Origin of the sequence: Bradyrhizobium erythrophlei, assembly GCF_900129425.1 — a bacterium.
Lineage (GTDB): Bacteria > Pseudomonadota > Alphaproteobacteria > Rhizobiales > Xanthobacteraceae > Bradyrhizobium > Bradyrhizobium erythrophlei_C.
Window position 1 is genome coordinate 1 of record NZ_LT670817.1, and the last position, 230,017, is coordinate 230,017.

Here is a 230,017-nt window from a genome sequence, read left to right on the forward strand (position 1 = left end):
AGGGTGTCATGATCCCCGTATTCCCGGATACCAAGGTCGCCCTGAAGGGCAAGAAGGGCCTCATCGTCGGCATCGCCAACGACCAATCGATCGCCTGGGGGTGCGGCAAGGCTTTTCGCGCGCTCGGGGCTGATCTCGCCGTGACCTATCTGAACGAGCGCGCCAAGAAGCATGTCGAGCCGCTTGCGCAGGCATTGGAGGCGCCGATCTTCATGCCGCTGGATGTCATGGTCGAGGGCCAGACGGAGCAGGTGTTCGAACGGATCGGGAAGGAATGGGGGCAGCTCGATTTCCTGCTTCACTCGATCGCCTTCTCCCCGAAGGAGGCGCTCCATGGACGCGTGGTGGACGTCGGCCGCGAAGGCTTCCTCAAGACGATGGATGTCTCGTGCTGGTCGTTCATGCGAATGGCCCATCTGGCCGAGCCATTGATGAAGAATGGCGGATCCATGTTCACCATGACCTATTACGGCAGCCAAATGGTGGTGGAGAATTACAACGTGATGGGTGTGGCTAAAGCGGCCCTCGAATCTGCCGTTCGCTACATGGCCGCGGAACTGGGCCCGAAGGGCATCCGCGTTCACGCGATCTCGCCCGGGCCGCTCGCCACGCGCGCAGCATCGGGGATCCCCGACTTTGACGAACTGATGGACAAGGCGCAATCGAAGGCGCCGACGCGCAGTCTTGTCAGCATCGACGACGTCGGCAATGCAACGGCATTTCTGGCGCTCGACGGTGCCAAGCTCATTACGGGCGGCGTCATGTATATCGATGGCGGCTATCACATCATCGATTGAGGGGTGATCGGCACGCTTGGGCGAGCCGCTCAGCGATAGTGCAGGGCGATCAGCTCGGCGACGCAGGCGGGGCGTTTGCCACCGTCGATCTCGATCACAAGATGATAGTTCACGCGCAAGCCATCGGGCGGTACGTCCTCGGCTTCGGCAATCGTGATGCGGCCGCGCAGCCTTGAACCGGCCGGCACCGGCGCCAGGTACCGTATCCTGTCCGCACCGTAGTTCAGTGTATTGCGCAGACCTTTCAGGCCAATCACCGACCGAATGAACAGCGGCGCGAGCGCGAGCGACAATAGGCCGTGGGCAATGGTGCTGCCGCCGGGCAACTCCTTCTTCGCGCGCTCCTGGTCGACATGGATCCACTGTTCGTCGCAGGTTGCTTCCGCGAAGAGGTTGATTCGGTCCTGCGAGACTTCGATCCAGTCGCTCGTGCCGATCTCGGTGCCGACCGCGGATTTAATTTCGTTGAAGTCACTGAATATCCGCATGTGCGTTACCTGCTTAGATATTCATCTCGGGGACGCTGTCGGGAATGTCGAGCTCGGCGTCGGTTACGGCCACGACCTCGGCGATGCTGACATTCGGTGCGGTTTCCAGCAGCGTCGCTTTACCGTCGGGGAAGGCGATGACAGCCATGTCCGTCACGACCAGGCTTACCGGCCTTGTCGATGTTAGCGGCAGGGTGCATTTGGCAACGATCTTCGATTTTCCTTTCGCGGCGTGCTGCATGGCGACGATAACCCGCTTGGCGCCGCTGACGAGGTCCATCGCTCCGCCCATGCCGGGCACCATCTTGCCGGGGATCATCCAGTTGGCCAGCTGTCCATGTGCGTCGACCTGAAGGCCACCCAGCACGGTTACATCGACATGGCCGCCGCGGATCAATCCGAAGGACATCGCGCTGTCGAAAGTGCTGGCACCAGGCAGGGCGCTGATCGGGCGGCCGCCCGCATCGGTCAGGAGCGGGTGAGTCATCCCTTGCTCCGGTATCGGTCCGGTACCGATCAATCCGTTTTCCGACTGAAAGAACACCTTGAGCTCAGGCGGAACATAGTTGGCGACCAGCGTCGGAATGCCGATCCCCAGATTCACAAGGTCGCCGGCATGGAGCTCCCGCGCGACACGCCGGGCGATGATTATCTGTGCATCCATGGTTCACCCGTTCGTAATGAGGTAGTCGACGAGCGGCGCCGGGGTCACGACGTGGTCGGGTGCGATGACGCCCACCGGCACGATGTGTTCCGCCGTCACGATGACGGTATCGGCCGCCATCGCCATGATGGGATTGAAGTTGCGTGCAGTCAGCGCGTAGGTGAGGTTGCCGAGATAATCTGCCAGAAAGGCGTGAACCAGGGCGAACTTCGCCCGCAGCGCGGTTTCGAGCAGAAACGTCGTTCCGGCTACCTCGATCTGGCGCTTGCCTTCGGCAACCAGGGTGCCGACGCCGGTCGGCGTGAGCACCCCTCCGAGACCGCAACCACCGGCACGAATGCGCTCGACAAATGTCCCCTGAGGTACGAGATCGACCGCGACCTGGTTGGCCAGCATCTGCTGCTGCGCCTTCGGATTGAGGCCGATGTGGGTTGCGGTCAGGCGCGATACGAGAGTCGCATCGAACAGCTTGCCAACGCCTTTCCCGGGTACGGCAGCGTCGTTGCTGATCACCGAAAGTCCGGTCTTTCTCTGCCTGACGATTTCGTCGAGCAGGCGTTCCGGTGTTCCAACACCCATGAATCCGCCGACCATGATGCTCGCTCCGGGCGGGATCATCGCAACGGCTTCTTCAACGACAACGGCCCTCATGATTGAAACTCCAGTCAGTAAGCGATCAATGAAAGGGCGGAAGCTACCGTGATGTTGATGAAGCCCATCAGCGCTCCTTTGATCTGCATCAAGGCTTTCGGCTATTCCGCGCGAGGAATGGTATCGCCGACTCCTTCGAGCGCTTCGGCCCAGCAATGCCGGACTGCCGGCTCATCGTTATGCCCAGCATCGGGCATTCGATGAATCTTGAACTGCCGGCCCTCTATGCCGGCTATTCGGTGCCTGGTTCGGGGGACTTGCAAAGTAGTCGAAATCGGTTCGTTCTTCGAAAAAGAGAGGAGTTAGCCATGTCAGACGCCGACCTTTCCGCCGACAAAGTCCGTACGATGCTGACCGAAAGTCTCGAGCGCCTTCGAAAGGCCAGCGCAGAGTATTTCGAATTGCTCGAGAAGGGCCTGAGTACTTCGCAGCTACCGGTCGCCGACCAGGCCAAGCAATTCTGTGGCTACATGCAACGCAATGTCACCGCAACATTTGATCTCGGCGAAAAGCTGATCCAAGCCAAGGATATGCAGGACGCCGTCAAGATCCAGTCCCAATTTTTCCAGGACCAGATGCGATCGCTGACCGACCATGCAAAGAGCATGGGCGAGTCTGTCATGAAGGCTGCGACGGGCGTCTCTACCCCAAAGAGCTGAAGGCAGTGGCAGGGCCGGCCGAGGCGAACATCCCTCTGCCGGCCCGATCAAGCTTGGGACGGCTATGGTGCTTCAATTTCTGGTCGGCTGCATCGTCAGCGTGATCAACATCATGATCCATGCGCTGGTGACCGTCGGCGCGGTCGGCATTGCCCGCTCCGCGGGGTTGCGGCAAACCGAGCGTCCGAGGTTGCATCTGATGGCCGTGATGGTCGGCACCGCAGCTGCCCTGATGGTGGCCCACACGCTCGAGGTTTTCGTCTGGGCGCTGGCCTATGCGATCGTCGGTGCGGCGCCTGCCGGCAGCGGCCTGCTGTATTTCGCCTTCGTCAATTACACCACGCTCGGTTACGGCGACATTACGCCAGTGCAAGCGTGGCGGCTGACCGGGCCGATGACCGCGATGAACGGTATCCTGATGTTCGGCTGGTCGACCGCCGTCCTGTTCGAGGTGCTGCGCAAGACGCTTGAGCATCTCGCATCGATCGACGCCCGCGGGTTCAGTTCTGCAGATCGAGACCGGCGAGCTGCTGGCGGTCCAGAAGCACGATCTGGCGCTGATTGGCGCCGATGAATCCGAGGATGCCGAGTTCATGCAGCCGCGACAGCGCGCGAGACACCGTTTCCAGGGTCAGGCCGAGATAATCGGCAATGTCACGCCGAGACATCGGCAGCGCCATGACGCCGGCCGCCGTCAGCCGCCTGTCCATCTCGATCAGGAAGGCGGCGACCCGCTCCAGGGAAGTCTTGCGGCCGAGCAGGAGCATGTGATCTTCGGCATGCTGCAAGTTGTTCGTGGTCATGCCGAGCAGGTTTCGCGAGACCAGCGCATCGCTCTCAGCCACCAACTCAAGGCTGCGCCGCTTGACCAGGCGAACCGTGGTGTTCACGATCGCCTCCGCCGTAAACCGGTGCTCGCTTCCGTTTTCCAGTCCGAAAATATCGCCGGCCAGGTGAAACGCGCCGATCTGGCGACGGCCGTCCGAAAGCAGCTTATAGCTTCGGACCGCACCAATCTTGACCTGATAGACGAATTCCGCGGGCTCCTTTTCGCCGAAGATTTCGGTTCCCTTTTTATAGGTAAATTCGCTTAAACTGACGACAGGATTTGAATAACTCCCCATGCCGAGTGCATCGAGAGTAATGGGGCGGGCTGCCGGATCGTTGGTGATGCGAGCAAACATGGGCCAACTCCTGAACTGGCATCGGGGTGGTCTGTTTCCCTCCAGGAAGCATTTCATCGCAAGGAATGCGCCGCCGTGTTCCCATTCCCGCTGAAGTTGATTGTCGGCGAAGGCAGTATTTTTAGCCATTGTCCGAACGTGCATTGTACCAAGGGACAGGTCTGGTATACGGTGCCGGGAATGAAAAGACCGGTACTGGTACAGCCGTGTCGGGCAGACGACGTATCGGCCTCGCGGGTTTAGATGTTCTGATCTGCGGAACTCTTCGGCTAGTTGTTGCCGCTCAAATGGTTGGGTTGGTCATCGCCTTGAAGGAGCAGTTTCCCAATGCTCAAGGGCGATCGGATGCGATCCCGGAGTGATTGAGGTAATCCAGAGAGATCTCAGCAGGTTTGGATCTGACGGCAGGGAGGGAAGATTGCCTGGCCTTGTTCTGGTGGTAGACGACGATGCTTCATTTCGTACGGCAGTCGAACGTCGCCTGAAACTTGCGGGCTATGAAGTCGAAACCTATTCGTCGTCCCAACAACTGCTGGATCGCCTGGCGGGCGTTGAAGAGCCGGGATGCATCCTGCTCGACGTAAAGATGCCGGGACTGAGCGGCCCCGAACTGCAAAGTCGCCTCGTCGAACTCGGTTCGCTCCTGCCGATCATTTTCGTCACCGGACATGCCGACACTCCGACGACCGTGCGAGCTATCAAGGCGGGCGCTGAGGATTTTCTGACCAAGCCGGTATCGTCGGAACAACTGATCGATGCGATCGAACGCGCCATGGTGCGCTGCGAGTTCGCGTGCCGCCAACGAAGCAAGTTCAATTCCCTTCACGCTCTTGTTGCCACATTGACTCCGCGCGAGCGCCAGGTGTTCGATTTGGTTGTGCGTGGCAAGATTAACAAGCAAATTGCCCATGAGCTGGGAGCGACCGAGCGCACGGTAAAAGCGCATCGCCATCAGGTGATGGAAAAGATGCGAGTGCACTCGCTCGCGGAACTGGTTTCGAACGCGGAGCGACTCGGCATGCTCGATCCCGATCTCAGTTCCGGCAGCTAAGTGCGGCAATCCTGTACAGAAGGACAATATGAAAGTCTATTGAGGATGATTAACCAAGAGCGCGAGAGGCTCTCGCGCTTGTCTACTGACAAGGTCGTCCAGCCATGGTCGTCCAGGATTTTGGGTCGTCCAGTATTTTTGGAACCGGCCGAAAAGCGTGCCCTGGCAAAATCGTTGAGAACCCGAAGGCCGAATATCTTGTCGACACGCAATTCGATTTTTGTCGTGGACGATGATCCGTCAATACGCATGGGCGTGAAACGGCTGTTGATAGAACACGGCTTCAACGCAGCACTGTTCGATTCCGGTGCCTCGCTGCTCAGCTGTGCCGATTTCGGCGAAGCATTTTGCATTATCCTTGATATCGGTCTGAACGATCAGTCTGGAATAGACTTGCGCCGCCAACTCTTGAATAAGGATATCAATCTGCCGGTCATCTTTATCACCGGCAATGACAGTGATGCGAACCGCTCAGCCGCGATAGACTCGGGATGCATCGCCTACCTGACCAAGCCATTCTCGGCAAGATCACTTATCGAGCCGATAGAAAGAGCGCGCGAAGCGATATTCTAGCACGATCTTCCGCCTCTCATTCATCAATGTCCTGTTCGAGTGTCTGCGCCGGCGCACCCTTATGGATAGAGGCGAACTGGGCAAGCGGCAGCGACGTCGTGAGCAACAGCAGGTTCGAATCCACGAATTCCAGCCGCAGCGTTCGTCCCGAATCCATTTCCTTGACCATCTTCGGGTCTGCCACGGTGCCCGCGATGCAGGCGTTGGTCAGGCACCAGGTATAAGGCACGCTATGGGGCTCGCCTTGGTCGATCGTAAGTTTGGCCGGCTTCGGCAGATACATGCCGACAGGAGAAAACACCTGCAGCCGTGCAGTGGGGTCGCCCTCACGCTCGACGATATCGACGCGGACCGCCACCTGGCCGGTCGTGAACGTGCCGGTGATCGAAGTCCGGCAAAGCGTTTTTGAGCCGCCAGGTTTGAAACAGAGTTTTCGCCAGTCTCCATACGTGATGTCCTTCACCTCCCGCTGGCCGCGGGGCGCAATTTCGGTGCCCCCGGCTTTGGGTGCGGCGGTCGGATTCTGTTGCGACGCCGCTCGCTGATTGGACGCGACGCTCGCGACCGCTACCAATAAGAGGGTCGCGAAGGAATGCTTCGCATATGTGCTTCCTGACCGCGTTTCAGTGCGATGTGAGTTCGTCATTGTTATGCCTCCAGGCTTCGGTCCTTGCTATCTCTGCTCATCGAGGAACTTCGTCACCAGCGGCGACCAGATCGGAATGGCATCGGGAGAGCCGATGAAAAAATGCCCGTCGTCGCCGAACGGCGGCAGCAAACGATATTCGGCCTTGCCGCCTGCGGCGGTAAAGGCCTCGTGCATACGTTTCGACAGGGCCGGACCGAAGAAGGTATCGTTCTCGATATAGATCCACAGCATCGGCACGCGCGACGTGCGGCCGAACTCGCCGGTTGTTTCGACCAATTTGTCGGGCGCACAATTATTGTTTGGCTTGCCGTCGACACGGCCGCCTCGGCCGGCGGCAAAGGTGATGATCGCCTTGACCTGGGGCGGGTTCAGGCTTGAAAGCGCGATCGAGGCCCACCCACCAGCGGATTGTCCGACGACAATGACGTCGTTCGGCACGATGCGCTTTTCGGCGGCCATATAGTCGATGATCCAGAGGTCAACCTGCGCAACGGCCAGGCCGGGAGCGCGGAAATTGGGATTGCTGCATTTTCCGACCTTCGAGAAGAACGGGCCGTAGAGAGCATGCTCGGGTATGTCGATCGCCGCTGCGCCATATCCGGTGCCGACGGGGGCCACCACGAGGTAGCCACGTTTGGCAAACCACTTGGCCGCGTCGCGGAATTCCACGAGCGGGAAAAAGCTGCGGCCGGTTGGATTCATCGAAACGCCATGATTCATGATCGCAAGCGGGAACGGTCCGTCGCCGACAGGCCGCACCACATAGGCGAACATCGGGAGCGGCAGCGGAAGCGCCCAGATTTCTTCCTGGATGGATGCGGCCTGATTTTCCGCGCGCGACGACGTGATCAGGGTGGCGCATAACAGCAGGAACGCTACTGCCAGGGTCCGTAACCTCTGCTCACACATGTGATCACTCCCTCAATTTTCGCACCAACGGATCTCTTCAGCCAACAAAGGTGCAATCCACGATGATCAGGCCAAGCACGGTCAGAACAACGTTGCCGATAGCGTAAGGCCCGGCGGCGCCAAGCACCGGCGTCTGGCTCTCGGCGATCTCGCAGCATCCGGTCACGGCGGCGTCGACCATCATGGCCGCGGCGAGTGCGCCACAGGTGACTTCGCTCAAGGAGGCAAAGAACTCGGGCTCCGACCGGTAGCCGATGGTGAACACGAACAGGTTAAAGAGAATGCCCCTCAGCACCGGAGGAAATGTGAAGGGGCCGAGTTGCGCTGTGAGGACGGCGACGATCAGCATGCACGCCGTCGTGCCGATCGCAAATCCGCGAACTTTGGCGCGGCCCAGGATGGTGCCGATGGCGACCGCCAAGAGCAGAAAGATTTCCGGGGCGGTGGAGATGATCCACCTGACACTGGCCATAGTCGTATTTCCCGGCACGCGGTTCGATTGTGCTCGATTTGATTGCCGGGAACTCACAGAAGGCTTGATCCAGATCAAGCCGCGCCGGGCTTGAGAGCGTCGCTTATCGGGCCGTACCGGACCCGCGGCAGCTTGCGTCTTGACATGAGTTCTCGGGCGGCACTGCTGATCGTGCTGTTTCGCTGCGAGATACGCCCCAACGAGGAACGTCCATGAAGTCACGCTTGTTTCAGCGAACGGGCTGGACACGGATTTTTCCTCCGTTGACCTGGCTTGCCGGGTATAAACCGTCCTGGTTGCGTCATGATACGATCGCCGGAGTGACACTCGCCGCCTATGCGATCCCGGTGTCACTGGCCTATGCAGGCCTCGCCGGGTTACCGCCGCAGGTCGGCATTTACGGCTATATGCTTGGCGGCATCGGCTATGCCCTCCTTGGGTCGTCGCGCCAGCTTGCGGTCGGCCCGACCTCCGCGATCTCGCTCATGATTGCCGGCACCGTCGGCTCCCTGGCCGGAGCAGACGCGATACGATTCGCGCAGATCGCCAGTCTTTCGGCATGCGCCGTGGCGCTGCTTTGCCTGATCGCCTGGCTTTTCAAGCTCAGCATTCTTGTCCGTTTGGTCAGCGACAGCATCCTCGTCGGCTTCAAGGCGGGAGCCGGGCTCACAATCATCATGAGTCAGTTGCCGAGCCTGTTCGGCGTGGCCGGCGGCGGGCACAATTTCTTCGACCGGGCAATCCGGCTCGCAGGTCAGTTAGGCGACGTCAATCTGCTTGTATTGGCGATTGGAGTCGCTGCGATCCTGCTCTTGCTCCTCGGTGAACGGTTTCTGCCGGGCAGGCCGGTCGGACTTACCGTGGTGGCGTTGGCAATCCTCATGGCAACCTTGTTCGGACTTCCATCACGGGGGATACCTGTAACCGGAAACATCCCGGAAGGACTGCCGGCTTTCGAGGTGCCCACATTCGGCATGCTGGAATTCGAAGAGCTATTTCCGATCGCGGCCGGATGTCTGCTGCTGGCCTACATAGAAGGTGTTTCGGCGGCCCGGAGTTTTGCCGCGAAGCATGGGTACAGCCTTGATGTACGGCAGGAATTTCTCGGGCTGGGAGCCGCCAACCTCGCTGTTGCGTTTGGCCATGGTTATCCCGTCGCCGGCGGGTTGTCGCAATCCGCCGTCAATGACACGGCGGGAGCGCGCACGCCGCTGGCATTGGTGGTTTGCTCTTTGGCCCTCGCGCTTTGCCTGCTTTTCTTTACGGGGTTGCTGACCAACCTTCCCAAGGCGGTGCTGGCAGGCATTGTCTTCGCCGCCGTTTACAAGATGGTCGACGTCCGCGCGTTGATTCGGATGTGGAAGGTCAGCCGGATCGATTTCTACGCCGCGGCTATCGCGCTTGTGTCCGTGCTGCTGCTCGGAATCCTGCAAGGCGTTCTGCTTGCTTCCCTTGCATCCATCTTCCTGCTGCTTGGCCGCGCGTCGCAGCCCAACATAGCGTTTCTCGGGCGGCTTCCCGGAACGGGCCGCTTTTCCGACAGCGCCAGGCACGAGGGCGTGGAGCCGCTGATCGGTGTTATCGCGTTTCGGCCTGAAGCCTCGCTGCTCTACATCAATGCCGAGACGATTCTGGAGACGGTTTTGAAGGCGCTCCGAAAATCGTCTGACGTCAAGCTGGTTGCCTGCGATCTCTCCGCATCCCCCTATATTGATCTTGCAGGGGCGCGCATGTTGCTCGATCTCCATGACGAGTTGGTATCGCGTCAAGTGACTTTCTGCATCGTAGGGGCCCATGCACAATTGCGCGATCTGTTGCGGGCGGAAGGGTTGGCGGACAGGACGGACAGCGACGCGTGGCTCCGGACGCTCGACAGCGTGCTGGACGAGGGCAAGGCGAGGGAGCGATCCGGTCTCCAACAGGAACGGCCGTCTGGACCGTGAGCTACTGTCCGCTTTACGCGGCGACTGCTGACAATAGGTGACCGTCAGATATCCCTCACGCCTGTTGCGAAGCGCAGCATTCGCCGCAGCTTGGCGAGTCTATTTCGAGAGAGTGCGACCCTTGACTTGGATCAAAGGAGTGCGAGGGCAGGGCGTCACGATCCGGCGAGCCATCACCCTCGCGAGGATCGGAGAGAGACATGTCAAAGGACACCAAGCCCGCACAGCAGCGCATCGATCAATTTTTTCCGGGCTCCTTGCGCGATAGTCGGCGTCGAACTGAAGATCCTCAGAGGAAAGAAAAGGTCATGAGAAGATTTTTCACAAACGTCGCCCTGGTTGTCTTACTCGCAGGCGTGGCGGGTATCAGTACGCCATCGCGGGCTGAAACCGGCAAGGTCGCAGTCGTCTTTACCAAGGGCGGGTTGATCGTCGGAGTCGGCGGCGGCGAAGGGGTGCTGGTCTTGCGAGGCAAGCGCTACCCGTTCACCGTATCGGGCATGAGTGTCGGCTTCACGATCGGAGCCTCGACCACCAGATTTGTTGGACGGGCCCTCAATCTGAGGGGACCAGCTTCGATCGAAGGTGCGTACAGTGCGCTCGGAGCCGGCGGTGCCATTGCGGCTGGCGCTGGAGGCGTGCAATTGCAGAACGCCAATGGTGTGATCCTGCAGCTCAGCGGCCCGAAGGTCGGCGCTGAAGTATCGGCCGCAGTTGGCGGGGTAACGATTCGTTTGAGATAGATCAAAGCGATCAGGCCGCGCGCGCGAGTGCGCCGCCTGATGCGCTCACCCCGGGCCGCCGCCCACATGCGTAGCGTTCGGCATTGTGCTCGCTGCGGCCGGATAATTTGCGATTATCCAAGTGGGTTCGCGGTCGGCAGTTAGGTTTTCTTGGGTAATAGTCATGCGGAAATCCTGCCTACATGTTGCTCCGGCTGCCCTGCTGGGTATCCTCTGGCTGGCGGGCATCAGCACAGCATTGCACGCGGAAACCGGATCTGTCGCTGTCGTGCTTACAAAGGGCGGCTTTATCCTCGGTGTCGGCCGCGGCGAGGGCGTGCTGACGCTTCGAGGCAGGCATTACCCATTCACGGTCTCAGGCATCAGTGTGGGCGGCACGATTGGCGCCTCGACCACTAAGCTCGTTGGACAAGCCTTCAACCTGCGGGGGCCCGAGTCCATTGAAGGCACCTACGGTGCGGTCGGCGCCGGTGGAGCACTTGCCGGCGGCGCCGGAAGCGTTCGGTTGCGGAACACCAATGGCGCGATCACCAATGTCGTGATCCTGCAGCTCAGCGGCCCCAAGGTCGGAGTCGAACTTTCGGTCGCTGCGGCTGGCGTCAGCATACGCTTGAAGTAGTTGCGAACGACAGGCCACTCTGCGGGCGTGGCCGCGGCTTCGCTCAATATCGCTCGGCAACGAACGTCATCCGGCGCAATCCGGTCTGGTCGTTATAGCGTCCCTTGTTGGAACGCTTCGGCAGTTTGACCTCGCTCTTCTTCATGCGCTTGTGCGGAATCAATTTTAGCAGATGCGCGATGCAGTTCAGACGCGCCCGACGTTTGTCGTCGGAACGAATGATGTACCATGGCGAGTGCTTCGTGCTGGTGGCCTTGAGCATCAGGTCCCGCGCCCGCGAATAGTCATACCATCGTTGGTACGATTCCAGGTCCATCGGGCTCAGCTTCCATTGCCGCAGCGGATCGTCGATTCTCGCTTCGAAGCGACGCTCCTGCTCGTCCATCCCGACCTCGAGCCAAAGCTTGATCAGGATGATGCCACCCTCGATAATGTATTTCTCCATCTGGGGACACAGTGAAAGGAATCGCTTGTGCTCGGCTGGCGTACAGAACCCCATCACATATTCCACGCCTGCACGGTTGTACCAGCTCCGGTCGAAGATCACGATCTCGCCTGCAGCCGGAAATTGCTGCATGTAGCGTTGAAGGAATAGCTGCGTCTTCTCGCGATCCGACGGCGCCGGAAGGGCCGCCACGCGAAATACGCGCGGGCTGACCTTTTCCGTGATCGCCTTGATCGTGCCGCCCTTGCCGGCGGCATCCCGGCCTTCGAACAGGACGATGACCCGAAGCTTGTTCGATTTCACCCATTCCTGGAGATAGCAAAGCTCGACCTGGAGCTTGCCCAACTCTTTCTCATACGCCTTGCGCTTCATCCGCGCCGCGTTCGCGTCGGCCGACATGCTCACCCTTCCGTTGCTTCAGGTCTAATTCGACCGAACTGCCCTCAGTCTCCCCAGGCAATGGTGATTGCGATGTCGCCTGGCATACCTCCCGGGTAATCGATGATCTGGTAGCTGATGCGATAGCCCCGCGGTTTCAGGTAGTCGGCCCACAGCTGGTATATTTCCTTTGGAATCCCCGTCAGCGTGTTCTCCCAGCCTGGTTCCTGCTGGCCGATGGTGCGGCCCTTGTCCGTGCACAGCGAGTTGGGGAACCGATACACCTGCACTTCCGTCATTCCGTTTCGTACCGCTCGCTGGATGACGGTTGCGGCGAGCTGGACCTTTTCCTCCTCCGATTTGCCTGACGGACGACTGAGCCGCTCGATCAGGGCCCGCTTCTCGGATTCGGCGGCAGCGGCAAGACGCGCATATTCGTCTGCCTTTTCGGCCTCCTTGAGGGCCGCTTCCTTCCGGATCTGGTTCGCACTGGGAATGAGATCATCGATGCTGGCAGGCATGGCTGATGGCTCCTGAGTGGCTGTTCCGCTTCAGCGTTGCCGTTAGCCTATGTGTCGGCCGATACCGTTCCCTTGATCCAAATCAAGCAAATCCGCACCGGGGATACGCACTGTGCTCACGAGGTCTGCGAACGGCCAGTTCCGCTTTTGGGAGAGAACGTTGAGTGAGCAGATGCATCCGATGGCTCCCCATCATCTGCCCTTCTACCTCGCCCCGGGGAGCGGGACCGATGTCCTGATGGTGGTGATGGGCATTTTTCTGGTCGCCGCCCTCGTCTGGGTCGGCACGCTTTATTTGCGGTTGCACAGCCTGCCGGAGCGCATGGCGCACAAGTCGGAGAAATTGCAGTTCGAGATCGTGGCCATTCTGGGCCTGCTGGCGCTCTTCACCCACATCCACATATTCTGGGTAGCGGGACTGCTGCTTGCCATGATCGATATCCCCGATTTCGGCACCCCGCTGCGCAGCATTGCGGGGTCGGTTGAAAAAATAGCGGACACCGGGCCGGATACCGTTGCCGAAGCGGAGCAGGAAGCGGCGTTGGCTCCCGCGTCACTTCCAACCGACGCTGCAGAAGAACGCAAGCGGCGCACAGGAGGCGATAGGCCCCATGTTTGAGCTGATGATTTGCTCTCTTGTGACGATCTTGCCCGATTATCTCTACCGCCGCTATGTCCAGAACAAGCGGTTTGGCAAGGAGATCACGTTCTATTCGGTCTGGTACGAGCTCAGATGGGGCATCACAGGATGTCTGATGCTTACGATCTCGCTGATAACGATGATCTTCTATTTTCATCCCTCGACCAACAGCGCCACGTTGTTCTTCAGGACGGTTCCGATTCTTCCCGAAACGTCAGGACGTGTGGCGGAAGTCAACGTCGGCTTCAGTGCGCCGGTCTCCAAGGGCGACGTGATCTTCAGGCTGGATAGCTCGAAACAGGAGGCGGCGCTCGAAACGGCCAAGCGCAAGATTTCTGAAGTCGATGCCGCACTGGCGGCAGCGGAGGCCGACGTCACGAAGGCAGAGGCCCAGATCCAGGAAGCGAGAAGCGAGCATCAGCAGGCCAAGGACGAATTGGATGTGAAGAGCGAGCTGCAGCGTCGCAATCCCGGGATCGTGCCACAACGCGACATAGAAAAGCTGCAGGTACTGGTGGATCAGCGCCAGGCCGGCATAGACGTCGCAGCGGCAACCAAGCAATCCGCGATCGCGCGGGTTTCGACGCTCCTGCCGGCGGAAAAGGCGAGCGCCGAAGCGGCGTTGGCGCAGGCGCAGGTGGATCTGGACAAGACCTTTGTCCGCGCCGGGGTTACGGGCCGGGTCGAGCAGTTCGCGCTGCGCATAGGCGATGTGGTCAATCCACTCATGCGGCCGGCCGGCATTCTCATCCCGGAAGGCGCTGGCCAGCAGGTGCTGCAGGCGGGGTTCGGCCAGATTGAGGCTCAAATCATGAAGGAAGGAATGGTGGCGGAGGCGACCTGCATCTCAAGGCCCTGGGTGATCATCCCGATGGTTGTCACCACCGTTCAGGATTACATCGCCGCTGGCCAGTTTCGCGGCGGAGAGCAACTGGTCGAAGCGCAAAATGTTGCAGCCCCCGGAACCATCCTTGTTCACCTGGAGCCTCTCTACAAGGGCGGTCTCGAAGGGGTGACTGCTGGCAGCAGCTGTATCGTCAACGCCTACACCAGCAATCACGAGGAAATTTCCGCAAAGGATACGAGCACAAGCCGGAAGATCGGCTTGCACGTGGTCGATGGTGTCGGATTGGTGCACGCATTGCTGCTGCGGATCCAGGCGCTGCTCCTGCCGATCAAGACGCTTGTACTCAGCGGTCACTGATCAGATGCGGAAAGGAATGGATGTATGACAGGTCCGCGAAAGCCAGCTGCCTTGGTCGCGCTATTGTTCGGTTCACTGCTCACATTGACTGGACGCGTCGATGCCGTCGAGCTGAACGGCGCGTGGGCCGGCGATGCCGATCAATGCGCAAAAGTGTTCGTGCGCCAGGGAGGAAAGCTCGGCTTCACCGAAATGTCCGACGTCTATGGCGGAGGCTTCATCATCGATGGCGACCAGATCGTCGGTAAGTTTGCGCGATGCAGGATCAAGGCGAGGAAGGATGACGGAGCGAACGTCAACCTGGTTGCGGCCTGTGCAACCGACATCATGCTTTCGAGCGTTCAGTTCAGCCTGAAGGAATTGGATGCCAACAGCATTGTACGTCTGTTTCCAGGCATCGAGGATATGGAGATCAGTTATCACCGCTGTCCGTCGCAATAGCTACGGTCAGCCTCGGCTTGATTTATATCAAACAAGGCAACCTCGAAGGGTCCCTGAATGGGCTTCCATCCCAGGAGGATTTGATATGAAATCTGAAACGTTCCTTCGAACAAAAATCCGCGCGATGTTGGGCGGTGCCACGATGGCGGTTCTCCTGCTTGCAGCGGCTTCGGCAGCCCGGGCGGATGATGCCGCCAACGTTCTCAAATCGATGACAGACTATCTGAGCAACCAGAAAACGCTGTCCGCCTCGTTCGACAGCGACATCGAAGTCATTACCCCCGAATTGCAAAAGATCCAGTTCGCGAGCTCCGGCCAAATGAAGCTGAGCCGGCCCGACAAGCTGCGTGTCAGGCGCACCGGCGGTTATGCCGATGTCGAACTTGTCTATGACGGCAAGACAATCTCGGTCTACGGAAACAACGCCAAATCCTACGTGCAGGCGGACTTGCCCGGTACGGTCGATCAGATGATCGATGCGCTCCAGGCGAGATCCGGCGTGGGCCTGCCGGGGACAGATCTGCTGTTCTCCGATGCCTTCGACGTGATGATGGCAAGCGTCCTGGATGGCGAGCACATCGGTTTGGGAGTCGTCGACGGCGTGGAATGCGAGCATCTCGCGTTTCGCGGTCCCGATACCGACTGGCAGATCTGGATCGAGACCGGCGCAAAGCCAGTGCCCCGCAAATATGTAATCACCAGCAAGACGCTTGCCGGTGCGCCGCAATATACGTTGCGGATCAGGGACTGGAAGACGGACGCCTTCACGGACGCCGACACGTTCGTGTTCAAGCCACCCGCCGGGGTTACCAAGGTCGACCTGGATTCCAGCGACATGGCGGAGTTCGACGAACTTCCCCCCGGCACACCCTCAGGAGCAAAGAAATGATCTCGTCACGAAAGGTTATCATGCTCGTGGCCGCGCTTGCAGCCTTCGCCGCAGGGCTGTCCTGGAACGACGGAAGCTTCGTCAAGAACGGAGTGTTCTCCGAAGCTCAGGCAAGGGTCGGGCGACCGCTGACGCCGATGAGCTATGCCGGGGTCGCCCGGAGGACGACGCGCCGCGCAGTTGCGGTTGGTGCTGCGGCCGGCGCGGCGGGTGCTTATTATGGTTCCTCCTGCGCACAGGTCGTGGACGCCTACGGTCGGGTCACGACGCGCTGTTGACGTCGTCCCTTCGGCCGGCTGAGAACGTTGGCCGCACTGCCCTTGGCGCTTGAAACGTGCTGGAATGCAGCCGTTCGGATTTCCGGGGTAAGAGGATGAGCGGACGCGTCCCGATCGGAGCGATCAAGCTAGGCTGGCCGGTCGTGGCCGCACGTCTCTGCGTCTGCCTGCTGGTCCTGGCTGCCATACTGCCCGGACCCGCAAGCAGCGCGCCGCACTGGGAATCCAAACACGTGCTGGTGCTGCACTCGTTTGGGCGAGACTTCCGGCCGTGGAGCGAATATGCCCTGAGCATCAAGGCGGAGCTGAAGCGGCAATCGCCGTGGCCGCTGGATATTCAGGAGCACTCGCTGCTGACGGCACGGCTCAACGACCTGGAGCCGGAAGCGCCGTTCGTCGATTATCTAAGGTCGCTCTACCAAAGCCGTCCACCTGATATCGTAATAAGTATCGGGGCACCCGCGGCCAGGTTCGTTCAGAAATTTCGAACGCAACTTTTTCCGGATACGCCAATGGTGCTGACGGCGGTCGAGCAGCGACTGGTCGACCACGCGGGCCTGACCGATAACGACACCGTTGTCTCGGTGCACAACGATTTCTCGGGTTTCTTTGGCAGCATTCTTCAAGTTCTGCCGGATACACGGACGATTGCCGTCGTCATCGGTGCCTCGCCTCTGGAGAAGTTCTGGCTCGATGAAGCAAAGAAGGAAGCGAAACCCTTCGAAAACCGGGTCGCATTCGTCTGGTACGCGGACCTGTCATTTGAGGACATCCTAAAGCGGGCGGCGGCGCTTCCGCCGCACACGGTGCTGTTCTGGGGCTTGATGTCGGTCGACGCGGCAGGCGTCGTCCATGAGGGCGATCTCGCCTTGCGGAGTCTCCATGCGGTCGCGAACGCCCCGATCTTTTCCTTCCAGGAAGCGTTTTTCGGCGAAGATACCGTCGGCGGCCCGATGCATTCGATCGCTGAATCCAGCCGGAAGACTGTCGATGCCACGATCCGCATCCTCGGTGGCGAGAAGCCGGGTAATATCAAGATCGAACCGATCGGATTTGCGTCTCCAAAGTACGACTGGCGCGAAATGCAGCGCTGGGGCATCAGCGAGAGCAACCTGCCCCCGGGAAGTGCAGTCCTGTTTCGCGAACCGAGCATCTGGAAAAAATATAGTTGGCAGATGGCGCTGATCGCCGGCGTGATCCTCGTCCAAGGGATGTTGATCGGCTTATTGCTGGACGAACGCCGCCGCCGCCGTCTTGCCGAGGTCGAATCGCGCCAACGTCTTGCGGAACTCGCGCACGTCAACCGCTATTCGGCGGCCGGAGAATTGACGGTTTCCATCGCGCACGAGCTGAACCAGCCGCTGGGCTCTATTCTCACGAACACTGAAACGGCCGAGCTCATGCTGAAGAGCTCCTCGCCGAACCTCGATGAAGTCAAGGAAATCCTGGCCGACATCCGGCGCGACGATCAGCGCGCCAGCGAAGTGATACGCCGGCTGCGCAGCGTACTGAAAAAAACGCCGTTTGAAGTCAAGGACATCGATCTGAACGAGACGGTGCGGGACGTGGTCGGGTTTGTGATGACCCTGGCCGAGGGACGCCACATCGCGTTGAAATACACTTCCACTCCAACTGAGCTGCGCATCAGGGGCGATCCCGTTCAACTGCAACAGGTCGTACTCAATCTGATTATCAACGCAATGGACGCGATATCCGGAGCTCAGGTCGGGAAACTCGAAATTGGCGTGACGACCAGCCGCTCTGGCGCCTACGCAGAAATCAGGGTTAGCGACACCGGTCCTGGAATCGCCGTCGATGATTTGGAGAACGTCTTCAACCCGTTTTTCACGACAAAGCCGCAGGGCATGGGCATGGGGCTTACGATTGTCCGCACCATCATCGAAGCCCATCACGGACAGATTGTCGTCGAGAATCCGCCGTCGGGTGGCGCGCTTTTCACGGTCAGGCTTCCGGTGGCCCGCGGCAGATCAACTTCAACCTGATCGAGGCTCTTGCGTCGCAGCACGCTTGCGTCGCCGCACGGCGGGAACCTCGTTTCCCTTGATCTTTGTCAAAGAGCGACCCCACCTCGGCCCGATGCTTGCCGCGATGAACCTCAAAGGAGGGTTTGATGTTGCGCTGCGGCAAGCCCCTGATCGCGCTCGCGATGCTGATGGCGATCCCTGTGGCCGTCTCGGCACAGACGGCCGACAATCCACCGGCTCCTGGCAATCCGGTGCAACCGGCGAGCCAGTCTCCGCCAAGTGCAGAACTGTTGAAGCCCGAGCAGCTCGAGGCTCTGGTTGCGCCGATAGCGCTGTATCCCGACGAATTGCTCGCAAATGTGCTGGCGGCATCGACCTATCCACTGGAGGTGGTGCAGTCCGATCGCTGGCTGAAGGAACGCAAGAATCTGAAGGGCGATGCCTTGAAGAAGGAGGTCGACAAACAGTCCTGGGACGACAGCGTCAAGGCGCTTGCCAGCACGCCGGACGTCATTTCGATGATGAGCGACAAGCTCGACTGGGCCAAGAATCTCGGCGATGCCGTGCTCGCGCAGCAGGCGGACGTGATGGACGCGATCCAGCGCCTTCGCACCAAAGCGTACGACAGCAAAAAGCTGGTCACCACCAAGCAGCAAAAGGTCAGCGTTCAGACGCAGGAAAGCAAGCAGGTGATCGTCATCGAGTCGGCCGATCCCGATACGATCTACGTGCCGTACTACGATCCGGCGACGGTTTACGGAACCTGGCCCTACGCGGACTATCCACCCTATTACTTCGGGTACCCGTCCTATATCGGCGCGGGCGTGATTGCGGCGGGTCTCGCCTTCGGTGCGGGTTGGGCGATCGGACGCTGGGGCAATTACTGGGGCGGCGGGTGCAACTGGGGCAACCGCAACCTCTACGTCAACCACTACAACAAGATAAACAACATCGGGAACAACTGGCAGCACAACCCGGCGCATCGCCAGGGTGTGCGATACAACAACGCGAACGTTCAGCAGCGCTTCGGCAACAACAACCTGAAGGCCGGCGCCTCAAATCGGATGGATTTCCGTGGCCGCGACGGGCAGCAGGTGCTTCGTCCGGGGCAGGATCGACCAGGCGCAGGAGATCGCGCCGGCGACCGCGTCGGGGATCGTGCTGGTGACCGCGCGGCCTCGCGTGATCGGCCGGGCGGCGATCGCGGCAATCGCCCGAGCACAGCGGATCGCGCCAAGGGTGGCGGGGATCGTGCCAAGGTGGCCAAGGGTGGCGGCGATCGTGCCAAGGCCGCCAATCGCGCCGGCAACGCCGCGCGAGGTGGCGGCAGCCGCGGCTCTGCCTTGAACGTGTCGTCGGGCAGGGCCGCTGCAGCGCAATCGGCCCGCGGTCGGGCGAGCGCGGGCCCGCGGGGCGGAGGTGCTCCGAGCTTCGCCGGGCGTGGCGGCGGCGGTGCGGCATTTGCCCGTGGAGGGGGCGGAGGCTTCCGCGGCGGCGGTGGACGGCGCTCCGACATCGCATTGAAGCACGATGTCGTCCTGCTCGGTCATCTCGCCAATGGTCTCGGCTACTACCGATTCAGCTATCTCGGCAGCAGCAAACCCTATGTCGGCGTGATCGCGCAGGAAGTGCAGAGCCTGCTACCGGAAGCCGTGACCCGGGGCCGCGACGGGTATCTCCGCGTCTACTACGAACAGTTGGGATTGAAGTTCCGCACCTACTCTAACTGGCTTGCCGGCGGCGCAAAGATACCCATGCCGGCGGAGGTCTTGCCATGATCATGCTCAATTCGCTCCGTCGCGCGGCGTCGGTGTGCATCGGCGCAATCGTGGCGGTGATGCTGGTGACCTCTGCGTCCCGGGCGCAGCAGGCCTATCCCTCACCGGAAGACGCCGCGGCGTCGCTGGCGGCCGCACTCAAGACCGGCACGCGGAGCGCCGTCATGAAGGTCCTCGGCAAGGACGCAGAAGACATCGTCGAGTCCGGCGACGATGTGGCCGATGCGGAAATGCGCCAGCGTTTCCTGTCCGCCTATGATGCCAGGCATTCCATTAAAGCCGAAGGAAACAAGAAGGCGACGCTCATCCTGGGCGCGGACGATTTTCCGTTCCCGATTCCACTCGTGAACAACAAGGCCGGCTGGGAGTTCGACGCGGCCGCGGGGCGTCTCGAGATCCTGTATCGTCGTATCGGACGCAACGAACTGGACGCGATTCAAACCTGCCTGGCTTTCGTGGATGCCGAGAACGAATATGCCGAAAAGGATCGCGGCGAGGGGGCGGGCGTCTACGCACAAAGCATCGTCAGCAGCCCGGGCAAGAAGGATGGGCTGTTCTGGCGCGACGATCGCGACCCGAGCCCGCTCGGCGAATTGGCGGCGCAAGCGTCGGCCGAAGGCTATAAGGTTGGAGAGCAGGCCGCACCCTATCACGGTTACTATTTCCGGATTTTGAAGGGCCAGGGATCCGACGCGCCGGGCGGCACCTTCAACTATGTCGTCAAGGGGAAGATGATCGGCGGCTTCGCGCTGATCGCATATCCCGCCGAGTACGGAAATTCCGGCGTTATGACCTTCATGGTCAATCATGCCGGTACCGTCTACCAGAAGGATCTCGGAGAACGGACCGAGAGGATCGCAAAGCGGATCATCCTGTTCGACCCCGACCAGACCTGGAAGAAAGTCAGTGTGGCGGCTCCGTGAATGTACCGGGGCAGCGATGCCGCCATTCGCGATGCCGGAACCGGGAAGACTTCCCGGGCACATCCGGCGTTGCCGCCGCATTTTGATTCTCCCGCCGGCATGCATTTTCTTCCGGCCGAAAGGGGCGCTGAATTGATTGTGCTTCGGAACCTGGTCCTGGCGACAGCAATCATGGCAGGGACCGTCCTGTTCTCGCTGCAGAAGCTGAATGCGTTCGAGCTGACCGGCGCCTGGACCACGAGCGCGGACAAATGCGGCAAGGTTTTTGCCCGCAAGGGACGAGCGAACCAGGTCAATTTCACCAACTTTTCCGGCGCGCACGGCGGCGGCTTCATCGCTGAAGCCAATCGGCTGAGGGGGAAGTCCGACAGTTGCTTGATCAAGTCGAAGAAAGAGAGTGATCAAAGCCTCAACCTGGTCGTCATGTGCGGATCGGGCGTCATGCTTTCAAGCGTCCAGTTTTTCCTGAAGGTACTCGATGACGATACCATCTCCCGGGAGTTTCCGGGCATGGAAGGAATGGACGTGAAGTATCACCGCTGTCGGATCTAGCGGATGAACGTCCGACCCTCCAAGCGCATGAAAGCTCAAACGATGTCATCTACAATTCGGCTCGCTTTGATCGCGCTTTTCGCCCATGTGCTTCCGGTGAAATCATCGCTCGCGCAGGCGCCCGGCTATGTCCGGGTCAAGCTTGTGAAGGCGCCCCTGATGGCGGGCGCCGGTGGCGGCAGCGGCGTCCTGACGTATCGCGGTCGCGACTATCCGTTCAGAGTATCCGGTCTTAGCCTGGGTGTTACAGCGGGTGCTTCTGTCAGCCGGCTGGAAGGATGGGCTTCAGGCATAAGGCAGGTGAGCGATTTTGCCGGCACCTACAGCGCCGTCGGCGCTGGGGCGCCTTTGTCGGCGGCGCCGGGGGCGTTCAGCTGGGAAACGAAAAGGGCGTGAGGATCGCCCTGCAAGGACCCAAGGCGGGGATGGAATTCGCTGCGAATCTGAGCAGTATCAAAATCTCTCTGAAGTAAGCCCGCGCGTGGCCTGGCCTCCCGATGGACCCGGATCGGTATGTGTCATCGCATTATTTCTCTGCTCGGGCCGCAGTGAGGATGGGTGCCCAGCGCGCGATTTCGGACCGGACAAAACGGTCGAATGCAGCCGGGTTACGCTCGGCGTGGGCTGGTATCGCGCCGCCGAGCTGGGCCAATCTCTCGCGTACAGCAGTGTCATCAAGTGCCTTGTCGAGCGCATCGGCAAGCTTGGCGATCACCTCGGCTGGGACGCCCTTGGGCGCAAACAGCCCAGCCCAGACGCTCATTTCAAAATTGACGCCCGCCTCCCTGGCGGTCGGCACATTCGGCAGCGTCGCGAGGCGCTCGTTGGCGGAGACCGCGTAGGCCTTGACCGAGCCCGCTAGAACCTGCTCCGCCACGCTGACCGACTGCTCGCACATTAAGTCCACGTGGCCTCCCATCAGATCGTTCAACGCCGGACCGGACCCGCGATAGGCAACGAGCGTGGGCTTCGCGCCGATCTCCGCGGTGAACAGAAGACACGCCATGTGCGAGGACGAGCCGATGCCGCCGTGCGCCTGTTTCAATGCACCATCCTGTTGCCGGAGGACGGCAACGAATTCTTTCAGGTCCCGTGCCGGGAAATCCTTTCGCGCAATCACGACTGCCGGCGAATGGGCGGTGAGGCCGATCGGCACGAAATCCGCAACGGGATCGTACTTGACGTTCGGCGTGAGCACCGGGGCGGCCACATGCGAGCCCATGGCCGCCGCAAGCAGGGTGTAGCCGTCGGGTGCGGCGGCCGCCACGCGCGCGCTGCCGATCGTGCCACCAGCGCCGCTGACGTTCTCGATAATGATGGATTGCCCCAGCGTCCTGGACATCTGGTTGGTGACGATGCGCGCAACTACATCGCTCGCGCCTCCCGCGGGGAACGGTACGATCACGGTGATCGGCCTCACCGGGTAGCCCTGCGCGCGCACCGGCACGACGCCGGCGACCAACGCCATCACGATGACGATAGAAAGCCAGACGCTAAGGCCTGGTTTCATGACGCGCACCTGTCCGTGCTGTCGCGCGGTCATCAGTTTCGGCCGCTGTCCAATATTTCCGCGACCTCGACCCGGCGTCCCTCCTGCGCCGAGAGAATGCCGGCACGCACCACCGCGAGCGATCTCGTCGCGTACTCTCCCCCGACTTCGTGCTGGCGCTGCCCGCGAGCCGCGGCAGCAAACTCCTCCAGCTCCTCGACCAGGGTGTCGTTCTTTGCGCACCGCACCGCCACAGGCTCGCTTTCGCCGCGCTTGAGGAAGCGGAGCCCATTGTGCAAATCGTAGTAGGTGGTTGCGTCCCCGCCGTATATGTTCATCAGGTAGTACTCGGACGCCGAGGCGTAGCTCGCGTTCAGTGTGGAGAGCGCGCCGTTGTCGTGTTCCAGGATCAGGCTCGCGACATCCGGATTGTCGCCGGGCAGCACCAGTTGCGCCAATTGTCCGCGCACCGCATGGACCGGCCCGATCAGGTATTCGAGAACGTCGATGTAGTGGATTCCAATCTGCAGCATCACGCCGCCGGGCATGGCGGCCGCTTGGTACCGCCACGAGGTGAGATCGATCTTGCCGAGGCGGTCGCGGCTGATGTTGGCCTCGGCGTTGACGAGCTTGCCGAACAAACCGTCATCGATCTGCTGCCTGATCCAGCGGAAGTGGCTCTCGCGGCGCCGCTGATAGCCAAGCGCCAGTACCACGCCGGCCTTGCGGCAGGCCTCAGTGATGGCGCGGCCGTCCGAGATACTGTTGGCGATTGGCTTGTCGAGGAAGACGTGTTTACCCGCGGCGGCGGCGGCGCAGGTGGTCGCCAGATGCACATCGTTCGGCGTCGTGTTGATGATCGCCTCGATCTCGGTATCGGCCAGCATCGCCTCGTAACTCGCGGCCGGCCGGCAGCGATATTTTGCTGCGAATTTTTCGCGTTTTTCGTCGGAGCGGGTGTAGCAGCTGAGAATCTCGAGCTTACCCGAGCGCTGGATGGCGTCGGCTAGAACGTCAGACCACCATCCAATCCCGATACAGGCCACGCGCAGAGGACCAGCACTCACGACTTTCTCCCTCCCGCGGGCCGGGATCGCTGTTGCGGTCTCGTCTCGGACGAAGCCATCGTGGTCGGGCGCCGATTTGACGCGGTGCACACCGCCTTCGTGGTACAGGAGTACACGGTATGCAAGCGGCCACCGTCCATTCGTTCGAGCAGGATCATGTGCCCGCCGGCATCCACGATCGCACAGGAGATCGCGATCCCGGCCTTTTGGCCATGTCGACGGCCGTCGTCATGATCTTCTTCGCGCCCTGATGTGTGAGGCGCTTGCTCTCGGCGACATACATTCCCAGCGTCCCGATCAATAAGGATACGCGAATTGTGCGCTAGCGGGTCGCCGCCATCAAGCAATTTTCATTCTGATTGGGCCCATGCCGAAATATTCCCGTTTTCGGGAAACGGCGGCCGGAATCCCGGCCGTTGCGATTGGTTGATGAGTCCAAACGGGTCGCGCACTTGGGAAAGGCTCGGCGACGCGAAAAAAGGCGACCAACGGCTGGTCGCCTCTTTCATGTGTCGGACGAGTGGGGACGCAGGCGGCACCTCTTATTAATAGTACCCGGGATATCCGCCGTAGTATCCGGGGCCACCGTAGTATCCAGGGTAGCCGTAGTACCCGGGGTAGCCGCCGTAGTATCCGGGGTATGCGTAGTATCCGGGGTAGCCGCCGTAATAGCCGTAAGGGCCATATGCCAAGCCGGCGCCAATCAGCGAGCCCGCGATCAAGCCGCCTACGATGCCTGGACCCCACCACCCGCCGCCCCAGCCTCCGCCCCATCCTCCGCGAAACCCGCCGCCGCGGAAGCCGCCGCCAAATCCACCTCCGTGAAAACCTCCACCGCCAAACCCACCTCGGGCGAGTGCAGGAGGGGATGCCGCGGCAAGCGCAACTGCCAGACAGACAACTCCCATCGTTCGAGATTTCTTCATGACTGCTACCTCCGGGTAAATGGAGAACAACCATCACGCAGTGGGGAACAACCGTGCGGCCTAGGGGCGTTCCGCTGACCATGGTCAAATCGCTGTGAAGGCGTAGAAATATCTGAGGGCGCGGGGCGCGAGACGAGATGGGCAAGTCATTGGCGGGACCGCACGCGCACCGCAGCGTGGCGCGAGGCCGTGCCGCTCTCAAGCGAATTGTGGAATGCTTCTAAGTGATCGGCGTTGCAGGAACGACTGATCCGAGCGCTGATTGATTCAGCGGCGCGGGGTCTCCTCCATGAAAGCCGCGCCTGCGCGGTCGGCGTCTCCTAGCCCCCAGCGAGGCCGTCCGGCCGCGCACATGAAGGGATCAACCGCCTGGCACAGCGAAGCGTTCATGGCCGCCTGGCAAAATATCGTGCCGCCGCCTCGACGCAGGTCTCGAACACGTCGAGCGCGCCGAGGCCGCGCGCGTTGCCGTCGGTCGGAAGAAACACCGGGTATCCGCCGCTATGGACCGCTCCGACAATCATGAGATTGTCCGGCAGGTGGAAACCCTCGATCCCGAGGTCCGCATGATCCGCGCCAAGCTGTCTCCGCATGCGGGATTCGAAGTTTTCGGACGTGTTCGAATAGCCAAAGATCGGTTTGCCTTTGCCGAGAAACCAGCCGACCTCGATCAACGTGCCCGCATCGGCGGATGCGCCCGCGAACGGCGTGAGGTTGGCAATGATGATGTCGCTTTTCTCCATCATCGCGACGTCTTTTCCATAAATCGCCTGCCACACCTCCAGTTCCGTAGCGGCCGGCACGGCATCTTCGTTGAGCGGGGGCAAGCCGCGCAAACCAAACCGCCGGCATATCTCCACCTTCCTTGCGGCATGCGCCACCGCGTTGGGAAGAAACACGTCGGGCCCTGCCAGATAGGCTGTCGCTGTCATAACCAGTCTCACTAAGTTGGATCTGAACCGACGGACATAAGTGAAAATCCGGCGGTTCGGAGCAACCCGCCATCAGCTGCATTTCATTGCGATCTGCCGGCATGCGCAACTGCGCAATGCAACGCCGGCAGCCGTTTCACCGCGTCACCCATGTCTGACTCAGCGTGGATTGGCGACAAAATCCAGCAGCGCGCGACCGAGATCGTCCTCGGCGGTGTTGATGTGACCGATCGTCGAGGTGTGATTGTGGCCACGCATCCAAAACATCGGCGGCGATCGCCGCCTGGCGACGGCTAACCGGTAAACCAGCTCGGTGCAGTGAAGGTCGATCAGCGGATTTTCGTACTCGCCCCAGGCCACAAAGGTGGGCACGCTGTCGGCGCTGACATGGCTGACGGGCGAGATATCGTCGAGCCTGGCGGCATCCTCTGTCTCGTAATAAGCCGCAACCTTGTGGGCGTTTGGATTTTCGGGGAGCGTCTCGGCGCGCACCCGGCCGCTGACCACGATGAATCCGGCGATGCCGGGACCGGCGGGAGGCTGCAGGCGCTTGTCGTAGGCATAACTGCCGGCGTGCGCGGCGCCGGCGGAATGGCCCATCAGAAAAATTCGCGAGGCGTCAATGCCGACCTCATCGGCGTGGGCGCGGACCCATTTTATGACGCTTGCGATGTCCTCGCTCGCGCCAGGATATTTGGCGTCGCCGGCGAGCCGGTAACCGATATTGAGGCCGACGATCCCGTTTCGGGCGAAGTAGTGCAACACGTTGGAGTAAATCTCCTCGGTGCGGTTGGGGTGGCCGTCAAGAAAAGCGCCGCCATGGACGAAGACGACCGCGGCGCGCCGGGCGTTCTTGTCGTCGGGCTTGAACAGATCGAACGTTTGCCGCGGGTGAGGGCCGTAGGAGATGCCGCGCCGAACCGTCACGCCGTCCTTCGGAGACTGTTTGAGGACCTCGCTGAACCGATCGACCATGATCTTGACATGCGCGGCCGGATTGGTGCCCCAGCGCGGACCAATCTCCGCCATCAGCGCGCGCAACGCATCCGGGATTTCGGGAAACTTCGAGCTCATGAACGGGCCTGGGACTGAACCGGAGGAATATTCGCTTAGATGGTAATACCGGTAAACTTGATCTGGGAAAACTCCTCGATCGCGTAACGTACACCCTCGCGGCCGACGCCGCTTCGCTTCATGCCGCCGAACGGATAATTGTCGAGCCGGAACCGCGTCGCTTCATTGACCCACAACGCACCGACGTCGAAATCGTCGGAGAAGCGCAGTGCGGCAGCCAGGTCCCGCGTGAACACGGCGCCCTGCAGTCCGAATTCGGAATCATTGGCCATCCGCAAGGCGTCGTCGATGTCCTCGAATGCGGTGACCAGTGCCAGCGGACCGAACACTTCCTCGCACCACAGCCGCGCGTCGGTCGGAACGCCGGTCAGGATTCCCGGCGAGATCGTTGCCTCGGTCTGGCGGGGCTGCAGGATGAAGCGAGCGCCCTTTGCCAGCGCGTCTTCGCACATGGCCATGACGCGCGTGCCCGAAGCTTTGCTGACCATGGGTCCGATATCGGTCGTCGGGTCTTCCGCCTTGCCGACTTTCAGTGCCTGCGCGGCGGCCGCGAAATGCCGCAGGAAATCGTCGAGCACCGGCCGTGCCACCAGAATGCGCTGGGCCGAGATGCATTGCTGACCGCTCGCCTCGAATGCCGCCGAGGCGATCTTCTTCGCCGCTGTCTCGATATCGGCGTCGGCCATCACGATATTCGCGGCGTTGGAGCCGAGCTCGGCGACGAATTTCTTCGCCCCGGCGGCGCGGGCCAGCGCATCGCCAGCGACGGTGCCGCCGGTAAACGACACGGCGCGAACATCGCGATGCGATGCCAGCGCGAGCGCCGTTTCGCGGTCACCGGTCACCACGCTGAAGAGATCCCTGGGCCAGCCGGCATCGTGGAACAGCTGCGCGAGCCGCAGGGCGGCCCGCGTTCCCGCGAGTGCCGGCTTGGCGACGATGGCGTTGCCGGCGGCGATCGCGGGCGCGATTTTCTGCACCAGCAAATTGACCGGAGCGTTGAAAGGCGTGATCCCGGCGACCACACCGTACGGCACGTGCCGGACAAAACCGATATGGCCGGTGCCCGGGGCGGTGATGTCCAGCGGCAGCGTCTCGCCGCCGAGCTGGGTCAATGCCGCCGCCGTCAATTCGAGAAATTCGGCGCCGCGCTTGACCTCGAAGCGGGCCATGCGAATGGGCTTGCCGACATCCTCGCAGATCAGCGAAGCGATATCGTCGCCGGCCTTTCTCAGCGCGCCTGCCGCGGTGTTCAGCCATGCGATGCGCTGGTGCGTCGGTTGCTTGCGGTTTGCCGCGAACGCAACGGAAGCCGCCGCGACGGCGCGATCGACGCCGGCCTTTCCTGATTCGGCAATCCTCGCGATCGATTGCCCGCTTTGCGGTGCAATCAGATCCAAACCGTCGGCGGCGTGATCGGCCGCGACGAGCTTGCCGCCGACGAAGTCGGCGAAAACCGGAAGCTGGGATCGATTCATGTCAGCGGGGATTTCGCAGACGCTGGATCTGCATATTGGCGAGGAAGGGTACCAATGGATGGACTCCCATTTTGACGATCGAGGGAACCTCGAGCCTGAGCAGCGCCGCGCGATGCTCGTCCGACAGTTTGAACTTGTCGGCATAGCCAGAGGCATCGGCGATAAACTGCGCGCGATCGGAATCATTGTGGGCGAGCCCATGCAGCGCCGCCGTCAATTGAACCAGTTCCGGCTTGATCGAGGGATAATGCGCGTCGTGTTCGGCGGCCTGCTCGCCGAACCAGGCCAGCGATGCATAATTATGGTGCCAGCTCGGGTCCATCGAAACGATGTCGGGCTTGCGCTCGCCGAGCGCGCCTGCCGCGCAGGCCCAGCATCGCAGTTCGATATTTCCGGTATCATCGAGTTCGGCTTCGTCGTAGCCGATCAGCGATTTCAGGTTTCCGGCAGCGAGCTTTTCCAGGACCTTGTTGTCCCACGCCAGTTCCGGATTGGAATATCGGTCGGTGCCCGGGAAGTGCGACATGCCGCCGCTCGACAGGATCACGGTTCTCAAGCCCAGCGAAGTGACGGTGCGTGCGATGGCCTGACCGAACGCGTAGCAGCGCTCCATGGTCGGTTGCGGCGGCAGGTAGGCGTTGACGTAGATCGGCAGCACCGGATCGGTGAGGCCGATATGCGTCAGTGGAATGCCGATGGCGTAATCGATGCGCGCGGTGCTGGTGAAGGCCGGGTCGAAGTTCTGACGGTAGAGTTGCCGAACGATCTCGAAGCTGATTTCGCTCGGGATGTTCCAGTGAAACTTGCGTCCGGCAAATTCGCCGCTGGCTTCGCCGCCGACGTGGATGGTGAAGGGCGGGGCGGCGTTATGAAAGAACTGCTCGGCGTGATCGTTGGAAAAAATGATCCAGAGGTCGGGCTTGAGCGCCTTGAGCTTGTTGCCGATATCGGCTGCGACCGCGCGCACCTGCTCGACGACCTTCTTGTCCTCGGTCTCGGGCATCGTGAAGAACTGCGGGGCATGAGGAAGCATCGCACCGCCGACTACCGTTGACCTCATCTCCATCCCCTATGCGCTGTTGCCTGCCGCCGATCCCGCACTGCCAAGCCATCCTATTTCACGACCTCTTCGACGTGTTATCGCTATTCCGCCAAAAAACCGTTATGAAACGACCCCCCCCCCATTCCGGAGCCTTGGACGTGACGATCGTTATTCATCCCGAACTGTGGGAAACCCCGAAGGGACACTTCCAGCAGAGGGTCGTGGCCTACGTGCTCGATCTAAAGCGCGGCGGCGGATTGCAGCCGCATCGTCATCAACGCGCCCAACTGCTGGCCGTGACGTCGGGCTCCATCGCCGTGACCGCGGAAGGCTCGACTTTTGTCGCCCCGCCGGAACGCGCGGTTTGGGTGCCGGCCAATACGGTGCACGAAACCCGCCACCTGACGTCGACGCGACTGCAAACCCTCTACGTCTCCGCCGATGCGGCGCCGGAACTCTCCAGACGAACCACGGTTCTCCAGGTAGGCCCGCTGATGCGCGAACTGATGAATGTGATCGTCGCCCGGCCCAGGCTCCATGATGAGGGCGGCGCGGACGGCCGGCTGGTCTCGGTCCTGCTCGACCAGCTTTCCACCGCGGCGGCGCTGCCGCTCAATCTGCCAATGCCGAAATCGCACGAGCTGCTTTCGATCGCGGCGGACCTGCTGGAGGCGCCGACCCGCGCGCCTTCGCTGAGCGAACTGGCGCATGCCACGCGGAGGTCGCCGCGCACGCTCGAGCGGCAATTCAAATCGGAGACCGGGCTTTCGCTTCGGAGTTTCCGCCGTCAGGCGAAGCTCTTGCGTTCGCTCGAACTGCTGTCGTCCGACATGTCCGTCAGCGCCGTCTCCGATCAACTCGGATTTGGCGAGCCGAGCGCGTTCATCGCCATGTTTCGTGCCGCGTTCGGCGTGACGCCCGGCCGATATCTGACCTGAAGTTGCGATCGGGATTGCGGTGGCGGTGCATCGCCTGCTTATTAGACGATGATCGCGCTGGTCCGATGCTCGATGAGCCGCACAAGGCTCAGCGCGGTTAGCTCCGACGATTTCGGATTGGTCGCCAGCGGGTTGTTTTCGAGCGCAATTTCCAGGCGGCCGAAGGCGCCCCGCGCCGTGATGCGATGACCGTTGATGCGGACTGCCGGGTCAGCCACCATCTCGACCCGGGTCCTGTCGAGGCCGACGCCGGCGAGCGCCGTCACGACCGTTGCATTGGCGTTTTGGGGATAGAGGCTTGCAGCCTCTCTGGCGCTGCCCGAAAAAAACACGGTGCGATCGGACAGGCCCGACAGGTCGAGAAGCTTTTCGGCCGGCGTGCCCTTCCAGGCGACCGGCGGTTTGACGATCTGGTGGGTGACCTCATCCAAACCGAGCACGGCCGCGCTCGCCAATGCATCGACAGCGCCGATCGCCCCTGATGGGATGAAGATTCGGCTGCCGTGGCGCTCGGCGATGGCCGTCAGCCGGGCCAGCAGAGCGTCATCGCAAAACGCGCTGGTCGAAGCGATGATCATCCCCGGCGCCGCCGCGAGCGCCCGCTCAGCCCACATATCAATCGCCGCGCGGCCGGCCGCCTCGACAACGAGGTCGGGACGGAGCTCGGCCAGTTCGTTCGGGGAGGCCAGGAAAGGAACACCTTGAGGGATCGAGGCGCGGTTTTCCGGGGTGTCGATGGCGGCTATTCCGACGATCTGGACGGCGGCGTTTCGCTGCGCCAACAGCGCGCCGACGCGAATATTGATCGCGCCCCAGCCGATGAAAACCAATCGCATGGGCTTGCTCATAGGCTGCTGATCCGGCATCGGCCCTCCAAATCGTCACGATCTGCCACGGCGGCCAACCGTGGTTTTCGTCTTCGTCCTGGTCTTCATTTTGGTCTTCGACTTTGCCTGGCCTGTTTGCGCCGCGGCGACGCCTTGCTCGGCGAGGCGGTTCGCCAGCATAAGCCGGCTCACGTTCTCGAGATGCTTGCGCATTGCCATACCAGCATTTTCGGCCCGGCGCTTGACGATCGCGTCCACGATCTCGTGGTGGCTCTCGGCACTCTCGACGCTTACCGATTCCACCTCGTTGACGCGATGCCGCTCGCGGTGAACGTGCCACATGATCTTCTCATGCATGTCGACCAGCGAGCGATTGCCGGTGCCGCGGACGATGCAGTGATGAAAATCGTCGTTCAATTCGTAATAACGCGAGGCATCGCCGCGCCGGGCTGCCTGGCGCATCTCCTCGTAGATCCTTTGAATGTCGCGCAAAACCTGCTGTCGTCCCGATTGCGCGACCCGGATAGCAGCGAGTTGCTCGAGGCCGATCAGGATTTCCATGGTTTCGCCGATCTCGGTGGCTCCCGGATCGGTCACGACAGCGCCGACATGCGGCACCAGGCGGATCAGCCCCTCAGCCTCCAGGGTCTTCAAAGCCTCCCGCAACGGCGTGCGTGAAACGCCGAACTGCTTGCAGAGCAGCGGCTCCGATAGGCGCACGCCGGATTTCCAGCGGTTTTCAACGATGTCCCGCCGGAGATGCGGCAGGATCTGGTCGTGCATCGGCGGGTATCGCACCACAGACGCCGCTGATGGCGCGCTCCCACCGTTCTTTTTTGACCCAGCCATCGCCCAATCAACTCCCGGCATCCACCCCCGGATTGACACACCCGGTTTAGCCGTGATCGTATACGATATACGATCTTGGGACCAGACATGAGTCAAGGCGCAGCTTCGCAAATTTCATCCGGCTCGGGCAAACAGGGCGTTGGAGCCTCGCTACGCCGCAATGAGGACGCGCGTTTTCTTGACGGCAAAGGCGAATATCTCGCTGACCTGCAGGTGCCGGGGATGGCGGAAGCCGTTTTTCTCCGCAGCCCCGTCGCGCACGGCAAAATCAGGTCGATCACAGTGCCGGAGGCTGCGCGGGGGCAGGTCTTCTTCGCTTCCGATATCGCCTTTACGAAGCCGATCGTCGCCGTCAGCGCCGCCAAGGGGTTCAAGCCGTCGAACTATCCGGCGCTGACCTCCGACAAGGCGCGATTCGTCGGCGATCTCCTCGCGATCTGCATCGCGCCGACGCGGGCGGAGGCCGAGGACATCGCCCAGTCATGTGTCGTCGATTTCGAGGAACTGCCGGCAATTTGGGATATCGACGTCGCATTGAAGCCTGACGCGCCGCGGGTTCACGACAGCTGGTCCGACAACGTCTACATCGAAACCCGGATCGCAACCGGCGATCTCGACGAGGTGCGTGCCCGTGCGGATATCACGGTCCGCAAGAGCCTGCGCATGGGGCGCCACGCCGGCGTATCGATGGAAGGCCGCGGCGTTCTCGCGCATTACGACCGGCGTCTCGACGAACTGGTGGTCTACAGTTCGACGCAGTTTCCCCATGTCATCCGCACCATCCTGGCGGAGAGCCTCGGGATTTCCGAAAGCAAGCTGCGGGTAGTGGCCCCGGACGTCGGCGGCGGCTTCGGGCCGAAGAATAATTTCAATCCCGAGGAATTGGCGATCGCGGCGCTGTCGATGAAGCTTAACCGGCCGTTGCGCTGGATCGAGGACCGGCGCGAGCACCTGATTGCATCGCCTCACGCGCGCGAACACCGCTATGAGCTGACGGCTTACGCCGACAAAGACGGTCGTATCCTCGGTCTCGAGGCCGAAGTCGTGGTCGACGCAGGCGCTTATTCGGTCTGGCCGTGGACCGCCTCGATGGAAGCGGGCATGTCGGCGGGGATCATGACCGGCCCGTACGATATCCCGGTCTATCACGCCCGCGCGGTATCGGTCGCGACCAACAAGTCTCCGCTCGGGCCCTATCGCGGCGTGGGCCGCAGCGGCGCCTGCTTTGCAATCGAGACGCTGGTGGATGCCGTTGCGCGCGCGGTCGATCGCGAACCGGCGGACGTGCGGATCCTGAACATGGTGCCGCCGGAAGCCATGCCTTACAAATCAGCCACCCATAAATTGTATGACAGCGGCAACTATCCGGAATGCGCCAAACGGGCGCGCGATGCGGTCGGGCTTTCCGGGATTCGGATCCGGCAGTCGCGGCCCGAGCCGGACGGCCGTCTGATCGGCTTCGGTATGGCGAGCTACACCGAGCAGTCCGCGCACGGCACGGCTGAGTGGGTGGCGCGCGGGCTGCCGGTCGTGTTCGGCTATGAGCCCGCACTGGCTCGCTTCACGCCTGACGGCAAGCTCATCCTGTTCGTCGGGATCCAGAACCATGGCCAGGGGCTGGAAACGACGCTCGCGCAGGTCGCGAGCCAGGAGCTTGGGATCGCCGTCAAGGACGTCATCGTCAGGCATGGCGACAGTTCGCTGTCACCGTACGGGATGGGCACCTTCGCGTCGCGCAGCATGACGATGTCGGGCGGGGCCGTGTCGGCGGCCTGCGTCATCCTGGCCGAGAAGATTACGCGCATCGGCGCGCATTTGCTGCAGGCGCCGAAAGAATCCGTCCGTCTTGCCGACGGCAAGGTCTATTTCGGCGAGCAAAGCGTTTCCTTCGCGGAAATAGGCCAGGCCGCGTACCTGCATCCGGAGCGCCTTCCCGTCGGCGAAGAGCCGGCATTGGAGGCAAGCGCCGTCTATCAGCCCGGACGCAGCACAGGCGCCTTCTCCTATGCGACGCATGCCTGCGTGCTGGCCGTCGACCCCGGGACCGGCCACGTCGAGGTGCTCGACTACGTCGTCTGCCACGATTGCGGGACCATGGTGAACCCGATGATCGTGGAAGGGCAGGTGGTCGGCGGCGTCGCGCAGGGGCTCGGCACGGCGCTGTACGAGGAGATTCCCTATGATGAAAACGGCCAGCCGCTGGCGTCAACGTTTCTCGACTACATGATACCCGGCGCGACCGAAGTCCCCGACGTCCGTGTGCTGCACATGGAGACTCCGTCGCCGCATACAAGGTTCGGCATCAAGGGCATGGGCGAAGGCGGCGCTATCGCACCGCCCGCGGCTGTCATCAATGCCATCAACGATGCGCTGAAGCCGCTTGGCGCGGAAGTCAGCCAGACTCCGGCGACCCCGGATCGCGTTCTGCGGGCGATCATCGCTGCAAAGGAGGCGCGGCCATGAAACCGGCGCCCTTTGCCTATCACCGTGCGACCTCGATCGACGACGCCATCGCTCACCTCAAAGCAGGCGACGCGATCGTGCGGCCGCTTGCCGGCGGGCAATCGCTGGTGCCGATGCTCAACCTGCGCTTGGCGCCGGTCGACAAACTGGTTGATCTGACGCGCGTCGCCGCACTGAGGCAAACCGAAGAACGGCCGGATTGCATCCGCTACGGCGCATTGGTGACGCATGCGGCGTTTGAAGATCGCCGGGTTCCGGATGCCAGCAACGGCCTGATGCCGTTCGTCGGATCGCAGATCGCCTATCGCGCGGTGCGCACGCGCGGCACGATCGGCGGAGCGATTGCGCTGGCCGATCCCGCGGCGGACTGGCTGACCACGATCATCGCGCTCGAAGCCGAGATCGCGCTGGCCGGTCCCAACGGGCGGCGCACGATGCCGGGCACGGATTTTGCTATCGGTCCTTACATGACCGCCATCGGCGACGCCGAACTCATCGAAGCCATCATCGTGCCGCGCCGCCCGAACACCGAGCGCTGGGGCCACTACAAGGTGACGCGCAAGACAGGCGAATACGCGGAGTCGATGGCGATTGCGCTGATCGACAAGGCGCTCGGCAAGGCGCGGCTCGTCGTCGGTGCGACCGATGGCGCCCCCCTTGTGCTTGCCAGATCGTCGCGCGAGATCGCGGCCGGCACTTCCGGTGACAGCCTTGCTGCCGTGATCCGGGCGGAACTCGCCGAAAGCGGGCGCGATTTTTCACCCGGGAAGCTTCTGCTCCATAGTTCAGCGGCCATCCGCGCCGTCGCGAATTCGGAAAAACGATGAAGACCTCGATATCAGCCGTCATCAACGGCAAGCCGCTTCAGTCCTCGGTCGAGCCCCGTACCAGCCTCGCGGATCTGCTGCGCGAGGAACTGCGGCTGACCGCGACGCATCTCGGCTGCGAGCAGGGCGTCTGCGGCGCCTGCACCGTGCTTATCGACGGTCAGCCGGCGCGGTCGTGCATCACGCTCGCGGTCGGCATCGACGGTTCGGATATCCGCACGCTCGAAGGCCTCGATCAGGATCCGTTGATGCTGGTGCTGAAGGCCGCGTTCCATGACAAGCATGGACTGCAATGCGGCTTCTGTACGCCGGGCATGCTGATCAGTGCGTGGGATCTGCTGCGGCGGAAACCCCATCTCGGCGAAGCCGAAATCCGCATCGCGATCAGCGGCAATTTGTGCCGCTGCACCGGCTATCAGGGCATCGTCCGCTCGATCAAGGCCGCCGGAGAAAAATGGGCGGCCCGGACGGCGCCGGCGCAGGAACAAGTCTGATGAAGATAGAGAAGAGTTTCGAACTGCAACACCCGCGCGAGTTCGTCTGGAGCCGGATGAACGACGTGCATTTCGTCGCGCAATGCCTTCCGGGCGCTTCGATCGTGGAGGATCTCGGCGATCATCGATACAAGGGCCGTATGTCGGTGAAAGTCGGGCCGATGGCCGCCGCATTCGACGGCGAAATCGCCATCGAGAGCCGGCCGCAGGAGTGGACCGCAATTGTCTCCGGCAAAGGCGCCGATGCGCGTTCCAGTTCGCGCGCTACGGGAGCGATGACCTATCGGCTGGGGGAGGGGCGCGCGCCCGGTGCGACCCGAGTGGAAGTCGCCTCCGACATCAACCTGGCGGGACCGCTGGCGCAATTTAGCAAGGGCGCGGTGATGCAGGAAGTCGCCAACCGCATCACCGCCGAGTTCGTCAGGAATTTCGAACAGGCGTTGTCCGCTTCTCCCGCTGCGGCGGAGGCCGGCGCTTCCGAATCCAGGGCATCGAACCAGCCGCTCGACGCCGGAAACCTTTTCTGGTCGATCTTGCGCGACCGCTTCCTTGCCCTGTTCCGAAAGCGTTCCGGCTGAGGTCCCAGCCCGACATCCATTTTCAAATGCAACCTGAAAGCAGGAGAAGGTCATGACAGTACGCAAAAGCTTGCCGATCGGCATCCTCGGTTTATCCCTCATCGCAGCCGGCGCGAACGCCGAGGAAGCCATCAAGATCGGCCTGATCCAGCCGCTGACCGGATCTGTGGCCTATAACGGCACGACCGACGTCAATGGCTCCAAGCTGGCGCTTGACGAAATCAACGCCAAAGGCGGCGTGCTCGGCAAAAAGGTTGAGCTAGTCATCGAGGACGGACAGTGCCGTCCGGCGAATTCGGTCAACGCGGCGGAAAAGCTCATTCAGCGCGACAAGGTTGTCGCGATCTCCGGCGCCTTCTGCAGTTCCTCGACGCTGGCCGTGATGCCGGTCGTCGCCAATTACAAGCTGCCGCTGATCACCGGCGTCTCTTCCAGCGCGGAACTGACCGAGAAGGGCAATCCGTGGTTCTTCCGGGCGACCGAGACCGACGCCTTGCTGGCCAAGTCCTTCTCCAAGATCCTTTATGACCAGTTGAAGCTGCGCAAGGTGGCCTATATCGGCGTCAACGACGACTTCGGCCGCGGCGGCGTGGCGGAGTTCGAGAAGCAGATGACGGCGCTCGGCGCGACTACCGTCATGAAGGAATATTTCGAGCACGGCACGTCTGACTTCTATACGCTGCTGACCAAGCTGCGCTCGTCGGGAGCCGACGGCGTCTTCGTCGCCGCTGAAACCCAGGATGGCTCGACCCTCGTCAAGCAAAAGGCCGAGCTTGGTTTGACGATCAAGGTGTTCGGCGTCGGCTCCTGGGCGACGCCGGATTTCATCAAGCTGACCGGCGACTCATCCGAAGGCATTTACGCCGCGGTTCCCTATGCTTCGACGATGACGACACCGAAAAACAAGGCGTTCGTCACCGCCTATACCGCGCGTTACGGCGAAGCCCCCGGTAAATATTCGGCGGCCGGCTACAACGCGGTCAACATTCTGGTCGATGCGATCAACCGCGCCGGGTCGACAGACCCCGAGAAGCTGCGCGATGCGCTCAGCAAGACGAACTATGAAGGTCCGAACGGTCATTTCGAGTTCGACAGCAAGGGCCAGGCAAGCGGCTTCACGGTTGTTCTGGTTCAACTGCTGAAGGGTGTTCCCACCGTGGCGGCCAGCACGACCATCGAACGCTGACAATGCTCTGCGGAGGCGGCGCCTGACGCCTCCGCCTATTCCTTTCGCGACACCGGAACTTTGTGAGAGAAAGATGGATCTGTTTCTTCAGCTCCTCGCCAATGGCTTGGTCATAGGGACATTCTATGCGCTCTCCGCCCTCGGCCTGACGCTGGTGTTCGGCCTCATGCGCGTGGTGAATTTCGCTCATGGCGAGCTTTACGTGGTGGGTGGACTACTGGGATGGGCCTTGACCGACCTTGTCGGGCTCAATTTCTTTCTGACGCTGGCCGTCGTCATCGTCTGTCTCGCGGTCGGCGGCTATCTGATCGACCGGCTGCTGATGGCGCGGGTGCGCGGGCAGGGCGAGGAACCGACCATCCTGCTGACGATCGGCCTGTCGATCTTCCTGACCAACACCGCGCTGCTGATCGTCGGCACGGCGCCGCAAAAGGTCGTCTCTCCATTTGCGAACAAGCCGTTGTTCTTCGGCCCCGTCGTCATCACGCAGTCGCGGCTGGTGCTGGTGGCGATTTCCGCCGCCGTCATTCTCGTCGCTCATCTCCTGATTCAACGAACCAGGCTCGGCCGCTCGATGCGCGCCACGTTCCAGGATTCCACGGCCGCGCAGCTTGCCGGCATTCGCACCAGCCATGTCTACGGCTTCACCTTCGCGCTGGGGGCAGCGCTTGCCGGTGCTGCCGGAATGCTGCTGAGTTCGATCTATGTCGCGCAGGCCACCATCGGTGATGTCGTCAGCCTGAAGGCGTTCGTGGTCGTCATCCTCGGCGGAATGGGGAGTTTTGCGGGCGCCATTGTCGGCGGGCTTATTCTCGGAATATCGGAGGCCTTCTGGGGCGGTTACATGTCGAGCGGATATGTGGATGCGATCGGCTTCGGGCTGGTCATTGCGATGCTGCTGGTGCGTCCCTACGGCCTGTTCGGCAAGACTGCCGAGCGCGCGTGATGATATTCGAGCGCAATATTCTGCTAGCGATGCTGGTGGCCGCACTCGTGGCGCCGCTATTGTTCCAAAATCAATACGCTTTGCATATCGGCGTGCTCATCATGTTTTCGGTGATGCTGGCAACGAGCTTCAATCTCATCGTCGGCTATGTCGGGGAATTCCCTCTCGGCCATACCGCATTTCTTGGTGTCGGCGCCTATACCGTCGCTTTGCTCTCGACCCGGCTCGCGCTGCCCTTCCATGTCGCTGAACTCGCCGCGCCATTTGTGGCCGCGCTGTTCGGGCTCGTCATCGGAGCGATCACGCTGCGGCTGCGCGGGCCGTTCTTCGTGATTGTGACGCTGTGCTTCGCGGAGGTGCTGCGGCTGGTCGCCAACAACTGGATCGGCCTGACCAACGGCCCGATGGGAATTTCCGGCATCGAAAAGCCGGCATGGGCCATCGCCGGCGACGCGCTGCAGCAGAAGATGGCCTATTACTATGTCGGCGTTCTGCTGGCTGCCGTCTCCCTGTTCGTGTCCTATCGCTTTGTCTATTCGAATATCGGCCGGGCCGCTGTCGCGGTTCGGGAGAATCGTTTCGTCGCCCAGTCAATCGGCATTTCGCCGTTCTATCTCGGGCTGGTCACGTTCGTGCTGGCGGCCGGCATCGCGGGGCTGGCCGGTGGCTTCTACGCCAATTATGTCTCCTTTGTCGGGCCGGAGGTGTTCGGCTTTTCCTTCATGATCTCCATGATCATCATGGTGCTTGCCGGAGGCAAGGGGACGCTGATTGGTCCGGTCGTCGGTGCCGTCATTGTCGTGCTGCTGGAAGAGTACCTCCGCGATTTCAAGGAGCTGCGCTTTTCGATTTTCGGCCTGACCGTGATGGCCGTGGTGTTGTTCCTGCCGCGCGGCATCATGGGATTCATCACCCGGCGATACGAGACGTACAGCCGCGGAGCCGCTCGCGATGCTTGAGATCGACAACGTCTCGAAGCGGTTCGGCGGGTTGCTGGCGCTGTCGGATATCAGTTTCGGCGTGGGTGCCGGCGAGATCGTCAGCCTGATCGGACCCAACGGAGCGGGCAAGACGACATGCCTCAATCTTATCACCGGCTTCTTCCGGCCGTCGGCAGGAAAGGTGATTTATCGAAACGACGACATTACCGGGCAGGCGCCCTACGCGATTGCACAGACCGGCCTGATACGGACTTTTCAGAAGACCAATGTGCTGAAGGGTCTTACCGTATTCGGTAACGTGCTGACGGCCCGTCATCGACATGGCGAGACTTCGCTGCTGCGCACGCTCTTTCCGGGCCGCGCGCAGCGCGGACGCGAGCGCCAGCTGCGCGACGAGGCGGCGGCCATCGTCGAACAGGTCGGCCTCGGCGATCGCATGAACGTGGAAGCCGATTCGCTTTCGTGCGGCGAACTGCGGCTGCTGGAACTTGCCGTCGCGCTCGGCGCCGGCCCGCAACTGCTGATGCTGGATGAGCCGGCGGCGGGCCTGAACACCGAGGAAGCCAACCGGCTCGGCGCCGTGCTCAAGACGCTGATCGGGAATGGCGTCGAAGCCATCCTGCTGGTCGAACACAATATGGCGCTGGTGATGGAAATCTCCCACCGCGTCGTCGTCCTCAACTTCGGGCGCAAAATCGCCGAAGGCACGCCGGACGACATTCGCAATAACACCGACGTCATTGAAGCCTATCTCGGCAAACCCGCAGCATGAGCAGCATCGACCCCATTCTCGAATTGCGAGGCGTGGACGCCTCCTATGGCAAGGTGCGCGCGTTGCACGGGGTCAGCTTGAGGGTCGAGCCCGGCGAGGTCATTGCGCTGATCGGCGCCAATGGCGCCGGCAAGAGCACGACGCTGCGCGTGATGTCGGGCTTGATCACGGCTTCGGCGGGTGAAGTTCTGCTGGATGGCGCCGCGATCACCCGGCACCGGCCGGACATGATCGTGCGAAGCGGCATCGCGCATTGCCCCGAGGAGCGCCGGATCTGGCCTGAACTGACCGTGCACGAAAACCTCGCGCTCGGCGCTTATATCTGCAGCGATCGCTCCGAGGTGAAGCGGCGGATGGAAGGAGTGTTGCAGCGGTTTCCGCGGTTGCGCGAGCGCAGCCTGCAATTGGCCGGTACCCTTTCCGGAGGCGAACAGCAGATGCTCGCCATCGGCCGGGCGCTGATGTCGGCGCCGCGCATCCTGCTGCTCGACGAACCGAGCCTGGGCCTCAGTCCGCTGATCATGCAGGAAGTGCTGGCGGTGGTGCGGCAGCTGCGAGATCAGGGCATCACGATCGTGCTGGTCGAGCAGAACGTGCACAACGCGCTTTCGGTCGCGAACCGGGCTTATGTGTTTACCACGGGGCGGATCGTTGCCGAGGACAGCGCCGCGGGACTGCTCAAGAATCCGGATCTGCTGCGCGCCTATCTCGGCGGCTAACGCAGCGCTTTTGGCGCTCGGAAAATCGAGTCCGCAGATTGACGTGAGCGCTGCGGGACGGAGCATTCTTCCACGGGTTCCAGCGCCGATCCGGCCTTATCGCCTCGCGTGAGGCCTGCGAGCTGTTCCGTACAAAAACGGATCGCCTCGAAGGCGAACCGAGACCATCCACAGATCAATTTGTTTGGCGCCGAGGGTTGATGAACCAATCGGCCATGGTCCATAACCGTCGCCCCGCGGCCGGCGATTCAGTCGCCGTGGCGGCTTGAGAAAGATTGCGCTTGGCAAACATCAATCGGCAGATCGCGGAAGAACTCGGCGTTCGCGAACAACAGGTCGAGGCGACGGTGGCGCTGCTCGACGGCGGCGCCACGGTTCCGTTCGTTGCGCGTTACCGCAAGGAAATCACCGGCGCGCTCGACGATGCGCAGTTGCGCACGCTGGAGGAGCGTCTTAATTACCTGCGCGAACTGGAAGAACGCCGCGTCGCGATCCTCAATTCCGTCCGCGAACAGGGCAAGCTCGACGCCGCGCTCGAAGCGGCCATTCTGGCGGCCGACAGCAAGGGCCGTCTGGAAGACATCTATCTGCCGTTCAAGCCGAAACGCCGTACCAAGGCCGAGATCGCGAAGGAAGCGGGGCTGGAGCCGCTGGCCGACCTGTTGCTGACGCAGCCGGAAAACGATCCGCAGGCCGCGGCCGCACCGTTCATCAATGCCGACAAACAGGTGGCCGACGCGGCAGCCGCGCTCGACGGCGCCCGCGCCATCCTGGTCGAGCGCTTCGCCGAAGACGCCGACCTGATCGGCGCGCTGCGCGAGCAATTATGGTCGAACGGCCTGATGGCTTCCACCGTGCGCTACGGCAAGAAAACCGAAGGCGAGAAGTTCAAGGACTATTTCGACTTCAGCGAGCCGTTCACCAAACTGCCGTCGCACCGCATCCTCGCCATGTTCCGCGGCGAGAAGGAAGAGATCCTCGACCTGCAGATGCTGCCCGAGCGGGTCGCCGCCACGCCGGCCCCGGTCAGCTCCTATGAACTGAAGATCATGCAGCGCTTCGCGATTTCCGATCAGGGGCGCCCCGGCGACAAATGGCTGACGGAAACCGCGCGCTGGGCCTGGCGCACCAAGATCCAGGTCCATCTCAATATCGATTTGCGGATGCGGCTGTGGACCGCGGCCGAGCAGGAGGCGGTGCGCGTGTTCGCGTCGAATCTGCGCGACCTGTTGCTGGCGGCGCCGGCCGGCGCGCGCGTCACCATGGGCCTCGATCCCGGTTTCCGCTCCGGCGTCAAGGTCGCCGTCGTCGACGCCACCGGCAAGGTGGTCGCCACCGCCACGATCTATCCGCACGAGCCGGCGCGGCGCTGGGATGAAGCTCTGGCGACGCTCGGTAAGCTCGCCGTGCAGCATGGCGTCGATTTGATTGCGATCGGCAACGGCACGGCGTCGCGCGAAACCGACAAGCTCGCCATGGATCTGGTGAAGCTGCTGCCGGACCTGAAGATGTCGAAGATCGTGGTGTCGGAAGCCGGCGCTTCGGTCTATTCGGCGTCGGCCTTTGCGTCCGAGGAATTGCCCGAACTCGACGTCACCTTGCGCGGCGCGGTGTCGATCGCCCGTCGGCTGCAGGATCCGCTGGCCGAACTGGTCAAGATCGATCCGAAGGCGATCGGCGTCGGCCAATATCAGCATGACCTTGGCGAGAGCAAACTGGCGCGCTCGCTCGACGCGGTGGTGGAGGATTGCGTCAACGCGGTCGGAGTCGATGCCAACACCGCCTCGGCGCCGCTGCTGGCGCGGGTATCGGGGATCGGCAGCGGGCTGGCGCAAAGCATCGTCGAGCACCGCGACGCCAACGGTCCGTTCAAGTCGCGCAAGGCGCTGAAGCAGGTGCCGCGGCTTGGGCCGAAGGCGTTCGAGCAGTGCGCCGGCTTCCTGCGCATCACCGGCGGCGACGATCCGCTCGATGCCTCCGGCGTCCATCCGGAGGCCTATCCGATCGTGCGCAAGATTCTTGCCGCGACCAAAAGCGACATCAAGGCGCTGATCGGCAACGCGGAGATCCTGCGCCAGGTCAAGCCGCAGAGTTTCGTCGATGACACCTTCGGTTTGCCGACCGTGACCGACATTCTGCGCGAGCTGGAAAAGCCCGGCCGCGATCCGCGCCCGGCCTTCAAGGCCGCCGTGTTCAAGGAGGGTGTCGAGACGCTGAAGGATCTCAAGCGCGGCATGATCCTGGAAGGTACAGTCACCAACGTCGCGGCTTTCGGCGCCTTCGTCGATATCGGCGTGCACCAGGACGGGCTGGTGCACATCTCGGCGATGTCGAAAACCTTCATCAAGGATCCGCGCGAGGTGGTGAAGTCGGGCGACATCGTCAAGGTGAAGGTGCTGGAGGTCGAGGTCGCCCGCAAGCGCATCGCGCTGACGCTGCGTCTCGACGACGAGGTCGGTGGCAAGAGCGAGCGCCCGGCACAAGGCGTGCCAAAGGTTAAATCCCGCGGTTCGACGGCGTCACCGGCGCCGCGCAAGCCGCAACCGGAGTCCGGCGGCGGAGCGCTCGCCGAAGCCTTGCGCCGCGCCGGCGAGAAAAACGGCAACGGCAAGACCAAGGCTTAGAGCAAGATGGTTTTAATTTGAATCGGTGTCCTTCACCTCTCCCCAGCGGGGAGAGGTCGATTTGCGTAGCAAATCGGGTGAGGGGGCGCTGCATCAACGATAGACCGTAACCCCTCACCCGGCGCTACGCGCCGACCTCTCCCTATGGGAGAGGTAAAATTTCCGCTGCGTCGCGCGCGTCTCGAAGGATGATGCACCACACTGGAGAACACTTCAGGCCTTGGTCTTCTTGACCGCCTTTTTGGCGGCGTGGGCCTCCGCCGCGTTTCGCATGGACCTGGCGTAACTGTCCGCGGCGTTATCGGCGGAAGTTTGCAACCTTCTGGCGGCGGCAACTCCCTGCGCCATGGTATTTTTGGAGATCTGCTTGTATTTTTCCCTGGTCTCCTTGTCCTTTGCCTTGGCAGCGAGAGCGTTGTATCGGTCGCGCCGGCTCTTTGCGGCGGCCATGAGGTCTTTATTTTGTTGCTTCGCAAGGTGCCGAATTACGACATCCAGATCGGCTTCCGCCATTGTTGGTTTCCTCAACTGCCATCGGAACATTCCATATAATCGACTATGCAATTGCTGAAGCGGCTTTGCAATTATGCGGCCGGCGAACGCACCATTTTCTCCCGGGGCGGCTGTGATGTAGCCGGGTTCGCTTTGCCGAAGACGATCCCTTTGGCTTCGGTGCCAACCGCCGTCAGCAGCGCGATGACGACCGCGACGGACCCGGCCACGACAGCGAGGGCGAGACCATAATTGCCGCCGAAGTGCGAGGCGATAGCGGCCTGAAGCGTCGCGTTCACGGACGCAAACAAGTTGCCCAACTGATATACGACGCCGGGAAACGTCCCTCTTGCGGTGTCGGGTGACAATTCGTTCAGATGGACGGGGACGATGCCCCAGGCACCCTGTACCGTGAACTGCATCAGGAAGGCGCCGATCGCGAGCAAAGCGGGACTGTTCGAAAATGCCCAGAGCGGGATCACCGGCAGGGAAAGCAGCGCCGAGACGATAATGCATCGCCGCCTGCCGAAACGCTCCGACAGCGTACCGAACAGAATGCCGCCGCAGATGGCGCCGATGTTGTAAATGACCGCGATGATGCCGACGGCGTGCGGAGACAGCTTGTGCTCCACCTGCAGAAACGTCGGGTAGAGATCCTGCGTACCATGGCTGAAAAAGTTGAACGCGGTCATCAGGACCACGGCGTAGAGGCCCAGGCGCCAGTGCGATTTCAGCACCGCCAGCGTGCCGCCCTTCTCGACGGCGGCCTCCCTATTCCAGCTCGGCGACTCCGGCACATTGCGGCGGATGTAGAGAACGAGCAGGGCGGGAATGACGCCGACCATGAACATTCCGCGCCATCCGATGTACGGGAACAGCACGCCATAGACGATCGACGCCAGAAAATAACCCGTGGGATATCCCGATTGAAGCAGCCCGGAGACAAAGCCACGGGCGTGGGGCGGGATCGTTTCCATGGTGAGCGAAGCACCGACGCCCCATTCGCCGCCCATCGCGACGCCATACAGGGCACGCAGAACGATCAGAACGGTCAGGCTCGGCGCAAAACCCGATGCGAATTCGAGAATCGAATACAAGAGGATGTTGACCATCAGGGTCGGGCGGCGCCCCCAGCGGTCGGCGGCCCGGCCGAAAATGAAGGCTCCGACCGGACGCATCGCCAACGTCAGGAGGATGGCGACGGTAACAATCGAGATGTCGGTATGAAACTCTGCTGCAATGTCCTTGAGTACGAACACCAGAAGGAAAAAGTCGAAGGCGTCCAGTGACCATCCCAGAAAGCTTGCCGCTACGACGTGTTTCTGTTGGCTGGTCCAGCCGGACAAGGCTGCAATCGCCATTATCTCTGTCTCTGTCCTGAATTGTGGGAGGCTTTGATTCGATATCCGGGGGGATCAATAGTTCGCTTTGGGGCGAGGGCAAATGAATTGAAGGTTACCTTGACCCATCAAATGCCGGGGTGCCCGGCCTGAGGAGGGGATCGATTAACCGGAAGGCGAGGCCTGGCCCGTTCTGGGTCGGCCGCGACCGTCCGATTGGCGCGTCGCTGGCCTCCACGCCGATCGGCGGATCCGCTCCGATCCTGGAATCCACAACGGCACTTCCGTTCCTACGGCCGGCACAGTCCGGATGCGCTGATTTGGACCGGCAGCAGTCAGGAAGGCCTGCACCTCAAGAACGTCCCGCGGGAAGAGCGTCCCGCGGGAAGTTTTTCGCTGCCTCAGGCGCGTCTGGCACAAGCGCGTCGAAGCAAAGATAGGTCGGGTACGTCTGCTTGCGGGTCGCGGATCCCGGGTGCGGACAAGTCGCGAAGGGACTGTGGCGCGAACAATTCGGCGGGTCGTTTGTCGACCCGCCAACAGCAGCTTCTTTCTTCCGCCAATGCGCTAAAAATTACATCGACTCAACAAATACGGCAGCCGCCCCACGATAGGCAGCAGCCTCCGAAACCGCAGCCGCCCCAAACGCCCAAACCCCAGCCGACGCCGCAACCGCCGCAACCGCCGCAACCGCCGCAACCGCAGCCTCTGCAGCCACAGCCGCCACCGCAACCGCGGCAGCCGACGCCGATACCACCGCGACATCCCCCGCCGCAACCGCGAGCTCCACCGCCACATCCACCACCATGACCGCAGCCGCCACAGCCGCCGCAGCCGCGCGCTACCTGCGTGAAGCCGGCGGTGCCGTTTTCCTTGTCGAAGAGGTAGAATGTAGCAAGACTTACGTCGGCTATTTCCTCTTCGCTAAGAACGAACCGTTGATTGGGTATGGTGTTCAGAAATTGCGGATCGTCCGCAGTCGCAGGAGCCGATGCGGATGCGCTTCCCACCAGCGAAAGACTCAGTCCGGCGGCACCTAGAGCCGGCACACCAGCGGCTTTGTTCAGACGCTTCCGCTTCGAAACACGCTTCACCCGGGACATGTAGCATCCTCCATGCCAGTGTTCAGTTTCAAACCCGAAGATTTTACGTTTGGCTCATGCTCCACCGCAAGCTGGAACGAGTTCACAACTCGTTGCTACATGCCCAGTTCCCGTTCATGTTGATGAACAACGCGCCGCTCCCGTCATGATCACGATCGCATTCAAGGCGGGCGCGCACCGTATGATGCACTGCCGCATGGGTGCGGTCGGAGCAATCTGAATGGTTGAGCAATCCGCCGTATTCGCCTGGTACGAGTTGCTGACGACAGACGTGTCGGCGGCGCAGTCCTTTTACAGCAAGGTGGTGGGCTGGGACGTGCAGGACGCCTCCACCCCCGAATTTGCCTACCGGCTTTTCAGCGTCGGCGGGACGCCTGTCGCGGGACTTATGGAGCTGCCGCTCGACGGGCGGAAGGAGGGGGCGACGCCGCGATGGATGGGCTATGTCGCGGTCGAGGATCTGGACGGGGTCGTCGATCAGCTCAGGCGTCTTGGCGGCACGGTGTACGTGCCGCCGATGGACAGCAACGTCGGCCGGCTCGCGGTGGTCGCCGATCCGCAGACTGCGTCGCTCGCCCTGATCAAGGGATTGAAATATGGCAACCCCGCTGCAGAGCCAGGCGGGCTTGGCCGCGTCGGCTGGCATGAACTACTCGCCGCCGACGCAAAAGCGGCGTTCGAGTTCTACGGCAGCCTGTTGGGTTGGCGGAAGGCGGAGCCCATGACTACGCCAATAGAGTCCTATCAGCTCTTCGCCGCCGGTGAATGGACGATGGGCGGTATGTTCAACAAAATCGTCAGCGCGCCAGTCCCGTTCTGGCTTTACTATTTTGAAGTCGCCGATCTCGACCTTGCCATGGGCCGGGTGAGGGCGGAGGGCGGGCAGATCACGCGAGGGCCGATCGAGTTGTGGGCCGACATCTCGATTGCCCACTGCATCGACTCGCAAGGCGCCGTGTTTGCGCTGCAGGGAAAGCGGACGAACACTGGCCAGGCCGATGATCCGCAATCTGACCCGCAAGTAGGCTGGTCGGCCAAGTGGGGCGACATCTCCTCTCGCGGCCGGCTGCTCGGGGTCAAGCCCAGAGGTAGGAGCGGCCGTTGAAACAGGTCGGCCGCCAAGTCTTCCTGCGCCGGCCTGGGGGACGGCGGCGCGGCTTGCCCACGCTTTGTCATGATGGGTTTCGGGAAGGGCTCGACTCATCGTGCACGGGCTGGTTTCGAATCTTCGCAATTTACGCCCCGCAAAACCTGCAAACAAAAGAGGCCGCCAAACCGAGGCGGCCTCCGCGCATGGTTGACGCGAAATGGTCAGTTTTTGAACCCCAGGCTGGAGCAAAACCAATTCATATCAGCACTTCTCGAACCATGCTTGAGTCCGCCCTCCACGCACTCGGTGTAGGTTTTGTAGTTGGCCAAGTTTCTGCACGTTGGCGAAAGAGCTGGCCAAACTCCGACATTGCATCTTTCGGGCGAGGTGGGGGACGTTTGTCGCCAGTCGGCATTGGCGGATGCAATCGATACGACGGTGACGGCGAGAAGACTTGCAACCAAGAGTAGCGAGGCTTTCATGGCTATTTCCTCCCAAACTTTATGACTGCATCATCCCAAACAATTTGAGGTCATCCCAAACAATCTGAGAGTGCATGCGATAGATATCACACTTGCAATGCAGAAGTTGGGAGAGCGCTAAACTTTCCGGCGCGCCAAAGATGCCAACGGCGATCCCCCGCGTTGCGGTAGGGGTCGTCGAGAATTATTGCTGCAGTGCATAAGTCCGGTTATGGGGCCGCGCGAAGCGGACATTGGCCGCGCCGGTTGGAAGCGAGCCTGAGGTCGGGCTTACTCACCAAGTTCTGGCGATAACATCAGGTTAGAGCAATCGAAGCCGCTCCGAGAAGGATTGCGGCTCACTGAATTAGATTTCGCAGTCGGTTGAATTCAAAGCCTTACGCAAGCCGCCAAACGCGCTTAGCCGACAGGGCTCGGTGCCGCCGGCGGTCTTTGAACGATCGGGAATAGCAGCTCGCCTGATATTGGTAGTCTTTGGCTTCGGCTTGGGAAGGGCGGCGGTAGTGACTTTCTTTGGTTTGGGATCGTGCTTTGGTTCGGGATCGTGCCGATGGGGCTTGATAATCTGCAGGGCCTCCGCGAAGCCGATAGTGGCAGCTTCCGATGGAGAAATGCGTTCGTCGACCGGGTCAGGCTGCGTTGGCGTCTCGCTTTTCGCATAGGTAACTTCAAGTCGATCAGCCTTCGGCAAAGCACCATGTGAATCGGAAATGCCTTCGGTTGTCTCGCCAAGGGGCTGAACGACTGTTACAGCAGCAGGTACTGCAGCAGGCCGTGGAGTTCTGAGTTCCATTGCCGCCAGTGCTCCCACACCCACTGGGATGAGGAGGCCCAACAACACCATTCTCAGCATGATGTTCCCCCCGACTAGGATTCGTGCTGATGAAATTCTCCGATCTAATGAGGCAACTTGGCGGCGGCGTGCGCGGTGTTTGCCGACAGGGTTAATGGAGGAGACCCGACGCACGCCGCGACGTCCGAATCCGGGACCCAAAGCGGCGATGCTCTGTCCCGTCGTTCCGCCGCCACCTCAACTCCACATCAAGACGTACGTGACCGACAAACGGGAGCGGCTGAATGGCAGCAACACGTATCACCCGCGACTGCCCGCGAATGCTCCCGCTGGTCAGTTCTGGGCGGTTGACGTCTACGATGCGGAGACCGGCGCATTCATCCGCGAGCCGCCCGTCGCCTGAGTTCGGTGGTTCGTCTTGCGCTGCTCACCAAAGAACTCCGATGGCCAAGTGCGCCCCAAGAACGGCCAATCCTGAAAAGAACCAGCGCCGAAATGTCTCGGGACGCATGACGCGCAGCAAGTGTTGCCCTGCAATCATTCCGGCCAGAGCGGGGACGAGGGCGAGGAGCGAATATAAGCCGGTGCCGAGATTAAGTGTCCCGGCGCTGGCCAATGACCAGGCAAGTGCGATGGTGGAGACAGTGAAACAGAGGCCGAGCGCCTGCATGAACTGTTCGCGCTCGAAGCTTAACGCCTGAAGGTATGGCACTGCGGGTATTACAAACACGCCGGTAGCGGCGCTGATGAATCCTGTTGCGCCTCCGACAAAAGTGCCCAGCCACCACTCGGCCCAAGCCGGCACATGTGGGACGCGCACATTCATCAACCCAAAAGCGGCGTAAGCTATCAGCGCGATGCCAAGGGCGGCCGATGCGAATGCGGTCTCCGAACCGGCTATCAGACTCGCGCTGGCCCAGGTCCCAAGACATATCGCCAACTGCATCGGCCAAAGCCGTCGCACCAGGCTCCCAAGGCCAGGCCCGCTCATCATTTGCCAGACGTTTGTTATCAACGCTGGCACTACGATAAGAGCTGCGGCGTGGGCAGGAGGCACTGCCAAACTCAGCAGACCTACTCCGACCGTCGGCAGGGCAAGGCCAGTGACGCCTTTGACTAATCCCGCGAGCAAGAATGCGGCGGCAACGACGACAAGATAGACGATTGGGTTCGACATACCGACAGAGTTGTCTGTCGCCTCCAAAAGGCGCAATGAGGGATTTTCATAACCCTGGCTTCGGCTGCAACATAGGCAGAATGGTAACTCGTCGAGGAGTTGCGCCGTGCATTTTGATCTTACCGATTTGCGCCTGTTCGCCGCCGTAGTGGAGGAGGGCAGCATTACAGTTGGCGCTTCGCGCGCAGGCATCTCTCTCCCGTCGGCAAGCGCACGCATGAAAGGGATGGAGGAGATGCTCGGAACGGCTTTGCTGGAGCGACATCGTCGCGGCGTGCGTCCGACGCCCGCCGGTCATGCGTTGTTTCGCCACTCTCAGCTCGTTTTGGCACAAATGGAACGACTGCGCGGCGATCTGCGCGAGCATGCGCGCGGAGGCGTGCGGGGACACATCAGGTTGATATCAAATACCACTGCGCTGGAAGAATACTTGCCGGATGTTCTCGCCGGCTGGCTTGCAACCAATCCCGGCGTCGATATCTCACTGGAGGAACGCCTCAGCTACGAGATAGCTCCGGCCGTAGCGCAGGGCCACGCCGACATCGGCGTGCTGGTGTCCGCCGACTCGGCTGGCGTCGAGGGACTGGAGACCTTCCCCTTCCGCATTGACAGGCTCGTCGTCATCGTGCCGCGCGGCCACGCGTTGGCGGGGCGGCGCAGCATAGCATTCGTTGACCTGCTCGATGAGGAGTTTGTCGGCCTCGTGGCCGGCAGTGCGCTTGCCGAGCATCTCGCATGGCAGTCAACGCGTCTTGGCAGATCTCTGAAACCGCGAATTCGGGTACGAGGACTGGATACCGTTTGTCGCATGGTGGAGGCTCGTGTGGGGATTGCCGTCGTGCCGGAAACGGCCGCTACGCGCTGTCGGCGAACCATGGCACTCCGTACGCTTCGACTCACGGATACATGGGCAGTGCGGCAATTGATCGTTTGTGTACGCCGCAAGGAGGCGCTGCCAGCACATACACGCCGATTGGTCGAGCACCTGGCCGGTACAGCCAAAACAGATGCGTAATTTGCGAAGCCGCATCGAAACAACTTCGGCTGCAAGCGCGTGTTAGTCGAAAAGTCTGCCATTCGCACTTCTCACGCGATGTCCGATTTGATTCCGGAATGCCTATCAAAGCGGAAGTTCGCCAGCCACTTTGGATTTGTCGGTTCACGCCCTAGGCGGGACGGCGGGGCACGATGCCGATGGGGGTGAACGTGTAAACCGCTTCGCCGCGTTGATTGTAGGCGGTCCATTTGACCCGCGCGATGCCTTGCGGTTTGGTCCGCGACGGAATCAGTTCAACCACTTCGCCTTCGATGTGGATGACGTCGCCGGGCCGCACCGGCATCATCCAGCGCAGATCATCGACGCCAAGTCCCAGAAGCGGATGCGGCCCGAACGGCCGAACCTGAACGGCAAGGCGCATCGCGATGGCGGCCGTGTGCCATCCTGATGCGGCAAGCCCCTTGAAGACGGTCTTTTCGGCGGCGGCTTCGTCCAAATGGAACGGTTGCGGATCGAATTCGGCCGCGAACCGCTTGATGTCTTCCCTGGTGACCGAAACCTCACCGCTCTTGAAACGCATTCCCAACGTCAGGTCATCGAACCACTCAATCATGGTGCCCTCGATTCAAACCCACATTGCAACGGAGACATGTCAGATACCAGGTTCGCCGGGCAAGTGCGAGTTCGAGTGAACCTGATCGAGAGGCTCTGACCCCGCGCGGCGACCGGCGACCTGCCGCGCACCGTACCGGCCAATTGTTGCGCTGATGAGGCCTGCCGAACACCGGCAGCAGGCGCGGGTTCTCCGTCCGGCACCGATGAAGACCGGCCGACGAGATACTAAAGCGCTTTCCAGTTGTATCGAACCACAATCAGGCACTCAACGGGCCCGATGGTTCGAGACGCGCGGCGTTGCCGCGCTCCTCACCATGAGGGTCTCAGACCTCATCCTGAGGAGCATCGCGAAGCGATGCGTCTCGAAGGATGATGCCACCGAACTGGAAGGCGCTCTATCCTCAGGAACAGAACGGCTCGCGCCTTGTGAAGACGATTCCCAGGGCAGCCCCACTCATAATGGGTTCTGGCGCGTCTCTCATGGCTTGGTCGCGGCGCAACTCGACGTCGTTTTCATGAGCGCCCAAATGGCGTCGAGGTGAGTGCCATTTTGATTTTGGTCATTGGTGCCTTCGGTTTGCCGGTGCAGCTGGCGCTGAATCGGCGCCGATTCCCACCAGCTCATCGAGAGCTCCTTGCCGTATTGCGGCCAGACCCGGACTTTGATCAGCAGCTCGTCACACCCCGGAATGGCGTCACGCAGCGTGCTGTGCAATTGGTCGACGCCCAAAATGCCGTGCGCGGAGCGCGCGTTGGCAATCGTCGTTACCGGTGCGGAGATATCGGTCAGCCATTCAGTGGTATTGACCTTCGCGCGTGCTTTTTCAACGCGGTCGCCGAGTTGGGCCGGCGGTTGCGTTTTGGCATTCGGTGAATCATCGCTGGAATCGAGCAGATCGTTGGGATCGTTGGAGATGACGATGACGAACGGCGCCAATTGCGGCTGCGCCGCGTGCACGGCCAGCGCGAGTTCCTTCGCTCCCAGCGCTCCGTAATTTTCGAAATATCCGCCGTCGACGATGCGATCGACGATCGCCTGATCCTGATTGCGAACCGCACCGGGCGGCGAAATCAGCGGGAAGCGCGCCGAGTTAAGCGCCGCCGTGCTCAAACGGATATCATCGCCGCCGGCATCGCGCAGCAAATAACGCTCGAATCCCCCCACCCAGCCAAACCAGGCGTCCGATCCTACCTTGGTTGTCAGGAGATCATGAAAACGGTCCGCCTGAACAAACAGCGGACAGTCGGACGCGACATCCGCGGTTGGGCATTCTCCCTTCGGGGAATAGGTCATCGCCAAGGCCGTTGTGATAATGCGGCTGCCGGTGGCTTCCGATGTTCCATTGAGAACCAGCAGGGGAATCCAATGCCCCGGCCGCGGCCGCAGGGTGAGAAATGGACAGTTCAGGCCCTTGCATGACGGCAGCGAGGCGGGCTGATCGGCGCGCGTGACGACCGCCTGGAAGCGATTGTCCCAGGTGTCCTCAAGGACGGCGGCCCGGTCCCGAAAAAAGCCGAACGGCAGCATGTCGTTGAAGGCAAAGCCGAAGAAACCGGACGTCAAGAAGTCGCCGCTGGTCAGCGCCTCGAAACAGTCGCGCCAGTTGTTGACCGTGTCACCCCACCACAGATCGACCGGCTTTTGAATGCAGGGATGATCGTTGCTGTCGTTCTTGGCGGCGAGCGCCGCGGTGACCATGACCGCGCCTGCGGCGCCCCCCGAAACGCTGGAAATGGCGAACAGCCGGTTACGCACCTGGTTGGGGTCGAGGCCATGGGTGGCCGCCTCCTGCATGAAGTAACCGATGATGGTCGACATGAAGAAGGCGGCACGGCTCGCCCCACCGGCCGCGGCGATGATGATCGGCCGGGGACAGGTCGCGGGTGCCCCGTCGCACCCGTTTTCGTGCATCCACGTCGCTACCGCGGCGTCGAGCCGTATCGGACTGACGTCGACGGCATGTCCGACCGTGCCGGCGGCGACGACGCGGCGTACCGTATGGTTGTCGCCGATCAGAACGACGAGCCCGGAAATCGCCAGGAAAAGGATAAGGATCAGCGGCGCGCGGAATTGCCGGCCGAACCCGGAAACATTCGACAGGAACGGCACCCAGCCGCCAAGGATGAATGGAACGGCCATGGCGCGTGGAAACAGTTGCCCCGCGGTGTCCGCGCCGAAGCCGAAAATGCCGAGGAAAATGACGAAAATCGCCAGGAGAATGAACCGGCCCACGTCGCGACTGGCTTCGTCGTCCGAGCCGCGCACGTCCATAAGGCCGGGCGATATCATGCGCCACAACGGCGCCAACCGCCTGTTGATGCGCTTGATCGATCGCAGGACCGGCAGGTCAGCGCTGCGCGACCGCCTGATCACATAAAGCAGGAATACCGCGGCGCCAACCACGACGAGCACCGTCATTTCCATGAGCGACCGGTCGACCGCTGCGATGACTTCCTTCTGGTCCAGATCGGGCAGGTTCAGGTATGAACGGCAGATCGCGATCAACACCGCGACGAAGGTCAGCAAGCCCAGTGCCCGCGGCACCCACTTTGACGAACGTTCCAGGCATGCCGCCCGATTCAACGCCGTCTCTCCCGCCAGAAATTCCTGAAATCTCGTATCGGTATCGAGCAGCATCCGCGCCGCGTAATGCGTGGGCATCGCCCACCCCGCGAACAAGACAAACAGGAAGAAAAACATCCACCAGGTGGGCGCGCCGGCAAATTCGACGAAAACGTCCTGGGCTTGCGGCACCAGGCCAAGGAACAATAGTCCCAGCGCAGTGGTCGCGAGCGGCACGCGGGCGATCCACAGCACGAGTGCGAATCGCAGGATGCAATCCCAGCATCGCGCCGCAAATTGGCGGATATAGTTGCGGCGTCGCGCCGGCCGGGAGCGCGCAGGATCATGGTCTCGATCCGGTCGCGGGATTGTCGAGAGATCCCCGTCCGTGCTCATCGCAGGCGTCCCCCATGCACCCTTCGAGGTTACAAAGCAGGCGCGATCATTTCAACCAGAACTTGCATTTTTCCGCGCCAGCGGCGGGCGCCGGTTGGTGTCATCTCCGGCAAGTGCAGGCTACGTGAAAAAAGCCGGTCGCGCGAGCGGCCGTTGCCGTTCCGGATCAGCGCCACATCCCGCGCATCCGCGCCCCGACGTCGATGCGCGGCCCCTGGCTCGCGGCGCGCGCGGCCGCACCGACGACCGCGAGCGGCCAAACCGTCTTTTCGAATAGGCCGAGCAAACGATCCGGAATGAACCGCGTCCGTGACGCATAGACGTGGCGGTCGCCCTTGGCGTGCTGGCCATGGGTGAAGAAACGCTGCGGCACGATCAGATGCAGATCGTCCCTGGCGCGGGTCATGGCGACGTAGAGCAGCCGGCGTTCTTCCTCGAGTTCGGCGGACGTGCCGGCGCCGAGATCGGACGGCATGCAGCCGTCGACCACGTTCAACACGAACACCGATTTCCATTCCTGGCCCTTGGCGGAGTGGATGGTCGACAGGATCAGATAGTCCTCATCGAGCAGCGGCACGCCGGCCTGGTCGCTGGTCGCATCGGGCGGATCGAGCGTCAGCTCGGTGAGGAAGCGCTCGCGCGAGGGATAGCCGCTGGCGATCTGTTCGAGCTGGATCAGGTCGGCACGGCGGGTTTCCGAATCCTCGTGGATGCGATCCAGATGCGGCTCGTACCACAGCCGCGCGCGTTCGAGGTCGGCCGGCCAATTGGAATGACGGAGGTCCGCCACCGCACCGACGAACGCTCTCCAATCTTCGCCGGCGCGCGGCGGGGCCGGCACTTGCGCGAGCGCTGCGATCGGATCGGCGCCGCCGGCCATGTGGTCGAGCACGCGTTGCGCCGAGGCCGGGCCGACTCCCGGGATCAGATGCATCAGCCGGAAACCGGCGACGCGGTCACGCGGATTTTCGACGAAGCGCAGCAGCGCCAGCATGTCCTTGATGTGGGCGGCATCCAGGAACTTGAGTCCGCCGAATTTGACAAAGGGAATGTTGCGGCGGGTCAGTTCGACTTCCAGCGGGCCGCTGTGGCTGGAGGTCCGGAACAGCACGGCCTGCTGCTTCAACAGCGTGCCGGATTCCCGGTTTTCGAGAATGCGTTCGACGATGCAGCGGGCCTGGTCGGCTTCGTCGCGCACGGTGACCAGCCGGGGCTTGGAGCCCGATGCCCGGTCGGTCCACAGGTTCTTGGTGAAGCGCTCCTTGGCGAGATCGATCACGCCGTTGGCGGCGGCGAGGATGGTCTGGGTCGAGCGATAGTTGCGGTCGAGCGTGATGATATCGGCCGGCGGCGAGAACTGGCTCGGGAAATCGAGGATGTTGCGCACGGTGGCGGCGCGGAACGAATAGATCGACTGCGCGTCGTCGCCGACCACGGTGAGGCCGTGACCGCCGGGCTTGAGCGCCAGCAGGATCGAGGACTGCAGGCGGTTGGTGTCCTGATATTCGTCGACCAGCACATGGTCGAAACGGCCGCCGATATCGCTTGCCAGCGCCGGATCGCTCATGGTCTGCGCCCAGTACAGCAGCAGGTCGTCGTAATCGAGAACGTTCTGCTTTTGCTTGGCCTCGACATATCCGGCGAACAGCTCCTTCAGCTCGGCGGCCCATCCGGCGCACCACGGAAATGACGATCCAAGCACCTGCTCGATCGCGGTCTCGGCGTTGACGCAGCGCGAGTAGATCGCAAGGCAGGTGCCCTTGGTGGGGAAGCGACTCTCGGTTTTGGAAAATCCCATGTCGTGCCGGATCAGGTTGATCAGGTCGGCGGAATCCTCGCGGTCGTGGATCGTGAAGCCAGGGTCTAGTCCGATCTGGTCGGCATAGTCGTGCAACAGCCGTGCGCCGATGCCATGGAAGGTGCCGGCCCAGGCCAGAGCGTCCGTCATCACGCGGGCATTATCGCCCATCACCTTGCGGGCGATCCGCTCGACGCGCTTTGCCATTTCGGATGCCGCGCGGCGCGAAAACGTCATCAGCAGGATGCGCCGGGGGTCAGCGCCGTTGACCATCAGATGGGCGACGCGGTGGGCCAGCGTATTGGTCTTGCCGGAACCCGCCCCGGCGATCACCAATAGCGGCGCAAACGGGCCCGGCCCCGCGGCGCCATGCTCGACGGCCCGCCGTTGTTCCGGATTGAGGCTTTCGAGGTAACTAGCTGCCGCTGCCACGGAGTGATTCGTCCCTTGGGATGAAAGATCACCCTCCGTGATTCCCGCCTAGCGCACAATGATTGCGGCGGGGTGGCCGAGCGCTCAGCCCTGCTCGGCCTTCACCAGCGCGATCAGCTCGTCGCCGTAATGTTCCAGCTTCTTGTCGCCGATGCCGGGAATGCCGCGAAGTTGGGCCAGCGTTGCCGGACGCACGGTCGCGATGCCGTCGATCGTGGAATCGTGCAGCACCACATAGGCCGGCACGCCGCGCTGGCGCGCAACTTGCGAACGCCACGCCCTGAGCGCCGCCAGCAGCGTTGGACTGCCGGTTTCACCCCGGCCGGCCGGCGGCTGCGCAAGATCGCCGCGCCTCGATTTGACCCGTGTGGCGCGAATGCGGGTGCCGGCGGCCTGCTCGCGCAGCATCACCTCGGTCTCGCCTTTCAACACGCCGCGCGCGGTCTCGGTCAGCTTCAACGCGCCAAAGGCTTCACCGTCGGCCCGAAGATGGCCCATCGCCACCAGCTGGCGCAGCGCGGCACGCCACTGCTTTTCGTTGAGTTCGGCGCCGATGCCGAACACGGACAACTTGTCATGCCCGAACTGCTTGACGCGGTCGGTCATGCGGCCGACCAGAACATCGATCAGGTGCATCGCGCCGAAACGCTGGCCGGTGCGATAGGCGCAGGACAGCAGCTTTTGCGCGATGACCTTGCCGTCGCGCACCAGCGGCGGCGACAGGCAGTTGTCGCAATTGCCGCATTTGCTGGCGGCGGGCGTCTCGCCGAAATATCCGAGCAGGCGGGTGCGGCGGCAGTGCGCGGTTTCGGCCAGTGCGACGAGCGCCTCCAGCTTGGCGATCGAGACCCGCTTGAACGCGTCGGCGCCGGTGGACTCATCGATCATGCGGCGTTGCTGCACGATGTCAGACAGGCCATAGGCCATCCAGGCGCTGGACGGCTTGCCGTCGCGGCCGGCGCGTCCGGTCTCCTGATAATAGGCCTCGATGCTTTTCGGCAGATCGAGATGCGCCACGAAGCGCACGTCCGGCTTGTCGATGCCCATGCCGAACGCGACGGTGGCGACGATCACGATACCGTCCTCGTTGATGAAGCGGTCCTGGTTGCGGGCGCGCAGACGGGCGTCAAGGCCGGCGTGATAGGGCAGCGCCTCGACGCCGGCCCTGGTCAGTGCTGCGGCGGTATCTTCGACCTTGGCGCGCGAAAGACAATACACGATGCCGGCGTCGCCGGCGTGGCGCTCGCTGATGAAAGCCTTGAGCTGCGCCGGCGCGTTCTGCTTGTCGACGATTTCATACCTGATGTTCGGGCGATCGAAGCTCGCGACAAAGCTCGGCGCGCCGGAAAGCCCGAGGCGATCGACGATCTCGCGGCGGGTGAGATCATCGGCCGTGGCGGTCAGCGCGATGCGCGGCACGTCGGGAAAGCGCTCCGATATCACCGACAGGCCGATATATTCCGGACGAAAGTCGTGCCCCCATTGCGACACGCAATGCGCCTCGTCGATCGCAAACAGCGCGATCCTGGCGCGGCCGAGCAGCGCAAGACAGCGCGGCGTCAGCAGCCGCTCCGGGGCGACATAGAGCAGGTCAAGATCGCCGGCGAGGAGTCGCGCCTCAACCGCGGAGGCTTCATCGAAGGACAATGTGGAATTCAGGACCGCCGCCTTGACGCCGGCCTCGAGCAGGCCCGCGACCTGGTCACGCATCAGCGCGATCAGCGGCGAGACCACGATGCCGCAGCCCTCGCGCAACAGCGCTGGCAACTGGTAGCACAGCGACTTGCCGCCGCCGGTCGGCATCAGCACAAGGCAATTGCCGCCGCCCACGACATGGCTGACGATCTCTTCCTGCGCGCCGCGAAAGCCGGGCAGGCCGAACACCGAATTCAGAACGGCAAGCGCGTTCGGAGCGATGCCGGTTTCGGGGTTGCGGACGGCGGGAACGGGCATGCGGGTTTAGTTTTCCGATTCGGGCGGTCACATATATTCGCTTTCACGTCGGCTTCGGGCAAATAATCGTCGGAAGCCGCCAAAAGCGCGAGTTTGCCGGTGCAAACGCCCCACCGACGGCCCTGAAATACGCTTGTAGCAATTTCGTTGGCATGCTGAATCGCGGTACGAATGAGGCGAAGGGAAGACCATGACGAAGGCGGTTCTTGGCATTATCGGCGGTTCCGGCATCTACGACCTGCCGGGGCTCGAGAATGCGCGCGAGGAGGCGATCGCAAGCCCGTGGGGTGAGCCCTCCGCGCCGGTCCGCCACGGCACCATCTCCGGCCTGCCGGTGGTGTTTCTGCCGCGCCACGACAAGGGCCACCGGCTGTCGCCGTCCGACATCAATTACCGCGCCAACATCGACGTGCTGAAACGGGCAGGCGTCACCGACCTCGTCTCGTTGTCGGCCTGCGGCTCTTTCAAGGAGGAATTGCCGCCCGGCACGTTCGTGCTGGTCGACCAGTTCATCGACCGCACCTACAAGCGCGAAAGTTCGTTCTTCGGCAAGGGCTGCGTTGCCCATGTCTCGATGGCGCATCCGGTGTCGCCGCGGCTGCGTATCCATCTGGCCGCCGCCGCCGAGGCCGAGGGCATCGCGGTGGCGCGCGGCGGCACCTATCTCTGCATGGAGGGTCCGCAATTCTCAAGCTACGCCGAGAGCATGACCTACAAGGGCTCAGGCTATTCGGTGATCGGCATGACCAATATGCCGGAGGCCAAGCTCGCCCGCGAGGCCGAGATCTGTTACGCGACCGTTGCGATGGTGACCGATTTCGATTGCTGGCATCCCGACCATGATGCGGTGACGGTGCAGGACATCATCCGGGTGCTGACCACGAATGCCGACAAGGCCAAGGGCCTGGTCGCGCGCTTTGCAAAAGATTTTCCCAGGGAGCACGAGCCGTGTCCTGTCGGATCGGACCGTGCGCTCGACAACGCACTGATCACCGCCCCGGAGGCGCGCGATCCGGAACTCCTGAGAAAGCTTGACGCGGTGGCAGGACGGATCCTGCGCGCATGAGGCTTGCATTGGCGATGGGTGGATCATGAAGGTCGATGGCAGGCATTTTTGCAGCATCTGGCTCGAGCCGGACGGCTGGTCGGTCGGCGCGATCGACCAGCGGCGACTGCCGCACGATTTTGTCGTGGCGCGGCTGACGACCTGCGACGCCGCCGTTGATGCGATCCGTTCGATGCTGGTGCGTGGCGCGCCGCTGATCGGCGCGACCGCGGCCTATGGGGTGGCGCTGGCGATGCGGGCCGATGGTTCGGATGCGGCGCTCGATCATGCCTGCCGGACACTGATCGCGACGCGGCCGACCGCGATCAACCTGAAATGGGCGCTCGACGAGATGCGGCTGGCGTTGCGGCCGCTGCCATCATCGCAACGCGCGGCGGCGGCCTTTTCGCGTGCCGCCGCGATCGCCGAAGAAGATATCGCCATCAACAGGCGCATCGGCGAGCACGGTCTTGCGCTGATCGAGGCCATTGCCGCGAAAAAGCCGCCCGGCGAGCGCGTCAACGTGCTGACCCATTGCAACGCCGGCTGGCTGGCAACGGTCGATTGGGGGACGGCCACGGCCCCGATTTATCTGGCGCATGACCGCGGTCACCCCGTTCATGTCTGGGTCGACGAGACCCGTCCGCGCAATCAGGGCGCCTCGCTCACCGCCTGGGAGCTTGGCCATCACGGCGTGCCGCACACCGTGATCCCCGACAATACCGGCGGCCATCTGATGCAGCACGGGATGGTAGATCTCGTGATTGTCGGCACCGACCGGGTGACCGCCAATGGCGACGTCTGCAACAAGATCGGCACCTATCTCAAGGCGCTCGCCGCGCATGACAATCGCGTGCCGTTTTATGTGGCGCTGCCTTCGCCCACCATCGACTTCAGTGTCGATGACGGGATCAGGCAGATTCCGATCGAGCAACGCAGCGCTGACGAAGTCACTGACATGACCGGGCGAACCGCCGACGGGCGGATCGAGACCGTGCGGATCGTGCCCGACGGCTCGCCGGTCGCGAATTACGGCTTCGATGTCACCCCGGCACGGCTGGTGACGGGATTGATCACCGAGCGCGGCGTGCTCAAGGCCGAGAGGGACGCGCTGGCAACCGCGTTTCCCGAGCGGATCGCGGCCGCGGCAGAATAACAAAGGAAGACAGTTGATGCAGAGTGCCTGGATTGATCGCGACGCCGAAGCGGCGGTGGCCCGCTATGCAGACCTCGGCCGCGATCTTGCGCTCAGGGTCTATACCACGCGCCTCTTGGGTCAGGATCCGCGCCTGGTGCTGCACGGCGGCGGCAACACCTCGGTGAAAACGCAACTCACCGATCTCAACGGCGATACCGTCGACGTGCTCTGCGTCAAGGGATCCGGCTGGGATATGGGCTCGATCGAGCCTGCGGGCCTGCCGGCGGTGCGGCTCGCGCCGCTGTTGAAACTTCGCTCCCGCGAGACGCTTTCCGACGAGGAAATGGTGCGGCTGCAGCGCGCCAATCTGATTGATCCCGCCGCCCCCAACCCGTCGGTCGAGGCGCTGCTGCACGCGTTCATCCCGCATAAATTCGTCGACCACACCCATTCGACCGCGGTGCTTGCGCTTACCGACCAGCCGGACGGCGAAGCGTTGTGCCGCGAGGTCTACGGCGCGCGCGTCGGTTATGTGCCCTATCTGATGCCGGGCTTCGGTCTGGCCAAAGCCGCGGCGCAGGTGTTCGACGCCGATCCATCGGTCGAGGGCCTGATCCTGGTCAAGCACGGCATTTTCAGTTTCGGCGGCGATGCGCGGCAAGCCTATGAGCGCATGATCGAGCTGGTGACTCTGGCCGAGCAGCGGCTGGCGAAAAACCGCAAGCCGGCATTGTCAAACGGCGGGCTGCCGGCCCGCCCGGCGAAAATTGCCGACGTCGCACCGATCGTCCGTGGCGCCTGCAGCATGCCGGACAGCAAAACCGACGGAGCCTGGAAGCGCTTTGTACTCGACTTCCGCGGCTCGGACGCGGTGATGAATTTCGTCAACGGCGCCGAGGTCGCGCGCTATGGCCAGGCCGGCGTGGTGACGCCCGACCACAACATCCGCATCAAGAACAAGCCGCTGGTGGTTGCAGCACCCGGGGATGGAGACCTCGCCGGGTTCAGGGAACGGGTCCGCGATGCGGTCGCGGCCTATGGCGAGCGCTACCGGACTTATTTCACTGACAATAACGCGCGCGTCGGCGGCATCAAGACCATGCTCGATCCGATGCCGCGCGTGGTGCTGGTGCCCGGTGTCGGCCTGTTCGGACTCGGCCGGAGCAAGAAGGACGCAAAAGTCGCCGCCGATCTCGCCGAGGCTGCGATTGCGACTATCGGGGATGCCGAGGCGGTCGGCCGCTTCGAGCCATTGCCGGAGTCCGATCTGTTCGATGTCGAATATTGGTCGCTGGAGCAGGCCAAGCTCGGCAACGCCAAAGAACTGCCGCTGGCCGGGCAAGTCGCCGTCATCACCGGCGCTGCGGGTTCAATCGGCTTCGCGACGGCCAAAGCGTTCGCGGCGGCCGGCGCCGAAGTGGCGCTGCTGGATGTCGACGAGGCTGCCGTGAAAGCCAAAGCCAGGGCGATCGGCGGCGCTGCGCAGGGCATTCGATGCGACGTCACCGACGCCGCATCGGTGCGGGACGCATTCGCGCAGGTGGCGGTAGCCTTCGGCGGGGTCGACATCGCAGTGTCGAATGCCGGCGCCGCCTGGCAGGGGCGGATCGGCGAGGTCGACGAGGCGGTGCTGCGGCAAAGCTTCGAGCTGAATTTCTACGGTCACCAGCGGGTGGCGCAAGCCGCGGTCAGGATCATGCAGGCGCAGGGCACGGGCGGCTGCCTGCTGTTCAACGTTTCCAAACAGGCCGTCAATCCCGGACCCGATTTCGGTCCCTATGGCCTGCCGAAGGCGGCCACGCTGTTTCTGGTGCGGCAATACGCGCTCGATCACGGCAGCGAAGGCATTCGCGCCAACGCCGTCAATGCCGACCGGATCCGCTCGGGTCTCCTGACCGAAGAGATGATCGCGTCGCGCTCGAAGCTTCGCGGCGTCAGCGAACGGGCCTACATGCAAGGCAACCTGCTCGGCCGCGAAGTGGCGGCGGAGGACGTGGCGCAGGCGTTTCTGGCGCAGGCACTCGCGCTCAAGACCACCGCTGACGTGACCACCGTCGATGGCGGCAACATCGCCGCGGCGCTGCGGTGATGAATCGCATGGATTCAACGCTGATCACCTCGCGCCCCGCGATCCCTGGCATTGCGCCGGCGCGCAGCGACATTGTCGGCGGCTTGGTTTCGTCCGCCGTCGCCATTCCGCTCGCGATGGCGTTCGGTATGTTTGCCTTCGTGACGCTGGGCGACGAATATTTCGCTTATGGCGCCATGGCGGGGCTGATCTCGGCGGTGACAGCGGGTTTTGTTTGTGTGCTGCTCGGCGACCGTTCGACGCGGGTCTACGCGCCGCGCATCACCACCACATTCTTCCTCGGCCTGCTGCTGTTTTCCCTGCTGCATCGCGACGGCGCGGATACTGCAGCCAGCGTCCCTGCCACGCTGCTGGTGTTCTTCGCTATTATTCTTCTGGGCGGCTTGCTGCAGGCGCTGTTCGGGCTGATGCGGCTGGGCACGCTGATCAAGTTCGCGCCGCATCCGGTGATGGCCGGTTTCCAGAACATGGCCGCGGTGCTGCTGTTTCTGGTCCAGCTCGGCAACGTGCTGGGCTACGAGCATAACATTCGTTTCACCCGCGTGTTCGGCGCGATCGGGCAGGCGCGGCCGTTGAGCGTGCTGGTCGCCCTACTCACCTTCGCGGCGATGTGGAACGCGCGCCGGATCACGACCAGGGTGCCGCCGGTGCTGGTCGGCCTCGGCTGCGGCATTGCTGCTTACTATGCCATCGTGCTTTCCGGCTTCGGCGGCATGCTGGGGCCGATCATCGGCCCGCCGACGGCGAGTGCGGCGATGCGCACCGTGCTGGTCGATTTTTCCGGGTTGCCGATGGCCGCGCCGCTGGAAAGTTCGGCGTCATTGATCCTCTCGAGCGCGTTCGCGCTCGCCATCATCGCGTCTATCGATGCGCTGCTGTGCGCCAAGCTGAGCGCGCTGCCGGGCGAGCTTCGCGCCGGCGATGATCGCCTGCTGATCCGTCTCGGCCTCGCCAACGCGGTTTCGGCGAGCTTCGGCGGCATCACCAGCGGCATCAACATTGGACCCAGCGTGACCAACCGCGCCTTCGGCGGGCGGAGCTGGCTTTCGGTTGTTGTCAATGCCGTGGCGGTGCTGGCGGCCGCGACGCTGTTGTTTCCGGCTCTCGCCTATATGCCGCGCTCGGTTTTGTCGGCGGTGGTCATGGTGATCGCCATCCAGCACATCGATCCCTGGACCCGGCAGTTTGCCGCGCGCCTGGTCAAGCCCGGCACGCCGCAGCGCGGCGCCATCGCGCTCGATCTCGGCGTTTCCCTGTTCGTTTCGCTGCTGTCGATCGCGATCAACGTCGTGCTCGCGGTGTTCATCGGGATCGTGCTCGCGGTACTCTTGTTCGTGGTCCGCATGAGCCGCTCCAATATCCGCAGGCTTTATCGCTGCGACGCCGTGCGTTCGCGGCGCTACCGCGATCCGGCCGAGATGGAAGCGCTGCACGGGGCGGGCGCGTCCGTACTGGTGATCGAGTTGCAGGGCGCGCTGTTCTTCGGCACCGCCGATCGGCTGGCGCAGATCGTCGACAGCGAGACCGCCGGGGGGACGACCGCCGTACTGCTCGAACTGCGGCGCATTACCGAAATCGATTCGACCGGCGCCCGCATTCTCAGCGATATCGACGCAGCGCTGGCTGCGCGTGGCATCAAGCTCGCGCTGGTCCTGTCGGGCCGCACCGAGACCGCCGCACGCCTTGCCGATATCTTCCGGCACGACCGTTTTTTTCCCGACATCGACCGGGCGATCGAATGGGCCGAGGACGACCTCTTGCGGAAGGCCGCAACCGGGCCGTCTCTGGAATTGGCGCTCGATCGGCTGCCGCTGCTGCGCGAGTTCGAGCCCGATCAGATCGAACGGCTGCGGGCCTGGCTGGAGCCGGTGGCCTGGCCGGCCGGACACGTCGTCTTCCGGCGTGGCGATCCCGGCTCGTCGCTCTATTTCGTCACCCGGGGCCGCGCCAGCGTCCATCTCCTGCACGACGACGGCGACATCAGGCTGGTGACCTTTGCCCCCGGCGCGGTGTTCGGCGAACTGGCGATTCTCGACCGCGGTCCGCGCTCGGCCACCATTACGGCCGACGAAGACCTCGCCGGTTTTGGCCTCAGCGAGGGGTCGTTTGCCGGGCTCTGTCAAAAGCAGCCGGATATCGCGATCAAGCTGCTCGCGGCGCTCGGGCGTGAGTTGAGCGTGCGGATCAGGTACGCCAACATGACCATCCAGCAGCTGGAGAGCTAAAGCGTGATGGTTTTAATTTGAATCGGTGTGCCCTTCACCTCTCCCCAGCGGGGAGAGGTCGATTTGCGCAGCAAATCGGGTGAGGGGGTGCTGCACCAACGATAGACCGTAACCCCTCACCCGGCGCTACGCGCCGACCTCTCCCTATGGGAGAGGTCTCCGCTGCGTCCCAGCTAATCTAACCTCATCTCATCACGCTTTATAGGTCAGCCCTTCCCTTGTCCGAAACCTGACCCGGACTGCAGCGCGAAAGCGCCGCTGCCGGCAAGCACGAGTGCCGTCTGGGCAAGCAGCCAGAACAGCGGGTATTCCCAACCTCCGCCGGCGTTGGAATAGAGCCAGCCGACCGGCCATTTGACCCAGACCACCACCGCCAGGAATATCAGCAGGAACGCCGACCATTGGCGGGTGTACCAGCCGAGCAGGATGGCGCAGCCGCCGATCAGTTCCACGCTGAACGTCGGCCACGCCAGCAGGGGCGTGATGCCGTTCTTCGCCAGCAGCGCCTCATGCGTGTACATGCCGCGCCAGGTCTTGAGCAGCGCGTGTACGATCCAGTCGATCCCGACCGCGACACGCAAAAGAAAGATGCCGTATCGGGCATGGACAGGGTCCACTGTGGCGTTGTTGAAGACCGCGGTGAAAATGCCGGGCGCGCTTGCGCTGCCGCCTCTGGCCTGGTCGATACTCATGTGTTCCCCCTTTTTAGTCAGCCCCATGATCGCGCCGCTCCGAACTGGGATCGTACCATAGACGGCGCAGGTCGGCTCCGCGCCGCAACCCCTAGTCTCCGGTAAATCTGCCCTCTACACTCCCTTCCGGTCCAGGGCGTTCGAAAACAACAACAAGCAAAAATATCAGGGAGATGGTCATGCCGCGCCGTTCGATGGTTACGAGCGTCAGTTTTCTTGTGTTCGCAGCACTGTTGGCGGGCACAGGCCATTTGGAGGCGCAGACCGGCTCAGCGCTATCAGGCAAAGTCACCGCCGGACAGGATACGCTGGAAGGGGTTCTGGTCAGCGCCAAAAAGGACGGATCGAACATCACCGTCACGGTGGTGAGCGACAAGGACGGCCGCTACAGTTTTCCGGCGGCGAGGCTTGAGCCGGGCCAGTATTCGCTGCGCATCCGCGCGGCCGGCTACGATCTCGCCAATTCCGATCCGGTTTCGGTCGCCGCGGACAAGACCGCGACCGCCGATCTCACCTTGCGCAAGACAGAAGACCTGGCCGCGCAACTTTCCAATGCCGAATGGCTCGCCAGCATGCCGGGCACCGATGCGCAGAAAGGCCAGCTGCTCAATTGCGTCGGCTGCCACAAGCTCGAGCGCCCGCTGCGCTCCAGCTACAGCGCCGACGACTTCATGACGATTATTTTGCCGCGCATGCAGGGCTATGTGAACCAGAGCATTCCCGCGCATCCGCAATTGCGCCGTGCCGAGCGGCTGATGGAGGAACGCGGAGACCAGCGCGTGCAGGTCTACCGCGGCACGGCCGAATTCCTCGCCAGCATCAATCTCAGCTCGCATCCGCAATGGAATTTCGAGCTCAAGACTCTGCCGCGCCCGACCGGGGCGGCCACCCGCGTCATCTATACCGAATACGATCTGCCGCGCGAGACCATCTCGCCGCATGACGTGATCGTCGATGCCAGCGGCATGGTCTGGTATTCCAGCTTCGGCGAACAGAACCTCGGGAGGCTCGACCCGAAGACCGGCAAGGTCACGGAATTTCCGATCGAGGAACACAAGCCGGGCTTCCCGACCGGCTCGCTCGGCCTGCGCAGCGATCGCGACGGCAATCTATGGCTCGGCAACATGTATCAGGCCACGATCGTCAAATTCGACCGCAAGACCGAGACGTTCAAGTTCTGGCCGCTGCAGGGTGAAGGCAATATCGACGCCGCGCAGATCAACATGGTCAGCCCGCAAAGCTCCGGTGTCGACGGCAAGGTCTGGACCCAGAACAACGGCTTTGCCGGCGTGCACCGGCTCGACATCGCGACCGGCGCCATCGAAACCTGGGAGCCCTTCAGGAAGGTGCCGGGTCCGCATAATATTTACGACGTGATTCCGGACTCCAAAAACAACGCCTTTTTCACCGACTTCCGCCAGCGCCATATCGGCCGGATCGACGCCAGGAGCGGTGAGATCAAGCTGTTCGCGACCCCGACGCCGGATTCCGCGCCGCGCCGCGGCACCATGGATGCGCAGGACCGGCTGTGGTTCGGCGAATATCGCGGCGACCGTATCGGCATGTTCGACACCCGGACCGAGCAGTTCAAGGAGTGGCCGGTGTCGCCGAAATGGTCGGCGCCCTACGACGTCATCACCGACAGGAACGGCGAGGCCTGGACCGGATCGATGCTGAGCGACCAGGTCACCCGGCTCAACCCCGCGACCGGCGAATCCATCAACTATCTGCTGCCGCGCAACACCAATATCAGGCGGGTGTTCGTCGACAATTCAACGACGCCGGTCACCTTCTGGGCCGGCAGCAACCATGGCGCCTCGATCGTCAAGGTCGAGCCGCTGGAGTAGCGCCGGTCCGGGATCCCGAAGGATTTCTGAATCTCAGAAATTATTCTTGACGCCCGACCCAAATCAATCGAGGACTCCGTCGTTCCGGGAGACTCCGTCATTCCGGGATGGTGCGTTAGCACCAGACCCGGAATCTCGAGATTCCGGGTTCGATGCTGCGCATCGCCCCGGAATGACGGCTCCAGGGAACGAAAAAGCCGGGCCCCGACCTATTTCTGATTTTCAGAAACTATTATTGACGCCCGACCCAAATCACTTCTATATCCCCGGCCATCCTGTTCCACTCAGAGGGGCGTTTCGCGAACGTCACGGACGCGGGGCGGGGTGCGGTGGACGCGGCGGCGCGCTTGACGGGCGTCGCCAACGCGGACGGCGAAGACGTGTGGTCCTGACACCCCGACGCTGGTGTCAAGTCGGTGGAGGCAACTCCGCCGGCGACGGTGGCAAGAAAGCCGATCACCGGGGAGAGCACGGTATAAGCCGTAAACCATTGCGCGGGGAATGACGGCAGGGCTTTGGATTGCTTCGCGGAGCCTGTCATCAAGCTCGCCAAAGGCGAGACCGGTGGCGGGGATGACGACACCCGCGACTATCGCAGCGACAATCCCGTCGCGGCTTCAAGCTCGGTGATGGCCTGCTGTGCATTGAGCACTTTGATCGTGGTCATGCCCATCTCGCGCGCCGGCTTCAGATTGACGCCGAGATCGTCGAGATAGACGCAATTCTTCGGATCGACGCCGAGCGCCTCGACCATCATCCGGTAGATGCGCGGGTCGGGCTTCCTCAGGCCGATCTTTGCGGATTCGATGACATGATCGAACAGCGCCATCACCTCGGCGACGTAGAGCGATCGGCCGCCCAGGCTTCCGATCGCGTTGGCGGGAAGATTGTTGGTGATGCAGCCAGTCTTGAACCGTGCCTTCACCCGTCTGAGTGCCTCGACCATCTCCGGCCGCAGATCGCCCGACAGCAGCGGCAGGACGTCCCTGCCGCGAACCTCCGCGCCGAGCGCCCGCGATTCCGCCGCGAACAGTTGATCGAACGCTTCAATGTCCACTTCGGCGCGCTCGAATTTCGCCCAGGCATTTTCCCAATGATTGCTGGCATTGGTGCGCCGGATGATATCGGCGGGCAGCCCGCGTTCGGCCTCAAAACGAGCGAATGCCTCGAACGGCGAGGTGGTGAGCACCCCGCCGAAATCCCAGATCACGGCCTCGATCATCCAATCCCCGCTCATGCGATCACGATCCGGAAACGGCTAACACGAGGTCTTGACCGGGACCAGCCCATCCCCGCCCGCTTGGCGATGAGGTTGGCGCGGGTTATTGCTGCGCTGATGAAAATCCTGGCTCCAATGATCGCAGGCCTCTGGCTCGTCTGCGCGCCCGCTTATGCGATCGTCGGCGGCGGGACGCCGTCGGCCGAGGGCGTCGGCCGCTCTGTCGTTACCATCGTCGGCTCGCGCGGCAATTTCTGCACCGGTACCTTGATTGCCCCAAAACTGGTGTTGACGGTGGCGCATTGCGTGCAGCCCGGCGCGGTCTACAAAATCGTCGAATACGGCGCCAACAAGCAGCCGCAGCTGCAGGACGTGAAGAACCTCGCCATCCATCCCGCGTTCAACATGCAGGCGATGCTGGCGCATCGCGCCACCGCCGATGTGGCCTTGCTGCAGCTCGAAGCGCCCCTTCCGGGGAAGAACGCCTCGGTGCTCGCCGTGCCGCAGGTTCCGATTGTGGTGGGCAGCCGGTTCACGATCGCGGGCGTCGGCGTGACGATCCGCGGCGACGGCTCCAGCGCCGGCACCGTTCGCGTCGCCGGTCTTGTTGCGACCGGCCGCCCGGGGACCTTGCAGATCCGGCTGGTCGATCCGGCGGGCCAAGGCATTCGGGACGGGCTCGGCGCGTGTACCGGGGATTCCGGCGGTCCCGTGTTCGAGGACCAGCAGGACGCCCCCGCCATCATTGGCGTCATCAGCTGGTCGACCGGCCCGAACGGCAGCGCGGGCTGCGGCGGTATGACCGGCGTTACGCCGCTCACGCTTTACCACGACTGGATTGTGCAGACCGCCAGGCAGTGGGGTTTTGCGCTATGAGGCCGGCGAGGGTGATCCATCGCGCTCGTGTCCGTTCGCAAGTTGGCCTTTACAGACGTCCACGCAACAGGTCGCCAATTCGAGCTGAGAAAGCCAACCCATGACCGCGACAGCCACCGCTTCCGCCCCGCAGACGGCCGAGCATTTCGATGTCCTGATCGTCGGCGCCGGCATCTCCGGCATCGGCAGCGCCTATCACCTGACGGTGCAGCTTCCGGGCACCAGCTTCGTCGTGCTCGAAACCCAGGAGAGCTTTGGCGGCACCTGGCTGACCCACCGCTATCCCGGCATCCGCTCCGACAGCGATCTTCACACCTTCGGCTACCGCTTCAAGCCATGGACCAGCGCACCGATCGCGACCGCCGCGGAAATTCGCGCCTATATGGGCGAGGTCATCGCTGAAAACGGGCTTGAGCCGCATATCCGCTACCGGCACCGGATTTCCTCGGCCAGCTGGTCGAGCACGACGAATTTATGGACCATCGAAGCGGTCAGGACCGACAGCGGCGAAGCCCTGACGTTCACCGCGAATTTCCTGTGGATGTGCCAGGGCTACTACCGGCATTCGGAGGGCTACACGCCGGAATGGAAGGGGATGGAAAACTTTCAAGGCCGCATCGTTCACCCGCAGCGCTGGCCGGACGATCTGGTGACCGAGGGCAAGAAGGTCGTCGTGATCGGCTCGGGCGCGACCGCGGCGACCCTGATCCCGGCGATCGCGGACAATTGCGGCCATGTCACCATGCTGCAGCGGTCGCCGACTTACTTCCGGACCGGCCGCAACGCGATCGAACTGGCCGAGACGCTGCGGCAGCTGCAGATCAGCGAAGAATGGATCCACGAGATCGTGCGCCGGAAAATTCTGTTCGATCAGGACACGTTCACTCGCCGCTCGTTCGAAGAGCCCGAAGTCGTGAAGAAGGAATTGCTCGGCGGCATCCGCACCGTGCTCGGTCCCGACTACGACATTAAGACGCATTTCACTCCGAGCTACCGGCCGTGGCGGCAGCGCATCGCCTTTGTTCCCGACGCCGATCTGTTCCAGGGCATCAAGAGCGGCAAGGCCTCCGTCGTTACCGACGAGATCGAGACGTTCACGGAACAGGGCATTCTGTTGAAATCCGGCCAACGGCTGGATGCCGATATCATCATCACCGCGACCGGGTTCAACCTCAATGTGCTTGGTGATGTCGCGTTCTCGATCGACGGCAAGCCGCTCGATTTCGCCCAGACCGTGACCTATCGTGGCATGATGTTCACCGGCGTGCCGAACATGGCCTGGGTGTTCGGATATTTCCGCGCCAGCTGGACGCTGCGCACCGACCTGGTGGCGGATTTCGTCTGTCGCCTGCTGGCGCATATGAAGAACAAGGGCGTGAGCAAGGTCGTGCCGGCGCTGCGGCCGCAGGACGAGGACATGCTGCTGCAGTCATGGATCGATCCGGAAAATTTCAATCCGGGCTATCTGATGCGCGACATGCACCTGTTGCCGATGCGCGGCGACAAGCCGGAATGGCAGCATAGCCAGGATTACTGGATGGAGAAGGATCAGTTCCCGGCGATCGATCTCGACGATGCCGCGTTCGTCTACGATTGAGATGTGCGCTCACCCAAGCCTGGCACGATCCGATCCGTTCCTTCAACGACTCAACGCCACTTCCCTGAAGGCGGCCACGAGCGGTCTCTCGAGCTTTCCGCGCATGCTCTGGATGATCTCGAAGGCTTGTTCCCGAGACATGGCTGGCTTGTAGTGTCGGTGCTCGATCAATGCGGCAAAGATATCGGATATGGTCAATATCCGGACGATGTCGGATATGCTGGCGGCGCAAAGCGCGTCGGGATATCCGCTTCCATCGAGATATTCGTGATGATGCCGGACCGCATCGAGGATCTCCGGTGAAATGCCGGCGTTCCCCTTCAGCACGTCATAACCGACCGCGGGATGGGTTTCGATCACCGCACGTTCCCGGGCATCGAGGCGCCCGGGCTTGTCCAGGACCGCGAGCGGAATTTTGGCCTTGCCAATGTCATGAAACATTGCAGCCGAATACAGTCGCTCGATGTCCGGTTTCGCGAGGCCAAGGCTCAATCCAAAATCGACCGCTATTCCCGTAACCAGAAGGCAGTGCTGATAGGTACCCTCGTGGTGGCGGCGAACCGTCTCGAGCCAACTGGACAGTCCATCCTCGGCGATGCTGTCCGCAATCCTGCTACCCGCACCTTTCGCGCTCCCGACATCGATGGGCTTGCCGCTCAACGCCGCGGAGAACATCGACGCGATGGCGGCAGCACCGGCAGCCGCAACTCCTTGTCCACTGCATGTGCTTTCGCCCGAAGCATTGCCGGAAAGATCGCTATCGCTCAATTCGGCGAGCAATCTCGCTTGCGTAATTTGACCATTCAGCACGCGCGTCGCGCCCAGTGCATAAGCCTGAACGACGAATAGACGCGCCTTCTGGTCGATCAGGAAAATTCGCTTGGGCACGTGATTCAGTTTTACGAACATTTCCTTCAAGGCCGCGATATTTTCGACGACCCGCAGATCAGCCGCGACGACGACCGCTTCAGACGGGTTTCGCACCAGGTCTGCGCCGCTCAGCAATTCGGACGTCACCGCGTATTGCTTCTCCAGCATGGAGCGCAGCGCCGAAAGCTTCACAGAGGTATCTGCGACAAGGTGCACGGACATCGGAAGTCAAATCTCACTTCTCTCGACCGTTATCCTGCTCGAACATGCTGATTCCTGCCGGGTCTTGCGCCGTCACCGCGTGAGAAAGCGCTCCAGGTTGGTGCAGATCATGTGCGCCAGATCTTCGGTTATTTCAAATTTCACCACCGTGTCACCGGTGTTCACCTGAACGATTCCGATCAAGGGCTCTGTCGATTTGGTTGTAATGGTTACCTCGGTTATTTTGTGTACGTCGCTCATCGAGTAGTTCTTTGCTGGTGTTGAAGTTTGCCAATCCAAATCAAGACTGGCGGCTGGTCGGCGTTTCGTCTGACCGTCGTTTCGGATTCCTTTTCCTGTTTGCAGTCTTGTCCGGCGTCAAGAACTCGACGCCGATCTGATCGCCGGCCAGGCGCACCATTCGACAGCGGCGATATGCAAGACCCGTCGACGACAGAAGCAGGAAGAACTCGTTGAGGTCCAGTCCTTCGAGCTTGCCTTCGACATACAAGCACGCGCCTGTTTGCGACACGTCGAACATCAAGCAGTCCCGGCGCCAGGTTCCATCAATTCCCATGATGTAAACTGGAATGCCGCTTTCAAAATCGACGCGCTCGCTCTTCCTGTCTCCAAAGGCCATCGATGCCATCCGGTTTTTTCGAAATCAGTTGTGATCCGCTTCGCTTAGGAACAGGTCGGCGACTTGCCGCAGCATGGCCACGCGCTTTTCCGACGAGCCGCTCTGGAGTGCGGCGTCGTGATCATCGAACGCGGATGAACTGCCGGCTTGCTGCACGATCGCAATCCAACGATTACAGTGAGGACGCTATTGCCCTCGCAAATGGTTCGCTGCACCGGCTTGGAGCAGCGGCCGCAACTAAAAACTCGACAATTTCCGAAGAATGCTCTCTAAATTACAACGTTCGGTAAATTTCCAGGATGGACGGCACTGATCTAAATCACCCTCGCACAATTTGCGACTAGCGTTTTGGTTTTGCTCTCGCGGAATTAGAGCCTGGAAGGCGCTCAGCAAAATTATCGAGGTACAAAATATCCTATGATACACTCTGGCGCACGACAGCGAGCGCTCGGCGAGTTTTTGCGCAAGCATCGAGAGTCGGTTACCGGACAATGGGACAGCAAACAGGTCGGCGAAAGAAGGCGAAGAACGTCGGGCCTCCGGCGCGAAGAAGTCGCTCAGATGGCCAGGATCACTTCCACTTGGTATACGCGGCTGGAACAGGGAAAAGAGGTGACGCCTTCCGGCGCGGCGCTTGGCCGCATAGCCGCCGTCCTGCGATTAGCGCCCGCTGAGCGGGCTTACCTATTCCAGGTGGCCGGACGGGTTGACCCGAATGGCGCTTCGAACTTTGCAGGTGAGCTAGCCAGCAACGCCATTGAGAGCAGCGTCCTTTCCATTTCATACCCCGCCTGTGTGCTCGACAAATATTGGACGCCGTTGTTCTGGAACGCGGAATTTGCGGATCTCTTCCCTCTATGGCTGAAGAGCCCCGAAAAAAACGTGCTGCGTTATATGTTCCTCGATTCGAGTGTAAGAACATTCGTCGTTGATTGGGAGCCCCGGGCTCGCCGCCTTGTGGCGCATTTCCGGGTTGAATACGGCAGATATATCGATGATCCGAAGATGGTTGATCTGATCCAGGGGTTAAGCGAGGAGTCGGATCTCTTTCAGAGATTTTGGGCAGAGCAGCAAGTTCTGTGGTGGGAGGGATACGAAAAATCCTTCAATCATCCGCAGCGGGGTTTGCTGAAGTTTTTTCAAACAACCTTCCTGGCCGCTGCTGATCCAACCCTCAAGCTGGTCATCCTGAGACCGTACGCCTAGCCTGCGATCAGGCGTCTCCTGTCGCCTGGAATACCGTCCGCTCCGACGTCGAATGATCTGAGTTACGAATTGCGCCGGCTCGCGCTGGTCGCGATCGCGGCCGCCGCGGTGCGGTTTTCGACACCGAGCTTGGCGTAGATTTGCTCGAGATGCTTGTCCACCGTCCGTGGGCTCAAGCCCAGGATCTGGGCGATGTCCCGATTGGTTTTTCCTTTGGCCAGCCACGACAGCACTTCGCCCTCGCGGGTGGTCAGTCCGAGTTCGCTGCTGAATTGAGCTGATGTATTGGTGCTCGAATCCTTTGCCAGCCGCAGCAGGAATTCATTCGGGCCGAGTTTGCCCATATATTGCAGTTGAAGCTGCTCGTTGTCCGGAAATGACGCCGTCAACGGCGTTTTCGATCCGGGTTTGCCTTTCTGCACCTGTTCAAGCCATTGCAGCATCGGCTCGGGCAGCACGAGTTCATCTTCAGTTGCGGCGGCGAGATTATCCGTCAATAATTTCTGCGCCTGCGGCGTCGCCCACATGATCTTGCCGTGCCGGCTGACCGCGAGCAGAAAGCGCCCGGACACGTCGAGCGCGGCGCGGGCGCTCTGGGTCAACCTTGCATTGGCCAGATGAACCCTGATCCGCGCCAGCATCTCCTCGATGACGATCGGTTTCGTCACGTAGTCGACGCCGCCGGCTTCCAGGCCGCGCACGATGTGTTCGGTCTCCGCCAGCCCGGTCATGAAGATGACGGGCACATTGCTCACGTCCGCCTCGCGCTTGAGCCGCCGGCAGGTTTCAAAACCGTCGATGCCGGGCATCACGGCGTCGAGTAGGATGATATCCGGCGTGATCTGATCGACGATCCGCATCGCGGCGGCGCCGTCCATGGCGACCATCACGGTCATGCCGGCGCCGTCAAGCGCATCGGTCAGAAGCCGCAGCGTTTCCGGTGAATCATCGACGACGAGCGCGACGTCGCGCTTTTTGGGTTCAGTGATCATAGCTGTGCAAGGTTTTGAGGGTTGCCATGTACTGATCGAGGTCGAAGCGGTCGATCAGGGAACGCATCTGCGAAACGAAGTCGGCGTGTTCAGGATAGTCGGTTCCGATTTCATCGAGCTTGACCTGGATCGCACGGATGTAGCCCATTTGTCCAAGGCCGATGAGTTCTTCGACATGCCTCACCGGCGGCCGCGAGCCGCTGTCCGGCCGCCAGTGCGGAACGACGATCTGGTCGGATTCATATTGCCATTCGATCTTGAGCAGCTGGCGGATCAGCTCCAAAAGCTTCGGAATATCGATCGGCTTCATCAGATAGCCGTCGTGGAATGGCTGCGCCAGCGGTGCGCCGTGCGCCTCCAGGGCGCTCGCCGAAACCATCAGGATGCGGGCCTGATGATGCCCGATCGAGCGCAGCGTCTCGGCCACCGTCCATCCGTCCATGCCCGACATCGAGATATCCAGCAGAAACAGATCGGGCTGGCAATGCTGCGCGAGCGCGAGGCAGGCGGGTCCGTCCGGCGCGCTCAAGAGGATAAAGCCCAGCGGCGTCAGCACTTCGCGCAAGAGATCGCGTTGGACGGGGTCGTCGTCGGTGATCAAAATCGTCTTGCGCGGGCCGTGGTAGCCAAAGAACGGCGCATCGACCGGCGCAATTCGCGTCGGATTGGTGACTTCCGACAGCAGGATTTTTACCCGGAAAATGCTGCCGGTCCCGACAGTGCTAGTGACGCGGATGTCGCCGCCCATCACGCCGGCAAGCAGCCGGCTGATCGTCAGTCCCAGACCGGTCCCGGTCTGCGGCTGTGAGACCCCGAGTGCGCCGCGCTCGAACGGTGCGAAAATGCGTTCAAGGTCGGTGGCCTGAATTCCCGGCCCGGTGTCGATCACTTCAAATTCGGCCACCGGGCTGCGGTAGTGAACGACGAACTGCACGCTGCCGGCCTGGGTGAATTTGATAGCGTTCGACAGCAGATTGATCAAAATCTGGCGCAGGCGTTTTTCATCGGCGAACACCACGACCGGCAGGACCGTCGGCCGCTTGAAAACGAAATCGATGCCCTTGGCTGCGGCCTGCAGGCGGAACATTTCGACCAGTTGATCGAGAAATTCGCTCAGGCGAACTTCGTCCCGAGACAAATACAATCGGCCGGCTTCGATCTTCGAAATGTCGAGAATGCCATCGATCAGCCCCGACAGATGATCGGCGCTGCGGCGGACCACGCGGACCTGATCGCGCGGCTTGGCGTTCAGGCTGGAGTCCTGTTCCAGCAACTGGGCGTAGCCGGAGATGGCATTCAACGGCGAGCGCAGTTCGTGACTCAAGCCGACGACATATCGGCTCTTCGCGAGATTGGCCGATTCGGCAACTTCCTTGGCACGCTGCAGCTCGGCATCGGTGCGCTTGTGGGCGTCGATTTCCTGGATCAGAAGCGTGGTCTGCCGCCGGGTCTCTTCTTCCGCCGCGCGCCGGCTTTGCTGCGCGAGCACGAACAGCCAGGCGACCACGCCGATGATGATGGACAGCGCGAAGAACACCTTCCAGAGCACGTTGGATAGCTGCAGATTGTCGACGTGTGCTGCCGATGTCTGCAGATAGATCAGGCCGAGTGTCAGTCCCACCAGGCCAGCGGAAACCGCGAACACGCCGAGATAATGTCCGAGTTGCGAATTGATCCGCGCGAAAATCGGCTGCGGCAAAAGTTTGCCGAGGGTATCGGAGATCTGCGCCTGAATTCGCGCATGCGGCTTGCAGAGATCGTGGCAGCGCGCGTCGAGCGAGCAGCAGAGCGAGCAGATCGGGCCGGCATAGGCCGGGCAGGACGCCATATCCTCCGGCTCAAACGAATGCTCGCAAATGCAGCACTGGATCGCTTCGAGGTTTTGCCAGCTGCGCTTCGGCTTGCGCGCAATATAATATTTTCCGTCAGTCCCATAGGCGATCAGGGGCGCCGTGATGAAAGCGACGACCAGCGCGACGAACGGCGCCAGCGCCTTCGCCGTCGGTCCGAACAGGCCGTAGAACGCGCTGATGGAGACGACGGTGGCAATCGTCATGGAGCCGACGCCGACCGGATTGATGTCGTAGAGATGCGCGCGCTTAAACTCCATGTGCTGCGGACGGAGGCCGAGCGGCTTGTTGACGACGAGATCGGCAACCAGCGCGCCGACCCAGGCGATGGCGACGTTGGAATAGAGCGCCAGCGTCTGCTCGAGCGCCTTGTAGACGCCGATCTCCATCAGCAGCAATGCCACCAGCACGTTGAAGACCAGCCAGACCACGCGGCCGGGATGGCTGTGGGTGAGGCGGGAAAAGAAATTCGACCACGCGATCGATCCGGCATAGGCGTTGGTAACGTTGATCTTCAACTGCGAGAGGATCACGAAGGTGCCGGTCAGCGCCAATGCGAGCTCGGGCTGCGACAGCACGTAGCGAAACGCTTCGAGATACATGTGCGCCGGTTCCGCGGCATGCTCGTAGCTGATGCCATGGCCCAGCGCGAAGAAGGCCAGGAACGATCCGGCCAACAGCTTCAGCGCGCCGAGAACGATCCAGCCGGGGCCGGCGCTTAACAGCGCGAGCCACCACGACGTCCTCGACGTCCGTCGGTCGCGCGGCAGAAAGCGCAGGAAGTCGACCTGTTCGCCGATCTGCGCCACCAGCGAGAACACTACCGAGGCGGCGGTGCCGAACAGCAGGAGATCGAGATGGCCGCCGGGGTTGCCATGCTCGCCGGGAAATTTTGTCCACTCCGCAAAGGAATGCGGGTTGGCGTAGGCGATCGCCGCAAAGGGCAGGATGTGGAGAATGATCCATACCGGCTGCGTCCACAATTGAAAGCGGCTGATCAGGGTGATGCCGTGCGTGACCAGGGGAATAATGACGACGGCGCTGATGAGATAGCCGACCGGGCGCGGAATGCCGAAGCACATCTCAAGCGCGGTGGCGAGAATGACCGCTTCGATCGCAAAGAAAATGAACGTGAAAGAGGCGTAGATCAGCGACGTGATGGTCGAGCCGATGTAACCGAAGCCAGCGCCGCGGGTCAGAAGATCGATGTCGATGCCGCATTTGGCGGCGTGATAGGCGATTGGCAGACCGCAGCAGAAGATGATGACGCTGACAATCAGGATAGCCGCGGTGGCGTTGGTGACGCCGTAATTCAGGGTGATGGTGCCGCCGATCGCCTCCAACGCCAGAAATGAGATCGCGCCCAGCGCGGTATTGGCGACGCGGGCGGCGGACCAGCGCCGCGCGCTCTTGGCGGTGAAGCGCAGCGCGTAGTCTTCCAGCGTCTGGTTGGCAACCCATTGATTATACTGGCGCCTGACGCGGTCTATCCGCTGCCGCCCTGCCACTTTGAACTCCTGACCGCGAGCCGTCTGCTCGCTCAAAAACCTACGTCGCAATTTTGCGGTGCAATATACGCAATCTTGCGTATCTGTGCACTGCACAAATTCGGCAATCCTGATTGGACCAATAGCGCGTCCTCGAACCCAAATGGGGTAGATATGTCAGACGACACTAAACAGGGGTTGCAGTCGGCATTTCGCCGCAAGCTGCTGATGGGAATGGCGGCAATTCCCGCTTTAACGATGCTTCCTCGGCCGTCCTTTGCAGAAGCGCCGGCAACTTCCGTGATCAACACCACCGGCCTCGCGGTTACCGACACGGAAGTTACCTGCGGCATCTTGCATTCGGCCACCGGCACGATGGCGATTTCGGAAACCGGGTCGATCGAGTCCGAGAAGCTCGCCATCTCGCAGATCAACGAAGCCGGCGGCATCCTCGGCCGCAAGATCAAGATCATCCAGGAAGACGGCGCCAGCGATTGGCCGACCTTCGCGGAAAAGGCCAAGAAGCTCCTCGTCAACGACAAGGTCGCGGCGATCATGGGTTGCTGGACCTCGGCTTCGCGCAAGGCGGTGTTGCCGGTTCTCGAGCAGTATAACGGCATGCTCTACTACCCGACCTTCTACGAAGGCCTCGAGCAGTCCAAGAACGTGATCTACACCGGTCAGGAAGCCACTCAGCAGATTCTCGCCGGCCTGAACTGGATCAACAAGGAGAAGGGCGCGAAGTCGTTTTTCTTCATCGGTTCGGACTACATCTGGCCCCGCACCTCGAACAAGATCGCGCGCAAGCATATCGAGGGCCATCTCACGGGCTGCAAGGTCGTCGGAGAGGAATATTATCCGCTCGGCAACACCCAGTTCAACTCGGTCATCAACAAGATCAAGCTGACCAAGCCCGACGTGATCTTCGCCGACGTCGTCGGCGGCTCCAACGTCGCGTTCTACAAGCAGCTCAAGGCGGCCGGTATCGATCTGTCCAAGCAGCTGCTGCTGACGATCTCCGTGACCGAGGACGAAATCGACGGCATCGGCGGCGAGAACATCGCGGGCGCCTATGCCTGCATGAAGTACTTCCAGTCGCTCGACAATCCGAACAACAAGCTGTTCGTCCCCGCGTTCAAGAAGATGTGGGGCGAGAAGACCGTGATCGGCGACGTGACGCAGGCTGCCTATCTCGGCCCGTGGCTGTGGAAGTTAACGGCGGAGAAGGCCGGAAGCTTCGACATCGACAAGATCGCGGCGGCTTCGCCCGGCGTCGAGTTCAAGGGTGCGCCGGAAGGTTATGTCCGCATCCACGAAAATCATCACCTCTGGTCGAAGACTCGTGTCGGCCGCGCCAAGCTCGACGGCCAGTTCGAACTGGTGTTCGAGACCAAGGATCTGGTCGAGCCGGATCCGTTCCCGAAGGGCTACCAGTAGGAACAGGCGGCTCCCTCGCACTTCTCCCAAAGCCTCTCCCTGGCGTGGATCGTCAGTCCACGCTCAAGACACCCCGCGTCGCGTACGTACGCGCGACGCGGGACCCATCCCTGACGGAGGACATCGATGTTCGGCGACTATTCGATTGGTGATCTCGGCTCCATCTTCGCCATGCAGGGTTTTGCCGGCCTGATTCTGTTTTCCGTCTACGTGCTGATGGCGCTCGGACTTGCCATCATCTTCGGCCAGATGGGCGTCATCAACATGGCTCATGGCGAGTTCATGATCCTGGGCGCCTACGTGACCTGGATGACCTCGAACTTTTTCCAGGCCTACCTTCCCGGATTGTTCGCAGGCTACTTCTTCGTTGCGATGGTATTGGCTTTTATGGCGTCCGGGGTGCTCGGAATGCTGGTGGAATGGGTGCTGATCCGTCATCTCTACAAGCGTCCGCTGGATACGCTGCTCGCCACCTGGGGCCTGAGCCTGATCCTGCAGCAGGCCTACCGCTCGATTTTCGGCGCCCGTGAAGTCGGCGTCGAACTGCCGCAGTGGATGCTCGGCTCGCTACATGTTTCCGACAGCATCGAGGTGCCGATCAACGGCATCTTCGTGATGTGTCTTACCGTGCTGATCACGATCGTGGTCGCCTACATCATGTACAAGTCTCGCGCCGGCCGTCAGGTTCGCGCCGTCGTGCAAAACCGCGTCATGGCGGGCGCCGTCGGCATCAACACCGAGAAGGTCGATCGCTACACCTTCGGGCTGGGATGCGGCATCGCCGGCATCGCCGGCAGCGCCTTTACCATGATCGGCTCGACCGGGCCGACCTCCGGTCAGCTCTACATCGTAGACACCTTCCTGGTGGTGGTGTTTGGCGGTGCAGCGAGCTTGCTCGGCACGATCGCGTCCGCCTTCAGCATCTCGCAGACGCAGTCGACACTCGAGTTTTTCATGTCCGGATCGATGGCGAAGGTCATCACGCTGCTTGCCGTTGTCGGAATTCTGATGCTGCGGCCGCAGGGTCTGTTCGCCCTCAAGGTCCGCAAATAACAAAAAGGGCCGAAGCCATGCTCACCAATCGTTTCGCAAATCGATCGGAGCTTATCGGAATTGCGGTGCTCGCCGTTTTCCTGGTGGTGATCCTTCCGCTCTGTCTCGACGTCTTCCGGCTCAATCTGGTCGCGAAATACCTCACCTATGCCTTCGTCGCTCTCGGGTTGGTGGTTTGCTGGGGGTATTGCGGAATTCTCAGCCTGGGGCAGGGAGTGTTCTTTGGCCTCGGCGGCTACTGCATGGCGATGTTTCTGAAACTCGAAGCATCGAGCCCGGAAAACACCAAGATCCAGTCGACCCCCGGCATTCCCGATTTCATGGACTGGAATCAGATCACCTCGCTGCCGGCGTTCTGGAAGCCGTTCCACAGCCTGAGTTTCACAATAGCCGCGGTGATCCTGGTTCCCGGCATATTCGCCCTCATCATCGGTGCGGCCATGTTCAAGCGCCGCGTCGGCGGCACGTACTTCGCCATCATTACGCAGGCGGTCGCGGCTATCCTGACGATCCTGATCGTCGGGCAGCAGGGCTACACCGGCGGCATCAACGGCATGACCGATCTGCGAACCCTGAAGGGCTGGGATATCCGGCCGGACCACGCCAAGATCGTGCTTTATTTCTTCGAGGTGGGATGCCTGTTCGTTTGCATCTTCATCGCGCAATTCATCCGGCACTCGAAACTCGGCCGCATTCTGGTCGCGATGCGCGACAAAGAAGACCGGGTCCGCTTCTCCGGTTATAGCGTCGCCAACTTCAAGATCTTTGCCTTCTGCGTCGCCGCCGTATTCGCCGCGATCGGTGGCGCCATGTTCGCCCTCAACGTCGGCTTCATGTCGCCATCTTTTGTCGGCATCGTGCCCTCGATCGAGATGGTGATCTATACGGCGGTCGGCGGCCGGCTCTCGATCCTCGGAGCGGTGTACGGCACGCTGCTTGTCAACTTCGCCAAGACCAGCCTGTCGGAATCCTTCCCCGAACTGTGGCTGTTCGGACTCGGCGGCCTGTTCATCGCGGTTGTTCTCGCCTTTCCGAACGGCCTTGCCGGCATCTGGAGCGACTATGTGCAGCCGCATATCGACCGGCTGTTCGCCTCGCGCAAACCCGACTGGACCGCCGTCGACAGTTCCGTCGCCGACGGCGCGCCGGCCGAGTGAGGAGATAGATCATGCTCGTAGGTCACCAGCCCAGGGAATTTCTGCTGTCGGTCGAGGGACTGACGGTTTCGTTCGACGGCTTCAAGGCGGTCAACGATCTCTCTTTCTATGTCGATGAAAACGAAATCAGGGTCATTATCGGCCCCAATGGCGCCGGCAAGACGACGGTGCTCGATCTGATCTGCGGCAAGACCCGGGCGACATCAGGTTCGATTCATTTCCGTGACAAGGATCTCACGAAAATGAAGGAGAATCAGATCGTGCAGGCCGGTGTCGGCCGCAAGTTCCAGAATCCGTCGATCTACGAGGATCTTACCGTGTTCGAGAACCTCGAGATTTCGTTTCCCCGCGGCCGTACCGTGTTTGGTGCGCTGACGTTCACGCGCGACGCCATCGTGCGCGACCGTGTCCACGAAGTGGCAGAAATGATCTTCCTGAAAGACCGGCTGAACGTGAGTGCCGAACTGCTCAGCCACGGCCAGAAGCAGTGGCTCGAAATCGGCATGCTGTTGATTCAGGATCCCGAACTGCTGATGCTGGATGAGCCGGTAGCCGGCATGAGTGTCAGCGAACGCGTCAAGACCGCCGAGCTTCTCAATCGGATCATCAAGGACCGTTCGGTGCTGGTGATCGAGCACGACATGAAATTCGTCGAGGACATCGCCCACAAGGTCACGGTGCTGCATCAAGGCCAGATCCTGTCTGAAGGCACGATGGAGCACGTCAAGAACGATCCGAAGGTCATCGAAGTCTATCTCGGGCACTAGCGCATGATCCTGGAAAGCGACGTCCGGTTTCCGGGCACCATGCGTGGCGAAGGACAAGGAGCACGTTGATGCTGGCTATCTCCGATTTGCATGTCGCCTACGGCCAGAGCGAAGTGCTGCACGGCCTCAACGTGTCAGTCGCGCCCAACGAGATCGTCGCGATCATGGGCCGCAACGGCATGGGCAAGACCACGCTGATGAAGTCGCTGATGGGAATCGTGCCCACCAGAAGCGGCTCGGTGAACATGGAAGGCGCCGAGCTCAGTAAGCTGAAGAGCTATGAGCGGGTGGCAAGGGGCCTGGCCTATGTGCCGCAAGGCCGCATGATCTTCTCTGCCATGACGGTCAAGGAAAATATCGAAACCGGCCTCGTCGCGTCGGGCGAAAAGGAAGTGCCGGGCGACCTCTATGAGTTGTTTCCGGTGCTGCTGGAGATGAAGGGCCGCCGCGGCGGCAACCTTTCCGGAGGTCAGCAGCAACAACTGGCGATCGCGCGGGCGCTGGCCACCAAGCCCAAGGTGCTGCTGCTGGATGAGCCGACCGAAGGTATTCAGCCTTCGATCATCAAGGAGATGGCCCGCACCCTGAAGCGGATCCGCGACACCCGCGGCCTTTCCATCATCGTCTCCGAACAGGTGCTGAGCTTCGCGCTCGACGTCGCCGACCGCGTGCTCGTCATCGAGAACGGCGAGATCGTCCGCGACGAAGTGCGCGACGGCATCGATGCGGGGCAGATCGCCAAATATTTGTCAGTTTAACCATGCAAGACTTGCAACCAGAGGGGAGACTCCGATGCCAGATACACTGATCAAGGTCGATCTCACGCAGTCGGCCTACGACAACGACATGATACACAACCGCTGGCATCCCGACGTTCCGATAGTGGCGTGGGTCAGTCCGGGCGATGACTTCATCGTCGAGACCTACGACTGGACCGGCGGTTTCATCAAGAACAACGATTCTGCCGACGACGTCCGCGACATCGACCTGTCGATTGTGCATTTTCTGTCCGGCCCGATCGGTGTCAAGGGCGCTGAGCCCGGCGATCTCCTGGTGGTCGATCTGCTCGACATCGGCCCGAAGAAGGAGAGCCTGTGGGGCTTCAATGGCTTCTTCTCCAAGAAAAATGGCGGCGGATTTCTGACCGAGCATTTTCCGCTGGCGCAGAAATCGATCTGGGACATCAAGGGCCTGTACACGTCGTCGCGTCACATTCCCGGCGTGAATTTTGCGGGCCTGGTCCATCCCGGCCTGATCGGCTGTCTGCCGGATCCGAAAATGCTGGCAATGTGGAACGAGCGCGAGAACGCGCTGATCGCAACCAACCCGACCCGCGTGCCGCCACTCGCCAACCCGCCCTTCGCCGCCACCGCCCATGCCGGTCGTGCGAAGGGAGATGCCAAGGCCAAGGTCGGCGCCGAAGGCGCCCGGACCGTGCCGCCGCGCGAGCATGGCGGCAATTGCGACATCAAGGATCTTTCGCGCGGTTCGAAGATTTACTTCCCGGTCTATGTGCCCGGCGGCGGTCTCTCGATGGGCGACCTGCATTTCAGCCAGGGCGACGGCGAGATCACCTTCTGCGGCGCGATCGAAATGGCCGGCTGGGTGCATCTCAAGGTCGATATCATCAAGGACGGCGTTTCGAAGTACGGCATCAAGAATCCCATCTTCAAGCCGTCGCCGATTACGCCGAACTACAAGGATTATCTGATCTTCGAAGGCATCTCGGTCGACGAAGGCGGCAAACAGCATTACCTCGATGTGCATATCGCCTATCGTCAGGCCTGCCTCAACGCGATCGAATATCTCAAGAAGTTCGGCTATTCCGGCGCCCAGGCCTATACGATTTTGGGCGTTGCTCCGGTGCAGGGACATATCAGCGGCGTCGTGGATATTCCGAATGCCTGCGCCACGCTGTATCTGCCGACGGAGATTTTCGATTTCGATATCATGCCGTCGTCGGCCGGGCCGATAGAGCACATCAAGGGTGGTGTTGACGTATCGGTCTCACCCGACAAGTGATCCCTGCGCGACGGGATGCGGGACGGGCAGGTATCTTCCGCCCCGCATCCGCCGCCGCGAAAGCTGGTGAATCTGAATCGCGCGAGGAAACGACATGCCGGTCTACGAGTATCTCTGCAACGATTGCGGCCCGTTCACGGACATGCGGCCGATGGCGGAATGCGACGCGCCGCAGGATTGTCCGCAATGCGAGGGCGTCTCGCCGCGCGTCATTCTGACCGCGCCGAACTTCTTCTGCATGCCCTCGGACAAGCGCAAGGCCCACGCCACCAACGAGCGCAGCGCCAATGCGCCCATGACCGTCGGCGAATACAAGGCGTCGCATGCGCCCGGCTGCGGCTGCTGCTCAAGCAAACCTTCGCGGCTTGTAAAGCGGACCAGGAGTGGGGCGAAAAGCTTTCCGACCGCGCGTCCATGGATGATCAGCCACTGAGGTTTCGTGCGTAGCGCACCTGTCGCGCTTTCGCCGAACAGGGCTCTGCTTCAGGCGTCCGCGGACCTCGAAGCCAGCTCAGCCCCATTGCCGCTGACAGCCTGATTTTGGCGGCCGTTGATCGGTCGCGGCGCGACGTCCTGCATGAGCGGAACCGATAGCCGGCAGATCAGGCCTTCGGAACGCCAATCGAACTCGGCTTGGCCGCCCAGCTGTGACTCGATGCTGGCGATCACGCTTCTCGTCCCGAATCCGCGCGATGCCGGCTTCTCGACCAGCGGACCATCCCGCTCTTCCCACACCATCTGAAGGAGATTCCCCTGGATCTCCCACTTGATCGATAGCCGACCGGACAGCGTGGACAGGGCGCCATACTTGGCCGAGTTGGTGACCAGCTCGTGCAGGGCAAGCGCCAGCGTTTGCGCGGTTGCGGGTTGCAGCTGAATGTCCGAACCGCCAAATGCGATCTGATCGCCGGTTGAGTAGGGCGCGAGTTCTTCATCGACCAGCTTGCCGATCTCCGCGCCCTGCCAGCTCGACAAAGAGAGGATGGTATGCACCCGCGCCAGGGCACTGATCCGGCCTTCCACCGCCTGGACGTAAGCCTTGACGTTTTCGCCTCGCGTCAGCCGAACGATCGATTGCGCCAGTGCTAGCGCGTTCTTGGCGCGGTGATCGACCTCCCGCGCCAGCAGATTTTGACGTTCTTCCGCCCGCTTCCGTTCGGTGATGTCTACGGTGACGCCGCTGATGCGCACCACGTGGCCGCCCCTGTCGACTGTCGCCGCCGCCGTGCCGACGCACCAGCGGGTCTCGCCGTCCGGCCGATTGATACGAAACTCTGCCTCATACGATCCAGCACCCTTGGCAAACTGCGCCATGGCCTTGTGGAACTCGTCGATATCACCGGGATGAAGCAGCGCCTGAACGCTCGCCGGTGTCACCGTAAAGGTTTGCGGATCGACGCCGAAGATACGGTATTGCCCTTCGTCCCACATCCAGTCCCCGTTGACCCAGTCCAAGTCCCAGGAACCCATCTTTCCCGCCGCGATCGCCAGGCTGCGGCGCTGCTCGCTTTCGAGAAGTCTCGCGTGCGATTCCTCGAGCTCCGCGGTGCGGGCGCGAACGCGATTTTCAAGGTCGGCATTGAACCGCTCCAGCTGCCGGGTCTTGCGATAGAGTTCGACGAACACCCTGATCTTTGCGCGCAATACTTCCGGAATGACCGGTACCGGAACGTAGTCCACCGCACCCATCTCGTAGCCGCGAAGGCGGTCGATATCGCTGACCTGAATCGCCGAAATGAAGATCATCGCGGTCTTCTGGAAGCGGGGATGCTCGCGGATCATGGCGGCGAGCTCGAATCCGTCCAGCTCCGGCATGCAAACGTCGACCAGAATGACGGCCACTTCGTTCTTGAGCAGGTACTCGAGCGCTTCCCGCCCCGAGGCGGCGACGACGAGATTTTGGCCAAGCTCCTTGAGAATCACCTCATAGGCAAGCAGCTTGGCCGGCTGATCGTCGACCAGAAGGATGTTTACTTTTTCATGGTCCATCATCGACGCGCCGTTCAACGGTGGAGCCACATGCGTATGGCAAGGAGCAACTGCTCCGTGTTGACGGGTTTGGCCAGATAGTCGGAGGCGCCGGCCTCGAGACATTTCTCGCGGTCGCCCTTCATCGCCTTGGCGGTGAGGGCGATGATGGGAAGCCGGCGGAACGACGGGTTTTCGCGAATCACGCCGATGGTTTGATAGCCATCCATCTGCGGCATCATGATATCCATCAGGACAATGGCGATCTTGGGATTCGACTCGACCAGCGCGACCGCCTCGCTGCCGGTCGTGGCGGTAAGAACTTTCATGCCGCGTCGTTCAAGCACACTGCTCAGCGCGAAGATATTGCGCGCGTCGTCGTCCACCAGCAGTGCGGTCTGACCGACCAGATCCTCGTCGGAACTATTGAGCTTTTCCAGCATGCGCTGCTTCTCAATCGGCAATTCCGTGATCACACGATGCAAGAACAGCGACGTTTCGTCCAGCAGACGCTCCGGCGATTCCACGCCTTTCACCACGATGCTGCGAGCCATCGTATGCAACTCGGCGTCCTCTTCGACCGAAAGCTCGCGACCGGTGAATACGATGATGGGCACGTTGGACAATGAATCATCCTGGCGGATGCTGTCGAGTACTTCGAAACCGCTCATGTCAGGCAACCGCAAATCGAGCACGACGCAGTCGCATGGGTTCTCGCGCAAGGCGGAAAGCGCACCCGCGCCGGTTTCGGTCGTGACGATCTCGATATCGTCGTGATCCAGCAGTTCCCTGATGCTCATCCGTTCGGCCGCATTGTCCTCGACGATCAGCAGGCGTTTGCGACGCGGCCTGGCGTATTCCATGATCTGGGACAGCGCCGCGCTGACCCCTTCGGTCGTGGTCGGCTTGCTGACATAGGAAAATGCGCCGCGGGCCAGAGCGTGCTGACGGTCTTCGTCCAGTGTGATGATTTGAACCGGGATGTGCCGCGTCAAGGCATTGTGCTTCAACTGACTTAGCACGGTCCAGCCGAGCATGTCAGGCAGGAAGACATCGAGCGATACCGCGGTGGGCTGGAATTGTTTGGCGAGATCCAGGGCTTCGGAGCCGCGGGCCGCGCTCAGGACTTTAAAACCCTTATCGCGAGCCAGATCGATCAGGACGCGCGCATAATGCGGATCGTCCTCAACGACCAGAAGAATTGCATCCCCCGGTTCGAGATTTAGACGATCGTCCGGGATCTGTTCGACGACGCGCTCCTGCGTCGCGACCTGAAGCGCCGGTGCCGCGCTGTATTGAGACGGGGCGCTGAACCGCGGCGCCACCGTCGGTCCGGAATATTTCAGCGGCAGATAGAGCACGAAGGTGCTGCCTTTGCCCGGCGTACTCTGAAGGTGAATTTCGCCGCCCAGCAGGCTCGCAAGCTCGCGGCTGATGGCGAGACCCAGCCCGGTGCCGCCATATTTTCGGCTGGTGCCGGCATCCGCCTGCTGGAATGCCTCGAAGATCAGCTTTTGCTTTTCCACGGGAATACCGATGCCGGTATCGGAAACCTCGAAGGCGACAACGGCCGGAGAGTGGTTGAGAACCGGATGTTCGGTGCTCCAGCCGCCGACGGCCGCGGAAACGTTGAGGCGAACCCCGCCTTCTGCGGTAAATTTGAACGCGTTGGACAACAGGTTCTTCAGTACCTGCTGCAGGCGCTTGGAGTCGGTGACGATACTGCGCCCCAAATTGGGATCGACATCGATGTTGAACGACAGGTGGCGGTTCTCCGCTTCGTGCCGGAACGGGCGTCCGACCGTTTCGAGCAGGTTGGACGTCAGGATTTCCTCGGCGTCCACGGTCACGGTTCCGGACTCGATCTTGGACAGGTCGAGAATGTCGCTGATCAGGTTCAGCAAGTCTGTGCCCGCGCCATGAATGGTTCGCGCAAACTCGACCTGCTTCGCCGACAGGTTGCCATCAGGATTTTCGGTAAGCTGCTGGCCCAGGATCAAGATGCTGTTGAGCGGCGTACGCAGCTCGTGCGACATGTTGGCAAGGAACTCGGACTTGTACTTCGAGGTCAGTGAAAGTTCGGTCGCTTTTTCTTCGAGCGCGCGCCGCGCCTGTTCGATTTCCTGGTTTTTGCGCTCCACTTCGACGTTGCGTTCGGCAAGCTGCTGGGCCTTTTGCTCCAGCTGCTCGTTGGTCTGCTGCAGCTCTTTTTGCTGCGTCTGCAGCTCGCCGGCGAGTTGCTGGGATTGCTTCAGCAGTCCTTCGGTCTGCATCGTTGCCTCGATGCTGTTGAGCACGATGCCGATGCTGTCCGTGAGCTGCTCGAGGAAGGTCATTTGCGACGTCGTAAATGCGCCGACCGAAGCCAGCTCGATGACGGCTTTGACCTGGGTCTCGAACAGCACCGGAAGCACCACGAGATTTCTAGGTACCACGCGCAGCAGCGCCGAATTGATCGGAACCGCATCGGTCGGAATGTCCGATACCAGCCGCTGGCGCTTGTCCATCGCGCATTGCCCGATCAGACCATCGCCCAGCTGCACGACTGGCCGATGCGGGGCGATCCCGTCGGCGGCGTAAGCCGACAGCAGACGCAGCTGCGGATTGTCCTCATTTTCGACCTGGTAAATTACGCCCATATGGGCATTTACCAGCGGCGTCAGTTCGGTCAGGAGCAGCCGGCCGACCGTGGTCAGGTCACGCTGACCTTGCAGCATGTTGGTGAATTTCGCCAGATTCGTCTTCAGCCAGTCCTGCTCGGTGTTGACGTCGGTCGTGAGCCGCAGGTTGCCGATCATCGTGTTGATGTTGTCCTTTAGTTCCGCGACTTCGCCTCTGGCATCGACCTGGATCGAACGGGTGAGGTCGCCCTTGGTGACGGCGGTCGCCACTTCGGCGATGGCGCGAACCTGCGATGTCAGGTTGGCGGCGAGCAGGTTAACGTTGCCGGTCAAATCCTTCCACGTTCCGGCCGCGCCGGGGACGTTGGCCTGGCCGCCAAGCCGGCCCTCCACACCCACTTCGCGCGCGACGCTGGTGACCTGATCGGCGAACGTCGCCAGCGTGTCGGTCATATTGTTGATGGTCTCGGCGAGCGCTGCGACTTCGCCCTTCGATTTCACCGTCAGGTTCTGCTTGAGATCGCCGTTGGCAACCGCGGTCACGACCTTCACGATGCCGCGAACCTGCTCGGTCAGGTTGGCCGCCATGAAGTTCACGGTATCGGTCAGATCCTTCCACGTGCCGGCCACGCCGGGAACTTCCGCCTGGCCGCCGAGCTTGCCCTCGGTGCCGACTTCGCGCGCGACGCGGGTCACCTCGCCGGCGAAGGCGTTCAATTGGTCCACCATCGTATTGATGGTGTTCTTGAGTTCGAGAATTTCACCCTTCACGTCGACGGTGATCTTGCGCGACAAGTCGCCGCGCGCGACGGCGGTGGTGACTTCGGCGATGTTGCGGACCTGGGTGGTGAGGTTGGCGGCGAGCAGATTGACGTTGTCCGTCAGATCCTTCCACGTACCGCCGACGCCCGGCACCACCGCCTGTCCGCCCAACCGGCCTTCGGTGCCGACTTCTCGTGCCACGCGCGTCACTTCGGCTGCGAACGAACGCAGCTGCTCGACCATCGTATTGAGGGTATCCTTGAGCAGCAGGATTTCGCCGCGAACGTCGACGGTGATCTTCTTGGACAGGTCGCCGCCCGCGATCGCGGTCGCGACTTCGGCGATGTTGCGGACTTGCGCGGTCAGGTTCGACGCCATGAAGTTGACGTTGTCGGTCAGATCCTTCCACGTGCCTGCGACTTCCGGCACCTGGGCCTGGCCGCCGAGCTTGCCCTCGGTGCCGACTTCGCGCGCCACGCGTGTCACTTCCGAGGCGAACGCGTTGAGCTGATCGACCATCGTGTTGATGGTGTTCTTCAATTCGAGAATTTCGCCCTTCACGTCCACCGTGATCTTGCGCGACAAGTCGCCGCGCGCGACCGCGGTGGTGACTTCGGCGATGTTGCGGACTTGGGCGGTCAGATTGCCCGCCATCGAATTCACGCTGTCGGTCAAATCCTTCCAGGTGCCGGCAACGCCGGGCACGTTGGCCTGGCCGCCGAGGCGGCCTTCGGTACCGACCTCGCGCGCCACGCGCGTCACCTCACCGGCGAACCGGTTGAGCTGATCGACCATCGTATTGAGCGTTTCCTTGAGCTGCAGGATTTCGCCGCGGACGTCGACCGTGATCTTGCGGGAAAGGTCACCGCCGGCGATGGCGGTCGCGACTTCGGCGATGTTGCGAACCTGGGCCGTCAGGTTGCCGGCCATCGAATTGACGCTGTCCGTCAAATCCTTCCACGTACCGGCAACGCCGGGCACTTCGGCCTGACCGCCGAGCTTGCCGTCGGTGCCGACTTCGCGCGCCACGCGCGTCACTTCGCCGGCAAAGGCGTTGAGCTGGTCGACCATGGTGTTGAGCGTTTCCTTCAATTGAAGAATTTCGCCCGACACGTTGACCGTGATTTTTTTCGACAGGTCGCCCTTTGCCACGGCGGTCGCGACTTCGGCGATGTTGCGGACCTGGCCGGTCAGGTTGCTGGCCATCGAGTTGACGCTGTCGGTCAGATCCTTCCAGGTGCCCGCGACGCCGCGCACCAGCGCCTGGCCACCCAGCTTGCCTTCGGTGCCGACCTCGCGCGCCACGCGCGTCACCTCGCCCGCGAACGCGTTGAGCTGATCGACCATCGTGTTGATCGTGTCTTTCAATTCAAGAATTTCGCCGCGCACGTCCACCGTGATCTTCTTGGACAGGTCGCCATTGGCGACCGCGGTCGTCACTTCCGCGATGTTTCGAACCTGCGCCGTCAGGTTGCTGGCCATCGAGTTGACGCTCTCGGTCAAATCCTTCCAGGTGCCGGCAACGCCGAGCACGTTGGCCTGACCGCCCAGCCTTCCGTCGGTACCGACCTCGCGCGCCACGCGCGTCACCTCACCGGCGAAGGCGTTGAGCTGGTCGACCATGGTGTTGAGCGTTTCCTTGAGCTGAAGGATTTCGCCCGACACGTTCACGGTGATTTTCTTGGAAAGGTCGCCGCCGGCGATCGCCGTCGCCACATCGGCGATGTTGCGGACCTGCGCGGTCAGGTTCGAGGCCATGAAGTTGACGTTGTCGGTCAGGTCCTTCCAGGTTCCGGCGACACCGGGGACCTGGGCCTGGCCGCCGAGCTTGCCTTCGGTTCCGACTTCGCGGGCGACGCGGGTGACTTCGGACGCAAACGAATTGAGCTGATCGACCATCGTGTTGATGGTGTCCTTCAGCTCCAGAATTTCACCGCGGACGTCGACCGTGATCTTGCGCGAAAGGTCGCCGCGCGCGACCGCCGTGGTGACGTTGGCGATATTGCGCACCTGCGCGGTCAAATTACCGCACATCGCGTTCACGGAGTCGGTCAGGTCCTTCCAGGTGCCGGCGACGCCGGGCACGATCGCCTGGCCGCCCAGCTTGCCGTCGGTGCCGACTTCGCGGGCAACGCGGGTGACTTCGGAGGCGAACGAGCGCAGCTGGTCCACCATGGTGTTGATGGCTTCTTTCAGCTGCAGGATTTCGCCGCGGACGTCGACCGTGATTTTCTTGGACAAGTCGCCGTTGGCCACGGCAATGGTGACCTCGGCGATGTTTCGAACCTGGCCGGTGAGATTGTTGGCCATGGAATTGACGCTCTCCGTCAAGTCCTTCCAAACGCCCGTCACCTCGGGGACCTGCGCCTGGCCGCCGAGCTTGCCCTCGGTGCCGACCTCGCGTGCCACGCGTGTCACCTCGGAGGTAAATACGCTGAGCTGCTTGATCATCGTGTTGACGATGTTGGCCGACTGCAAAAATTCGCCGCCCAGTGGGCGGCCATCGACGTCGAGCTGGACGGTTTGCAACAGGTCGCCCTGCGCAACGGCGGCAACGGCGCGCGTCACTTCGCGTGTAGGCCAGAGCAAATCATCGATCAGGGTATTCACCGAGCCTTCCATGTCGGCCCATGAGCCGCTGGCAAGTCCGAACTTGACGCGCTGCCGGGTTTTTCCCTCACGGCCGACGACTTGACCGACACGCTCCAGTTGCTGCGCCATCCGCTGATTGGCTGCGACGATTTCATTGAACGTGTCAGCGATCTTGCCCTCGATTCCGAGATGATCGCCGGTCATTCGTACCGAGAAATCGCCGCTCCGCATCGCCTGCAGCGCCTGCAGCAATTCCTGCGAAGGATCGGGCTTTCCGTTGGTGAGTGGTTTGATCTTGGTACGGCGGCGGGCCGATGCAGCGGCGGGATCGAGATCAGTCATGGCATTCCCTTCAAGCAGAGGCGATCGAATCCGATCACGCGCGAGTCTGCTTTTCGCGCCATCAAATCGCTCAGATCATCTGAAATCAAGCTAAATACCTTAACTTAACCAATATCTTAGATTTATGAATTGCGACCGGCAAAGATAATTCCGCCGCCGAACTTTTGTTCCAGCGAGGCTTAAATTGATGATCTCGGGGGAGGTTCGCGGATCTGACCACACCAGAGGATCGCGACGCTTTTGAGACCGCGCGGAACCAGGCTCGCTCGTCGAGCGCCCGGTCCAATTGGAACCGCCCTGGCCGGGCGCCCAAGCTCGGGTTCGGCGGAGACAGTCCCAACCTTCATGGCCGCCTCTGGTGCGGCTTTCTCGGCGGAGGCGGGTTGTCGCCGCTGACGGCTTCCGGGTCGAATTTGCGGGTCACCTTGACGGCGCCCTGGCTGATATCGAGCAGCGAGCGGCGGCCCTCCTCCATGAAGGCGCCGGAACGCTTGTTGAAGCTGTCGGCCAGTTCGCGAATCGACTTCACTTTATGAAAGAGTTCGCCGTCCTCGCCATTCGCCAGGCCAGGCACGATGTTGTCGATCCTGGCGATGGCGCTGTCGAAGCTGTCGAAGGCACCCTCGGCCTTGCGGATGACGCTGTCGATCGCCTCGCCCTTGCTCGCCAGCGACGCCGTATAGGTCTCGAAAGAAAGCAGCCCGTCTTTCAGGACCGCCTGATTGTTGACGAGGACGCGGTCGACATTGTGCAGGGTATCGCGGATCGATTCCGTCTCGCTCAGATCGGCGGTCAGGGTCGGAACGCCGTCCTCACCCGGCGGCACCGGGGGTGCGGCGGCCGCACCGCCTACCAGCGATATCGCCGCCACGCCGGTGAGCCCCTGAAATTCAAGCCCGACAACCGTGTCCTTGCGGATCGGGGCGCTGTTGTCCACCCTGGTGAGGACGACGATCTTCCGCGGTGTTTCGAGCTTCAGGGAGATTACTTCGCCGACCTGAACCCCGTCGAAATTCACCGCGCCACCGTTGTGCAGGCCGCTCGCGGAGCCTTCGAAAATGATGCGAAGCGGACCTTGCTGCTGGATGCCGTGGATCTTCCGGAACCCGAGAAAGCCAATAAACGCCGCGGCAATGACCGCAAGCGTCGTCGATCCGATCATCAGGTTGCTGGCCCGCATTTTCATCGCAAGATCCGGCGGCGATAGGCTGGCTAAAGAGGGTTAGCGCGCTTCGCCGTCTTCCGATTGTACGGGCAAAGCCAAGCCGGCGAAAGGTCAATGCGGCCGGCGGCATCGCATCGCCTGGCCCATGACCGCGATGTCCATGCAGGTGAAGCCGGATCCGGGGATTTCGTCATTGTCGCTGTCATTGTGGCATACCCGCATCCCATTCTCCCAATGCCAGCCGACGGCCGGATTCTTGACAGCGCCAAAGGGAAGGATAACCCTCGATCGAACTCTTGCTGCGCGTCGTAGAAGAAAAAATAAAAGCGTTGGAGGACCCATGCCGAAATTGCTGAGCGAGGACGAAGTCGCCGGTTATCGCGACCGCGGCTATCATTTCCCGATCGATGCCTTGAGCGCCAGCGAAGTGGCGGACTTTCGACGCAAGCTCGAGGACTATGAAGCCGCCAGCGGTGGCCCGATCAAGGCCGAGATGCGCCATCGCAGTCACGTGCTGTTCGCCTGGATCGACGAAATGATCCGGCATCCGAAAATCCTCGATGCCATGGAGGATCTGCTGGGGCCGAATATCCTGTGCTGGAACACCAGCTTTTTTATCAAGGAAGCCCGCGATCCCGGTTTTGTCTCCTGGCATCAGGACGCCACCTATTGGGGACTGAGTTCGTCCGATGTGGCGACCGCCTGGATCGCGATGTCGCCGGCCAACAAGATTTCCGGCTGCATGAAGTTCATCGCCGGGACCCACCAGAGCCAGGTCAAGCACGACGACACCTTCGACCAGAATAACCTCCTGACCCGAGGACAGGAGATATCGGTCGATGTCGACGAGGCCAAGGCCGTCTATGTGGAATTGAAGCCGGGGCAGGCGTCACTTCATCACGTGCTGCTGTTCCACGGATCGGAGCCGAACCGTTCCGACGACCGGCGCATTGGGCTGGCCATCCGCTACATTCCGACCCACCTGAAGCAGGCGGTCGGCGCGCGCGATTGGGCGACGCTGGTGCGCGGCAAGGATACCTACGGCCACTTTCTGCCCGCCCATGTGCCCAAGCGCGACCTCGAACCGGAAGCGCTGGCCTTCCACAAGGAAGTGTCGGAGGAGCAGGTCCGCGTGCTCTATCGCGGCACCGGCAAGACCGGCTACCGCGCCTGATGGCCGGGCCGCGCCGAATTGAAGTGTAGCTCTGGCATCGTAGGAAGTGGGCTCCCTCTCCCTTGGGAGAGGGTTGGGGTGAGGGGTTGGGGTCCATCGTTAGGCCTTAACCCCTCACCCGGATCGCTGGAGCGATCCGACCTCTCCCGATGGGAGAGGTGACACCGTGCGTGCGGTGCGCGCGAATCAGACTTCGTCTCTACGTCAGCGTCCATTCCTCGGCGCTGGCGCCGGCCAAAGCCCGCACCCGCGCTTCGTCGGCGGCGAGTTCACGGGCGGTCCCCGAATAGACTACGATGCCGTCATCCAGCACATAGGCGTCGTCGGCAATCTCCAGGCTCATCCGCGCGTTCTGTTCGACCAGCAGAACGGAAATGCCCTCCGCCTTCATCTGCTGGACGATGCGAAACACTTCGCGCACGATCAGCGGTGCCAGGCCCTGCGAAGGCTCATCGAGAATCAGAAGCCTTGGATTGAGCAGCAACGCGCGGCCGATCGACAGCATCTCCTGCTCGCCGCCGGAAAGCTGCCTTCCGCGGTTGTCCTTGCGCTCCTCGAGGCGGGGGAACAGCTGGTAGATTCGCGCGATGGTCCACGGGCCGTCGCGTTCGAGGGGAACCTTGAGGTTCTCCTCGACGCTGAGGTTGGCGAAGATACGCCGGCCTTCGGGCACATAGCCCACGCCCTGGGCTGCGATGCGGAAGGTCGGCCAGCGCGTGGTGTCCTCGCCGAAGATCGTGATCTTGCCTTCGCGCGCCGGGGTCAGGCCCATCAGGCTTCGCAGCGTCGTGGTCTTGCCGGCGCCGTTGCGTCCCAGCAGCGCGGTGATTTTGCCCTCGGCCACCTCAAGGCTGACGCCATGCAGGATATGGCTCTTGCCGTAATAGGTGTGGAGGCCCTCGGCGGTCAGTGCTGCGGTCATGCGGCATTACCGAGATAGGCGGCCTGCACGGCCTCGTTGGCGGCGATCTCCTGCGGCGTGCCCTGCGCCAGCATTCTGCCCTGGTCGAGCACGCAGATGCGGTCGGCGAGATGAAACACCACGCGCATATCGTGTTCGATCAGCACGATGGTGTAGTTGCTGTCGCGGTGCAGCCTTCGGATCAGCTGGGTGATCTGGTAGGTTTCCTGATCGCCCATCCCGGCGGTCGGTTCGTCGAGCAGGAGCAAATGCGGCTTCAAGGCCAGCGCCATGGCGATCTCGGCGGCGCGCTGATCGCCGTGCGCGAGTTCGCCGACCAGCCTGCCCCTCTTGGTTTCCAGCGACACCAATTTCAGCGTCTCCTCGATGCTGGCATGGATTTTTTCCGTCTCCGCACGGTTGATCCAGGGCCGCAGGCGATATCCGCCGGCAACTTCGGCGGCGATGCGAACGTTTTCGAACACGGTGAGTTCGGGGAAAATCTCGGTAATCTGGAAGGTCCGGGCCATGCCGAGCGTGACGCGTTCATGCGTGGACAGTCGGGTAATGTCACGGCCGTCGAAGGTGATGTTACCCGAGGTCGGTGGAAAAAATCCGCTGATCAGGTTGAAGAAGGTGGTCTTGCCGGCGCCGTTCGGCCCGATGATCGCGCACATCTCTCCCTTCGCCACGTTGAGCGAGACGTCACGCACCGCCACCAGGTTGCCGAATCTCTTGGTGACGTTGTTGATTTCGAGAACGTTCATGCCTTGCTCCGCTGAATGAAGCCAAGCAGGCCCCGTGGGAAAAACAGCACCACCAGCACGAACAGCAGCCCGACGAACGACATCCAGTTGACGGTGATACTGGACAGATAATCCTGCAGCACCACGAACACGGCGGCGCCGAGCAGCGGCCCCCAGAAGCTGCGCATCCCGCCCATCACGGCCATCATCACGAAATCGCCGGACTGGCTGTAGTGCAGGCCGCGCGGATCGGCGAAATTGTTGACGAGCGCATAGAGCGCGCCGGCAAATCCCATGAAGAAGCAGGACAATGTGAAGGCAATCCAGATGTGTCGTTCGACGGGAATGCCGAGAAAGCGGGAGCGGCGCTCGTTCTCGCGGATCGCAATCATGGTGCGGCCGAACGGCGAGCGCAGGATGAATCCCATCGCGCCGACCGCCAGTGCAAAGCAAAACAACACGAAGAAGTAGAAATTGTTGGCGCTGGAGAGAATGTCGAGCTGGAACAGGCCGAAGTCGAGCGGCTGGCGCGAGAAGCCGCGCAGGCCATCGTCACCGCCGGTCAGCGAGCTCCATTGAAAGGCGATGTAGTAAAACACCTGGCCGAATGCGATCGTCACCATGGCGAAATAGACGCCGCGCCGCCGCACGATCAGCGTGCCGAGGATGGCGCCGCAGAGACCGCCCAGCAGCATTCCCGCGACCAGCGCGAGCGGCGTGCTGGCCGCCAGGAACTTCAGCGTCAGCCCGGCGCCATAGGCGCCAAGGCCGAAATACGCGGCGTGACCGAACGACAGCACGCCGGTAAATCCCAATAGGAAATTCAGCGACATCGCCGCCAGTCCGAGCACAAGGACTCGCGTCGCGAGCGCGGTGTACCCGCCGAGCGGCACCATCCAGTAGGGCGCGAATATCAAAGCTGTCCAGATCGCCGCGAGGACGATCAGCTTGCGGGTTTGTTCGGCGCTCAACTCATCATTCCTTCTTCGCCGAATAATCCGCGCGGGCGCACCAAAAGGACCACCGCCATCATGACGTAGATCACCGCCTCGCTGGCTGCCGGGAAAAACACCGCCGTCAATCCCGATGCGACCCCGATCAGCAGGCCGCCGATCAGCGTCCCCGGCAGGCTGCCGATGCCGCCGACGATGATGGCGATGAAGCTCGGCATCAAAAGCCCGGTGCCCATGGTCGGCTCAAGGCCTAATTGCCCGGCCGCGAGAACGCCGCTGAGACCGGCCAGAAAAATGCCGACCGCAAAATTGAGCGAGCGCAGCATTTGCACGTTGATTCCGAGCGCCGCGACGGTGTCGAGGTCAAGCGTGCCGGCCCGGATGCGAATGCCCAGTCGGGTGTAGCGCAGCAGCAGGAACAGCAATGTCACGGCAATCATCACCACGGCCACCATGAACAGCCGATAGCCGGTGATGAAAAACAGTTCATTGCTCAGTGGCTGCGCCAGAAACTCCGGAATGGTGACCGGCTTGCCCTGCGGGCCAAAGATGAATCGGGTGCCATCCTCGATCATGAACGCGAGGCCGAAGGTGAGCAGCAGGCTATAGAGCGGATCGCGTCCATAGAGCGGTCGGATCAGCACCCGCTCGACCGCGAGCCCGATGACCGCCGTCAATGGCGGCGCCAGCAGCAGCGCGCCCCAAAAGCCGATATAGGGCGTGATGGTGTAGGCGATGTAGCCGCCGATGACGAGAAATCCGCCATGGGCGAAATTGATCACGTTGCTCAAATTGAGAATGAGAGACAGCCCGAGCGCCATCAACACATAGAAGGCGCCGATGATCAGCCCGTTGGTGACGTTAAACAGCAGAAGTTGCGCCATAAATCACCGAGATGGAAACATGCATCTGATCCGGGAGGCACCTCTTGCAAGGTTGCTGCCTCCCGTATCCCTGGGAAATTGCGGACGTTAGGTTACGCCGGCCACTGAATGGTGCAGCCGGTTTCGCTGACAGCGGGTGCAGTCTTGTCGCCCGGCACCACTTCATCGACGCGGTACAGATCTTCCGGATCGTCCTTGCCTTTCGACTGCGCCTCGCCGACGAAGGCGGACGTCATCAATTGGTGATCGCCCTTGCGGTAGTAGCACTTGTTCGGCTGCAGCTTGACGTCGTCGGGCAGTTCGAAGTTTTCCAGTCCGGCAGCGAGCTTGACCGCGTCGAGGGTTTTCTCCTGGTTCGCAATCAGCGCAAAGGACATGGCCGAAGCGTAGCCGAACCAGTGCCGCGCGGTCGGCACATTGCCGTTGTTGACCTTGCGGATGTCGGCGACGAATTTGTCGACGCCGGGAACGCCGGGCTGCTTCCAGTACCATTCGAACATCCAGATCCCGATCCGTGCCTCCGGCGGCAGCGCGGCCAGCGATTCCAGTTCCTGCTGCGTTCCCGCGACATGGATCTGCTTGTTGAGGCCGAACTGGACCACCTGCTTGAGGCAGTTGATCATGTCGGAGCCCTGCACCAGCAGGATCATCACGTCGGGATTTGCCGCCCGTGCCTTGATCAGGTAGGCGGAGAAGTCGGTGGTGCCGAGCGGCGTCAGCTCGTTGCCGGTAACGGTGCCGCCGAGCTTTTTCAGATCGTCGGTGCAGGCGTCATACAGCGTATGGCCGAAGGCGTAGTCGGGCGTGATGAAGTGCCACTTCTTGCCGTACTTGCTGTACAGCACGCTCGATACCGAATTCGCTTCCATCCGCGTGGTGTTGCAGACGCGGAACACGTTCCACTTGCAGTCCTTGCCGGTGATCGAATCGGTGTGGCCGCCGGAAACAATGTGCAGGATTTTCTTTTCGGCGGTGACCTGGGCGATCGCGGCCGCGACGCCCGAATTGACGTCGCCGATCATGAAGGTGACCTGATCCCGCTCGATCAGCTTGCGCGCCTTTTGCACGCCGGTGCCGACATCATTGGCGGAATCTTCCACCAGCAGTTCGACCTGGCGGCCGAGAATGCCGCCCTTGGCGTTCATCTGTTCGACGGCGAGCTTGGCCCCCATCACCTCGTTGCCGGCAGGCGCCGCGTAGACGCCGGTGAGAGGATCGACCATGCCGATCCGGATCGGCGTCTCGCCGCGGGCCTGGATGATGAAGGGTGATGCCACCTGGAAGGCGCCCAGCGCCGCGGCGCCCTTGATCAGCGTACGACGATTGAATTTCGGGTTGAAAGCCTGCGAAGTCATGAGTTCTCCCTGGTGGATCGTTGATTTTCTTCTCGGCTATGTCGGTTCGCCCGGCGCGTGGAGGCACCGGGCGCCACTTCGTCGTGGCTCAGGCCGGCCACTGGATCTTGCAGCCGGTGTCTTCGGCCGGTCCGGCGGCTTTTTCGCCGGGTATGGGGTTTTTCACCGTGAACATGTTGTCCGGATCGCCCTGCGGCGGATGCGCCTCGCCGACAAACACGGTGCTCATCAATTCGTGGTCGCCGGCGCGGAACGCAGGTGCGCCCGGCTGCAACGCAACCTCCGGCGGCAGCTTGAACCCGGCAAGCGCATGCGCCAGTTTTGGAGCGTCAAGCGTCTTTTCCTGGTTTGCGATGAGCGCCAGCGTCTGCACCGATGCGTAGCCGAACCAGTTACGGGCGGTCGCTGCGGCACCCGTAATTTTCTTGATCGAGGCGTTGAACTCGGCGACATGCGGCACGCCGGGCTGGTCCCACCACCACTCCATGGTCCACCATCCGACGCGCGCGCCATCGGGCACGGCGCGGATGCTCTCGAGCTCGAACAGGGTGCCGCCGACCGCCATCTGCTTGTCGAGGCCGAACTGGACGAACTGCTTGAGGCTTGAAACCTGGTCGCCGCCGCCCATCACGTTGATCAGCACCTGCGGGCCGTAGGCCTTGGCCTGGATCAGGTAGGCCGAATAATCTGCCGTGCCCAGCGGGACGAGTGCGCCTGAGGACGTGCCGCCGGCGGCTTTCAGGAGCTTTTCGAAGCCGGCCTGGACCGAATGGCCATAGGCGTAATCCGGAGTCAGGAAGTACCACTTCTTGCCGAATTTCTCCATTAGCGTGGAAGCGATGGCGTTGGCATCCATGGAAGTGGAGTTGCAGATCCGGAATACGTTCCACGAGCAATTGGCGCCGGTGATCGGATCGGTGTGGCCGCCCGAGACGATATGGAGCACCTTCTTTTCGCTGGTGACCTGCGCCATCGCGATCGCGATGCCGGAATTGACGTCGCCGATGATGAAGCTCACCTGGTCGCGTTCGATCAGCTTGCGGGTCTTCTGCACGCCGGTGCCGACGTCGTTGGCGGAGTCTTCGACCAGCAGCTCGACCGGCCTGCCGAGAATGCCGCCCTTCTTGTTGATCTCCTCGGCGGCGAATTTCGCTCCCACCACCTCGCTCTGTGCGATCGCGGCATAAACCCCGGTCAGCGGATCGACCATTCCGATCCGCACCGGCGTTTCGCCGCGGGCTTTGATGATGAAGGGGGATGAAAATTGCACCGCAGCAAGCGCGGCGCTGGTCTTCAGAATAGTCCGCCGATCAACCGGCCAGGACCGTCGCGGGGTATCCATATTGTCCTCCCAGACAAGGTGATGTGTCTTCAGACAGGCATTCTTCGATGCCCTTTCGGCCGGGAGCGTAACCTGTCCGGGTTGCCTTTGCCAATGATGAACCCGGGAAAATCCTGCAACCTTCGACCTAGATGTGGTCTGCTCTCAGAACATGCCGTCGGCTTTAGGCCCGCCCAGACACGAACATTCCAACCCGCATGGCCGCTTTTATGCGCCTTCTTGCGTCGCGGCGGGCGCCTTGCCGCGGATCGGCGCGACCGGACGGCGTGCTTCGCCGGGCTCCACGATGAAGCGCTGATCGAGGGAATACCAGGGTGTCGCGAGACCCAACTCGGGCGAGGGCTCGTCATGGCGCACGTAGTTGCCGATCAGCGCGCGCGTGACGCCAAACTGCACATCTGAATCGATGTGCTCGTCGTCGGGCGAGTAAATTTGCGAGATCAGGGTTTTGTAGCCCGGCTTGTAGATCATGAAGTGCAGATGCGCGGGCCGGAAATGGTGGCGACGGGTGGCCCTCACCAGTTCCCCGACCGGCCCATCGACAGGGATCGGATACCCCGCCGGCTTGACACTGCGGAAATCAAAACGCCCGGCTTCGTCAGAAATAAACCGCCCGCGTAAATTCATCTCGGCCTGCTCGGGATCCTGGTTCTCATAGAGACCTTCCGGCGAGGAGTGCCAAACGTCGACTTCGGCCCCGGCCACAGGCCGCCCCTTTCCGTCTTCGATGGAGACGTGAACGACCAGCCCCGGGCCCGGCGTCGGTGAACGCAGCAACGTATCTCCGCTGGCGCTCAGCGGCTGATCTTCGCGCCAAAACGGACCCAGCAGGTTCGCCTGGGTTTCGGTCTGGCCATGGTTGCCGTTGTTGAGCAGGCAGACCAAAGAGGACACACCCAGCGAGCCCGCCATCAACACGACTTCGTTGTGCGAGGCGGTCGTCTTCTGGCCCATCGCCGCGACGATCCTCGCCGCTTGCTGGAATTCGCGTTCGGTCAGGCGAACCTCGCGCACAAAGCCGTGCAAATGTCGCACGAGCGCCAGCAAGATTTCGCGCAGACGCGGATCCTCCGTGCGGGTAACGGCTTCAACGACGGCGTCGGTCACCATGGCCTGATTTTCTATGATCATTTCCAGCCTATCCCGCGAGGCCCCGTGTATCAGGGCCAGACATCGCCAGCGTCAGGTATCAGAATTGCGGCTATTTCGGAAGCGCCGGCGAGACGCGCGATCTCTGCGCAACATCGCTCAGGGTTTCAAGGATCGAATATAAGCCGCGAGCGCGAACGCCTACCAGGGAAGGCCGGGGGGATGTTGAATGTGGGAAGCTATGACAGACGTTCATGGCCATAATAGTTCACGGTACCGTCGCGGGCGCGATTGTCTTCTGCGGAGCACGCGCCCGGGCCGTGACCGAACCGGTGACGAAACTTTCTCGCGAAATGTCTGTAGTCGCGAAAACCGCAAGCATACGCAATTTCGCCGAGAGCCTGACTTGCGCCCAGGGTCGCCCGGCGCTGCAGAAGACGCGCGGCGTGATCTAGACGAAACGAATAGATGAATTCATTGCAAGTCGAACCCCGTTGCGTAAACAATTTCTGGAGATAACGCAGTGAAATCCCCGCTCTCGCTGCGGCCTCGCAAGGACCAAAATCCGGATCGGCGAAACCGTCCTTGATGACGCCACGGACACGCCTGAACAGCTTGTCCGCGTGACGCGACGGCGCCGGATCATCGGGTGCGAACAACGCGCCGACAAGATCGTAGACTGTTAGCCGCATATAAGAATCGGCCGGCGAGGGGGGTGATCCTTCTCCATCCGCGGAATTGAGGATGAGATCAAGGAGCAGGCGACCGGCAGCCGTTCCGCTGTGCCGGTAAAGACCGCCCCGTGGCTCGAATCCGAGATGCGAAACCAGGGACCGGCGCGGCAAAAGAAGAGCCACGGACTTCCACGGCCCACCCGCATTGGTATTGAAGAAAGTCGCGGGCCGGGCCGTATCGACGAGCGCAACATCGCCCACATCGAAGCGCACGGCTTCCTCGTTGTGGGTCATCGCTGACCGGCCGGCGACTTGAAAGATCGTGAAATAGTGGTCCGCGCCATCGAGGCGAACATCGCGGTGTGTCCGTTCGACCCGACGAGCATTGGAACCAACCTCGGCTGCGGTGAGCCCGCAGACGCTAAGGGGGCACACGCAGCCGGTAAAGGCCTTGGGGTCGATACCTTCCGGGTTGAACCGCCCGCCCATCGTGCGGATCAGCTCTTTCCACGTCTCGAAATCCAAATGTGGTGAGCCAGGGATATTGCCGCTCGATTCTCGTGGCATCGCAACTTTCCATTTCTCAAACGACACAATCGTTCGTGACTTCAGATCGGAGCTGTATGCACGAGATGCAAGCTACTTGCCTCGGCTGACGTTTGCGAGCTTCGAAGGCTGATAAGACAAAATTAGGCCTCCAGCGATCACGTCTTATCAATTGATGGTCAGACACGAAGACCCTGTCGACCGCAAACCAGCTGCCTTCTGCAGGTGCTTTGAGTAGCGAGCCCTTCGCCCTCGAAGGGTTTGGAAGCTGTTTTGAATGCGTCCGCCGCGGGATTCCAATAGCAAAACTCTAGTCGTGGGAATCTATTCAATTCATCCCGGAATTCTCATAGCGCGACTAACGCGGCGCGCTTTTGTTTAGGCGGGGGATTTCCGGTCGCGAGTAAACTTTGCCGTTCAGCGATGCAACTCGCCCTTAACCTGGCTGAGGACCGTGTGGGCGCGCCAAGCCAACATGTCGGATGAGTTCTGATCGCTGGAATTTGGTGCGTCGTGCGCCTGTGACGCCCTTTGAGTGGTACCGGCGCGCACTAACACTTGTATCGCCAGCCAGTCGGAATAGGTCGCCGCAGCCGGGTTCACACTTCAACCCAGAGCTAAGATCAAACATGATGAAATATCAAACATGATGAAATAGAGGTCAAACATGCCGAAACAGGACCGTTACTGCCTCGCTACTCTTCGTACCCAGTTGCTCGACCACCCCGTCTACGCGGAGGTCGCTTCTATCGAGGATCTAAGGCGATTTATGGAAGATCATGTCTTCGCCGTCTGGGATTTCATGTCGCTCCTAAAGCGGCTGCAGCAGGATCTGACATGCACGAAAGTGCCGTGGTTCCCCGTGGACAACGCGCGGGCTGCACGCCTTATCAACGACATCGTGATAGGCGAAGAGACGGATGTCGATCCGGACGGCTCCTATGTCAGCCACCTCGATCTCTACCTCCGCGCCATGGTCGACGTCGGCGCCAGTACCCGACAATTCGACAGATTCCGTTCAATGGCGCAGGTCGGTGTTTCCGTCGAAAAGGCTATGGCGCGCGCGGGTGTGTCGTCTCATGTACAGGCCTTTGTCGCGCATACGATGACGCTGGCCCGGTCGGGATCGACGGAAGAGGTCTTGGCGGCATTCTTTCACGGCCGCGAGGACATCATACCGGAGATGTTCAGCAGGCTGCAAAAGACGCTCCCAGGCGCGAGGCACGACAACGACAACGACCCCCTGCGTCATTTCGTCTACTACATCGATCGGCACATCGAACTCGATGGGGATAGTCACGGTCCAATGGGGCGGGAGCTGCTCGAAGGCCTGGTTGCCGACTCACCGCAGAGGGATGAACGGGCTTTGCGGGCCGCGTGCAACAGCATCAAAGCCCGGATCGAGCTTTGGAATGGCACATTAAACACACTTCGCGACATGCGCGCGAAGAAGGCTACGTCCGCTACACAAGCTACGGCACGGCAGATGGGCGAAGCTCCGCTGGTCTCCAGACGAGCGAGCTGAGAACCAAGAAACAGACCCGCCGCTTGCCTAGCGGCGGGTCGTCGGCAGCCTGGCCGGCGGATGCGGCTCTTTGCCAGATCCGCCGAAGCGCTTCTTTACGCGCTCGCGCAACTGCTGGAACGTGACGTAGAGCATCGGTACCATGAAGATCCCGATCGAACTTGCGGCGAGCATGCCGCCGAACACGGCGGTACCAACGGCCCTGCGGCTGATCTGAGCGGCGCCTGTGGCGATCACCAGCGGCAGCAACCCGAGAATGAAAGCGATCGAGGTCATCATCACGGCGCGGAATCGCATCTGCGCACCTGATATCGCCGCGTCGTCGATCGCAACGCCGCTCTCTCGTTGCTCCTTGGCAAACTCGACAATCAGGATACCGTTCTTGGCGGCCAGCGCGATCAGCACCACGAGCCCAATCTGACCGTAGAGATCGAGGTTCAGCCCGGCGAGCTTGATGCCGAGATAAGACCCCAACACGCCGACGACGACCGACAGCAGCACGGGAATCGGGATCGTCCAGCTTTCGTAAAGCCCGACCAGGAACAAATAGGCGAACAGCACCGCAAGCCCGAGGATGATACCGGTCTGGCCGGACGCCTGCTGTTCCTGATATGCGGTGCCGGTCCATTCAAAGCTATAGCCTGCCGGCAGCGTGGTATTGGAGATCTCCGTCATGGCGGCGAGCGCCGTCCCGGAAGAGATGCCAGCCGCCGGGCTTCCGTTGACGGTGACCGAGCGGTAATTGTTGTAGCGCGTGATGACCTGAGGTCCCGTCACGATCTTGACGCTGGCGATGGATCGCATCGGCACCATCTGGCCGGTGCCGTTGCGCACATATATTTGCCAGATGTCCGAAAGGTCGCCGCGATTGGATGCCTCGCCCTGAACGTTGACCTGCCAGGTGCGGCCGTAGAGATTGAAGTTGTTGACGTAGATGCCGCCAAGCGTCGCCTGCAACGCGGTGAAGACGTCGCTGATGTTGAGGCCGAGCGCCTGCGCCTTGGCGCGGTCGATGTCGAGATAGATCGACGGATTGGTCGCCGTGAAGGTCGAGAACACGCGCGTGAGCCGCGGGTCGCTGTTGGCGGCGGCGATCAGCCCGGCGGTGACGTTGCCCATCGCGGCCGGGTCCTGTCCCTCCAGCGCTTCGAGCTGGTACTCGAAGCCGCCGCTGGTCGAAAGCCCGATGATCGGCGGCAGATTGAACGGCAGCACGTTGGCCTGCCGGATCTGCGCTCCGCCGCCGAACGTTTGCCGGATCAGGGCCTGCACCGAATCCGCCGCTGCCTTGCGATCCGCGAACGGCTTCAGCCGCGCCACCATGAAGGCGTTGTTCGGTTCGGATACTCCGTCCAACAGGGAAAAGCCGATGATCGAGAGCGTGTGCTGAACCGCCGGCATCTGCTTCAGCAGGCTTTCAACCTGTTTGGTCACCTCACTGGTGCGCGACACCGATGCGCCATCAGGCAATTGTACCGAGATGAAGAATGCGCCCTGGTCTTCTTCCGGAAGGAACCCTGTCGGCGTTAACCGCGAAACCCCGAATATGCCGCCTGCGAACACCAGCACAAGGACAAGCGACAGCGCGGCCATTCGCACCAGCCGCCGCACGCCGCCGGCGTAGCGGTCGCGCATCCAGTCGATACCGCCGAGTACGCGCCCCATGATGCCGCGCCGCGGCCCGGTGTGACGCAGGAACACCGCGCACAGCGCCGGCGACAAGGTCAGCGCATTGAGGGCCGAGATCAGCATCGCCGCGCTGATCGTCACCGCGAACTGGCGGAACAGCGTGCCGGAAATCCCGGGAATGAAGGCAATCGGCACGAACACCGACAGCAGCACCAGCGTGATCGCGATGATCGGCGCGGTGATCTGGGTCATGGCCTTCTTGGTAGCTTCGGCCGGCGAAAGATCCGGTTCCTCCTCCATCACGCGCTCGACGTTTTCGACCACGACAATGGCGTCGTCGACCACGATGCCGATCGCGAGCACCATCGCCAGCAGCGATACCGTGTTGGCCGAATAGCCAAGCACCAGCAGCACGGCGAAGGCGCCGATCAAGCTCACCGGCACCGCAACCGCCGGGATGATCGTGGCGCGCAAACTGCCGAGGAACAGAAACACCACGATCACCACCAGGACGAAGGCTTCGCCGATCGTCTTGAGCACCTCGGCGATGGTGTCGCTCACAAAGGTGGTGGAATCGTATTGCACCAGATAGGACAGGCCCGCCGGAAATCGTCCCGACAACCTTTGCAGCGTCGCCTGCACCGCCTTCGCCGTCGTCACCGCATTGGCGCCGGGCGCAAGATAAATGCCGATCGGCACCCCGGCACGGCCGTCGATCCGCGACTCGCTGTCGAGATTTTGCGCGCCGATCTCGACGCGGGCGACGTCGCTGATCCGCAGCACCGAGCCGTCCGGGTTCGCCCGCAGCACGATGTTGCCGAACTGCGCCGGAGTGGTCAGCCTGCCCTGGGTCTGTACGTTGAACTGGAACTGCTGGTCGTCGCTGATCGGCCGGGCGCCGATCCGGCCGACCGGCGCCTGCACGCTCTGGGCCCGGATTGCGGCAATGACGTCGGATGGCGCGAGGTTGAGGCTGGTCAGCCGCTGCGAATCGAACCAGATCCGCATCGAGTAGTTGAGTTTCGCGAACAAGCTGGCCTGGCCGACGCCCGGGGTACGGGAAATCGCATCGAGCACGTTGATGATGGCGTAGTTGGTGATGAACAACGGATCCTGCTCGCCATTGGCGCTGTAGAGCACGATGAATTGCAGGATCGCCGACGATTTCTTCTGCACCACCAAGCCCTGCAGTTGCACCTCGGGCGGCAGTTGCGACAGCGCGGTCTGAACGCGGTTGTTGACGTTCACGGTGTTGATGTCGGGATTGGTGCCGAGCGCGAACGAAACCGTTAGCGTGTAGCTGCCGTCATTGCCGCTGGTCGATTTCATGTACAGCGCGCGGTCGACCCCGACCACCTGCGCCTCGAGCGGCTGGGCGACGCTGGACTCGACCACCTCCGCCGAGGCGCCGGGGAACACGCCGGTGACCGTGACCTGTGGCGGCACGATGTCGGGAAATTGCGCCACCGGAATCGCCAGTAGCGCGAGCGCGCCGGCGATGGTGATGACGAACGCGATCACGATCGCGAGACGGGGACGGTCGACGAAAACCGCGGAAATCATCGGCTCTTGCCCGCCGGTTTCGCCGCGCCGGCGCCGCCGCTATCAATTGGCGTGCCGTCACTGGCGGAGGCCTTCATGCTGGACTGGATCAGCGCGCTCGCCGGCCCAGGCGAGACCGGCTGGCCAGGACGCACCCGCTGCAGGCCCTCGACGATCACCTTGTCGCCCAGCGCGAGCCCGTTGATGACCGCAGCTATTGTCGGGGTCGACTGCCCGAGCTGGATCCGACGCTGCTCGGCCTTGTTATCCGCGCCGACCGTGAAGACATAATCGCCCTGCTGGTCGGACAGCACCGCGGAGCGCGGAATCGCCAGCACCTCGACCGGCTGCACGCCCTCCAGCATCACGGTGACAAATTCGCCGTCGGTAAGTTCGCGCACCGGACCGCCTGTGGTCGAGGGATCATGCAGCGGTGGATTGGGGATTGCGCCGCGCACCGAGATCGTATCGGTGCTCTGCGCGACGGTGTTGTCGACGAAGTTTAATTGGCCGGTCTGGTCATAAAGGCGACCGTCTGTCAGGCGAATCTTGATCACCACCGCGTTGAAGCCGCCCCGCGTTGCGTAGCGGTCGCGCAACTCCAGTCCCGCGCGCACCGAGACCGGGAAGAGGACGTACATCGGATCCTGGCTGACGATGGTGGTCAGCACACCCGATCCCGGGTTGACCACGTTGCCTTCGGTCACCGCGGTGCGGCCGATCTTGCCGTCGATGGGCGAGCGGATATCGGTATAGTCGAGGTTGATTTGGGAGGATTGCACCTGGGCCTGAGCGGACTGCACCTGGGCCTCAAGGCTGCGCTGGTTGGCGAGCGCCGCGTCGTAGGTCGATTGCTGGCCGGCCGGGCCGCCAAGCAAAGTCCGCGCCCGGTCGGTGGTCAGCTTGGCGTTTTCCAGTGTCGCCTGTAACTGCGCCACAACCGCCTGCTTCGAGGCAAGATCGGCCTCGAACGGACCCTGCTCGAGACGATAGAGATGTTCTCCCGCCTTGATTTCGCTGCCTTCCTCGAACAGCCGCTTTTCCAGAAACGCGGTGACGCGCGCGACCACGTTGACCCGGTTGACCGCCTCGATCCTTCCGAGAAATTCGCTGGATTCGGTAATCGGCCGCTTGGCCGCTTCAACGATTCCTACCGCCGGGGGCCCGCTAGGGGCGGGCTGCGCCCGCGTTGCTGAGGGAGTTCCAACCGCGATGGCACCCGCAGTCAGCAGACTGATAGGCAATCTTGCAAGGTGCATTTCGCGCGCCCTCACCATGACCGGAAGCCAATGTTAGCATACTTCGATCGAGGGGGATCGCCGGGATTGAACAATCATTCCCGGGCGCTGCACAATTCTAACGGTGACGTGGCACACGAAATGCCGCCGAACAATCCGGTATCCCCGTTACGTCAATGCCCGGCGGCGCTTTTGGCGGCGGCGTTGTTGAGAACGACCAGTCCATCGGCGGCCACGCCGGTCCTGGTGTTGATCAGGAACGGATTGACGTCGATCGAAGCGATGCGGCTGCCGGCATCGGCCATCAAATTGGACAGGCCGACCAGCGCCTTTACCGCCGAGGCTTCGTGCAGGGCGGGCTTGCCGCGATAGCCCCTCAGCTTCACGCCGGCCTTGGTCCGGCCGATCAGCTCTTTGGCCTCGGCCGCGTCGAGCGGGGCCCCCGCCAACGCGACGTCCTTCATCAGCTCGATATCGACGCCGCCGCTGCCGAACAGCACCACCGGTCCCATCTCGGCGTCGAGCGAGGCGCCGACCACCAGTTCGAGCTCGGCCTTGACCTGCTGCGCGATCAGGATGCCCTCGAGAACAGGCTTGTGCTTCAGCTTCTTCACCCGCGCGGTGATGTCGTTGAAGGCTTTCCTGACCTCGGCGGTGCTGTTGATGTTCAGCACCACGCCGCCGATGTCGGATTTGTGCAGGATGTCCGCACTGACCACCTTGGCGACCACCGGAAAGCCGATTTTCCTGGCGATCTTCACGGCGTCGGCGGCGGTCTGCGCGATCTCTTCCTTTGAGACCGGAATGCCGTAGGCCCTAAGCAGCTTCTTGGACGCGACCTCATCGAGTGCTGCGCCCTTGGCGTTCTTCAGCGTCCTCTCCAGCGTCGCGCGCGCCGAGGCGCTGGAGCTCGATTGGATATCGGGCACCACCTTGCGCAGCGAGCTGTAATCGATCAGCGCCTTGATCGCGCCCACCGCCCGGTCGAGGCCCTGCATGACCGCGATATGCGGCAGCGACCGGCGCAAGCCCTTGGTGAATTCGGTGAAGCCGATCGACATCGTCGAGATATAGACCACCGGCTTGCTGGCTTTTTCCGCCATCTCGTTGACGATGCGCAGATTGCGTTCGCGCAATTCATGCGGCGCCTTCGGCAATTCGGCGTCGATGATGACGATGTCGGTGTCGGGGTCGTCGATCATGGTCCGGATCGACTGCATGTAGACGGAAGGATCGACCACGGCCGCGAACCCGGCGTCGAGCGGATTGCCGACGATGCTGCCCGGCCCGAGCATTTTTGCCAGTTTGTCGCTCGCATTCGTGCTCAACGGCGCGAAGTTCAATCCCGCCGAATGGAAAGCATCGATCAGCAGGCCGCGCTTGCCGCCAGACAGCGTCACCGCGGCGAGGCGGGCGCCCTTCGGCGGATCGGCATGGACAAAGCACTCGGTGGTTTCGATCAGTTCGTCGAGCCCGCGCACGCGGATCACGCCTTCGCGTGTCGAGATCGCGTCGAAGGTCTCGATCGAGCCGGCCAGCGCGCCGGTATGCGCCATGGCGGCGGCGCGCCCGCCCTCGGATGCCCCGAGTTTCAATGCGATCACCGGCTTGCCGGCCGCGCGCGCGGCCTTGCAGGCTTCGCGGAACACCTTGGTGTTGCGCACGCCTTCGAGATAAACCACGATCACGCGTACGCTCGGATCGGCGGCGAAATAGGCCATCAGATCGGGGGTCTCGAGGCCGGCTTCATTGCCTGTGGTGACCATGTAGCCGACGCCGACGCCGCGATCCTCCAGCGCCTGGCGGATTGCCATCACGATCGCGCCGGATTGGCCGGCGATCGCGACGGGACCTGCTTCCATCGTGACGATGCGGTCGTCGATGTTGGTAAACAGCTTTTCGCCGGCGCTGAGATTGCCGAGGCAATTCGGACCGGTGACCGCAAGCCCGGTCTCCCGGATCGCCTGCTGCAGCTCGGCCGCAAGCTTCTGGCTTTCATCGTCCTGCAATTCGCTGAAGCCCGAGGTCACGATGGTCGCCGAGCGCGCGCCGGCCGCGGCGGCCTCGCGGATAACCTGGACCGCGAAGCGCGCCGGCACCAGCACCAGCACGTGATCGGGCTTATCGGGCAGGCTGGCAAAATCCTTGTAGCAGGGGACGCCCCAGATGGTTTCGCGCCTGGCGTTGACGGGATAAAGACCGCCTTCGAACTGATATTTGATCAGGTTGTTCCAGATCCGCTCGGCGTAGTTGCCGGGCTTGTCGGTTGCGCCGACCAGCACGATGTTGCGCGGATGCAGCATCGCATGAATGCTTTTGACGATGTCGCTGGCGTCCCGCGAAGGCGCCCATTGGCGGGCTGGAACTGACGCGGTGCTGCTGACCTGTGCTTCCATAGGCGTAATCCTCAACCCTTCGCTTCTTGTCCGAAAATGACGATCGACCGATCGCCACTTTTCATGGCTTTTCATTTCTTATTATGGGGAGTTGAGAGAGGTGGCAACTCGCGCGGCCGGGCATTGTCCGCCGCACGGCATTTATCGGCTTACCAGGCCGGCCGGGGCCGCGCCGGAGACGCGATACCGGCGAGCAACACGGCAAGAATCCCGGTCAGAAAAATGCCGTCGAAGGTGCCGGCGCCGCCGATCGAGGCGATAGGCGCGCCAAGGCCGTTGATCTTGTCAAGATTGGAAAGATCGGCGCCAATCAGGGTTCCCATCGAGCCACCGATATAGGCAAGGGGTGCGGCGTATTCGCGGGAGAGGATAAAGGCCAGGATCGCCGTGCTCACGACCGGCGCAAATACCGGCACCGCGATACCCAGGCTCGGCACCGGCGTCGCCATCGAATGGATGATAAAAGCGATCGCCGTCGTCGCAATCGCCGCCTTCACCCAGAGTTGATACCGGACCACGAGATAGGCCGACATCACGGTGGGAATCAAGGCGCCGCCGACATTCACGGCCAGCACCGTACCCGGCCACGACACCACGACAGGCACGACATAGCTCATGCCGAAGAAATCGACGATCTGCCCGGACTCGACCGGCGGCGGTCCGGGCAGCACCGTGATCGGGATATTGAAATAGCTGCCGATCAGCGAGCCGAACAACAGCAGCAGCGCGACCCGCGGACTGACGCCGAGCCGCATATAGGCGTATCTGAGGATGCCCAGCTGGATCAGGATGACCAGCCCCACAACCAATATGACCAGGATCGAAAACAATCCCGGCGTTATCGGCAGATAATGAACTTGGGAACCCATGGCGCTTCAGTGTCGGTTGGTTCGCATTTCCAGTGAACTGGGAACCGTCTGGCGGAATCGCAAGCTTTTTCTGCTTCAACTCGCTGAAATGCGCGCCGGCATCAAAGCCCGTCATGCCCGGCCTTGTGCCGGGCATCCACGTCTTGACGGCATTTGCAGCAAGAAAAGACGTGGATGGCCGGGACGAGCCCGGCCATGACGATGATCGGAGCCGCGTCCTAGTCCTAACCGCCCGTCTCAGCGCTGATGATGTCGCCGAACAGCACCCACTGGCCGTTCCTGAACTGCATCATCTTGAGCTGTTCGATCGGGGCGAAGTCGGTGGCAGACGTGTTGATCTTGACGCCGGGGATCAGGGTATCCGGCGCAAAATCCTTCAGGCCGGCGGCCTGCTTCATGACGTTTTCCCGGGTCAGGTTGTCGCCGGCCTGCTTGAGCACCTGCACCATGGTCTGCGCCGCGGCGTAGCCGTACACCAGATTGGCATCGGAGATGTTGGCGCCCGGCATGTACTTGCCGACGAAGGCCATGAATTTCTTCATGCCGTCGTCATCCTTCCACTGCGGATCGGAGGCGTCCTTAAGGTAACCGGCCGACAGCACGCCTTCGGAAGCCTCCAGCCCCGCGGGCTTCATGACCGCGCCGATCGAGATCGAGACGTCGGTCATGAGATGCATCGGCTTCCACTCCAGCTCGGCCATCTTCTTGATCGCCTGGGCGGCGAATTTCGGCGTCGAGATATTGACCAGCACGTCGGCGCCGGTGCCCTTCAGCTTGACGATGTGGGAGTCGATCGAGGGCTCGGTGGTCTCGTAGCTTTCCTCGGCAACGATGATGCTGGAGGCCTTGTCGCCGAACACGTCCTTCAGCCCGGCGACGTAATCCTTGCCGAAATCGTCGTTCTGGTAGAACACCGCGACCTTGGCGTCCGGCTTGTTCTTCAGGATGTACTTGGCGAAAATCCGCGCCTCGACGCGGTAGCTCGGCTGGAAGCCCATGGTCCAGGGAAACTCCTTCGGGTCGTTCCACTTGCTGGCGCCGGTGGCGACGAACAACTGCGGGACCTTCTTGGTGTTCTGATATTTCTGCACCGCGCTCTGGGTCGGCGTGCCCAGCGCGTTGAAGATCAGAAACACTTCGTCGCTCTCGATCAGCTTGCGCACCTGCTCCACCGTCTTCGGCGGGCTGTAGCCATCGTCGTAAGAGATGAAATTGATCTTGCGGCCGTTGACGCCGCCCTGGTCGTTGATCATCTTGAAATAGGCATCTTCGGTCTTGCCGATGGCGCCGTAGGCCGAAGCCGGACCGCTATAGGCCTCGACATTGCCGATCCTGATTTCGGTGTCGGTGGCGCCGGTGTCGTATTTCTTTTGTGCCAGCGCGCCCTGGGTAGCCAGCACCGAAAGCGCGGTCGCGGCTGCGACCGAGATCAAATTCGACGCAAGCAAGGACAGTCGTTTGTTCTTCACGGGGCGTTTTCCTTCGTTGGTTTTTGGTTTTCCCGGCCGCGTTGGGCGGCAAGGTGTCCGCACAGCATGCCCAACGCCGGTCCGGTTGACCAGCCGACTTTTAGCGCATTTTGCCCCGGGGCCGATCGGGCGTGAGGGCTGAGGCCGGGCTGCCTCGCCGCTTTGGCCCCGGTCCGTCGCATGCTCCGGTGCAGGACTGCATTGTCGAGAGGTGTCGCGACCACGGTTGGCGAAAGCCCGTACGTCAGCAATGCCTCTCAACAGTTCCGTCAGGTGATGCTTTCGGTACCGCGGATGCAACAGCAACTGCCAATTGGGCTGAGGGTTTCCGTGCAATTTTCGGCATGTCCGGCAACGCAGAAGCAGACAGCAAAGTGGAAGGTCCGGGCATTAGCCAGGCATGTTCGCGTTTTACTATCCCGACCTGAGTGACGGATTAGTCGGGAGCCGGACTCGTTGCATGCGGTCTACAGCCGCTTCTTGGTCACACGCCCTCCAAAAAACTAAATGCGGTCTCAGCCTTCCGGCGCCGCCGCCCTTCAGGCTGCCCGGCACGCGACCAACAATCTCATAAAAAAATATCACCCAGAAATTCACAACATCCAGGAGGACAACCGCATGACGTATCCTGTTTTGCGACAATCGCTGCTGGCGTTTGGCTCCGGTTTCGGCGCCTCCAGACTGCTTGGTGGGGCTAGAGCCAATCTTTCAGCAGGAAAGACAGGAATTGCCAGACACCGCGCGATGGGTGGTGCGCTGGTTGCGAGCTGCCTGCTGACATGGGACTCTGTCGCAGCGCAGTCGCCATCCGATAGCGAGAAGATTGAGCGTCTGGAACGGCAGACTGAACTCATGCGCGAGCAGATGAACCGCCAAAACGACTTGATCACGGCGCTGCAGAAGGAAGTCGCGCGAACCAAAAAGAAACCCGAGAAGAAGGAGACCGAGATGGCGAAGAGGTCTGAGCCATCGGTCAGCAGCGTCAATAGCAATCCGTCTGAGCCATCGGTCGCTCCCAAGCCGGAGGAGCCGCCCCCGTACGTTCCAACGCGGGCGGAAGTCATCCGCGGCACGCAGCCAGCGATAAGCACGCCGGTGGCGAAATTCCCCGGGGTTCAGTTCAGTGTGTGGGGCTGGCTCGAAGCGGCAACGGTGTTCCGCAACCACAATTCGGTCAACGATATGTTGACCGTCTTCGCCGCCATCCCCTATCCCAACTCGCCGCTCTACAAAGAGCATGAATTTCACGGCAGCGCGCGGCAGAGCCAACTCTCTTTCCTGGCCGAGGGCAACATGGATGCCGCGCAGAAACTATCGGCCTATATCGAGACGGACTTTCTGGGCGTCGGGCAAGAATCGAACTACTTGATTACCAACGACTGGGCTCCGCGCCTGCGACACGGCTATTTGACCTACGACAATGACAACTGGGGTTTCCACCTGCTCGCCGGGCAGCAATGGAGCATGGCGATACCCCAGGAGTTCGGGATCGTGCCCCGAAAGGAGCTTATTCCGCTGACGATCAACGCGAATTATCTCCCCGGCTATCAGTTTACCGACAACTGGCAGATCCGGCTCGTGAAGGATTTCGACAAACAGGTTTGGTTGGGCCTTTCACTCGAAAACCCTGCGACAAACCTCGCGCCCGGCATTCCCGACACCGTCAACGGCTTGGCCATCAACGTCACCAATACCGGCACCGGAGGTTTCCTCAACAAAGTCCCCGTCACCCCGAACCAGGCGCCTGACCTTATCGAAAAGGTCGCATGGGATCCGAGCTGGGGTCACCTCGAGTGGCTCGCGATGCAACGGTTCTTTACCGACAACACCTTGTGCGTGACCGCGGCGCCGACCGGCTGCGCGCTCGGAACGGCCAGCCAGAAGACATCCTTCGGCGCCAGTGCGGGTGGAAACTTCTTTGTGCGGGTTATTCCGCACTATCTCGAGGTGATGGGGGGCGTGATGTATGGCACCGGACTTGGTCGCTACGGGGCGGGGGCTTTGCCTGACGTGACCATCGGCCCCGACGGCTCGCTCGTCCCGCTGACCGCGCTCCATGCCTGGGCGGGGATACAATATTATCCGTGGGAGGGCTTGATACTTTATGGCTATGCCGGCCTCGAGCAGAATCGGGCGAGCTACTTCAGCACGTTCGGTTATGGCAATCCCGTTTTTGACAACAGCGGCTGCATGACTCCGACGGCTGACAGCTTCGCCACCGGCACGTCGGCGACATGCGTCGCCGACAACAAGCGCCTCGCGGATGCCAAGATCGGCTTCTGGCAGGATCTCTACAAGGGCCGTATGGGCCGTTTCGTGGTCGGCGCCGAGTTGGAATATCTCAAACGTACGTCCTTCCCCGGCATCGGCGGCGTGGTATCGACCGACAACTTAATCGCCTTTACCTCGCTCAGGTACTACTACTAGCCGGGTTATGCGGCTTGCGGGCGATCGGTTTGGCCGGAAGCCGCCTAACGCCCATGCGGCGCTTGAGGCGGTTTCCGGCATCGCGGCGCGACCTGCCGGAAACAGTAATGCAGGAGGACGTTCGAATGGGATCATCCAGGCAGGATGAACGCATTCGCTCCTGGCCACTGCGGCACGATCGCCGGGTCGACGTTCAGATGCTCGGCCACCATTTCCGCTGGAGAATGTTTAAGCCAGTCTGACAAATTCATCTCCTGAAAATTCGGAGTCCGGAACACGGCGATAAATTGCATGTCAGTGTCGCCGACGTTTTGCACATAATGCCCGTAGTTGCGAGGGACGTAGCCGATATCGCCGGGATTGAAATCCATCGTGACCACCTGCGGGCCGGTGTTGAACACGCCCATGCGCGCCTTGCCTTTGATGTAGTATTGCCACTCGTCGGCATTGGGATGCCAATGCATCGCCCGCATCGCGCCGGGTCGAACCGTCTGGATCACTGTGGCAATGGTGGTGGAGACTTTGAAAGTGCTGCTGTCTGCAAGCTGCAGTGTGCCGCTCTTCGTCACATTCAGGTTGGGCGACGCTGCGAGCGAGAAGGTGAACGGTTGGGGCGGAGTCTCCGCGTCACCAGTCATTGCGCTCCGAACAGCAGCCAGATCTCCCGGCACTTTGCCTTGAAAGATCCAGCGGTCGTTCAGTGGTATCTTTGCAAACGTCTCGGCCGGAACGCCAAAGTTTGCGGCAAGGACAGAAGGCGGCGTGTGGGCGAACCAATCGGTCACCAGGAGGGTGTTGAACTCGCTCTGCGCGCCATTGTCGAAGCAGATGACGAATTCGCAACCATCTGGCGCGAGGCCCTGCAGGGAATGCGGATACCCGGCTGGAAAATACCAGATATCGCCCTCCTTGACGTCCGCAACATAGGGGCGGCCTGTCGGATCGATTACGGTCACCCGGCAGTGGCCGTAAGTCATGTACGCCCACTCGGCAGCCTGATGCCAATGCAACTCGCGGATGCCACCGGACGACAGTCGCATATTGACGCCGGAGATCTCTGTGGAAATTGCGAAGTCCGCCTGGGTCACTTCCCGCGCCCAGCCGCCGTCCTGGATGCGGCGTGGTGCGTTGTTGAACGAGGCCCAAGTCAGGGGCATGCTGCCGACGTCGGTTGCCGGCGGAGAAAATGCCGACGGAAACTGATCCCTGATCGCCGGGTTTTGCGGCCCTGGATCCGTGACGCTCCCCGGATTTTTGGCGTTGATCGAGCCTTGCGGAGGCTCATCAGGATTGCCGAAGGAGCCGGCGTTCGCTGCGGACACTGTCATTGCCGCACCCATGGCTGAGGCGGCCAACATCTCTCGTCTCGAAAACATGGTTGTACTCCTGAGGATTGGGAGTTCGTGTCGTCGAAGCTTGTCCTGTGTTGGCGGCCTTCTACCGCGAACGCGGGCGAAAAAATTGGCGGTGGCGATGGACGTAGTCTCGCCTTCGATATCTTTCTTTTAAATTTGAATTTATTTTTCTGACAGGTGCGTCGGCTGTGAGTCTGCTCCCTGCCCCCCTTAACTTCGTGCACATCGCCCGGGGGTTCCGAAACCTAAAGTACAATTTAGTGGCGCCGGCGGATTGCGAACCTACCTCAAGCTCATGACTTCGCCGTTCCCGTGAATCATAGTGGCGGTCCCAATGTCTAACGCCTCCGTAAAAATCGCTATCGCATTGTTGATGGTCTTGACCCCATCTGCCGCTTCATTTGCGCGAGGGGGCGGACACGGAGGCGGACACGCAGGTTTTGCGTCAATGGGAGCATTTGCGCGGCCCGCCGGTTCGGGGGGGACGGGAAATGTGCCGATCAGTGGTGTTCCGCGCGGTCCTGGGAACGTTGGTGGAATAAACAATTCTACGGTCGATCCCAGCGGCATAGGCAATGCTGGCAGGCTGGCAACGCTGCCGCAGCCGCAGATAGCCGCCCCGACGCTGTCGGGTGGTTCGCGAAGTTTGCCCCCTCCGTCGATGAACGTGGAGCGGCAAGCGCTGGTGGAGGCACCGGGGGGAGATCTCCAGCCGCGCGCCGATCAAGTGCCATCAGAGAAAGACCTGATGAATCCGAAAGATCCAATCAACCTGGAGAACACGGCGCTCGACCGCAAGCTCGACATTTGCCGCGGTTGCTAAATATCCGCTCCGCCAGGATTGTCTAGCGACAGTGAGAGTTCCTTTGTGCGCTCCTGGCTTGCTCAAACAGGCGAACGTTTTCGACGGCGATCACAGCCTGAGCGGCAAAGTGCTGCAACAGGGCGACCTGCGAGACGGAAAACGGTTGAACTTGCTTGCGATAGATTGTCATCGCGCCGCGTAAGATCCGATCCTTGCGGAGCGCAACAGCCAAAGCAGAACGGGCGCCTCCGAGGTCAACAACGGCGCGACGCAGCGGGTTTCCTGCCTGATAAGCATTGTCGTTCTTCTGGTCCGGATCATGTATCAAATCCTCACCCGCCAGCAGACGCCAGTGCCCGTCCCCGGGCCGAACCTCTATTCCGGTTTCAAAATAAGCGGCTAGCGCAGGCGGCACTCCATGTTCCGCCGCAATTTTGAAGCGATCCCCATCGTAAGTTGTCAGGAATCCAAACGCTCCTTCACAAAGCCGCATCGCTCTTCCCAGCACGGCCTCGAAAACCGACGCAAGGTCACCAGGCGGGGCGTTGATGATTTGGAGAACCTCGCCGGTCGCGGCGAGTTGCCGGCGCGCTCCAATCAGTTCGTGCCTCGGATTTCCTTCCAACTTATTGGAACCGACGCGCCTGGGCGCTCGGTTGCCTGTCGTCGATGTCTTGCGTTTGGCGGGTGGTCGAGGCACCGATTTGCTGCCCTTCGCCATTGAGGTAGGCTCCAGCTCGAAAAACAACTTCACACTAAAAGGGAGCGATTACGGATCGACGATCCGATAGCGTTCCCGCCGTCAAACGCCGGCGAACCAGTCATAGCCCTGGTTCTCCCAGTAGCCGCCGGGATACTTGTTGGTGACCTCGATCGCCTCCAGGTTCTTGGCGCTCTTGAAGCCGAGCTTGGTGGGGATGCGAAGCCGCAGCGGTGCGCCCCATTGCGGCACCAGCGGCTTTTCCTCGAAATCGAGCGCCAGAATGGTCTGCGGTTGCAGCGCGCTGGCCATGTCGATGCTGGTCGAATAGCCATCGAAGCATTTGAAATTGACGTAGCGGGCCGAAAGGTCGGCGCCGACGCGACGCAGAAACGTGCCCAGCGGCACGCCGCTCCACTGGCCGATCTGGCTCCAGCCCTCGACGCAGATATGCCGGGTGATCTGCCCCTGCTGCGGCAATGCCATTAGCTTTTGCAACGTCCAGGGCCGCCGGTCGGCGACAAGGCCGCCGAGACTGAGTCCCCAGTTATCCGGTACCGGCCGCACCTGCCACTCCGCGTAATAGGCGTTGAAGCGGAACGGGCGGGTGATGGCGCTGGCCGGATAGGTCTCCGCCAGGCGCTGGCGGCTGAACAGAGCCGCCTGGACCCGGTCGTCGAAGCGCAGGATCGACTGCAGCGCAGCGTCGACGCCGGAATGGGTCGAAAGCTCGTAACCGGTCAACATCGTCAGCGCGCCGAGCGAGAGCGCGCCCCGCAGGAAGCCGCGCCGATGCAGCCTTTCCAACTCCGGTTTGATCTCGGCCATGCTGACGGCCGGTTTGTTACGCTGGTCGCTCATCGGCTTTCCTCGGTCTCTGCGGGCACAGTCACGATCATCGACTTCAGCGTGCGCGGGTGGACCGCCACCAGCGCGATGTGGACGAGAACGAAGGCGACGATGCCGAACATGATGGTGAGGTGGATACCGCGGGCGATCGGATAGCCGCCGAACAACCCAGCCAGCCAGCCAAACTGCACCGGCTTCCAGATGGCGAGCCCGGTCGTCACCTGCAGGATGACGGCGATGATGACCCCGGCATAGAGCAGGCGTTGCACGCCGTTGTAGTGCCCCATGTGGTGCTTCAGGCGAAAGCGCAGCGCGGCGCCGAGGTCCTGCCCCAGCTCGGCGGGACGCGGCGGCTTCAGGTCGCGTCGGAAATGACCGGTGGCGAAGCCGTAGACCAGATAGGCGATGCCGTCGGCGAACAGCAGCCACATCGCGCTGAGGTGCCAGGCCAGCGCGCCGCCCAGCCAGCCGCCGAGGCCGGTCCAGGCCGGGAAGAGGAAGGGCAGGCTGGGCGAGGCGTTGTAGATTTCCCAGCCGCTGAAGATCATGCAGCCCATGGCATAGACGCCGATCCAGTGCATGATGCGGATCGCGACCGGATGCGCCGGGCGGCGGCCTGTTTCACGTTGGTCCATATCGGATGTCCGTTCTCGTGGTGGGAAGCCCCCGCGCCGGCGGCGCGGGGGTGGCGGTCACATCGGCGGCTTCACGCCGTCGACGCCGACCGCGACCGCGTTCGCCTCGAGACCCGAGCCGGTCTGCGTCGCCTTGATGAAAACATTGTCCCCCTTGGCGACCAGGGCCTTCGTGCCGGGCTGGAAGGTCACGATCGGAGCGGTCGGAGGCACCAGCACGTCCTCCTGGCCACCTTTGTAATTGACGACAAGATGCGTGACGCCGCCCTGCGACTTCGCTGCGGTGACGTCGCCATTGGTCATCGTGCTGTTCACCGTCGCGCCCGAGGTCGAGACGGCAGAGACATTGCCGTTCGTCATGCTGCTGCTGGTCTGCGCGCCCCCGGAGAGCGTCGTGTCGCGGATCTTGTCCCAGGCGTAGTGGCCTTCACCTGTGCCGCGCAGCGAGGGCGGGAAGATCACGACCTCCAGCGCGACCTGCGTGCCGCCGACATCCTTGGTCGCGGTGCCGATGTAGCTGCCTTTCTCAACCTTGTTGAGATTCGATTTCTCCACTTTCAGGTATGAGGTGTTGCCGGTCAGGGCAACGGTGACCGGTTTGTGCGCATTGGTATCGACGCTCACCGAGTCTGCGGTGGCCGACGCTATGGTCCCGCGCACGCGCTCCGGCGTCCCTGTCGCAGCGAACGCTGCGGATGAAGTAAGGGCGGTGGCGGCTGCAATCGCAAGGCCAAGGATTCGCTTCGGGTTCATGTCTTCTCCTTCGGAAGTTGTTATGCATCGGTAGACATCCTTCCGAGGCCGTTTATTCCGATCGATCAAAACCGCTGATGGCACGTACCATCGACATGAGGCGCCGCCGCCGAACCCGCTGGCGCCACCGACTCAATATCAGGCCTTTTGAATCGAGCGACCGAGGGGAGCACTGATCTCCGCCTTGTGATCGTCACGCGAATGCAGCGACCGAGGGGAGCACTATCTCAGCATCGTGATCGTCACGCGGCCGAATAATAGAAGGTGAAGATTGTCTCCCTTCCAGAGGCCTGTGGTTCAAAGGCCGGAGATTGAGGAGACTGATATGGTTGAAGCTTTCGAGGCACCTCTGAGAGAACGACGCGATGGCTGACATCGCGCATCTCATCGAGCCTGTTATTCCTGCGCTACGACGCTACGCCCGAACATTCGTGCGCGGCGCCGCAGACGCGGACGATTTGGTTCAGGACACCCTGGAGCGAGCGATTAGCCGCTGGTATCAGCGGCGATCCGACGGCGAAACGCGTGCATGGCTTTTCACCATCCTGCACAACCTGGCGGTCAATCACTTGCGGCGGGCGGCGAGGCGTGGCCGGGAGGTTCCCTTGGACGATGCCGGCGAGTCAGACGTTGCCGTGCCGTCGGCACAGGAGGACGCGCTGCGGCGTGACGATATCCTGGGAGCCGTTGGACGGCTGCCCGACGAGCAGCGCAGCGTCCTGCTTCTCGTTTCCATCGAAGACGTGAGCTACGCCGAAGCAGCCCGCATTCTCGGCATCCCGATTGGTACCGTGATGTCACGGCTGGCCCGAGCCCGCGCACAGCTTCAAAAGCTGCTCGAACAGCAGGGCAAGCCCGCGTCCGACCGGCCCTATTTGCGGAGAGTTCAGTGATTTCCTCTCACCCAATTACGGAAGACGACCTGCACGGCTTCGTCGATCACCTGTTGGACTCGGCGCGGCGCAGCGAGGTGCAAACCTACCTCGATGCTCATCCCGAGATCGCCGGGCGAATTGCAAGCTTCAGTCGCCAACGCGAGGCGCTCCGCGCTGCCGCCGCGCCGATCGCGGACGAACCGATTCCGCCGCGGCTCAATGTGCGCCACTTGATGGAAGGACGACGTCGATCGCAGGCATCGCCATGGCGCTCGATGGCAGCGTCCGTGCTGTTGCTGGTGGTCGGCGGCGCGGGCGGCTGGTCACTGCGAAGCACGGCGGTCGAGCGCTCGGAGACCAACGGAATCGCTGCTCTTGCCCAGGAGGCCGCCGATACGTTCAGTGTGTACGGGGCTGATCGCTCGTACCCTGTGGAATTCGGTCCGACGGACAAAGCTCAACTCGTCAGTTGGATCGCATCTCGGACCGGCCGAACGGTTTCCGTGCCGGAGCTGACGGCCTCTGGCTACGCCTTTATGGGCGGCCGCCTGGTCGCCACCCCCCACGGGGCTGCCGGCCTGCTGATGTATAGCAATGGGCAGGGTCAACGCCTGGCCATGCTGGTCCGGCCGATGGCCATCGACAGAGATACCCGTATGTCCGAGCACAGTTACGGGGACATCAATGGCGTCACCTGGGCCAGCAAGGGAACGGGCTTTAGTCTCGTCGGCCCGGCAACTGTCGATCTCCTGCACCCGATCGCGGATGAGGTCAGACGGCAGGAATAGACGATCTGAAGCCACGAACGTGCGGATTCGGGCCGCTATCTTTGCCGCTATCTCCGGTGTGTCGCACACACCGTAACTGCCTTGTGCAACCGATGAAGTCATAAAACAGGAGTGTTCAGTGTCCAATGGAAATGAAGGCCACAGCCGCAGGCAGGTCCTTACGACAGTCGGAAGCTTATCAATTGCGGGAGCGATGGGACAAGCCATCGCCTCGTCATCGCTCGTATCGCCAGCGGCGGCCGCCCAGCCGAACAGCGAGATCGCGGAAAAGACCTTCGAAGCGACCGCTGACAACGTCGTGAATACGCTCGAAGCAGCTTACGGCGTCAATCGAGGCAAGCGGCGAAACCATACTAAGGGGTTCGGAGCACTGGGCATGTTTGTCGGTGCACCGGAGGCAGCGGAATATTCGCGCTCGCAGCTATTTTCCGGACAGGAGATCGAGGTTGTCGCGCGGTTTTCCGTAGCTGGCGGTGACCCTGAAGCCTCTGATGCGGAAAAAAGTCCGCGGGGACTTGGCCTTCAATTCCGGCTGCCGGGCGGCAGTCTGCATCACATGACGATGATTCACACGCCGATGTTCTTCGCAATGATGCCGAAGACATTTCTCGATAAATTCCTCGCGCTGAGACCGGACCCCGCAACCGGGAAGCCTGATCCCGAAAAATTTAAGGCGTTCCTCAACAGCCACCCCGACAATACGTCGCAGTTTCATTTTCTCCAGACCACCAACCCACCGCCAAGCTATGCTAACTGCCCCTTTTACGGCGTTCACACCTTCAAGTTCGTCAACAGGGATAACAAGGTCACCATGGTCCGGTGGCGCTTTGTGCCGCAGGATGGTGAAAAACAGCTCTCCGATGCCGAGCAGAAGTCCATGCCGCGAGATTTTCTCGAAAAGGCATTCATCGACCGCACGCATCAGGGTCCGGTGCGATGGGACATGATGGTGACAATCGGCCAGCCGGGCGATCCCGAGGACGACCCCACAATACTGTGGCCCAACAATCGAAAGGAAGTAAGGGCTGGAACATTGACGCTTTCGTCAGCAATGCCAGACCCCAGGGCCGGGAGTTATAAGATAAATTTTGATCCGCTAATGATGGCCGATGGGATTGAGCCGACCAACGATCCAATTCTTTTGTTTCGCTCACCAACCTACGCGCTGTCGCACACCAGAAGGCTGCGCGATCTGTAATCAATCGGGAGCCGTCCCAGTTCGTTCGTCCGCTCGGACAAAATAATCGAATGGGCGCGGCGACTTCCGAAACTGGCACGAAACGGACATGGCGGGGCGGCCCGACGATGTCTGTGCGGTGGGTAGAACGGACATGCCGTTCCAGCGCGGCCACGTCCGTTTTTTGACCCGACGCTCGGAGAAATCTAGCGCCGGGGAATCGGCACCCCACATGATTGTTGGAACCTCCAGCCCCGGAGAGATTCGATGCCCCGCAATTCGCCGCTTGTTCTCATCCTGCTGCTCGGCAGCCTGGTCGTACCGCCGAGCGCCTACGCGCAGCTGACGCCGCCGGCGGGATCGGCAGGCGCGGGCAATACGCCGATCAGCGGCGTGCCATTCGGTCCCGCCAATCCCCGCGTGCTCAGCGACCCCAGCGGCATCGGCAACGCGTCGAGCATCCCGCCGCTTCGTACAAACACGCCGCTGCCGCCGCTCGTCTACGGACCCATCGGTTCACCGCCGTCACGCGCGGTAGCGCCCTACGCGGGCGCGTCACAGCGCATCATCAGCCCAGATCAGATTGACTCAAGAAGGCCGCCGGTCCGCCGCCGCAGCCGCCCACAGGTCAGCAAGTTTACGGGGATTTGCCGGGGCTGTTAGCGCGGTTGTCGAGGCGGAGGACGCGGTACCCGGATATCGCTGTTGGAGCAAGCCGGACATAGCGGAACCGAGTCAGCCACGCCAATGCCGCTGGGCGGCTTCAGGTCGACGCGGCACGCGCGTGCCTGACACAGGCCGACGCCAACAGCAGCGTGGGGTCCAACAGGGCAACTGTCCGCCCCGCAGCATCGAAATTCTCCGTCTGCGGAAACAGCAACGGCAGTTCGGTGCAGCCCAACAGGATAAGTTGCTGCAAAAAATCGGCGCCAGCGAGCGCGCCGAGGCCGCCGCCGACCACGCCGAAGGTAAAACGATTGTCGATCATGTTGGCGCCTTGGCGACCCTAGCCGTGCGCGTATCGCTTGCGATACTCGGCAGGCGTCACGCCGACACGGCGAACAAAGGCGCGGCGCAGCGTGTCGGCGTTGGCGAAGCCGCACTGTACCGCCACCTGCTTGGGCGCGTTGCGTCCCGTCTCCAGGAGCCGCCGCGCAGTGGAGACGCGCGCGGTTTCCACCCACGCTGCCGGCGTCATCCCAACCTCATGTCGAAACAGCCGCGCGAAATGGCGCGGGCTCAGGCCCGCGCGCGCGGCGAGCTTGTCGACACCATGATCGTCGGCGGGATGCGCGGCGATAAAGCGCTGAACCTGCTGCAGCGCGGAGCGTCCCGAAGGCGCCGCCTCGCCCTGGCGGCTGAACTGCAACTGGCCGCCGGGACGCTTGAAGAACATCACGAGCTGGCTCGCCACGCGCTTGGCGATGTCGCGACCGAGGTCTTCCTCGACCAGCGCCAGCGCGAGATCGAGCCCGGCGGTGACGCCGGCCGCCGTGCGCAGTCTGCCGTCGCGCACATGAATGGCGTCGGCGTCCAGCCTGATTAAAGGATAGGCCCGCGCAAGCTGCTCGGCGACCGCCCAATGCGTCGTCACGTGCTTGCCATCGAGCAAGCCCGCCGCGCCGAGGAAAAAGGCGCCGCCGCACACCGAGCCGTAGCGTCGCGCGGTCGAAGCGACCCGCCGCAGCCAGTTTACGACCAAGTCATTGAGTTGAACCTGCGCGGCATTCGGCGAACCGGCGATCAAAAGCGTGTCAATGGCCTCGGGGTGCATGTGGCCGATGACGTCATCCGGCAGCAGCCGCGCGCCGGATGACGAGCGGATGTCGCCAGGTGCGGTGGCAATCACGCGCAGGTGATAGGATTCCCTGCCTCCCTGCACGTTGGCCTCGGCGAACACATCGAGTGGGCCCGATACGTCGAGAAGCTGGACGCCGGGCAGCGCCAGGATCGCGATGGTGCGGGTGGCCGGCTTCTGAGATCTGGCTTTCAGCATAGGCAAACTGCCGTGTCTGTCCTGGACCGGTAATGGCAGATTTTGACGTAGTGCGTCGGTGGCGGCTGGACAATGCCGACACGAACTTTTGCGGCAACGGTTCACACTGGAGAAGGCCCAAATGACCTCGACCTTGACGAAGATCCCTGACATCGCGGGGATCAAAGTTCCCGACAGCAAGCTCGCCCGCGCCGTCACTGAACTGGTGCGGGATACGGAATCACCGCTGCTGTTCCATCATTCCAGCCGCGTCTATTACTGGGGAGCCCTCGGAGGCAAGCGCCGCGGCCTCAAGTTCGATCCCGAATTGCTCTACACCGGCGCGATGTTCCACGACATGGGCTTGACACATCAGCACAGCACCATGGAGGAACGCTTCGAGGTTGACAGCGCAAATGCCGCCCGTGACTTCCTGCGAAGCCACGGAATCTCTCAACAGGATATCGAAACGGTGTGGACGGCGATCGCCTTGCACACGACGCCCGGCATCCCGCAGCATATGCACCCGGTAATAGCTCTGGTGACGGCCGGCGTCGAAATGGATGTGCTTGGCCTCGCTTATGCCGAGTACAGCAACGCGGAGCGCGAGGCGGTGGTGCGTGCACATCCGCGTACTCCGCGTTTCAAGGAAGACATCATCCAGGCCTTCTACGACGGCAACAAGCACAAGCCGGAGACGACCTTCGGCAACGTCAATGCCGACGTGCTCGCGGACAAGGACCCGCACTTCAGCCGCGTCAATTTCTGCAGCGTGATCCGCGCCTCCGCCTGGCGAGGGTAAACCTCTCGCGTTCGCCAATCGAAAATTCAAGCGCTGAGGCTTTCGCAAGCATCGGTCGAACACGACCGGCCGGCGGCGACGCGCGAAGTCTCGCACATTCAAGAACCCACCATGTCCAAAATCCAGGAGCCCACCATGTCCACAACGAAGCGATTTACCAATGCCACCGGGTCGCCGGTCGCCGACAACACCAACATCATGACCGCCGGTCGGCGCGGCCCGGCGCTGCTGCAGGATATCTGGCTGATCGAGAAGATGGCGCATTTCGACCGGGAGGTGATCCCGGAGCGGCGCATGCACGCCAAGGGCTGGGGCGCCCACGGCACCTTCACGGTGACCCACGACATCACCCGCTACACCAAGGCCAAGATTTTCTCGAAGATCGGCAAGCAGACGCCGATGTTCGCGCGCTTCTCGACCGTTGCCGGCGAGCGCGGCGCGGCCGATGCTGAACGCGACATCCGCGGCACCGCCCTCAAGTTCTATACCGAGGAGGGCAACTGGGACATCGTCGGCAACAACACGCCGGTGTTCTTCTTCCGCGACCCGCTGCGGTTTGCGGACCTCAACCATGCCATCAAGCGCGACCCGCGCACCGGGCTGCGCAGCGCGGACAACAACTGGGATTTCTGGTCGCTGCTGCCGGAGGCGCTGCACCAGGTCACCATCGTCATGTCCGATCGCGGCATCCCGAAGAGCTTCCGCAACATGCACCTGTTCGGCAGCCATACCTTCTCGATGCTCAGTGCCGCCAATGAGCGCGTCTGGGTCAAGTTCCACTTCCGCTCCCAGCAGGGAATCGCGAACCTCACCGACGCGGAGGCCGAGGCCCTCGTCGCCAAGGATCGCGAAAGCCACGGCCGCGACCTGCTCAACGCCATCGAGACGGGCAACTTCCCGCGCTGGACGCTCTTCATTCAGGTGATGACCGAGGCTCAGGCGAAAACCCATAAGCACAATCCCTTCGATCTGACCAAGGTCTGGCCGAAGGCGGAGTATCCGCTGATCGAGGTCGGCGTGATGGAGCTCAACCGCTATCCGGATAATTTTTTCGCGGAAGTGGAGCAGGCCGCCTTCTCGCCCGCCAACATCGTGCCCGGCATCGGCTTTTCTCCCGACAAGATGCTCCAGGGGCGGCTGTTCTCCTATGGCGACACCCAACGCTACCGGCTCGGCATCAACTTCAACCACATCCCGGTCAACGCGCCGCAATGCCCGTTCCAGAGCTACCACCGCGACGGCAAGATGCGCACCGACGGCAATCTGGGCGGAACGCTCACTTACAATCCCAACAGCGCGGGGCTCTGGGACAACCAGCCCGATTTCGCCGAGCCGCCGATGCCGATCGAGGGCGATGCGGCGCATTGGGACCACCGCGTCGACGACGATCATTGGGAGCAGCCGGGAAACCTGTTCCGGAAGATGACGCCGGCACAGCAGCAGCTGCTGTTCGAGAACACGGCGCGGGCGATGGGCGACGCCAAGCTGCACATCAAGCAGCGGCACGTCGACAATTGCACGCGCGCGGATCCGGCCTACGGCGCCGGCGTCGCGAAGGCGCTGGGCATCGATTTCAGGCCGCATTCGGTCGCCGCGGAGTAGGCCGTTCGCTTCGCCGGCCGGCGGCGCTTCCCGTGCCGTCGGCCGCCCCCCAACCAACATCCCCCCAACCAACATATTGTTGCTTGGCGCGAGCCTGATCGCGCCAAGCGGTCAACCTCATCTCTCGAGAGAACGATGTCTGATAGGATCGCACCCAAACTTCTTGCGGAGTTCATCGGAACCTTCGCGTTCGTGTTCATCGGCGCCGGCACCGCGGCCGTGGTCGGCGAAGGTGCCGGCATGCCCGGTATCGTCGCGATTGCGTTCGCGCACGGCCTGGCCATCATGGCCTTCGCCTTCGCCTACGGCTCCGTGTCGGGCGGCCATTTCAACCCCGCGGTTACTGTCGGCGTGCTCGCCGCCGGCGCGATGCGTGTCGGCGAGGCGATCGGCTACATCGTCAGTCAGCTGATTGGCGGTGTCGTCGGTGCGCTATTGTTGCGGACCGTATTGGGCGGCGCGGAGACCGGCCTCGGCACGCCCGCACTCGCGCACGACCTCGCTCTGGGGACCACGTCCCTCACGATCACGCCCGCTGCCGGCTTCACGATCGAGGCCGTGCTCGGCTTTTTCCTGGTCACGGTCGTACTCAGCACGGCGGTTGCGGGGCGCGCCAGCAGCCTCGCACCGCTGGCGATCGGAATGACGCTGACCTTCAATATCCTCATGGGTGGGGCCCTCACGGGTGCCCCCTTCAATCCGGCGCGGGCGCTTGGCCCGATGGTCGCGACTGGCGATTTCAGCGATGCCTGGCTGTACCTGACAGCCCCGGTCGTTGGCGCCATCGTCGCCGCCATTCTGCACACGGGCCTCGTCCGCCTTCTCTCCCATGAGGGGATGGCGGCCGGCCAGCGGAGCAGGACCGCCCACACGCCCGCCGAATGAGACCCATTCGAGGCTCCTTCAAGGTCAGAGCACCGCTCGGTTAATCGGCCGGAATCGAACAGAGAAATGGATTCCACTCGACGGCAAAGATGCCGTCGAAGCCGGTTGACGATTGGCGGTTTGTGACAGCTTCCACCTGGATGGCGGATGACGCCTTCCGCCTTCGCCGTAGAAGCTGCGGCGGACGTGTCGGCTGCGATCCGCCCTTTGCGCGGCTCGTCACCCTCGTCGAATGGCGGCGTCCGATCCGGTTCGGCGCCAGCCAGTTGGTCATCGGATTCGGTGTCCTCCGGCTTCTCAATCAACGCCATCCACGCGCGCTTGCCCGAATACGGCCGACGCAACCAGGGCTCTGTGTTCTTCGCGGTAGCGAGGGCACGCAGGCAAAAACCGTCGGAAACTGTTGCGCATAAATAAAGGCTGTACTTCAATGGCGAACTGTCACTCCAAGTTCGCCGTGTTTTTCGACCCTAGGAGGCTGGGCCATGAAATGTAGCAAGCGATCGTTTGCCTTCGTTTCCGTGCTTTTCGCATTCCTGCTGTCATTTAATACCGGAATACTCAATGCGCGTGACGCCGATCCCGACTCGCTCACCCTTGTGGCGGCTCACAGCGCTAATCAGAAATGCATCAATCGCTGTCGCGCGCGATATCGCGACTGCCTGTCCTTGAAGCAAATACCATCTCTCGAGTGTCGGGGCATTTACCAGGATTGCACCCGCAACGCTTGCGGTGCTGGTGCAGCCGGTCGACCGACCTGGTCAGGGTTTCCGAGGTAATTGATCGCGAAGGCCGCCCGCGCTTCTCGGCCCGCTGAGGAGGGGATCGAGTAGGGCCTGCTTCCGCTATTGGCACCTCTAAGACATGCGAAAAGGCCCTGGCGCGATTAAGCGACACCCGCAAGTATCAGAATGGGGATTGCTTTCATGCAATCCCCATCGCCAGAAAATTCCAGGTTACGTTCGCTTTGCTTGCTCGGCCTCAGCGCGGCCGGCGACGGCATCGAGAACGGCATACCTAGCCTGCTGGATCGACGCGATGGCGTAGTCGATAGCGACGCCCGCTTCCCACTCCAGTTCTTCGGCGTAATCCTCTGCGCGCTCGACGCCCAGGTCATGCTTTGCCTGAGCAACGCTCGCCTTCAGGCCGTTCAAGTCGGCGGCGACTTTCGCCTTAACGGCACTCCAGTTTCGAGCAGCAGTGTCATTAGCGGACTTGATTTCCTCATTCACCTTTTCGACCGCTGCTGACGCGGCAGCGCGAGCCTGCTCCATGCGTGCAACGACCTTATCATGCGCTTCCTTTTCCGCCGCGGTCACAGCGTCTTCTGCACTCTTGGCCTGAACCGACAACTCGGCGAGTTGTTCAGATAATCGCTTTGCCATGGTTTCCTCCTGCCAAATGTTGACTCAACGTCATCAGCGTTAAGGATGGCCTGGATTCAGCGTAAGGGCTGCTCTCGGTCAAATCGTCCGCGAGCAGACAGTATACGAGCATGCTTGGTTGATGGCTTCGGTCAACTCGTTCCTGCATACGTGGCGGTTTGCCGCAGTGATGTAGGGCGGAATTCTGATCCGCCGTTACCGCTACTTTCACGTGATGGCGTATGACGCCTTCCGCCTTCGCCGTAGAAGCTACGGCGGACGGGTCGGCTCCATCCGCCCTGCGAGCTACCACGAGCTACGAGCTGTTTTTCTCACTCGCCTCTTCGCCGCAAAGTGCTAGAATTTTGTATCGTGAAAGATCGGATGACACCGCGCGAGCACATTGGTTCCGCTGGTGTCTCGGCTTCAGTTCGCCGGAAGGAACAAAAGAGCGCAGCTTCGCCATCAGCACAAGGGAGGACATTATCATGCTCGACAAAGCGCCGAACGGAAAAGTGTCTGATTTGCTCAACGCACTCGACCAGGCGCTGTCCGCTGGCGAGGTGGAACAGGCCGCCGATCTCTTTCAGACCGACTGCTACTGGCGTGACCTCGTGACCTTCACCTGGAACATCAAGACGATGGAGGGCAAGGAACAGGTTCGCGACATGCTCAAGGCGCGGCTCGCCGATACGAAGCCGTCGAACTGGAAAATTGCTGATGGTGAGGACGCTTCTGAAGCGGATGGAATTACAGAGAGCTGGATACAATTCGAAACCGAGGTCGCCCGCGGCTTTGGCCACATGCGCCTGAAGGACGGCCGGATATGGACATTGCTCACGACCATGAGCGAACTCAAGGGGCACGAAGAGCCCGTTGGCTTCGACCGTCCGATGGGGGCGAAACACGGCGCCGAACGTAATCGAAAAACGTGGAAGGAAGAACGAGAGGCGGAAGCTGCTGAACTCGGTTACTCGCGCCAGCCCTACTGCGTCATCATTGGAGGCGGTCAGGGCGGCATCGCGCTCGGAGCCCGGCTCCGCCAGCTCAATGTGCCGACGATCATCGTCGAAAAAAACGAAAGGCCCGGCGACAGCTGGCGCAAGCGTTACAAGTCACTCTGCCTGCATGATCCGGTTTGGTACGACCATCTGCCCTATCTGCCCTTTCCCCGGAACTGGCCGGTCTTCTCACCGAAGGACAAGATCGGGGACTGGCTTGAAATGTATACAAAGGTGATGGAGCTCAACTACTGGGGCTCAACCGAATGCAAGAAGGCATCTTACGACGAGAAGAGCCGCGAATGGACCGTTGTCGTGCAGCGCGACGGCCAGGAAATCGTCCTCAAACCAAAACAGCTGGTATTTGCGACGGGAATGTCCGCCAAGCCCAACATGCCGAAATTCGAAGGCATGGATATTTTCAAGGGCGATCAGCACCATTCGTCGCGGCATCCGGGGCCGGACAAATACAAAAACAAGAAAGCCGTTGTGATCGGCTCGAACAATTCCGCCCACGATATTTGTGCAGCACTTTGGGAAGCTGGAGCGGACGTCACTATGGTTCAACGCTCGACGACCCATGTTGTGAAATCGGACTCGCTGATGGAGCTCGGATTGGCCCCGCTTTACTCCGAACAGGCGGTCCAGTCCGGAATGACGACGGCCAAAGCCGACCTGATCTTCGCTTCCCTGCCGTACAGGATTCTGCACGAGTTCCAGATCCCGGTTTACAACGCGATCAGGGAACGCGATGCCGATTACTACAAACGTCTCGAGAAGGCAGGCTTCCTGCTCGATTATGGTGACGACGATTCCGGTTTGTTCATGAAATACCTCCGGCGTGGATCCGGATACTACATCGACGTCGGTGCTTCGGAATTGGTAGCCAATGGCAGCATCAAGCTGAAGAGCGGCGTCGATGTCAAAAAACTCACGGAACATTCCGTCATCTTGAGCGACGGGACCGAGCTGCCGGCCGATCTCGTCGTTTACGCCACCGGCTACGGTTCGATGAACGGCTGGGCCGCGGACCTGATCTCCAGGGAGGTCGCCGACAAGGTGGGCAAGGTCTGGGGACTAGGCTCGAATACGACCAAAGACCCGGGCCCGTGGGAAGGCGAGCAGCGAAACATGTGGAAGCCGACGCAGCAGGAGGCGCTTTGGTTCCATGGGGGCAATCTGCACCAGTCGCGCCACTATTCGCAGTTTCTGTCCCTCCAGTTGAAGGCGCGAATGGAAGGCATTCCCACGCCGGTTTACGGTCTTCAGAAGGTCCACCATCTCAGTTGATCGGCCTGTTCGATTCTTGAAGATGGTCAGGTAGCACGAGTCCGGAGGCGGGCTTCAATCCGCCCTACCAGCTGGTTTGAATTGCGGCAGCGCTTCCAGCGCAAAACGGTTCGACCAATTATGGCAATCATCAGCACGGCCGAAAGCGCCCCGACATATGGCGCGAAAAGCAGAAATAGAGTTATCGCGATGCAAATACAAAACGAAGTCTTTAACGGATCTGGTTTTTCGTCGAGCATTCATCGCCCCACAAGGCCATGCAAGGCCGCCTCAGTTAGCGGCCTCCCTAACGCATTTTCCAGTTGTATCGAACCACCATCAGGCACCCAACCGGCCTGATGGTTCGAGACGCGCGGCGTTGCCGCGCTCCTCACCATGAGGGTCTCAGACCTCATCCTGAGGAGCATCGCGAAGCGATGCGTCTCGAAGGATGATGCCACCGAACTGGCAAGTGCTCTAGGGAGCTCCGTCAATCTGCCATCGGGACAAGCGTGGCCTCAAAGGGCAGGTCCGGCGCTTGTTTGGCGGTTCCTGCGCATGATGCCGTCGTCGGCGTAGATTTGCCGATCAGTGTCAAATCCAAATTGTCGATGCCGAAAACAGAAGGCTGCCCCGGCGTATGCCGCTGCGTCCTGACGGAAGCCGAAAACCTGTCGCCGTTTTGAAAATATGTCCCAGCGTAGGCGAGCATTGTATCGCCACCGGTCAGTTTGCCGTCGCTGAGTACAACTATGCCGGTTCCTTCTCCCTGCGGGGTCCTGAACCAGGCAGAATAGCTTCCGTTTCGCAGCATGCGCCACCTAAAGACCTGTGCGGGTGCTCGGGTTGCCGTCGTAGCAGCTATAGGTTGCATAATGGTTTACGGGTTTGTCTTGCTTTTCAACAGTTGGCAGCGCCTGCGCGCAGGTCAGCTGATTTGCCCGACGGGCGCCCGGCTGATTTTCCTGTCCAGCCCCTTTTGAAAAAATATTCTGGTTTTCCGAAGACGCAAATCAGTTGTATGTCTGTTGCCGTCCTGTCCCACTCAGAGGGGCGGCTCGCGACGTCACGGACGCGGGGCGGGATGCGGTGGACGCGGCGGCGCGCTTGACGGGCGTTGCTTGCAGCGGACGGCGAAGACGTGTGGTCCTGACACCCCGACGCTGGTGTCAAGTTTGCGGATTAATCCGCGTAACGACGGTGGCAAGAAAGCCGATCACCGGGGAGAGCACGGTATAAGCCGTAAACCATTGCGTGCGAGAATGTCGGGTGTTTTCCGATGGCTCGCTGTGAATACTCGTGTGCATACTACTACCAATATGCGCACACGAGGCTGCGGGTGCATCGGGCGCCCGGCATTCCCCACGCCCTCTGTTTTCAGGGCGGAGATCAATTGCAAACCTCGGACGCATCGCGCCGCGAGATCGCGAAGGTGTATCTGCATTTGCCGTCATTGCGAGGAGCGAAGCGACGAAGCAATCCATTCTTTCTTTCTGCTCTATGGATTGCTTCGCTTCGCTCGCAATGACGTTCCACACTCTCCACTGTCATCACCCGCATGCGGGTGATCCAGTACTCCGAGACGCCAGTGATAGAATCGAGAGGCCGCGGCGTACTGGATACCCCGCATGCGTGCGCGGGGTATGACGAGCCCAGGGTGCAGCGCGAGCGCGCCTCCTGACGTCGAGATTTTGTTTGCGGCGCCGTATTGATTACTACCAGCCACTCGACGCAAGTTGGCCCGGAGAAATCCGGCCATCGCCGCGCGGCCCGGAATCACGAAAGGCAAACGAATGGGCAGTCCATTCCAAGCCTCAAGAACCAGGAGTACGGAACGACATGATCACACTGTATCATTGCCACGCCGCGCGCTCGTTCCGGCCGCTGTGGATGCTGGAAGAACTCGGGCTGCCCTACGACCTGAAAATGCTGCCGTTCCCGCCGCGGGTATTCGCCAAGGAATATCTCGCGCTCAATCCGCTCGGCACCATCCCCTTGATGATCGACGGCGAAACAAAAATGACGGAGTCCTCCGGCATCTGCCACTATCTCGGCACCCGTTATGGGCCGACGCCTTTGATCGTCGGTGCCGGCGAGCCGGCCTTCGGCGCATTCCTGAACTGGATGTATTTCAGCGATGCGACGCTGACCTTTCCGCAGACGCTGGTGCTGCGCTACACGCAGCTCGAGCCGGAAGAGCGGCGCAATCCGCAGGTCGCGACCGACTACGCCAAATGGTTTCTCGGCCGGCTGCGCGCCGTCGAGGCCGCCACCGCCGGGGCGGAGACACTGTGCGCCGGACGGTTCACGGCGGCCGACATCGTCGTCGGCTACGCCTTGCGGCTTGCCGAAAACATCGGGCTGGCAAAAGATTTCGGGCCCAACGTCGCGGCCTACTGGCAGCGCCTGCAGGCGCGCGACGGTTTTCGCCGCGCGGTGGCTGCCGAAAATCTCGCCGGCGAACAGCAAAACGTCGCGCGGCGCACCTGATGCTGTCGCGGCTTAAAGCGTTTTCCGGTTTTCTTGAATCATTGTCGCTTCTCTCGCGGCCTCATGGTTCGAGACGCGCGAAGACGCGCTCCTCACCATGAGGGTCTGGCACCTCATCCTGAGGAGCATCGCCAACGGGTCGCGCGAATGCGCGCCCCGTTGGTAATGCGTCTCGAAGGATGAAGCCACTGACCTAGAACCAGTGCTAGCTTTCCTTCCCGGTCCCATCATTGAGGAAACACGCCACCTGATGCTGCCCTCCGATGTCAACCAGTTCAGGTCTTTCCACCCTGCATCGATCCATGACATGCCGGCAGCGGGTGTGGAAGGCGCAGCCCGATGGCGGATTGATCGGGCTCGGCACGTCGCCATCGATCAGCGGCGTCAGGCGTCTTGCCGTGGGATCCGCGACGGGAACGGAGGCCAGCAAGGCCTGCGTATAGGGATGGCGGGGGTTGGCGAACAGCTCGCGCTTCCCGGCGATTTCGACGATGCGCCCGAGATACATCACTGCGACGCGGTGACTGATATGGGCCACCACGGCGAGATCATGCGCGATGAACAGATAGGAGAAGCCGTGGCTTCGCTGCAGGTCGATCAACAGATTGATCACCTGGGCCTGGATCGAGACGTCGAGCGCCGATACCGGCTCGTCGCAGACGATCAGATCGGGCCGGAGCGACAGCGCGCGCGCGATGCAGATGCGCTGGCGCTGGCCGCCGGAGAACTGGTGCGGATAATTGTGCATCTGATCCGGCCGCAAGCCCACCTGCTCGAACAGTTCGGCGACCCGCTCGCGCCTTTCGTTGCCCGTGGCGAGGCGATGGACGCTGAGCGGCTCGCCGACGATGTCGCCGGCTGTCATGCGCGGATTGAGCGAAGCGAACGGGTCCTGGAAGATGATCTGCATCGAACGCCTGTTCGGACGCAACGCGGCCTTGCCGAGATGGGTGATGTCCAGGCCATTGAGCCGGATGCTGCCGGCGGTGGGCTCGACCAGGCGCAGGATGCTGCGCGCGACCGTCGATTTGCCGCAGCCGGACTCACCGACAAGCCCGAGCGTCTCCCCGACGCCGACCGTAAAACTGACGCCGTCCACGGCATGCACGGCGCCGACATTGCGGCGAAGGATGCCGCTTCGCACCGGATAGTGTTTTATGAGGTCCGAGACTTCGAGCAACGGGGGGGCGTCGGTCATGGCACGCCTTCGGTTTCCGCCGCGCGCCAGCACGCCGCCAGATGATCGGTGCCGAAGGTCTGCAGTGGCGGGTATTCCTCGTGGCAGCGGGCGATCGCAAGCCCGCAGCGCGGCGCGAACGCGCACCCCTTCGGCAGCCGCGTCAAGGAGGGCACCATGCCGGGAATTTCGACCAGCCGCGCATCGGCTTTCGCGCCGGCCGACGGCACCGCCGGGATCGAGGCCATCAGGCCGCGCGTATACGGGTGTCTCGGATGAGCGAACAGGGTTTCGACATCGGCCTCTTCGACTTTTTTGCCGGCATACATCACGATGACCCGCCGCGCCGTCTGCGCCACCACGCCGAGGTCGTGCGTGATCAGGATCAATCCCATGCCGAGTTCTTTTTGCAGCTCGAGCACCAGCGCCAGGATCTGGGCCTGGATCGTGACATCGAGCGCGGTGGTCGGCTCGTCCGCGATCAACAGCGCCGGCCGGCAGGCCAGCGCCATCGCGATCATCGCGCGCTGGCGCATGCCGCCCGAGAGCTGGTGCGGATATTCGAGCGCGCGCCGCTCGGGCTCGGGAATCCTGACCAGTCGCAGCATCTCGACCGCGATCGCCGATGCCTGCTTCCGGCTCATTGGTCGATGCAGGCGGACCGCCTCGGTGATCTGGTCGCCGATCCGCATCACCGGATTGAGCGAGGTCATCGGCTCCTGGAAGATCATGGAAATGCGGTTGCCCCTGATCTGGCGCATGCTGTCTTCGTCGAGACCGAGCAGATCGGTCCCTTCGAGCATGATGGAGCCGCCGACAATCCGGCCCGGCGGATCGGGCACCAGCCGCATGACGGAAAGCGCGGTCACGCTCTTGCCGCAGCCGGATTCGCCGACGATCGCAAGCGTCTCGCCGCGGCGGACGCTGAACGAGATGTCGTCGACCGCCTTGAACAGTCCGGAGTTGGTGAAAAACACCGTCTGCAGGCCCTTCACGTCGAGAACCGTCGCCTCTGTCTGCACTTCGCTCATCAGCCGCGCTGCCTCGGGTCGAGGATATCGCGCAGCGCGTCGCCGAGCAGGTTGGTTCCGAACACCGCAAGACTGATGGCCACGCCTGGAAAAATCACCAGCCATGGCGCGGTACGGACGTATTCCGCCGCCGACTCCGACAGCATGCGCCCCCATGACGGATACGGCTCGGGAATGCCAAGGCCGAGAAACGACAGCGAGGCTTCGGTGAGGATTGCGGAGCCGAGTTGCGCGGTCGCCAGCACGATCAAGGGCGCCAGCGTGTTGGGCAGAACGTGACGCAGCGCAATCCGTGTCTCGCTCATGCCGATGGATTTGGCGGCCTCGACGAACGGCAACTCGCGCAGCGCCAAAGTGTTGGCGCGTATCACGCGGGCGACGGTGGGAATAAGCGGGATGGCGATCGCGATGATCACATTCGGCAGCGACGGTCCCAAGGCGGCGGTCATTACCAGTGCGAGCACCAGCAGCGGCAAGGCCTGCAAGATATCGGTAATCCGCTGGAAGACCAGATCGACCCAGCCGGACAGATAGCCCGATGCGAGTCCGATCGTCACGCCGAATGCCGAACCCAGCGCGGTCGAGCCGATGCCGACGGCCAGCGATATGCGGGCACCGTGGATGATCCGGCTCCAGACGTCGCGGCCGAAGGAGTCCGTTCCCATCCAGTGCTGGGCGCTGGGAGCGGCGAGCGCATGCGCGGAATCAATGTCCAGGGGATTAAAGCGGCAGATGACATCGGCAAGCCCCGCGGCCAGCACGAACATCACCATGATGATCAGGCCGGCGGTGCCCAGCACGTGGCGTTGCGCAAGGAAGGCAAGCTTGCGCCAGCCATGCGTGGAATGGGCGCCGGCGCGTCGGAGTTCGGCATCGTAGTTGATCGCGTCCAATGGGTCCTCTCGTTCCGGCTAGTCCGCGTATCTGATCCGTGGGTCGACCACCGCATAGAGCATGTCGACCGTGAAGTTTGCGACCACGACCACCACGGCGATCAGCATCACCAGGTTCTGGACGATCGGATAGTCGCGCCACCGGATCGCCTCGACCAGAAAGCGGGCGACGCCGGGGATGTTGAAAACGGTTTCGGTGACGATCAGCCCGCCGACCAGGAAAGCCGCCTCGATGCCGATCACGGTGATGACAGGCAGAATGGCGTTCTTCAGTGCATGGTGATAGTTGACCGCCGCCTCCGACGCGCCCTTGGCGCGGGCGGTGCGGATGTAATCCTGCCGCAGTACCTCGAGCATCGAGGAGCGGGTGATCCGCATCACCAGCGCGGCGCTGCGAAAGCCGACGGCCAGGGCCGGGATGCAATAGATGGCGAATGCCTCGGTCCACGTTTTCGGGTTCGGATTGAAGATCGGCATGGTGCCGAACAGCGAGACCGAGGCCATCAGGATCAACAGGCCGAGCCAGAACGACGGCAGCGACAGGCCGCTCAGGCTTACGACGCGCAGGAAATAGTCGAGCCGCGTGCCTTGTTTCACCGCGCTGATGACGCCGAGGGGAACGCCGATCGACACGGAGAACAACAGGGCCAGCCCAGCCAGCCGCGCCGTAATCGGAATCCGCGGCAGGATTTCGTCGAGCGCAGGCTTTTCGGAGACATAGGAATAGCCGAGGTCGCCGCGCGCGAGCCCGCCGATCCAGTGCAGATATTGCACGACCATCGGCTGGTCGAGCCCGAGCTCCTGCTCCAGATGCACCTTGTCGGCCGGATCGACATAGCCCGCGGCGGCAAACAGGATGTCGACGATATTGCCCGGCACGATGTGCAGCAGCACAAAAATGATGACCGAGATCCCGAACAGGGTCACGAGCATCAGGACGAGGCGCCGCACGATATAGGCAAACACCTGGCTGCTCCCTTGACTGGCGCGAGGTCTTACATCCGCTTGTGGCGGTTGACGTTACTTATCCAGCCACACGTCCTCGTAGCGATAGCCATTGTAAGAGCTGTTCACCATGATGGTGACACCCTTGACGTAGGGTTGCCAGCACGTGCCCTGGCGGCCGTGGAAGATGATCGGCCGGGCGACGTCTTCCTGAAGCTGCTTGTCGATTTCCCAAACCAGCTTCTTGCGCTTGCCGATGTCGGTCTCCTGGGATTCCCGGTCGAACAGCTTTTCGATGCCGGGGTTGCAGTAGTTGGTGTAATTGCGTTCCGAGTGGCAGGAATAATTCTCGTAGAACGACTGGTCCGGGTCGTCGACCGCGTTGCCGGTGAGGTTGAGACCGAGCGTATAGTCCTTGCGTGCGATTTTCGGGAACCAGTTGGCGGTTTCGACCACTTCAAGTTCGCCGTCGATATAGATGCTCTTGAGCTGATCGATCAGGATAACGGCGGGGTCGCGGTAATCCGCAATATTGCGCGTCGAGACCTTGACGGCGAGATGCTTGTCGGGCCCGTAGCCCGCCTTCTGCATCAGCTTGCGTGCTTGCTCCCGATTGGCTTCCACGTCGGGGCCGTAGCCCGGTATCGTCTCCAGCATGTCTTTCGGCATGCCCCACAATCCCTCCGGCGCGGGCAGCATGGTTCCGCCGATGTCTCCCTGGCCTTCAAACAGGATCGAAACAAACGCCTTTCGATCGAGCGCCAGCGCCATCGCGCGGCGAATATCCAGGCTGTCGAACGGAGGCGCGGACGAGTTGACGATGATGTTGGTGCTCACATTGGTCGACGCGACGACACATACCGCGTTCGGCGCCTGCGTCTTGATGTCCTTGAGAAGCGGGATCGATATCCCGGTCGGAAACGTCATGTCGAATTTTCCGGCGACGAACGCCAGAATGGCTGTCGAACGGTTCGGGATGATGGTGAACTCGATGCCGTCGAGATGCGGCAGGCCCTTCTTCCAGTAGTCCGGATTGCGGGTGAGCTTGATCGATTCGTTGGCCTTGAACTCGACGAACTTGAACGGGCCGGTGCCGATCGGGTGCGTGCGCATTTCCGCCGGCGAAACATGGCAGGGATAGATCGGCGTGTATCCGGAGGCGAGCAGCGCCAACAGCGCCGGCTGCGGCCGCTTCAGGTTGAACGCGACCTCGAAGTCGCCCGATGTGGTGACATCGTTGACCTCGTCGTACCAGGACTTGCGCGGATTCTGCCGAAACTTCTGCTGCGATTTGCCCATCAGCATGTCGAAGGTGCATTTGACGTCGGCAGATGTGAACGGCTTACCGTCGTGCCACTTCACGCCCTGCCGCAATTTGAAAGTCAAAACCTTGTTGTCGCCGCTCCAGCCCCAGCTCTCCGCCAGATCCGGAACGATGGTGTCCGGGCTGTTTTGCGCGACGTCCTGCTTGTAGATGACGAGATTGTTGAACACCGGCATGAACGGAATATTGACCGAATAGGTCGCGCCCTCGTGGATCGAGGCGCTGCCGGGACTGTCACGATGGTAGACCCGCAGGATGCCGCCCTGCTTCTCGGCCGCATGCGCAAAATCGGATACCGCCAGCAAAGACAATACGGCGGCGGCAAGCGCTTGCACGCTCCGCATGTTCCCCTCCCTCGATGGTTCGGCCTCATTCGGGCCAATTATCTCAAACGATACCATGACGGGGCGGGGGCGCAACCAGCAAGGGCCGGTGTCAATATTGGTACTTCGGACTAATGCCAAACTCTCTCAAAAATCGCCGCAGGAAGACCCAAGTCCACCAGGAACAAGCACTTCATTGTCATTTATTCTTATGTGTTTGCGGCATATCCGTCGCGCCCGGAGAATACGTGGGTTCAAAAGGCTGGGGCCTCGCCCGATCCAGCCAAAACAGCGTAGAAGCATCGCATGATTCCGTGGTTGCAGATCGATTCGGCACGCGTGCCCGGCGCAGACGTTGAGCTTCGCCTGATGCGAAGGGGCGCCGATTTCTCCATGATGCTCGGCCAGAACGAGCTGATGAACAGCCGCCTCAGCGGATCGGAGGAGGCGCTTGCCACGCTCGCCTGCAGACGAATCGAAGCGGTCAAGCGTCCGCATTTATTGATCGGCGGATTGGGCATGGGATTCACCCTCCGCGCCGCCCTCGCGGTGCTGGGACCCGAGGCGCGGATCACGGTGGCCGAGCTTGTGCCCGCCGTGATCGCCTGGGCGCGAGGTCCGCTTGCCGGCATCTTCGGCGACAGCCTCGACGATCCGCGCGCGAACATTTTGAGCGCCGACGTCGTCGAGGTGATCCAATCTCGTCCCGCGGCGTTCGATGCGATCCTTCTCGATGTCGACAATGGTCCCGAAGGCCTGATCCGCGAGGCCAACAATGCGCTCTACAGCCTGAAGGGATTGAAGGCGATCCGCACCGCGCTGCGGCCGCGCGGCGTGCTCGCGGTCTGGTCGTCGGGGCCGAATCCCGCGTTTACCAGGCGGCTTCGCGACGCCGGCTTCGATGCGAACGAGGTCGGCGTGCGCGCCACGACCAAGCGCAGCGGGGCGCACCATGTCATCTGGTTTGCGACAAAGCCGGAGGGCGCGCGTTAGCTGACGAATCGAGTCGCGGACGATCATTTCGGAAACGTTGGACTTCCGTAGGGGTAGTACTGCTTCAGGTCGACATTCTGATAGGGGAGGTGGTCCAGACGAATCGTTCCAAGAAATGGCTCCGTCGGCTCGACCAGCAGGATCGTCCTGGCCTCACACGATCCGCGAGGTCTTGTCGTCCCAGTAACGGTCGCGCAGCAGTCGCTTGTAGAGTTTGCCGGTCGGCAGCCGCGGCAGTTCGGCCTCGAAGTCGATCGAGCGCGGCACTTTCTGGCGCGACAGCGATTGGCTGCAGAACAGGATCAGTTCCTCGGCGAGATCCGGACACGGCAGGATTCCTGGCATCGGTTGCACCACCGCTTTCACTTCCTCGCCGAGATCGCCATTGGGAACGCCGAACACGGCAGCGTCGGCGATCTTGGGATGGGTGATCAGCAAATTCTCGCATTCCTGCGGATAGATGTTCACGCCGCCCGAGATGATCATGAAAGTGGCCCGGTCGGTCAGATGGAGATAGCCGTCGCCGTCGACATAACCGACGTCGCCGACCGTGCTCATGCTACCGTCCGGCGAGCGCGCCTCTTTGGTCTTGTTCGGATCGTTAAAATATTCAAACGGCGTTGCGGTCTTGAACCAGACCGTGCCGGGCACTCCGGCCGGACAGGGCCGCATATTTTCGTCGAGAATGTGAAGGTCGCCGAGCATGACCTTGCCGACGGTCCCTCGATGCGCACTCCATTCGGCGCTGTTGCAGGCGGTAAAGCCGAGACCCTCGGTGGCGCCGTAATATTCGTGGATGATCGGCCCCCACCATTCGATCATGTCTTCCTTCACCGCCGCCGGGCAGGGCGCCGCGGCATGGATCGCGATCTCCAGGGATGACAGGTCGTGGCGTTTTCGCGCCGCTTCCGGCAGCTTCAGCATGCGCGAGAACATGGTCGGCACCAGCTGGCTGTGGGTAACGCCCCATTTCTCGATCAGTTCGAGATAGCGCTCCGGATCGAAGCTTTCCATGATGATGGCGGTGCCACCCATCCGGATCGTGAGATTGACCGCGGCCTGCGGCGCCGAATGGTACAGCGGCGCCGGCGACAGATAGATCATGCCTTCGCGGTACTGCCAGAGTTTTTGCAGAAAATCGAACAGCGGCAGCTGCTGGGCCGGCGGTTGTTCCGGCAGCGCGCGCAGAATCCCCTTCGGCCGGCCGGTGGTGCCCGACGAATAAAGCATCGCGGTGCCGATGCATTCGTCGGCGATGGGCGTGCCGGGCAGGCCGCTCGTTGCTTCTTGCAGGCCGACGATGCGCTCGCTTTCGTTTCGACCATCGGCCACGATGCAGAGTTCGACCTTCGGGCAATCCCTGAGCGCCTCACGCGCGATGTCGAGCCTTGCCATGGACGTGATCAGGAGGCGGGATTCGCTGTTGCCGATGATGTAGGCAAGTTCGCTCGCGGTCAGATACGAATTCACGCAAGTGAAGTACAGCCCGGACCGTTCGCCGGCGCCGCAGGCTTCGAGGTAGCGGCTGTTGTTCTCCATGAAGATGGCATAATGGTCGAGCCGCTTCAGGCCGCGATTGCGGAACAGATGCGCGAGGCGATTGCTGCGTGCCTCCAGCTCCCGGTAGGTCACCGCCTCGCCGGTACCAGCCATGATGAAGGCGGGCTGCAGCGGACGCAGACGCGCATGCTTGCCGGTGTACATCGTGCCTCCTCCCGCGGACCGCGTGGCTTGTTGACAGCCTTGAGCGACAGGTTAGCGGAGGAAATGGCGGACGTCATGCCCTCATGATCACGGCTTTACCGTAAAGCTCGTCATGGCCGGGCTTGTCCCGGGCATCATCCAACCCGGAAAATGACGGGTCACGTCCCGAGCAGCCCGGCGATCTCGTTGATCGAAACCCGCCGCTGCGAAAATACAGCTTCCTGGGCCTCGCGCTCCCAATCCCCGGCGCTCGGCTGAAGCGGATCTTGCGCGCCGAGGCGATGTTCGAGCACGAACCTCGCATACAGGGCCCGGCGCGCATCGAGCCCCGGCCGAGCTGCCTCGGATGTCATCAGGATGGCGCTCGTGATGTGATAGAGGCAGCTTGCCGCTTGCCGCGCGTTCTCTTCAAGCAGCGGTTCGGCGGCGACGCGCTCGGCGAAAGCCAGCGTCTGATCCAGCGTCGAGCGCAACCGATCCCGGAAAGCGGCTGGGATGAGCGTAGCTTCATCAAGCAGTTTCGCAAGGGCGGCAGCGAGGGTGCGATGTGCGCGGCTCTTGCCGACCGCGCGGGTGACGATATCAAGCGCGTTGATGTTGCTGGTGCCTTCCCAGAGCACGCCGATATGGGCGTCGCGGATCAACCGCGCATGCACCCACTCCTCGATGTAGCCATTGCCGCCGCGCACTTCCATGGCGCCGGTCGCCACCGGAATGTTGTCGCGGCAGGCGCGGAATTTCAGCAGCGGGGTGAGAATTCGAAGGATACTTTCCGCTTCCTTCGACCCGGCATTGGCGCGATCCATCGCGCTGGCGGCGAACAGGAACATCGAGAGCGCCTGTTCGGTCGGCACCATGATCTTCAGAAGCTGACGGCGGAGCAGCGGAAATTCGAAAATGGTCTTGCCGAAGGCCTCGCGCGTCCGGGCGCAGACCAGGGCCTCGTTGACGCAGCGCCGCATCATCGCGGCGGCGCGGACGCCGTGGGAAAGCCGCGACAGGTTGACCTGTTCCATCATCTGCTTGAGGCCGCGCCCGGCATCGCCGACGAGATAGGCCACCGCGCCCTCCAGCAGGATCTCGCCGCTCGCCATCGAGCGGGTGCCCAGCTTGTCCTTGAGGCGAACGATGCGGTAGGCGTTGCGGCAGCCGTCCTTCAGCCGGCGCGGCAGCGCAAACAGGGCAAGCCCTGCGGTGCCGGAAGCCGCGCCTTCCGGGCGCGCCAGCAGCAGCGCGACGTCAGCGTCGGCGTGCGAGCAAAACCATTTGTCGCCGTAGAGCCGCCACACCCCGTCCGCGTAGCGCGCTGTGGTTTCGATGGCGCCGACGTCGGAGCCGCCGGAGCGCTCCGTCATGAACTGCGTGCCCTTCCACAGCGTTGCCATGTCATCCGACAGCATCTTCGGCAGCAGATATTCCCTGAGTTCGGCGCTGGCGAATTTTCTGATGAGATGGATCGAGGTGTCGGTGACGCTGATCGGACACATCAGTCCGAATTCGGCCTGCACGAACAGATATTGCAGCGCATATTTGGCGACCGCCGGCAGTGGACGATCCATGCCCAGCGCGCCGGCGCGATGGCTCATGGCGTGAAACTGGAAATCGCCGAACGCGATTTTCTCCATTTCGCGGTAGGACGAATGATAGTCGATCCAGTCCTCGTCGCGGCCGAAGCGATCCCGTGCGTTCAAGACCGGCGGGTGCTTGTCGGCGGCCCGGGCCAGCTCATCGAGCCGCCCGCCCGCCAATGCGCCGAGGCGATCGAAATGAGGCTCCAGCCGCCGAAAGTCGTTCGGCTCCAGATAGTGCCGGAGCAGGTCGCGCAGGCCGCGATCCCCGGCGTAAAAGTTTTGCCCCGCACAATCCGGCGCCAGGTGATCCGGACCGGTTTCGTGGAGCGGCTTCTGAGTGTGAGGCGCATGCATGTCCGACCTCGTTTCCGGAGGCAGCAGAAATCGTCGGGCCTTCAGCTTCCCGGATCGACAGTCGCAACAATGCCTGTCCGACGCCGCCCGGTCGAGCGCGAATTGTTCGCCCGGGCAGCCGCCCTGCGGCGGCACTTCGCTAACCTGCCGCTGATGTGCTAGTAGGATTGCTCAACCCCAGGGAGATGGAAATGGACTCGAGGGCGGACCTCGCCGCATTGAAGGTCGGTGACTTTTCATCGCATCTCGATACGCTCTTCGACATGCAGGCCCCCGGCGGCAGGATCGCGCTGAAGCTTGTAAAAGCCGAATCGGCCGGCCAGAGCATGCGCGCGGGCGGCGCATTCTCGCTGCTGTTCGTGGCGCCTGCGGGGCCGTGGCTGCCGCAGGCCATTTATCCGGTCGAGCACCCGGCGCTCGGCATCATCGAGATGTTCCTGGTCCCGATCGGTCCGATGCAGGGCGGCAACGGCTATCAGGCCGTGTTCGCGTGATCTCCGGTGCGCGGTGAGGCTGGGGCGGCGGTCCATCGCATCAGGTCATAGACGCCCTTGTCCTCTTCGGTCTTGAAACCGAGCCGACGATAAAGCCGCATCGCCGGGTTGAACTTCTCGACGTGGATCGATACCGCTTTGCCGGCGATGGCCGCCTCGTCCAGGAGGTCGCGCAGCAGTGCGGCGCCGAGCCCGTGGCCGCGATGCGCCGGCAGGAACGCGATATCGATAATACGATGCTGGCTCGGCCAGCGTTCGAGATAGAGGCGTCCGATATCTTCGCCGCCGCGCATCGTCACCAGCCAGTCGGCATCCGGGTAATATTGCTGGTAGTGCGCGTGCTGCGCCTGGAACTGCTGCTCCAGGAAGGCTGCCTTTTGTTCGTCCGGCCAGTCCAGGGCGGCGAGCTCCTCGGCGCGGGTCGAGGCGTAAACCCGCGCGAGAAACGCAAGATCGGCGTTCGCGATCCGGCGAAACGTCAGCCCCGCATCCGTGGCGCGCGTCCAGCCGAACGACGTCGCTTCAGGTGCCGGTGCCGCCGACAATGGCCGGTCCATTGCCCTGGAGCTTACGAGCGCGGCGGGAAAACGCCTTGCATCGCGATGCAGAAATTCAGCGTGAGATAGGGCATCAAGTTGTTGTGCGGCTGGCCGCCGCCGGCGGGCGCCACGATGATGCCCGATAGATTGACCAGCGGCGGGGCCGGAGACGCCGCGATATAGGGAAGTCCGGCCGATGCCCGCGCGAAGGTGTTGCCGACCGGACTCGTCCTGTTGGCGAGCGGTGCAAGCGCCATCAGATTGTGCGAGTGCGACGGGATCTCGGATTCCAGCAGTTGGACCGTGTCCTCACCGCCGGTCTCGCCGAGATCATGCAGCGAAAGCCCGGGCCCCTGACCGGGATGCATCGGCACGCTGCCCTGGATGTTCGGCAGAGCGAAGGTGCTCTTGCCGTCGCCGCCATAGGTGGTGCCGAGCAGCGAGAACAGCGCGGTGTTTTGCGAGATCGGCAGCAATTGCCCGTTGCAGACCGCCCAACCCTTGGGCGCGAAGTTGAACGGGAATATGCGAATCTCCGCGACGAACGGATCCATGGCTTGCTCCTAGCTCTGGCTCGGGAAAATGCCGAACAGCGAGATGATGAAGTCGACGCACAGATACGGCTGGAAGTTGTCGTGCGGCTGACTGCCGCCGGTCATTCCGATCGCGCCTGCGGCCATGGCGGCTGAGGGAGATTGACTCTCATACATACTGATCGTTGTCGATTGGGCGGGAAAATTGCCGCCCGGATTGGGGCTATTGCCCGTGCTGCCCGTACACAAAAACGAATGGGTGTGGCCCGGAATTTGCGGCACCGAGAGTACCACTGTCTCGACGCCGCCGTTCTGCGCCAAAGTGAAGCCGTTACCCTGATGGATCGGAACACGGCCGCGCAGATCCGGCAGTCCGAACGTGCTTTGGCCATCGCCGCCATAGGTGGTGCCGATCAGGTTGAACAAGGTTTCGTTGTCGGAGATCGGCAGGAGCTGCCCCTCACAAAACAGCCAGCCGGCCGGAGCGAAGTTGCCGGCGAACATGCGGATTTCCCCTACGAAAGGCTGTGACACGGAGATGCTCCCTTAGTTCTGCGACGGGAAGATGCCCTGCAGGGCGATGCAGAAGTTGATGGTCAGAAACGGCTGCATGTTGGGATGCGCCTGGCTGCCGCCCACCATGGCCAAGGTGCCCGCGTGCATGGCGGACGTAGTCGACGTCGGGGCGATGTAGGGATTGGCGGGTGCGGCTTTGGCCAGAAATCCAGAAACCGGGATGGCGACTCCGCCATCGCTCGACGAGCCGCTGGCGCTGTGGATGTGCGTTGGGATTTCCGAAATCGAGAGCTGGTGATTCTGTTCGCCCCCGACTTCACTGAGGACGTGGCCGTTGCCCGTGTGCATCGGCGTGCGTCCCTGCAGGTTGGGCAGGCCGAAGTTCACCCGACCGTCGCCACCGTAGTTGGTAAGCAAGAGAGAGAACAGTGCCTGGTTCTGGTTGATTGGCAAAAGCTGCCCGTTGCAGAGCGCCCAGCCGCTCGGCGCGAAGCCAAACGACATCATCCTGATTTCCGAGAGAAACGGTTCAGCCACACCAGCCCCCTGTGCACGCTATCTTACATTGCCAGTATGTCACATCACACCAGCAAGTCGACATGAATCTGCGCAAGGTGGATGGCCGCGTGGCTGTCGACCAGCACGTTCACGGCGTCGCCTGCATGCGCCCCGTCAATTTGCGCGACGTTCACCCAGTGCGCGGTGCCGGCGGGCTGCGGGGCGGGGCCGCCACGCGTAGCGGCCGTGTCGGGGGTTGTATTGAGCTGCAGCGTCGCGAAAGTCCCGCTTGGATCTTCCACCGCGCGCACCAGCGACGAGTCGCTCACACTCGACGCATGGAACGCCGAGGTCAGCGCGGTGAAATCGAAAGTGTCGCCTTGCGCGGCGCTGTAGTCGGCGACGTGGGTGATGGGCTGAGCCGCGGGCGCGGTCGGCGTGCCGAGCTGGATGTTCGGGCCGAAGACGAAATTGTCGGCGCCGGCACCGCCGAACAGGATATTGCCGCCGTGACCGGCATCGATGGTGTCGTTGCCGGCGGTGCCGACGACGATCGGCGCGTGCGCCGCTTGCGCCGACACCGGCAGCGCCGCTTCAGCGGCCTGCGCCAGACTGACGCTGGTCTGCTGCGTAGTGGCATTGGCCTGCGCGACGTCGGCAGCGTCGGGCAACCGACGCTCGCCGTCGACGAGGCCGATATACATCAGATCGTTGGCATCGGCTGTCGCCATGGTGTCGGGGAGCCCGAGCACATGCCCCAATTCGTGGGTCACGGTGGTCAGCAGGTCCATATGGCCGGCCGCGGCGCTTGACGGATCGGTCAACAGGTCGGTGCCGGCGGCATTCTGGGCGTGGGTGAATTCCGAATTGTCCGACGGAGTGGGATCGACGTACCAGCCATATCCGGCCGCGTCGGTATCGATGGTGATGTGGGTAGGCGTGGTCTCCTCGCCGATGACATTACCCGGCAAATCGGCGACGCTGAAGGTGACGGCGTGCAACGCCGCGAGCTGGCTTGCCGAAGCGCCGGCCGAGGCCCATTCGGCGATCGCGGCCGCAACAACAGAATCAAGTTCGTTCTGGGTCAGATTGGTTTCGCCCGGCGTCGGCGAAGAGGCCTGCACGCCTCCCCCCTCAGCGAGCAAGGGAGGCGTGGTGATCGGGCCGGGAATGACGGAGATGCCGCTTGCCGACGTGCTGCCTGTGTTGGTGGCTGCAAGCTGAGCCGCTGCGCTGCCGGCAGTGCCGACCAGTTGGCCGATACCATCGGCGTTGGTACCGGTGAACTGGAAATATTGAATCTGCCCCGACAGGAAATCACCGTCGACCGTTGAAGAAGGCACGGTGTTGCCATGGATATCCGCCTGCAATATCGGCGCAGTGGCGTCCGACCCGGACTGGTTGTCGGCTCCGACGAAGATCGCCGCCGAGGGGAAGCCGCTCGTGGAAGTGCCGGGCGTTACCGTATTATTCGTGATGGTTACATCGCTTGTGACGTGGCCCGGCGGCGTCGACCCACCGGCAGGATCATAGCCACGGGATTCGACATCGATTCCACGGTGGTCGGCGTCATATCCCTGGATCACGTTGCTGTCGATCAACAGCGTCGCTTGGGTTTCCCCCTGGATCAAAGCGCTAATTCCACCGCCTTCCGTCGATGCGGAATGCGCCGTCGACGTGCCGATGTGGTTGCCCTGGACCGTTCCGACGATCGTGCCGCCGGTCGAATTCGATGACGAGAAAACGTTGACGGCCTGCAGGATGGCGCCGGTCATCGGTGTGGCGACGGTGCCGTTGTTGGTGAACTTGAACGCCAGGTTCGCCGACCCGTCCTGGTCGAAATCGGCCTGGACGCCATTGTTGGTGAAGGTGTTGTTGGAGACCGTGAAGGTGCCGACGGTCGAGGTGTCGTGCGCCTGCACGGTGAGGCCGTGGGCCGGGTTGTTGTTCGCGATCGTGTTGCCGGTGAATGTGGCGGAGGTCAGCACCGAGTTCCCCGCCCCTTCGAACAGGAACGAGTTGGCGCCATACGTGGTGCCGAGATTATTGAAGGTGTCGCCCGTGACCGTGAGCGAGGAGATCGTGCCCGAGATATCGCGGATATGGACGTTGTTGAGCCCGCTTCCGCTGATCGAGCTGTTGGTGATCGACACCGCGCCGGTCACGCCGACGGTATTGCCGGAATCATCGCCGAGCAGCAGGCCTTCAGCCGTTGCCGAAGTCGTTCCGTTATTCAGGACGTTGGCATGTTTGAGGGTGAAATTGGTGACGCTGTCGCCATGGATGCCGTCGGCGGCTCCGCTATTGATGTCCATGTAGCCGAGGCTGACGTTCGACGTGGAATTCAGGCTCACGCCGGCGCCGCTCGATCCCAGAATTTGGCCACCCGAGTGATTGCTGCTGCTGCCGCCGTCGCCAGTGACGGTCAGGCCGCCGCTGAAGCCGGTGGTGTTGAGGACGATGCCGTTGACGGCGCCATTGGACGAGATGTCGTGGAAGGTGAGGCCGCTCGATCCGATGGTCGTGTTGGTAACGTCGAGCGCGGTGCCGGTGGTCGAGGCGATGCTGTTGCTGGTTCCGGTGACGGTCAGGGTGCCGCCGTGGGTAAAATTAAGGCCGGCGCCGCTCGCCGTCTTCACCACGATATCGGACATCGTGACGGTGCCGACATTGTTGCCGTCGTCGCTGATGCCGACGCCGCTGCCCGCCGTGGTGTCGATGCTGACGCCCTCGATGGTGTGGCCGGTGGTGCCGAGCAGGTCGATGCCGCTGTCGGAGCCGCCGCTCACCTTGATGACCGGCGCGGTGCCGGAAGCGGTGTTGGCGGTGACCACCGCGTTGGTCACGGGATTGGTGAACTGCAGGTTCTCATCGCCGCCGACCAGGTTGACGCCATTGGCGAGATTGATGCCGTTGGCCTCGGTATAGGTCCCGGTGCCGTGCTCCAGCACGACGTAGTCACCCGAGCCGGCCGGGTTTGCACTGTTGAAGGCGGCAATCGAGGTAAAGGGATTGGCCTCGGTGCCAACGTTGGTGCTGCCGACCGCGGCGCTGTTGATATAGAACACCTGCGGCACCACGCCGATGTGCACGGTGGAGGTCGCGCTCAGCGGGCCGCCGGTTCCGGTGTTGCCCTGGTCGTTGGTCACGACGGTCAGGCTGTCGGTTCCGGTGAATCCGTCGGTCGAGTGGTAGGTGACGTTGTTGGCGAGCGTGGCGTTGATCTGCGCGATGGTGCCGGAAATCGTCAGCGTCGAACTGGCGTTGGCGCCGGCGCTGATGGTCGCGCCGCCCGCCAATGTGACGGCGACGGTGCCGTGCGCCACCGAAAGCGTTGTCGTTTCAACGCCCGACTCCCCATCGACGTCGGCGATCGAAAAGCCCGAAATCACCGTGTCGGTGTTGGAGAAGGCGGTTGGTACGGCGGTGTTGGCGGGAACGGTGTTGACCGGGGCGTCATCGACCGCCTGTACCGTGACCGTCGCGGTGGCGTTGCCGAGGTTGTTGCTCGATTCACCGTCGTTGACCTGGAAGGCGAAGGAGCGCGCCGTGGTGCTGGGATCGTCACTGGTGTTCTGGAACTGGACCGATTCCAGCGCGGTCTGGTAGTCCGCGACGCTCTCGCTGCCGGTGAACGTCACGGTCGAACCGGCGATCGTAAATCCGATGCCGCTGGCCAGCGTTCCGCTGGTCGCCGCACCTTCTCCCGCGATCGACAAGACGTCGGCGGTCTGGGCATCGCCGAGCGTCACCGTCGCGCCGGTCATGTTGGCGTCATCGACATCCGACAGCGTCAGTTGCGGCGCCACGGCCAGCGGAACGCCGTTCTCGACAAAGGCGGCGGTGATGCCGGTGGTCTGCACGCCGGCGGTGGAGAGCAGATCGATCACCGGCGCGTCGTTGACGCCGTTCACCGTTACGTGGAGATTGGCGGTGGACGTATCGCCGGCCTGGTCGCCATGCAGCGTGTAGGGCACGTCGAAGGTCGTGGTCTGGCCATTTTGCATGTGCTGGAAATTGGCATCCAGCGTTACCACGACCTGGTTCGAGGCATTGACGCTGACGGTGACATCCGACGCGGTCAGGCCTTCGCCCGCGGGTGCCACGAAGTTGGTCAGCGCGGCCGTCGTCACATTGTTGGGCGCGCCATGATCGGGATCGAGCGTGTCGTTGCCGAGCACCGTGAAAGTTCCGACCTGGTCCTCGGTGATGGATCCGGTGTCGTCCACTGCCACCGGCACGTCGTTGACGCCGTTGACGGTGACGACGAGGTTCACGCTCGAGGTCTCGCCGACATCGCCGGTCAGCGTGTACGGTACGGTGATGGTGGCGTGCTCGCCGAGCGCCAGCTGCTGGAAATCCGCGTTGGTCAGGGTGAGCTGGATCTGGTTGCTGACGATCGCGGCCTGGGCGTCGGTATTGGCGAAGGTCTCGCCGGCCGGGCCGGTGACGGTGACGCCGCCGGGTCCGACCGCGATGGTGTTCAACGCGGTCGAGTCGGGATCGAGGGTACCGTTCGCGAGGACGTTGAACAGCGTCGGGGCGTCGTTCGCGGTCATGGTGCCGGTATCGGCCACTGCCTGCGGCAGGTCGTCGGCGCCGTGGATGGTGACGGTCAGCGTCGCGGTGTCCTGCAGCCCGCCGGTGTCCTGGATGGTGTAGTTGAACACATCCTGGATCGTATTGGCGGCGGTATGCAGTCCCTGCACCTGCGGATCGGTCTGATTGACCAAATAGGTATAGGAGCCGTCGGTGTTGAGCGTCAGGGTGCCGTGGGCGCCGGCCAGCGGCGAGCCGACCGTGCCGGTCGCCGTCGAGCCGCCTTCCGGACCGGTGTGGACCGCGACCACGATGAGCGCGCTGCTCGGATCCTGGGCGTCGGTGTCCTGGACGTCGCCGGCAGCCCCGGTGCCGAGAATGACGTTGCCGCTCGGATTGAAGCCGGGGATGGAGTTGTTGAGGCCGCCGGCCTCGGTGGCGGAAACCGAATCGTCGTTGGCGACCGGCGGCGTGTTCGGGACCACGAGGATACTGAAATCGCTCGAATTGAATTCCCCGCTCGGGTCCGATGCGTGCACCGTGATGCTGTAATTGTTGTCGGGATGCGAGGGATCGTCGACCAGGATCGGCGTGACGCCCGAAGCGGTGACGACGCCAGTCGAAGAATTGATCGCGAAGCGGCCGCCTGCGTCATCGGCCAGCGAATAGGTGACGGTGCCGCCGCCCGGGTCGGTTGAATGCGCCGTAACCCCGGTGCTCGATCCGGCCGGCGCTCCGGTGGAAACCTGGTCGATGTGCGCGCTGTCGCTGTCGGTCGGCGCGCTCGGCGGAAGGTCGTTGACACTGAGGGTGATGGTCTCGGTGGAGGATTGTCCGGACGGATCGCTGGCGGTGATGTTGAAACTGTAGGAATTCTTGGTCTCGAAGTCCGGCACGCCGTTGATGGAAACCGCGTGGGTGGTCGGATCGAGCGTGAACGCCGCCGCATCGGTGCCTGAAAGCGCGTAGGTCACAGTGCCACCGCCGGGATCGGCCGCTGCCGCCGTATACACAACGGTATTTGCCGCCACGCCTTCGTTGACCGAAGCGGTGGTGGGCGATGAAATCACCGGCGGCAGATCGTTGACATTGATGGTGACGGCTTCGGTATTGAAGGCGCCTGAGGGGTCGCTCGCCTTGACGTTGAAGTGGTAGGAACTCTGGGTCTCGAAATCGGGCACGCCGTTGATGGTGACGATGCCGGTGGTCGGGTCGATGGTGAATGCGCTGGCGTCGGTGCCGGTCAGCGCATAGGTCACGGTGCCACCGGCGGGATCGGCCGCTGCGGCCGTATACACCTGGGTATGGGCCCCGACGCCCTCATTGACCGAAGCGGAGTTCGCCGACGAGATCACCGGCGGCAGATCGTTGACATTGATGGTAACGGCTTCGGTGTTGAAGGCGCCGGAGGGGTCGCTGGCCTTGACGTTGAAGTGGTAGGAACTCTGGGTCTCGAAATCGGGCACGCCGTTGATGGTGACGATGCCGGTAGTCGGGTCGATGGTGAATGCGCTGGCGTCGGTGCCGGTCAGCGCATAGGTCACGGTGCCACCGGCGGGATCGGCCGCTATGGCCGTATACACCTGGGTATGGGCCCCGACGCCCTCATTGACCGAAGCGGAGTTCGCCGACGAGATCACCGGCGGCAGATCGTTGACACTGAGGGTGACGGCTTCGGTGTTGAAGGCGCCGGAAGCGTCGCTGGCCTTGACGCTGAAGCCGTATGAACTCTTGGTCTCGAAATCGGGCACGCCGTTGATGGTGACGATGCCGGTGGTCGGGTCGATGGTGAACGCGCTGGCGTCGGTACCGGTCAGCGCGTAGGTCACGGCGCCGCCGCCGGGATCGGCCGCCGCCGCCGTATACACCAGGGTATGGGCCGCGACGCCCTCATTCGCCGAAGCCGTGGCCGGCGACGAGATCACCGGCGGCAGGTCGTTGACGGTGAGCGTGACGGTTTCGGTGGTGGAAGCCCCGGAGGGATCGCTGGCGGTGATCTTGAAACTGTAGGAATTCTTGGTTTCGAAGTCCGGCACGCCGTTGATGGTGACCGCATGGGTAGTCGGATCGAGCGTGAACGCCGCGGCATCGGTGCCACTCAGCGCATAGGTCACGATGCCGCCGCCGGGATCGGCCGCTGCGGCGGTATACACGACGGTATTTGCCGCGACGCCCTCATTGACCGAAGCCGTGGTGGGCGATGAAATCGCGGGCGGGAGGTCGTTGATAGTGACCGTCAACGCCTGGGTGGTGAAGGCCCCCGAGGAATCGCTCGCCTTGACGTTGAAGTGGTAGGAACTCTGGGTCTCGAAATCTGGCACGCCGTTGATGGTGACGATGCCGCTCGGGCCGATGCTGAACGCGCCGGCGTCGGCGCCGGTGAGCGAATAGGTAACGGCGCCACCGCCTGGATCGGTCGCTATCGCGGCGTAGACAAGGGTACCCGCCGGCACGCCTTCATCTAGTGTGAAGGGGGTGCCCGCCGCGATGGTCGGCGGCAGGTCGTTCACGCTGAGCGTGACCGCCTCGGTGTTGAAGGCGCCCGAGGCATCGCTGGCCTTGACGTTGAAGCTGTACGAACTCTTGGTCTCGAAATCCGGCACGGCATTGATGCTGACGATGCCGGTGGTCGGATCGATCGTGAACGCGCTGGCGTCGGTGCCGGTTAGTGCGTAGGTCACGGTGCCGCCGCCCGGATCGGCCGCTGCCGCCGTATAGACGTGTGTATTGGCGGCGACGCCTTCGTTAACGGAAGCCGAGGCCGGCGACGAGATCACCGGCGGCAGGTCGTTGACGGAGAGCGTGACGGTTTCGCTGGTGGAAGCCCCGGAGGGATCGCTGGCCGTGATAAGAAAACTGTACGACGACTTGGTCTCGAAGTCCGGCACGGCATTGATGCTGACGGCGCCGGTCGAATCGATAGTGAAGGCGCTGGCGTCGGTGCCGGACAGTGCATAGGTAATGGTGCCGGTGCTGGTGGGATGGCCGTCGGGCCCGGGGGGGCCGGGGGGCGGGTCAAGTGCCACCGCCGTGTAGACAACCGTGTTCGCCGCCACCCCCTCATTGAACGAAGCCGTGGCCGGCGACGAGATCACTGGCGGCAAATCGGTGACCGTGATGGTAAACTGTTGTGAGTGAGTGCTCGGGAGGGTGCCGTCGCTCGCCTGCACGGTGATGTCGTAGTGGCCACCGGAGCTCTCGAAGTCGACCTTGGTGGAATCGGCGACCGACACTACGCCGGTTACCGCGTTGATCTGGAATGCGCCATTCGCGCTGTCGAGCAGCGAATAGGTGACCGTCCCCCCGTTGATATCGGTGGACGAAGCGGTAATGCCGACCAGCGTATTGACCGCGGCACCTTCGACCACGGTATTGGCAGCACCGTTGCTGTCGGTGGGCGTCGACGGTGGGACGTCGTTCACATGGACCGAGAACGTCTGCGACGTGACGAGAACGCCGTCGGTCGCCTGCACCGTGACGCTGTAGGCGTGGCCGGGACTGCTCTCGTAGTCGATCTTGGTCGGATCGGCGACCGTGACGATGCCGGTTGCGCTGTCGATCTTGAAGCCGCCGCCGGAGCTATCTCCGGTCAGCGAATAGGTCACCGGCAGGCCGCCGTTATTGGTCGCCGAAACCTTGAGGTGGACGGACGTGTTCGCGGCGACGCCTTCGTCCACGTTGGGGGCGCCCGCATCTGAATCGATCGGCGTCGATAGCGAGGCGGCGACCGGCGGATAGGGCGTCGACGCCGGCAAACCGAGATAGAGTAACTTGACACCGTAGGTTGCCGCGAAGTCCGCCGCCGGTCCCTCGAGAATGATGTTGCCGTTGGCGTCGAAATTGAGCGCGGGTCGCGTGATGCCGCCGAATGTATATGCTGGCGCGGTGCTGGACACGTTATTGCCTCCGGTCGCGCAACGTCGCAGCGCGCGTGTTCGTCAGATCTGTTGATGGATGGTTCAAGCGGAGTATTCGGCGAGGTTTGGTTCCGGCAATGGAACTAGTGTTTTTGAGTACGACCTCGCGGACAATTCACCAGCGACTATGAACTCGCTCGTCATCACGCAGTGCCTCCAACTCAACTCCTGGGCGACCCTCGCCGGATCAATGAATGTTCAAGAAAAAAACCAGGTCGCGAAAAGCGACAGAAATTAACCAATTGGCAACCAAGACGGTCAATTTCACTCATATTTTGCGCAAAGCTGGGAGTCAATGTTCCCCTTCACACAAAACCATAGATTGTGCCGCCGCGGCGGCCGGTAACCTTGATGCACGAGCATGGCGCCGGGCGAGCTCGATCGCGCCTTCGCCTTTTCCTGCAGCCACCAAACGAATTCGCCACGATGCCGGCCGGGTCTTTCGACATGATAAAATGAGACAACCCGGCTGTCGTGTTTTTTAATTGTCATGATCAGGATCGCGAGCACGCCTCCGCTGGAGAGTTCGGCGAGAAGCAACGATTTGATCTTCGTTCGCTGATGATGTCGCGCGCTGCGATCGTCTTCGGGCTGGCGCCTGCCGAATAGGCCCGATGCGCGGGCGTCACGATCCACAACCTTGATGCATAACGATTTTGCTTGATCCCGGCCGGTACTTGGACAGACTGGTACCGATCTCATCTCGATCCTGCCGCAGATCACCGCGGCGGGCGCTTCGATCAATCGCGGCAACGTGCAGAGGAGACGGAATTGGGCGCGACTGAGAAATCGGAGCGTTTGGCTCGAGGAGAAGTTTCCAATATCCGTTCACTCCGCGACTTCATGCCGCTGATCGTTCTGCTTGCCGTCACCTTGGCCGGCTGCGGCGACAAGACGCCGCAGCCGGCCGCGGCAGCTCCTGCCCCCGTTACCGTCGCCCAGCCAACCAAACGCACCGTCACCGATTGGGACGAATTCACCGGGCGGTTCGAGGCGGTCGAGGAGGTTCAGGTTCGCGCCCGCGTCGGCGGCTTCGTCACCAGCGTTGAATTTCGCGACGGCGCGTTCGTCAATACCGGCGATCTCCTCTATGTCATCGATTCCCGTCCCTTTGAAGCGGTCGCCGAGCAGGCCAACGGCCAGCTCTCGGATGCGCGCGCCAAGGCCGAACTCGGAAAGCGCGAACTGGACCGCGCCCTGACCTTGAATCAGACCCAGGCGGTCGCCGACTCCATCGTCGATCAGCGCCGCCAGACGCTGCAGGCGGCCCATGCGGCGATATTGCAGGCGGAAGGCGCGCTGAAGGCGGCCCAGCTCAATATCGAATTTTCCCACGTCGTTGCCCCGATCGGCGGCAGGGTCAGCCGCCATCTCGTCAGCGTCGGCAATCTCGTGCAGGGCAGCGACGGCGGCGGGGCCGCGACGCTTCTGACCTCGATCGTCTCGCTCGACCCGATCTACATCTACTTCGACATGGACGAAGCGACCTACCTGAAGAACAACCGGCTCTATTTCGAGGGCAAGCGCCCGAGTTCGCGCGACACCCCAAATCCGGTGCAGGTGGCGTTGACCGGCGAAACCAAGCCGTCGCACGACGGCAAGGTGGATTTCCTCGACAACCGGCTGGATGTCTCGACCGGTACGCTGCGCGGGCGGGCGATCATCCCGAACAAGGACTTTTCCATCCTGCCCGGGCAGTTCGGCCGGGTGCGGTTGATCGGCAGTTTGCCTTACGAAGCGTTGCTGTTGCCGGATACGGCCATCGCCACCGACCAATCGCGCAAGATCGTTTTCGTGGTCAAGGACGACGATACTGTGGAGGCAAGGCCGGTCGTGCTCGGTCCGCTCGACGAAGGGTTGCGCGTGATCCGCGAGGGCCTGAAGCCGGAAGACCGCGTGATTGTCGATGGCCTGCAGCGCGCCCGCGTCGGGGCCAAGGTCAGTCCGCATGCCGCCGCAGCCGCTCCCGCCGGTAGCAAGACATGAATCTCGGCCGGCTTTCCATCAACCAGCCGATTCTAGCGATGGTGCTGTCGATCGTGCTGCTGATCGTCGGCGCGCTCGCCTACACCACGCTGCCGGTCGCGGAATATCCCCAAGTGGTTCCGCCGACTGTCGTGATCACCACGCAATATCCCGGCGCCTCCGCGCAAACCGTTTCCGACACCGTGGCGGCGCCGATCGAGCAGCAGATCAACGGCGTCGACGACATGCTGTATCTTTACAGCCAGGCGACCTCGAACGGCCAGCTCACGATCACCGTCACGTTCAAGCTCGGCACCGATCTCGACAAGGCCCAGGTGCTGGTTCAGAACCGGGTCGCCATCGCGCAGCCGCAGCTGCCGGACGAGGTTCAGCGCAACGGCGTGGTGACGCGCAAGAACAGCCCGGACATATTGATGGTCGTGTTCATGCTGTCTCCCGACGACAGCTTCGACCAGCTCTACATCAGCAATTATGCATTGCTGCAGGTCCGCGACCAGTTGCTCCGGCTCGACGGGATCGGCGACATCCAGATTTTCGGCGCGCGCGACTATTCGATGCGGCTGTGGCTCGATCCGGACAAGATCACGACGCTCGGCATGACCGCCGGCGACGTGCTGGCGGCGATCCGTGCCCAGAATTTGCAGATCACCGGAGGTCAGCTCGCTGCCCCCCCGATCGCCGACCGGGCATTCCAGCCAAACCTCACCTTTACCGGCCGCCTGAAGGATCCGCAGCAGTTCGAAGACATCCTCGTCAAGGCCGGCGCAGACGGCCGCACCGTACGGCTGCGCGATGTCGCCCGGATCGAACTGGGCGCGCTGGACTATACCACCAACAGCTTCCTGCTGCGAAAGACCGCGGTGGCGATGCTGGTGACCCAGCGCCCCGGCTCGAACGCGCTGGCCACCGCGAAAAATATTTCCGATGCCATGGTCAGGCTCAAGGCCAGCTTTCCCAAAGGGCTCGACTACAACATCGGCTACAATCCGACCGAGTTCATCGCGCAGTCCGTCAGCGAGCTGATCAAGACGATCTACGAGGCGATGGTTCTCGTCGTCATTGTCGTGCTGGTGTTCCTGCAGGGCTGGCGTCCTGCGATCATCCCGATCGTGGCGATCCCGGTGTCGCTGATCGGTACTTTCGCAGCGATGGCCGCGCTCGGTTTTGCCATCAACAATCTGACCCTGTTCGGCCTCGTGCTCGCGGTCGGCATCGTAGTTGACGACGCGATCGTGGTGGTCGAAAACGTCGAGCGGCATCTTCGCGATGGCATGAGCCGGCGCGATGCGGCGCTCAAGACCATGGAGGAGGTCGGCGGTGCGCTGGTCTCGATCGCGCTGGTGCTATGCGCGGTGTTCGTTCCGACCGCTTTCCTCGGTGGCATCTCCGGACAGTTTTTTCAGCAGTTCGCGATCACGATAGCGGTGGCGACCGCGATCTCGTGCTTCTGCTCGCTGACGCTTTCGCCCGCGCTGGCGTCGCAAATCCTGCAGCCGCATGCGGAAAAGCGTCCGCCGGCGAGCTGGAATTTCATCGGGCGCGGATGGGAGAAATTCACCGGAGTCTTCAACCGCAGCTTCGACCGGCTGTCCCACGGCTATGGCAACGCCGCCGATTTCGTGATCCGGCATTCGGCGGTGATGCTCCTGATCTACGTGGCATTGATCGGCAGCGCCGGATGGCTGCTGGTGACGACGTCGCAGGGATTCATTCCAGCCCAGGATCGCGGCTACATCATCGTGTCCGTGCAATTGCCCGGCGCGGCCTCGCTGGCGCGAACCACCGAGATCGTCCGCCAGATCGAAAAGATCGCGCTCGACACGCCCGGCATCATTCGCGTGGCGGCGTTCGCCGGGCTGTCCGGCGCGACCCGCACCCAGGCCAGCAATTCCGCGGCTCTGTTCCCGGTCTTCGAAGAACCGGAAACGCGCTTGAAAAAGGGCTTGTCGGCGGCGAAGATCACGGGTGAGCTCCGCAAGCGGCTTGCGGCCCTTGAAGGCGCCTTCATCATCGTCATTCCGCCGCCCTCGATTCCCGGCATCGGCACCGGCGGCGGCTTCACCATGCGCATCGAGGACCGGCAGGGCCGCGGTCCCGAATTTCTGGCGGAGGCGACCGATGAACTTGTCGCCGCGGCCCGCAAGGCGCCGGGGCTGACCTCGGTGTTTTCTCCGTTTTCCGCGAATACGCCGCAGGTGTTCGTCGACGTCGATCGGATCAAGGCGCAGAAGCTGGGTGTGCCGATCGCCAACGTGACCGAAGCGATCGAGACCTATTTCGGCTCGGCCTATGTCAACGATTTCAACATTCTCGGCCGCACCTATCACGTCACCGCGCAGGCCGACCTGCGGTTCCGCAAGGAGACCGCCGACCTGGCCCGGCTGCGCACCCGCAACGCCGCCGGCGACATGGTGCCGCTCGGCAGCGTAGTGGATTTCCGCGATATAGCGGGTCCGGATCGCGTGGCGCGCTACAACCTTTATCCGTCGTCCGAACTCCAGGGCGACACGCTTCCGGGAACGAGTTCGTCCACCGCGATCGACACTATGAAGCGACTGGCGGATCAGGTATTGCCGAGCGGCTTCACCTATGAGTGGACCGACCTGTCTTACCAGCAGGTCACCGGCGCCAATGCGGGTCTCTACGTATTTCCGATTTGCGTCCTGTTCGTGTTCCTGGTGCTGGCGGCGCAATATGGCAGCTGGACCCTGCCGTTCGCCGTCATCCTGATCGTGCCGATGTGCCTGCTCGCCGCCACTGTCGGCGTGCGGATCATGGGACAGGACGTCAACATCCTGACCCAGATCGGTTTCGTGGTGCTGGTGGGATTGGCCGCCAAGAATGCAATTTTGATCGTCGAGTTTGCCCGCGACATCGAAGCCGAGGGCCGCGACCGGTTGGAGGCGGTGATCGAGGCCTGCCGCCTGCGGCTGCGCCCGATCCTGATGACGTCATTCGCCTTCATTCTCGGCGTGCTGCCGCTGGTGGTTTCCACCGGCTCGGGATCGGAAATGCGTCAGGCGGTCGGCGTCGCCGTGTTCTTCGGCATGCTCGGCGTGACGCTGTTCGGGCTGGTCTTCACACCGATCTTCTACGTGATCGTGCGCAATCTGGCCGACCGGCCACCGTGGCGCCGTAAAAAGCCGGTTTCCGCCTGACACCGGGCAAGCGGTAAGAGCGCCCGCCGCGCTTGCGATACTATTGGCGTAGTACCCGAAATAGATGGGCAGCCGCAGGGTTATAAAATATCATGCAGGGAACAGCGGAAACCTGGGGGAGAAAAATATGAAATCCGGATGGTTGTCGGCTGCCGTTGCGGCATGCGGAATGTTGCTGGCTCCGCCGGCGTTGGCACAGGGCGTCAAGATCGGTATTTTGAATGACCAATCGGGCGTCTACGCGGATTACGGCGGCAAATATTCCGTCGAGGCGGCCGGGATGGCGATCGAGGATTTCGGCGGCAGCGTGCTCGGCCAAAAAATCGAGATGGTCTCCGCCGACCATCAGAACAAGCCCGATCTCGGCGTCAGCATCGCGCGACGCTGGTACGACGTCGAAGGCGTCGACATGATCACCGAACTGACGACGTCGTCGGTCGCGCTGGCGGTGCAGGAGCTGGCGAAGGAAAAAAAGAAAATCGACATCGTGGTCGGCGCTGCGACCTCGCGCATTACCGGCGATGCCTGCACGCCCTATGGCTTCCACTGGGCCTACGATACCCACGCGCTCGCGGTCGGTACCGGCGGCGCGCTGGTGGAGGCGGGCGGAAATACCTGGTTCTTCCTCACCGCCGATTACGCGTTCGGATATGCGCTTGAAAAAGATACCGGCGATCTGGTCAAGGCCAAGGGCGGCAAGGTGCTGGGCTCGGTCCGCGTTCCCCTGAACTCGTCGGATTTCTCGTCGTTCCTGCTGCAGGCGCAAAGCTCGAAGGCAAAGATCATCGGGCTGGCCAATGCCGGGCTCGACACCACCAACTCGATCAAGCAGGCGGCGGAATTCGGCATCGTCGCCGGCGGTCAGAAGCTCGCCGGTCTGCTGCTGACGCTGGCTGAAGTGCACGGCCTCGGGCTGCAGGCGGCGCAAGGTCTCGTGCTGACGGAAGGTTTCTATTGGGACCACGACGACAAGACCCGCGAGTTCTCGGAACGCTTCCTGAAGCGAACCGGCCGGATGCCCAACATGATTCAGGCCGGCACTTATTCGGCGACGCTGCAATATCTGAAGGCGGTCAAGGCGGCCGGGACCAAGGATTCCGACGCGGTGGCGAAAAAGCTGAAGGAACTGCCGGTCGACGACATGTTCGCCCAGGGCGGCAAGGTGCTGCAAAACGGCCGCATGGTGCACGACCTCTATTTGTTCGAGGTCAAGAAGCCGTCGGAATCCAAGAAACCCTGGGACTACTACAAGCAACTCGCGGTGGTGCCGGGCGACAAGGCATTCCCGACCGCCCAGGACAGCGGCTGTCCGCTGACGAAATAGCGGCGGCGTCGTTCAAGAAGATGCGTGTCGTTCCGGCGAAAGCCGGGACCATACTCCGTCCTGTCTCGTTAGGCCGCTGTGCCAGTGGCCTTTAGCAATCTGCATCTGTGGCTGTGGGTCCCGGCTCGCGCGTCGCTTGGCCGGGACGACGCCGTGAAGGGGGCTATCCCCGTCTCACGCTCGAGCCGCCATCGACCGGCAACGTCACGCCGGTGATGAAGTTGGCCTCATCGGAAGCCAGGAACAGCGCGGCGTTGGCGACATCCCAGGCGGTGCCCATCTTCTTGCGCAGCGGCACCTTGGCGTCGCGCTCGGCCTCGACCTCGGCGCGGCTCTTCCCGAATTCGCGGGCGCGGGTGTCGACCGCCATCGGCGTGTTCATCAGGCCGGGCAGGATGACGTTGGCGCGGATACCGTAGGGGGCGTTCTGGTAGGCGAGTTGTTCGGTGAAAGCGACCATCGCTGCCTTGGTAGCCTTGTAGGCGACATAGGGATAGGTGGTGATGGCGGCCATCGAGGAGATATTGATGATGGCGCCGCTGTTCTGTTGGCGCATGATCGGGATCACGTACTTGGCTGCGAAAATGCAGCTCTTGAGGTTGATCGCGATACAGCGATCGAGCGCCTCCTCGGCGATGTCGAGCAGTTCGGCGTCGCCGCCGGAGAGGCTGACGCCGACATTGTTGTGCAGGATGTCGATGCGGCCCCAGCGGGTATGCGCGTCTGATACCATGGCCTTGAGCTCGGCCTCTTTGGTGACGTCGGCCCTGAAAGCCACCGCCGTGCCACCCTTGGCGCCGATCATGTCGACCGTCATGTCGACAGTCTCTTGCGCCGATTCGAAGTTGTGATCCACGCACAGCACCTTGGCGCCTTCGCGCGCGAAGGTCAGCGCCGTGGCGCGGCCGTTGCCCATGCCTTCGCCGGGGCTCTGGCCGGCGCCGACGACGATGGCGATGCGATCTTTCAGGCGCATGTCAGTTCACTCCCGGTATCGGGTACTGCTGCAGTACCTCTTTGTAAGTGGGCTCGTTGTCGATCTTCATGGTGGCGAGCACGCGGACCACGGCGCAATAGAAGGCGATGGTGAGCACCAGATCGGTCATGTGTTCGTCGCTGAGTTCCCGCTTGATCGCGGCGAAGGTTGAATCGGACATCGCAAGCTCGCGCACCATCTCGCGCGCGCCCTTCAGGATCGCGCTCGCCAGCGGCTCGAGCGCGGACGGCTTGCCCTCGGTCTCGGCCATCATGCCGGCGATATCCTGGTCGGTGACGCCGAACTCCTGGCCGATCCTTACATGATGGGTGAATTCGTATTCCGATTTCTCCATCCAGCCCACCTGCAGAATCGCGAGTTCGCGCAGCCGCGGGTCCAGCTTGCTCCTGAAACGGATATAGCCGCCGATGCCGCTGAACGCCCGCGCCATGTCGGGCGAATTGACCAGCAGCTTGTGCAGGTTGGTATTGCGCTTGAGCATGTCGCGATATTCGGGCGCGACCTGATCGGCCTCTAGATAGGGCAGCCGGGCCATCCTGTTCGTTCTCCCCTGACGTATTCAACGAGCTTGTAATCCCCGCGTCGGCCTTGCGGCGCTGTTATGACGACATGCCGCAGCCTTCACGCATGAATCAGCCGCCAGACGATCGCGCTCAGCGCCCCGGCCCAAAGAATGATCGCGGCGCTGGCCTGAATGCCGAAGCCGGTGCCGCGTTTGTTGGCGGCCTGCGAATAACCGGTCAGGTACAGGATGCGACCGGCAATCCAGACCAGGCCAAGCACCGCCGCGATGGGATCGCTGATGTAAATGGCAAACAGCCAGAGCGAGGGCAGGAAGATCGGCATCCATTCCAGCGTGTTCATCTGCACGCGAAACACCCGCTCAAAATCGGCATTGCCTGAGATCGCCGGCGCCTTGACGCCGAATGCGACGCGCGCCCGCGCCACCTGAACGCCGGTGAAGAAGTAAAACAGGATGGCCAGGCAGGCGACGAGTGCCGTGAAGTGATACATCGAAAGAATCTCCTTTTTAGAAGCAATTTTGTCATTCCGGGGCGCGAGTGAAACGAGCGAACCCGGAATCTCGAGATTCCGGACCTGGTCCTTCGGACCATCCCGGAATGACTCACGTTTGGCCTCAATAGCCGGTCATTTCCAGATATCCTACCCCGTGATGGCTGCCCGCAAAACTGATCGGCCCTTCCCAATAGGGAAAGCTCGTTCCCATCCAGCTCCTGGCATTCAGCGGGACACAGTCGATCGTCAGCCCCAAGCGTGGGATCGCGATGCGCCATGTGGTCGGGAGTTTGCGTCCTTCGATCCCGGTCAAGCTCCCCGGCGTCATGCTGATCTCGGCGGAGGCGATCTGCTCGGTCTTGCCGTCCGACAAGATCCAGTTGCCGGAACAGTAATCGTTGCCGTCGCTCTGGCGCAGCCGAAACAGCATGAGCTTTTCGCCCGCGTTCAGATGCAGCGAGAACCAGTCCCATCCGCTTTGGTCCGACGCCAGCGGCTGGCTGCTCCATTCGCGGTCCATCCAGGCCTGGCCGGTGACCTCGACAGGCTTGTCATCGATGGTGAGGCTGCCCGTCACCTTGAAATAAGGCTGGCTATAATAATACGAGGCCTGGCCGCGTTCCGATTTCCGGCTGTAGCCGGCGTCGCCCTGCAGGACGAGCGGACGACCGGCGTCGAGCCGCAGCGCGTAGGCGAAGTCGGCTCCCGATGCGTTAAGTTCGAGCGGCGCGATGGTGTCGTCGCGCGTGGTGTCGAGCCCGCGCATCTGCCATGAATCGATCCAGGCTCGAAACGGTTTTGCCTCGACGCCGGCCTGGCCGACCCCGCCCCGGGCGAAGGTTTCGCTGAATCTGTGGGTGTCCGCGCGGGTCACGGCGGCATGGCCCATCCATATCTGCTGGTTGGCCCAGCCCTCCTGTTGCGCGCCGGGCCGCATGGCCTGGCGAAACAGGGTCCATTGCGCGCCCAGGGCGCCGCCCGTAGAATCCACGAGGTTCGCGGTTACGTACCACCACTCGATCCGATAGTCCGGGTGCGGACCGTGATCGGCGGGAAAAGTAAAAATCTTGCCGGGAAGGACGGCCGCGAACCCGTCGGCGGTTTTACCAAGCCCGGCAAAACCCTGCGCCAAAGCGCCCTTGCAGCCGAGGCCGAGAGCTACTGCACCGCTGGTGAAGCCGCGACGCGATATCAGAAATTTACCGCTCATTGGCGAAGATCTTGATCAGGGTTGACGGCTGCATCCGCGCCAGCCTGAGGACGGGAAGCAGCGCGGCCAGGAGTGCGGCCGCCATCGCCACGCCCAGCAGTTCAAGCAATTGCAGCGGAAAGACATGAAACGGCAGCCGCCAGCCGAACGCTTTCACATTCACCACCGCGATCAGGCACCACGCCACCAGCAGACCTAGCGGCAGCGCGAGCAGGGCGGTGATCAGCGCCACCGACATGGTTTTCAATAGCTCGATCGTCGCAAGCTTGCGCCGCGTGATTCCGATCGCCCATAGCGGCGCCAGTTGCGGCAGGCGGGAATTGCTCAGCGTCAACAGGCTGGTCAGCAACGCGACGCCCGCAACCCCAAGCGTGAAAGCGTTCAGCGCGGCCGTCACCGCGAAAGTCCGGTTGAAGATCCGCGTCGATTCGGCCTTCAGCGTCGCCTGATCCAGCAGGCTGCGGCTGTCGAGTCCGAATTTGTTCTGCAGCGACGATATCAGGGCCGGCACCGCCGCAGGCGCAACGCGCAAGCCAAGCCGTGTTTGCGGAACGCCCGGAAAATGCCGGATCAGCGCGGCGATATTGACGGCAATCTGTCCCTCCGGGTTGCCGTAATCGGCATAGATGCCGACCACCTCCAGCGTCCAGTTTCCCCCGGGCGCGGGGACCTCGATGGAATCGCCGATCGCGAGATTCAAACGCCGGGCCAGTTGTTCGCTGATCAGGCCGGCATCGCCGGGACGAAGCCGAGTCCAGACGTTTCCGGTCGATGCGAGCAGCGGCCAGTGATCCCTATAAGTGGCGTGATCGGTAAGGCCGAGAATTTCGATCGGCGCGCCGCCCATCTGCGTCTCGGCCCGGCCGCCGGGCAGGATCGCCTCGACTTCGGGACGCTCACGGAGCCACGCCTTGATCGCCGCGGCCTGCGCATCGTCGGATGCATTGATGTAAACGTCGGCCGCCAACCTTCCGTCGAGCCATGTGACAAACGTCCGGCTGAAGGTTTCCACCATGGTGCCGACGCCGACATTGACCGCGAGCGCGAGCAACAGCGCCATCAGCGCCAGCGACAATCCAGAAAGCTGCTGACGGCTGTCGGCCCAGAACCATACCGCGAGCGCACGATGGGCGCCTCGCTGGCCGACCGACAACACCATTTCGAGCACGGCGGGCAGGCCCAGAGCCGCGCCAAGCAGCAAGCCTGCGAGCACCGCAAATCCCGAAACCAGCGAATCGCCGTACCATACCAGCCATCCCGCGGCGGCGAACGCGGCGAGCGCCAGCGCGCCCTGCAGCATCAGCCATCGATGCTGGGCCTGTCGCCAGGCATAGGGCTGGGCTGCAGCCAGCACCGGAAGGCGAATCGCTTTCGTTAGGCTCGCGGTCGCCGCCGCCAGCGCGCCGACGACGCTGATGGTGAGGCCGGCAAACCACCATTCGCGCCTGAGCGTCAACTGACCGGGAATTTGCGCGCCGTAGAGTCCGCGCAAGGAAGCCGCGACATCGGGCAATAGCGACGCTGCGATCAGGTAACCACAGACCAGCCCGACTGCACCTGCGACAAGCGCCAGCGATATCAGCTCCGTCAGCAATACCGTATTCAGCAGGCGTGCGGACACCCCGCAGGCGCGCAGCGTCCGCAGCATCGGCAGGCGCTGCTCGAACGCAAGTCCGATCGCCGAATTGACAATGAACAGCCCGACCACGAATGACAGCAGGCCGAATGCCGTCAGATTGAGATGGAAACTATCGGTGAGCCGTTCGAGATCGCTCTCCGCATCCGGTTCGACCAGACGGAGTTGGTCGCCGGTGACGGTCTCGAGCGGTGCGCGGCCGGCTTTGGCCTTGCCGACCAACAGCCGCGAGACCTGATCCGGCGTTTTGAGCAGCCGCTGGGCGATGCCGATATCGACCACCAGCACGCCGGGCACCAGTTGCGGCTGCACGCGGAGCGGCGGCAGCAAGCTGCCGTCGCTCGAAAGCGGCGAGGCGCCTTCCGGCAGGTTGAGGTCGGCAAGCGTTTCCGGCGCCACCAGCGTTTCTCCGGGCGGCGTCAGGAACGATTGCAGTTCTTTTTTTCCGATCGTCGGCGCATTGCCGACTTCCACAGGCAGCGTGAGTGGCTCGATGCCCAACAGCCGCAGCGATCGTCCGCCGATCTGAAGGCGGCCCTCGAGCACCGGAGACACCGGCCAGCCGGCGCGGCGCAGGTCGACAAACAGCTTTTGCGGGAAGGTCGCGCCGTTACGGCTGACCAACATCGCCGTTCTCGCACCACCGAACGTCGCGGCGGCGCGGTCGTAACTGGCGCGCGCCTGCGCGTTCAGCGCCTGCACGCCGCTCCACAGCGCGGTCGCGGAAATCAATCCGATCAGCAGGGTCGCAAGCTGCATCGGATGCCGCCGCCAATGGCTCAAGAGAACCGCGAGGATCCAGAGGATGCGGGTCATGCGATCAGCCCCGCGCTGAGAGTGACCCGGCGATCGAGTGTGGCGGCCAGCCGCGTGGAGTGCGTCACCATCAGGAAGCCGCAGCCGGTTCGCGTCACCAGATCCCGCGTCAGCGCAAGCACCTCATCCGCCGTCGCTTCGTCGAGATTGCCGGTGGGCTCGTCGGCGAGCAGCAGCAGCGGCTTTACCGCCAGCGCGCGGCCGATTGCCACCCGCTGCTGCTGGCCGCCGGATAGTTGCTCGGGATAGCGATTCAACAGGCCGCCGAGCCCGAGCCGTTCGGCCAGTTCGGCATGCCACTTGACGTCGTGGCGCCCGGCAATGCGAGACTGGAATGCGAGGTTGTCTTCAACGCTGAGGCTGGGGATCAGGTTGAATTGCTGAAATACCAGCCCCAGCCGGTCGCGCCGCAACGCCGCCCGGCCGGCATCGGTGAGACCGGAAACGGAGGCGTCGGCAAGCCTGATCTCGCCGCCGTCGGCGGTATCCAGCCCGGCGATCAGATGCAACAGCGTGCTCTTGCCGCTGCCGGATTCGCCCGTCAGCGCGACGCGCTCGCCTGCCGCGACAGTCAGGTTGACGCCTCGTAGCACCACGACCTCCTCGCCGGCCGAGCGATAGGTCTTGGTCAGACAGCGAACGCTCAGCACGGTCGGTTTGCCGGTGGCCATGGCAAGCGTGCGCCAGACCTTACAACGGCTTCTGATATTTCAGAACGAACTCGTCGACCGGTACCGCCGGATGGAACACCGGCGCGTCCCGCGGATCTTCGGGATGGCGCAGGAACTCGGCTTCGGACGCGAGCTTGAACCCGGCGGCCTCGATTTCCTGGCGCAATGTGCTTTCCTCGATGCGATGCAGCGTCTTTGCGACGCTCGTGCCATCGCCGGGCCGCGCGGAATGGTCGGCGATGACCAGGAAGCCGCCGGGCTTCAGCGCCGCGAACATCTTCTTGTCCATCTCGGCGCGATCGACCGGCATGTAGGTGACATCGTGGTAGGCAAAGAAAAACGTGATCAGATCGAGCCCGCTGACATCAGGCGGGATCGGATCGTCAAAATTCCTGATGACATGCACGACATTTTTCATGGCGGGCTTTTGGGCGCGGATATCGAACTTGTCCTTGACGAACCGCTCGATCAGCGCCGCCGGATCCTGCGCGTAGACCACGCCGTCAGGTCCGACCGCGCGCGCCAGCAGTTCCGTGCTGTAACCGGCGTTCGCCTCCATATCCAGCACCTTCATCCCCGGTCTGGCGCCGGTGAAGGCGAGCATTTTGGCGGGCTGCCGGCGCTGATCGGTTTGCCGGTCGGCATCGCTGCGGTCGGGCGCTGCCACGATCGCCTCATAGTCTGGCGCCCTGGCGTCTTGCGCCGCCGCGCTCCAAATCGCTACCGTCGAAAGCAAAGCAAGCACGCCGAAGACGCTGGCGCGGTAATGGATCGATCTGGCCATGAAAATCCCCTGATGGTGCCTCGCGCGCAACATACCAAGGCCGGGCTCAGAGATCACGGTCTCAATCGTCCCGCGACGCGATCGTGATGTGGTTGCAGGCCGCTTTCGAAACAGCGTAAAGCGGCATTTCGCAGGCGATCTTCAGTTGCAGCGCACACGTATCCTGACAAATGCACAGTTGCATTGCCTGATACCTCACAGGTACCATTGGCCCAGGCCGAGCAACAGGCCCCGCCAACGATCCAGGGAGTGATCATGACCACGCAACCGACGCCCAAGGGCGCCTGGAAAATCACCTTTCTCCTGTTTCTCTTTATGCTGGTGAATTTCGCGGACAAGATCGTGGTCGGTCTCGCCGGCGTGCCGATCATGACCGAACTGAAGCTCGAACCGGCGCAGTTCGGCCTGCTGGGCTCCTCGTTCTTCTTCCTGTTTTCGATCTCGGCGATCGTCGTCGGTTTCATCGTCAACCGCATCGCCACGCGCTGGGTTCTTCTGGCGCTGGCGGCGGTATGGGCGCTGGCGCAGTTTCCGATGGTGGGTACGATCGGGTTCACTACGCTGCTGATCTGCCGCGTGATTCTCGGCGCCGGCGAGGGACCGGCGTTTTCGGTGGCGGCCCATTCGATCTACAAATGGTTTCCCGACGAGAAGCGAACCCTGCCCACCGCCATTCTATCGCAGGGATCGGCGTTCGGCGTGGTGCTCGCGGTGCCGGCGCTGAACTGGGTGATCGTCAACTACAACTGGCACTACGCGTTCGGCGCTCTCGGCGTAGCCGGCCTGATGTGGGTGGTGGCGTGGCTGATCCTGGGCGAGGAAGGGCCGCTGGTTCAAACCGTCGCGGCGGCGGCGGCTGAGCCTCGCATTCCCTATTTCCGGCTTCTGACCTCGCGAACCTTTATCGGCTGCTGTGCCGCGACTTTCGGCGCCTATTGGGCGCTGTCGCTGGGTCTTACCTGGTTCACGCCCTTCATCGTCAAAGGCCTCGGCTTCTCGCAACAGGACGCGGGCTGGATTTCGATCCTGCCATGGCTGTTCGGCGCCGGCATCGTGCTGCTCACGGGGTGGATTTCGCAGGTGCTGATGGCGCGCGGCGTTTCGACTCGCGGCGCGCGCGGGGTGCTTGGCTCGGTGCCCTTGATCGTCGGCGGATCGATCCTGGCGGTGCTCCCCCACGTCAACGGCGCGGGATTGCAGATCGCGCTTCTGGTGGTCGGCTCCGGGTTGTGCGGATCGATCTATGTGGTCTGTCCGCCGATGCTGGGCGAATTCACCCCGGTGTCGCAGCGCGGCGCCGTGATCGCGATCTACGGCGCGCTCTATACTCTCGCCGGCATCATCGCTCCCTCCGTCATGGGCAGCGTGATCCAGTATGCCGGTGGACTGCTGGAAGGCTACATGACCGGCTTCACCATCAACGCCGTCGTCATGGTCGTGTCCGGATTGCTCGGGCTGGCGCTGTTGTGGCCCAACACCGAGCGTGCGCGCTTGATGGGCGAAGTCGCGCAGCCGAAATTTGCGTGAGCAGCAAAATACTCTCGCGTCGTCCCTGCTTTCGCATGCTTTCGCAGGGACGAAATCGGTGTATGCCGCACGAACCCTAGTGCATACTGCGCTGCGCGCCGCGCACCAGCCGGCCTGGACGCGCGCCCGTCGCAGTTCCGTTGCGCTGCGTTACCACGCCGGAGACGATGGTGGCGTCATAGCCGTCGACCTGCTGCAGCAGACGGCGTCCGCGCACCGGAAGGTCGTAGTGGACCTTCGGCGGATGCAGATGAAGCCGGTCGTAGTCGATGACGTTGAGATCGGCCTTGTAGCCGGGCGCGATCACCCCACGATCGAACAGGCCAACCGACAACGCTGTCTTGCGCGCCTGCGCCGCCACCACGAACGGGATCGATAGTTTTTCGCCACGCTTGCGGTCGCGGGTCCAGTGCGTCAGCAGATAGGTTGGGAAGCTGGCGTCGCAGATAATGCCGCAATGGGCGCCACCGTCGCTCAGTCCCGGCACCGAATGCGGATCTTGCAGCATCTCGTGCACGGCATCGAGATTGCCGTCGGCGTAGTTCAGGAACGGCACGTAGAGCATGCCGCGGCCCTCGTCTGACAGCATCGCGTCATAGGTCAGTTCTTCCGGCTGGCATCCCCTTCGGCGGGCCTGCGCGCCCAGCGCATTTTCCGGCGGCTGTTCGTAGTCAGGGGGATCGCCGAGCAGGTACATCTTGTCGTAGTTCGGCCGGAAGAACAGCGGATCGTCGGTCGTGGTCGGCGTTTCGCTCAGGATCGCGGCGCGGACCTCGGGCTGATGCAGCCTCTTCAGGCGTTCGGCCAGCGGCAGCTTTGCGATCACCCGATAGCTCGGATGGGTCTGGAACGGGTTGCGCGACAATTCCAGTCCCAGCAACAGCCCGACCGGGCGCGCGGCGATCTGGGCGGTGATCGCCAGACCCCGCGCGGAAGCCTCGTTGATGCTGTCCAGCGTCTGGCGCCAGCGCCGCGGCGCCTTGTCGGCTTGCGTCACGGAAAACGAAATCGGGCATTTGGTGTTTTCCGCCACCCGCAGCATCATCGGCAGGTCCTCGTGGATGCTGCCCTGATCGAGCACGAATTGCAGCACGCTGCGGCCAACCTTGTGCATGGCGCCGGCGATTGCCGTCAGTTCATCCTCGCCGGCCTTCAGCGTCGGCGTATACTCGCCGGTAGAGGTGCGGTGGTTGAGGGTGCGCGAGGTCGAAAAGCCCAGCGCGCCGGCGCGCACGGCATCTTCCGCGAGCGCAGCCATCGCGCTGTTATCCTCAGATGTCGCGGGGTCGCGGTTGGCGCCGCGTTCGCCCATGACGTAGACGCGCAATGCGGCGTGCGGCAATTGTGCGCCGATGTCGACGTCGAAATTGCGTTGTGACAGCCAGTCCATGTAATCCGGGAAGCTTTCCCAGGCCCAGGGCAGCCCGGCGCTCAGCACCGGTTCGGGGATATCCTCGACGCCTTCCATCAACTGAATCAGCCGCTGATGATCCGATGGACGGCAGGGCGCAAAACCAACCCCGCAATTGCCCATGATCGCGGTGGTGACGCCATTCTGCGACGAGGGCGTGATGTCCTGGCTCCAGGTGACCTGGCCGTCATAGTGGGTGTGAAGGTCGACAAAGCCGGGCGCGACCAGTTTGCCGCGGGCATCGATCTCTTCGGTGCCTTGGCTCAGGACCCGGCCGACTTCGACGATGCGACCGTCCGATATCGCCACGTCGGCCTCAAACAGTTCGCCACCGAGGCCGTCGGCAATGCTGCCGCCGCGGATCACAAGGTCTGGATTGCTGGCCATGGCATTTCATCCCGAGATTATCTGTTGCCGCATCATGGATTGTCTCCAGATGCAGTCAACCGCCCGGGATGAGGCTCAGGGTTGCAGAAGCCCTTCGTCGAGGCCTTCGCTGACGTCTTGCGGTTTGCGGTCGGTGACGAGCGCGAGCAGGACCGTTAGCATCATGAACACGACGGAAGCGCCGAACACCCAGTGCGGCATATTCTGGTCCATGATCCAGCCGAACAGCAGCGGGCTGACAACGCCGCCGAGGTTGAAACCGGTAGAAACGATGCCGAACGCCCGTCCCGCAGCGCCGGCAGGCGCCGTGTTGCGGACCAGCATATCGCGCGAAGGCGCGATCACGCCGCCGAGGAATCCCGCCGTTCCCATCGCCGCCGTCAACAGCAGCGACGGCAGCGCGATGGTGGCGATGATCAGCACGATGACGGCGTTGACGGCAAAACAGGCCGCGGCGACTTGGCTGTGGCGCCGGGTGTAGTCGGCAAGAAAGCCGCCCGCCAGCACGCCGACAGCGCTGAAGCCGAGAAACGCCGTCAGCGCAATGTTGGCCGACGAGAATGTCACGCCATAGCCGCTCATCAGCGCCACCACGCCGAAATTGCCGATCCCAGCGTTGGACAGGTTGAGCAGCATGAAGAAGATCGTCAGCATGATCAAAGCGGGCGTAATGACGTTCTGCCGCGGGGCTCGCGCCCCATCAATCTGGCGATCGGCGGCGCTTGCATCGGGAGTGCCAAGGGCGACCAGCAGCAGCGCCACCAGCGGGCCTGCTGCGCCCGCCACGATTAGGGCGCCATGGCCGCCGGTCGTTGCCACCAGCGCAGCGACGATGGCGGGCGCGACCGCGCCGCCGAGGAATCCGGCAAAAGTGTGGATCGAAAACGCGCGGCCCATCCGCGCCTCATCCATGTGGGCCGAGAGGATCGCATAATCGGCCGGATGATAGACGCTGTTCGCGATCCCGAGCAGCACGGCGCTGGCGATCAGCCAGGCGTAGCTCAGATGCAGGCCGAGCATGATCAGCGCCAGGCCGCCCACAATGAGGCCGATCAGCAGGATTTTGCGGGCACCGATATAATCGGCGAGATAGCCGATCGGCGCTTGCGTCAGGCCGGAGACGACGGCCGAGACGGTCAGCGCGAAGCCGAGTTCGATGTAGCCGACGCCGAGTTGCTCCTTGAGAAAGGGGAACAGCATCGGCAGCACCATCAGATGAAAATGACTGACCCAATGGGCCGCCGAAATCGCCGACAGCGTACGCAGCGATGTATCGGCCTTCACTTGTTGCGGTGCGGCGAGAACGTCGACCATTGTGGATTGATACCCCGTTTGTTCCGACGGCCCGGCAGGGCCCGACGAAAATACCGGCTGGCGGTTATTTGTCCATGAATACCGCTGCATGGCAGCCCTCGCCAACGCCGCCGGAAGGGTTCGGTGCGTATTAAATTCAAAGACAAAAGCAAGCGATGCGGGAATGATCCGATATGGCCGATTCCGCGCATGTTGCAAAGCCGCTCCGGGTGCTGGTTTCCGAAGGAAACAGCACCTCGGCGCGGGAGGCTGTCACGATCCTGGGGCTTTCCGGCCACATCGTTGAGGTCTGCGATCCCAGTCCCCATGCCCTGGCGAGGTTCTCGCGGTTGGTCGCAAAATTTCATCGCTGTCCGGGTCTGCGGGACGATCCGGCCGGGTATCTCGGGTTCGTCGAGAAGCAGCTCGCGCGGCGTTTCGATGTGCTGCTGCCGATCCACGAACAGGGATTACTGTTTGCGCGGGTGCGGCAACGGCTGCAGGATCAGGTCGGTCTCGCGCTGCCGAGTTTCGAAAGCTACCGCACCGCGCACAGCAAGGCCGGCTTCAGCCGGCTGCTCGATCAACTGGGGTTGCCGCAGCCGGCAACGCAAATCGTGAAATCCGCGGATGAACTGCGCGCCGAAGTCCGGTTTCCCAGTGTCGTCAAAACCTCGGTGGGTACCGCCAGCCGCGGCATCTGGTTTGTGCGTAACGATGCCGATCTGGAAGACGCCCTGCAGGAGCTCAGCGTCAAGGGCGCGTTCGCCGACGAGGTGCTGGTGCAGGATCTCGTCGCCGGCGCAACCGAGAAAGCGCAGGCGGTGTTCTGCCGCGGCAAATTGCTTGGATTCCATGCCTACCGGCAAATCGCCGCCGGCCTGGGCGGCGGCGAGGCGATCAAGCAGAGCGTCAGCCGGCCAGTCGTGCGCACGCTGCTAGCGACGATTGGAGAAAACCTCGCCTGGCATGGAGCATTGTCGGTCGATTGCGTCCTGCCTGATGATGGCGCCACGCCGCTGCTGATCGATTGCAATCCGCGGCTGGTCGAGCCGATGAGCGCCTATCTGGCCGGTGTCGACCTCGTCGGGCTGTTGCTTCGGATCTCGCGGGGCGAAACGCCGGGGGCGGCAGCGGAAAGCCGCGCGGGCGTCCGCAGCCACCTCGCCATGCAGGCGCTGATCGGATGCGCGTCGCGGGGTGCCACGCGGCGCGACATCATGCGCGAGTGCTGGCGCCTTGCGAGCGGCGACGGACCCTACGCCGACAGCACCGAGGAATTGACGCCGCTGCGGCTCGACTGGGTCAGCGCCGTGCCGCTGGCGATGACCGCGATGGCTCTGCTGGCCGCCCCCAGGCTGGCGGTCACTCTGGCGAGACGCGGCTTTGGCGCGCACTTGCTAGATCTCGAAAGCATCCGGCGGATCGAGAGCGAGAATTTCCCGCCCGCCGCAAATCTATAGCGGCTGATCGTCGTCGCCGTGGCGATCGCGCTTCGGGGTGGCGAAGTCGCCATCCTCGAATTCCTCGTCCTCTACAACTGGAGGCGGCGGTTTCTTTGGTTTGCCGTCTTCCCTCTTGGGAAGCTCACCATTTTTGCCGGTTCCACCCATGTGCTTCCCTTTGATCGAATACTCGACATCTCGCCCAATACCCATCACAGACGCGTGTCGACCCCAATCTCACCGCTTTGACATGCATATATAAGCCGTAGTCGGAGATTCTTTCCTGCCTTTTTCCGGCGTTCAGTGTAAAGGGAGGCGCAACCAGGAGCCAATATGAAAAAGCCCAAGATCGAAGCTGAAGAGCAGCAGCCGCGTAAGATCATTCGCGCCGATAAAGCGCCGACCGACGGCTACTCGCTGGTGGTGGACGGCCATTTCAAGTCGCACCACGACACCGTCGAAGCCGCCGAGGAGGCGGGCATGGCCTTGAAGAATCAATACCAGATGCTTCAGGTGCAGGTTTACGACGCCGCGACCAAGACGCGATCGATGATCGAATGGCCGGCGCCGGCCTAGGTTTCCGAATACGGAATTCGCGGCGCCCGCTGCGATAAGTGAAGAGAACCTCCAAAGCACCGCATGTGTGCGGGTCTAGGTTCGGCGTCCGCCGCTTTGCTGCCCTGCCAGCCAATCCGCCAGTGCCGGAGCTTTTTCGCCTGACTTCTTCGACTTGGCGCGCGCCTTTTTCGGCGCGGCGGCCGGGCGGGGCGGTTCGGCAGCCTCGCGGGCGAGCCGCAACGCCTTCAGCTTCGCCATGTTGTCGGTCACGGCTTTCAGTGCGGCATCGCGGTCGGTTTTGCCGGTTTTGGCCTCGTGCGCGCTGCGTGCAGCCTTGTTGAAACGCGCATCGGCGCGGTTGCGATCTTCAGTCGTCATTTAAGTCGTCTTCTTTTTCTTGGGTTTGGCCTTGGTCTTGGCTTCGGGCGGATTGTCGCGGTCGGCGGCTTCCTTGGCCAGCCGGATCGCGCGCAGGCTCGCCGTCCGCTTCCGAATCTCGATGTCGGCTGCTGCGATATCGGCCATCGCCTTGATGCCCTCGGCATCCTGGGCGAGCTTCCGGTTCAGCCTGATCTCTTTCAACTCAGCGGCGCTTTTCGGTTCGTCGTCCATCGGATCCTCAAAATTCGCGGCGCGCATCGTCGTGCGGCGGCCTGGATGGCGATCCTACCATGCATCGGACCCGCGGAGGGCAACTTTAGGCCGTCTCCCGAGGGAAAAACCCTGCTTTTCGCGCTGAATCGGCTATCGTGGTGAAGGGCGGCCGGTCCCGCGCGACCGAATCAGGCCGGCCGCGCAGGACGTCGAGCCGATTATCCGGTCAGAACGTGGCGCCGGCCTTCAGCATGTAGGTCCGGCCAGGCAGCGGATAGGCGCTGAAGGCACCGGGCGTGAATGCGCTCGCGATCGCATAATCATAGTACAGCACGTTGAACACGTTATTGACGCTCAGCGACCAGAAGTACCGGTCATATTCTCCGCTCAGCTTGAGATCGACCGTCGCGCTGGCCGGGATCAGCGGCTGGATGTTGGGCTGATCGTTGTCCATGCGGCGGCTGCTCCAGTAACGCACCGTCGCATCGACCACGAGATATTTCTGCCAGGCATTCCAGGTGACGCCGGCACTGGCCGTGTAGCGCGACACCAGGGGGATATCGTTGCCGGCATATTGGCCTTCGCGGAATACCGCCCTTGTATAGGCGAAGCCGCCGCGCAGCAGCACGGTGTCGCTTGCACGGTAGGTCGCGCTGGTCACGGAGCCGTAACGGCGGGTGGGATCCAGATTGTAATCGATGAAATTCACCGGATCGAAATGGATCTCGTTGAGGAGGTCCATGTTGTAGATGCTCGATTGCATCTCAAACTTTCCGGCCTTGACGCGAAACCCGCCTTCGACGTCCTCTGAAGTTTGTGTCTTCAGATCGAACGACCTCGGCAGGGCGACGGTGAATGTCGGATCAAAGATCGGGGAAGCCCCAACCCTTTCGTCGACGTTAGGCGTGCGAAACGCGCTGGCAGCGTGGCCGAATACGGCAAAATAGTCGTTGAAGCGGTGTTCGATGCCGATTTGCAAGGCGTGGTTTACTTCACTGCTGTCCAGCGGGGCAATCTGTTGCTCGCCGAAATATCCCGGCGCGTTCGGGTCGAGCGTATCTCGCGCGGTCACACTGGTACGTTGGATTCGTCCGCCATATGAGAAATCGGTTGAAGGAAGGATTCCGATGGTCTGCTGCCAATAGGCGGCGAGCGACTGTTGGGTGAGATCATAAACGTCGAGCGGGGGGCTGCTTTGCATCTCGCTTCGATTGGAATGGTAGGTCGCATCGTAATAATCGATGCCGGTCAGGATCGTTGAGGGCAATCCGAACATCGGGATTTTGATGCTCAACCGGGGCGTCAGCGACCACGTCTCAAGTCGGGTATCAACATAGCTGGCGTTGAAGTCTTCCAACGGAAAGCTGCCGAAGAAGCCGGCTTGCTGCTTCTTGTCTCTCACGCCGCCGTCGACGATGAGTTCGCCGCCGTTCCACAGCGTTTTGGTGAAGCCTGCGGTCGCGTTGGCGCCCTGCTGCTTGCCATAATCGAGCGGAGTGTCGGTGCCGCTGCGGGCGGTGACGAGTTCGTTAACGCCGGTGGCCGGATCGACCAATCTGCCGCCGGGCAATCCGAGGTGCTGATTGTCGCCGGATACGTTGAAGTACGCGGTGAAGTCGGGCGTCGTATAGCGGATGTCGCCGACGCCGTTTTGCTGCGCGATAGCATTGTTGGCCCGGTATCCGTCGGAATTGTATCCGTTTCCGAAGAAGGACGTTGACCACGGTCCCTGGTTGGCGGTGACCGAAACCGCACCCAGACGCTGATTGAACGATCCGACGCCGGCTTCGGCGCGCAGCGAAATCGGCGGCCCGCTGATGCCGGTCTTGGTGACGATATTGATGACGCCGCCGACCGCATTGTCGCCGTACAGCACCGCGCCGGCGTTGCCTTGGGTGATTTCAATGCGCTGGATCGAATCGCGTGGAATGGTTGAGAAGTCCACGCCCTGCAGATCGATGTCATTCACCCTGCGACCGTTGATGAGAAGCAGTGTGTTGGCGGTCGCGAACGCACCAAATCCGCGCAAATCGACGCTGGTCCCCGTGCCGTTCAGGCCGCCATACAAGCTCGTCAATTGCACGCCGGGCGTTTGCCCGATGATTTCCGGCAGAGTATGCGCCGGCGAGTGGGCGATATCTTCCGCGGTGATGACCGTTGTCGATGCGCCGACGATGCCGGCAAATTGCCTGACCGGCGTTGGCTCGCGGGTGGGCGAGGGGTTCGGGTTGCCGGGCGGCGAAGTGCTCGGCGCCACGCGGGGCGGTCCATAACCGTCGTCGGATATCGGTTTGGCGCGGGTTCGGGTCTCGTCCACGGGCGGGCTGACCTGGATCGGCGGCAGTTGCTCCGGGGAAGCCTGCTGCCCCTTGGCGGCGGAAATACCCAGCGAGAGAACAGGCATAAGAAAGCTTGAAGCAAGCCAACGGCTGCGACGCCGTGCAGCTTTGAGAATGAAAGGCATGGTTCGGTCTCGGTATGACGTCAGTGGCACGTCACAGCGAACCAAGCTCACCCCTGTGCTTGCGCACCGCTGGTGAAGCTAATGTCTGTACTCCCCGACCGACATCTTCGCGTGTGACCACGGCTGACGGCAGGTCTCCTGGCTCGCGGGTCGATACCTTGCGTCGCCTTCCCAGGACCGAGATTCCCAGTGGCATATGACGAAAGATTCACCGCTTACAGTTGCGGGGGCAGCCGCGGCATAGGGGAAGTTTCCCCGCACCGCATTCCCTTTTGATCCCCCAAACAGGGAACCGTCACGGTTATCTAGAATTTTGTCGGGCGCAGAGTCAATGCCGTTCGGGCTCGGGCTCTCGCCGTCAGCGGGCGCGCATTTTATTCGGAGGCAGCTTGTGCCCGACCTCAATCCTTGTATGAGCATTGCAAGCGACGCGACCTTGCCGCTTGAGGACAATCGATGAGCGTTCAGAACGTCATGGCGACGGCTGACATCGCGGCGCGCCGGCGCGCGAGTGTGATGGCCACACTTGTTATCCTCGTCGTTCTGCTGGTGCTGGTCTCGCTCGGGACCGGCCCGGTGCGGCTGTCGCCGGCCGCCGTGATCGATGCCCTGTTCGGCGGCGGCAGCGACGTGCAGCAGGTGATCGTGCGGGAAATCCGGCTGCCGCGAACGATTCTGGGATTTGCCATCGGCGCCATTCTCGGCCTGTCCGGCGCGGCGTTGCAGGGATTGCTGCGCAATCCGCTGGCGTCGCCGTCGCTGTTCGGCGCGCCGCAGTCGGCCGCGTTCGGCGCGGTGCTGGTGATTTCGCTTGGCCTTGCCGACGTGCGATCCTGGGCGCTGCCTACAGCGGCTGTCGCGATGGCATTTGCCTCGGTATTCGTGCTGATGGCGATCGCAGGCCGCAACGCGGGGCTGCTGATTCTCATTCTGGCGGGCCTTGCGATTTCGAGCCTGGCGGGGGCTGCGACCGCGCTGGTGATGAACCTGTCCAGCAATCCGTTTGTGGCGCTCGAAATTGCGTTCTGGCTGCTCGGCTCGCTGGAAGACCGCAGCTTTCGTCATGTCGTGCTGGCGCTGCCGTTCATCGTCGCCGGCGCGATCATTCTGTGGAGCCAGCGCAACGCCTTCCGCGCGCTCAGCCTCGGCGAGGAGACGGCGCAAAGCCTTGGCGTCGATGTCGGCCGCTTGCGGCTGATGGTGATCACGGGCGTCGCGCTCGGCGTCGGCGGCGGGGTCGCCGTGTCAGGCTCGATCGGCTTCATCGGCCTGGTCGCGCCGCATCTGATGCGGCCGCTGATCGGCCACGATCCGGCGCGGCTACTGGTTCCGAGCGCGCTCACCGGCGCCGCGCTGCTCTTGGCGGCCGATATTGCCGTGCGCATCATTCCATCGACCTCTGATATCAAGGTCGGCGTGCTGACCTCGATTATCGGCGTGCCGTTTTTCCTCTATCTGATCATGCGCGAACGGCGCGCACTCGGCGGGAGCGTCGCATGACCGCCCCGATCCTCCTCGCCGCGCAGGGCCTGAACGTAAAACTGGCGGGCCGCGTCGTGCTGACCGATATCTCGCTTGCGCTGTCGCCGGGACACCTGGTGGCGCTGGTCGGACCGAACGGGGCCGGCAAGACCACGCTGCTGCGGGCTTTGGCGGGACTGGTGCCCTCGGACGGCGCCATCGAGGTCGGCGGTGAAGCCTTGGCGTCGCTTGCCTTGCGCGAACGCGCGCGGCGGTTTGCCTATCTGCCGCAGGGCCATATCGTGCACTGGCCGCTGCCGGCACGCGATATCGTGGCACTCGGCCGCTATCCGTATGGTGCGACCGATCCGGCGCGACTGTCTCCGAAAGATACCGATGCGGTGCTGCGGGCGATGCGGGCCGCCGATGTCATGGAGTTCAGCGATCGCCGTGTCACCGAATTGTCCGGCGGCGAGCGCAGCCGGGTCGCGCTGGCGCGCGTGCTCGCGGTGGAAGCGCCGGTGATTTTGGCGGATGAGCCGACATCCTCGCTCGATCCACGCCACCAGATCGATGTCATGAAAACCCTGCGCGCGGCCGCTGACCAGGGCACGCTGGTGATAGTGGTGACGCACGATCTCGGGCTTGCCGCGCGATTTGCCGATACCATTCTGGTGCTGTCGGACGGCCGGCTGGTGTCGCAGGGCGCCCCGGGCGATGCCCTGTCGGAACAGGTGATGGCCGACGTTTTCCGGATCAGTGCCTATCGCGCGCAATATCAGCGCGAGGCGGTGATCGTGCCATGGGCGGAGATTTGAGCGGACATGAGCCGACGCCTCGGATTTCTATCCCGATCGATCGCCGCCGCGGCTGTCGCGATGCTCGGCGGCCTATCCTTTATGCCCGCGCTCGCGGCCGGCCTGCCGCGCATCGCGTCGATGAATGTCTGCACCGATCAGCTTTTGCTCACGCTGGCCGATCCCGGCCAGATCCTCGGTCTCAGCCGTTACTCGCGTGAAAAGTTTCAGTCATGGGCGGCGGATGATGCGCGCCGCTACCGGATTTTGTCGGGCGGCGCCGAAGACATTCTAGTGCTGCACCCCGATGTCGTTGTCGCCAGCCTGTTTGACAAACGCTCGACGCGCGAACTTCTGAAGCAGCAGGGGCTTCACCTCGCCGAATTTGCCGTACCGCGCAGCCTCGATGAAGCGAAAGCCCAGATCCGCAGGATGGGCGACATCACCGGTCATCCGGATCGCGCGGCGGCGGAAATCGCACGGCTCGATGCGGCGATCGCCCGGGCGCGCCGGGCCGTGGCGGACAAACGCTATACCGTGTTGCCGCTGTCGCGGCGCGGCTGGGTGTCCGGCAGCGACAGCCTGGTCAGTTCGCTGCTGGCCGAAACCGGGTTGTTCAACGCCGCCGGCGACCTCGGCGTCAGCTTCGGCGGCTACGCGTCGCTGGAGGCGATCGTCAGCCTGCGGCCCGATTTCATCGTGGTGTCGGATGCCGGCGATTATGCCGCGGATGACGGCAGCGCGTTTCTGCTGCATCCGGCGCTCGAACGTTTCTATCCGCTGGCAAAGCGCATCGTGATTCCGGAACAGCTGACCGTCTGCGGCGGCGTGATGCTGGCCGACGCGCTGGACGTGCTGGTGAAAGAGCTGAAGCGGGTGGAGCGTTAACATCACCGGCCAAACCGCTTCGCAGGGACGACGACTTATCTTGTCAGCACCGGGCCGCCGGCTTTCTTCCAGGCATCCATGCCGCCGGCGACGTGGGCGGTGTTGGCGAGGCCCGCTTCCTTCGCTGCCGCGACGGCCATGGCCGAGCGTTCGCCGAATGCGCAGAAGAACACGATGCGCCGTCCGCTTGCGGCGGCCACCTCGCGCAGCATGCCGCCGGGCTGCAGGCTTTCGGCGATCGCGGGATAGGGCGCGTGCAGCGCGCCCGGCAGCATGCCGTGCTTGGCGCGTTCGCTGTTCTCGCGCAGATCGACCAGCAGGATATCGGGCCGGCCGAGGTTCTCGATGGCCTCGCGCGCGCTGAGCGCTTGGCCTTGTTTGGCCAGATCGTCCTGATGCAGGCCGACATGCATGTTGGCCGGCACCACCACATCCATCAGTTTCGGATTGGGCAGATTGAGGTTGCCCATCAGCTCGACATATTCGTCTACCGAGCGCACCTGCAGCCGCGGATTGTAGCGCTTTTCCTCGCCGATGGTGGAGACGGTGTCGCCCTTGTAATCGTGGGCGGGAAACACCATGGTTTCATCCGGCAGTTTTAGCAGCCGGCCGAAAATGGAATCGTATTGCGCCCGCGCGCTGCCGTTCTGGAAATCGGTGCGCCCGGTGCCGCGGATCAGCAGCGTATCGCCGGTGAAGACGCGGTCGCCCATCAGATAGCTGTAGGAATCGTCGGTATGGCCGGGCGTGTACAGGACGTCGAGGCCGAGGCCCTCGATCATCACCTTGTCGCCGTCGGCGACCCGCATCGCTACCACGTCGGCCTTGCTCTGCTCGCCCATGATGGTGACGCAGTGGGTGCGGTCGCGCAGTTCGCCGAGCCCGGTGACGTGGTCGGCGTGCAGATGGGTATCGACGGCCTTGACCAGCCGAAGATCGAGCTCGCGCAGCAACTGGCAGTAGCGATCGACCTTCTCCAGCACCGGATCGAGGATCAGCGCCTCGCCGCCGGCGCGGCTGGCGAGCAGATAGCTGTAGGTTCCTGAAACGCTGTCGAACAGTTGGCGAAAGATCATGGCTGGCAGGCCTGTGAATTGGTTCCCGATAAAAGCCTAGGGCCGGACATAACTCCAGCCCCGCTCCTGCAATTCCATCAGGTGGACCACCCCGGAAGGAACCACCGACGCGTCGGGCAGAATCGAGATAGCGTGGCCTTCGGCCTTTTCCATACCCTGCTTGGTGTTGTTGCAGGCCGAAAACACGATCTTGCCGGGAAACACCATGTCCTTGAGCCGCTTGATCCGGTCCTGCACCGGCGATGTGTCGGCCCTCAGCATATGCAGGCCGGGACCATAGGCGACGACGTCGATGTCGACGTCCTCGTTTTTGGTGCGGTAATATTCGATCACGGCATTGACGTTGTTCAGCGCCAAATTCATGACCTGCGGGTCGTTCTGGTCGACCTGCACGGCGATGTGATGCGTTTTGCCGTCGGCCGCCGCACTGGCCGAGGCGAATGCCATCGACATCAGGGCACCGCAAGCAAATAGACGAATAAAGCCGCGCATGGTCAGAACTCCTTAAGGTCTCACCAATGTATAGCCGTTTTCGGTCAGCAACAGTATCTGTCCGACGCCGACCTGGACCGGGGTCGCGACGGGAATGATTTCCGGCCTATGTCCGGTTTCGCGCTCGATGGTATCCACGGTGTTGAGGCAGACGTCGAAGCGCACGCCTTGCGCCACCAGGCTCTCGACCAGTTTGCGGTTGGTATTGTCGGTGCGCAGCAAGTCGATTCCCGGACCGAACGTCACCACCTCGATCGCGACCTTGTCCGGATCGTAGGCCTTGAGCAGGTTATAGGCGACGCTGATCACCAAGCCTTGCTTTTTGGGGTCATTGTCCGAGAGTTGCAAGGCGATGCGGTGCTCGGCGAAGGGTTTGTCCGGCAGCGTCGCCGGCTGGGCCCGGGCGATCGGCGAGACCGTCGCTGCCATCAGCGCCGCCAGCGCAACGCTGCGGAGGGCAACGATCAACCGTCGGTGTCTGGTCAAAGGTTTCATCCCTGTCCTGTGATGCCCGGGTTGTCGTCGACACCCCTGAGCGTGACGCTGGCCCCGCGCGGTTCCGGCGTTTTGCCGGAAGCGAGATGTTTGGCGAAGACATCCCACACCGGCGTTCCCGTTTGCTCGTTGACGGAAGCCCATCCCGCCACCTTGTAGCGCTTGCCGGCCGCAAGCGAGCGGCCATTGTCGAGTTTCAGCTCCGAAATCCGCCGCCCGGCGGATTCGCCCGGTGTGCAGGTGTAGGCAAAACCGCCGACCCGGACCATGTCGCCGCCCTGCTGATAATAGGGGTCGGCATTGAACAGATTGTCGCAGACGTCTTCGAGAATATCCTTGATCTGGCTGCCGGTCATGCGCTGAACGTAGGTTTCAGGGTAGGTAATGGCGGTCTCGGACAGCACGTGTTCCATTGTCACCGGCTGGCCCGGCAATACGCTTGAGCCCCAGCGAAACCCCGGCGACAAAGCAATCTCGGCGTCGAGCTGGCCGCGCAGCGCATCGCAGATCAGTTGATCCACCGTGCCGCCGAAATTGCCACGGCGATAGAGCAGCCGGTCCGATGTCGCGATCTTCTCGGTGTAGGCTGCCGCATGGGGCTCACGCATTTTTTCGATCAGCGCGGCCATCGCGGCATCCGGCTTGAGCAATTCCGAGAATACCGGCAGCAGGCGGTAGCGCACGTCGCTGACACGGCCTTTGGCCAGTTCGAGATCGAGGACGCCCAAAAATTTTCCGCTGGAGCCAGCATTGGTGACCAGCGTGGTGTCGCCGGCATTGGTCACGGCAATCGGCTGCGGAACGGCGTCATGGGTATGGCCTCCGAGGATGACGTCGATACCGGTAACACGGCTGGCAAGCTTGAGATCGACATCCATGCCGTTATGCGACAACAGCAGGACCGCATCGACCTTGTCGTTGTTTCGCAGCGTATTGACCAGCTTCTGCAATTCGTCGTCGCGGATCCCGAAGGTCCAGTCCGGCGTGAAGCGTTTGGGGTGCGCGATCGGCACATAGGGAAACGCCTGCCCGATCACGGCCACGCGGTGGCCGCCGATCTCCTTGATGGTGGCCGGCTTGAATACCCGACCCGAGGCGGGATCGAAGGCTTTGGCGTCGTTGAACGCGGCTTCCTCGGTGAGGTAGACGTTCTGCGCCAGAAATTCGCCCTTGAAGCGCGCAAGGTTGCTGCGCAGCGCCGCTTCGCCATAGGTGAATTCCCAGTGGCCGGTCATCGCCTCGATGCCGAGAAGATTCGCAGCCTCCACCATGTCGGCGCCCTGCATGGTATTGGCCAGGCCAGAGCCCTGCCACAGATCGCCGCCGTCGAGCAGCAGCGAGCGCCCGGTCCCGGCATCGTTGCGCAGGCGGTCGATCAGCGTCTTCAGATGCGCGAAGCCGCCGAGCTTGCCGAATCGAAGCGCGGATTTCTCGAAATCGAGGCAGGTGAAGGCGTAGGCGTCGGCGCTATCCGACCGGATGCCAAATCGATCGAGAAAGGCGCGACCCACCAGATGCGGCGGCTTTCCGGCCATTGCGCCGATTCCGAGATTGACGCTCGGTTCGCGAAAAAAAACCGGCAGCAGCTGCGCATGCGTGTCGGTCATATGCAGGATGCGTGCGTTGCCGAAACGCTCGAAATCGTAGACGCCGGCAGTGTCGGCGGCGCGCGCCAGGCGCGGCAGTCCGCCTGCGAGCGCGGCAGCGCCCGTGAATTTGATAAAATCGCGGCGGCGGATGGTCATTGCGATGTCTTCGCGCCTCCAGATTCTGATGCGATAGGGTTAAATCGGATCAGAATCTCATCACTTTGTTTGAGCATGATCTTTTCCGAGAACCGCGTCCCGCTCTTCCGGATCATGCTCCAGCCTTCAGCGTATTTCGATCGCTTTCCAGGCTTCTTTCTCGCTATTGGCCTGGTAGATCGAAGCCTTGGCCAGCGCCTCGGCTTCCCTGGACGATGCCACCGCCTGGTCGAAATCGCCCTTCTCGGCGGCTTTTTTGGCGTCGGCCAAAGCGCTGGCGGTCACGGTCCATTGATCGCGCAAGGCGCCCGCTTCCTTGTTGGCGGCTTCCGCGGCGGCGTAGGCGGCCTTGAAATCGTCTTCGGAGCTTGCGGCAAGCGTGGATGTCGCGCCCATGATCAGCAGCACCGCGGCCAGCAAGAGGGTGGATTTCAGCATGTTGGCGCTCGATTTTGTCATGCTCACGGCCGCGCGCCCGGACCGGAAATCGGCAGCCCGTTGCTGACATAGGACAGGTAATATTCGAGATCGCGGTATTCGTCGGCCTGCGGAGCGAGCGGGACGCCGCGGGTCTGGATGTTGCAGGTGATGAAGCGCCGGCTGATCGTGCCCATGCCGCCCCATTCGGAGCGGTAGATCGGCATCGCATTCAGGATGCCGAGCGCGGGTGCGAGGATTTCAGCGCGGATCCGTTCGCCCGGATTCTGTACGTGGCAGGACGCGCAGGAAAAATTCAGTTGGCCGCGCCGTGTATAGAAATAGCGTTTGCCGTTTTCGTAAGCCTCTAGCGCGCGCGGATCGCTGGGGATCTTGATGTCAAATGGCTTGCCGCGCGAGGTGAACGCCATATAGGCGGTCAGGGCGGCCATGTCGTCCTTCACATAGGACAACGGCGTCTCGCCATTGGCCTCGCGGCAGCGGTTCAGCGCCAGTTCAAGGGTGACGACCTTGCCTTCCTTCTGATCGAAGGTGGGATAGTTCTGGCGAACGCCGATACCGCCGTTCGGAAAGCAATCGGCATAGCTCTTGCCGTTCTTGAACGGCTTTGCGAACATCTCCTTGCCCGCTTCGAGCGAGAATTCGTAAGGCGGGAATTGTTCTTTTTCTTCCCACTGCCGGTGCATGTCCTCATTCAGCGAATAGGGACCATTGACGAAATCCTCCGGCTTCAGCTTGGGGAATTTTTGGGTGAAGTAGTTCCGGAACGCTTTCGCATCGGCCGCCGGATCCGGCGTGTCGGCGGCGAGCGCGGATCGCCCGGGGGCAAACGCCAGCGCTGCCAGCGCGAGAGCGGCCGAGGCAAAATGGATCGCAGATCGCACGTTCACTACTCCGCCCATGGCGCTTTCAAGCGAAGCCCCGCCCCGCACTTGATGCGGGGTGGATACCGGTTCGCGTGAAGAAAACGCGTCAAACAAAAATAAGCCGCTATTGGATCTTGGCCGTGGTGCTATCGGTCGCGCCCTTGTTGTCGACCCAGCTGATTTTCAGATCGTCGCCCTTCTTGGCGCCCTTGAAGCTGAACTTGACATAGGGGTCCTTGGAGACCGCCGCGCCCCAGTCTGCGACGAACACGGCTTTGCCGAGATGTTCGAATGTCAGTTCCTGGATGAAATGCGGTGGGATGATCTCGCCCTTGGCGTCCTTGATGAAGCCGGAATCCATCGGATGCTGGATCAGCGCCTGGACTTCGGTGGTTTCGCCGCTCGAGGTTGCGCGCACGCGAATGGTCGATGCCATCAGAATACTCCTTTGGGATCCCGGGTCAGCCGCCGCAGCCACCGACGGTGACTTTGACTTCCTTGGTCGCGCTGTAAAGCTTGCCGCCGGCTTCTACGATCGCGATTACGTTGCTGGTCTTCGCCATTTTGAGGCGATTGGCGACGCTCGGCATCGTGCCGGCCGGAATTCTGTAGGAGGCCGCCAGCGCATTCGGATTGTCGGTGACCAGAAACGAGATCGAGGTGACGTCGCCAAGGTCGGTCGTGACCGAGATCGGAACCACCGCGCCGTTCTCGGCGATTTCAGGCGCATCGAGTTTTACCTTGTCCGACGGCTCGGCGGTTTTGCCATACAGCGCCTTGATCGCGTCCGCGGCACTCTTCGCCTTGAACGCATCCTCAGGATATTTGTCGTTGGCCGCGGCAAGCGCCGGAGCCAGGCCAAAGCCAATGTTGCCAAGGCCGACCAGCGCGACCACCCCCGCGCCTTGCAGGATCAGGCGCCGCGTCGCCGGAAAGCCGTTGTCAGTGATGCTCATCTAGAACTCCCCTCTGGCGCGCTCGCCGTCATAATGTCTGCAGGAAATCCACGACCGCGTTGATCTCCTGCTCGGTCAAAATCCGGTTTCGGCCGAACGGCGGCATCACGGTTTGCGGATTACGCTTGGTTTCATCTGACACGATCGCGACGAGATCGTTGCGGTCGGGATATTTGCTTTTGATATCCTTCAGCGCTGGCCCGATGGTGCCGGGAAGATCGCCGCCCTTGATGCCGTGGCAGGTGAGGCAATTGCCCTTGCCGCGATCGAAAGCGATTTTCTCGCCTTCGGCTGCGGCGGATTGCGCGCGGGCCGCGCCGAAGCAGGCGGTAGTGCCCATCAGCAACGCCAAGGCGAGTGCCTGCAGGACGGACTTCGTCGAGGAGATGGCAGTCAAGGCGTTTCCTGGGCGTTCATGCCGGTTATCGGGCCGCAATATAGGGGGTCAAAAGCACAAAGGCCATCGGCTGGCAATGCGGGCAATCGGCGCGGCAGAATGGGGTTAATGTTCCTCGCGGTGCGGGCCGGAAACGGCCGAATGTTGCGGTATTTAGCCTTTAGAGCGATCAGACTTTTGCAGGACGCAGTTGAGGTCTAAAAACCGGGTGGGAGAGTCTCATGGCTGACTACGTGGTTGAATTCGGCAAGGATGGCCGGCCGGTGGAACCCGACGGCCGTCTCGACGCGCCGGCGTTTCATCGCAACCACCAGGCGATCTGGTCGGTATTGCAGACATTTCTCGAGAGCAAATCCGGTGACGTGGTCGAGGCCGGCAGCGGCACCGGCCAGCATGTGGTTGAATTCGCCGGCCGTACCCCTGACATCACCTGGTGGCCGAGCGATCTCAACGCGCAGCATCTCAAAAGCATCGACGCATGGCGGGCGCGCGCCGGATTGCCGAACATCCGCCCGCCGCTGCGGATCGACCTCGCCGACCCCGCATGGTGTGCTCAAATGCACGATGGCAGCGGCCCCGGGAAATTGCTGGCGGTGTTCTGCGCCAACGTGATCCACATCGCGCCGTGGCGCGTTGCGGAAGGGTTGTTCGAAGGCGCGGGGCGTTACCTGCGCGCGGACGGTCGGCTGTTTTTGTACGGGCCGTTCAAGCGCGGCGGCAAGCATACCGCAGTCAGCAATGCCGTGTTCGACACGAGCCTTCGCGAAAGGGACGCCGAATGGGGCGTACGCGATGTCGAGGCTCTGGAACAGCTGGCCGGGAAAGCCGGTCTGGTGCTGATCGAGATTGCCGAAATGCCTGCCAACAACCTGGTCCTGGTGTTTGCCCGATCGAAATCGGCCTGAACGGCGGCGCATAGCGCGCGCCCGTTTGCGTCGGTTGATCGGGCCGGCGGCTGCATTCATAGTGCCGGGAATCAATGCGGCCTATGCCTCGATCCGGCCGCGCCTCCGGGCGGAATTGACCGATGATCGACATGACCGCGGCTGACGAGATTTCCGGCGACGCCCGCGCGCGGTCCAACGTGGTGCGGCTGGCGGCGGCGCAGGCGCTGACCGGCGCCAACTCGGCGGTGATTTTCGCCACCGGTTCGATTGTCGGTGCGACGCTGGCGCCGGATATCTCGCTCGCGACCGTGCCGCTCTCGATGTATGTGGTGGGACTGGCCGCCGGCACGCTGCCGACCGGCGCGATCTCGCGTGCCTACGGCCGCCGCGTCGCCTTCATCATCGGCACCGGCTGCGGCGTGCTGACCGGCCTGCTCGGGTCGTTCGCGATCCTGCACGCGTCGTTCCCGCTGTTTTGCTGCGCGACGTTCATCGGCGGGCTTTATGGCGCGGTGTCGCAGTCCTACCGTTTTGCCGCCGCCGACGGCGCCAGCGCGCAATATCGGCCCAAGGCCGTGTCGTGGGTGATGGCCGGCGGCGTGTTTGCCGGCGTGCTCGGCCCGCAGCTCGTGCAATGGACGATGGATGTCTGGCCGCCCTATCTGTTCGCCTTCAGCTTTGTGGTGCAGGCGATCGTCGCACTGATCGCGATGGCGGTTCTGGTGGGCGTTGATGCGCCAAAACCTGCGCCGTCGGATTTTCACGGCGGCCGTCCGCTGTTCGAGATCGTGCGGCAACCGCGGTTCATCGTGGCCGCTATCTGCGGCATCGTCTCCTATCCCATGATGAATCTCGTGATGACGTCGGCGCCGCTGGCGATGAAAATATGCGGGCTCAGCATCAGCGATTCCAACTTCGGCATTCAGTGGCATATCGTGGCGATGTACGGGCCGAGTTTCTTTACCGGCTCCCTGATCGCGCGTTTCGGGGCGCGAAGGGTGGTCGCGGCCGGCCTGTTGCTCGAAGCGGGTGCGGCGACGATCGGGCTAACCGGTATTACGGCGATGTACTTCTGGGCCACCCTGATCGTGCTCGGCGTCGGCTGGAATTTCAGCTTCGTCGGCGCCTCCGCGCTGGTGCTGGAAACGCACCGCCCGCAGGAGCGCAACAAGGTGCAGGCGTTCAATGATTTTCTGATATTCGGGACGATGGCGGTGGGGTCGTTCTCGTCCGGCCAGTTGCTGGCGAATTACGGCTGGTCCGCGGTGAATATGGTGGTGTATCCGCCGGTGCTGTTGGGGCTGACGGTCCTGACCCTGGCCTCGTTCGCCCGGCGCCGGCGGGCAAGGCTGCAGGCGGTGTCGGAGTTTCCCGAACCGAGTATCTGACGGTGCTCAATGCTTCGGCGACGGTCGAAGCATTCCTCTTTGCAATTTGCTAATCGCTATCGTCATGGCCGGGCTTGTCCCGGCCATCCACGTCTTAAGCTACGAGTTGCAGGAAAGACGTGGATGCCCGGGACAAGCCCGGGCATGACGGTACCGGGACAAAAGAAGCAAAAATGCTGGAAAACTACAGGAACACATCAGTCGACGAGACCTCCGCCCGTTACGACGGCTGGCGGATCGTCGTGGTGTGTTTCCTGGTGGCGACCTTCGGCTGGGGCCTCGGCTTCTATGGCCAAAGCGTCTATCTCGCCGAGTTGCATCGCCTCTACGGCTGGCCGGCCTCGCTGATTTCGACGGGGACGACCTTCTTTTATCTGTTCGGCGCGGTGCTGGTTGTCTTTGTCAGCGAAGCGGTGCGGGCATTCGGTCCGCGCAACTGCCTGCTCGGCGGCGTGGTTGCGCTGGCAGCGGCCGCCGTCATGATCGGCCAGGTTTCCGAGCCGTGGCAACTTTATGTCGCCGATGCGCTGATGGCATTCGGCTGGGCCGGCACCAGCCTCGGCGTCATCACCAACATGCTCGGGCTCTGGTTCGACCACAAGCGCGGCATGGCGATCAGCCTGGCGCTGAACGGCGCCAGTTTCGGCGGCGTCGTCGGCGTGCCGCTCTTGGTGGCGGCGATCGAGCGTTTCGGATTTTCCGGCGCCATGACCTCAGCCGCGATGGCGATGCTGGTGCTGATGATTCCGATCATCCTGATTTTTGTCGGGCAGCCGCCCGGTCGCGCTGCCGCAATGGGGTCGGCCGCCATGGCGGCGCCGTCCGCATCGCGGATACGCGCACAGGCATTGCGTGATGTTGCGTTCCTGAGTGTCGCGGTTGCATTCGCCCTGGTGCTGTTCGCGCAGGTCGGATTCATCGTGCACCTGATTGCCTACCTCGATCCGCTGATCGGCCGGACGCATGCGACGACCGCGGTCGCACTGTTGACGGCAATGGCGATGGCCGGGCGCGTGCTGTTCTCGACCGTGATCGACCGGCTCAACCAGCGGCTGGCTTCGGCGATCTCGTTTACGAGCCAGGCGGTGGCGCTACTGGTCATCATCCATTCGCGCAACGAGATGGTGCTGATCGCGGCCTGCGCGGTATTCGGCTTCTCGGTCGGCAATCTGATTACACTGCCGTCCTTGATCGTGCAGCGGGAGTTCGACCCGCGCTCGTTCGGCGTGCTGATCAGCCTGGTCACGGCGATCAACCAGATCACCTATGCGTTCGGCCCGGGAGTCATCGGCCTGTTGCGCGACGCCTCCGGCAGCTACGCGCTGCCGTTTTACGGCTGCATCGGGTTGCAACTGATTGCCGCCGTGCTGATCATGGTGCGCGGACGCAGCAAGCTTGTGTAGCCCGGATGAGCGCAGAAATCCGGGGCAGCTGTCGCCGTCATCCCGGATTTCGCTCCGCTCATCCGGGCTACGGTTCTACGTCTCCCGCTGCCGCAGCAAGTCGTCGAGGTCGAGCCGGTGGGTGAACATCGCGAGCGATCCGTCCGGCTGGCGCGGCCACTGCTCCCTGGGCCGGTCCCAATACAGTTCGACGCCGTTCTCGTCGGGATCGCGCAGGTAAAGCGCCTCGCTGACGCCGTGGTCGCTGGCGCCGTCGAGGGCAATTCCGGCCTGGATCAGGCGATGCAAGGCATCTGCCAGCGCGGGCCGGGTCGGATAAAGGATCGCGGTGTGAAACAATCCCGTCGTTCCCGGGGGTGGCGGATGGCCGCCCCGGCTTTCCCAGGTGTTGAGACCGATGTGATGGTGATAGCCGCCGGCCGAAATGAACGCGGCGCCGGAGCTTAAGCGTTGCGTCAGCTCAAAGCCCAGCACGCCGCAATAAAACGCCAGCGCGCGATCGAGATCGGCGACCTTGAGATGAACGTGCCCGATCCGCGTGCCTGCAATGATGGGTGTGGAGGTCTCTGGCATGGAGTCTCTCCGTCGAGATCTTTACCTCGCCCCGCCTGCGGGGAGAGGTCGGATTTTTAGCGTAGCGAAAAATCCGGGTGAGGGGGACTCTCCGCGAGTCCTAATATGGGGAGAAAGCCCCTCACCCCAATCCCGTCCGCGCGAAGGGCGGGGAGAGGGAGCTTTTCACGCTAATTCGGAAACCTGTCCCTCCGGCAGATCGAACTCGAACGTATTCAGCGTCATCGAGACCATCGTGTAATAGCCGCACAGTCCGATGATTTCGACCAGTCCGCGCTCGGTGAGCATCTTGACGGCCTCGTCGTACAAGCCTTTGGAAACGCCGTGGCCTTCGTGCAGCGATCTCGAGACGTCGTAGATCATCTGGCCCTTCGGGTCGTCGAAATGCGGCGTGCGGCGATCCCTGATGGCGTCGATGAGGGCCGGATCCATGCCGCCCGCAAGCGCCAGCCGCTTGTGGGCGTACCATTCGTAGTGCGAGGTCCAGTGCCGCGCGGTGACCAGGATCGCGATCTCCGACAGTTTCGCCGGAAACAGCGTATCGAACCGCAGGAAGCCGCCCAGCCGCGTGGCGTGCCGCGCCATTTCCGGGCTGTTGAGCCAGGCCATCATCGGCGGCGGCGGCTTGCCGCGCTTGCCGGCGATCGATTCGTCGTAGGTCTGTTTCTGGTCCTCGCTCATTTCGCCAGGCGAAAGCAACTTCAGCCGCATGTGGGTTTCCTCTTGTTTTTCAGTCGTTCTCGGCTTTGCGAATACACCCGATCGGGCGTCATGACTACATCCCGGCTGCTTGGCGCGGACTAGAGACATATTGAATTCCGCAAGGCGATGACTAAGGTCAATCCAACATCGCAAAATGGAAACGCCGCCATGTCCGATCTGGAAAGTTTTCGCCGCGAAACCCGCGCCTGGCTCGATGCCAATTGTCCGCCGGAGATGCGGCGGCCGATGACGTCGGAGGAAGATACGTTCTGGGGCGGCCGCAACACCAAATTCTCCTCCGAGCCGCAGCGCGTCTGGTTCGAGCGGATGCGCGACAAGGGCTGGACCGTGCCGCACTGGCCGAAGGAATATGGTGGGGGAGGCCTCGATCCGGAACAGACAAAAATCTTGCGCCAGGAGATGGCAGCGATGGGCGCGCGCCAGCCGCTGGTGTCGTTCGGCATCTCCATGCTCGGGCCGGCGTTGCTGAAATACGGCACCGACGCGCAGAAGAAGGAACACCTGCCGAAGATCGCGGCAGGGCTGATCCGCTGGTGCCAGGGCTATTCCGAGCCTAACGCCGGCTCGGACCTCGCCTCGCTGCAGACCCGCGCCGAGAGCGACGGCGACGATTTCATCATCAATGGTCAGAAGATCTGGACCTCCTACGCCAATTACGCGGATTGGATTTTCTGCCTGGTGCGCAGCGATGCGACCGCCAAAAAGCATGACGGCATCAGTTTTATTCTGTTCGACATGGCCTCGAAGGGCGTCTCGACCAAGCCGATCCTGCTGATCTCCGGCCGCTCGCCCTTCTGCGAGACCTTCTTCGACGACGTCCGGGTACCCAAGGCCAACGTGGTCGGCACCGTCAATCGCGGCTGGGACGTCGCCAAATATCTGCTGCAGCACGAACGCGCGATGATCTCGGGCATGGGCGAGCGCGGCGTCGGCCGGCCGCTCGGGCAGGTCGCCGCGGATTCGGTGGGCACCGACGAGCAGGGCCGCCTGGAAGACCCGATGCTGCGCGGGCAAATTGCGACCTTCGAGATCGACGAGGCGGCGCTGGCCTGCGCCGCCGAGCGCGCGGTCGATCTGGCGAAAGCCGGTCAGGCGCATCCGGCGGTTTCCTCGGCGATGAAATATTACGGCACCGAACTCAACAAGCGCCGCTACGAAATCCTGATGTCGGCGGGCGGCGTCGATGCGCTGGAATGGGAAAGCGAGCGCTCCAAAGGCGGCGCCCGGCCGCGCGCCTGGCTGCGCACCAAGGCCAACTCGATCGAGGGCGGCACCTCAGAGGTGATGCTCGGCATCGTGGCCAAACGGATTTTGGATTTGCCGGGGGCGTGACCCTATACGTCATTCCGGGGCGACGCGAAGCGTCGAACCCGGAATCTCGAGATTCCGGGTCTGGTCCTTCGGACCATCCCGGAATGACAATCCTAAAAACTTCTAACCCGGAATCCCTCCATGGCCCTCGTCCTAACCGAAGAACAGTCGATGCTGCGCGACAGCGCGCGCGGTCTCATCAGCGACAAGGCACCGGTGTCGCATCTGCGGCAATTGCGCGATAGCAAGGACGCCACCGGATTTTCGCGCGACCTGTGGCGGGCGTTCGCCGAGATGGGATTTTCCGGCCTGCTGGTGCCTGAGGATTTCGGCGGCAGCGGGCTTGGTTGCGTCGAGGCCGGGGTGGTGATGGAGGAAATCGGCCGCACCCTGATGCCGTCGCCGTTCCTGGCGACCGCGGTGCTCGCGGCTTCTGCGCTGTCGCGCGGCGGCAGCGCCGCGCAGAAATCCGAGCATCTGCCCAGGATTTCGGATGGCTCGCTGCTGGCAGCACTGGCCATCGACGAGGGGACGAAACATCGGCCGCTGCAAACCAACATGCAGGCGGTGCGTTCCGGCAACGGTTTCAGGCTTCAGGGCGACAAGGCCTTCGTGATCGACGGCCACACCGCGGACCTCTTGATCGTCGCGGCCCGCACCGCCGGCGCAGCGGGCGAACGCGACGGACTGACGCTGTTCCTGGTCGATCCCAAAGCCAAGGGCGTCGAGACCGAGCGCACCGCGATGGTCGATTCGCACAACGCGGCGCGGATCAGGTTTGACAATGTCGAGGTCGATGCCGACGGCGTGCTTGGCGAGGTCGATCAGGGCGGTGCCTTGCTGGAAGGCGTGCTCAATATCGGTCGCGGCGCGGTGGCCTCCGAAATGGTCGGGCTCAGCGAGGAAGTGTTCGGCCGCACCGTCGGCTATCTCAGGGAGCGCAAGCAGTTCGGCAAGCTGATCGGCGAATTCCAGGCGCTGCAGCACCGCGCCGCGCAGCTCTATATCGAGATCGAGATCACCCGCGCTGCGGTATTGAAGGCGCTGCAGATGCTCGATGCGAATTTTGATAACGCGGGCGCGGCCGTAGCCGTGGCAAAAGCGCGCGCGGGCTCGACCGCGACGCTTGCGGTCCAGGAAGGCGTGCAGATGCATGGCGGCATGGGCATGACCGACCAGTTCGACATCGGTTTCTTCATGAAGCGCGCACGGGTCTGCCAGGAATTGTTCGGCGACAGCAATTTTCACGCGGATCAACTGGCGCGGATGAAGAGGTATTGAGGGATAAACTGTCATTCCGGGATGGTCCGAAGGACCAGACCCGGAATCTCGAGGTTCCGGGTTCGCGCTTACGCGCGCCCCGGAATGACGGCCTGACGGCCGTCACCTGATCGGCGGCGCGTACTGGATCCCGCCGGCGCTCCAGAGTTGGTTGAGGCCGCGGGGAATGTCGAGCTTGGATCCCGAGCCGACATTGCGCTCGTAGACTTCGCCGTAATTGCCGACGTGCCGGATGATGCGCGCGGCCCAGTCCTTGGTCAGTCCAAGCTCCTCGCCGTAAGTGCCTTCGGTGCCGACCAGCCGCATCACGTCGGGCTTCTTCGACTTCATCGCCTCGTCGATGTTCTTGGAGGTGATACCGAGTTCTTCGGCGTTGATCATGGCGTACAGCGTCCATTTCACGATCAGCATCCAGTCGTCGTCGCGCTCCCGCACCACAGGCGCCAGCGGTTCCTTTGAAATGATGTCGGGCAGGATGACGTGGTCGTTCGGTTTGCCGAGGTTCAGCCGCAGCGCGTAAAGCTGGGAGACGTCGGCGGTGAAGGTGTCGCACTGGCCGGAATCATAGGCCTTGATGACATCCTCCAGTTTGCCGAATTTCATCTCCTGGTATTTCATGTTGTTGGCGCGGAAATAGTCGGCAAGGTTGAGCTGCGTGGTGGTTCCCGATTGCACGCAGACCTTGCTGCCGTCGAGCGCCAGCGCGGAATCGATGTTTCGCGCCCTCGGCACCATAAATCCTTCGCCGTCATAATAAGCCACCGCCGGAAAATACAGATCATAAGAAGTCTCGCGCGACATGCTCCAGGTCGAGTTGCGCGAGAGAATGTCGACTTTTCGGTTCTGCAGTTCCTTGAACCGCTCGCTGGCGTCGAGCGGAATGAACTTCGCCTTGTTCGGATCGTCAAAGATGGCGGCCGCGACCGCGCGGCAGAAGTCCACGTCGAAGCCGGTCCAGTTGCCCTTGTCGTCGGGGATCGAGAAGCCCGGCAGGCCGGTATTGACCCCGCACAGCACCTCGCCGCGCCGGATCGTCCGTTTCAGGGTTCGCGTGTCGTAGCGCTCGTAGGTGATCGCGATCGCCGCGACCGCGACTGCGACCGCCAGCCCGATCAGGAGCCCGCCACGGAATGTCCGCATCATGTTTTTCTCGCCATTTCAGGAAAATAAGTTGGTTATGAAAACGCAGCGCCGCGGTTACAATTCCGGCTTCTGCCGTACGATCACCTTGGTGCCGACAGGCACCCGTTCATAGAGGTCGGTCACGTCGGCATTGACCAGCCGGAAGCAGCCGGAGGAGACTTTGGTGCCGATCGTATCGGGCCGGTTAGTGCCGTGGATGCGGTAGACGGTGGTCCCCAGATACATCGCGCGGGCGCCGAGCGGGTTGCCGGGACCGCCAGCCATGAAGCGCGGCAGGTAGGGCTGGCGCGCGATCATTTCCGGCGGCGGCGTCCAGTCGGGCCATTCGGCCTTGCGCGTAATGTTCAGCAGACCCTGCCACTGGAATCCGTCGCGGCCGACGCCGATGCCATAGCGAAGCGCGCGGCCATTGCCCTGGATCAAATAGAGATGGCGCTCCGCGGTCGAGATGATGATGGTGCCGGGCGCTTCGGTGGTCCGGTAGAACACCATCTGCTTCCGGTATTCGGGGTCCAACTCCACGGAATCATCCGGCAGCAGGCCCGGCTGGTCGCCGACATCGGGCTGCTGCGCAAAGCTCTGCGAGGCCGAAAGCATCAGGCCGGCCGTCGCAATCGCCATCCAGATCAGGTGCCGAAACTTCGTCATCCATAGCTCTCCTCGTTGGACGCGGTCAACGAATGTTGCCGGGCGTGGATCACCGTTCGCCAAATCACGGGAACCATCAAAGCGCAGGGATCGGCCAATGGCAAGCAATCCAGCTATCTCGCTGGATTGTTTCGATTTTCGTCGGTTGCAGTTGCCGCGATGAAACCATGGACCGGCGATGCGGGAAAACGAAGGTAGCTTCCGTTCCCAGGATGGCTCAGCTCGAGGCGTTGAGCAGGCGGGCGATGGTGCGGTCCATCTCCTCGTATTGGCCTTCACCATCATGCTGGAATACGATCTTTCCGCTCTGGTCGATGATGTACTGCGCCGGCCAATATTGATTGCGATAGGCGTTCCAGGTCTGCGAGTCGTTGTCTTGCGCGACCGGGTAGCTGATGCCGTGGCGTTTCAGCGCCGCCTGCACGTTGGAGGCGGATCGCTCGAACGGAAATTCCGGGGTGTGAATGCCGACCACGACCAGGCCGCGATCCCGGTATTTCGCATATAGCTGGGTGACATGGGGCAGGGTGTTGACGCAGTTGACGCAGCCATATGTCCAGAAATCCACCAGCACCACCTTGCCGCGCAGGTTCGCGATATTGAGCGGGGCGGAATTGAACCAGTTGCTGATGCCGGCGAAATTGGGCGCGGTGCGCTGCGCTTCGGCGACCGCGAGCGGCGCGGCGAGGTTGCGCGCGGTCTCGCCGGCGATGCCGGCGCCGGGGGCACCGATCAGGCACAGCGCAATCGTCGAAGCGGAGGCGGCAAGCGATCGTATCGTCATGGGTGGCTCCATTCTTTGGGATTTCCTGGGGATTGATTGACTAGAGGCCAATCTGGCCGCTCGGATAAAATCTCGTCAGCCACGCGACGATCAGCGTGTCGTATTGAAAATACGATGCGACCGCGAAGGCGATCACGACCACGCCGAACCCCTGCTGCAGCCGAGGGGAAATTCGCGCGATGCTGCGCACGCGGGTCGTCACGGCCTGGCCGCCATAGGCGATCGCGAGCATCGGGATCGCCGCACCGATCGCGTAGACCACCAGCAACAGGCTCGCCCAGGCGGTATCGCTGGAGGTGGCGACGATGGTGAGAATCGAACCGAGCACGGGACCCGCGCACGGCGTCCAGACCAGGCCGAGCGTGGTGCCGAGTATGAAGCCGCCGATATTGCCTTGGCGGACCGCGTGGCTACCGGCCGAATGGCCGTTCATGAGCCTAGCAGCCTGAATCGACAACCACTCGAACGGCCGAGGCCAAATCATCAATAGTCCAAACACGAGCAGCAGGATGACCGCGCTGGTTCGCAGGCTATTGGGGTCGAAATCGAAGATGCGAGTGGCTGCGCTCAGCAACAATGCAGCGGCGGAGAACGAAACGACAAAGCCTAGTGCGATCAATGCGGGTCGCGCCTTACCGGTCTGGCCGGCCGATGCGCCGAGCAGGATCGGCAGCATTGGCAGAGTGCAGGGGGCGGCGACGGTGACGACGCCGGCGAGCAGGGCAAGAAAAAGGTTGAACATCAGCAGGACCCATCGAACGCTCCGGGCGGGCCATGCGGCCGCACGCGAGTTCGACAGGTTCTTCGGGATGCCGGGGCCTGGCGTTACCCTGATCGCGTCACGTATTCGTGAGCCCCCGCGCTGAGGGCAGGAGTTTCACGGCCGAAGGGCTCCAAATACAGAGCGACCCGGAGGGGGGCATCCCGTCCGGGTCGTCGGAGACATTTCGGAGGTTCGAAGATGATATGTCGGCGGTTTCGGTTGTTGGTGTAGCAGCGGAGTTTTTCCCGGTGACGTCGTCTATTGTTTCATTTGTTTCGTCGGACCGCGGGCCTCACGCCGCCAGGCTATCGAGCCCGGCCCCCCTGAGCAGGTCGGCGAGTTGCTTGCGGGCATAGAACATCCGTGTCTTCACCGTGCTCTGGGGGATGCCGATGATCGCGCCGACTTCTTCCACCGATTTCTCGTGGTAGTAGACCAGGTTGATGATCTCGCGGTGCGCCGGCGACAGCTTGGCGACGCAGGCGCGCAGGATGGCGCTGGTCGTGCTGCGGTCCAATGATGCTTCCGGCGTATCGGCCTCGTCGGCGATTTCCAGCATGTCGTCCTGGTCGATGTCCTCGTGCCGGCGCTGCCGCAGCGCCGTCAGCGCCTTGAAGCGGGCGATCGACAGCAGCCAGGTTGAAACCTGCGAGCGCCCTTCGAACTGGCTCGCGGTGCGCCAGACATCGAGGAAAACCTGGCTGGCGAGGTCTTCCGCCATGGTGGCGTCCCTCACGATACGAAGGATGAAGCGGTAAACCCGCACGTTGTGGCGGGAATAAAGGATGTGCATCGCGGTCCGGCCGCCATCCGCAATGCTTTCCAACAGCATTTCATCCGAGGTCGCCTGCGCGGCCATGATGCCCTGGCGGGCTGCGGCATTGATTGCGATCACATTCTGCATGACTAGCTCCCCTGTCACCGCTTTGGCGGCGCTTTGTTGGGGAAATTGTTAACGAGCGAACGTTTCGGGACGTCTGCACGCCAAGGGGAAAATGGTTTCGTGCCCAGGAGAATTGTTTCGTCGCAGTCTCAGCGATGAAACAATTCGGAATGAAATATCAGCAATTTCAATGAGATGGGTTTTGGAGCGGTTTTGGACCGATTCGGGCCGAAGGCGGCTTCCGCCCCGGATCTGGTTCGGATTAGGCAGTACGACGACACCGGCCGGTCGTTGCGGCTCACTTGCGTCCGGGACAGGCCCAAAAGCAGTATTCCCGGCCGGGGCGATCGGTACGAAACGATTCGACGAACCCGCCCTGTCGCTGGGTGACAAAAACCGTCTTTCCGTCGTTGCCGCCGAAGGCGAGGTTGGTCGGCTCCTTGCCGTTGAGCGGAATCTCGCGGATCAGTTTTCCCCCCGGGGTCAGCACCGCGATGGTGCCTTTCAATATCCGCGCCGCGAACAGATTTCCGGCGGTGTCGGTGCGCAGGCCGTCGATGTCAAAATCGTCGAACCGCTTGACGAGTTTGGGGGCAACAAGCCGCGTGCCGTCGATCCGGTACGACCAGATCTCCCTGGTATCGGATTCGCCGACATAAAGGGTTTTTCCGTCCGGACTGAGATCGATCCCGTTGGTCGTGCTCATTCGGCGATCGGCGGTCATCTTCTCGCCGATGACATTACCGTCGGCCGATCTTTGCACCCGCCAGATCTGGCCGTCGTGCCGTTTCCAGTTTGGATCGCTCGCATAGATGGTGCCGTCGGTCGCGACCGTCATGTCGTTGGGCTGATTGAAGTCGTCCGAATGGAAGTAGGTTTCGACGTCTTTTCCATCCCTGCCTACCACAAAGATCGTGTGCTTCTTGTAGTCGGCGACGAACATGCGTCCTTCCCGATCGAAGCGGATCGCGTTTCCGACGCTTCCCTCCGGCAGCACCGCGAACAATTCCGATTGCGATGCCCCGGCGGCCAGCTTTCCGATCGTGCCCGGCTTGCCGAAATTGACGACATACAGGTTCCCCTGCTGATCGACGGCCGGCCCTTCGATCCCATGGGTGTATTCGCCCGCGGGCGTGACTTGCCGGCTCTGAAACGGGGCGTCCTGCGCGACCGCCGACGACACGACGGTCAAGGCGACGGCCAGTTGACAAAGCAACGAGATTGCCCTGCTCGATATGGTAACCGTCCGCATCCGTGCACCCACCGTTCAGATAGAGGTCGGCTGGACGATAGATACGGCTGAGTTTTCCTCGGGCGCTTGTCGACCGCGACCACGACGGTGTTGCCTGAAATTGCGCCGCATTCGTGTCCCGCGCGATTGCGGGACTTGCGCTCGACCTGACGCGCTGGCCAATCAGGCCTTATCGCCCACGGGCGAGAACAGATAGCCGCCGCCCCGGATGGTGCGGATCACCGCGGGCTTGGCCGGGTCCGGTTCGATCTTGCGCCGGATTCGCATGATGCGCAGATCGACGGCGCGGTCGAAGGCTTCGCTGTCGCGCGCATTGGCCAATTCCAACAGGCGCTCGCGCGACAGCACCCGTTTCGGATTGGCTGCGAAAACCTTGAGCAGTCCGAATTCGGACGCGGTCAGCGGATGCTCGTTGCCTTCGTCGTCGCGCAACGCCTGCGCCTCCAGATCGAGCCATTTGGTTCCGAACCGCACCAACTGGTCCTTCGCGGCTTTCGCCGCCGGTGTTTCCGGCGCGGCTGCCGGCGCCCGGGCCGGGGAGCTTCGCCGCAGCACCGACCGGATCCGCGCCATCAGTTCGCGCAACTCGCAGGGCTTGGCGATGTAGTCGTCGGCCCCGAGTTCGAGACCGACCACGCGGTCGATCGGGCTTGCGGTGGCCGTCAGCATGATGACGGGAACGTTGGTGCGGCTTTTCAGGTCGCGGATGATGGAAAGCCCGTCTTCCTCCGGCATGTTCAGATCGAGCACCACGAGATCGGGCACGCTGGTTTCGATCGCGCCGCGCAGGCTCTTGCCGCCCTCGCACAGCGTTACGGTAAAGCCGTGCATCTTGAGGTACTCCCCAACCATCTCGCGGGCCGGCGCCTCGTCGTCGACAATGATGATGTGCTGGCTCTGGCTCATGACATCTCCGTCGCGGGTAGAATGACGGTGAAGGTCGATCCCTGGCCGGGCCCGCCGCTGTCCGCGGTGACCCGGCCGCCATGCATGTCGATGATGCGCTTGACGATCGACAAGCCCAGGCCGGTCGAGCTTTCGCCGGCGGTGGGTTTGGCGGAAAGCCGCTGGAAGCGGCCGAACAATCGTCCGAGATCTTCCGGAGAGAGACCCGCGCCCTCGTCGGCGATGCGGATGACGGTGTTATTCTCTTCGTGGCTGACCACCACCGCGATCTTGCCGCCGATCGGACTGTATTTGATGGCGTTGCTGACGAGATTGTCGATCGCCTCCCGCATCCGGTCGGCATCGCACATCGTGACGACATTCGGCGGCGCCGAGACCGTGATGGTCTGCTGCTTGTTGGTGGCCAAAGGTTGATTGGCGTCGGCGACTTCGCCGGCAAGCGCGGCGACATCGACCGGTTCGCGGCGAATCGAGATGTCGAAGGCATCGGCCATCGCATCCGAAATCAGATGGTCGACCATCGAGGTCAGGCGCCTGGTGGCGTCGCGAATATGCTCCACCTGGGCCGTGACGCTCTCCTTGGAAGCCGCCGCGCTGATCAGTTCGGTCAGCATCTCGGTGCGGCCCAGGATGACGCCGAGCGGATTCTTCAGATCGTGGGCGACGGTGCCGAGAATTTCATTCTTGAAGCCGTTGGCGCGCTGCAGCCGCAGCCATTGTGCCGACAGCCGGCGGTTGGCCTGCATCAGCGCACGGGTGCGCTGGGCGACGCGGTCTTCGAGCTGGGTATTGGCCTCGTGAAGCTGCTGATACAGGATCACATTGTCGAACGCGATCGAAAGCCGGCTGCCGAAAATCTCGACCAGCGAACGGTCGGTTTCGGACAGCTGGCGCTCCGCCTGCAGCAGCACGACGACTTCCCGTCCGCTGCCGGTGCGAATGTAGAGCACGGTGCGCTGATCGACGAATTCATGCTTGCGCCGCCGGAAGGCGGCTTCCACCATCGACCGTAAATCGGGGTCGAGCGATTCGGATCCGGCGGCGCCGATGAAGCGGCTATAGCAGCCCGAACCGGCCAGCACGGAAAAGTCGTCGCCAATCACGCCGCTGTCGCGCAATACCAGAATGCCGGCGCAATCGACGTTGAGCAGCGAGGCGATTTGCGTCAGCACGCCTTCGGCGAGGCGCTGCATCGATTTGAAATCGTACAGGGTCGAGGCGGCGTCGATGATGATTTCCAGCCCGCGCCTTGTTTGCACCATGCGCTCGAGCTGCTGATAGCTGCGCAGCGCCGCGGTCAGCGAGGTAAACAGCTTGTCGGCCGTCAGCTCGGTTTTCGCCTTGTAGTCGTTGATGTCGTATTGGACGATGACGCGACGCTCGGGCGCCTGTCCGGGCTGCCCGGTGCGCAGGATGATGCGGACGGTCTCGTTCTTGAGTTCGTTGCGGATGTACTCGACGAGATCGAGGCCGGCGGCGTCGGTTTCCATGATGACGTCGAGCAGTACGGCCGCGATGTCGGGATGGGCGCCCATCAAGGTCCGGCCCTCGGCCGCCGAATAGGCCGACAGGATCTCGAGCGTCTGTCCATTGAGACTGTAGTCGCTCAGCGCAAACCGCGTGCCTTCATGCACCGCCTGATCGTCGTCGATCACGGCGACCTTCCACTTGCGCCCGGTCGACAGTTCCGGAGCGGTTCCGGAATCGTCGATCAGGTGGAGGACATCGTCCTGTTCGGCCATTGAAAGGTCCCGTTGCTTGCCAGGTCTGCGTCCGGGGAGCCGCCCCTGGCGGCCCTCGGCATGATAATGCGAAATGTGGCGCCTTGTCCCAGTCTTGAATCCAGCATCATCCGGCCGCCGAACTGCTGGGTGACGAGGTTATAGGCGATATGCAGACCAAGTCCGGTGCCGCCCTCGTTGCGCCGGGTCGTAAAGAACGGGTCGAACGCCTGCCGCTGCACGTCCGGCGTCATTCCGGCCCCGTTGTCGGCAAAAATGATCTCGACGTCGTCGTGGCCGCGGGGGCGCGCTGAAATCGAGATGGTCCCAGAGCGCCCGTCGCCAAACGCATGATTGGCGGCGTTAAGGAAGAGATTGGTCAGAATTTGCCCATAAGACCCCGGGTAGCCGTCGATGACAAGGCCCTCCGGCATGTCGACCGAGAGCGCGATCGGCGCCCGCTTCAGAACCGGCCGCAGGCTGGCGATGATCTGGTCGGTCGCCTGGCTCAGGCTGAACTGCCGGCGTTCCGCATGCGAGCGGTCCACCGCGACCTGCTTGAAGGACTGGATCAGTTCGCCGGCGCGATGCAGGTTGGCTACCAGTTGCTGTGCTGCGTCGCGCGAGGTGCGGACGAATTCCTCGAGTTGAGAGCGCCGCAGCTGGCCGTCGGATTTCAGCTCGGCCTCGAACGTTTCGGCGCGGCGCGCGAAACTGGAGGCCACCGTCAGGCTGATGCCGATCGGGTTGTTGACTTCATGGGCGACGCCGGCGACCAGTCCGCCGAGCGCCGCCAGCCGTTCGGCGTCGATCAGGTTCTGCTGGGCGGTGTTGAGTTCGAGCAGGGCGCTTTCGGCTTTCTCCTTGGACGAGCGCAACTCGTCTTCGGTCGCGCGCTTGGCGATGGCGTTTTCGCGGAACACCTCGACCGCGCGCGCCATCGCGCCGATCTCGTCGCTGGCGTTTGTCCCCTGCACGCGCCGGTCGTAATCGCCCGACGTGATCGCCTGCATCGCCGCCATGATCTGGTACAACGGCAGCCGGATACTGAGCGCGATCAGGACCCCCGCGCTGACGATGATGCCGAGAAAGATCACCGCGATCGACAGCACCTTGCGGGATATGCTGGCGAGCGTCCGGTCGAACGTCTCCTGGGCTTTCTGCTCGCGCTGGCGCATCTTGGCCGACAGATCGTCGATGGCGCCGATGGCTTCCGCCTGGCTGTCGTCGATGGTGTTGCGCAGCAGCTCGGTCCGGCTCGCCAGTTGCTCCGACAATTTCGAAAGGCCCTGGCGCAACGCCTCGGTCCGCGCGTTCAATCGCTGCAGCGCCATGCGCTGCAGGTCGTTGTCGGCGAGTTCGGACATGACAGGGATGGATTTTTCGATCGTGTCGGTGTTGCGGCGGGCTTCCTCGGCGGAAGCCGTCGCCAGCGAGAGATAATAGGCGTTGGCGGCGACCAGCATCGCGGTGAACGCCTCGCGGGATTTTCCGAGCGACGGCCAGATCAGCGCGTCGCGGTGGCCGGTGGCACCCTCGATGATCGAATACAGCCCGGCCATGTCGCGGGCCGGGGTCAGGACCTCGTCCTCGTAGGTCTTCGAAATCGTGGCCTGGACGCCGCGGAGTTCGCCGAAGCCATTGAGGAAACGCTCGGTGACGCGCTCGAGTTCTTCTACCGATCCTGACAGCATCGGGTCGGTCGAGGCGCGCGTGGTCAGGGTGCCCATCACCGCCTCGCGCAGCAGCAATATTTCGGCGAACAGTTCGGGGTTGGGCTGGTTGATGTAACGATGGATCAGGTTCTGCAGCCGGCCGGTTTCGCTCTCCAGCAGCGCCAGGATCCTGTCCGACTCGCGCACCTGCCGGACGTCGTCCCAGGCGGAGCGGAGCACCTGGGCGCCGTTCCATATCATGGCAGCGAGCACCACGACGACCGCCGAGTTCAGCGCGGCAATCGACAGGATGCGCCAGCGGATCGGCACCGCGCGGACCAGCCCAACGATGCCGGAGCGACCGCGCGCGGCCAGGCTCGCCGGCCGTTCCGCAGCTTCGTCCCGCTCGGGTGCATTCAGGGCCAACTCACGCCACCTTGCGAATTCGTTTGATCAATTCCGCGGTCGCCGGATCGCGCTCAGCCTTGGCGTAGATCCCGGCCATCGCGGCTTCGAAGGGTTTGCTGTCGAAGTCGGTCACGATCATTACGCCGGCCGCCAGGCCGATAAATCCATAAGGCTCGAAGCTGTCCAGAATTGCGCTGCCGGTCGGCCCGTCCGGCACCTTCTGCAGATGCTCGATGGAGTGGAACAAAAACGGCATCGCCAGCACGTTCATCGCCGGCATGAAAGCCCCGGTCAGCGCCCCGTTGTTGCGGTTGAGGTCGATCGCGCCGGCGCGGGTCTGCTCGATGGTTTGCTGTTCCTCGCCGAGCTGGCGCGAGTGAAACAGCCCGGTCTGATGACGGCCACCGCTCTGGTCCGCGATCAGGCTTCCCATGTAGCGCAGCGCCTGCACGGTCGGGTCATCTTCGTTCTGGGTGTCGGCGACACGAAATTCCCGCGCCACCGCTCTCGTCGAGACCGCCGTCAGCAACAGCGCGACAACGAGGGCTCCGGTCCGCGAAAGGTCGGCGCGGCTGTACACAGGCAGCTTCATCCCTATGATAATGTCTAAGGATAGACGAAAAGGTTCAATGCAACTTAGCGGAGGGGCTATTCTGACCGTGCCGCTGAGAGCGTCAATGGTGCGTTGCGCTCGGGTTTTTGCGGATGACAGCCGGTGGCGCGGGGTGCGGCAAAAAATCCGCGCAGGCGGCGCTGGATTCCGCGGTCGAGCGCGGCAACCGGCTGCTGCGCCAGTTCGAGCGGGCCAACCCGGACCGGTAGTTGCGGCCGGACTTCACGCCATGGAATCGGCTTCCTGAGACCGTAACGATCATGCATTCACTGCCGCGCGTAGAAAATATCGAGGCATTCGAGTCCTGGCGCGCCGACCTCTCGCGATGCTTGCCGGCGGTGCTCGACATCGCGCGCACTCATGGGCTGCCACACGGGGATCCACACTTGTTCCCGACCGGCACCAATCTCGTCGTCGCGCTCGACGCGCGGCTGGTGCTGAAGCTTTTTCCGCCGTTGCTGCGCCGTCAGTTCGTGTCCGAGCGCAGTTCGCTGTCGCAGCTTCGCGGCCGGCTCAGCGTCCCGATTCCTGAAATCGTGCTCGAAGGCGAGCGCGACCAATGGCCCTATCTTGTGATCACGCGGCTCAACGGCATCCTTGGCACGCAGGCGTGGCCAGCCCTGCCCGAGGATCAGAAAGAACGCGTGCTCGGCCAAATCGGGGAGACCATTGCGGAAGTACAGCATGTCCCGGTTGGAGCGCTGTCCAGCATCGAGCCGCGCTGGGACCGGTTCATCCTCCGGCAAATCGAGGGATGCCGCGCCAGGCATGAGCCTCTCGGGCTGCCGCGAAAATATCTGGACGGGCTGGACGAGTTTCTCCGCGGTGCGGCGGCCCATATTCCCCTGCAGGCGCCGCCGGTCATCCTGACAGGTGAATACATTCCGGAGAACTTTCTGCTGAGCCGTGAAACCGGAGACTGGCGGCTGTCGGGACTTGTCGACTTCGGCGACGTGTTCACGGGCTGGCGCGAATACGACCTGCTTGGGCCGAGCGCCTTCATGACGGCAGGAATGCCGCGCCGGGTGCGAAGCCTTTTCGAGGGGTTCGGGTATTCGCAGTCGGATATGACCGCGACATTGAGGCGACGGCTGATGGCGCTTGCCCTGCTGCACCGCTTCAGCGATTTCAACCGTCAAATCTGCATCGAGGGTTGGCAGCAGAAGGCCGGCGACCTGTTCGAACTGGAGCGATTGCTCTGGCCGATTTGACCCGCGGCTCGGATCGATGTGGCTGGCTTGTTCGAGCCGTTCCTGTTGCCGTCGGCCGGTGACTTCGCCCAAGAAAAAAGTGCAAGACGCATGCCTTCACAATAGGCACAGGCGTTTCTTTGTATGCAATGCCAGTTCGCGCCTGCGAGATCGATCCACCGCCGCAAGGCCCGGATCCGAAGCCAAATCAGGCGTTTAAAAGCATGCTTAGGCTTCCGTTAAAATTTGGCACGAACCTTGCGACGCCTGCTCCAAATGCCTTTTCCCCCGTGCGTTTGGAGCATCCCATGAAGCGCCGCGATTTCCTGAAATCGGTCTCCGGCATCGCCGCCGGCGCCATGGTGCCCGCGCCCGCAATCTGGTCCCCCGCCAAAGCCGACGCCCGCTCGGAAACCCTGCTGATCGTCTCGGAAGGCGGCCCCAACAATCTCGACATCCACGGCATCGGCACCAACGTTCCCGGCTACGAGGTGTCGTGGAATTGCTACGACCGCCTGATCAGCCACGAGATGAAAAGCGGTCCCGGCGGCGTGCCGTATTACGACCGCGACAAGTTCAAGCCCGAACTCGCCGAAGACATGAATGTCGGCGACATGTCGGTGACGTTCAAACTGAAGAAGAACGCAAAATTTCACGACGGCACGCCGGTGACGGCCAAGGACGTCAAGTGGTCGCTGGACCGCGCGGTCAGCGTCGGCGGATTCCCGACCTTCCAGATGAGCGCGGGCTCGCTGACCAAACCGGAGCAGTTCGTTGTGGTCGACAACAACACGGTGCGGGTCGACTTTGCCAGGAAAGACCGGCTGACGATTCCCGATCTCGCCGTCATCGTGCCCTGCGTGGTCAATTCGGAACTGGTGAAGAAGAACGCCAGCGAGAAGGATCCCTGGGGTCTCGAATACACCAAGCAACAAACCGCCGGCTCTGGCGCCTACAAAGTGACAAAATGGACCGCCGGCACCGAAGTGATCATGGAGCGCAATGACGACTGGGTCGGTGGCCCCTTGCCGAAGATCAAGCGCGTGATCTGGCGCACGGTGCCGCAGGCCGGCAATCGCCGCGCGCTGTTGGAACGCGGCGATGCCGACATCTCCTATGAATTGCCGAACAAGGATTTTCAGGAACTCAAGGCCGCCGGCAAGCTCAACATCGTGTCGCTGCCGTTCTCGAACGGCATCCAGTATATCGGCATGAACGTCACCAGGCCGCCGTTCGATAATCCGAAGGTGCGCGAGGCGATGGCTTACGCGATCCCCTACCAGAAGATCATGGACGCGGTGCTGTTCGGGCTCGCCAATCCGATGTTCGGCGCGCCCGCCAGCAAGGCGACGGAGGTGGCGTGGCCGCAGCCGACCAAATATTTCACCGACATCGACAAAGCCAAGGCGCTGCTCGCGGAAGGCGGCTATCCGAACGGCTTCGAGACCACGCTGTCATTCGACCTCAATTTCGCCGGCATCAACGAGCCGCTCTGCGTGCTGACCCAGGAAAGCCTGGCGCAGATCGGCATCAAGACCACCATCAACAAGGTGCCCGGCGCCAACTGGCGCACCGAATTGAACAAGAAGGAAATGCCGCTCTACACCAACGTGTTCTCGGGCTGGCTCGATTATCCCGAATACTTCTTCTACTGGTGCTATCACGGCAACAATTCCGTCTTCAACACGATGAGCTACAAGTCGCCGGAGATGGACAGACTGATCGACGGCGCGCGCACCGCGGCCGCGACCGGCGATATGCCGGCCTACGATGGCGACGTGAAGGGTTTCGTCGACCTCGCCTTCAAGGATATTCCGCGCATTCCGCTGTATCAGCCCTTCGTCAACGTCGCGATGCAGAAGAACGTCTCCGGCTATCAATACTGGTTCCACCGCCGGCTCGATTATCGCGCGCTGGTGAAGGGTTAAGTGGGCGAGTGGCGAATGGCGAATAGGGAGTGCCGAATAGTGAGAGAAAGCAGCCACGATGATCTATTCGCTATTCGCCATTCGCCATTCGCGCGGTCACGCTATTCGCCATTCGCACGGCGCGCGGGCGCGCCATGCTGACCATGATCGGCAAGCGGTTGATGTTCGCGATCCCGAGCCTGATCGGGGTCGTGATCGTCACGTTCCTCCTGACCCGGGCGCTGCCCGGCGATCCCGCCGCGTATTTCGCCGGACCCGCCGCGAACAAGGAGGCGATCGAGCAGATCCGCAAGAAGCTCGGCTTCGACAAGCCGCTGATCGAGCAGTTCTTCCGCTACACCGCCGATCTCGCGCATGGCGATTTCGGCAATTCGCTCACGACCGGCCAGCCGGTGGCGACCGAAATCCGCAATCGACTGCCGGCCTCCGCCGAACTGACGCTGCTCGGCCTCGTCGTTTCGATCGCGATCGCATTGCCGCTCGGCGTGCTCGCCGCGACCCGCCCCGGCTCCTGGATCGACCATCTATGTCGTGTGACCACGACCGCGGGCGTGTCGCTGCCGGTGTTCTTCACCGGACTGGTGCTGGTCTATATCTTCTATTTCAGACTCGGATGGTCGCCGGCCCCGTTGGGACGACTCGACGTGTTCTACAGCGCGCCGCCGGCGGTGACCGGCCTCTATCTGATCGACGCCCTGATCGCGCGCGATTTCGAGACCTTCCGTTCCGCGCTCAGCCAGTTGATCCTGCCGGCGCTGACGCTGGCGATCTTCTCGCTGGCGCCGATCGCGCGCATGACGCGGGCCTCGATGCTGGCGGTGCTGTCGTCGGATTTCGTGCGCACCGCGCGCGCCAGCGGCCTGTCGCCTGGAACGGTGATCGTCACCTACGCCTTCCGTAACGCCATGCTGCCGGTCGTCACCACGCTCAGCATGGTGTTCTCGTTCCTGCTCGGCGCCAATGTGCTGGTCGAAAAGGTATTCGCCTGGCCCGGTATCGGCTCATACGCGGTGGAAGCCCTGATCTCCTCGGACTTCGCGCCGGTGCAGGGCTTCGTGCTGACCATGGCCGTCATGTACGTGCTGCTCAATCTGATGATCGACATTCTCTATGGCGTGATCGATCCCAGAGTGAGGCTGGAAGGGTGAGAGGTAAGCATGAGCACCGTTGCCCCCGCCGTTGAACCCGTCGCTCCCGCGCGCACCTCAGGTCTGGCCGCGATCTTCGAGCACACCCGCTATGTGCTCGGCGAAAATCGCGTCACCGCGTTTGCGTTCGGGCTGCTGATCGTGATCGTGTTCGCGGCGCTGTTTGGCCCCTACGTGGTGCCGTACGATCCGCTGGCGTCCGACACCGCGGCGGCGCTGAAGCCGCCGTCAGAGGCGCATTGGTTCGGCACCGACCAGCTCGGGCGCGATATTTTCAGCCGGGTTATTGTGGCGACGCGGCTCGACAGCTTCATCGCGGTGGCGTCAGTGGTGCTGGTGTTCCTGATGGGCGGTCTCGCCGGGATCGCGGCCGGCTATTTCGGCGGCTGGACCGACCGCATCGTCGGACGCGTCGCCGACACCATCATGGCGTTTCCGCTGTTCGTGCTGGCGATGGGGATCGTGGCCGCGCTCGGCAACACCGTGCAGAACATCATCATCGCCACCGCGATCGTGAATTTCCCGCTTTATGCGCGCGTCGCCCGCGCCGAGGCCAATGTGCGGCGCGACGCCGGCTTCGTACAGGCGGCGCGGCTGTCGGGCAACGGCGAGTTTCGGATCCTGCTGGTGCATATCTTGCCGAATATTATGCCGATCATGATCGTGCAGATGTCGCTGACCATGGGCTATGCGATCCTCAACGCGGCCGGACTCTCGTTCATCGGTCTGGGGGTGCGGCCGCCGACCGCCGAATGGGGCATCATGGTCGCGGAAGGCGCGGGCTTCATGGTGTCGGGCGAATGGTGGATCGCGCTGTTCCCGGGACTGGCGCTGATGGTCGCGGTGTTCTGCTTCAACCTGCTCGGTGACGGCCTGCGCGACATCGTCGATCCGCAGCGAAGGACGTGAGGCGATGAACGGAGTAGCTCCAGATATGGTTGTCGTTGCCGGGCTTGACCCGGCAATCCATCGCTCGAAGAGCGCTTTAAAGATTTTGCTGGATGCGCGGGTCAAGCCCGCGCATGACGGCGGGAACCGAACATGACCGCGCAGCCGCTGCTCGACGTCAACGATCTCACGGTGGAATTCGCCACCCGCCGCGGCATCGTCAAGGCGGTGCAGCACGTCAACATCTCGCTAGCCAAGGGCGAGACGCTCGGCATCGTCGGCGAATCCGGCTCCGGCAAATCGGTCACTTCTTACGCTGTCATGCGAATCCTCGACCGCGCCGGCAAGATCGCCGAAGGCTCGGTGATGTTTTCCGGCATCGACGTCAAGGCCGCGACCGAAAACCAGATGCGCGACCTGCGCGGCCGCGAGATCTCGATGATCTTCCAGAATCCGCGCGCGGCGCTCAATCCGATCCGCAAGGTCGGCGACCAGATCGAGGATGTGCTGCGCCAGCACGTGCAGCAGTCGGCAGTGGGCGATCGCGGCGAGAAGGCGATCGAGGCGCTGGAACAGGTTAAGATCGCGCGGCCGCGCGAGCGCTATCACGCCTATCCTTTCGAGCTGTCGGGCGGCATGTGCCAGCGCGTGGTGATCGCGCTGGCGCTGGCCTGCAATCCGCAGCTTCTGATCGCGGACGAGCCGACCACCGGCCTCGACGTCACCACGCAAAAGGCCGTGATGGACCTGATCGTCGAGTTGACCAGGCGAAAAGGCATGTCGACCATCCTGATCACCCACGATCTCGGCCTCGCCGCCGCCTATTGCGATCGCGTGGTGGTGATGGAGAAGGGCCGCGTGGTCGAAACCGCGCTGTCGGCCGATATCTTCGCCAGCCCGCAACACGCCTATACCAGGAAACTGATGCGCGCGACGCCGCGGCTCGGCGTCTCCCTGCGCGATCTGCTGCCGGAGGCGGATGCGGCGGCGCCGGCGCCGATTTCTCTCACCTCTCCCCGCGTGCGGGGAGAGGTCGACGCGCAAAGCGCGTCGGGTGAGGGGAACTCTCCGCAAGTTGCGCTTGCTGAGGCGGCCCCTCACCCCGACCCTCTCCCCGCAAGCGGGGAGAGGGAGAAGAAGCCCGGGGGTGACGAGAATCCCAAACCCCTGCTTCTCGTCGAAAAACTCGTCAAGGAATATCCGCGCCAGGGCGCCACGGCGACGCTGACGAAACTGTTTTCCCGCAAGCCACCGGTCGAGCTGGAGCAATTCCGTGCCGTCGATGGCATCAGTTTCAGCGTCGGCCATGGCGAGAGCGTCGGCCTGGTCGGGGAATCCGGCTGCGGCAAATCCACCACGTCGATGATGGTGATGCGGCTATTGGACCAGACCTCGGGCCGCATCACGTTCGATGGCGACGAGATCGGCGGCATCCTGCCCAATGCGTTCGCGCGGCTGCCGTCGCGCAAGAGTATCCAGATGGTGTTCCAGGATCCGACCGACAGCCTCAATCCGCGCTTTACCGCCGCGCGCGCGATCGTCGATCCGATCATGCAGCTCGGGGACATCAGGGGACGCGACGCCCTGCGCGCCCGTTGCGAGGAATTGGCCGGGCTGGTCGGCCTGCCGGTCAACCTTCTGGATCGCTTTCCGCATCAATTGTCGGGCGGGCAGAAGGCGCGCGTCGGCATTGCCCGCGCCATCGCGCTGCACCCCAAGCTCGTCATTCTCGACGAGCCGACCGCGGCGCTCGATGTCTCGGTGCAGGCAGTCGTTCTCAATCTGTTGCACGATTTGAAGAAGTCGATGGGCATGAGTTATCTGTTCGTGTCGCACGATTTGAATGTGGTGCGGTTGCTGTGCGATCGTGTCATTGTGATGCGGTCGGGACGAATTGTTGAACAGGGTCCCTCCGAGCGGGTATTGGGTGATCCGCAGGATGCTTATACAAGAGAGCTGCTGACGGCGATTCCGCATCCGCCGTTGCCGGTTCACTGACCCCGCCGACCGATGGAAGACCAATGGTTGCTGATCCGCTTGATGATTATATCGATGCCGTCTCGAAAGCGCTGGCGCTGCCGGTCGACGAGGCCTGGAAGCCGGCGGTCAAGGCCAATCTGGAGGTGTCGCTGAGACTAGCGCGGTTGGTCGATGAATTTCCACTGTCAGACGAGGCTGAGCCGGCCAGTGTCTTTGCAGCCTGATATCGCCATGACCGTTGATCGCGACGAACTGTCGGCCGCCGAAATCGCGCGCGCCGTGGCGAACGGGAAACTGTCCGCGCTTGGCGTGACCGACGCGGCGCTGGCGCGGATCGCCAAGCACGATCCCATCCTGAATTCCTTCACCGACGTGACCGCGGATCGCGCCCGTGCCAAGGCGCGGGCGGTCGATAGCGCTGTTGCGGCCGGCCAGAATGTGGGCCCGCTCGCCGGCGTGCCGTTCGCGGTGAAAAACCTGTTCGACCTGAAGGGCCTGCCGACCCGGGCCGGATCAAAGATCAATCGCGACCTCAAGCCGTCGTCGCGCGACGCCACGCTGATCGAGCGGATGGAGGCGGCCGGCGCCGTGCTGGTCGGCGCGCTCAATATGGGCGAATACGCCTACGACTTCACCGGCGAGAACGTGCATGATGGTCCGTCGCGCAATCCTCATGACGTGACCCGGATGACCGGCGGCTCGTCGGGCGGCTCCGGCGCCGCGGTCGGCGGCGGCCTGGTGCCGCTGGCGCTGGGCTCGGACACCAACGGCTCGATCCGCGTGCCGTCGTCGTTCTGCGGAATCTTTGGGCTGAAGCCGACCTATGGCCGGTTGTCGCGCGCCAGGTCGTTTCCGTTCGTCGCCAGCTTCGACCATCTCGGTCCGTTCGCGCGCAGCGTCGACGATCTCGCGCTGGCCTATGACGCGATGCAGGGACCCGATCCGGACGACGCGGCCTGCACGACCCGGCCGGCCGAGCCGGTGATACCGCGGCTGGCGCAGGACATCCGGGATTTAAGGATCGCGATCGCCGGCGGCTATTTTCAGAACAACGTTTTTCCCGAAGCAATCGAGGCTGTCGCCCGCGTCGCCGGCGCGCTCGGCACCACGCGCACGATCGAGATCCCCGAAGCCGCGCGCGCCCGCGCCGCCGCCTATGTCATCACCACCACCGAAGGCGCGTCGCTGCATCTCGATCGCCTGCGGAGGCGGCCTGATGATTTCGATCCGGCGGTGCGCGACCGCCTGCTGGCCGGCGCCATGATCCCGGCGGCGCTGGTCGACCGGGCACAGAAATTCCGCCGCTGGTACCGCGCCCGGGTGCTGGAAATCTTCCAGTCGGTCGACGTGATCATCGCGCCGGCGACGCCCTGCGTCGCGCCGAAACTCGGGCAGACGACCTTCGTGCTTGACGGCGTCGAACTGCCGGTGCGCGCCAACATCGGCATCCATACCCAGCCGATTTCCTTCATCGGGCTTCCGGTGGTCGCGGTTCCCGTTCCGCTCGAGCCGATGCCGATCGGCGTGCAGATCATCGCCGCACCCTGGCGGGAAGACATCGCGCTACGCGTGGCTTTCGCGCTCGAACGCACCGGGGTGGTTTCCGCACCGCGGCCGAGAGGATTGTAAAATGCAGGTCGATCTTCCTGACGTACTGGCCGAGGTGACCGAGCAGTTCGCGCGCTACGAGAAGGCGCTGGTGGCCAACGACGTCGCCGTCCTCGACGCGCTGTTTCACGCGGATGCCCGTACGCTGCGCTACGGCATCGGCGAAAATCTCTATGGCTACGACGCGATCATGGCGTTTCGCGCCGCGCGCTCGCCTGTTGGCCTGATGCGTAAGACCGCCAGGACAGTCATCACAAGCTATGGCCGCGATACTGCCGTGGCCTCGACGCTGTTCTATCGCGACTCCACTCCCGGCCGCGTAGGGCGGCAAATGCAGACATGGGTGCGATTCGCCGAGGGCTGGAAAATCGTCGCCGCGCATGTCAGCGTCATCGACGAACCAGGGGGTCAAAAGGCATGAGTCTTGACGATCTGCCGACCAGCGCGCCTTACCCTCCGGGCCGGGAGGCCGACGCCGTCGTTCGCCGCGTGGATCGTGCCTCTCCCAATTCGGACAAGGTCACGCGCGCGGAGGAACTGCGGCTGCAACTGGCGGACGACATCGTGCGCGGCGCGCTGGCGCCGGGTTCGGCGCTGGACGAGACCGAAATCGCAAAACGTTTCAACGTGTCGCGCACGCCGGTGCGCGAGGCACTGCGCCAGCTCGCGGCCAGCGGCCTGATCGATGCGCGGGCGCATCGCGGCGCGGTAGTGGCGCGGCCCTCGATCGAACGGCTGACCGGGATGTTCGAGGCGATGGCCGAACTGGAAGCGATGTGCGCCGGCCTCGCCGCGGAACGAATGCTTCCCGCCGAGCGTCACCGGCTGGAGGCGGTTCACGAGGAACTGCGGATGCTGAGTTACGCCGGCAATCCGGACCGGTTCCACGAAGTCAACGAGCGGTTTCACAATGCGATCTATGCCGGGTCGCAGAACGGCTATATCGCCGAAATCACGCTGGCGACGCGGGTGCGGGTGCAGCCGTTTCGCCGGGCCCAGTTTCGCAATCTCGGCCGTTTGGCAAAATCGCACGCCGAGCACGACCGTGTGGTGGTGGCGATCATGCGCGGCGACCGCGTCGGCGCGGCGACGGCGATGCGCGCGCATATCGAACTGGTGCGCGGCGAATACGAGATCTACGCGGTGTCGGTGTAGGCAGGCGAATGGGGAGTGGCGAATAGCGAATGGGGAAGTTTTCTTCGCTACTCGCTACTCGCTACTCGCTACTCGCTATTCGCTATTCGCCACTCCTTCGCCCCTCATCACCCCGCCACCCTCTCCGCAACGAACGCGCGCCAGCCGCCGTACGCGGAAATGTCGCGTGCGCTGCCGACATCAGCGGGTTCGACGATAAAACCTTTGACGCCGCGGCCATCGGCGAGGCGGATGGTGCCGATCGATAGCGGCGGCGGTATCGCTGCAACGAATCTTCCGAACGCCGCCGCCGGCAGGGCCCAGACCTCCAGTTCGATCGACGATCCGCTTCCCGCTTCCACGCGCAGCATGCCGGGCTTTGGTGGTGCGGTGTTCAGCGCGTAAAGCTTGTAGTCAGGCGCGGTCGCGGTCGACTCCAGCAGGCGACCGCCAAGCGCCTTCAATTCGCCGTTGAGCGCCATGCCCGACAGATGCGCGCCGACCACCGCGACGGCGATCTCGTCTCCGCTCGCGCGCGCCGGCAACGCCGCAAGCCGCGGCTGCGGCAGCGACCGGCTGCCCATCGGCAATCCCGTATCGGCATGAAAGACCCGGCCGATGCTGGCGAGCTGCGCGTCCTGGCCGGCCGGCGCCAGCAGCGTAATGCCGAACGGGATATTGTCCGGCCGTATCGCCGCCGGCAATGCGAGGCCGCAGAGGTCGAGCAGGTTGACGAAATTGGTGTAGGTGCCGAGCCTGGAATTGAGCTCGAGCGGATTGGCCAGCACCTGCGCTGTCGAGTACACGGTCGGCGCCGTCGGCAGCACCAGCGCGTCGATATCAGTGAAGGCGCGCTCGGCGATCTTGCGCAGCGCCTGCAGCCGGTACAGCGCCGCGAATGTGTCGGCGGCGGAAAGCCGCGCGCCGGCGATGATGATCTCGCGTGTCACCGGATGGATCGCCTCCGGCGACGACGCCAGCAGACTCTTGATCACCAGATAGCGTTCGGCGACCCACGGTCCTTCATACAGCAGCCGCGCGGTCTCATGGAACGGTTCGAGATCGAACTCGACCAGCGTGGCGCCAAGCTCGGTCCAGCGCTTGAGCGCCTCGCCATAAGCGGCCTCCGAGGCCTTGTCGCCGAAGAAGATCAACTGGCCGGGCCGCGGCACGCCGAGCCTGAGTTTCGAGGGAAACGCGGCCATTTCCGCCAGCGGGCAGTTGCGCGAAAACGGATCGGCGCCGTCGGGGCCGGCCATCGCCGCCAGCGCCGTCATGGCGTCGTCAACGGTGAGCGAAAAGATCGACACGCAGTCCAGCGTCCGGCACGCCGGCACGACGCCGGCGGTGGAGATCAGTCCGAGGCTCGGTTTCAGTCCGACGATGTTGTTGAGCATGGCGGGCACGCGGCCGGAGCCGGCGGTATCGGTGCCCAATGCCAGCGGCACCAATCCTGCCGACACCGCCACCGCCGACCCGGAACTTGAGCCGCCGGGAATCAAATCGGCGCGCATCGGATTGGTGGGGATGCCGTAGGGCGATCGCACGCCGACCAGACCGGTGGCGAACTGATCGAGGTTGGTCTTGCCGATGACGATGGCGCCGGCCGCGCGCAGCCGCGCCACCGCGGTCGCATCGTGCGACGGCGAATAGGCGAAGGCAGGGCAGGCCGCGGTGGTGGGCAGTCCGATGGCGTCGATATTGTCTTTTGCCGCGACGGGAACGCCGTACAGCGGAAGCTGCGCGGCATCCTTCGCGCTCAATGCCTCCGCTTCCGCCAGCGCTTCCTTTTCGTCACGCAGGCTGATGAAGATGGCGGGGTCGTTATGGTCCCGTATCCGCTGAAAGCTACGCGCCACGGTTTGCGAAGGCGATACGGTGCCGGCGCGATGCGCGGCGACAATCGCTGCGACAGTCTCAGTCACGCGCGGCTCCGATCGGGACAGAGTTTATTCGGCGGGCGCCGAGGTTCGCCATTGCTGATTGCACTCCGGAAGGTGGAAAATCTCACCGGGATCGAAGCAAGCGGTGTGCCATTGTGTACATCGGAATTGGAAAGCCAAATGGTGAAAATCACCGTTTGATATCAGAGGCTCAGTTTCCCAAACGGGTATGCCGCGGCCCCGCTTGTTGGGAGGCTGCAATCGAGTTTGCTCATTTTATAAGCAAGGATTTCCCTAGGCTGAGGCTTCTCCGCAGGGTGACGAAAACGCCGGCCGGGTCCACGAAAGCAGGCCAGCGCAACTCGCCTTAAGCCGTGGCGCCGGCGGCGCGGTGGCGAATCAACGCGGGGTGCGGGGCTGCAGCCTTGGCGGCCGAAGATGGCTTGGCGACTTTGGTCCTCAAAGGCTTGTTGGCGGCGGCTCCAACCGCTGCCGCTTGCTTCTGCGCAACCATATGCTCGGCAACCAGTTCCGACGAGAAACGGCTGACCGTGTCGGGATCGGTGATGATCGATTGCGTGTTGTTCTGCGCCTTGTATTTCGCCCCGCCGGGGCTTCCCTGGAGGATAAAGGTACCCTCGCCAGAGTCCGACCAATTGGTTGATCCCTCGCCGGCGACCCGGCCGTCCGCCACAAATCCCTTGGTGTGGCTGATCTGATGCGTGGCCGACTGGCCGATGACGAACTCCTGCACATGCGTTTTGGTGACGAAGTGCGTGTTGAACAGCGCGAGGTTGTGCTGCCGGTCGGCGTCGAGCAGGGCTTTCTCGTGCGGCCCGTTGGCTTGGCTCTTGTCCAGCGTGACCAGCATCGTAATCGTCGGATCGAGGGCAATTTTCATCAGGATATCGTTGAGCTCGTTGTCATCGAACCCGAACATGTTCAGGTAGAGCGAGACGCTGACCCGCGACAACACGTGCTTGAGGATATCGTGGACGTCGTCGCGCCCGACATAGAACAGGTGAAAGTCCTTGCTGGCGGTGGTCGAGTAGACTTTTTCCTGGGTGTAGCGCTGCAGGTCGAGCAGGTCGAAGCGCTGCAGACTGACCGATGGATCGTCAATGACATTGGTGACGGTCGATTTTGGCGGTGTCAGCGCCACTTCCTGCGCCGCCGTTGCGGCTGCCGCCGGCGTTGCCGCGATTACCACGGGCACCGGTATCGACGGTACCGCGGGCGCTGACGTTGCTGCCGCTACCGGCGCTGGGTCTGGTGTTTTTCGTGGACTTCTTTTTGGTGAAGCGCTTTTTTTGGATTTCTTTCCGGTCGCTGCTTTCTTTGCCATGGCGCGGACCCCCTCAAAAAGTTCGCCGACGCTAGGGCGGCAACGGCGAGGCTGTCAATCTGAAATTGCATAGACGCGACGATGCACGAAAGCGAGAACGCAACCCTCGTTGGCCGGATCACGCGATCGGCAATCGGCGTGTGACCGTCGACCCGTCAGCGCGCCACCTTGCTGCTGCCCTGCGTAATCAGCCGCGCGGCGCGCTGGTCGCGTGCATGATTCCACAGCCAGTTGATCGCGACGCTGAGCCGGTGACGCATGCCGATCAGGAAATAAATGTGCGCGATGCCCCAGATCCACCACGCGATCGTGCCGCGCAGCTTGATGCTTCCGAAATCGATCACCGCCTTGCGCTTGCCGATCTGCGCCAGGCTGCCGGCATGTTTGTAACGGAACGGCGCGGGCTTGCCGCCCTGCAGGCGCAGCTTGATGGTTTCGGCGACGTAACGCCCCTGTTGCTTTGCCGCGGGCGCAATGCCGGGCACCGGCTTTCCGTCGGGACCTTCGATCACGACGGTATCGCCGATGGCGAAAATGTCGGGATGGCCGGGGACGGTGAGATCGGGCAGCACCTGCAGGCGCCCGGCGCCGTCGGCCGGCGCGCCGAGCCACTCGGCGGCGGGCGAGGCACGCACGCCGGCGGCCCAGATCAGGGTCTTGGCCTGCAGCGTCTTGCCGCCATAGACGACGCCGTCGGAAGAGCATTCGGTGACGGCCTGTCCCAACACGACTTCGACGCCGAGACTCTTGAGCGAGCGTTGCGCGTAAGCCGAGAGATCGTCGGAGAAGCCCGCCAGCACGCGCGGCCCGGCCTCGATCAGGACGACACGCGCCTTGTGGGTGTCGATGTTGCGGAAGTCGGGCGGCAGCGTGTCCTGTGCCAGTTCGGCGATGGTGCCGGCGAGTTCGACGCCGGTCGGGCCGGCGCCGACGATGACAAAGGTCAAAAGCGCCGCGCGGCGCTCCGGATCGCTCTCGCGCTCGGCGCGCTCGAAGGCGACCAGGATGCGGCGCCGGAGCGTGGTGGCATCCTCGAGAGTCTTCAGCCCGGGCGCGAACGGCTCCCATTCGTCATGGCCGAAATAAGCGTGCCGCGCGCCGGTGGCGAGAATCAGCGTGTCATACGGCAAGGTGTCGTCGCCATCGAGCAGCACGCACTTGCGCTCGGTGTCCACGCCGGTCACCGTGGCAAACAGGGTGGTGACGTCGGGACGGCCGCGCAAGAGATAGCGCACTGGCCAGGCGATCTCCGAGGTCGCCAGAGATGCGGTCGCGACCTGATACAACAGCGGCTGGAACAGATGATGGTTGCGCCGGTCGACCAGCGTGATGCTGACCGGCGCGCCGGCGAGACGGTAGGCCGCCTCCAGTCCGCCGAAACCGGCGCCGACGATGACGATGCGATGGGGCTTGGTCGGCCGTGGCTGCTCGGTTGTCATGTAAAAGCGCCTTTGGTCTCGGGCCAATGCTCGTTCATCCATACCTCAAAGCAGATAGGGCATGGCCATCGATTCCCAACCAGAACTATAATTCTTGCTATCCGCGGCCCATGCGAATTATGCTGCATGAAGGCTGGCATTGAGCCGAAGGTTCTAGGAGGAGCCTGCGGTTCGTGCTTGCTGCCACCTTGAGATTTCGCGCACAAAACAGGTCACCTGGAAAACGGAAGACCCGGGAACGGAGCTTCGGCGGCTTCCGCGGATCTGGCCGGTGCTTTGGCTGGCGGCATACGTCAATAACCAAGAGGGGGATGAACATGAGAACGGCATTCTGGCTGGCGGGCGTAACGGCCCTGGCGCTGGCAAACCCGGCCCAGGCGGCGAACTCCATCAAGATCGGGTTTGTCTCCACCTTCAGCGGCCCCACCGCCGTGATCGGCAACGACATGCGCAATTCGTTCGAGCTTGCGCTCGATCACATGGGCCGCAAGATGGGCGGGTTGCCGGTCGAGGTGATTTACGAAGACGACCAGCAGAAACCGGATGTCGGCAAGCAGAAGACCGAGAAGCTGGTGCAGTCCGACAAGGTCGACTTCATCGCCGGCTATATCTGGTCGAACGTGCTGTTGGCCTCGCTCAAGACCGCGGTCGATTCGCAGACTTTCCTGATCAGCGCCAACGCCGGACCGTCGCAGCTCGCCGGCGAATTGTGTTCGCCTTACGTGTTTTCGACCTCCTGGCAGAACGACCAGACCCCGGCGGCGATGGGCCTTTACATGAATCAGAAGGGCGTCAAGTCGGTGTACCTGATCGGCCCGAACTATGCCGCGGGCAAGGACATGCTGGCCGGCCTCAAGAGCACGTTCAAGGGCCAGGTGCTGGGCGAGGACTACACGGTGTGGCCGAGCCAGCTCGACTTCTCGGCCGAACTGTCGAAGGCGCGCGCGTCGAAGGCGGAGTCGATTTTCGTGTTCTATCCGGGTGCCGCCGGCGTCCAGTTCCTCAATCAATATGTGCAGGCCGGGCTCAAGCCGCAGATTCCGCTCTATACGGCCTTCACCATCGACGAATTGTCGCTGCCGCTGCAGAAGGACAACGCGATCGGCGTTCCCGGCGCGCAGGAGTGGGTCAACGATCTGCCGAACGAGCAGAACAAGAAATTCGTCGCCGACTACCGCAAGAAATATCCCAATCTGCGCCCGACCTATTACGGCGCGCAGGCCTATGACGCCGCGCAATTGATCAACAGCGCGGTGGTGGCGGTGAAGGGCGACATGACCAAGAAGGACGCGATGAAGGCCGAGATGGAGAAGGCCAACTTCAAGTCGCTGCGCGGTCCGTTCAAGTACGGCAACAACCACATCCCGATCCAGAATTTCTACCTGCAGGACGTGGTGAAGGACGCCGACGGCCAGCTCTCGCTGAAAACCGTCTCGACCATCGTCAAGGACAGCCAGGATAGCTTCCACGACAAATGCCCGATGAAGTGATCGCGGGTTCTGTTCGAAACAGCGGCGGTAGCTCGTGTTGCCGCTGTTGCTGTTGGCAGGTGTCTTGCATCTTGAGCGAAGGATGGGTTGAGCGAAGCGAAACCCATCACGTTTCGTTCTAGTCGCTGATGGGTTTCGCTTCGCTCAACCCATCCTACGAGCTATTGCTTCATCCTTCGAGACGGCGCTTCGCGCCTCCTCAGGATGAGGTCCTTCAGATCCCTCATGGTGAGGAGCGCGGCGGCGCCGCGCGTCTCGAACCATGAGGCCCCCCGAGACGCCTGATGATGCTGTTCAATCGGCAAACGACCTAGAGTCTCCATGCTGCTTGTCGTCGAACAATTCGTGAATGGATTGCAGTTCGGCCTGCTGCTGTTTCTGCTGGCGGCGGGACTGACGCTGGTGTTCGGCATCATGGACTTTGTTAATCTGGCGCATGGCTCGCTCTACATGATGGGCGCCTACTTCGCCGCGACCTTCGTGGCCTGGACCGGCAGTTTCGTTATCGGCGCCATCCTCGCGCTCGGCGCGACATTACTGCTCGGCATCGTGCTGGAGTTCGTGGCACTCCGGCACTTCTACGGCCGCGACCATCTCGACCATGTGCTGGCGACGTTCGGGCTGATCCTGTTTTTCAACGATCTGGTCCGGCTGATCTGGGGCCCGGCGGGACTGGCGCTGCCGCTGCCGGGCTGGCTGACGGTACCGATCCAGATCATGCCCGGCGTGTACTATCCGAGCTACCGGCTGGCGATCATCGTGGTCTCGCTGCTGGTCGCGGCGTTCCTCTACCTGGTGGTGATGCGCACCCGGCTCGGCATGCTGATCCGCGCCGGCGCGTCGAACCGGGAAATGATCGGGGCGCTCGGCATCAACATCAAGCTGCTCTACACGCTGGTGTTCGGGCTCGGCGCCGCCCTTGCCGGTCTCGCCGGGCTGATGCAGGCGCCGATCCTGACCGTACAAATCGGGATGGGGGAAAACATCCTGATTCTTGCCTTCGTCATCATCGTGATCGGCGGCATCGGCTCGATCCGCGGCGCATTCCTGGCCGCGATCTTTGTCGGCCTGATCGACACGTTGGGCCGCGCCTTCCTGCCCGATTTGCTGCGCCAGATCCTGAGTTCCTCCGCCGCTTCGACCGCGGCGCCCGCGCTCTCCTCGATGCTGATCTATCTGTTGATGGCGATCGTGCTGGTGGTGCGCCCGGAGGGGCTGTTTCCGGCCAGCCGGCGATGACGACTTCGCTCAACGCCCGCAACGTCGTCGTGGCGCTGGTCGGCGCCGGCCTGGTGTTGCTCCCGCTCTATTCTTCGCTGAGCGGCAACATCTTTGTGCTGACGCTGTTCACGCGCATCGTCATTTTCGCGCTGGCGGCGGTCAGCCTCAATCTCATCATGGGCTATGGTGGCATGATGAGCTTTGGGCATGCCGCCTATCTCGGGATCGGCGGCTACGCGGTCGGCATTCTCGCCTTCGAGGGCATCGGCTCCGGCTTCATTCAGTGGCCGGTGGCGCTGGCGGCCTCGGCACTGTTCGCGCTCGTGATCGGCGCGCTGTCCTTGCGCACCCGTGGCGTCTACTTCATCATGATCACACTGGCCTTTGCGCAGATGGCCTATTACGTCGCCTCGGGGCTCGCCCGCTACGGCGGCGACGACGGTCTCACGATCTACAAGCGCAGCGATTTCGATGGCCTCATCAACCTGTCGAACCGCGTGCAGTTTTATTATCTCTGCCTGGCGTGCCTGTTCGGCGGGATCTATCTGGTCTGGCGGATCGTCAATTCGCGCTTCGGCATGGTGATTCAGGGCCTGCGTTCCAACGAAGCGCGCATGCAGGCGATCGGGTTTCCCGCCACCCGCTACCGGCTGGTTTGTTTCATCATCGCCGGCACGATGTGCGGGTTGGCCGGGGCGCTGCTGGCCAACAACACCGACTTCGTCAGCCCGGCTGTCATGTTCTGGACCCGCTCCGGCGATCTCATGGTGATGGTGATCCTCGGCGGCATGGGTTCGCTGTTCGGCCCGGTGCTCGGCGCGATGGTATATCTGGTGCTGGAAGAATTCCTGTCGCAGGTGACCGAATACTGGGCGCTGATCATGGGCCCGCTGCTGCTGTTGATCGTGCTGTTCGGGCGCGGCGGTATCGTCGGGCTGCTGGGGAGGCTGAGCCGTGGCTGAGCCCTTGCTTCGCGTCGAAAAACTGGTCCGCCGGTTCGGCGGCATCGTCGCGACCGATCACGTCTCGGTCGATGTCGCGAGCGGAGAGCTGCACGCGATCATCGGGCCGAACGGCGCCGGCAAGACCACGCTGATCAGCCAACTGACCGGACAACTGCCGCCGCACGGCGGCACCATTCACCTCGCGGGCCAGGATATCACCCGCGTGCCGGCGCATCGGCGCAGCGCGCTCGGACTGGCGCGCTCGTTCCAGATTACCTCGCTGCTGTCCGACTTCACCGCCGCCGACAATGTCGCGCTGGCGGCGCAGGCGCACGACGGTCATTCGTTCCGCTTCTGGGGCAACGCCCGCAAGGAGAGCCACCTCCGCCAAACGGCGCAGGCCGCGCTGGACCGCGTGGGGCTCAGCCATCGCGCCGGCGTCCTCGTTTCCCGGCTAAGTCACGGCGAGCAGCGCGAGCTCGAGCTCGCCGTCGCGCTCGCGACCTCGCCGCGGTTGCTGCTGCTCGACGAACCGATGGCAGGATTGGGCATCACCGAATCGGCGCGCATGGTGAGGCTGCTGCAGGAACTGCGCCGGGAGGTTTCCATCGTGCTGGTCGAGCACGACATGGACGCGGTGTTCGCGCTCGCCGACCGCATCAGCGTGCTGGTCTACGGCCGCATCATCGCCTCCGACGTGCCGGCGGCGATCCGCCAGAACGAAGAGGTCAGGCGCGCCTATCTCGGCGATCAGCACGCGGTTGTCCGTCATGGCTGACACCGGCGCCTTGCTCGAAGTCGAAGATATCGAGACCTGCTATGGTCTGAGCCAGGTGCTGTTCGGTCTGTCGCTGTCGGTCCGGTCGGGCGAAATGGTGGCCATGATGGGCCGCAACGGCATGGGGAAGACCACTACCATCCGTTCCATCATGGGGCTGACGCCGGCGCGCGCCGGCTCCATCCGTTTCGGCGGGATGGACGTGCGCAAGCTTGCCTCGTTCCGGATCGCGCAACTGGGCATTGGCCTGGTGCCCGAGGGGCGCCAGATTTTCCCCAATCTGACCGTGCGCGAGAATCTGGTTGCGGCGTCGGGCAACCGCCTGGGCAGTGCCGATCCATGGACCATCGACAAGATCCACGCGCTGTTTCCGCGGCTTGACGAACGCGGCAGCAACATGGGCAACACGCTGTCAGGCGGCGAGCAGCAGATGCTGGCGATCGGCCGCGCGCTGATGACCAATCCGCGTCTGCTGATCCTCGACGAGGCCACCGAAGGCCTCGCTCCGCTGATCCGCGACGAAATCTGGAACTGCCTGTCAATGCTGAAGGCGCGCGGCCAATCTGTTCTGGTGATCGACAAGAACATCGAAAACCTCACCCGCATCGCCGACCGTCACTACATCGTCGAACGCGGACGGGCGGTGTGGAGCGGCACGTCGGCCGAGCTGATCGCCGAGCCGGATTTGCAGCACAGATATTTGGGGGTGTGAGCGAGGACGCGTGCGCCGAATTTTCGTCATGGCCGGGCTCGTCCCGGCCATCCACGTCTTTCTTGCTTGTGTCGGCAAAGACGTGGATGCCCGGGTCAAGCCCGGGCATGACGAGTTGCAAGATCGGCGCGCGATCGTCATTGCGAGGGCGCAGCGACGAAGCAATCCATCGTCGGTGGTGACGTGTTGCCGCTGCACACTCGTTGCCACCTCTCCCCTTGCGGGAGAGGTCGGATTGCATCGTCAGATGCAATCCGGGTGAGGGGTTACGGACTATCGATAGACCTGAACCCCTCACCCCAACCCTCTCCCGCAAGGGGAGAGGGAGCTCACTGCCGTTGCCGAGGCAGGGTCGTTTCGCAACACGCCCGCTCAAAACATCTCGAAATATTCGCGCTGCTCCCAGTCCGACACTTCCGCCTGAAAGCGTTCGATTGGATGTGCGAATAATCGTTGCCGCTTGCTCGTTGTCACCTCTCCCCTTGTGGGAGAGGTCGGATCGCATCGACAGATGCGATCCGGGTGAGGGGTTACGGACTATCGATAGACCTGAACCCCTCACCCCAACCCTCTCCCACAAGGGGAGAGGGAGCTCACTGCCGTTGCCGTGGCAGCGTCGTTTCGCAACACGCCCGCTCAAAACATCTCGAAATATTCGCGCTGCTCCCAGTCGGACACCTCGGCCTGAAAGCGTTCGATCTCCGCGTTCTTGATGTGGACGTAGTAATCGACAAAGCCAGCGCCGAGCGCTTCGCGAAAAAACTCATCGTGCTTCAGCGCATCCACCGCTTCGCCCAGGCTTTTCGGCAGCGGTGCGGCTTTCGTCTCATAGGGCGTGTCCGCCGACGGGCCGGGATCGAGCGCCCGATCGACGCCGTCGAGGCCTGAGAGAATCTGCGAGGCCATGTAGAGATAGGGATTGGCGGCGGGCTCGCCGATGCGATTTTCAAGCCGGGTCGCCGGA

At 62.4% G+C, this 230,017-nt stretch carries 203 protein-coding genes, 1 pseudogene and 1 riboswitch (1 of these 205 cut by a window edge); of the genes and pseudogenes, 91 read left to right on the forward strand and 113 right to left on the reverse strand.

Features of this window, described 5'->3' with window-relative positions:
* Positions 1–8: 8 nt before the first annotated feature.
* Positions 9–797, forward strand: a complete 789-nt coding sequence (fabI, locus tag B5527_RS00005; protein ID WP_079606936.1) for an enoyl-ACP reductase FabI — start codon at positions 9–11, stop codon at positions 795–797.
* Between the two features lie 29 nt (positions 798–826).
* Here fabI and B5527_RS00010 read toward each other — a convergent pair whose 3' ends face one another.
* The 3 genes from B5527_RS00010 to B5527_RS00020 are packed head-to-tail and all read right to left on the reverse strand — an operon-like array spanning position 827 to position 2,600.
* The gene (locus tag B5527_RS00010) at positions 827–1,285 is read right to left on the reverse strand and encodes a MaoC family dehydratase (RefSeq protein WP_079599467.1); all 459 of its coding nucleotides are present in this window, start codon (positions 1,283–1,285) and stop codon (positions 827–829) included.
* A gap of 13 nt (positions 1,286–1,298) precedes the next feature.
* Positions 1,299–1,949: a 3-oxoacid CoA-transferase subunit B gene (locus tag B5527_RS00015; protein ID WP_079599468.1), complete on the reverse strand. Its 651-nt coding sequence runs from the start codon at positions 1,947–1,949 to the stop codon at positions 1,299–1,301.
* 3 nt (positions 1,950–1,952) lie between these two features.
* Entirely contained in the window at positions 1,953–2,600 is a 648-nt protein-coding gene (locus B5527_RS00020) for a CoA transferase subunit A (RefSeq protein WP_079599469.1), read from the reverse strand.
* A 200-nt stretch (positions 2,601–2,800) separates the two neighbouring features.
* On the opposite strand from B5527_RS00020, the gene B5527_RS00025 reads away from it, so the two are divergent.
* On the forward strand, positions 2,801–3,259 hold the full coding sequence (locus B5527_RS00025) for a phasin (protein ID WP_425305053.1): 459 nt from the start codon (positions 2,801–2,803) through the stop codon (positions 3,257–3,259).
* Positions 3,260–3,323: 64 nt separating this feature from the next.
* On the forward strand, positions 3,324–3,833 hold the full coding sequence (locus B5527_RS00030; protein WP_079599471.1) for a potassium channel family protein: 510 nt from the start codon (positions 3,324–3,326) through the stop codon (positions 3,831–3,833).
* On the opposite strand, the gene B5527_RS00035 is transcribed toward B5527_RS00030, so the two are convergent.
* On the reverse strand, positions 3,760–4,443 hold the full coding sequence (locus B5527_RS00035; protein ID WP_079599472.1) for a helix-turn-helix domain-containing protein: 684 nt from the start codon (positions 4,441–4,443) through the stop codon (positions 3,760–3,762). The genes B5527_RS00030 and B5527_RS00035 overlap by 74 nt on opposite strands.
* A gap of 418 nt (positions 4,444–4,861) precedes the next feature.
* On the opposite strand from B5527_RS00035, the gene B5527_RS00040 reads away from it, so the two are divergent.
* Together B5527_RS00040 and B5527_RS45945 are read left to right on the forward strand one after the other, a co-directional pair.
* On the forward strand, positions 4,862–5,494 hold the full coding sequence (locus B5527_RS00040; protein WP_079599473.1) for a response regulator transcription factor: 633 nt from the start codon (positions 4,862–4,864) through the stop codon (positions 5,492–5,494).
* A 45-nt stretch (positions 5,495–5,539) separates the two neighbouring features.
* Positions 5,540–6,067 (forward strand): response regulator, encoded by a 528-nt coding sequence (locus B5527_RS45945; protein ID WP_079599474.1) that lies wholly within the window; start codon positions 5,540–5,542, stop codon positions 6,065–6,067.
* A gap of 16 nt (positions 6,068–6,083) precedes the next feature.
* Here the strand turns inward: B5527_RS45945 and B5527_RS00050 are convergent, their stop codons facing one another.
* The 3 genes and pseudogenes from B5527_RS00050 to B5527_RS00060 form a co-directional block, all read right to left on the reverse strand.
* On the reverse strand, positions 6,084–6,530 hold the full coding sequence (locus tag B5527_RS00050) for an invasion associated locus B family protein (protein ID WP_338065081.1): 447 nt from the start codon (positions 6,528–6,530) through the stop codon (positions 6,084–6,086).
* A gap of 210 nt (positions 6,531–6,740) precedes the next feature.
* Positions 6,741–7,625, reverse strand: coding sequence for an alpha/beta hydrolase family protein (locus tag B5527_RS00055; RefSeq protein WP_079599476.1), 885 nt, complete (start codon positions 7,623–7,625; stop codon positions 6,741–6,743).
* 175 nt (positions 7,626–7,800) lie between these two features.
* A pseudogene (locus B5527_RS00060) lies at positions 7,801–8,097 on the reverse strand (transporter); the annotation flags it as partial.
* A gap of 212 nt (positions 8,098–8,309) precedes the next feature.
* Between B5527_RS00060 and B5527_RS00065 the strand changes: the two are divergent.
* The 3 genes from B5527_RS00065 (at position 8,310) to B5527_RS00075 (ending at position 11,402) form a co-directional block, all read left to right on the forward strand.
* Entirely contained in the window at positions 8,310–10,040 is a 1,731-nt protein-coding gene (locus tag B5527_RS00065) for a SulP family inorganic anion transporter (RefSeq protein ID WP_079599478.1), read from the forward strand.
* A 308-nt stretch (positions 10,041–10,348) separates the two neighbouring features.
* Positions 10,349–10,783 (forward strand): hypothetical protein, encoded by a 435-nt coding sequence (locus B5527_RS00070; protein WP_079606937.1) that lies wholly within the window; start codon positions 10,349–10,351, stop codon positions 10,781–10,783.
* Positions 10,784–10,946: 163 nt separating this feature from the next.
* Positions 10,947–11,402: a hypothetical protein gene (locus B5527_RS00075; RefSeq protein WP_079599479.1), complete on the forward strand. Its 456-nt coding sequence runs from the start codon at positions 10,947–10,949 to the stop codon at positions 11,400–11,402.
* Between the two features lie 43 nt (positions 11,403–11,445).
* Here the strand turns inward: B5527_RS00075 and ppk2 are convergent, their stop codons facing one another.
* Positions 11,446–12,246 carry a polyphosphate kinase 2 gene (ppk2, locus tag B5527_RS00080; protein ID WP_079599480.1) on the reverse strand — a complete coding sequence of 267 codons (801 nt, stop codon included), beginning with the start codon at positions 12,244–12,246 and terminating at the stop codon, positions 11,446–11,448.
* Between the two features lie 44 nt (positions 12,247–12,290).
* Positions 12,291–12,746, reverse strand: coding sequence for a hypothetical protein (locus B5527_RS00085; protein ID WP_079599481.1), 456 nt, complete (start codon positions 12,744–12,746; stop codon positions 12,291–12,293).
* A 181-nt stretch (positions 12,747–12,927) separates the two neighbouring features.
* On the opposite strand from B5527_RS00085, the gene B5527_RS00090 reads away from it, so the two are divergent.
* The 10 genes from B5527_RS00090 (at position 12,928) to B5527_RS00135 (ending at position 21,832) form a co-directional block, all read left to right on the forward strand.
* Complete coding sequence (locus B5527_RS00090; protein WP_079606938.1) at positions 12,928–13,365, forward strand: hypothetical protein; 438 nt, start codon at positions 12,928–12,930, stop codon at positions 13,363–13,365.
* On the forward strand, positions 13,358–14,590 hold the full coding sequence (locus B5527_RS00095; protein WP_079599482.1) for an HlyD family secretion protein: 1,233 nt from the start codon (positions 13,358–13,360) through the stop codon (positions 14,588–14,590). Before B5527_RS00090 ends, B5527_RS00095 begins: the two co-directional genes overlap by 8 nt.
* A 24-nt stretch (positions 14,591–14,614) precedes the next feature.
* Positions 14,615–15,031 carry a hypothetical protein gene (locus B5527_RS00100; RefSeq protein WP_154071905.1) on the forward strand — a complete coding sequence of 139 codons (417 nt, stop codon included), beginning with the start codon at positions 14,615–14,617 and terminating at the stop codon, positions 15,029–15,031.
* Between the two features lie 85 nt (positions 15,032–15,116).
* Positions 15,117–15,920 carry a DUF2092 domain-containing protein gene (locus B5527_RS00105; protein ID WP_245332453.1) on the forward strand — a complete coding sequence of 268 codons (804 nt, stop codon included), beginning with the start codon at positions 15,117–15,119 and terminating at the stop codon, positions 15,918–15,920.
* Positions 15,917–16,198 (forward strand): hypothetical protein, encoded by a 282-nt coding sequence (locus B5527_RS00110; RefSeq protein WP_079599484.1) that lies wholly within the window; start codon positions 15,917–15,919, stop codon positions 16,196–16,198. The genes B5527_RS00105 and B5527_RS00110 overlap by 4 nt, the downstream gene beginning before the upstream one ends.
* 95 nt (positions 16,199–16,293) lie before the next feature.
* Positions 16,294–18,201 carry a sensor histidine kinase gene (locus B5527_RS00115; RefSeq protein ID WP_079599485.1) on the forward strand — a complete coding sequence of 636 codons (1,908 nt, stop codon included), beginning with the start codon at positions 16,294–16,296 and terminating at the stop codon, positions 18,199–18,201.
* A gap of 128 nt (positions 18,202–18,329) precedes the next feature.
* Positions 18,330–19,961, forward strand: a complete 1,632-nt coding sequence (locus B5527_RS00120) for a DUF3300 domain-containing protein (RefSeq protein WP_079599486.1) — start codon at positions 18,330–18,332, stop codon at positions 19,959–19,961.
* On the forward strand, positions 19,958–20,884 hold the full coding sequence (locus tag B5527_RS00125; RefSeq protein WP_079599487.1) for a DUF2950 domain-containing protein: 927 nt from the start codon (positions 19,958–19,960) through the stop codon (positions 20,882–20,884). Before B5527_RS00120 ends, B5527_RS00125 begins: the two co-directional genes overlap by 4 nt.
* Before the next feature lie 171 nt (positions 20,885–21,055).
* Positions 21,056–21,436 carry a hypothetical protein gene (locus B5527_RS00130; protein WP_245332454.1) on the forward strand — a complete coding sequence of 127 codons (381 nt, stop codon included), beginning with the start codon at positions 21,056–21,058 and terminating at the stop codon, positions 21,434–21,436.
* A gap of 42 nt (positions 21,437–21,478) precedes the next feature.
* Entirely contained in the window at positions 21,479–21,832 is a 354-nt protein-coding gene (locus B5527_RS00135) for a hypothetical protein (RefSeq protein WP_338065082.1), read from the forward strand.
* Positions 21,833–21,962: 130 nt separating this feature from the next.
* On the opposite strand, the gene B5527_RS00140 is transcribed toward B5527_RS00135, so the two are convergent.
* From B5527_RS00140 to B5527_RS47475, 3 genes are read right to left on the reverse strand one after another with little or no spacing between them, the layout of a single operon-like run.
* Positions 21,963–22,946, reverse strand: a complete 984-nt coding sequence (locus B5527_RS00140) for a Bug family tripartite tricarboxylate transporter substrate binding protein (RefSeq protein ID WP_079606941.1) — start codon at positions 22,944–22,946, stop codon at positions 21,963–21,965.
* A 32-nt stretch (positions 22,947–22,978) separates the two neighbouring features.
* Positions 22,979–23,992: a Gfo/Idh/MocA family protein gene (locus B5527_RS00145; protein ID WP_154071906.1), complete on the reverse strand. Its 1,014-nt coding sequence runs from the start codon at positions 23,990–23,992 to the stop codon at positions 22,979–22,981.
* Complete coding sequence (locus B5527_RS47475) at positions 23,989–24,168, reverse strand: heme-binding protein (protein WP_425305123.1); 180 nt, start codon at positions 24,166–24,168, stop codon at positions 23,989–23,991. Before B5527_RS47475 ends, B5527_RS00145 begins: the two co-directional genes overlap by 4 nt.
* Here B5527_RS47475 and B5527_RS46995 point away from each other — a divergent pair.
* On the forward strand, positions 24,112–24,243 hold the full coding sequence (locus B5527_RS46995) for a hypothetical protein (RefSeq protein WP_276329305.1): 132 nt from the start codon (positions 24,112–24,114) through the stop codon (positions 24,241–24,243). The two genes, B5527_RS47475 and B5527_RS46995, sit on opposite strands and share 57 nt — an antisense overlap.
* Before the next feature lie 294 nt (positions 24,244–24,537).
* On the opposite strand, the gene B5527_RS00155 is transcribed toward B5527_RS46995, so the two are convergent.
* From B5527_RS00155 to B5527_RS00175, 5 genes are all read right to left on the reverse strand, one after another.
* Positions 24,538–24,918, reverse strand: a complete 381-nt coding sequence (locus B5527_RS00155; RefSeq protein ID WP_197689255.1) for a hypothetical protein — start codon at positions 24,916–24,918, stop codon at positions 24,538–24,540.
* Positions 24,919–25,304: 386 nt separating this feature from the next.
* Positions 25,305–25,850 (reverse strand): nucleoside 2-deoxyribosyltransferase, encoded by a 546-nt coding sequence (locus tag B5527_RS00160; RefSeq protein ID WP_079599491.1) that lies wholly within the window; start codon positions 25,848–25,850, stop codon positions 25,305–25,307.
* Positions 25,851–26,009: 159 nt separating this feature from the next.
* Positions 26,010–26,924, reverse strand: coding sequence for an alpha/beta hydrolase (locus B5527_RS00165; protein ID WP_079599492.1), 915 nt, complete (start codon positions 26,922–26,924; stop codon positions 26,010–26,012).
* A 35-nt stretch (positions 26,925–26,959) separates the two neighbouring features.
* Positions 26,960–28,402, reverse strand: coding sequence for an aldehyde dehydrogenase family protein (locus B5527_RS00170; RefSeq protein WP_172842432.1), 1,443 nt, complete (start codon positions 28,400–28,402; stop codon positions 26,960–26,962).
* Position 28,403: 1 nt separating this feature from the next.
* Positions 28,404–29,462, reverse strand: coding sequence for a hypothetical protein (locus B5527_RS00175; RefSeq protein WP_172842433.1), 1,059 nt, complete (start codon positions 29,460–29,462; stop codon positions 28,404–28,406).
* 140 nt (positions 29,463–29,602) lie between these two features.
* On the opposite strand from B5527_RS00175, the gene B5527_RS00180 reads away from it, so the two are divergent.
* Complete coding sequence (locus tag B5527_RS00180) at positions 29,603–30,382, forward strand: AraC family transcriptional regulator (RefSeq protein WP_172842434.1); 780 nt, start codon at positions 29,603–29,605, stop codon at positions 30,380–30,382.
* 41 nt (positions 30,383–30,423) lie between these two features.
* Here the strand turns inward: B5527_RS00180 and B5527_RS00185 are convergent, their stop codons facing one another.
* Positions 30,424–31,218 carry an aspartate dehydrogenase gene (locus B5527_RS00185; protein WP_245332455.1) on the reverse strand — a complete coding sequence of 265 codons (795 nt, stop codon included), beginning with the start codon at positions 31,216–31,218 and terminating at the stop codon, positions 30,424–30,426.
* 45 nt (positions 31,219–31,263) lie between these two features.
* Positions 31,264–32,058 carry a GntR family transcriptional regulator gene (locus B5527_RS00190; protein ID WP_172842435.1) on the reverse strand — a complete coding sequence of 265 codons (795 nt, stop codon included), beginning with the start codon at positions 32,056–32,058 and terminating at the stop codon, positions 31,264–31,266.
* Positions 32,059–32,145: 87 nt separating this feature from the next.
* On the opposite strand from B5527_RS00190, the gene B5527_RS00195 reads away from it, so the two are divergent.
* From B5527_RS00195 to B5527_RS00240, 10 genes are all read left to right on the forward strand, one after another.
* On the forward strand, positions 32,146–34,521 hold the full coding sequence (locus tag B5527_RS00195) for a xanthine dehydrogenase family protein molybdopterin-binding subunit (protein ID WP_079599498.1): 2,376 nt from the start codon (positions 32,146–32,148) through the stop codon (positions 34,519–34,521).
* Positions 34,518–35,348, forward strand: a complete 831-nt coding sequence (locus B5527_RS00200) for an FAD binding domain-containing protein (RefSeq protein ID WP_079599499.1) — start codon at positions 34,518–34,520, stop codon at positions 35,346–35,348. The genes B5527_RS00195 and B5527_RS00200 overlap by 4 nt, the downstream gene beginning before the upstream one ends.
* A complete protein-coding gene (locus B5527_RS00205) occupies positions 35,345–35,842 on the forward strand; it encodes a (2Fe-2S)-binding protein (RefSeq protein ID WP_079599500.1) in 498 nt (165 codons plus the stop codon). Before B5527_RS00200 ends, B5527_RS00205 begins: the two co-directional genes overlap by 4 nt.
* Entirely contained in the window at positions 35,842–36,420 is a 579-nt protein-coding gene (locus B5527_RS00210; protein ID WP_172842436.1) for an SRPBCC family protein, read from the forward strand. The genes B5527_RS00205 and B5527_RS00210 overlap by 1 nt, the downstream gene beginning before the upstream one ends.
* A gap of 52 nt (positions 36,421–36,472) precedes the next feature.
* Positions 36,473–37,606, forward strand: a complete 1,134-nt coding sequence (locus B5527_RS00215) for an ABC transporter substrate-binding protein (RefSeq protein WP_079599502.1) — start codon at positions 36,473–36,475, stop codon at positions 37,604–37,606.
* A 73-nt stretch (positions 37,607–37,679) separates the two neighbouring features.
* A complete protein-coding gene (locus B5527_RS00220; protein WP_079599503.1) occupies positions 37,680–38,552 on the forward strand; it encodes a branched-chain amino acid ABC transporter permease in 873 nt (290 codons plus the stop codon).
* Positions 38,552–39,511: a branched-chain amino acid ABC transporter permease gene (locus B5527_RS00225; RefSeq protein WP_079599504.1), complete on the forward strand. Its 960-nt coding sequence runs from the start codon at positions 38,552–38,554 to the stop codon at positions 39,509–39,511. The genes B5527_RS00220 and B5527_RS00225 overlap by 1 nt, the downstream gene beginning before the upstream one ends.
* Positions 39,504–40,265: an ABC transporter ATP-binding protein gene (locus B5527_RS00230; protein WP_079599505.1), complete on the forward strand. Its 762-nt coding sequence runs from the start codon at positions 39,504–39,506 to the stop codon at positions 40,263–40,265. The genes B5527_RS00225 and B5527_RS00230 overlap by 8 nt, the downstream gene beginning before the upstream one ends.
* On the forward strand, positions 40,262–40,984 hold the full coding sequence (locus B5527_RS00235) for an ABC transporter ATP-binding protein (RefSeq protein ID WP_079599506.1): 723 nt from the start codon (positions 40,262–40,264) through the stop codon (positions 40,982–40,984). The genes B5527_RS00230 and B5527_RS00235 overlap by 4 nt, the downstream gene beginning before the upstream one ends.
* Positions 40,985–41,265: 281 nt before the next feature.
* The gene (locus B5527_RS00240) at positions 41,266–43,608 is read left to right on the forward strand and encodes a Tex family protein (RefSeq protein ID WP_079599507.1); all 2,343 of its coding nucleotides are present in this window, start codon (positions 41,266–41,268) and stop codon (positions 43,606–43,608) included.
* A 213-nt stretch (positions 43,609–43,821) separates the two neighbouring features.
* Here B5527_RS00240 and B5527_RS00245 read toward each other — a convergent pair whose 3' ends face one another.
* The 3 genes from B5527_RS00245 to B5527_RS43200 all read right to left on the reverse strand — a co-directional run bounded on the left by B5527_RS00245 (position 43,822) and on the right by B5527_RS43200 (position 46,263).
* Positions 43,822–44,121: a hypothetical protein gene (locus tag B5527_RS00245; RefSeq protein WP_079606942.1), complete on the reverse strand. Its 300-nt coding sequence runs from the start codon at positions 44,119–44,121 to the stop codon at positions 43,822–43,824.
* A gap of 71 nt (positions 44,122–44,192) precedes the next feature.
* The gene (locus tag B5527_RS00250) at positions 44,193–45,464 is read right to left on the reverse strand and encodes an MFS transporter (RefSeq protein WP_197689324.1); all 1,272 of its coding nucleotides are present in this window, start codon (positions 45,462–45,464) and stop codon (positions 44,193–44,195) included.
* 550 nt (positions 45,465–46,014) lie between these two features.
* Entirely contained in the window at positions 46,015–46,263 is a 249-nt protein-coding gene (locus B5527_RS43200; protein WP_154071908.1) for a hypothetical protein, read from the reverse strand.
* A gap of 500 nt (positions 46,264–46,763) precedes the next feature.
* Here B5527_RS43200 and B5527_RS00260 point away from each other — a divergent pair, with 500 nt between their 5' ends.
* Positions 46,764–47,648, forward strand: coding sequence for a VOC family protein (locus B5527_RS00260; RefSeq protein WP_079599510.1), 885 nt, complete (start codon positions 46,764–46,766; stop codon positions 47,646–47,648).
* A gap of 813 nt (positions 47,649–48,461) precedes the next feature.
* Here B5527_RS00260 and B5527_RS00265 read toward each other — a convergent pair.
* Positions 48,462–48,968 (reverse strand): hypothetical protein, encoded by a 507-nt coding sequence (locus tag B5527_RS00265; protein ID WP_079599511.1) that lies wholly within the window; start codon positions 48,966–48,968, stop codon positions 48,462–48,464.
* 148 nt (positions 48,969–49,116) lie between these two features.
* On the opposite strand from B5527_RS00265, the gene B5527_RS45130 reads away from it, so the two are divergent.
* A complete protein-coding gene (locus B5527_RS45130; protein ID WP_338065144.1) occupies positions 49,117–49,311 on the forward strand; it encodes a DUF1214 domain-containing protein in 195 nt (64 codons plus the stop codon).
* Positions 49,312–49,335: 24 nt separating this feature from the next.
* Here the strand turns inward: B5527_RS45130 and B5527_RS00275 are convergent, their stop codons facing one another.
* The gene (locus B5527_RS00275; protein WP_079599513.1) at positions 49,336–50,085 is read right to left on the reverse strand and encodes a sulfite exporter TauE/SafE family protein; all 750 of its coding nucleotides are present in this window, start codon (positions 50,083–50,085) and stop codon (positions 49,336–49,338) included.
* A gap of 106 nt (positions 50,086–50,191) precedes the next feature.
* Here B5527_RS00275 and B5527_RS00280 point away from each other — a divergent pair, with 106 nt between their 5' ends.
* Positions 50,192–51,100, forward strand: a complete 909-nt coding sequence (locus B5527_RS00280) for a LysR family transcriptional regulator (RefSeq protein ID WP_079599514.1) — start codon at positions 50,192–50,194, stop codon at positions 51,098–51,100.
* 151 nt (positions 51,101–51,251) lie between these two features.
* On the opposite strand, the gene B5527_RS00285 is transcribed toward B5527_RS00280, so the two are convergent.
* From B5527_RS00285 to recQ, 5 genes are all read right to left on the reverse strand, one after another.
* Positions 51,252–51,695, reverse strand: coding sequence for a MaoC family dehydratase (locus tag B5527_RS00285; RefSeq protein WP_079599515.1), 444 nt, complete (start codon positions 51,693–51,695; stop codon positions 51,252–51,254).
* A gap of 480 nt (positions 51,696–52,175) precedes the next feature.
* Positions 52,176–54,656 carry a hypothetical protein gene (locus B5527_RS00290; protein WP_079599516.1) on the reverse strand — a complete coding sequence of 827 codons (2,481 nt, stop codon included), beginning with the start codon at positions 54,654–54,656 and terminating at the stop codon, positions 52,176–52,178.
* A 29-nt stretch (positions 54,657–54,685) separates the two neighbouring features.
* Entirely contained in the window at positions 54,686–54,832 is a 147-nt protein-coding gene (locus B5527_RS43205) for a hypothetical protein (protein WP_154071910.1), read from the reverse strand.
* Positions 54,823–56,886 (reverse strand): ATP-dependent helicase, encoded by a 2,064-nt coding sequence (locus tag B5527_RS00295; protein WP_079599517.1) that lies wholly within the window; start codon positions 56,884–56,886, stop codon positions 54,823–54,825. Before B5527_RS00295 ends, B5527_RS43205 begins: the two co-directional genes overlap by 10 nt.
* A gap of 84 nt (positions 56,887–56,970) precedes the next feature.
* Positions 56,971–58,839, reverse strand: coding sequence for a DNA helicase RecQ (gene recQ, locus B5527_RS00300; protein WP_079599518.1), 1,869 nt, complete (start codon positions 58,837–58,839; stop codon positions 56,971–56,973).
* A 190-nt stretch (positions 58,840–59,029) separates the two neighbouring features.
* Between recQ and B5527_RS00305 the strand changes: the two genes are divergently transcribed.
* Genes B5527_RS00305 through B5527_RS00320 form a run of 4 tightly spaced genes read left to right on the forward strand, consistent with a single transcriptional unit; the run spans position 59,030 to position 65,336 of the window.
* On the forward strand, positions 59,030–59,905 hold the full coding sequence (locus B5527_RS00305) for an S-methyl-5'-thioadenosine phosphorylase (RefSeq protein ID WP_079599519.1): 876 nt from the start codon (positions 59,030–59,032) through the stop codon (positions 59,903–59,905).
* Between the two features lie 25 nt (positions 59,906–59,930).
* Positions 59,931–61,040: an S-methyl-5-thioribose-1-phosphate isomerase gene (gene mtnA, locus B5527_RS00310; protein WP_079599520.1), complete on the forward strand. Its 1,110-nt coding sequence runs from the start codon at positions 59,931–59,933 to the stop codon at positions 61,038–61,040.
* Between the two features lie 16 nt (positions 61,041–61,056).
* Positions 61,057–63,111: a bifunctional aldolase/short-chain dehydrogenase gene (locus tag B5527_RS00315; protein WP_079599521.1), complete on the forward strand. Its 2,055-nt coding sequence runs from the start codon at positions 61,057–61,059 to the stop codon at positions 63,109–63,111.
* Positions 63,112–63,119: 8 nt separating this feature from the next.
* Positions 63,120–65,336, forward strand: coding sequence for an SLC26A/SulP transporter family protein (locus B5527_RS00320; protein ID WP_172842438.1), 2,217 nt, complete (start codon positions 63,120–63,122; stop codon positions 65,334–65,336).
* A gap of 206 nt (positions 65,337–65,542) precedes the next feature.
* Here B5527_RS00320 and B5527_RS00325 read toward each other — a convergent pair whose 3' ends face one another.
* A complete protein-coding gene (locus B5527_RS00325; protein WP_154071911.1) occupies positions 65,543–66,028 on the reverse strand; it encodes a DoxX family protein in 486 nt (161 codons plus the stop codon).
* A 179-nt stretch (positions 66,029–66,207) separates the two neighbouring features.
* On the opposite strand from B5527_RS00325, the gene B5527_RS00330 reads away from it, so the two are divergent.
* Positions 66,208–67,875 carry a virginiamycin B lyase family protein gene (locus tag B5527_RS00330; protein WP_172842439.1) on the forward strand — a complete coding sequence of 556 codons (1,668 nt, stop codon included), beginning with the start codon at positions 66,208–66,210 and terminating at the stop codon, positions 67,873–67,875.
* A 589-nt stretch (positions 67,876–68,464) separates the two neighbouring features.
* Here the strand turns inward: B5527_RS00330 and B5527_RS00340 are convergent.
* Positions 68,465–69,097: an HAD-IA family hydrolase gene (locus B5527_RS00340; protein ID WP_079599526.1), complete on the reverse strand. Its 633-nt coding sequence runs from the start codon at positions 69,095–69,097 to the stop codon at positions 68,465–68,467.
* Between the two features lie 114 nt (positions 69,098–69,211).
* Here B5527_RS00340 and B5527_RS00345 point away from each other — a divergent pair, with 114 nt between their 5' ends.
* Together B5527_RS00345 and B5527_RS00350 are read left to right on the forward strand one after the other, a co-directional pair.
* Positions 69,212–69,970 (forward strand): S1 family peptidase, encoded by a 759-nt coding sequence (locus tag B5527_RS00345; RefSeq protein ID WP_079599527.1) that lies wholly within the window; start codon positions 69,212–69,214, stop codon positions 69,968–69,970.
* A gap of 100 nt (positions 69,971–70,070) precedes the next feature.
* Positions 70,071–71,567: a flavin-containing monooxygenase gene (locus B5527_RS00350; protein ID WP_079599528.1), complete on the forward strand. Its 1,497-nt coding sequence runs from the start codon at positions 70,071–70,073 to the stop codon at positions 71,565–71,567.
* Positions 71,568–71,609: 42 nt separating this feature from the next.
* Here B5527_RS00350 and B5527_RS00355 read toward each other — a convergent pair whose 3' ends face one another.
* The 4 genes from B5527_RS00355 to B5527_RS47000 all read right to left on the reverse strand — a co-directional run bounded on the left by B5527_RS00355 (position 71,610) and on the right by B5527_RS47000 (position 73,434).
* On the reverse strand, positions 71,610–72,659 hold the full coding sequence (locus tag B5527_RS00355) for an HD-GYP domain-containing protein (protein ID WP_079599529.1): 1,050 nt from the start codon (positions 72,657–72,659) through the stop codon (positions 71,610–71,612).
* Positions 72,660–72,731: 72 nt separating this feature from the next.
* On the reverse strand, positions 72,732–72,899 hold the full coding sequence (locus tag B5527_RS43210; RefSeq protein ID WP_154071912.1) for a hypothetical protein: 168 nt from the start codon (positions 72,897–72,899) through the stop codon (positions 72,732–72,734).
* 40 nt (positions 72,900–72,939) lie between these two features.
* Entirely contained in the window at positions 72,940–73,278 is a 339-nt protein-coding gene (locus B5527_RS00360; protein WP_079606943.1) for a PilZ domain-containing protein, read from the reverse strand.
* Positions 73,279–73,302: 24 nt separating this feature from the next.
* The gene (locus tag B5527_RS47000; RefSeq protein ID WP_276329306.1) at positions 73,303–73,434 is read right to left on the reverse strand and encodes a hypothetical protein; all 132 of its coding nucleotides are present in this window, start codon (positions 73,432–73,434) and stop codon (positions 73,303–73,305) included.
* A gap of 261 nt (positions 73,435–73,695) precedes the next feature.
* Between B5527_RS47000 and B5527_RS00365 the strand changes: the two genes are divergently transcribed.
* On the forward strand, positions 73,696–74,484 hold the full coding sequence (locus B5527_RS00365) for a helix-turn-helix transcriptional regulator (protein ID WP_079599530.1): 789 nt from the start codon (positions 73,696–73,698) through the stop codon (positions 74,482–74,484).
* A gap of 62 nt (positions 74,485–74,546) precedes the next feature.
* Here B5527_RS00365 and B5527_RS00370 read toward each other — a convergent pair whose 3' ends face one another.
* Together B5527_RS00370 and B5527_RS00375 are read right to left on the reverse strand one after the other, a co-directional pair.
* A complete protein-coding gene (locus tag B5527_RS00370; RefSeq protein ID WP_079599531.1) occupies positions 74,547–75,476 on the reverse strand; it encodes a response regulator transcription factor in 930 nt (309 codons plus the stop codon).
* Positions 75,466–78,834, reverse strand: coding sequence for a hybrid sensor histidine kinase/response regulator (locus tag B5527_RS00375; RefSeq protein ID WP_079606944.1), 3,369 nt, complete (start codon positions 78,832–78,834; stop codon positions 75,466–75,468). Before B5527_RS00375 ends, B5527_RS00370 begins: the two co-directional genes overlap by 11 nt.
* Before the next feature lie 153 nt (positions 78,835–78,987).
* Here B5527_RS00375 and urtA point away from each other — a divergent pair, with 153 nt between their 5' ends.
* The 7 genes from urtA (at position 78,988) to B5527_RS00410 (ending at position 85,682) form a co-directional block, all read left to right on the forward strand.
* Positions 78,988–80,250, forward strand: coding sequence for an urea ABC transporter substrate-binding protein (gene urtA, locus B5527_RS00380; RefSeq protein WP_079599532.1), 1,263 nt, complete (start codon positions 78,988–78,990; stop codon positions 80,248–80,250).
* A 126-nt stretch (positions 80,251–80,376) separates the two neighbouring features.
* Positions 80,377–81,303 carry an urea ABC transporter permease subunit UrtB gene (urtB, locus tag B5527_RS00385; RefSeq protein WP_079599533.1) on the forward strand — a complete coding sequence of 309 codons (927 nt, stop codon included), beginning with the start codon at positions 80,377–80,379 and terminating at the stop codon, positions 81,301–81,303.
* 17 nt (positions 81,304–81,320) lie between these two features.
* The gene (gene urtC / locus B5527_RS00390; protein ID WP_079599534.1) at positions 81,321–82,460 is read left to right on the forward strand and encodes an urea ABC transporter permease subunit UrtC; all 1,140 of its coding nucleotides are present in this window, start codon (positions 81,321–81,323) and stop codon (positions 82,458–82,460) included.
* 11 nt (positions 82,461–82,471) lie between these two features.
* The gene (gene urtD, locus B5527_RS00395; RefSeq protein ID WP_079599535.1) at positions 82,472–83,227 is read left to right on the forward strand and encodes an urea ABC transporter ATP-binding protein UrtD; all 756 of its coding nucleotides are present in this window, start codon (positions 82,472–82,474) and stop codon (positions 83,225–83,227) included.
* Positions 83,228–83,295: 68 nt separating this feature from the next.
* Positions 83,296–83,985, forward strand: coding sequence for an urea ABC transporter ATP-binding subunit UrtE (gene urtE / locus B5527_RS00400; protein WP_079606945.1), 690 nt, complete (start codon positions 83,296–83,298; stop codon positions 83,983–83,985).
* 34 nt (positions 83,986–84,019) lie between these two features.
* Positions 84,020–85,249 (forward strand): formamidase, encoded by a 1,230-nt coding sequence (gene fmdA, locus B5527_RS00405; RefSeq protein ID WP_079599536.1) that lies wholly within the window; start codon positions 84,020–84,022, stop codon positions 85,247–85,249.
* 94 nt (positions 85,250–85,343) lie between these two features.
* Entirely contained in the window at positions 85,344–85,682 is a 339-nt protein-coding gene (locus B5527_RS00410; protein ID WP_079599537.1) for an FmdB family zinc ribbon protein, read from the forward strand.
* 50 nt (positions 85,683–85,732) lie between these two features.
* On the opposite strand, the gene B5527_RS00415 is transcribed toward B5527_RS00410, so the two are convergent.
* The 3 genes from B5527_RS00415 to B5527_RS00425 all read right to left on the reverse strand — a co-directional run bounded on the left by B5527_RS00415 (position 85,733) and on the right by B5527_RS00425 (position 94,714).
* On the reverse strand, positions 85,733–87,238 hold the full coding sequence (locus B5527_RS00415) for an HWE histidine kinase domain-containing protein (protein ID WP_079606946.1): 1,506 nt from the start codon (positions 87,236–87,238) through the stop codon (positions 85,733–85,735).
* Between the two features lie 14 nt (positions 87,239–87,252).
* Entirely contained in the window at positions 87,253–93,534 is a 6,282-nt protein-coding gene (locus tag B5527_RS00420) for a HAMP domain-containing protein (RefSeq protein ID WP_079599538.1), read from the reverse strand.
* A gap of 343 nt (positions 93,535–93,877) precedes the next feature.
* Positions 93,878–94,714 (reverse strand): MlaD family protein, encoded by an 837-nt coding sequence (locus tag B5527_RS00425; RefSeq protein ID WP_079606947.1) that lies wholly within the window; start codon positions 94,712–94,714, stop codon positions 93,878–93,880.
* Between the two features lie 325 nt (positions 94,715–95,039).
* Between B5527_RS00425 and B5527_RS00430 the strand changes: the two genes are divergently transcribed.
* Positions 95,040–95,873, forward strand: a complete 834-nt coding sequence (locus tag B5527_RS00430; protein WP_079599539.1) for a phytanoyl-CoA dioxygenase family protein — start codon at positions 95,040–95,042, stop codon at positions 95,871–95,873.
* A gap of 199 nt (positions 95,874–96,072) precedes the next feature.
* Here B5527_RS00430 and B5527_RS00435 read toward each other — a convergent pair whose 3' ends face one another.
* From B5527_RS00435 to B5527_RS00470, 8 genes are all read right to left on the reverse strand, one after another.
* A complete protein-coding gene (locus B5527_RS00435; protein ID WP_079599540.1) occupies positions 96,073–96,795 on the reverse strand; it encodes an ABC transporter ATP-binding protein in 723 nt (240 codons plus the stop codon).
* Positions 96,792–97,541, reverse strand: a complete 750-nt coding sequence (locus B5527_RS00440) for an ABC transporter ATP-binding protein (protein WP_079599541.1) — start codon at positions 97,539–97,541, stop codon at positions 96,792–96,794. The genes B5527_RS00435 and B5527_RS00440 overlap by 4 nt, the downstream gene beginning before the upstream one ends.
* Positions 97,538–98,491, reverse strand: a complete 954-nt coding sequence (locus B5527_RS00445) for a branched-chain amino acid ABC transporter permease (protein WP_245332457.1) — start codon at positions 98,489–98,491, stop codon at positions 97,538–97,540. The genes B5527_RS00440 and B5527_RS00445 overlap by 4 nt, the downstream gene beginning before the upstream one ends.
* Positions 98,488–99,357 carry a branched-chain amino acid ABC transporter permease gene (locus B5527_RS00450; RefSeq protein WP_079599542.1) on the reverse strand — a complete coding sequence of 290 codons (870 nt, stop codon included), beginning with the start codon at positions 99,355–99,357 and terminating at the stop codon, positions 98,488–98,490. Before B5527_RS00450 ends, B5527_RS00445 begins: the two co-directional genes overlap by 4 nt.
* Positions 99,358–99,449: 92 nt before the next feature.
* The gene (locus B5527_RS00455) at positions 99,450–100,712 is read right to left on the reverse strand and encodes an ABC transporter substrate-binding protein (protein ID WP_079599543.1); all 1,263 of its coding nucleotides are present in this window, start codon (positions 100,710–100,712) and stop codon (positions 99,450–99,452) included.
* 88 nt (positions 100,713–100,800) lie between these two features.
* Entirely contained in the window at positions 100,801–102,054 is a 1,254-nt protein-coding gene (locus tag B5527_RS00460) for an ABC transporter substrate-binding protein (protein ID WP_079599544.1), read from the reverse strand.
* A gap of 207 nt (positions 102,055–102,261) precedes the next feature.
* The gene (locus B5527_RS00465; protein WP_079599545.1) at positions 102,262–103,185 is read right to left on the reverse strand and encodes a dioxygenase; all 924 of its coding nucleotides are present in this window, start codon (positions 103,183–103,185) and stop codon (positions 102,262–102,264) included.
* A 197-nt stretch (positions 103,186–103,382) separates the two neighbouring features.
* Positions 103,383–104,384 (reverse strand): helix-turn-helix domain-containing protein, encoded by a 1,002-nt coding sequence (locus tag B5527_RS00470; RefSeq protein WP_079599546.1) that lies wholly within the window; start codon positions 104,382–104,384, stop codon positions 103,383–103,385.
* Positions 104,385–105,030: 646 nt separating this feature from the next.
* On the opposite strand from B5527_RS00470, the gene B5527_RS00475 reads away from it, so the two are divergent.
* The gene (locus B5527_RS00475; protein ID WP_079599547.1) at positions 105,031–105,888 is read left to right on the forward strand and encodes a DUF3050 domain-containing protein; all 858 of its coding nucleotides are present in this window, start codon (positions 105,031–105,033) and stop codon (positions 105,886–105,888) included.
* 27 nt (positions 105,889–105,915) lie between these two features.
* On the opposite strand, the gene B5527_RS00480 is transcribed toward B5527_RS00475, so the two are convergent.
* The 5 genes from B5527_RS00480 to B5527_RS00500 form a co-directional block, all read right to left on the reverse strand.
* A complete protein-coding gene (locus B5527_RS00480; RefSeq protein ID WP_079599548.1) occupies positions 105,916–109,080 on the reverse strand; it encodes an efflux RND transporter permease subunit in 3,165 nt (1,054 codons plus the stop codon).
* Entirely contained in the window at positions 109,077–110,318 is a 1,242-nt protein-coding gene (locus B5527_RS00485; protein ID WP_079606949.1) for an efflux RND transporter periplasmic adaptor subunit, read from the reverse strand. Before B5527_RS00485 ends, B5527_RS00480 begins: the two co-directional genes overlap by 4 nt.
* Before the next feature lie 152 nt (positions 110,319–110,470).
* The gene (locus tag B5527_RS00490) at positions 110,471–112,693 is read right to left on the reverse strand and encodes an acetate--CoA ligase family protein (protein ID WP_079599549.1); all 2,223 of its coding nucleotides are present in this window, start codon (positions 112,691–112,693) and stop codon (positions 110,471–110,473) included.
* 149 nt (positions 112,694–112,842) lie between these two features.
* Entirely contained in the window at positions 112,843–113,562 is a 720-nt protein-coding gene (locus tag B5527_RS00495) for a DUF1614 domain-containing protein (RefSeq protein WP_079599550.1), read from the reverse strand.
* A 224-nt stretch (positions 113,563–113,786) separates the two neighbouring features.
* Positions 113,787–115,031, reverse strand: coding sequence for an ABC transporter substrate-binding protein (locus B5527_RS00500; protein ID WP_079599551.1), 1,245 nt, complete (start codon positions 115,029–115,031; stop codon positions 113,787–113,789).
* Positions 115,032–115,538: 507 nt separating this feature from the next.
* Between B5527_RS00500 and B5527_RS00505 the strand changes: the two genes are divergently transcribed.
* A complete protein-coding gene (locus tag B5527_RS00505; protein WP_154071913.1) occupies positions 115,539–117,458 on the forward strand; it encodes a hypothetical protein in 1,920 nt (639 codons plus the stop codon).
* Between the two features lie 131 nt (positions 117,459–117,589).
* Here the strand turns inward: B5527_RS00505 and B5527_RS00510 are convergent, their stop codons facing one another.
* Complete coding sequence (locus B5527_RS00510; RefSeq protein WP_079599553.1) at positions 117,590–118,834, reverse strand: cupin domain-containing protein; 1,245 nt, start codon at positions 118,832–118,834, stop codon at positions 117,590–117,592.
* Positions 118,835–119,306: 472 nt separating this feature from the next.
* Here B5527_RS00510 and B5527_RS00515 point away from each other — a divergent pair, with 472 nt between their 5' ends.
* Positions 119,307–119,636, forward strand: coding sequence for a hypothetical protein (locus tag B5527_RS00515; protein ID WP_154071914.1), 330 nt, complete (start codon positions 119,307–119,309; stop codon positions 119,634–119,636).
* A gap of 22 nt (positions 119,637–119,658) precedes the next feature.
* Here the strand turns inward: B5527_RS00515 and B5527_RS00520 are convergent, their stop codons facing one another.
* The 4 genes from B5527_RS00520 to B5527_RS00535 all read right to left on the reverse strand — a co-directional run bounded on the left by B5527_RS00520 (position 119,659) and on the right by B5527_RS00535 (position 122,555).
* Positions 119,659–120,339, reverse strand: coding sequence for a GAF domain-containing protein (locus tag B5527_RS00520; RefSeq protein ID WP_154071915.1), 681 nt, complete (start codon positions 120,337–120,339; stop codon positions 119,659–119,661).
* Positions 120,340–120,420: 81 nt separating this feature from the next.
* Positions 120,421–121,179 carry a molybdopterin-dependent oxidoreductase gene (locus B5527_RS00525; protein ID WP_079599555.1) on the reverse strand — a complete coding sequence of 253 codons (759 nt, stop codon included), beginning with the start codon at positions 121,177–121,179 and terminating at the stop codon, positions 120,421–120,423.
* Positions 121,176–121,802 (reverse strand): cytochrome b/b6 domain-containing protein, encoded by a 627-nt coding sequence (locus B5527_RS00530; protein WP_079599556.1) that lies wholly within the window; start codon positions 121,800–121,802, stop codon positions 121,176–121,178. The genes B5527_RS00525 and B5527_RS00530 overlap by 4 nt, the downstream gene beginning before the upstream one ends.
* Positions 121,803–121,859: 57 nt before the next feature.
* Positions 121,860–122,555: a hypothetical protein gene (locus B5527_RS00535; protein ID WP_079599557.1), complete on the reverse strand. Its 696-nt coding sequence runs from the start codon at positions 122,553–122,555 to the stop codon at positions 121,860–121,862.
* Positions 122,556–122,920: 365 nt separating this feature from the next.
* On the opposite strand from B5527_RS00535, the gene B5527_RS00540 reads away from it, so the two are divergent.
* The 4 genes from B5527_RS00540 to B5527_RS00555 all read left to right on the forward strand — a co-directional run bounded on the left by B5527_RS00540 (position 122,921) and on the right by B5527_RS00555 (position 126,058).
* A complete protein-coding gene (locus tag B5527_RS00540; RefSeq protein WP_079599558.1) occupies positions 122,921–123,448 on the forward strand; it encodes a sigma-70 family RNA polymerase sigma factor in 528 nt (175 codons plus the stop codon).
* On the forward strand, positions 123,445–124,218 hold the full coding sequence (locus B5527_RS00545) for an anti-sigma factor family protein (RefSeq protein WP_338065083.1): 774 nt from the start codon (positions 123,445–123,447) through the stop codon (positions 124,216–124,218). The genes B5527_RS00540 and B5527_RS00545 overlap by 4 nt, the downstream gene beginning before the upstream one ends.
* A gap of 118 nt (positions 124,219–124,336) precedes the next feature.
* Positions 124,337–125,416 (forward strand): catalase family peroxidase, encoded by a 1,080-nt coding sequence (locus B5527_RS00550; RefSeq protein WP_197689257.1) that lies wholly within the window; start codon positions 124,337–124,339, stop codon positions 125,414–125,416.
* Between the two features lie 246 nt (positions 125,417–125,662).
* On the forward strand, positions 125,663–126,058 hold the full coding sequence (locus tag B5527_RS00555; RefSeq protein WP_079599560.1) for a hypothetical protein: 396 nt from the start codon (positions 125,663–125,665) through the stop codon (positions 126,056–126,058).
* A 100-nt stretch (positions 126,059–126,158) separates the two neighbouring features.
* Here B5527_RS00555 and B5527_RS00560 read toward each other — a convergent pair whose 3' ends face one another.
* Entirely contained in the window at positions 126,159–126,383 is a 225-nt protein-coding gene (locus B5527_RS00560; RefSeq protein ID WP_079599561.1) for a hypothetical protein, read from the reverse strand.
* A gap of 18 nt (positions 126,384–126,401) precedes the next feature.
* Entirely contained in the window at positions 126,402–127,391 is a 990-nt protein-coding gene (locus tag B5527_RS00565; protein ID WP_079599562.1) for a GlxA family transcriptional regulator, read from the reverse strand.
* A 121-nt stretch (positions 127,392–127,512) separates the two neighbouring features.
* On the opposite strand from B5527_RS00565, the gene B5527_RS00570 reads away from it, so the two are divergent.
* The 3 genes from B5527_RS00570 to B5527_RS00580 all read left to right on the forward strand — a co-directional run bounded on the left by B5527_RS00570 (position 127,513) and on the right by B5527_RS00580 (position 130,659).
* Positions 127,513–128,172: an HD domain-containing protein gene (locus B5527_RS00570; protein WP_079599563.1), complete on the forward strand. Its 660-nt coding sequence runs from the start codon at positions 127,513–127,515 to the stop codon at positions 128,170–128,172.
* A 135-nt stretch (positions 128,173–128,307) separates the two neighbouring features.
* The gene (locus B5527_RS00575) at positions 128,308–129,774 is read left to right on the forward strand and encodes a catalase (RefSeq protein ID WP_079606952.1); all 1,467 of its coding nucleotides are present in this window, start codon (positions 128,308–128,310) and stop codon (positions 129,772–129,774) included.
* Positions 129,775–129,909: 135 nt separating this feature from the next.
* Positions 129,910–130,659, forward strand: coding sequence for an MIP/aquaporin family protein (locus B5527_RS00580; protein ID WP_079599564.1), 750 nt, complete (start codon positions 129,910–129,912; stop codon positions 130,657–130,659).
* A gap of 956 nt (positions 130,660–131,615) precedes the next feature.
* Here B5527_RS00580 and B5527_RS00590 read toward each other — a convergent pair.
* Positions 131,616–132,044 carry a hypothetical protein gene (locus B5527_RS00590; protein ID WP_079599566.1) on the reverse strand — a complete coding sequence of 143 codons (429 nt, stop codon included), beginning with the start codon at positions 132,042–132,044 and terminating at the stop codon, positions 131,616–131,618.
* Positions 132,045–132,511: 467 nt separating this feature from the next.
* Between B5527_RS00590 and B5527_RS00595 the strand changes: the two genes are divergently transcribed.
* The gene (locus B5527_RS00595) at positions 132,512–134,314 is read left to right on the forward strand and encodes an NAD(P)/FAD-dependent oxidoreductase (protein WP_079599567.1); all 1,803 of its coding nucleotides are present in this window, start codon (positions 132,512–132,514) and stop codon (positions 134,312–134,314) included.
* A 469-nt stretch (positions 134,315–134,783) separates the two neighbouring features.
* On the opposite strand, the gene B5527_RS00600 is transcribed toward B5527_RS00595, so the two are convergent.
* A complete protein-coding gene (locus B5527_RS00600) occupies positions 134,784–135,107 on the reverse strand; it encodes a hypothetical protein (RefSeq protein WP_245332458.1) in 324 nt (107 codons plus the stop codon).
* A gap of 1,025 nt (positions 135,108–136,132) precedes the next feature.
* On the opposite strand from B5527_RS00600, the gene B5527_RS00605 reads away from it, so the two are divergent.
* Complete coding sequence (locus B5527_RS00605; protein WP_079599568.1) at positions 136,133–136,783, forward strand: glutathione S-transferase family protein; 651 nt, start codon at positions 136,133–136,135, stop codon at positions 136,781–136,783.
* A 205-nt stretch (positions 136,784–136,988) separates the two neighbouring features.
* Here the strand turns inward: B5527_RS00605 and B5527_RS00610 are convergent, their stop codons facing one another.
* The 5 genes from B5527_RS00610 to B5527_RS00630 are packed head-to-tail and all read right to left on the reverse strand — an operon-like array spanning position 136,989 to position 142,497.
* Positions 136,989–137,981, reverse strand: coding sequence for an ABC transporter ATP-binding protein (locus tag B5527_RS00610; protein WP_079606954.1), 993 nt, complete (start codon positions 137,979–137,981; stop codon positions 136,989–136,991).
* Complete coding sequence (locus B5527_RS00615) at positions 137,978–138,991, reverse strand: ABC transporter ATP-binding protein (protein ID WP_079599569.1); 1,014 nt, start codon at positions 138,989–138,991, stop codon at positions 137,978–137,980. Before B5527_RS00615 ends, B5527_RS00610 begins: the two co-directional genes overlap by 4 nt.
* Positions 138,991–139,884: an ABC transporter permease gene (locus B5527_RS00620; RefSeq protein ID WP_079599570.1), complete on the reverse strand. Its 894-nt coding sequence runs from the start codon at positions 139,882–139,884 to the stop codon at positions 138,991–138,993. The genes B5527_RS00615 and B5527_RS00620 overlap by 1 nt, the downstream gene beginning before the upstream one ends.
* A gap of 18 nt (positions 139,885–139,902) precedes the next feature.
* Complete coding sequence (locus B5527_RS00625) at positions 139,903–140,850, reverse strand: ABC transporter permease (RefSeq protein ID WP_079599571.1); 948 nt, start codon at positions 140,848–140,850, stop codon at positions 139,903–139,905.
* Between the two features lie 54 nt (positions 140,851–140,904).
* Positions 140,905–142,497, reverse strand: a complete 1,593-nt coding sequence (locus B5527_RS00630; RefSeq protein WP_079599572.1) for an ABC transporter substrate-binding protein — start codon at positions 142,495–142,497, stop codon at positions 140,905–140,907.
* Between the two features lie 285 nt (positions 142,498–142,782).
* On the opposite strand from B5527_RS00630, the gene B5527_RS00635 reads away from it, so the two are divergent.
* On the forward strand, positions 142,783–143,469 hold the full coding sequence (locus B5527_RS00635; RefSeq protein WP_079599573.1) for a spermidine synthase: 687 nt from the start codon (positions 142,783–142,785) through the stop codon (positions 143,467–143,469).
* Between the two features lie 153 nt (positions 143,470–143,622).
* On the opposite strand, the gene B5527_RS00640 is transcribed toward B5527_RS00635, so the two are convergent.
* Both B5527_RS00640 and B5527_RS00645 read right to left on the reverse strand, forming a co-directional pair.
* Positions 143,623–145,173: an AMP-binding protein gene (locus B5527_RS00640; protein ID WP_079599574.1), complete on the reverse strand. Its 1,551-nt coding sequence runs from the start codon at positions 145,171–145,173 to the stop codon at positions 143,623–143,625.
* Positions 145,174–145,331: 158 nt separating this feature from the next.
* Positions 145,332–147,098 (reverse strand): acyl-CoA dehydrogenase family protein, encoded by a 1,767-nt coding sequence (locus B5527_RS00645; RefSeq protein ID WP_079599575.1) that lies wholly within the window; start codon positions 147,096–147,098, stop codon positions 145,332–145,334.
* Positions 147,099–147,289: 191 nt separating this feature from the next.
* Between B5527_RS00645 and B5527_RS00650 the strand changes: the two genes are divergently transcribed.
* Positions 147,290–147,592 (forward strand): DUF6916 family protein, encoded by a 303-nt coding sequence (locus B5527_RS00650; RefSeq protein ID WP_245332459.1) that lies wholly within the window; start codon positions 147,290–147,292, stop codon positions 147,590–147,592.
* On the opposite strand, the gene B5527_RS00655 is transcribed toward B5527_RS00650, so the two are convergent.
* From B5527_RS00655 to B5527_RS00685, 6 genes are all read right to left on the reverse strand, one after another.
* Positions 147,574–148,149, reverse strand: a complete 576-nt coding sequence (locus B5527_RS00655; RefSeq protein ID WP_079599577.1) for a GNAT family N-acetyltransferase — start codon at positions 148,147–148,149, stop codon at positions 147,574–147,576. The genes B5527_RS00650 and B5527_RS00655 overlap by 19 nt on opposite strands.
* 11 nt (positions 148,150–148,160) lie before the next feature.
* Positions 148,161–148,685: a phage tail protein gene (locus B5527_RS00660; protein ID WP_079599578.1), complete on the reverse strand. Its 525-nt coding sequence runs from the start codon at positions 148,683–148,685 to the stop codon at positions 148,161–148,163.
* A 9-nt stretch (positions 148,686–148,694) separates the two neighbouring features.
* Entirely contained in the window at positions 148,695–149,198 is a 504-nt protein-coding gene (locus tag B5527_RS00665) for a phage tail protein (protein WP_079599579.1), read from the reverse strand.
* Positions 149,199–149,210: 12 nt separating this feature from the next.
* Positions 149,211–149,717: a phage tail protein gene (locus B5527_RS00670; RefSeq protein ID WP_079599580.1), complete on the reverse strand. Its 507-nt coding sequence runs from the start codon at positions 149,715–149,717 to the stop codon at positions 149,211–149,213.
* Between the two features lie 44 nt (positions 149,718–149,761).
* Positions 149,762–158,113: a cadherin domain-containing protein gene (locus B5527_RS00675; protein ID WP_079599581.1), complete on the reverse strand. Its 8,352-nt coding sequence runs from the start codon at positions 158,111–158,113 to the stop codon at positions 149,762–149,764.
* Positions 158,114–158,398: 285 nt separating this feature from the next.
* Positions 158,399–158,878, reverse strand: coding sequence for a hypothetical protein (locus B5527_RS00685; protein ID WP_154071916.1), 480 nt, complete (start codon positions 158,876–158,878; stop codon positions 158,399–158,401).
* Between the two features lie 99 nt (positions 158,879–158,977).
* On the opposite strand from B5527_RS00685, the gene B5527_RS00690 reads away from it, so the two are divergent.
* The 3 genes from B5527_RS00690 to B5527_RS00700 all read left to right on the forward strand — a co-directional run bounded on the left by B5527_RS00690 (position 158,978) and on the right by B5527_RS00700 (position 164,602).
* On the forward strand, positions 158,978–160,120 hold the full coding sequence (locus B5527_RS00690; protein WP_079599584.1) for an efflux RND transporter periplasmic adaptor subunit: 1,143 nt from the start codon (positions 158,978–158,980) through the stop codon (positions 160,118–160,120).
* A complete protein-coding gene (locus tag B5527_RS00695) occupies positions 160,117–163,278 on the forward strand; it encodes an efflux RND transporter permease subunit (RefSeq protein WP_079599585.1) in 3,162 nt (1,053 codons plus the stop codon). Before B5527_RS00690 ends, B5527_RS00695 begins: the two co-directional genes overlap by 4 nt.
* Positions 163,279–163,405: 127 nt before the next feature.
* Positions 163,406–164,602, forward strand: coding sequence for an ABC transporter substrate-binding protein (locus tag B5527_RS00700; RefSeq protein ID WP_079599586.1), 1,197 nt, complete (start codon positions 163,406–163,408; stop codon positions 164,600–164,602).
* A gap of 163 nt (positions 164,603–164,765) precedes the next feature.
* Here B5527_RS00700 and B5527_RS00705 read toward each other — a convergent pair whose 3' ends face one another.
* The 7 genes from B5527_RS00705 to B5527_RS00735 form a co-directional block, all read right to left on the reverse strand.
* Positions 164,766–165,578, reverse strand: a complete 813-nt coding sequence (locus B5527_RS00705) for an SDR family NAD(P)-dependent oxidoreductase (protein WP_079599587.1) — start codon at positions 165,576–165,578, stop codon at positions 164,766–164,768.
* A 1-nt stretch (position 165,579) separates the two neighbouring features.
* On the reverse strand, positions 165,580–166,134 hold the full coding sequence (locus B5527_RS00710) for a carboxymuconolactone decarboxylase family protein (RefSeq protein WP_079599588.1): 555 nt from the start codon (positions 166,132–166,134) through the stop codon (positions 165,580–165,582).
* A gap of 86 nt (positions 166,135–166,220) precedes the next feature.
* Complete coding sequence (locus B5527_RS00715; RefSeq protein WP_079599589.1) at positions 166,221–166,613, reverse strand: MAPEG family protein; 393 nt, start codon at positions 166,611–166,613, stop codon at positions 166,221–166,223.
* Between the two features lie 124 nt (positions 166,614–166,737).
* Positions 166,738–167,826, reverse strand: coding sequence for a lipocalin-like domain-containing protein (locus B5527_RS00720; RefSeq protein WP_079599590.1), 1,089 nt, complete (start codon positions 167,824–167,826; stop codon positions 166,738–166,740).
* Entirely contained in the window at positions 167,816–170,278 is a 2,463-nt protein-coding gene (locus B5527_RS00725; RefSeq protein ID WP_079599591.1) for an ABC transporter permease, read from the reverse strand. The genes B5527_RS00720 and B5527_RS00725 overlap by 11 nt, the downstream gene beginning before the upstream one ends.
* Complete coding sequence (locus B5527_RS00730; protein WP_079606955.1) at positions 170,275–170,928, reverse strand: ABC transporter ATP-binding protein; 654 nt, start codon at positions 170,926–170,928, stop codon at positions 170,275–170,277. The genes B5527_RS00725 and B5527_RS00730 overlap by 4 nt, the downstream gene beginning before the upstream one ends.
* A 40-nt stretch (positions 170,929–170,968) precedes the next feature.
* The gene (locus tag B5527_RS00735) at positions 170,969–171,733 is read right to left on the reverse strand and encodes a class I SAM-dependent methyltransferase (protein ID WP_079606956.1); all 765 of its coding nucleotides are present in this window, start codon (positions 171,731–171,733) and stop codon (positions 170,969–170,971) included.
* Positions 171,734–171,988: 255 nt separating this feature from the next.
* On the opposite strand from B5527_RS00735, the gene B5527_RS00740 reads away from it, so the two are divergent.
* Positions 171,989–173,260, forward strand: a complete 1,272-nt coding sequence (locus tag B5527_RS00740) for an MFS transporter (RefSeq protein WP_079606957.1) — start codon at positions 171,989–171,991, stop codon at positions 173,258–173,260.
* 76 nt (positions 173,261–173,336) lie between these two features.
* Here B5527_RS00740 and B5527_RS00745 read toward each other — a convergent pair whose 3' ends face one another.
* Both B5527_RS00745 and B5527_RS00750 read right to left on the reverse strand, forming a co-directional pair.
* Positions 173,337–175,058 (reverse strand): N-acyl-D-amino-acid deacylase family protein, encoded by a 1,722-nt coding sequence (locus B5527_RS00745; RefSeq protein WP_079599592.1) that lies wholly within the window; start codon positions 175,056–175,058, stop codon positions 173,337–173,339.
* Positions 175,059–175,133: 75 nt separating this feature from the next.
* Positions 175,134–176,372 (reverse strand): MFS transporter, encoded by a 1,239-nt coding sequence (locus tag B5527_RS00750; RefSeq protein ID WP_079599593.1) that lies wholly within the window; start codon positions 176,370–176,372, stop codon positions 175,134–175,136.
* Between the two features lie 173 nt (positions 176,373–176,545).
* On the opposite strand from B5527_RS00750, the gene B5527_RS00755 reads away from it, so the two are divergent.
* The gene (locus B5527_RS00755; protein WP_079599594.1) at positions 176,546–177,814 is read left to right on the forward strand and encodes an ATP-grasp domain-containing protein; all 1,269 of its coding nucleotides are present in this window, start codon (positions 176,546–176,548) and stop codon (positions 177,812–177,814) included.
* Here the strand turns inward: B5527_RS00755 and B5527_RS00760 are convergent.
* The gene (locus tag B5527_RS00760; protein WP_079599595.1) at positions 177,809–178,009 is read right to left on the reverse strand and encodes a hypothetical protein; all 201 of its coding nucleotides are present in this window, start codon (positions 178,007–178,009) and stop codon (positions 177,809–177,811) included. The two genes, B5527_RS00755 and B5527_RS00760, sit on opposite strands and share 6 nt — an antisense overlap.
* A 120-nt stretch (positions 178,010–178,129) precedes the next feature.
* Between B5527_RS00760 and B5527_RS00765 the strand changes: the two genes are divergently transcribed.
* Complete coding sequence (locus B5527_RS00765) at positions 178,130–178,372, forward strand: hypothetical protein (protein ID WP_079599596.1); 243 nt, start codon at positions 178,130–178,132, stop codon at positions 178,370–178,372.
* 75 nt (positions 178,373–178,447) lie between these two features.
* Here B5527_RS00765 and B5527_RS00770 read toward each other — a convergent pair whose 3' ends face one another.
* The 3 genes from B5527_RS00770 to B5527_RS00780 form a co-directional block, all read right to left on the reverse strand.
* A complete protein-coding gene (locus B5527_RS00770; protein ID WP_079599597.1) occupies positions 178,448–178,732 on the reverse strand; it encodes a hypothetical protein in 285 nt (94 codons plus the stop codon).
* Positions 178,733–178,966, reverse strand: a complete 234-nt coding sequence (locus tag B5527_RS00775) for a transcriptional regulator (RefSeq protein ID WP_154071917.1) — start codon at positions 178,964–178,966, stop codon at positions 178,733–178,735.
* 208 nt (positions 178,967–179,174) lie between these two features.
* Positions 179,175–181,352, reverse strand: coding sequence for a TonB-dependent receptor (locus B5527_RS00780; protein WP_245332460.1), 2,178 nt, complete (start codon positions 181,350–181,352; stop codon positions 179,175–179,177).
* Between the two features lie 171 nt (positions 181,353–181,523).
* Positions 181,524–181,724, reverse strand: a riboswitch (cobalamin riboswitch).
* Positions 181,725–181,868: 144 nt separating this feature from the next.
* Here B5527_RS00780 and B5527_RS00785 point away from each other — a divergent pair.
* The 3 genes from B5527_RS00785 to B5527_RS00795 are packed head-to-tail and all read left to right on the forward strand — an operon-like array spanning position 181,869 to position 184,558.
* Entirely contained in the window at positions 181,869–182,912 is a 1,044-nt protein-coding gene (locus B5527_RS00785; protein WP_172842441.1) for a FecCD family ABC transporter permease, read from the forward strand.
* Positions 182,909–183,691: an ABC transporter ATP-binding protein gene (locus B5527_RS00790; RefSeq protein ID WP_079599600.1), complete on the forward strand. Its 783-nt coding sequence runs from the start codon at positions 182,909–182,911 to the stop codon at positions 183,689–183,691. The genes B5527_RS00785 and B5527_RS00790 overlap by 4 nt, the downstream gene beginning before the upstream one ends.
* 6 nt (positions 183,692–183,697) lie before the next feature.
* Positions 183,698–184,558, forward strand: a complete 861-nt coding sequence (locus B5527_RS00795; protein ID WP_245332461.1) for an ABC transporter substrate-binding protein — start codon at positions 183,698–183,700, stop codon at positions 184,556–184,558.
* Positions 184,559–184,593: 35 nt separating this feature from the next.
* On the opposite strand, the gene B5527_RS00800 is transcribed toward B5527_RS00795, so the two are convergent.
* From B5527_RS00800 to soxX, 9 genes are all read right to left on the reverse strand, one after another.
* Positions 184,594–185,634 carry an MBL fold metallo-hydrolase gene (locus B5527_RS00800; RefSeq protein WP_079599601.1) on the reverse strand — a complete coding sequence of 347 codons (1,041 nt, stop codon included), beginning with the start codon at positions 185,632–185,634 and terminating at the stop codon, positions 184,594–184,596.
* 36 nt (positions 185,635–185,670) lie between these two features.
* Positions 185,671–186,126, reverse strand: coding sequence for a DsrE family protein (locus B5527_RS00805; protein WP_079599602.1), 456 nt, complete (start codon positions 186,124–186,126; stop codon positions 185,671–185,673).
* Between the two features lie 12 nt (positions 186,127–186,138).
* The gene (locus B5527_RS00810; protein ID WP_079606960.1) at positions 186,139–186,555 is read right to left on the reverse strand and encodes a hypothetical protein; all 417 of its coding nucleotides are present in this window, start codon (positions 186,553–186,555) and stop codon (positions 186,139–186,141) included.
* A 62-nt stretch (positions 186,556–186,617) separates the two neighbouring features.
* Positions 186,618–188,366, reverse strand: a complete 1,749-nt coding sequence (gene soxB / locus B5527_RS00815) for a thiosulfohydrolase SoxB (RefSeq protein ID WP_079599603.1) — start codon at positions 188,364–188,366, stop codon at positions 186,618–186,620.
* Between the two features lie 126 nt (positions 188,367–188,492).
* Positions 188,493–188,801 carry a hypothetical protein gene (locus B5527_RS00820; RefSeq protein ID WP_079606961.1) on the reverse strand — a complete coding sequence of 103 codons (309 nt, stop codon included), beginning with the start codon at positions 188,799–188,801 and terminating at the stop codon, positions 188,493–188,495.
* Positions 188,802–188,827: 26 nt separating this feature from the next.
* Entirely contained in the window at positions 188,828–189,706 is an 879-nt protein-coding gene (gene soxA / locus B5527_RS00825; RefSeq protein WP_079599604.1) for a sulfur oxidation c-type cytochrome SoxA, read from the reverse strand.
* 88 nt (positions 189,707–189,794) lie between these two features.
* Positions 189,795–190,106, reverse strand: coding sequence for a thiosulfate oxidation carrier complex protein SoxZ (gene soxZ / locus B5527_RS00830; RefSeq protein WP_079599605.1), 312 nt, complete (start codon positions 190,104–190,106; stop codon positions 189,795–189,797).
* A 25-nt stretch (positions 190,107–190,131) separates the two neighbouring features.
* Complete coding sequence (gene soxY, locus B5527_RS00835; protein WP_079599606.1) at positions 190,132–190,626, reverse strand: thiosulfate oxidation carrier protein SoxY; 495 nt, start codon at positions 190,624–190,626, stop codon at positions 190,132–190,134.
* A 28-nt stretch (positions 190,627–190,654) separates the two neighbouring features.
* Positions 190,655–190,966, reverse strand: a complete 312-nt coding sequence (gene soxX, locus B5527_RS00840) for a sulfur oxidation c-type cytochrome SoxX (RefSeq protein WP_079606962.1) — start codon at positions 190,964–190,966, stop codon at positions 190,655–190,657.
* Between the two features lie 278 nt (positions 190,967–191,244).
* Between soxX and B5527_RS00845 the strand changes: the two genes are divergently transcribed.
* The 3 genes from B5527_RS00845 (at position 191,245) to B5527_RS00855 (ending at position 194,701) form a co-directional block, all read left to right on the forward strand.
* Positions 191,245–191,928 (forward strand): DUF938 domain-containing protein, encoded by a 684-nt coding sequence (locus B5527_RS00845; protein ID WP_079599607.1) that lies wholly within the window; start codon positions 191,245–191,247, stop codon positions 191,926–191,928.
* Positions 191,929–192,050: 122 nt separating this feature from the next.
* Entirely contained in the window at positions 192,051–193,298 is a 1,248-nt protein-coding gene (locus B5527_RS00850) for an MFS transporter (protein ID WP_079599608.1), read from the forward strand.
* Positions 193,299–193,471: 173 nt separating this feature from the next.
* Positions 193,472–194,701 carry an MFS transporter gene (locus tag B5527_RS00855; protein ID WP_079606963.1) on the forward strand — a complete coding sequence of 410 codons (1,230 nt, stop codon included), beginning with the start codon at positions 193,472–193,474 and terminating at the stop codon, positions 194,699–194,701.
* Positions 194,702–194,776: 75 nt separating this feature from the next.
* On the opposite strand, the gene B5527_RS00860 is transcribed toward B5527_RS00855, so the two are convergent.
* Complete coding sequence (locus tag B5527_RS00860; RefSeq protein WP_079599609.1) at positions 194,777–195,274, reverse strand: VOC family protein; 498 nt, start codon at positions 195,272–195,274, stop codon at positions 194,777–194,779.
* 165 nt (positions 195,275–195,439) lie between these two features.
* A complete protein-coding gene (locus B5527_RS00865; protein WP_079599610.1) occupies positions 195,440–195,985 on the reverse strand; it encodes a carboxymuconolactone decarboxylase family protein in 546 nt (181 codons plus the stop codon).
* A gap of 159 nt (positions 195,986–196,144) precedes the next feature.
* On the opposite strand from B5527_RS00865, the gene B5527_RS00870 reads away from it, so the two are divergent.
* A complete protein-coding gene (locus B5527_RS00870) occupies positions 196,145–197,329 on the forward strand; it encodes an acyl-CoA dehydrogenase family protein (protein ID WP_079606964.1) in 1,185 nt (394 codons plus the stop codon).
* A gap of 120 nt (positions 197,330–197,449) precedes the next feature.
* Positions 197,450–198,589 carry an acyl-CoA dehydrogenase family protein gene (locus B5527_RS00875; protein WP_079599611.1) on the forward strand — a complete coding sequence of 380 codons (1,140 nt, stop codon included), beginning with the start codon at positions 197,450–197,452 and terminating at the stop codon, positions 198,587–198,589.
* Positions 198,590–198,691: 102 nt separating this feature from the next.
* Here B5527_RS00875 and B5527_RS00880 read toward each other — a convergent pair whose 3' ends face one another.
* The 10 genes from B5527_RS00880 to dctP form a co-directional block, all read right to left on the reverse strand.
* Positions 198,692–199,729, reverse strand: coding sequence for an amino acid ABC transporter substrate-binding protein (locus B5527_RS00880; protein WP_079606965.1), 1,038 nt, complete (start codon positions 199,727–199,729; stop codon positions 198,692–198,694).
* A gap of 57 nt (positions 199,730–199,786) precedes the next feature.
* Positions 199,787–200,380, reverse strand: coding sequence for a L,D-transpeptidase (locus B5527_RS00885; protein ID WP_079599612.1), 594 nt, complete (start codon positions 200,378–200,380; stop codon positions 199,787–199,789).
* A 217-nt stretch (positions 200,381–200,597) separates the two neighbouring features.
* Positions 200,598–201,164 (reverse strand): thioredoxin family protein, encoded by a 567-nt coding sequence (locus tag B5527_RS00895; RefSeq protein WP_079599614.1) that lies wholly within the window; start codon positions 201,162–201,164, stop codon positions 200,598–200,600.
* Between the two features lie 40 nt (positions 201,165–201,204).
* Positions 201,205–201,906 carry a cytochrome c biogenesis CcdA family protein gene (locus B5527_RS00900; RefSeq protein WP_079599615.1) on the reverse strand — a complete coding sequence of 234 codons (702 nt, stop codon included), beginning with the start codon at positions 201,904–201,906 and terminating at the stop codon, positions 201,205–201,207.
* A 313-nt stretch (positions 201,907–202,219) separates the two neighbouring features.
* Entirely contained in the window at positions 202,220–202,831 is a 612-nt protein-coding gene (locus B5527_RS00905; protein ID WP_079599616.1) for a sigma-70 family RNA polymerase sigma factor, read from the reverse strand.
* A 277-nt stretch (positions 202,832–203,108) separates the two neighbouring features.
* Positions 203,109–204,062: an SMP-30/gluconolactonase/LRE family protein gene (locus tag B5527_RS00910; protein ID WP_079599617.1), complete on the reverse strand. Its 954-nt coding sequence runs from the start codon at positions 204,060–204,062 to the stop codon at positions 203,109–203,111.
* A gap of 162 nt (positions 204,063–204,224) precedes the next feature.
* Positions 204,225–204,968, reverse strand: coding sequence for a response regulator (locus tag B5527_RS00915; protein ID WP_079599618.1), 744 nt, complete (start codon positions 204,966–204,968; stop codon positions 204,225–204,227).
* Positions 204,965–206,710 (reverse strand): ATP-binding response regulator, encoded by a 1,746-nt coding sequence (locus tag B5527_RS00920; protein ID WP_079599619.1) that lies wholly within the window; start codon positions 206,708–206,710, stop codon positions 204,965–204,967. The genes B5527_RS00915 and B5527_RS00920 overlap by 4 nt, the downstream gene beginning before the upstream one ends.
* On the reverse strand, positions 206,680–208,674 hold the full coding sequence (locus B5527_RS00925) for a sensor histidine kinase (RefSeq protein ID WP_079606966.1): 1,995 nt from the start codon (positions 208,672–208,674) through the stop codon (positions 206,680–206,682). Before B5527_RS00925 ends, B5527_RS00920 begins: the two co-directional genes overlap by 31 nt.
* A gap of 97 nt (positions 208,675–208,771) precedes the next feature.
* Positions 208,772–209,344: a TRAP transporter substrate-binding protein DctP gene (gene dctP / locus B5527_RS00930; RefSeq protein ID WP_154071918.1), complete on the reverse strand. Its 573-nt coding sequence runs from the start codon at positions 209,342–209,344 to the stop codon at positions 208,772–208,774.
* Positions 209,345–209,625: 281 nt separating this feature from the next.
* On the opposite strand from dctP, the gene B5527_RS00935 reads away from it, so the two are divergent.
* The 9 genes from B5527_RS00935 to B5527_RS00975 all read left to right on the forward strand — a co-directional run bounded on the left by B5527_RS00935 (position 209,626) and on the right by B5527_RS00975 (position 219,262).
* Complete coding sequence (locus B5527_RS00935) at positions 209,626–210,576, forward strand: aminoglycoside phosphotransferase family protein (protein WP_079599620.1); 951 nt, start codon at positions 209,626–209,628, stop codon at positions 210,574–210,576.
* A 287-nt stretch (positions 210,577–210,863) separates the two neighbouring features.
* Positions 210,864–212,483: an ABC transporter substrate-binding protein gene (locus B5527_RS00940; protein WP_079599621.1), complete on the forward strand. Its 1,620-nt coding sequence runs from the start codon at positions 210,864–210,866 to the stop codon at positions 212,481–212,483.
* Between the two features lie 134 nt (positions 212,484–212,617).
* Positions 212,618–213,631, forward strand: coding sequence for an ABC transporter permease (locus tag B5527_RS00945; protein WP_079599622.1), 1,014 nt, complete (start codon positions 212,618–212,620; stop codon positions 213,629–213,631).
* Positions 213,632–213,640: 9 nt separating this feature from the next.
* The gene (locus B5527_RS00950; RefSeq protein ID WP_079599623.1) at positions 213,641–214,540 is read left to right on the forward strand and encodes an ABC transporter permease; all 900 of its coding nucleotides are present in this window, start codon (positions 213,641–213,643) and stop codon (positions 214,538–214,540) included.
* A 132-nt stretch (positions 214,541–214,672) separates the two neighbouring features.
* Complete coding sequence (locus B5527_RS00955) at positions 214,673–216,517, forward strand: dipeptide ABC transporter ATP-binding protein (RefSeq protein WP_079599624.1); 1,845 nt, start codon at positions 214,673–214,675, stop codon at positions 216,515–216,517.
* Positions 216,518–216,540: 23 nt separating this feature from the next.
* On the forward strand, positions 216,541–216,723 hold the full coding sequence (locus B5527_RS00960; protein ID WP_079599625.1) for a DUF4089 domain-containing protein: 183 nt from the start codon (positions 216,541–216,543) through the stop codon (positions 216,721–216,723).
* A 7-nt stretch (positions 216,724–216,730) separates the two neighbouring features.
* Positions 216,731–218,128 (forward strand): AtzE family amidohydrolase, encoded by a 1,398-nt coding sequence (locus B5527_RS00965; protein ID WP_172842442.1) that lies wholly within the window; start codon positions 216,731–216,733, stop codon positions 218,126–218,128.
* A 1-nt stretch (position 218,129) separates the two neighbouring features.
* Positions 218,130–218,528, forward strand: a complete 399-nt coding sequence (hpxZ, locus tag B5527_RS00970) for an oxalurate catabolism protein HpxZ (protein ID WP_079599627.1) — start codon at positions 218,130–218,132, stop codon at positions 218,526–218,528.
* Complete coding sequence (locus tag B5527_RS00975) at positions 218,525–219,262, forward strand: GntR family transcriptional regulator (protein ID WP_079599628.1); 738 nt, start codon at positions 218,525–218,527, stop codon at positions 219,260–219,262. The genes hpxZ and B5527_RS00975 overlap by 4 nt, the downstream gene beginning before the upstream one ends.
* 107 nt (positions 219,263–219,369) lie before the next feature.
* Here the strand turns inward: B5527_RS00975 and atzF are convergent, their stop codons facing one another.
* From atzF to B5527_RS00990, 3 genes are all read right to left on the reverse strand, one after another.
* Positions 219,370–221,166 (reverse strand): allophanate hydrolase, encoded by a 1,797-nt coding sequence (gene atzF, locus B5527_RS00980; protein WP_079599629.1) that lies wholly within the window; start codon positions 221,164–221,166, stop codon positions 219,370–219,372.
* 325 nt (positions 221,167–221,491) lie between these two features.
* Positions 221,492–222,334, reverse strand: coding sequence for a hypothetical protein (locus B5527_RS45630; protein WP_197689258.1), 843 nt, complete (start codon positions 222,332–222,334; stop codon positions 221,492–221,494).
* Positions 222,335–222,624: 290 nt separating this feature from the next.
* On the reverse strand, positions 222,625–223,908 hold the full coding sequence (locus B5527_RS00990; RefSeq protein ID WP_079599630.1) for an NAD(P)/FAD-dependent oxidoreductase: 1,284 nt from the start codon (positions 223,906–223,908) through the stop codon (positions 222,625–222,627).
* 317 nt (positions 223,909–224,225) lie between these two features.
* Here B5527_RS00990 and B5527_RS00995 point away from each other — a divergent pair, with 317 nt between their 5' ends.
* From B5527_RS00995 to B5527_RS01015, 5 genes are all read left to right on the forward strand, one after another.
* Positions 224,226–225,398, forward strand: a complete 1,173-nt coding sequence (locus tag B5527_RS00995) for an ABC transporter substrate-binding protein (protein ID WP_079606968.1) — start codon at positions 224,226–224,228, stop codon at positions 225,396–225,398.
* Positions 225,399–225,719: 321 nt separating this feature from the next.
* Entirely contained in the window at positions 225,720–226,637 is a 918-nt protein-coding gene (locus B5527_RS01000) for a branched-chain amino acid ABC transporter permease (RefSeq protein WP_079599631.1), read from the forward strand.
* Positions 226,634–227,581 (forward strand): branched-chain amino acid ABC transporter permease, encoded by a 948-nt coding sequence (locus B5527_RS01005; protein ID WP_079599632.1) that lies wholly within the window; start codon positions 226,634–226,636, stop codon positions 227,579–227,581. The genes B5527_RS01000 and B5527_RS01005 overlap by 4 nt, the downstream gene beginning before the upstream one ends.
* Entirely contained in the window at positions 227,574–228,341 is a 768-nt protein-coding gene (locus B5527_RS01010) for an ABC transporter ATP-binding protein (RefSeq protein WP_079599633.1), read from the forward strand. Before B5527_RS01005 ends, B5527_RS01010 begins: the two co-directional genes overlap by 8 nt.
* Positions 228,334–229,053: an ABC transporter ATP-binding protein gene (locus B5527_RS01015; protein WP_079599634.1), complete on the forward strand. Its 720-nt coding sequence runs from the start codon at positions 228,334–228,336 to the stop codon at positions 229,051–229,053. The genes B5527_RS01010 and B5527_RS01015 overlap by 8 nt, the downstream gene beginning before the upstream one ends.
* A 636-nt stretch (positions 229,054–229,689) precedes the next feature.
* Here B5527_RS01015 and B5527_RS01020 read toward each other — a convergent pair.
* Positions 229,690–230,017: the end of a glutamine synthetase family protein gene (locus B5527_RS01020; protein ID WP_079599635.1), read on the reverse strand. Its footprint extends 1,109 nt past the window's final position; the window shows 328 of its 1,437 coding nt (coding positions 1,110–1,437); its start codon lies off the right edge, out of view — the gene reads right to left on this strand; its stop codon occupies positions 229,690–229,692.

Bases quoted from the DNA above. Each gene is read 5' to 3' on its own strand.
- B5527_RS00650 (WP_245332459.1), top strand. From the start codon at position 147,290: ATGGACTCGAGGGCGGACCTCGCCGCATTGAAGGTCGGTGACTTTTCA.
- B5527_RS00210 (WP_172842436.1), top strand. From the start codon at position 35,842: ATGAAGATAGAGAAGAGTTTCGAACTGCAACACCCGCGCGAGTTCGTC.
- B5527_RS00555 (WP_079599560.1), top strand. From the start codon at position 125,663: ATGCCCCGCAATTCGCCGCTTGTTCTCATCCTGCTGCTCGGCAGCCTG.
- B5527_RS00875 (WP_079599611.1), top strand. From the start codon at position 197,450: ATGGCCCTCGTCCTAACCGAAGAACAGTCGATGCTGCGCGACAGCGCG.
- B5527_RS00170 (WP_172842432.1), bottom strand. From the start codon at position 28,402: ATGAATCGATCCCAGCTTCCGGTTTTCGCCGACTTCGTCGGCGGCAAG.
- soxA (WP_079599604.1), bottom strand. From the start codon at position 189,706: ATGGGCGGAGTAGTGAACGTGCGATCTGCGATCCATTTTGCCTCGGCC.
- B5527_RS00705 (WP_079599587.1), bottom strand. From the start codon at position 165,578: ATGCGCCTGAAAGATCGCATCGCCATCGTCGTCGGCGCCGGCCAGAGC.
- B5527_RS00440 (WP_079599541.1), bottom strand. From the start codon at position 97,541: ATGAACGTTCTCGAAATCAACAACGTCACCAAGAGATTCGGCAACCTG.
- B5527_RS00105 (WP_245332453.1), top strand. From the start codon at position 15,117: ATGAAATCTGAAACGTTCCTTCGAACAAAAATCCGCGCGATGTTGGGC.
- B5527_RS00885 (WP_079599612.1), bottom strand. From the start codon at position 200,380: ATGACGAAGTTTCGGCACCTGATCTGGATGGCGATTGCGACGGCCGGC.
- B5527_RS00420 (WP_079599538.1), bottom strand. From the start codon at position 93,534: ATGACTGATCTCGATCCCGCCGCTGCATCGGCCCGCCGCCGTACCAAG.
- B5527_RS00950 (WP_079599623.1), top strand. From the start codon at position 213,641: ATGAGCACCGTTGCCCCCGCCGTTGAACCCGTCGCTCCCGCGCGCACC.
- B5527_RS00265 (WP_079599511.1), bottom strand. From the start codon at position 48,968: ATGCTGAGAATGGTGTTGTTGGGCCTCCTCATCCCAGTGGGTGTGGGA.
- B5527_RS00575 (WP_079606952.1), top strand. From the start codon at position 128,308: ATGTCCACAACGAAGCGATTTACCAATGCCACCGGGTCGCCGGTCGCC.
- B5527_RS00735 (WP_079606956.1), bottom strand. From the start codon at position 171,733: ATGGCCAGATCGATCCATTACCGCGCCAGCGTCTTCGGCGTGCTTGCT.
- B5527_RS00745 (WP_079599592.1), bottom strand. From the start codon at position 175,058: ATGGCCAGCAATCCAGACCTTGTGATCCGCGGCGGCAGCATTGCCGAC.
- B5527_RS00190 (WP_172842435.1), bottom strand. From the start codon at position 32,058: ATGGCTGGGTCAAAAAAGAACGGTGGGAGCGCGCCATCAGCGGCGTCT.
- B5527_RS00865 (WP_079599610.1), bottom strand. From the start codon at position 195,985: ATGCGGCTGAAGTTGCTTTCGCCTGGCGAAATGAGCGAGGACCAGAAA.
- urtA (WP_079599532.1), top strand. From the start codon at position 78,988: ATGTCAGACGACACTAAACAGGGGTTGCAGTCGGCATTTCGCCGCAAG.
- B5527_RS00195 (WP_079599498.1), top strand. From the start codon at position 32,146: ATGAGTCAAGGCGCAGCTTCGCAAATTTCATCCGGCTCGGGCAAACAG.
- B5527_RS00495 (WP_079599550.1), bottom strand. From the start codon at position 113,562: ATGGGTTCCCAAGTTCATTATCTGCCGATAACGCCGGGATTGTTTTCG.
- fabI (WP_079606936.1), top strand. From the start codon at position 9: ATGATCCCCGTATTCCCGGATACCAAGGTCGCCCTGAAGGGCAAGAAG.
- B5527_RS00920 (WP_079599619.1), bottom strand. From the start codon at position 206,710: ATGGCCGAACAGGACGATGTCCTCCACCTGATCGACGATTCCGGAACC.
- B5527_RS00155 (WP_197689255.1), bottom strand. From the start codon at position 24,918: ATGAAGAAATCTCGAACGATGGGAGTTGTCTGTCTGGCAGTTGCGCTT.
- soxX (WP_079606962.1), bottom strand. From the start codon at position 190,966: ATGGGCACTACCGCCTGCTTCGGCGCGGCCCGCGCGCAATCCGCCGCA.
- B5527_RS00795 (WP_245332461.1), top strand. From the start codon at position 183,698: ATGAGCCGACGCCTCGGATTTCTATCCCGATCGATCGCCGCCGCGGCT.
- B5527_RS00640 (WP_079599574.1), bottom strand. From the start codon at position 145,173: ATGTACACCGGCAAGCATGCGCGTCTGCGTCCGCTGCAGCCCGCCTTC.
- B5527_RS00785 (WP_172842441.1), top strand. From the start codon at position 181,869: ATGAGCGTTCAGAACGTCATGGCGACGGCTGACATCGCGGCGCGCCGG.
- B5527_RS00850 (WP_079599608.1), top strand. From the start codon at position 192,051: ATGATCGACATGACCGCGGCTGACGAGATTTCCGGCGACGCCCGCGCG.
- fmdA (WP_079599536.1), top strand. From the start codon at position 84,020: ATGCCAGATACACTGATCAAGGTCGATCTCACGCAGTCGGCCTACGAC.
- B5527_RS00855 (WP_079606963.1), top strand. From the start codon at position 193,472: ATGCTGGAAAACTACAGGAACACATCAGTCGACGAGACCTCCGCCCGT.
- B5527_RS00880 (WP_079606965.1), bottom strand. From the start codon at position 199,729: ATGCGGACATTCCGTGGCGGGCTCCTGATCGGGCTGGCGGTCGCAGTC.
- B5527_RS00540 (WP_079599558.1), top strand. From the start codon at position 122,921: ATGGCTGACATCGCGCATCTCATCGAGCCTGTTATTCCTGCGCTACGA.
- B5527_RS00290 (WP_079599516.1), bottom strand. From the start codon at position 54,656: ATGAGCACGGACGGGGATCTCTCGACAATCCCGCGACCGGATCGAGAC.
- B5527_RS00600 (WP_245332458.1), bottom strand. From the start codon at position 135,107: ATGCTGCGAAACGGAAGCTATTCTGCCTGGTTCAGGACCCCGCAGGGA.
- B5527_RS00355 (WP_079599529.1), bottom strand. From the start codon at position 72,659: ATGTCCGTGCACCTTGTCGCAGATACCTCTGTGAAGCTTTCGGCGCTG.
- B5527_RS00340 (WP_079599526.1), bottom strand. From the start codon at position 69,097: ATGATCGAGGCCGTGATCTGGGATTTCGGCGGGGTGCTCACCACCTCG.
- B5527_RS00760 (WP_079599595.1), bottom strand. From the start codon at position 178,009: ATGGGTATTGGGCGAGATGTCGAGTATTCGATCAAAGGGAAGCACATG.
- B5527_RS00205 (WP_079599500.1), top strand. From the start codon at position 35,345: ATGAAGACCTCGATATCAGCCGTCATCAACGGCAAGCCGCTTCAGTCC.
- B5527_RS00720 (WP_079599590.1), bottom strand. From the start codon at position 167,826: ATGAGCGGTAAATTTCTGATATCGCGTCGCGGCTTCACCAGCGGTGCA.
- B5527_RS00740 (WP_079606957.1), top strand. From the start codon at position 171,989: ATGACCACGCAACCGACGCCCAAGGGCGCCTGGAAAATCACCTTTCTC.
- B5527_RS00025 (WP_425305053.1), top strand. From the start codon at position 2,801: ATGAATCTTGAACTGCCGGCCCTCTATGCCGGCTATTCGGTGCCTGGT.
- B5527_RS00030 (WP_079599471.1), top strand. From the start codon at position 3,324: ATGGTGCTTCAATTTCTGGTCGGCTGCATCGTCAGCGTGATCAACATC.
- B5527_RS00065 (WP_079599478.1), top strand. From the start codon at position 8,310: ATGAAGTCACGCTTGTTTCAGCGAACGGGCTGGACACGGATTTTTCCT.
- B5527_RS00935 (WP_079599620.1), top strand. From the start codon at position 209,626: ATGCATTCACTGCCGCGCGTAGAAAATATCGAGGCATTCGAGTCCTGG.
- B5527_RS00320 (WP_172842438.1), top strand. From the start codon at position 63,120: ATGGATTCAACGCTGATCACCTCGCGCCCCGCGATCCCTGGCATTGCG.
- B5527_RS00285 (WP_079599515.1), bottom strand. From the start codon at position 51,695: ATGATTGAGTGGTTCGATGACCTGACGTTGGGAATGCGTTTCAAGAGC.
- B5527_RS00090 (WP_079606938.1), top strand. From the start codon at position 12,928: ATGGCTCCCCATCATCTGCCCTTCTACCTCGCCCCGGGGAGCGGGACC.
- B5527_RS00260 (WP_079599510.1), top strand. From the start codon at position 46,764: ATGGTTGAGCAATCCGCCGTATTCGCCTGGTACGAGTTGCTGACGACA.
- B5527_RS00590 (WP_079599566.1), bottom strand. From the start codon at position 132,044: ATGGCAAAGCGATTATCTGAACAACTCGCCGAGTTGTCGGTTCAGGCC.
- B5527_RS00505 (WP_154071913.1), top strand. From the start codon at position 115,539: ATGCGGTCTCAGCCTTCCGGCGCCGCCGCCCTTCAGGCTGCCCGGCAC.
- B5527_RS00110 (WP_079599484.1), top strand. From the start codon at position 15,917: ATGATCTCGTCACGAAAGGTTATCATGCTCGTGGCCGCGCTTGCAGCC.
- B5527_RS00915 (WP_079599618.1), bottom strand. From the start codon at position 204,968: ATGAGCCAGAGCCAGCACATCATCATTGTCGACGACGAGGCGCCGGCC.
- B5527_RS00475 (WP_079599547.1), top strand. From the start codon at position 105,031: ATGCCGAAACAGGACCGTTACTGCCTCGCTACTCTTCGTACCCAGTTG.
- B5527_RS00940 (WP_079599621.1), top strand. From the start codon at position 210,864: ATGAAGCGCCGCGATTTCCTGAAATCGGTCTCCGGCATCGCCGCCGGC.
- B5527_RS00225 (WP_079599504.1), top strand. From the start codon at position 38,552: ATGATATTCGAGCGCAATATTCTGCTAGCGATGCTGGTGGCCGCACTC.
- B5527_RS00140 (WP_079606941.1), bottom strand. From the start codon at position 22,946: ATGAAACCAGGCCTTAGCGTCTGGCTTTCTATCGTCATCGTGATGGCG.
- B5527_RS00360 (WP_079606943.1), bottom strand. From the start codon at position 73,278: ATGGCCTTTGGAGACAGGAAGAGCGAGCGCGTCGATTTTGAAAGCGGC.
- B5527_RS00305 (WP_079599519.1), top strand. From the start codon at position 59,030: ATGACGAAGGCGGTTCTTGGCATTATCGGCGGTTCCGGCATCTACGAC.
- B5527_RS00975 (WP_079599628.1), top strand. From the start codon at position 218,525: ATGAGTCTTGACGATCTGCCGACCAGCGCGCCTTACCCTCCGGGCCGG.
- B5527_RS00960 (WP_079599625.1), top strand. From the start codon at position 216,541: ATGGTTGCTGATCCGCTTGATGATTATATCGATGCCGTCTCGAAAGCG.
- B5527_RS00905 (WP_079599616.1), bottom strand. From the start codon at position 202,831: ATGCAGAATGTGATCGCAATCAATGCCGCAGCCCGCCAGGGCATCATG.
- B5527_RS00770 (WP_079599597.1), bottom strand. From the start codon at position 178,732: ATGACGACTGAAGATCGCAACCGCGCCGATGCGCGTTTCAACAAGGCT.
- B5527_RS00175 (WP_172842433.1), bottom strand. From the start codon at position 29,462: ATGAGGTCAACGGTAGTCGGCGGTGCGATGCTTCCTCATGCCCCGCAG.
- B5527_RS00330 (WP_172842439.1), top strand. From the start codon at position 66,208: ATGCCGCGCCGTTCGATGGTTACGAGCGTCAGTTTTCTTGTGTTCGCA.
- B5527_RS00895 (WP_079599614.1), bottom strand. From the start codon at position 201,164: ATGACGATACGATCGCTTGCCGCCTCCGCTTCGACGATTGCGCTGTGC.
- soxZ (WP_079599605.1), bottom strand. From the start codon at position 190,106: ATGGCATCGACCATTCGCGTGCGCGCAACCTCGAGCGGCGAAACCACC.
- B5527_RS00070 (WP_079606937.1), top strand. From the start codon at position 10,349: ATGAGAAGATTTTTCACAAACGTCGCCCTGGTTGTCTTACTCGCAGGC.
- B5527_RS00655 (WP_079599577.1), bottom strand. From the start codon at position 148,149: ATGGACCGGCCATTGTCGGCGGCACCGGCACCTGAAGCGACGTCGTTC.
- B5527_RS00755 (WP_079599594.1), top strand. From the start codon at position 176,546: ATGGCCGATTCCGCGCATGTTGCAAAGCCGCTCCGGGTGCTGGTTTCC.
- B5527_RS00470 (WP_079599546.1), bottom strand. From the start codon at position 104,384: ATGCCACGAGAATCGAGCGGCAATATCCCTGGCTCACCACATTTGGAT.
- B5527_RS00085 (WP_079599481.1), bottom strand. From the start codon at position 12,746: ATGCCTGCCAGCATCGATGATCTCATTCCCAGTGCGAACCAGATCCGG.
- B5527_RS00580 (WP_079599564.1), top strand. From the start codon at position 129,910: ATGTCTGATAGGATCGCACCCAAACTTCTTGCGGAGTTCATCGGAACC.
- B5527_RS00790 (WP_079599600.1), top strand. From the start codon at position 182,909: ATGACCGCCCCGATCCTCCTCGCCGCGCAGGGCCTGAACGTAAAACTG.
- B5527_RS00350 (WP_079599528.1), top strand. From the start codon at position 70,071: ATGACCGCGACAGCCACCGCTTCCGCCCCGCAGACGGCCGAGCATTTC.
- B5527_RS00230 (WP_079599505.1), top strand. From the start codon at position 39,504: ATGCTTGAGATCGACAACGTCTCGAAGCGGTTCGGCGGGTTGCTGGCG.
- B5527_RS00660 (WP_079599578.1), bottom strand. From the start codon at position 148,685: ATGGATCCGTTCGTCGCGGAGATTCGCATATTCCCGTTCAACTTCGCG.
- B5527_RS00135 (WP_338065082.1), top strand. From the start codon at position 21,479: ATGTCATCTACAATTCGGCTCGCTTTGATCGCGCTTTTCGCCCATGTG.
- B5527_RS00570 (WP_079599563.1), top strand. From the start codon at position 127,513: ATGACCTCGACCTTGACGAAGATCCCTGACATCGCGGGGATCAAAGTT.
- B5527_RS00990 (WP_079599630.1), bottom strand. From the start codon at position 223,908: ATGACAACCGAGCAGCCACGGCCGACCAAGCCCCATCGCATCGTCATC.
- B5527_RS00450 (WP_079599542.1), bottom strand. From the start codon at position 99,357: ATGGCGCAACTTCTGCTGTTTAACGTCACCAACGGGCTGATCATCGGC.
- B5527_RS00955 (WP_079599624.1), top strand. From the start codon at position 214,673: ATGACCGCGCAGCCGCTGCTCGACGTCAACGATCTCACGGTGGAATTC.
- B5527_RS00630 (WP_079599572.1), bottom strand. From the start codon at position 142,497: ATGCGGAGCGTGCAAGCGCTTGCCGCCGCCGTATTGTCTTTGCTGGCG.
- B5527_RS01000 (WP_079599631.1), top strand. From the start codon at position 225,720: ATGCTGCTTGTCGTCGAACAATTCGTGAATGGATTGCAGTTCGGCCTG.
- B5527_RS00860 (WP_079599609.1), bottom strand. From the start codon at position 195,274: ATGCCAGAGACCTCCACACCCATCATTGCAGGCACGCGGATCGGGCAC.
- B5527_RS00765 (WP_079599596.1), top strand. From the start codon at position 178,130: ATGAAAAAGCCCAAGATCGAAGCTGAAGAGCAGCAGCCGCGTAAGATC.
- B5527_RS00615 (WP_079599569.1), bottom strand. From the start codon at position 138,991: ATGAGCGAAGTGCAGACAGAGGCGACGGTTCTCGACGTGAAGGGCCTG.
- mtnA (WP_079599520.1), top strand. From the start codon at position 59,931: ATGAAGGTCGATGGCAGGCATTTTTGCAGCATCTGGCTCGAGCCGGAC.
- B5527_RS00700 (WP_079599586.1), top strand. From the start codon at position 163,406: ATGAAATCCGGATGGTTGTCGGCTGCCGTTGCGGCATGCGGAATGTTG.
- B5527_RS00490 (WP_079599549.1), bottom strand. From the start codon at position 112,693: ATGGAAGCACAGGTCAGCAGCACCGCGTCAGTTCCAGCCCGCCAATGG.
- B5527_RS46995 (WP_276329305.1), top strand. From the start codon at position 24,112: ATGCAAGCGGCCACCGTCCATTCGTTCGAGCAGGATCATGTGCCCGCC.
- B5527_RS00215 (WP_079599502.1), top strand. From the start codon at position 36,473: ATGACAGTACGCAAAAGCTTGCCGATCGGCATCCTCGGTTTATCCCTC.
- B5527_RS00870 (WP_079606964.1), top strand. From the start codon at position 196,145: ATGTCCGATCTGGAAAGTTTTCGCCGCGAAACCCGCGCCTGGCTCGAT.
- recQ (WP_079599518.1), bottom strand. From the start codon at position 58,839: ATGCCCGTTCCCGCCGTCCGCAACCCCGAAACCGGCATCGCTCCGAAC.
- B5527_RS00245 (WP_079606942.1), bottom strand. From the start codon at position 44,121: ATGGCGGAAGCCGATCTGGATGTCGTAATTCGGCACCTTGCGAAGCAA.
- B5527_RS00800 (WP_079599601.1), bottom strand. From the start codon at position 185,634: ATGATCTTTCGCCAACTGTTCGACAGCGTTTCAGGAACCTACAGCTAT.
- urtC (WP_079599534.1), top strand. From the start codon at position 81,321: ATGCTCACCAATCGTTTCGCAAATCGATCGGAGCTTATCGGAATTGCG.
- urtE (WP_079606945.1), top strand. From the start codon at position 83,296: ATGCTGGCTATCTCCGATTTGCATGTCGCCTACGGCCAGAGCGAAGTG.
- B5527_RS00460 (WP_079599544.1), bottom strand. From the start codon at position 102,054: ATGGATACCCCGCGACGGTCCTGGCCGGTTGATCGGCGGACTATTCTG.
- B5527_RS00810 (WP_079606960.1), bottom strand. From the start codon at position 186,555: ATGGCAGCGACGGTCTCGCCGATCGCCCGGGCCCAGCCGGCGACGCTG.
- B5527_RS00345 (WP_079599527.1), top strand. From the start codon at position 69,212: ATGAAAATCCTGGCTCCAATGATCGCAGGCCTCTGGCTCGTCTGCGCG.
- B5527_RS00160 (WP_079599491.1), bottom strand. From the start codon at position 25,850: ATGACAGCGACAGCCTATCTGGCAGGGCCCGACGTGTTTCTTCCCAAC.
- B5527_RS00530 (WP_079599556.1), bottom strand. From the start codon at position 121,802: ATGGACCAACGTGAAACAGGCCGCCGCCCGGCGCATCCGGTCGCGATC.
- B5527_RS00780 (WP_245332460.1), bottom strand. From the start codon at position 181,352: ATGCCTGTTCTCTCGCTGGGTATTTCCGCCGCCAAGGGGCAGCAGGCT.
- B5527_RS00015 (WP_079599468.1), bottom strand. From the start codon at position 1,949: ATGGATGCACAGATAATCATCGCCCGGCGTGTCGCGCGGGAGCTCCAT.
- urtB (WP_079599533.1), top strand. From the start codon at position 80,377: ATGTTCGGCGACTATTCGATTGGTGATCTCGGCTCCATCTTCGCCATG.
- B5527_RS00200 (WP_079599499.1), top strand. From the start codon at position 34,518: ATGAAACCGGCGCCCTTTGCCTATCACCGTGCGACCTCGATCGACGAC.
- B5527_RS00565 (WP_079599562.1), bottom strand. From the start codon at position 127,391: ATGCTGAAAGCCAGATCTCAGAAGCCGGCCACCCGCACCATCGCGATC.
- B5527_RS00415 (WP_079606946.1), bottom strand. From the start codon at position 87,238: ATGGACCATGAAAAAGTAAACATCCTTCTGGTCGACGATCAGCCGGCC.
- B5527_RS00480 (WP_079599548.1), bottom strand. From the start codon at position 109,080: ATGATTTCCGCGGTTTTCGTCGACCGTCCCCGTCTCGCGATCGTGATC.
- B5527_RS00645 (WP_079599575.1), bottom strand. From the start codon at position 147,098: ATGCATGCGCCTCACACTCAGAAGCCGCTCCACGAAACCGGTCCGGAT.
- B5527_RS43210 (WP_154071912.1), bottom strand. From the start codon at position 72,899: ATGAGCGACGTACACAAAATAACCGAGGTAACCATTACAACCAAATCG.
- B5527_RS00410 (WP_079599537.1), top strand. From the start codon at position 85,344: ATGCCGGTCTACGAGTATCTCTGCAACGATTGCGGCCCGTTCACGGAC.
- B5527_RS00750 (WP_079599593.1), bottom strand. From the start codon at position 176,372: ATGGTCGACGTTCTCGCCGCACCGCAACAAGTGAAGGCCGATACATCG.
- B5527_RS00610 (WP_079606954.1), bottom strand. From the start codon at position 137,981: ATGACCGACGCCCCCCCGTTGCTCGAAGTCTCGGACCTCATAAAACAC.
- B5527_RS00020 (WP_079599469.1), bottom strand. From the start codon at position 2,600: ATGAGGGCCGTTGTCGTTGAAGAAGCCGTTGCGATGATCCCGCCCGGA.
- ppk2 (WP_079599480.1), bottom strand. From the start codon at position 12,246: ATGTCGGCCGACGCGAACGCGGCGCGGATGAAGCGCAAGGCGTATGAG.
- B5527_RS00510 (WP_079599553.1), bottom strand. From the start codon at position 118,834: ATGTTTTCGAGACGAGAGATGTTGGCCGCCTCAGCCATGGGTGCGGCA.
- B5527_RS00220 (WP_079599503.1), top strand. From the start codon at position 37,680: ATGGATCTGTTTCTTCAGCTCCTCGCCAATGGCTTGGTCATAGGGACA.
- B5527_RS00115 (WP_079599485.1), top strand. From the start codon at position 16,294: ATGAGCGGACGCGTCCCGATCGGAGCGATCAAGCTAGGCTGGCCGGTC.
- B5527_RS00465 (WP_079599545.1), bottom strand. From the start codon at position 103,185: ATGATCATAGAAAATCAGGCCATGGTGACCGACGCCGTCGTTGAAGCC.
- soxY (WP_079599606.1), bottom strand. From the start codon at position 190,626: ATGAGCATCACTGACAACGGCTTTCCGGCGACGCGGCGCCTGATCCTG.
- urtD (WP_079599535.1), top strand. From the start codon at position 82,472: ATGCTCGTAGGTCACCAGCCCAGGGAATTTCTGCTGTCGGTCGAGGGA.
- B5527_RS00690 (WP_079599584.1), top strand. From the start codon at position 158,978: ATGCCGCTGATCGTTCTGCTTGCCGTCACCTTGGCCGGCTGCGGCGAC.
- B5527_RS00710 (WP_079599588.1), bottom strand. From the start codon at position 166,134: ATGGCCCGGCTGCCCTATCTAGAGGCCGATCAGGTCGCGCCCGAATAT.
- B5527_RS00560 (WP_079599561.1), bottom strand. From the start codon at position 126,383: ATGATCGACAATCGTTTTACCTTCGGCGTGGTCGGCGGCGGCCTCGGC.
- B5527_RS01005 (WP_079599632.1), top strand. From the start codon at position 226,634: ATGACGACTTCGCTCAACGCCCGCAACGTCGTCGTGGCGCTGGTCGGC.
- B5527_RS00525 (WP_079599555.1), bottom strand. From the start codon at position 121,179: ATGAGCGACCAGCGTAACAAACCGGCCGTCAGCATGGCCGAGATCAAA.
- B5527_RS00995 (WP_079606968.1), top strand. From the start codon at position 224,226: ATGAGAACGGCATTCTGGCTGGCGGGCGTAACGGCCCTGGCGCTGGCA.
- B5527_RS00695 (WP_079599585.1), top strand. From the start codon at position 160,117: ATGAATCTCGGCCGGCTTTCCATCAACCAGCCGATTCTAGCGATGGTG.
- B5527_RS01015 (WP_079599634.1), top strand. From the start codon at position 228,334: ATGGCTGACACCGGCGCCTTGCTCGAAGTCGAAGATATCGAGACCTGC.
- B5527_RS00635 (WP_079599573.1), top strand. From the start codon at position 142,783: ATGATTCCGTGGTTGCAGATCGATTCGGCACGCGTGCCCGGCGCAGAC.
- B5527_RS00430 (WP_079599539.1), top strand. From the start codon at position 95,040: ATGCCGAAATTGCTGAGCGAGGACGAAGTCGCCGGTTATCGCGACCGC.
- B5527_RS45130 (WP_338065144.1), top strand. From the start codon at position 49,117: ATGCTCTGTCCCGTCGTTCCGCCGCCACCTCAACTCCACATCAAGACG.
- B5527_RS00010 (WP_079599467.1), bottom strand. From the start codon at position 1,285: ATGCGGATATTCAGTGACTTCAACGAAATTAAATCCGCGGTCGGCACC.
- B5527_RS00845 (WP_079599607.1), top strand. From the start codon at position 191,245: ATGGCTGACTACGTGGTTGAATTCGGCAAGGATGGCCGGCCGGTGGAA.
- B5527_RS00775 (WP_154071917.1), bottom strand. From the start codon at position 178,966: ATGGACGACGAACCGAAAAGCGCCGCTGAGTTGAAAGAGATCAGGCTG.
- B5527_RS00095 (WP_079599482.1), top strand. From the start codon at position 13,358: ATGTTTGAGCTGATGATTTGCTCTCTTGTGACGATCTTGCCCGATTAT.
- B5527_RS45945 (WP_079599474.1), top strand. From the start codon at position 5,540: ATGATTAACCAAGAGCGCGAGAGGCTCTCGCGCTTGTCTACTGACAAG.
- B5527_RS00185 (WP_245332455.1), bottom strand. From the start codon at position 31,218: ATGCGATTGGTTTTCATCGGCTGGGGCGCGATCAATATTCGCGTCGGC.
- B5527_RS00425 (WP_079606947.1), bottom strand. From the start codon at position 94,714: ATGCGGGCCAGCAACCTGATGATCGGATCGACGACGCTTGCGGTCATT.
- B5527_RS00035 (WP_079599472.1), bottom strand. From the start codon at position 4,443: ATGTTTGCTCGCATCACCAACGATCCGGCAGCCCGCCCCATTACTCTC.
- B5527_RS00130 (WP_245332454.1), top strand. From the start codon at position 21,056: ATGGCAGGGACCGTCCTGTTCTCGCTGCAGAAGCTGAATGCGTTCGAG.
- B5527_RS00055 (WP_079599476.1), bottom strand. From the start codon at position 7,625: ATGTGTGAGCAGAGGTTACGGACCCTGGCAGTAGCGTTCCTGCTGTTA.
- B5527_RS00315 (WP_079599521.1), top strand. From the start codon at position 61,057: ATGCAGAGTGCCTGGATTGATCGCGACGCCGAAGCGGCGGTGGCCCGC.
- B5527_RS00805 (WP_079599602.1), bottom strand. From the start codon at position 186,126: ATGCGCGGCTTTATTCGTCTATTTGCTTGCGGTGCCCTGATGTCGATG.
- B5527_RS00535 (WP_079599557.1), bottom strand. From the start codon at position 122,555: ATGAACCCGAAGCGAATCCTTGGCCTTGCGATTGCAGCCGCCACCGCC.
- B5527_RS00520 (WP_154071915.1), bottom strand. From the start codon at position 120,339: ATGGCGAAGGGCAGCAAATCGGTGCCTCGACCACCCGCCAAACGCAAG.
- B5527_RS00100 (WP_154071905.1), top strand. From the start codon at position 14,615: ATGACAGGTCCGCGAAAGCCAGCTGCCTTGGTCGCGCTATTGTTCGGT.
- B5527_RS00910 (WP_079599617.1), bottom strand. From the start codon at position 204,062: ATGCGGACGGTTACCATATCGAGCAGGGCAATCTCGTTGCTTTGTCAA.
- soxB (WP_079599603.1), bottom strand. From the start codon at position 188,366: ATGACCATCCGCCGCCGCGATTTTATCAAATTCACGGGCGCTGCCGCG.
- B5527_RS00435 (WP_079599540.1), bottom strand. From the start codon at position 96,795: ATGACCGCAGCACTGACCGCCGAGGGCCTCCACACCTATTACGGCAAG.
- B5527_RS00595 (WP_079599567.1), top strand. From the start codon at position 132,512: ATGCTCGACAAAGCGCCGAACGGAAAAGTGTCTGATTTGCTCAACGCA.
- B5527_RS00605 (WP_079599568.1), top strand. From the start codon at position 136,133: ATGATCACACTGTATCATTGCCACGCCGCGCGCTCGTTCCGGCCGCTG.
- B5527_RS00165 (WP_079599492.1), bottom strand. From the start codon at position 26,924: ATGAGCTCGAAGTTTCCCGAAATCCCGGATGCGTTGCGCGCGCTGATG.
- B5527_RS00485 (WP_079606949.1), bottom strand. From the start codon at position 110,318: ATGCACCTTGCAAGATTGCCTATCAGTCTGCTGACTGCGGGTGCCATC.
- B5527_RS00965 (WP_172842442.1), top strand. From the start codon at position 216,731: ATGACCGTTGATCGCGACGAACTGTCGGCCGCCGAAATCGCGCGCGCC.
- B5527_RS00455 (WP_079599543.1), bottom strand. From the start codon at position 100,712: ATGACTTCGCAGGCTTTCAACCCGAAATTCAATCGTCGTACGCTGATC.
- B5527_RS00945 (WP_079599622.1), top strand. From the start codon at position 212,618: ATGCTGACCATGATCGGCAAGCGGTTGATGTTCGCGATCCCGAGCCTG.
- B5527_RS00120 (WP_079599486.1), top strand. From the start codon at position 18,330: ATGTTGCGCTGCGGCAAGCCCCTGATCGCGCTCGCGATGCTGATGGCG.
- B5527_RS00365 (WP_079599530.1), top strand. From the start codon at position 73,696: ATGATACACTCTGGCGCACGACAGCGAGCGCTCGGCGAGTTTTTGCGC.
- B5527_RS00075 (WP_079599479.1), top strand. From the start codon at position 10,947: ATGCGGAAATCCTGCCTACATGTTGCTCCGGCTGCCCTGCTGGGTATC.
- B5527_RS00275 (WP_079599513.1), bottom strand. From the start codon at position 50,085: ATGTCGAACCCAATCGTCTATCTTGTCGTCGTTGCCGCCGCATTCTTG.
- B5527_RS00325 (WP_154071911.1), bottom strand. From the start codon at position 66,028: ATGAGTATCGACCAGGCCAGAGGCGGCAGCGCAAGCGCGCCCGGCATT.
- B5527_RS00370 (WP_079599531.1), bottom strand. From the start codon at position 75,476: ATGATCACTGAACCCAAAAAGCGCGACGTCGCGCTCGTCGTCGATGAT.
- B5527_RS00235 (WP_079599506.1), top strand. From the start codon at position 40,262: ATGAGCAGCATCGACCCCATTCTCGAATTGCGAGGCGTGGACGCCTCC.
- hpxZ (WP_079599627.1), top strand. From the start codon at position 218,130: ATGCAGGTCGATCTTCCTGACGTACTGGCCGAGGTGACCGAGCAGTTC.
- B5527_RS00125 (WP_079599487.1), top strand. From the start codon at position 19,958: ATGATCATGCTCAATTCGCTCCGTCGCGCGGCGTCGGTGTGCATCGGC.
- B5527_RS00715 (WP_079599589.1), bottom strand. From the start codon at position 166,613: ATGTATCACTTCACGGCACTCGTCGCCTGCCTGGCCATCCTGTTTTAC.
- B5527_RS00725 (WP_079599591.1), bottom strand. From the start codon at position 170,278: ATGACCCGCATCCTCTGGATCCTCGCGGTTCTCTTGAGCCATTGGCGG.
- dctP (WP_154071918.1), bottom strand. From the start codon at position 209,344: ATGAAGCTGCCTGTGTACAGCCGCGCCGACCTTTCGCGGACCGGAGCC.
- B5527_RS00900 (WP_079599615.1), bottom strand. From the start codon at position 201,906: ATGTTCAACCTTTTTCTTGCCCTGCTCGCCGGCGTCGTCACCGTCGCC.